This is a genomic window from Rhodovulum sp. ES.010 (assembly GCF_900142935.1).
Lineage (GTDB): Bacteria > Pseudomonadota > Alphaproteobacteria > Rhodobacterales > Rhodobacteraceae > Rhodovulum.
In genome coordinates, this window is the sequence record NZ_FSRS01000001.1 from 563686 (window position 1) to 783872 (window position 220187).

The following is a 220187-nucleotide window of genomic DNA, read 5'->3' on the forward strand; positions in this document are numbered from 1 at the left end:
GCGCTTCCATCAGCTTGTCGAAGCCGCCCAGCGCCTCTATCTCGGCGCGCTCTTCTTCGCTCAGGTGCTTCTCGGCCATCTTGCGCAGCCAGTCCTCGGGCAGGTCCAGTGCCTCGAGCACCTCGCCCGGGCCGATCTCCTCGATCCCGGCGAAGCTTTCGGCGAAGGCACGGTCGAACCGGTCCAGCAGGCGCTCATCCTTTACCATCGCGGTGCGCGCGAGATAGTAGAAGCGCTCGACGTCATAGGTGGCGAGCCCGGCCTTCACCGCCTCGAGAAAGCCGAGATACTCGCGGATCGAGACGGGAATACCGGCGGCGCGCAGGGTCTGGAAGAACGGCAGGAACATGGGCGAAGGATAGGGCGGGGCGGGCGCCCGGGAAAGGGGCAAGACGGGACTATCTCCGCGCGCCGTCTCAGATGCCGCGCCGGGGCGTCAGCGCCGCGATCTCGCCCAGCCGCGCGCGCACCTCGGCGTCTTCGCCAAAGCCGTAGCGCGCCCACCCCAGCGCGTCGCCCCGCACCGCGCGCGCCTCGTTCGCCCGGCCCAGGGCGTCCAGCGCCCCGGCCTCGATCAGCAGCATGGTCGCCAGAAGCGCGGCGTTCTGCGCGCGTGTGGCCTCGTCCAGCGCGCCGTTGACGAGGCCGAGCGCGGTTTCCGCCTGCCCGGCCGACAGCGCGAACGCGGCCAGGTGCATCGCGACATGGGCCGATTGGATGCGCGTATCGGGGCGGGCGGCGTAGACCTGTCCCGCCTCCAGGAACGCCGCCAGCGCCAGGTCGCCGTCGCGGCCCAGCGACAGCCGGCCCAGCGCGAACAGGCTGAAGGCCAGCCGGGTGTCGCGCCAGCCGCGGGCCCGCGCGATGGCAACCGCCTCCGCTGCGGCGTCCAGGCGGCGGCGGGGCGCGGTTCCGGGGCCCAGCGCGGTCTCGATCGCGTCGATCCAGTCGCGCGTCGTGTGCGGCACCGGCGCCGTGCCCCGGCCCTGGCCGCGCGGGTTCAGCCGCGCCAGGAGCCCTGGCAGGATGTCCGCGACCTCGGCCCGGCTCATGCCCGAGCGCAGTTCCGGCGCGTAGTAGATGCGCAGGATCAGCATGTCGAACCCAGTCAGCACGGTGTGGAAATTGTCGTCGTTGAATACCGAGTCCGGCAGACGGTAGAGATCGTTCAAGGGCCCCAGTGCCTGGGCCAGTTCCTCGTGCAGGCAGTCGCGCACCTCTTGCGGGCTGACATCGCCGGGCAGGAAGATCGCCACGCGCTCGCGGGTGGTCAGGGTCGTCCAGTCCACCACGCGCGAGCGACGGGCCCGGCGGTATTCGCCCCAACTCGACACCCGCGGCGCAACGAAACAGGCCGCCTCGGGGACCAGCCCCTGCAGCCGGGCGCGGGGCAGCACCTCGATGGTGATTTCGGCGTCACGGTCGGCGGGCACGCGGGCGATGTCGATGCCCGCCTCGTTGCGCAGGCGGGCCAGCAGTGCCGCAAGGTCGGGGCCGAGGCTGGGCGGGGGCCGTCCGGTCACGCGCACCGCGACCGGGGCCTCGAACCGGGTCAGGGCCGGTAGCGGGCGGCCGCTCTCCATCTGGAAGGCCAGGTCCAGGAAATCGCGCGCGATCGCCGCGTTCGATCGCAACGGCGCCGCGCCCCGCCGCGCCGGGAAGGTCTTCATCGGCGGCAGCGCCGCGGGAGAGGGGGGCAGGCGCGTCGGCGCCTCCGCGACCGGCGCGGTGCAGGCGGCCAGCGCCACGCATCCGATCAGCGCGAGGCGGCGCATGCGCTCAGGCCCTCTGGTACTTGATGAATGGGGTCAACTGGCCGATCCGGTCGTAAAGCGCCCGGGCCTGCGCGTTGTCGGCCTGGGTCGTCCAGTAGACGGTCGGCACGTCGCGCGCGTCGGCCACCGCGTAGACCGCCTCGATCAGCGCCCGCCCGGCGCCCTTGCCGCGTGCCTCGGGGGCCACGTAGAGGTCCTGAAGGTAGCACACGTTCTCGGGCTTCCAGCAGTGGCGATGGAAGATGAAATGAACGAGCCCGACAGGGCAGCCGCCGGCCAGCGCCAGCCGACCGCCCATGCACGGGGCGCCGCCGTGCAGAAGCCGCGTGAAGGTCGTTTCGTAAACCTCTGGCGTGACGTACGTTTCGTAGAAGTCCAGGTAGGCGTTCCAGAGCCGGGCCCAGTCCTCCCGGTCCTCCGGTCGCAGGGGGCGGATGGTGATCTCGGGCAAGGGCGGGCCTTTCGCGACGCGGACGGGGTGCGCTCATCGTGCGCCAGCGCGTGCGCGGACACAAGCCCGCGCGGCGCGCCCGATGCAGCGTGGCCGCCCCGCCGTGCCCCGGGTCTTCTTCTTGGTCCAAATACTCCCGCCGTAGGCGCCGGGCGCCATAGCGCTCGGCCACCCCCAACGCCGGGCAAGCGACCTTGCCGCGTGGGCCGGGGGCGGGGGTCTATCCCCGCCGCGCCATGAAGGCGAGGCGCTCGAAGAGTTGAACGTCCTGTTCGTTCTTCAGCAGCGCCCCGTGCAGCCGCGGCAGCGCCGAGCGCGGGTCGCGCCGCAGGTCCTCCGGCGCGAGCTCCTCGGCCAGCAAGAGCTTCAGCCAGTCAAGCACCTCCGAGGTGGAAGGCCGCTTTTTCAGCCCGTCCATCTCGCGCAGCTCGTAGAACTGCGTGAGCGCCGCGTGCAAGAGGTCCTGCTTGATCCCCGGGTGATGCACCTCGACGATGCGCTTCATCGTCTCGATGTCTGGGAAGCGGATGTAGTGGAAGAAGCAACGCCGCAGGAAGGCGTCGGGCAGTTCCTTCTCGTTGTTCGAGGTGATGATGACCACCGGGCGATGCGTCGCGCGCACCGTCTCGCCGGTTTCGTAGACGTGGAACTCCATCCGGTCGAGCTCTTGCAACAGGTCGTTGGGAAACTCGATATCGGCCTTGTCGATCTCGTCGATGAGCAGGACGACGCGTTCGGGCGCGGCGAAGGCCTGCCAGAGCTTGCCCTGCTTGATGTAGTTGGCCACGTCGTGCACGCGCTCCTCGCCCAACTGGCTGTCGCGCAGCCGGCTGACGGCGTCGTATTCGTAGAGCCCCTGCTGGGCGCGGGTGGTCGACTTGATGTGCCACTCGATCAGGGGCATTTCCAGCGACCGGGCCACCTCGCGGGCGAGTTCGGTCTTGCCGGTTCCGGGTTCGCCCTTGACGAGAAGCGGGCGCTCCAGCGTCACCGCGGCGTTGACCGCGATGCTAAGATCCTCCGCCGCCACGTAGCTGTCTGTCGAGCCGAACTGCATGCAACCTCGCGTGAAACGCTCCCAATCCGGAGGCGACCATAGCGCCCCTTCACAAACAGGCAAGCCGCATGTATTTGGCAACCATAACGGCCAGATTACTAGTGACACGACCCGGCGATTGGGCTACGAGCGAGCCCGGGAGTGCCGGGGGAGAGGGAACATGAAGCACATTTCGCCCGGCCCAGACGAGGAAGCAGGGATGAAAGCAGAAGTTTTCTTGCCCGACGATTACCGCCCGGCCGAAGACGAACCCTTCATGAACGAGCGCCAGCTCGAATACTTCCGCCGCAAGTTGATCGCCTGGAAGAACGACATTCTCAACGAAAGCCGCGAAACCCTTGAAGGGCTTCAAGATTCCACCCGTAACATTCCGGACATCGCGGACCGCGCTTCGGAAGAAACCGACCGCGCGCTGGAATTGCGCACGCGCGATCGCCAGCGCAAGCTGGTGGCCAAGATCGACGCTGCGCTGAGGCGGATCGAGGACGGCGAATACGGCTATTGCGAGGAAACCGGTGAGCCGATTTCGCTCAAGCGGCTCGACGCGCGGCCCATCGCCACGCTGAGCCTCGAGGCGCAGGAGCGCCACGAGCGCCGCGAGAAGGTCCACCGCGACGACTGACACCCAGACCGGGGGAGGTCCCATGCCCCTGACCGGACGACAGGTAACCGTTCTCGGCGGCGGCATCGGCGGTCTTGCCGCAGCCACCGCGCTTGCGCGGCGCGGCGCTGAAGTGACCGTGCTCGAACGCGCCGATGCGCTGAGCGAGGTCGGGGCGGGCCTGCAGATCAGCCCCAACGGCCTGTCGGTTCTGGAGGGGCTGGGCCTGGCCGATCGGCTCGCGGCCCGCAGCGTGCGCGGAAGCGCGGTCGTCCTGCGGGACTTCCGCGCCGGGCGTGAAGTGCTCCGCGTCGACCTGTCCACCGCCGCTGGCGCCTACCATTTCGTCCACCGCGCCGACCTTGTCGAGTTGCTGGCCGAGGTGGCGCGCGCGGCGGGAGTGCAGGTCCGGCTTCTGCACGAGATCACGGGGCTGGCGCTGGAGGAGGGGCGGGCGCATCTGACGACCGCCCAGGGGGCGCACATGTCGGCCGACTTGGTGATCGGGGCGGATGGCCTGCACTCGGTGGTGCGCGGAGTCTTGAACGGGCGGTCGCGGCCCGCCTTCACCGGACAGGTCGCGTGGCGGGCGCTGGTGCCCGCCCGTGGGCCGGTGGCGCCGGTCGCCCAGGTCCACATGGGACCGGGACGGCACCTGGTGCATTACCCGCTTAGAGGCGGCGAGTTGATCAACATCGTCGGCGTGGAAGAGCGCGCGGGCTGGGTCGATGAGGGCTGGGCCCACGAGGACGATCCCGAAAACCTGCGCCGCGCCTTCGCAGGCTTCGGGGCGGAGGTGCCGGAGTTGCTGGCGCGGGTCGAGCGGGTGCACCTCTGGGGCCTCTTCCGCCACCCGGTTGCCGAGTGCTGGCACCGGGGCCCCGCGGCGATCCTGGGCGACGCGGCGCACCCGACGCTGCCTTTTCTGGCCCAGGGCGCCAATATGGCGCTCGAGGACGCCTGGGTGCTGGCCGGCGCGCTGGAGACCCATCGCGATCCGCAGGCCGCCTTTGCCGCCTACCAGGCCGAGCGGCGCCCGCGCACGATGAAGATCGTCGAGACGGCCACGCAGAATGCGCGCAATTATCACCTGCGCTTCCCGCCGCTCCGCGCCGCGGCGCATCTTGCCCTGCGGATCGGTGGTGCCCTCGCGCCGGGTGGGCCGCTCAAGCGCTTCGACTGGGTCTACGACTATGACGCGACGGCGCGCTACCCGCTGACGGCCGCGCCGATGCCCTGACGCGGCCGACGCGCCGCTTTCTCGCTCGACACGCGCCAGGCGCGGCGTGCCCGGGCCACGTCCGCGGCGGCCCCGGCGCGGGAACGTGGAACGGGCAGGGTCCCGCACGACCCGCGCCCATCGGTGCAAGGACGCGCTCCCGGTCCCGGCCCGCGCGGCAAAGCCGCTTGGCCGACGTTGGGGGCGCCCGCTGGGCGCGGGCGCGCGCCTCCGGCGGGAGTATTTGGTCCAAGAAGACGCCCGGGCGCTCAGGCGTCGAGTGTGATCCAGACGGGGACGTGGTCGGAGGGCTTCGTGCGGCCGCGCAAATCCGACTCGATGCTGGTTTCGGTCATCAGGTCGGCGGCCTGTGGGGTCAGCAGCAGGTGATCGATGCGGATGCCGTCGTTGCGGTTCCACGCGCCGCCCTGGTAGTCCCAGAACGAGTAATGGCCGGGCGCCCGGACCCGGGCGCGGAACGCCTCGGTGAACCCGAGATTGACGATGCGGCGGAACGCGGCGCGGGTTTGCGGCAGGGCCAGCGCATCCTTTTTCCAGGCCTCGGGCCGGGCGGCGTCCTCGTCCTGGGGGATCACGTTGTAGTCGCCGGCCATGATCGCGGGCGTCTCGGCCGCCAGGAGCGCGTCGGCGCGGGCTTCGAGCCGGGCCATCCAGGCGAGCTTGTAGTCGTATTTCGGGCCTGGCGCAGGGTTGCCGTTGGGCAGGTAAAGGCAACACAGCCGCACCGCCTCACGCTCGCCCATCACCGTCGCCTCGATCCAGCGGGCCTGCTCGTCGCCGTCGTCGCCCGGCAGGCCGCGGGTGATGTCCTCCAGCGGGCGTTTCGACAGGATCGCAACGCCGTTGAAGCCCTTCTGGCCATGGGTCGCGACGTTGTAGCCGCGTTCCTCGAAGGGCTCGCGCGGGAAGGCGTCGTCGGCAGACTTGATCTCTTGAAGCAGCGCCACGTCCGGCGCTGCGGTGTCCAGCCACTCGGTGACGGCACCCAGCCTCGCCTTGACCCCGTTGATGTTGAACGTCGCGATGCGCATCGGCCGTCTGCCCCCTGGCTTTGCCCGGCCGGACTATCCCCGCTTGCGGCCGGGATGTCCATGGGCGTGGCGTGAGGCTCAGAGGTCCTTGCGGACGGTCTTCCGGCCGGTGATCATCGGCCGGACGAGGTTTTCGCCCTTCCACTTGTTGTAGAAGGCGATGGCCGCGACGTGCAGGATCACTACGCCCAGCACGAACCAGCCGGTGAAGGCGTGCCAGGCTAGGGCCGAGCGCGCGGTGTCGGAACTGACATACTGGGCCAGGGGGCCGACATTGATGTAGTCCTCGGGATCGGCGAACAGCCCCGCGACCCCGTGCGCCGCCAGAATGCCCAGGATGATGAAGACGAAGAGGCCGCCGATCGGGTTGTGGCCCGGCCAGTAGCTGGGCTTGCGGTGGAACATCGAGGCGAGGTAGCCCGCGATGGGGCGGGGCCCGTAGAGAAAGTTCGAAAAGCGCGCATGGCGCGGCCCGACGAAACCCCAGACCAGACGGATGCCGAGAAGGCCCATCACCGCATAGCCGAACCAGAAATGCAGCGTCATGTCGGCCGGTCCCCAGTGGCCGAGCGCCCAAGCCGCCGTGGCGCAGAGCGCCAGAGCCCAGTGGAAGAGCCGCACGACGGGGTCCCAGACGCGCACCGTCTCGACCGGAACCCGGCTTTCGTCATCGGCCCGGGCGGTTTCGCCGCCCGGGCCGGCACCTTGGGTGCCCGTGTCCTTCATCGATCAGAAGTCCTTGGCGCGGTAGTCGTCATGGCAGCCCTTGCAGGTGCCGCCGAGCTCCTGCACGGCCTTGCCGAGTTCCGCCTTGTCGAGGCCGGCGACCTCGTTGAGGCTCTCCACCGCCTGCACGAAGGCCATGCCCTTTTCCTGCACGCCGGCCTGGTCTTCCCAGATCGCGGGCAGGGCGCGGGTCTTGCCGGGCATGTCCTCGTTCGAGGTGCCGGGCGCGTAGAGATGGCCGACGTTGTAGGTGGTCAGGAGTCTCATGTTCTCGGCATAGGTCTGGGCGGCGGCGCCATCATACTCGGTCTCGCCTTTCACCATCGAGACCAGCGCGCCCATGTTGGCGCCGAGCAGGCTGTAGAAGCCGCGGCGGGCGTCGACGATTTCCTCGAGATCGGCCGCGAAAACGGCGGAAGCGGGGGCGGTGGCAAGCGCCGCAGTCAGAAGAAGAACCTTGCGCATGGAAATCTCCGTAAAAGGGTGTCCGGTAGGGTTGAGCTACCACGCGACCGCTCATCGGTCACGTCACAGTTCTGTTTCGCCCGTCATGCACGCCCGATCCATGGGGCGATATGACGCGTTTTCAATGGCTTCGGCGGGGATTCGCCCATTGCACGGCCCCTGTGCGGCAATGCAGGGAGTGTCAGGTCCCGGTCGTGGCCATCCGGTCCACGGCGGCGAGTTGCGGGGTGTGGTCGCGGCGGGCGCGGGCGGCGGCCACCAGCGCGGCGAAGAGCGCGCGTTGGCGGCGGGCGTAGAACAGGTGCTCGGGGTGCCACTGGACGCCGAGCGCGAAGGGGTCGCTGCGCCGCTCCACCGCCTGGATCATGCCGCCCCGGTCGCGCGCGGCGACGGCGAGGTCGCGGCCCAGCCTGTCGACCGCCTGCGAATGCAGCGCGTTGACCTGCATCGGGTCGGTCCCGGCGATCTCGGCCAAGCGGGTGCCGGGGCAGACCTCGACGCCCTTCTTCGGCAGGATCGTCCAGACCCGGTCCGAGGCGGTGTAGGTGCCGTAGGCGTCGAGATGCAGGGTGCCGCCGAGGGCGACATTGATCATCTGCGCGCCCCGGCAGATGCCGAGCACCGGTTTTCCACGCGCCAGCGCGCCCTCGACGAGGCAGCGTTCCAGGGCGTCGCGCTCGGGATCGAGCCGGGCCGAGGTGACGATCTGCATGTCGTAGAGGTCGGGCGAGATATCGTCGCCGCCGCCGATGATGAGCCCGTCGACGGCGTCCAGATCGGCCGGGCGCCCGGCGCCCCAGCGCAGCGCCCGCCCGCCGGCCAGCCAGACGTTGAAGGCGACCAGCGGAAAAATGCGCCAGCCCGACCGCGAGGAGGTCGTGACGGCGATCCGCGCGCGGCTCATGCGGTCTCCCAGAGTTCCAGATCGGCAAGGCGGCTTTCGAGATGGGCGAACCAGTCGCCGCGCGTGGTCGTGAATGCGCCCCGATATTCCAGCCAGTCCCCGGCGAGCCGGTCGAGCGCGGCGCGGTCGGCGGCCAGCCGTTCGACCATCACCCATCGGTTCCACTCGTAGGCCAGCCGCCAGCCGGGTTCGTCGATCCGGCAATCGGGCAGGCGGTAGTGAAAGGCCGGCCGCCCGCTCACCGCGTTCGCCGCGTCGCCCAGCGCGCCGGTCACGCGATCCTCGTCCAGATGGCGGAACACCGGCAGCATGTCGAGGCCGCGGTTGCGTGTGGGCGTTTCGGCCAGGTAGGCGTCGATGAAATCGTCCAGGGTCCAGCGCGGCCCCGCCTCGGAAAGTCGGTCCACGAAGCCGCGGGGATAGGGATCGACGAAGGGCAGCAGCCGGCGCGACGGGTCGATCGGATCGGCTTTCCTCAGCCAGTCCTCGACCAGCGCATAGGCCCGCGTGACCGGCAGGATCGCGCCCACACGGTCCTCCGCGATCTCGGGGTTCAGGTGCACGCCGAAGCCCAGGAACATGCCCTCCCGGCTGCCCTGTGCGCCGGCCTTTCGCAGCGCTCCGCGCAGCCGGTCGAGCGCCGGCAGGTGCTCGGGCGCCAGCGGCGGGGTCACGATCTCGACCGGGACGACGACGCGCGAGAGATCGAGCCCGAGGTCGGCGATGGCATTGCCCGCCTTGTCGCGGTAGGCGGTGTCGAGGCAGACCTCGACGCTGCCCCACTCGGTGCCCTCGACGTCGATTTCGTGCGCGGAGCGGGGCTGGACCTGCCCGCCGAGCGCGTCGGCGACGATCCGGGCCGCCTCGCTCTCGGTCATCCCGCCGAACTCGATCTCGACGCCGACGCGGCGCGGCGTCCCCGCGGCCGTCTCGACGGGGCAGAGCGGCAGGAACCGGTCGCGCGGCACCAGGGCGGCAATGCTGTCCATCTGCGCCTTTCCGGGGGCGGGCCCCCTGTTGGGATCACATCGAGAACGAGGTCCCGCAGCCGCAGGAGCTGGACGCGTTCGGGTTCTCGATCACGAAACGTGCGCCGATCAGTTCCTCGCTGAAGTCGATCGTGGCGTTCGCGAGAAAGGAAAGCGAGACCGAATCGACCACCACCTTCTCGCCCGCGCCTTCCAGTACGAGGTCGTCGGTGGCCGGTTCGTCCAGTTCGATAGCGTATTGAAAGCCCGAGCAGCCGCCGCCCTCGACGGCGATTCTCAGCGCCTTGCCCTGTTTCGAGGCGCCGATCTCGGCGAGCCGGGCAAAGGCGCGCTCGGTGACTTTCGGGGGCAGGTTCAGGTCCATCGAAGGCGATTCCCCTGTGTCCAAAGCGTTGCCCTTCCAATATATGGGGCCGAGACGAGGGAACAAGCGAAGAGGCCCGGATGCTGGCCCCCCATGCCTGCGACCCGCGCGCGAGCCGCGGGCGGCTTTTCCGCGAGGAGGAAAGCGCCTTCCGCTCGGCGTTCCAGCGCGACCGCGACCGGATCATCCATTCCTCGGCGTTCCGACGGCTCATGCACAAGACGCAGGTCTTCGTGGTGCACGAGGGCGACAGCTTCCGCACGCGGCTGACCCATTCCATCGAGGTGGCGCAGGTCGCGCGCACCATCGCGGGCGTCCTCGGCCTGAACCCCGAACTCACCGAGGCGGTCGCATTGGCCCATGACCTGGGCCATACGCCGTTCGGCCATACCGGCGAGGACGCGCTGGCCGCGTTGATGGCGCCCTATGGCGGGTTCGACCACAACGCGCAGGCGATCCGCATCGTCACCCGGCTGGAACGTCATTATGCCGAATTCGACGGGCTGAACCTGACCTGGGAGGCGCTGGAGGGCATCGCCAAGCATAACGGCCCGGTCACCGGACCGCTGCCCTATGCGCTGGCCGATTACAACGCGCGCCACGACCTGGAACTGGACACCCATGCCAGCGCCGAGGCGCAGGTGGCGGCCCTGGCCGACGATATCGCCTACAACAACCACGACCTGCATGACGGGTTGCGCGCGGGGCTCTTCACCGAGGAGGAACTGGCGGCGCTGCCGATCCTGCGCGACTGTTTCGCCGAGGTCGATGCGGCCTATCCGGGGCTCGACCGCAAGCGCCGCCGCCACGAGGCGACGCGGCGGTTTTTCGGGGCGATGGTCGAAGGCGTGATCGACGAGTCGTACCGGCGGATCGCCGAAGCCGCGCCCGAAACCGCCGAGGACGTGCGGAGGCTGGGCTTCCCGGTGGTGCGCTTCCCCGATACGCTGTGGGCCGATTTGCGGCAGATCCGCGAGTTCCTGTTCCGCAGGATGTATCGCGCACCCTCGGTCATGGCGGTGCGCGCCGAGGTGACCCGGGTGGTCGAGGACCTGTTCCCGCTCTACCTCGACGAACCGGCGCTCTTGCCGGAAAAATGGCGCGAGGACGTGGCCGCGGCGGTCGACAAAACGGAACTGGCCCGCATCGTGGCCGATTACATCGCGGGAATGACCGATCGGTTCGCGATGCAGGAACATGCGCGGCTGACGGGCCACGCGGGATAGGGGGCGAGATGGCGACAGGTGCCGAGGGGGCGATGGCCCCGGTCATGGCCTTCGCGCTGGTGGGCGCGCTGGGGGTCGGCGCGCAGTGGCTGGCCTGGCGCCTGCGGATGCCGGCCATCGTGCTGATGCTGGCCGCGGGGCTTGCCGTCGGGCCGGGGCTGGGCGTTTTCGACCCGGCGCGCGATATCGGCGATCTGATGAACCCGATCATCGCCATCGCGGTGGCGATCATCCTGTTCGAAGGCGGGCTGACGCTCAATTTCCGCTCGCTCGCGGATGCGGCGCCTGGGGTGCGGCGTCTGGTGGTGATCGGCGCGCCGGTGGGCTGGCTTCTGTCCGCCCTGGGCCTGCACTATGTCGCGGGGCTGGATTGGGCCACATCCGCGGTTTTCGGCGGCATCCTGATCGTCACCGGTCCCACGGTGATCGCGCCGCTGCTGCGCCAGGCGCGTCTGTCGCGCCGGCCCGCGCAGCTCCTGCAATGGGAGGCGATCGTCAACGATCCCGTCGGCGCGCTCGCCGCGGTGCTCGCCTTCGAGGTGGTGATCGTGCTGAACTCGGGCGTGGGCGCCGGTGCGGCGGCGACGGATGTCGCGGTCGGGATTGCGGTGGCGCTGGTGCTCGGCACCCTCGCAGGCTGGGGCGTGTCGGCCGCGTTCCGCCGGGCGCTGGTCGCGGAATACATGAAGGTGCCCGTGCTTTTCGCCCTCGTGCTGGGCACCTTCGCGCTGTCCGACGCGGTGCTGCATGAAAGCGGGCTGCTCGCGGTAACCGTCATGGGGCTTTTCATCGCCAATGCCGATCTGCCCTCCTACGCCGAGATCCGCCGCTTCAAGGAACACGCGACGATCCTGCTGGTTTCGGGCGTGTTCATCCTGTTGGCGGCCAACATGGATGTCGATGCGCTGCGGCTGCTCGACTGGCGGGCGCTCGCCTTCGTCGCTGTGGTGATCCTGGTGGTCCGCCCGCTCACGGTGCTGGCCTCGCTCGCCCATTCGCCGGTGCCCTGGCGCGAGCGCTGGCTGGTTGCGCTGACCGGCCCGCGGGGCGTGGTGCTGGTCGCGGTCGCGGGGCTGTTCGGCGAACGCCTGGTGGAACTGGGGCTGGAGGACGGCGCGCGGATCGGGCCGCTCGCATTCGCGGTGGTCGCGGCTACGGTGGTGCTGCACGGGTTCACCATGCGGCCGCTCGCCCGGTGGCTGGGTCTGACGGGCGCCGAAACTCCGGGCGTGATCGTGGTGGGCGGCTCGCGCTGGGCCTCCGGGCTGGCCGAGGCGCTGGCCAAGCAGGAGGTGCCGGTGCTGATCGCCGACCCGAACCGCGCGCGGCTGCGCGGCGCGCGCGAGGCGGGGCTGCCCACGTTCTACGGCGACATCCTGTCGGAAGCGGCCGAGCATTCGGTGGAGCTGGTCAGTTACGGCACCGTGGTGGCCGCGACCGACAACGACGCCTACAACACCCTCGTGGCGACCGACCTTGCGCCGGAGTTCGGGCGCGAGCATGTCTACCAGCTCAAGCGGGCGAAGCAGGACAGTCGCCGCCACGCGCTGCCGGCCACGCTGGGCGGGCAGGCCGTGGGCGGCGGGCAGAGCTATCTGGAGCTCAACCGCCTCATGACCCAGGGCTGGCGGTTTCGCAGCACGCGCCTGTCGGAGGAGTTCACGCAACAGGACTGGCGCGACCGCAACCCCGAGGCGATCGCCTTCGCGCGGATCGCCCCGGCGGGCACCCCGCGGCTGGTCTCGGTCGACGAGGAGTTGCGCCTCGGCCCCGGCAACCGCCTGATCGCGCTGGTCCCACCCGAGGACGACGCGCAGGCCCCGGCCGCTTGACGCGGGGCCGCCCGGTGGTAAACCGCGCGGCAAGCCGAAAGGGACCGACATGAACCTGTTCACCGATCTCCATGCGCTCGTGATCGACAGCCTCGGCGCGATGGTTGCCGAAGGCGCGCTGCCCGACGGGCTCGATCTGTCGAATGTCGCGGTGGAGCCGCCCCGTGACCCCGCCCATGGCGACATGGCGACCAATGCCGCGATGGTGCTGGCGAAACCGGCCGGGCGGAAGCCGCGCGAGATTGCCGAGACCTTGGCGCAGTGCCTCGCCGCCGATCCGCGCGTCGCCCTGGCTGAGGTGGCCGGGCCCGGCTTCATCAACCTCCGCCTCGCGCCGGCCGTGTGGCAGGATGTCGTCGGCCGGGTGCTGCGCGCGGGCGCGGCGTTCGGACGTTCCGAGATGGGGCAGGGGCAGAAGGTCAATGTCGAATATGTCTCGGCCAACCCTACCGGGCCCTTGCATGTCGGCCACACCCGCGGCGCGGTCTTCGGCGACGCGCTGGCGAACCTTCTGGCCTATTCGGGTCACGACGTGACGCGCGAATACTACATCAACGACGGTGGCGCGCAGGTCGATGTGCTCGCCCGGTCGGTCTACCTGCGCTACCTTGAGGCGCAGGGCCACGAAGTCGCCTTCGAGGAGGGCACCTATCCCGGCGAGTATCTGATCGATGTCGGCCGGGCGCTCGCCCAGACGGTGGGCGACGGCTATGTCGGACAGCCCGAGGCGGTTTGGCTGGCCGAGGTGCGCAGCTTCGCGACCGAGAAGATGATGGACCTGATCCGCGCCGACCTCGCCGCGCTCGGCGTGACGATGGATGTGTTCTTCTCGGAAAAGTCGCTCTACGGCACCGGCCGGATCGAGGCGGCGATCGAGTCGCTGCGCGCGAAGGGCCTGATCTACCTCGGCGTGCTGGAGCCGCCGAAGGGCAAGGTGCCCGAGGACTGGGAGCCGCGCGAGCAGACGCTCTTCAAGTCCACCACCCATGGTGACGACGTTGACCGGCCGATCATGAAGTCGGACGGCTCATGGACCTATTTCGCCCCGGATATCGCCTATCATTATGACAAGATTTCCAGGGGGTTCGACGTCCTTATTGATGTGTTCGGCGCCGACCACGGCGGCTATGTCAAGCGGATGAAGGCGGCCGTGGCCGCGCTGTCGGGGGGCGAGGTGCCGCTTGACGTCAAGCTCACGCAACTGGTCAAGCTCTACAAGAACGGCGAGCCGTTCAAGATGTCGAAACGCGCGGGCACTTTCGTGACGCTGCGCGACGTCGTCGACCAGGTGGGCCCCGACGTCACCCGCTTCGTGATGCTGACGCGCAAGAACGACGCGCCGCTCGATTTCGACTTCGACAAGGTGCTGGAGCAGTCGAAGGACAACCCGGTCTTCTACGTGCAATACGCCCATGCACGCGTGCATTCGGTGCTGCGGAAGGCCGCGGAGGCGGGCATCGCGGCCGATGATGCGACGCTGGGGGCGGCGGCGTTGGAAAAGCTCGACCACGAGGCCGAGATCGCCGTCGCCAAGAAGCTGGCGGAATGGCCCAGGCTGGTCGAAATCGCCGCCCGGATGCACGAGCCGCATCGGGTCGCCTTCTACCTCTACGAGCTCGCCTCGGAGTTCCACGCGCTCTGGAACAAGGGCAACGAGGAACCCGCCCTGCGCTTTCTTCAGGAGGACGATCCGGCCACAAGCCAGGCCAAAATCGCGCTCGCCAGGGCCGTTTCCGTTGTGATTTCCGCCGGTCTTGGTATTCTTGGTGTTACGCCGGTCGAGGAAATGCGCTGAGAAACAAGCCGCAACCCGCCCGGGATACGAGACAGGCAAGACACAACCGGAGGCGAAGCAGCTCCGGGGAACGAGGCGGATATGGCAGACATAGATTTCGACGCTTTCGGAGCGTCGGGTTCCCGTGACGAGGGACCCGCGCTCAAGACGATGCTCAACTGGGCCGGTGGCGCGCTGTCGCTGGCGCTGGTGGCGGGGCTGCTCGTCTGGGCCTACCAGATCATGGTTCGCGACGTGACCGGCGTGCCGGTGGTGCGCGCCCTAGAAGGTCCGATCCGCGTGGCCCCGGACGACCCCGGCGGACGCCAGGCCGAGCACCAGGGGCTGGCGGTGAACCGCGTGGCGGCCGAAGGCGAGGCGGCCCCGCCGGCCGACACGCTTCGGCTGGCGCCCTCTCCGGTGGCGCTGGTCGAGGAGGATCGTCCGGTTGCAGAACTGGCGCCGGCGGAACTGACCGTCGCGCCGGACGACTCCGCGCCGCTTGCCGCGCCCGACCCGGTGGTGGCCAGCCTCGCCCAGTCGAACGAGTTCGCGCTGACGCCGGAGCTTCTGGCGGAACGGGGCGGCGAGCCGCCCGCAGACGAGATCGTGCCATTGATGGAACTGCCCGAGGGGGCGCTCGGCCGTTCGCTGCGGCCCGCCCCGCGTCCCGACGACCTCGATCTTGCCGTGCACGCGGCGATCGCCTCCGCCACCGCCGCGCTGACGGGCCAAGGCACACCGCAACTCGCGCCCGAAGACGTGATCGCGGGCACCGCGCTTGTCCAGTTGGGGGCCTTCGGCGATTCCGAGGAGGCGCGCGAGGCCTGGGAGGCGCTCGCCGCCGGGGGGCGGTTCGGAGAGTTCTTCGACCAGAAGGCCCGCGTCATCCAGCAGGCGGAGAGCGGCGGCCAGACCTTTTACCGGCTGCGCGCTGCGGGCTTCGACGACATGGCCGACGCCCGGCGGTTCTGCGCCGCGCTGGTGGCCGAGGGGGCCGACTGCATTCCGGTGGTGGCGCGGTGAGCCATAGGGCAGGCGCCTGCATCCTCGGCTGCGCCGGCCCGATTCTCACCGGCGAGGAGCGCCGCTTCTTTGCCGAGGCCAATCCGCTGGGCTTCATCCTGTTCGCCCGAAACGTGCGCGATCCCGCCCAGTTGGCCGAACTCACGCGCGCGCTGCGCGCGGCGGTCGGGCGAAACGCGCCGATCCTGATCGACCAAGAGGGCGGACGGGTGCAGCGCCTGACGCCGCCCCACTGGCGGCCCTGGGCGCCCGCGGCCGACCAGATCGCCGCCGTCGGTCCCCAGCACGCGGCGCGCTCGATGTATCTGCGCTCTCGCCTCATCGCGCGGGAACTCGCCCTCATGGGGATCGACGTGAATTGCGCGCCGCTGGCCGATCTCGCCCGTGCGGAGACCCACGCGGTACTGAAGAACCGCTGTTACGGGACCGATCCCCGCCCGGTCGCCGCCATCGCCCGCGCGGTGGCCGAAGGGTTGCTGGACGGCGGCGTGCTGCCGGTGCTCAAGCATATCCCCGGCCATGGCCGCGCGACAGTCGACAGCCATCTCGCGCTGCCCAGGGTGAAGACGCCGCTCTCGACGCTGGAGAGCACCGATTTCGCCGCGTTCCAGCCGCTTGCCGACCTGCCGCTCGGCATGACGGCGCATGTGGTCTACGATGCGCTCGACCCCGACGCGCCGGCAACCGTGTCCCCCGAGGCGATCGCCCATATTCGCCGGGGGATCGGATTCGCCGGGTTCCTGATGAGCGACGATATTTCGATGGAGGCGCTCGCCGGGACCCTGGAAGAGCGCTGCAGGGCGAGCCTGCGGGCAGGATGCGATGCGGTCTTGCATTGCAATGGCAAACTCGCCGAGATGGAGGTGGTGGCCGGGGCGTGCGGCACCCTGTCGGAAGAAACGCTTGCCCGCGCCGCCCGGGCACTGGCCCGCCGTTGCCCGCCGGAACCCGTCGAAACCGGTGCGTTGGTGGCCGAACTCGACCAGTTGCTGGGAAAGAGGGGCGATGTCTGACCACGGGGGCGACAGTTTCGGACCGGAGCCGGGGCGCGACCCGGTTGCGCTGCGGCGCGCGGCCGAGGCGCTGATCGTCGACGTGGACGGGTTCGAGGGCCCGCTCGACATGCTCCTGACGCTGGCCCGCGGCCAGAAAGTGGACCTGCGCCGGATCTCGGTTCTGCACCTCGCCGAGCAGTATCTCGCCTTCGTCGAAAAGGCCAAGGCGCTTCGGATCGAACTGGCCGCCGACTATCTGGTGATGGCTGCCTGGCTGGCCTTTCTCAAGTCGCGCCTACTGCTGCCGCCCGATCCCGAGGACGAGGGCCCGTCGGGCGAGGAATTGGCCGCGCATCTGGCCTTTCAACTGGAGCGGCTGGAGGCGATGCGCAGTGCCGCCGCGCGGCTGATGGGCCGCGACCGCAAGGGGCGCGACTTCTTTGCCCGCGGCATCCCCGAGGATGTCATGCGCATCCGCACCGTGCGCTATACCGCGACGCTTCTGGACCTGATGCAGGCCTATGCCCGCATCCGCACCAAGGACGAATTCCGCCCCTATGTCTTCGACCGCGACGCGGTCTACACGATGGAAGAGGCGCTGGAGAGGATGCGCGGGCTTCTTGGCTATGCGGGCGAGTGGATCGACCTGGCCACCTGGCTGCCCGAGGGATGGGAGGCCGATCCGGTGCGCCGCCGCGCCGCGACGGCCGCGCATTTCGCGGCGAGCCTGGAGCTTGCCAAGCAGGGCCATGTGGAAATTCGCCAGTCCGACACTTTCGCCCCGATCCATATCCGTCGGAAGGGGTCGTGATGACCGAGCGCGACACCGAGCGGGAGGACAGCCTCTTCGAGGCTCCGCCCATGGCCGAACAGGAGCGCATGGTCGAGGCGATCCTGTTCGCCTCGGCCGAGCCGTTGCGCGTGGCCGAGTTGAACGCCCGCATGCCCCATGGCTGCGACGCGGCCGAGGCCCTGACGCATCTGAAGCGCCGCTATGAAGGGCGCGGTGTGCGGCTGGTGCGCGTGGGCGAGTCGTGGGCGTTCCGCACCGCGCCCGACCTGGGCTTCCTGATGCAGAAGGAAACGGTCGAGACCCGCAAGCTGTCGCGCGCGGCGATCGAGACACTGGCGATCGTGGCCTATCACCAGCCCGTCACCCGCGCCGAGATTGAGGAAATCCGCGGCGTCTCGGTCAGCCGGGGCACGGTCGACCAGTTGCTGGAGCTGGAGTGGATCCGGTTCGGCCGGCGCCGGGTGACGCCGGGCCGCCCTGTCACCTATGTCGTGACCGAGGAATTCCTCGATCATTTCGGGCTGGAGAGCGCGCGCGACCTGCCGGGACTCAAGGAATTGCGCGCGGCGGGATTGCTCGACAGCCGCCCCATGCCGGGACGCGACGAGGACGACGAGGCCGAGGGCGGGCAGGGCGAGATGTTCGAGGACGAGAGCTGACGCGTCGCGTTGCCGGCCGCACCGCCGCAGGTGCCTTGCCGTGCGCCCTCCAGGCCGCAGGAACGCGACTTCCGTTCGGAGGGCACCCGCCCTATGATATGGGAGCGCCCCGGTGCCCGTTGGGCGCGGGCGGTCGCGCAAGGGAGACGAGGGAGCGATGATCATACCCCCGCATCTGGTCGTGTTCGGGCTGAAGGTCGCCGCCGCACGGATGGCCTACAAGGGCATCGAGGCCGGCGTCGACATGGCCAGCCGTTACCACGCGCAGCAGGCGGCTGCGCGCGGAGCGGACCCGCAGACGGCGGAAGCGCGCGCGCGGCGAACGGCCCGCACCGTCAAGGGCGCGCTCCGCGTCGCGCGGCATGTGGGCCCGGGCCTCAGGCCCAGGCCCTGAGCCTCACTCCTGCGGCAGCGTCGCCGCGTAGCGCAGCACGTCGGCGGCCACGCCCGGCCCGAAGGCGCGAAGATTGATCATCCACACCCCCGGATGGGCGTTGAGGATCTTGTTCATGACCTCGTCCGGCAGGTCCGAGGCCTCGGTCCCGACGAAGGCATCCTCTCCGGGGCCGCCCCAGTTCAGTTGCCGCCCGTCGAAACCGTGGCAGGCCGCGCAATTGGTCTGGAACACCGCCCGGCCGTTATCGATGTCGCCGGCGACGATCTCGCGCGTCGAAAGGTCGACATATTTCGACATGTCGATCTGCCCGCGCGAGACGAAGGCGGCGAGCCAGCCAATTTCCTCGTCGCCGATCATTTCTTGCGTGTAGCCGTGCAGCGGGGCGCGCAGCAGCGCGATGATCTCGCCTTCGTCGCGCCCGATGGCGCCGTCGATGCCCTTGATCCCGGTGTAATCCTCGCCGGCGCGAAAGATGCCGGTCGCGCCCTTGTAGTCCCAGCCGTGGCAGGTGACGCAGCGCCAGGTATCGGCGCCCGATTTCGTCGCCGTCGCCGGGTAGGCGGGATGGGTGAAATAGACGGGTTCGGGCCGGTCGAGCGCCGCCCACCACTTGTCATAGATGCGCCCGCCGGCGGCAAGCATCCAGGCCTCGGTCGGCTTGGCGGGTGCCTCGTAGGCAAAATCGCCGGCCTGATCCTCTTCGTTGTAGTCGTGATGGTCGTCGTCGCTTGCGGCCAGCGGCGTGGCGACAATTGCGAGCGCAAGCGCGCCGGCAGCGGCCCCGAAACTCAGGTTGAACATGCAATACTCCCCCACTTTTGCCCGGGTATTCCCAGCCCCGGTAGAGGGTCAGCGTAAGCCGCCCCAATACGTGCGCGCAAGAAAATTGCCAAAAAGGGAATGCCTTGGAAACAAAGTTGCAATTGTTGGTTGAGGCTCTGCGACCGACGATCGCGTTTGGGGCGGTCATGCGCGCCCGGGCCCGTCAGGCGCTGTGGAAATGCTTGGAGAGTTTCAGGCCCTGGCCCTGGTAGTTCGACGCGATCCCGGCTCCGTAGAGCGCATCGGGCCGCGCGGCCATGCGCTCATAGACCAGACGGCCCACGATCTGGCCGTGTTCCAGCACGAAGGGCGCCTCGTGGCAGCGCACCTCGAGCACCCCGCGCGAGCCGGTGCCGCCGGCCGCGTCATGGCCGAAGCCGGGGTCGAAGAAACCCGCGTAGTGCACCCGGAACTCGCCGACCATGGCGAGATAGGGGGCCATCTCGGCGGCACAGTCGGGCGGGATATGCACGGCCTCGCGGCTGACGAGGATGTAGAACGCGCCCGGGTCGAGGATGATTCGACCCCGCGTGGTGCGCACCTCTTCCCAGAACTCGGTGGGGTCGTGCGCGCCGACGGCCGCAAGGTCTATCACCCCGGAATGCGGCTTGGCGCGGTAGCCGACGAGGTCGCCCTCGCCGGGTCGCATGTCGACGGAGAAGCCCAACCCCTCGGAAATGACCGCCGGCCCGCCGGTGACAAGGCGCATCTCCTCGTGCAGGGCGGCGAGTTCGCCGTCGCCGAGGATGGCCTGGCCGCGGCGGAACCGGATCTGGTTGAGCCGCAGGCCCGGTTTCACGAGAACCGAGAAGGAGCGGGGACAGATCTCGGCATAAAGCGGGCCGCGATAGCCCGGCCGGATCCGGTCGAACTCGACGCCGCCATCCGTGATCGCGCGGGTCAGCAGGTCAAGCCGGCCGGTCGAGCTCTTGGCGTTGGCGACGGCGGAGATGTCCTCGGGCAGAGCGAGGCGTTCCATCAGCGGCACCACGTAGACGCAGCCCTTTTCCAGCACCGCGCCATCGGTGAGGTCGATCCGGTGCATCTCGAAATCGCCGAGCCGCTCAGCGACGCTGCGGCCTTCGCCGGCAAGGAACGAAGCGCGGACGCGATAGGCGGTATCGCCCAGGCGAAGGTCCAGTGAGGCCGGCTGCACCTGGCCGTCGGCCAGGGGGGCATCGAGGCCGATGCCGTCCGCCTCGACGAGGGCTCGGATTTCCCGATCTGGCAACACGCCGGTGCCGGTCATCGCTTCTCCCCGTGCCGTGCCCGGCCGGGACGGCGGCCGGGGCCGGACACATCACCGCCCGCGGCCATGGGCGGGCACGCGGGCGGATGTGATAATGGTCGGGCTAGCAGGACTTGAACCTGCGACCTTCCGTCCCCCAGACGGACGCGCTACCAGACTGCGCCATAGCCCGACGTGGAGCGCTTCATACCATGTCTGACGCCGGGGGCAAGCGTCAAAACCCATCTCAGCCGTCGCGGCCGGACGCGGGCGTTTGCGCCTTCATTCGCGCGTCGAGTGCGCGCAGCCGGTCGAGCGCCCGGTGCGCCGTGCCGTGGTCGGCCACAAGGGCGCGGCGCAAGGCGGGGCTGCGACTCCATGTCCGCAGGGGCGGCTCGGTCGGGGCGAAGGCCGGGTCGGTATCGGCCGGATCCTCGCGGGCGATGTCCGTTCCCAACGGCCCCCGGGCCGCGGGCGTTTCAGGCTCCGGTTCGGGCTCCGGCTCCGGCGGCAGGAACGCGGCGTCAGGTGCCGTGTCCGCCGAGGGAGACTCGGGGGCCGCTTCCGCCGGTGTGGGGGCGGGCGCCATTTCGGTCGGCGCGGGATCGACCCGGTCGGCCTCGGTTTGCGGTTCGCCGGCGCTGGGCGCGGGGTGGCGCCGGAAGGTGGGCATCGGCTCGGTGTCGTCGGGCGAGTCGCCGTCGCCCGCAGCCGCCGGTTCGGCCTCGGCATCGGACGGCGCGGGCTGGTCCGCCTCCGCGGCCTCCGGGGTCGACTCCGGGGCGGGAGGGGGCTCCGGGCTTTCGGCCTGCCGCTCGCGCCGTTGGGCGGGAATGAACTCGAGGCCGGGCAGCATGGCTTCGTCCGGCTCGGGCGTGACCCCGCCGCCAAAGGTCACGACGTTCGACTCTTCCACCTCGGCCTGGGCATCTTCCTGCATCGGCGCTTCGGGCGTGTCCTCTTCCGCAAGCGCGGCGGGAGGCGCACCGTCGCCCCGGTCGGCCCGGCCCTCGATCACCACGGCACCGCCATCCTCGATCGGCGGCGACAGGTCGGCGACGAACTTCACTCCTTCTTCGCGCAGGATTTTCTGCACGCCGCGGATCGTCAGCCCGTCTTCGTGCAAGAGCTTCTTGATCCCGCCCAGGAGCATCATGTCCGAGGGCCGGTAATAGCGCCGACCGCCGGCACGCTTCACCGGTTTGATCTGCGTGAAGCGGCTTTCCCAGAATCGCAGGACATGCGCCGGGGTGTCCAGCCACGTCGCCACCTCGCTGATCGTGCGGAAGGCCTCGGGGGATTTTTCCATCGCGTCCGGCCCTAGCCGGTCCGTCCGGCATTCCCGGCGGCGACGCGGTCCTTCATCAGGTGCGAGGGGCGGAAGGTCAGCACCCGGCGCGGCAGGATCGGAACCTCCTCGCCGGTCTTCGGGTTGCGGCCGACCCGCGCGGCCTTGTCGCGCACCGAGAAGGTGCCGAAAGAGGAGATCTTGACCGTCTCGCCGCGCACCAGCGCGTCGGACATGTGTGCGAGCACGTTCTCGACGAGTTCGGCGGATTCGTTGCGCGAAAGCCCGACCTCGCGGAACACGGCCTCGGTCAAATCCATGCGTGTCAGCGTGTTGCCCGCCATTGCGCCCCCTCTGTTTCAATGCGATCCCCACTCGCCGCAGCGTAAGGAGAAAAGATTTTCCGAGTCAATATCAAGGGTTTGGAGAACGCCGTTTCAGCGGGATTTACCACCGCAAGACGACCGACCCCCAGGCCAGCCCGCCGCCGATCGCCTCGGTCACGACAAGGTCGCCCTCGCGGATTTGCCCGCGGTCCTTTCCCACCGACAGTGCCAGGGGAATCGAGGCGGCCGAGGTGTTGCCGTGGTCCTGCACGGTGACGATCACGCGCTCCATCGGAAGTTGCAGCCGCTGGGCGGTGGCCTTGATGATGCGCAGGTTGGCCTGGTGCGGCACGAGCCAGTCGACATCGGCCCCGGTGAGCCCCGCCTTGTCGAGCGCGGCATGGGCGGTGTCGGCCAGCTTCTCGACCGCGTGGCGAAACACCTCCTTGCCGAGCATCCGCAGGGACCCGGTCTGCCCGGTGGAGGTGCCGCCGTCGACATACAGGATGTCCTTGTGCCGGCCATCCGAATGCAGGTCGACCGAAAGTATGCCGCGATCTTCGCCGGTACCGGCGCCTTCCGCGGCCTCCAGCACCACCGCCCCCGCGCCATCGCCGAACAGCACGCAGGTCGAACGGTCTTCCCAGTCCATGATCCGGCTGAAGGTCTCGGCGCCGATCACCAGCACCCGCCTGGCCTGGCCCGTGGCGAGCATCGCGTCGGCATTCGCCATCGCAAAGACGAAGCCGGCGCAGACCGCCTGGACATCGAAGGCGAAGCCGTGGGTCATGCCAAGGCCCGCCTGCACCATGGTTGCGGCCGAAGGGAAGGTGAGATCCGGCGTTGAGGTCGCGAGCACGATGGCGTCGAGGTCGTCCGGCGTCAGCCCGGCGTCGTCCAGTGCATCGCGCGCCGCGGCGATCGCCATCGAGGACGTGGCTTCCCCTTCCGCGGCCAAGTGCCGCCGCTCGATCCCCGAGCGCGAGCGGATCCACTCGTCCGAGGTATCGAGGCTGGCCTCGAACTCCGCATTTTCGACAACGCGCGCGGGGAGATAGTGGCCCACACCCCTGACAATGGCCCTCGTCACCATGATTACCGCTCGCCCCCGGCCATGTCCCGCACGCCATCGTGGACTGGGCCGCTTGCGGATGCAACCCGCGCCGCGAGCCGTTCGGTGAAGCCCGACTGCGCCAGTTCGAAGGCCAGCTTGACGGCCGCCGCGACGCCGGTTGCGTCGGAGGATCCGTGGGACTTCACCACCGTCCCGTTCAGGCCGAGGAACACGCCGCCATTGACCCGTCTGGGGTCGATCCGCTTCTTGAGGCGCCGAAGCGAGGTGTAGGCCAGCAGTGCGGCGATCCGCGACAGGGGCGTCGCCTTGAACGCCTCGCGCAGGATGTCTCCGATCAGCTTTGCCGTGCCTTCACCGGTCTTCAGCGCCACGTTGCCGGTAAAGCCGTCTGTCACGATCACGTCGACATGGGCGGAGGGAATGTCGCCGCCCTCGACGAACCCAACGAACTCGAACTTACCGGCCTCGGTGTTGCTCTCGATCAGGTCGTGGGCGGCCTTGAGTTCGGCGCGGCCCTTGTGCTCTTCGGTACCGACATTGAGCAGGCCGACGCGCGGGCGCTCCAGCCCCATCCCGTTGCGCGCGTAAGACGTGCCCATCAGCGCATATTGCAGCAGGTCGTGCTCGTCGGCGCGCACATCCGCGCCCACGTCCAGCATCACGTTGAACCCCTGAGGATTGCGCGAGGGCCAGAGACAGGCGATGGCGGGGCGGTGCACGCCGGGCAGCTTGCGCAGGCGCACGACTGACAGCAGCATCAGCGCGCCGGTATTGCCGCAGGAGACGCAGACGGGCGCCTCGCCGTTGCGAACGCTGTCGATGGCCGACCACATCGAACTGCCCTGGCCATGGCGCATCACGTGGCTGGGCTTGGCGTCCATCGTGACGACCTCGGCGGCGTCGCGGATCTCGACTCGGCCTTCCAGGGCGCGGCGCCGACCCACAAGCCGTTCCAGAACCGTCTTCTGGCCGTGCAGGATAAAGCGGATGTCCGGATTCTTCTGCGCCGACTTGGCGAGGCCGGCAACAACGGCCGAAGGGCCGCGGTCGCCACCCATCGCGTCCACCGAGATCACGGTGCGCGGCGCGGAGACGGAGGCGGGGCGGGGGTCTTCTGTCATCGACGACGCCGAGCAGCCGGTCCAGCCGGCGTCAGGCCGCGTCGTCTTCGTCCAGGTCGAACTCGTCGGTCTGGGCCACGACCTCGCGGTCGTCGTAGTGGCCGCAGGCCGCGCAGACGTGGTGCGGCCGCTTCAGCTCGCCGCAGTTCGAACACTCGGCCGGATTTCCGGCGGTGAGCGAGTCGTGCGAACGGCGGTTGTTGCGGCGGGAGCGCGTGACTTTGTTCTGAGGGACGGCCATGTCTCAACCTCGGTCTATCGGGGCCTTCGGCCCGGTGTTCTTCTGCGGGCACGCCCGTTTGTCAGCGCCTCGGCGCTGCGTCGAACCCATCGTGCAAGCGAGGCCGGGAACATACTGCGATTCTGTGCGGGTGCAAGCGTTTTTCTGGCAGTCTGCCGGGTGGCGGACCGGCGCGGTTCGGAATGGCCCGGCCGGGCCGTCACTCGCGCAGTTTCCCCTTGAGCTTGGCCAGCGCCGCGAAGGGTTTCGTATCCTCGTCGCGCAGCGGGTCGACGCCGGGCGGCCCGTAGACCGCCTCGCCGTGTGCGACCCCGTCGGCGCGCGGATAAAGGGGCAGCGCGAGCGCCAGGGCCTCTTCCATCACCACCGCCAGGTCGAGAGTCTCGGGCAGCGGTTCCGCGGTCTCGTCCGCGGGCATCTCGACCTCGTCGCCCTCGGGCACGAGGGGCATGTCGGCCCGGTAGCTTCGGGCGACTTCGGTATCGATCCGCGTGGTGACAGGCGCCAGCGTGACGACGCAGGGCTGGACCACCGTCGTTCCCAGCCGCGCGGCCAGCCGCCAGTCCGCCCCGCCCGCGGGGGCGATCTCGCCCTCGAAGCGCAGTTTTTTCAGGTCCATCAGTCCCAGCCGGCCAGCGATCGCCGCGCGCGCCTCGGCATCGGGCACGAGCCGGAAGGGCACGGGGCGGCGGCCCGGCGTGGCGGCCAGCCGGATCGTTCTGGGCGTTTCGGAGGTGGTACTCATCGGCGCGGTTCCATTCTTGAACCCGGTGGGCGGTCTGATGTAAGCGGATTAGGGGCCATCGGCCCGGAAGATCAAGAGGTAGGCATGGCAAGGTCCGGTGCAGCGTCCGCCAGACTGATTCAGATCGGCGTGCTGTCCGCGGCTTTGGCCGCATGTTCCCCCATCGTGCGCAATCATGGCTACGCCCCAGAGGCGGCCGATCTCGACGCGATCGTGGTGGGTGTGGACACGCGCGAGTCGGTGGCCGAGGTGATCGGCTCGCCCTCGGCGGCCGGGGTGATGCGCGACGACGCATGGTACTACGTGGAAAGTACGTGGGAGACGTTCGGTCCGCGGGCCCCCGATCCGGTCGAGCGCAGGGTCGTGGCGATTTCGTTCGGCGAGGACGGCACGGTCGCGAATATCGAACGCTTCGGGCTCGAAGACGGGCGGGTTATCGCGCTCAACCGTCGAGTCACCGAGTCGAATGTCCGCGGCGTCTCGTTCCTGCGTCAGCTGCTGGGCAACATCGGCGTGTTCCGTGCCGAAGACTTCCTGGGCGAAGAATAGCCACGTCGCGACATTCAGGCCGGCGCGGCGCGGGACAGCCGCATTCGGACACGGTCGGGAGCCTCGCGGCCGGGTCTCAGCCCGACGCCGCCTCCGCATCCGTCGCCTCGAACGTCAGGGCCACGCCGTTGATGCAGTAGCGCAGGCCCGTGGGCGGCGGCCCGTCGGGAAAGACATGGCCCAGATGTGCGGCACAGCGCGCGCAATGCACTTCGGTGCGCTTCATGAAGAGGCTGCGGTCGACGCGCTCGCCCACGGCCTCGTCGGCTACAGGCCGGGTGAAGCTGGGCCAGCCGGTGCCGCTGTCGAACTTGTCCGCCTGGTCGAACAGCGAGGCCCCGCAACAAGTGCACTTGAAGATGCCCGCTGACTTTGGAAAATCGTCATGGGTGAATGGCCGCTCGGTCCCGTGCTTGCGGGTGACGCGATAGGCCAGATCGGAAAGCTCTGCACGCCACTCGGCATCGGTTTTGGTGATTTTCTGGGTCATTAGGTCTCGGTCCCGCTGTCAATCAAGTGTCACATCTTGTGTGCTAGTCGCGCTACGACGACATGTAGATCGGCGGTCCGCATCCGCCAATCGGAGGGAGCAGTCACGATGCTGTCACTTCGCAGGGGCCGCTACACGGCCCGGCTGGCCGATGGGCCGGCCGATCTCGAGGCCGCCCAGCGGCTGCGCTATCTGACCTTCCGCGCTACGCCCGAAGCGCCGGAGGGGCGCGATGCAGACGGGTTCGACGCGCTCTGCCGGCACATGCTGGTCGAGGATTCGCGCACCGGAACGCTGGTCTGCTGCTTCCGACTGATGCCGCTCCATTGTGGGGCCGAGATCGGGCAGAGCTACTCGGCGCAGTATTACGAATTGTCGGCGCTGGCGGAGTTCGACGGGCCGATGGTCGAGATGGGCCGGTTCTGCATCCATCCCGACTGGCGAGACCCCGACATTCTGCGCGTCGCCTGGGGCGCAATGACCCGCTTCGTCGACGAGGAGGGGGTCGAGATGCTGTTCGGCTGTTCGTCCTTCAAGGGCACCGAGGCCGAGGCCTACATGGACGCCTTCGCGCTGTTGAAGGACCGCCACCTCGGCCCCAAGCGCTGGCTGCCGCGGGTCAAGGCGCCGAACGTGTTCCGCTTTGCCCAGATGCTTCGGCTGCGAAAACCGGACGCCAAGCGCGCGATGCTTGGCATGCCGCCGCTGCTGCGCAGCTACCTGGTGATGGGCGGCTGGGTGTCGGATCACGCGGTGGTGGACTGCGATCTGAACACGCTGCATGTATTCACCGGGCTGGAAATCCGGGCGATCCCGCCGGCCCGCAAGCGCCTGATGCGCACGGCGGCGGGGTAGGCGGCGTCACCCCGGCCGCGGGCCGCGCAGCAACAGAACCGCGAATCCGATCTCGGCGAGGATGCAGATCGCGTAGAAGGGCTGGACGAGCGGCAGGAGGTCCGGTGCGAGGACCAGTGTGAGGCTGCCGGTCATATAGACCGCCGCCGCGGCCCAGAGCAGCCAGCCAAGCGCGGCCGGAAACCAGCCCGAGCGGATCACCAGGGCTCCGAGCGCGGCGCAACAGACAGCGAAGAAGACCAGCCCGAGATCGTAGCGCTGCGCGTGCATCTCCAGATGCAGCATCGCGAGCGTGGCCTGCATGTCGGGCGGCATGCCGCCATGGGCGGGGGCGGTCAGCAGCAGCCGGGCGCCGAGAAGGTGGATCAGCCCGCCCGCGAGAACCGCCGCCTGAACCAGCCGGAACGCCGTGGCGACCAACACCAGCCCGATGCCGGCGGGGCGGAACAGCAGATAGAGCGCCACGGCGAGGCCGACATCGGCCAGCAGCATCGCCATGTCCAGCACCAGGCCGAGCCCAAACAGCCCCGGCGCGCCGCGGATCGCCGCCGCCGTCGCCGCGGCGTCGCCGGGCACGACGAGCGATCCGCGAATAGCGATCTCGGCGCTCAGGCCCGCAGCGATGATCCCCACGTAAAGAAGCCCGCGATGCGGGAGAGAACCAGACCGTCGGGGGCAGGCGGAACGCGCCTAGGCATGACCCACCATGGCGCGTTCCTTGGGTGGGGTCGAGGTTTTCCGGCCCTGCTTGACCGCACAGCCCCCTCGCACTACCCACCGGGCATGGCCCGCGCTCCGCTCCTGCAGCTTTCCGATATCTCCCTGACCTTCGGCGGCAATCCGCTGTTTTCCGGGCTCGACCTTGTAATCCAGCCCGGCGACCGGCTGGCGCTGGTGGGGCGCAACGGGTCGGGCAAGTCGACGCTGATGAAGCTGATGGCCGGGCTGGTGGAGCCCGACACGGGCGCGCGCACGCTCGCTCCCGGTACGTCGGTCGGCTACATGGAGCAGGAACCGGACCTCGGCGCCTTCGCCACGCTCGGCGATTTCGCGGCGAGCCGGCTGGCGCATGGCGAGGAGTACCGGGTCGAGATGGCCGCCGAGGGGCTGAAGCTCGACCCCGCGACCCCGGTGGCGACCGCCTCGGGCGGGGAGCGGCGGCGGGCGGCGTTGGCCAAGCTTCTGGCCGAGGCGCCGGAATTGATGCTGCTCGACGAACCGACGAACCATCTCGACATCGAGGCGATCGGCTGGCTGGAGGCGCAACTGGCAGAGAGCCGCGCGGCCTTTGTGATGATTTCCCACGACCGCGCCTTCCTGCGCAATCTCACCCGCGCGACCTTCTGGCTCGACCGGGGGGAACTGCGCCGTCAGGACAAGGGGTTCGTCGCGTTTGAGGACTGGCGCGAAAAGGTGTGGGCCGAGGAGGACGAGGCGCGCCACAGGCTGGACCGCAAGATCAAGGCCGAGGCGCGGTGGGCCGTTGAGGGCATATCGGCGCGGCGTAAGCGCAACCAGGGCCGGCTGAGGGCGCTGCAGGCGATGCGGGCGGAACGGGCCGAGATGATCCGCCGGCAGGGCACCGCGGCGATGGCGCTGGAGTCCGGTCCGCAATCTGGCAAGCGGGTGATCGAGGCGCGGGGCATCTCCAAGCGGTTCGGCGACCGGGTGATCCTGCGCGACTTTTCCCTGCGCATCCAGCGCGGCGAGCGGGTCGCGCTGGTCGGCCCCAATGGCGCGGGCAAGACCACGCTGCTGAAGATGTTGACCGGCGAGATGGCCCCGGACACCGGCGAGGTTCGGCTGGGCACCAACCTGGAGATGGCGGTGTTCGACCAGAACCGCGACGCACTCGATCCAGACATGACGCTTTGGGAGAGTCTGACGGGCGACCCCGAGATGCGGGTTTCGGGCAAGGCCGACCAGGTCCTGGTGCGCGGCCAGCCCCGGCATGTCGTGGGTTATCTCAAGGAGTTCTTGTTCGACGACGCGCAGGCCCGCGCGCCGGTGCGCTCGCTGTCCGGGGGCGAACGGGCGCGGCTGTTGCTGGCACGGATCATGGCGCGGGAGAGCAACCTGCTTGTGCTGGACGAACCGACCAACGATCTGGATATCGAGACTCTGGACCTGTTGCAGGAATTGCTTGGCGATTTCGACGGCACGGTGCTGCTGGTCAGCCACGACCGCGATTTTCTCGACCGGGTGGCGACGACCACCATCGCGATGGAGGGCGACGGCCGCGCTACGGTCTATGCGGGTGGGTGGTCCGATTACCGCACGCAGCGGGGTGCGGGGGCGCCTGGGCCGGCCAAGGCCGCGGCCGCGAAGCCGAAGTCCGCAGAGCCCAAGGCGAAACCGCGGCCGAAAGAAAGCGCGATCGGTCTCAGCTTCACCGAGAAGCACCGGCTCGACGAACTGCCGGCCGAGATCGAGCGGTTGGAGGCGGAGATCGCGAAGCTGGAGGAACTGCTGTCCGATCCCGACCTTTTCTCTCGCGAGCCGGTGAAGTTCCAGAAGGCCACCGACGCGCTGGTCACGCGGCAGGAGGCGCTGGCGCGCGCCGAAGAGGAATGGCTGACGCTGGCGGAGAAGGCGGAGGACTAAGCGCCGGCGGTGCGGTGCAGCGCCGGGCGATAGCCGTTTCGAAGGGCGCCCACGGTGGGCGTCGGGGTCAGAACGGTCACCGTGCCGTCGGGCCGCGGGCGCGGCGGAGCGTAGCCATGGGGCGCGAAGGGCAGCGCCGCGTCCCCCAGCAGCAGGCAGGGGCGGTCGTCCTCGGGGTGCAGGATGAAGGCGCCGTCGGGCAGAAGGTGTGCCAGGGTCTGGTGCCGGCGCTGGCGCCACACCTGCGGAACGGCGCGGGCGCGATGCAGGGCCGCGTCCATCGCGGCGGCACGCGCGGCCCCCTCGAAGGCGTCGAGAAACCGGCGAAAGGCATCTGGGCGGCAGCGCCCGCAGGGCCGGTGCCCGGCCGCCAGGGCCACGGCCTCATCCAGGAAGAAAAGCTCCGTGTACTTGCCCGGCGCCATGATCGGCCGCTTGCGGCCCTTGAACGAGATCAGGCAGCAGACCCAGGCGCGGTGCTGCCAGCGGGCGCGGCCGAGTTCGCCCCGATCATCGTGCAGGATGCCCCGGTTGCCCATGAAATCCCCGCGCGCGTCGGTGGCGAGGAACGTGCCTGTGGGCGTCACCCGGTTCGGGCGGGGCATCACTTCATCCTCAGCGCGCCATCCAGCCGGATCACCTCGCCGTTGAGATAGCAGTTCTCGATGACGTGGCAGACCAGGGCGGCGAACTCGTCCGGCTCACCCAGCCGGGGCGGGTTGGGCACGTCGGCGGCCAGCCCGTCCATCACCTCCTGGCCCAGCCCTTCCAGCATCGGCGTGCGGAAGACGCCCGGCGCGATGGCGACCACGCGGATTCGCAGGCTGGCTAGGTCGCGCGCCAGCGGCAGGGTCATCGCCGCGATACCGCCCTTCGAGGCTGCGTAGGCGGCCTGGCCCTTCTGCCCGTCATAGGCAGCGATCGAGGCTGTGTTGACGATCACCCCGCGCCCGCCATGGGTCTCGTGGTCGTTCTGCGCCATTTCGGCCGCGGCGAGTCGCAGGACGTTGAAGCTGCCAATCAGGTTGACCTCCACGCTGCGGCGAAAGCTCTCCAGCGCGTGCGGTCCGTCGCGGCCCACCGTGCGCTCGGCATGCGCGATTCCGGCACAGTTGAGGCAGGCGGTGATGCCGCCCATCTGCGCCCGGGCCTCGCCGATCGCCTGGGCGACCGAGGTCTCGTCGGTGACGTCGACCGGCTGGAACCCCGCGCCGATCTCGGCGGCCAGGGCCATGCCGCGCTCGGCGTCGCGGTCGAGGATCGTCACCGCCGCCTCGGTTTCGCAGAGCCGGCGCGCTGCCGCGGCGCCAAGCCCGGAGGCGCCGCCCGTGACAATGGCCTTGGTCTCGGTGATCCGCATCGCATCCTCCCTGCGCTGATCGCTGGCCAGAGCTAGCCGCCGCGCCGGGGGCTTGTCCAGTGACAGGGCGTCTCGGGGGCGCCGCCGGGGCGCGGCGCGTGGTCTAGCCCAGGCCGCGCTGCACCCGGCGGGGCAGGCGTGACCGCACGGTGTCATAGCTTTCGCGCAGGCGGTGGGCGATCTCGTCGTCGTCGAGATCGTGCGCCGTGACCGCGATCCAGCCGCCGCGCGGCAGGTAGGGCGCCTTGCCCGCACGGCCGACGGAAATCAGCATTTCGGCGTAATCGGGATCGGCGCATTTTACCGAGACCCGGCCCGAGCCGGTCGCCATCAGCGCGAAGATCTTGCCGCCGATCTTCCAGACCTCGATGTCGGCGCCGAACGGCTGGCTCCGCGTCGTCCCCGGCAGGGAGTCGCAAAAGGCAACGATCTGGTCCTCGGTCATGGGTCGGCATGCCCCGGTTACGCAGCGGCGACAGGCGCCTTGGCATCAGCGTGCCCGGCTGGTATGACGCCCGCATGACGCATCGCCGCCCCATTTCCTGCTGCATTGCCGGCTGACACCCCTCGGGCGGGCCGGGCGTCGTATTTCCATCCACAGGAAGATATGCCAGAACCCGCCGCGGGACGCGGAGGACTACGCATGACCGAGATCACCCTCTACAACACGAAGACCCGACGCAAGGAGCGGTTCGACCCGATCGATCCGGCCAACGTGCGGATGTATGTCTGCGGCCCGACGGTCTATGACCGCGCGCATCTGGGCAATGCGCGGCCTGCGGTGGTGTTCGACGTGCTCTACCGGCTGTTGCGCCACGTCTACGGGTCCGATCACGTCACCTATGTGCGTAACATCACCGATGTAGACGACAAGATCATCGCCCGGGCGGACGAGACGGGCCGGCCGATTGCCGAGATCACCGAGAAGACCACGGGCTGGTACCTTGAGGACATGGGTGCGCTTGGCGTTCTGGCGCCCGACGAGATGCCGCGGGCGACGGCCTATATCGGCCAGATGATTGCGATGATCGAATGGCTGATCGCCAGCGGCCATGCCTATGCGGCCGAGGGCCATGTGCTTTTCGACGTGACGAGCTATGCCGAATATGGCGCGTTGTCGGGTCGGTCGGTGGACGACATGATCGCGGGCGCCCGTGTCGAGGTCGCGCCCTACAAGCGCGACCCGATGGATTTCGTGCTGTGGAAGCCGTCCACGCCGGATCAGCCCGGCTGGGACAGCCCCTGGGGCCGCGGCCGGCCGGGCTGGCATATCGAGTGCTCGGCGATGAGCCATGCGCTGTTGGGCGAGACGTTTGACATCCACGGCGGCGGCAACGACCTGACCTTCCCCCACCACGAGAACGAGATCGCCCAGAGCCGCTGCGCCCATCCCGAGGGCGGCTTCGCGCGCTACTGGCTGCACAACGAGATGCTGCAGGTCGAGGGCAGGAAGATGTCCAAGTCGCTCGGCAACTTCTTCACCGTGCACGACCTGCTGGAGGGATACTGGAGCGGTGGCTGGAAAGTGCCGGGTCCGGTTGTCCGCTTTGTGTTCTTGTCCACGCACTATCGAAAGCCGATGGACTGGACCGAGGAGAAGGCAAAGCAGGCGAGAGAAACTCTACGCAAATGGGCGCAACTCGCAGTTAGCGACGGTGTCTCGCCTAACGGTGAGCCTGACTCAGAGGTTGTTGAACTTCTCGCAGAAGATTTGAACACTTGGGGTGCCATAGCGCGGCTTGAGCAGCTCTTCGACGATGATCAACGTGAACAACTCACGGTTTCGGCACGCTTGCTGGGCTTTGATTTGAATGAAATCGCGCGGAGCGATTGGGCACAACCCTTCTCCTATGAAACGGAAGATGGTCGCTTCTACAAAGAAGGGATCGACTACTTGCCAACAGTGGGTGTCATGGCATGGGGCGGCGTTCCAGATGAACTGCGCGATGCCAGTCTGGGCCTTGTACACCGTTGGCTTAGGTATCGGAGAGAAAAGGACTGGGCAAGGGCCGATGCTCTTAAGGCACAGGCGGCACAATTTGGTGTGGAATTGCAGGCGACCCGTTCAAAGAACGGAGTGAATGGTGGCTTGGCGCATCTTAGCGACACGCAGTTGGAGCCTTCAAAACTGGATGGTCTACATTGAACGATTTTGGCTCATGTGGATGGTCCAGCGCCCGGCCCGAGGGGGGGGGCTGAAAGCGCCCGCCCCTGGGGGGCGGGTCGGGCGTTGTCCGGGCCAAAGGCCCGGACTGGGTGAGCCTGAGAGGGCGGGACCGTGACCCGCGAACGCCTCTCCCTCTACGACACCACGCTGCGCGACGGGCAGCAGACCCAAGGGGTGCAGTTCTCGACGGCCGAGAAGGTGAAGATCGCCGAGGTGCTGGATGCGCTCGGGGTCGATCACATCGAGGGCGGCTGGCCCGGCGCGAACCCCACCGACAGCGCCTTTTTCGAGGCCGCGCCGAAGACCCGCGCGCGGCTCACCGCCTTCGGGATGACCAAGCGGGCCGGGCGGTCGGCCGAGAACGACGAGGTGCTGGCCGCGGTGCTGAATGCCGGCACCGACAGCGTCTGCCTCGTCGGCAAGGCCCACGATTTCCACGTCGAGAAGGCGCTCGGGATCGGCCGGGACGAGAATGTCGAGAACATTGCGAGATCCATCGCCCATGTCGTGGCCCAGGGTCGCGAGGCGCTGTTCGATGCCGAGCACTTCTTCGACGGCTGGAAATCGGATCCCGGCTACGCGTTCGACTGCCTGAAGGCCGCCCACCAGGCCGGTGCGCGCTGGATCGTGCTCTGCGACACCAATGGCGGGACGTTGCCGCGCGAGATCGGCGAGGTCACGGGTGAAGTGATCGCTCGCGGCATCCCCGGCGAGGCGCTCGGCATCCACACCCATGACGATACCGGCAACGCGGTCGCGGGCAGCCTGGCCGCCATCGACGCGGGCGCGCGGCAGGTGCAGGGCACGCTGAACGGGCTCGGCGAACGCTGCGGGAACGCGAACCTGACGACGCTGATCCCGACGCTTTTGCTGAAGGAGCCCTATGCCAGCCGCTTCGACACGGGCGTGACGCCGGAGGCGCTGTTCCACCTCACCCGCGCAGCGCGCCTGCTGGATGACATCCTGAACCGGGTGCCGCTGAAGAGCGCGCCCTATGTCGGCAGCTCGGCCTTCGCGCACAAGGCGGGGCTCCATGCCAGCGCGATCCTGAAGGACCCCACCACCTACGAACATGTGAAGCCCGCCCGCGTCGGCAATATCCGTGTGATCCCGATGTCGAACCAGGCCGGGCAGTCGAACCTGCGCCGCCGGCTGGCCGAGGCCGGGATCGAGGTGGACGAGGGCGACCCGCGTCTGGCGCGCATCCTTGACGAGATCAAGATGCGCGAGGGCGAGGGCTATTCCTACGACACCGCGCAGGCGAGCTTCGAACTGGTGGCGCGGCGCCTGCTGGACCGGCTGCCCGCCTTCTTCGAGGTCAAGCGCTACCGGGTGACGGTCGAACGGCGCAAGAACCGCTATGACGAGATGACCAGCTCGTCGGAGGCCGTGGTGGTGGTCAAGGTCGGCGGCGAGAAGAAGCTGTCGGTCTCGGAAAGCCGCGACGCGGAGGGGCGCGACCGGGGGCCGGTGAACGCGCTTTGGCGGGCGCTGGCCAAGGACCTGGGCCCCTATCAGCCCTTCATCGACGACATGAAGCTGGTGGATTTCAAGGTGCGCATCACCAATGGCGGCACCGAGGCGGTGACCCGCGTGATCATCGACAGCGAGGACGGGCAGGGCCGGCGCTGGTCAACCGTGGGCGTGTCGCCGAACATCGTGGACGCGAGTTTCGAGGCGCTGCTCGATGCGGTGGTCTGGAAGCTGGTTCGCGACGGCGCGCGCCCCTGATGGACGCGGCGGCGTGCGTCACCCTGCATGACGGGTTTCCGCGCGAAGGGCCGAGGAGCGCGCGAGCCTCGACTGGGCGCTGGGCCTGGCGGGCGTGCCGTCGGACGGCGCGATCTGCGATAGGGTTGTCGGCCGGGCGCGGATATCGCCTGGCTCCTCGCTCGTGTGCCGCGCGGCCGGGGCGAGGCGGTGAAGATGCACGCGCCCTTCGTCGCCGAGGGATTTGCAGGCGAGCACAGGGTCACCGTTCGGGAGGGCGACATGAGCCGGATCGAGGGCCCCTACGACCTGATCTGGTCGGCCGGTGCGCTCCATGTCCTCAGTGTGCCCGGGGGCTTGGCCGCCTGGCTCGGCGCGCTGGCCCGGGGCGCCGCCGTGGCGTTCTTCCAGGCGTGCTGGTTCAGTGACGCGCCCTCGGCCCGGGCAAAGGCGTTCCGGCGCGAGAGCATCCCGACATGATGAATGTCGCAGGGCTGAGCGCGCAAATCCACGCCGCCGGGTTCGAAATTCTCGGCCAGCGCCCCCTGTCCGATGGGGCGTGGGAGGCCTATTTCGGTCCTATGGAAGCGAGGATCGACACTCTGCGCCTGGGCGCCGACGCGGCGCTTGCGTGCGTGCTGGACGAGGCTGAGGCGGAAACCGCCACCTGCTGGCGTGCGCGTCGGGCCGAACTCGGCTCTCTGCTCAGCGTCATGTGCCCGGTATGAGCCTCGACGCCTGCGCCGAGATCGTCCGCCGCGGCGACCCCGACCGTTTCCGTGCGGTCATGGCCGCGCCGATGGAGATCCGCGCGCGGCTGCTGCCGCTTTATGCGTTCAATGTCGAGGTGTCGCGGGCGCCTTGGGTGACCGATGAGCCGATGATCGCCGAGATGCGCCTGCAATGGTGGCGCGATGTGCTGGAGGAGATCGCGGCGGGCGGGCGCGTTCGGTGGCATGAGGTGGCGACGCCCCTGGCGGAGGTGTTGGCGCCGGCGGAGGCGCGGCTGCTCGATGGGCTTGTGGTGGCGCGGCGCTGGGATGCGTATCGCGAGCCCTTTTCCGACGAGGCGGAGTTCGAGGCGCATGTGGACGCCTGTTTCGGACATCTGATGTGGGCCGCGGCGCGTGCGCTGGGAGCGGATCGCGGGCAGGAGGCGTTGCGGCACATCGCCCATGCACAGGGGGTCGCTGCCTGGCTGGTGGCGGTGCCGGAACTGGAAGCGCGGGGGCGCGTGCCCCTGGTCGACGGCCGGCCGGAGGCCGTCGCGGCCCTCGCGACGCGGGCGTTGGCGCGGCTGGGCGCGGCGCGGCGCGCGGGGATACCGGCTGTGGCGATCCCGGCGGCGCGCGCTGCCTGGTTCGCGCCGGCAGTGTTGCAGCGCGCGGCGAAGGCACCGGGACGTGTCGCGGACGGGCGGCTGCAAGCGCCGGAGGTCGCCCGGCGCGGAGCATTGCTGTGGCGGGCGGTTCTGGGGCGCTGGTAGCGATCAGCCCTCCGCCCTGGGCCGCATCGCCAGCCAGATCAGCGCGCCCCCTGCGAGCGCCAAGAAAGGCACCATCGCCAGATTGACGGCGATCCAGCCCTGTTCGGCCGATCCGCCCGAGCAGTTCATGAGCCCGCCCGAGGCCAGCGAGGCGACCGTCACACCGCCGAACACGATCAGGTCGTTCATCCCCTGGACCACGCCGCGCTCCTCCGGCCCGTGCGATTGGGCGAGCATCGCGGTGGCGCCGATGAAGCCGAAGTTCCAGCCGATCCCCAAAAGGACGAGCGCCACGAGGAACTGCTCGATTTCCACGCCGGTCAGCGCCACGCCGCCCGCCGCGGCCAGGATCGCGAGCCCCAGCGCGACGATCGTCCGCGCCCCGTAGCGGGCGATGAGATGCCCGGTGAAGAAACTGGGCACATACATCGCCAGCACATGCGCGGTGACGATATCGGCGGCGGTGCCGGTCTCGAAGCCGCAGCCGACCACGGCGAGCGGGGTTGAGGTCATCACCAGGTTCATCAGCGCGTAGGACACCATCGCGCAGATGATCGCCACCGCGATGGCCGGGTCGCGCAACAGTTCGCTCCGCCTCCGGCCGTGGTGATGGGCGGGGTCGCGGCGCGGGGGCGTCGGGATGTCCAGAAACAGGAACAGGAGCGGCCCAGCGAGGTTGATCGCAATCACTGTGAGATAGGTGCCGAGGAAGGGCACGACCATCGACTCGGCGGTGACCTTCACCAGTTGCGGCCCGATCACCGCCGCGGCGAGCCCCCCGGCAAGCACATAGGAGATCGCCTTGGGCTGGAAATCGCCGGTGGCGGTATCCGCGGCGGCAAACCGGTAGAAGCCCTGGGCCGAGAGGTAGATGCCGGTCAGGAAACTGCCCGCCAGGAACAGCGGGAACGAACCCTGCACCAGGCCAAGCGCGCCGATCGCGCCGCCCGCTGCGCCGCCGCCGGTGCCAAGGATGAAGCCTGTGCGCCGGCCGAAACGCTGCATCAGGCCGGCCAGCGGCGCGGCGCTCAGCATGGAGCCCAGCACGATCAGCGACAGCGGCAGCGTCGCCCAGCAGGGGTTGGGCGCGAGGCTCTGGCCGGCGAGCCCGCCGATGGTGAAGATCATCGGCATCTGCGCGCCCAGCAGCGCCTGGGCGGCCACCAGGACGGTGACGTTGCGCCGGGCGCGGGCGTCGGGCAGGGGCTGGGCGACGTCGGTCATGCGCTTTCAGTAGCGCGGCGCGCGCGGCCAGGGAAGGGGGCGCCCGCCTGGGCGGGCGGCCTCCGGCGGGGATATTTCCGACCAGAAGAAGCGCCGGGGCAATTGCAATCCGCCGCCGCAGGCCCATGCTGGGGCCATGGTGGGACGGATCATCGAGACCGACGCCTGCCTCGCCGAGGGGGCAGAGCACCTGGTGCGGGTCGAGCCGCGCTTCGGCGCGGCCTTGGCGCTGACCGGGCCGCTGCCGCTGAGGCGGCGGCCGGACGGGTTCGCGGCGCTGCTCTCGGCGATCGTGAGCCAGCAGGTTTCGGTCGCGGCGGCCGACGCGATCTGGGGCCGGATGCAGCAGGCCGGGCTGACCGGGCCGGCGGAGGTGGCGGCCGCCGATGACGCGGCGTTGCGGACCTGCGGGCTGTCTCGCCAGAAGATCCGCTATGCCCGCGCGCTGGCGGCGGCGGGGATCGATTATGCCGCGCTGCGCGAGGTGCCGACCGAAGGCGTGGTGGCGCGCCTGGTCGAGGTGCCGGGGATCGGGCGCTGGACCGCCGAGATCTATGCGATGTTCTCGTTGGGGCGTGCCGACGTCTTCGCCCCCGACGATCTTGCGTTGCAAGAGGCCGCGCGGCTGCTGTTCGACCTGCCGGACCGGCCGCGGGGCCGGGCGCTGCGCGAGATGGCCGCGCCCTGGTCGCCTTGGCGGGCCGTTGCGGCGCGCGCGCTTTGGGCCTACTACCGGGTGGCGAAGGACCGGGAGGGTATCAGGTGACGAGGGCACTCGAGGCGGGCCGCGCGGGCGCGGCGAAGGGCGCGGCGGACCGGCTGGTGATCTTTCTGCACGGCTACGGCGCGAACGGGGCCGACCTGCTCGGCCTTGCCGAGCCGCTGGCGCCGCATATGCCGGACACCGCCTTTTTGGCGCCGGACGCCCCTGAAAGCTGCGCCGGCGCGCCTTTCGGCTACCAGTGGTTTCCCATTCCATGGATCGACGGCTCCTCGGAGGAAAGCAGCGAGGCGGGCATGATGCGCGCCGTGGACGACCTGAACGCTTTTCTCGACCAAGTTGCCCAGGACGAGGGCATCGGCCCCGAACGCACCATTCTCTTCGGATTTTCGCAGGGCACGATGATGGCGCTTCACGTCGGCCCGCGGCGTCCGCGCGCCCATGCCGGGATCGTCGGGTTTTCCGGGCGCCTGCTCGGCCCGGAACTGCTGGCCGACGAGGTGGTGACGAAGCCGCCGGTTCTTCTGGTGCACGGTGACGCGGACGAGCTTGTGCCGGTCCAGTCGCTCCCCGAAGCGGGCAACGCGCTGAGCGCCGCGGGGTTCGAGGTCTATGCCCATGTGATGAAGGACACCGGCCACGGAATCGCGCCGGACGGCCTGAGCGTCGCGCTCGCCTTCATGCGCGAACGGCTGGGGATCGAGGCGGCCGACTAGGCGTGCGCCAACGCGGCGGGACTAGCTGTAATCTGCTGCGTCCGCCGCGACCGCGGACAGCATGTCCGACATCAGCGTGGGGTCGGCGGCGTGCACGCGGTTCCAGGTCGGGATGAAGGGCGTCTGGGACGGGCTTTCGAGGAAGACCTGCCCCGCCTCGGTGATGTTGCGCGCGAAAAGCTCGATGATGTTCTCCTCGGCATGCCGGTCGAGGGCGAGGCCATTCATCCGCGCGTCGTTGTGATAGCACTCCAGAAGGTCCAGCGCCTCGCGGTAATAGGTGGCCTTGAGGGTCCGGAAGATCTCTTCGGAAAAGACGGTGCCGTCGGCGGCGAGCTTGCGGAAGATCGACTTGCAGATGTCGATCGACATCCGCGACAGCCCCTTGGAGGCGTCCTCGGGCGAAACCGGCTGGTGCTTGTGATCGTAGGCATCCGAGATCTCGACCTGGCAGACCGAATGCGGCGCGAGGTTGCGCCACGCCTCGGACAGCACGCCGATCTCGAGCCCCCAGTCAAACGGGATGCGGAGGTCGGGCAGGGGTGCGGTGCGCAGCGCGAATTCGCCCGACAGCGGGTAGCGGAAGGAGCGCAGGTAATCGAGGTAGTCGCGGTCGCCGATCACCTTCTTGAGCGAGATCAGAATCGGGCTGACCAGCAGGCGGCTGGCCCGGCCGTTGAGCTTGCCCTCGCCGATCCGGGGGTAGAAGCCTTTGGCGAGCTGGTAGGGGAAATTCGGGTTGGCCACCGGGTAGACGAGCCGGGCCAGCATCTCGCGCGAGTAGGTTAGGATGTCGCAATCGTGGATGGCCATGACGGCGCTGTCCTTGCAGGCCATGATGTAGCCCATGCAAAACCACACGTTCCGGCCCTTGCCGGGTTCGCCGGGGTCGAGGCTCAGGGCCTCGAGGCGGGCGTGGATCGCCTGCATCCGCGGGCTGTCATGCCAGATCACTACGTGGTTCTGCGGCAGCCGATCAAAGAACTTGAGCGCGTGGGCGTATTGCTCGGCATTGGCCCTGTCGAGCCCGACCACGATCCGGTGCAGGTACGGCACCTCGGCCAGTTCGTCCAGGATCGCGGGCAGCGCCTCGCCCTCCAGTTCCGAGAACAGCGACGGCAGCGTGAGGCTGATCTTGCGGGTCTGGGCGAAGGTCGCGAGTTCGTGGCTCAGGCTATCGGCGGAGGCCGACCGCAGGTTGTGGAGCGTGGCCACGTTGCCGTTCTGGTGAAAATCCGCCAACTGCCCTCTCCCCCGAGTCAGAGCCCGCACTCCCTGATAACGCGTTCCATTGCTTCGTTCCAACCTTTAGGGCCGGGTGCGGCGATCCGCAGGATGCGCCCCGCCTCTTCGCCGCGCAGCGGGGGGAGGGGCAAGCGGTGCGGATTGGCGATGACGATGCCAAGGTCGGCCCGTTCCAGCATCTCGACATCGTTGGGCGCGTCGCCGAGTGCGACGGTGAAGGGGTCGCCATAGCGGCCTGCGATCTCCGCAATCCGTTCGGCCTTGGTTCCGCCGAAGGACAGCGTCAGGAACCGCCCGCCCTCGCGCGCGACGACGCCCAGCTCGGCGAGCGCGGCGAGGAAGGACGCCTTGCCCTCCGCATCGCATGTCCACAAGCCGGGTTCCGAGAAGCGCCGCAGGGCGGCCAGGGCCGCGTCGGCCTCTGGAAGTCCGGTGAGCCGGACGATCTCGGCAATGTCGCAATCGCCGAAGCCGCGGAAGCCTGAGCGCAGGCCCTCGGGCAGCCGGTTCAGTGCGGCGCGCAGGTCGTCATAGAGACCGCGATCGGCGGGCGCCCCGGCGCCGGGGACGAGCACGCCCGCGCCGTTCTCGACGATGGCCGGATGGTCCGACAGCCCCAACTCGGCCCGGAGGGGCGCGATCTCGGCCGCGGTCTTGGATGAGGCGAGGATCACCGGCACTCCGGCGGCCCGCAGACGCGCCAGCGCGGGGGCGGCGGGCGCGTGGCAATAGGTTTCGTGGTCGAGGAGCGTGCCGTCGAGATCGGTAAAGACCAGAAGCGGGGGGCGATTCATTCGCAAAACCTGTCGTGGTGGTTTCGGGCCGAGCCTACGCGAAGCGATGCCGGTTGCCACCCCGGCCCTTGAAAGCCGGACGGGGCGGTGCCTTATTGGCGGGCGAGGGGGCGCCCGATGGACCGTCCGATCTTTCGAACCGAGACCGTCACCAAGGTCTACGATACCGGCGGTGCAAAGGTGCATGCGCTGGCCGAGGTCGATCTAGAACTTTTCGCCGGCGAGCTTGCGGTGCTGCTCGGGCCCTCGGGCAGCGGCAAGTCGACGCTTCTGAACATCCTCGGCGGGCTGGACCGCGCGAGTTCCGGCCGGGTCTGGTTCCGCGATCTCGAACTCACCCGGCTCAAGGACCGTGCGCTGACGCGCTACCGGCGCGACCATGTCGGATTCGTCTTCCAGTTCTACAACCTGGTGCCCAGCCTGAGTGCGCGCGAGAACGTGCAACTGGTGACCGACGTGGCGCGCGACCCGATGGACCCGGCCGAGGCGCTGGGGCTGGTGGGGCTGTCGCACAGGCTGGACCATTTTCCGGCCGAGATGTCGGGCGGAGAACAGCAGCGCGTGGCCATCGCGCGGGCGATCGCAAAGCGGCCCGAGGTGCTCTTGTGCGACGAACCCACCGGGGCGCTCGACTCGAAAACCGGGGTGCAGGTGCTGGAAGCGCTGAAGGACATCAACGACCGGTTCGGGACCTCGACGGTGGTCATCACCCACAACGCGGCGATCCGCAAGATGGCGCACCGGGTGGTGCGCTTCCAGGACGGGCGCATCACCGCGGTGGAGGAGCCCGAGTCCCGCCTCGCGCCCCATGAGATCACCTGGTGAGTGCGATGGAAGCGCTCGACATCAAGCTCTTGCGCGACTTCCGGCGCCTCTGGGCGCAGGCGCTGGCGATCGCGCTGGTGCTGGCCTGCGGGGTGGCGATCTTCCTCACCTCCTTCGGGATGTACCGCGCGCTCGAGGCCACCCGCGACGCCTATTACGAGCGCAACCGCTTTGCCGATGTCTTCGCCGAGGCGCGCCGGGCCCCCGAGACGCTGGTCGCGGCCATCGCGCTCGTGCCGGGGGTGGCCGGCATCGAGACCCGTGTGGTGGGCTATGTCACGCTCGACATCCCCGGCCGCGAGGAGGTCGCGGTGGGCCGGGTGATCTCGCTGCCCGATGCGGGGCTGCCGGCGCTCAATCGTCCGCTGCTGCGCGCCGGTCGGTTGCCGCGCCCCCAGGCGACGGACGAGGTCGCCGTCAACGCGCCCTTCGCCGAGGCGCACGGTTTCCGCCCGGGCGACAGCTTCCACGCCAACCTCAACGGCCAGAGGCGCGAGCTGAAGATCACCGGCACGCTGCTCTCGCCCGAGTTCATCTACACCATCGGGCCGGGCGCGCTTCTACCCGACGACGAGGGGTTCGGCATTCTCTGGATGCCCGACCGCGCCGCCGAGGCGGCCTTCGACATGACCGGTGCGTTCAACTCGGTCAGCCTCAACCTGACCCGCGACGCGCGCGAGCCGCAGGTGATCGACCGGCTCGACGACCTTCTGGAGCCCTATGGCGGCTTCGGCGCGCATGGCCGCGACACCCAGCTCTCCAACAGCTTCATCGAGTCCGAGATTGCGCAGCTCAAGAACCTCGCGCTTGTGCTGCCGCCGGTCTTCTTCGGGATCTCGGCCTTTCTGGTGAACATGGTGCTCGGCCGGATCATCGCGCTGGAACGCAGCGAGATCGGGCTGATGAAGGCGGTGGGCTATTCCAACCGCGAGGTCTGCCTGCATTACCTTATGCTCGCCGGGTTGGTCGCGCTGACGGGAATCGCCATCGGCTTTGCGGTGGGCAGCTGGCTCGCGCATGAACTCGCGGTGCTCTACGCGGGCTATTTCGACTTTCCCTACCTGATCTACCGCGTCACCTACGACGTCTACGCGATTTCCGCCACCATCGCGCTGGGTGCGGCGGGGTTGGGGGCGGCGCGCGCCGCGCTCGCCGCGGCGCGGCTCTCGCCGGCCGTCGCGATGGCCCCGCCCGCGCCGCCGCGCTATTCGCGAGGCGGCTTCGACCGGATGCTGACCGCGCTGCGCCTCTCGCAGCCCACGGTGATGGTGCTGCGCGGCATCCTGCGCTGGCCGGTGCGTTCGGGGCTGACGGTGCTGGGGCTCGCCTTGGCGGTCGCGGTGATGGTGGCCGCGACCTTCTTCGACGATGCGCTCGACCGGATCATCGACAGCGCCTTCTACCAGACCAACCGGCAGGACGCGATGCTGCTCTTCAAAGAGGACCAGCCGCTTGTCGCGCTGGAAGAGGTGCGCCGCCTGCCCGGCGTCATGGCCGTCGAGGGGCACATGTATCTCAACGCGAAGCTGCGCCACGGTCATCTGGAAAAGCAGATCAGCATCGAGGCGATCCGGCCGGGCAGCGACCTGACCCGGCCCGTCGATGCCGATGGCAAGCGGGTGACCGTGCCGCCGGGCAGCATCGTGCTGTCGGAACGCCTGGCCGAGCGGCTTGCGGCGCGCGTGGGGGACCGGGTCGAGGCGGAATTCCTCGGCAACAAGCGCGAGACCCATATGCTGCCGGTCTCGGGCGTCGTGCCGCAGTTCTTCGGCCTCGGCGCCTACATGGATTTCGACGGCGTCAACGCGCTGTTCCGGCAGGCGCCGCAGATCTCCACCGCCGACGTGATGCTGGACCCCGCAGGGGAAACGGCCCTGCACCGGCGGCTGAAGGAGCTCCCGGCGCTGTCCGGCACGATCATGATGACCGAGAACCGCGCTGCGTTCCAGGAGACCATCGGCCAGAACGTGATCGTGATGACCACGATCTATGCCACCATCGCGGTGCTGATCACCGTGGGCGTGGTCTATAACGGCGCGCGGGTGCTGCTGTCGGAACGGGCGCGGGAACTGGCGAGCCTGAGGATCCTCGGCTTCACCCGGGCCGAGGTCTCGTCGATCCTGGTGGGCGAGACGATGCTCTTGGCGCTGGCCGCGCAGCCGGTGGGCTGGCTTCTCGGCTGGGCCATCGCGTGGAGTTCGACGGAAGGGTTCACCTCCGACCTCTACGCGATCCCGCTGGTGCTGACCCCGGCCACCTTCGCGCGGGCGAGCCTGGTGGTGCTGGCGGCAAGCCTGGTCGCGGTGCTGGTCGTGCGGCGGCGGCTGGACGGCCTCGACCTTGTGGCGGTGATGAAGACACGGGAGTGAGCGCATGATGCTTTCGGCACGGAACGTGATCCTGGCGGGGATCGGCGCGGCGCTGCTGGGCGGCCTTCTTTACGCCGCCTTCCGGACCGACCCGGTGCCCGTCGACCTGCACAGGGTGGCGCGCGCGCCGATGCAGGTCACCGTGAACGCCGACGGCAAAACCCGGATCCGCGACATCTACGAGGTGGCCACCCCGATCTCGGGCACCGCGCAGCGCTCGCCCGTCGAGGTGGGCGACCGCGTGACGGCGGGGCAAACCGTGGTCGCCATCGTCGAACCCACCGCGCCCGCACTGCTCGACACCCGCTCGCGCGTCCAGGCCGAGGCCGCGGTGCGCGAATCCGAGGCCGCCCGCGCCCGGGCCGAAAGCGAGCTGCGCCGCGCCGAGGAAGACCTCGCCTATGCCGAAAGCCAGTACGAGCGCGCGGAAACCCTGGTCGAACGCGGGGTGGCGTCCTTCACCCGTCTTGAGGACGTGACCCAGCAGCTTGCCAGCGCGCGGGCCGCGCGGGACGCCGCTACCTCGGGGCTCGACATGGCCGAAAGCGCGCTCGAACGGGCCCGCGCTGCGCTGATTCTGCCCGCCGAGGACGGGCCGGGCTCGCTGAACGGCGCGTGCTGCGTCGAACTGCACGCCCCCATCGACGGCGTGGTGCTGGATGTCGACGTGATCTCCGAACGCCCCGTCGTCATCGGGTCGCGGCTGCTCTCCGTCGGACGGCCCGACAACCTGGAGATCGTGGCCGACCTGCTCTCGTCCGACGCGGTGCGGCTGGAGGAGGGCGATCACGCCATGGTCGAACGCTGGGGCGGCGAGGGCACGCTCGAGGCGCGGCTGAGGCGGATCGAGCCGGTGGCGCGCACCAAGGTCTCGGCGCTCGGGATCGAGGAACAGCGGGTGGACGCGCTCTTCGGCATCGTCAGCCCGCCCGAGGTCCGTCCCGGGCTCGGCGACGGCTTCTCGGTGTTCCTGCGGATCGTCGAATGGGAAATCGGCGACGCGCTGCAGGTGCCGCTCTCGGCGCTCTTCCGCCGCGACGGCGGCTGGGCGGTCTTCACCGTCGCGGACGGCACCGCCAGCCTCGCGCCGGTCAAAATCGGCCGCCGCGGCGAGACCACGGCCCAGGTGCTGGACGGGCTGGCGGCGGGCGCCCGCGTCATCTCCCACCCCTCCGACAAGGTGGCCGACGGCGTGGCCGTGGTCGACCGCGAGACGCTTCAGTAGCGGGCCGGAACGTACAACTCGTCGGGCAGCACCTTGCGCTCGTAATCGGGATTGAAGACGCGGTCGGGCAGTTCGACCTTCTCGTGCTCGATGTCCGCGTGGGGGACCTGGTCCAGAAGATGCGCGATGCAATTCAGCCGCGCGCGCCGCTTGTCGTTGCCAGGGACGATGAACCAGGGCGCCTCCGGGATGTTCGTGCGCGCGAACATGTCCTCCTTGGCCTTGGTGTAATCCTCCCAGCGGATGCGGGATTGCAGGTCCATCGGCGAGAGCTTCCACTGTTTCAGCGGGTCGTGGATGCGCATCAGGAACCGTAGCTGCTGTTCCTCGTCTGTGATCGAGAACCAGTACTTGATGAGCGTGATGCCCGAGCGCACCAGCATCCGCTCGAACTCCGGCACGTCCTGGAAGAACTGCTCGACCTCGTCCTCGGTGGCGAAGCCCATCACCCGTTCCACGCCCGCGCGGTTGTACCAGGACCGGTCGAACAGCACCATCTCGCCGCCGGCGGGCAGGTGTTCCACGTAGCGCTGGAAATACCACTGCGTCTTCTGGCGGCCGGAGGGCGCGGGCAGGGCGACCACGCGGGCCACGCGCGGGTTCAGCCGCTGGGTGATCCGCTTGATCGTGCCGCCCTTACCGGCCGAATCTCGCCCCTCGAACAGGACCACGACCTTGGCCTTGGTGGCTGCCACCCAATCGTGCAGCTTGATCAGATCGGCTTGCAGCTTCAGCAGTTCCAGCATGTAGACCCGCCGCGGCAGCGTGTCGGGATGCTTGAAACGGTAGAGCTTCTTCAACTCCAGCGTCGGCAGGGTGTCCTCGAGGTCGATCTCGAGATCCTCGATCAGGTTGTCCTCGAGTTCCGAGGCCACCCAGTCGTCGTAAAGCTGTTCGAGATCCGGGGAGTCGGTCATGGGTCCTCGCGCGCACGGGTTGGCGTCACCCATGCACGCAAGTGTGACAGGGCCATGTCAGATGTGACCTAAATCCCGCGTTTCATGGTCGCGCGGCGTTCCGCCCCCTGACCCCGCCCTTTGCCCGACTCTTCCCCCATGCTATGCGCCGCCCATGCGTGACGAAGGCACCCTGAAACAGCCTCCAAGGCTCGAATGGCCGGCCGGCGGTTCCGATCCCGTGCTTGAGTCGTTGCAGCTGACCTACCTGCCCGACCTCGATCACGTGAACATGGAAGGGCTATTGGGCGACCCGCGGCTCGGCCGGGTGGCGCTGGTATCGTCCTTCGGGGCGGAAAGCGTGGTCCTGCTGCACTACGTCACGCGGTTTTTTCCCGACATGCCGGTGCTCTTCATCGAGACCGGATGCCATTTCCCCGAGACGCTGGCCTATCGCGACTTGTTGACCGCGCGGCTCGGCCTGAACCTCGTGAACGTCCGGCCCGAGGCGGCCCTGATCGCGGAGGAGGACCCCGACGGCACGCTGCATGCCCGCGATCCGAACATGTGCTGCACGCTGCGCAAGACTTTCCCGCTGGCCGACGCGCTGGCAGGCTACGACGCCTGGATTTCCGGGCGCAAGCGCTACCAGGGCTTGACCCGCGCTGCTCTGCCGGCGCTGGAGCGCGACGGCAGCCATATCAAGGTCAATCCGCTGGTGTTCTGGTCGCCGGACCAGATCGCCGCCTATGTCGAACGCCATGCGCTGCCGCGTCACCCGCTGGTCGACAGGGGCTACGCCTCGATCGGCTGCGCCCCCTGCACCCGGCCTGTGAAGCCCGGCGAGGATCTGCGCGCCGGACGCTGGGCGGACAACCCTGACAAGACCGAATGCGGCATCCACCTCGGTCCCGACGGTCGCTTCGCGCGCGCCAAGCGGCGTTGACGGCACGCCGCGGTCGCCTCGGTCATGGCGTTCGCTTCGCGGTGCTTCCGGCCGGTGGCGCTGGGTCAGGCGGGGTGCAGGATCGCCCGCGTTCCCAGCGGCACCCGTTCGTAGAGATGGATCACGTGTGAGTTGAACATCCGCACGCAGCCGCTTGACGCCCTGCGACCGATGCTGCCGGTGTCCGTCGTGCCGTGAATGCGCAGCATGCTGTCGCCTCCGTTCGCCGTGAAAAGGTACAGCGCGCGCGCGCCGAGGGGGTTGTCCGGGCCGCCGGGCATGCCGTCCTCGTATTTCTTGTATCTTTCGGGTTCGCGCTCGATCATCTCGTCGGTCGGCCGCCACGAGGGCCATTCCTTCTTTGCACCGATGACGAAACTGCCGGGCTCGTACAGCCCGTCGCGGCCGATGGCCACGCGATAACGTATCGCCCGGCCGCGGTCGTCGTCGTGCAGTGTCCAGTAGAGCGCGAAGTCGCGCGGGACGACGTGGATTTCGCCGGGTGGCACACCCTTCACGCGCACCATCCTTGCGGCGAGCGGGTTTTCCCCCGCGCCGTCGTTGGTGCCGGTCTGGCCGAGGGCAGGGGCAGCGATCAGCCCGGCGCACAAGCCCTGAAGCAGGAATGCTCTGCGGTGCATCTTTGAAATTCCTTGAATGCCAACATGTTGAGACAAAAATGAGCCGCGATTTGCGACAACGCAAGCCTGAAGCTCGCTGCCTCACGAGGATTTGGCCTATCGGTCGCTGCCGTTGCCATTGTCCTCGCGCCGGAAACGGCGAAGGAGGCCGCGCAGGTCGAGCCAGATCAGCGCGACCCCCAGGGGGAGCATCCAGAATCCCACGATCGGAAGGAATCCGACGAGGCCGCCGGCGATGCACAGCACCCCCACGACGCTGCGCAGCCCCGGCGGCACGCGCCGCCGCACCGCCTCGAGCACGCGGGCGATCCGCGCGCGCGGGCCCGGCTTGTCGCGCGACGACGGCACGGGGGGCGGCCGGGTCAGCCCGCGGCTTTCGGCGCGAAATCCGGGAAAAGCGCGGCGAGCCCCTCGGCACTGGCCTCGGCGACGCCGCGTTCGGTGACCAGGCCGCTGACCAGCCGCGCCGGGGTGACATCGAAGGCGGGGTTTCGCGCGGGTGTGCCGTCGGGCGAGATCTGGACATGGCCGATCGCGCCGTCTGCGGTACGTCCCTGGACACGGGTGACCTCGGCCTGGGCGCGCTCCTCGATCGGGATTTCCTTCACCCCGTCGCGCACCGTCCAGTCGATGGTAGGGGATGGCAGGGCGACGTAGAACGGCACGCCGTTGTCCTGCGCCGCCAAAGCCTTGAGATAGGTGCCGATCTTGTTGCACACGTCGCCGTTGGCGGTGGTGCGGTCGGTACCGGTGATCACGAGGTCGACCTCGCCATGCTGCATCAGGTGGCCGCCCGCGTTGTCCACGATCAGGTCGTGGCTGACGCCGTGATGCAAGAGTTCCCATGCGGTGAGTTGTGCACCCTGGTTGCGCGGTCGAGTTTCGTCAACGAAGACGTGGATGTCGATGCCTTCCTCGGCCGCGTGGTAGATCGGCGAGGTGGCGGTGCCCCAGTCGACGGTGGCGAGCCAGCCGGCATTGCAATGGGTCAGAACGTTGACGCGGCCGCCGCCCTTGCGCTCGGCAATCGCGCGGATGAGCGTCAGGCCGTTCAGGCCGATCTGGCGGTTGATCTCGACATCCTCGTCGCAGATCTCGGCGGCGCGCCGGAACGCCGCCTCGGCGCGGTCGCCGGGCGTCAGCGGTTTCAAGAGCCGCGTCATCTCGTCGAGCGCCCAGCGCAGGTTGATCGCGGTGGGCCGGGTGGCGTGCAGCGCCTTGTAGGTCTCGGACAGCGCGGCGTCGGAGGCATCCTCGGCCATCTGGACCGCAACGCCATAGGCCGCCGTCGCCCCGATCAGCGGCGCGCCGCGCACCCACATGTCGCGGATCGCATCGGCGAAATCCTCACGGCTTGCAAGCTCTACGATCCGAAGCTCATGCGGCAGCCAGCGCTGGTCGATGATCTTCACCGCGCCCGACGCCTCGCGCCAGATGGAGCGGTAATGGGTTCCGTCGATCTTCATGGAATTTCGCGTCCTCTGCTTGGGGGTGCCGCCTTTCTGACCCTTGGGTGCCGGGCGCGAAAGGCGGTCCGTCGTCTCATGGCATCTCGGCCAGGTATCCGGCGCAGCCTGTAAGTGCCGCGAAATCGTCGGTCACTGTGGCCACCGCGAACTCGTCCATCAGGCCCGAGAACCGTCCCTTGGCGCGGAATGCTGCCGCGAAACCAAATGGCGCGAGATGGGGCGTGACCGCGCGCGCCAGTCCGCCGATCAGGTAGATACCGCCATAGGGGAGATGGTGCAGCGCGAGGTCGCCTGCAACCATCCCCAGCATCCGCGCATAGGCCCGCAGGGCCTTTTCCGCGGCCGGGTCGGTGCATGCGGCCTTGACGACCTGCCGGCTCGTCCTCCGGCGCGGCGTGCCGGCCGCGGTCGTGACCCATGCGAAAAGCGTCTCGAGCCCGCGGCCCGCCAGAACGTCTTCGACGGCGGCGAAGTCGTCCTCGCCCGCGGCGAAGCGGGCGAGCGCAAGGTCATGTTCCGTGCGGACGGGGAGCGCCACGTGCCCAGCCTCGGCGGCGGTGACAAGCGTGCCGCCCCGGATGCGATGAACGGCCGTGACGTTCACGCCCGTGCCAAGCCCGATCACCAGGCGCGTCTCGCCCGGCGTCCGGTGGCCGGGCATCAACGGGACCAGCGCGTCCTCGGCGAGGTGGTCGAGCGCGTGGCCCTGCGCCTGCAGGTCGTTCAGGAGCTTGACGTTCGCCGTGCCCGTCACCCGCGAGATGGCGGCCTCCTCCACCATCCAGTCTAGATTGGTCAGCCGGCCGCGGCCGGCCCGTACGGGACCGGCGAGCGCGGCGCAGGCGCCGTCGATCTCGGGACTGCCGGCCTCGGAGAGAAAGGCGGTCAGCACGTCCGCGAGCCCGGCATGATCGGCATTGCGAAACCGGCGGACGCTGTCGGCGACGATCCGGGCGTCCTCTGCCAGCGCCACCCGCGTGTTGGTGCCGCCGATATCGGCTACCAGGGCGATCATGCGCTTCCCCGCACGATCTGAGCCATCCGTTGATACGCCGCCTTCGGCGTGCGTGCGCGCGTGCCGAGATCGACGTTGACGCGGCCGACGCGCCCGGTAGACCCGAACACCCAGTGGTAATCGTCCATGAGCGACCAGATCGCATAGCCCCGGAGCGGCACGCCCGCCGCAATGGCACCCTGCACGGCATCGAGATGGGTCGCCAGACAACCGATGCGGTCGTCGTCCCGCTCCTCGCCCTCGACCATCCGGTCGGGCGCGATCTCCAAGCCCATCTCGGTTTTGGGCCGGGGCCTCGGGACCGCACGGTTGCCCGGCCAGGGCCCGCGCGCGGGTGGCACGCGGTAGTGCGTGTAGGAATTGACGCCAAGCCGGTCCGGCGACGCGGCGATGGTGCCCGTGTTGTCCTGCCAGCCTGCGGGCATGAACGGGCCGCGCACATCGGGGTTTGGCACGGCCCGGTCTGGCATGACCCGCGTCCAGGAGATGGACAATCGGTAGAGGTCGAACCTGGCGGTGGCCACGAGGTCCAGGTCCGCCTCGAACTCTTGGTAATGATCGCAGGCCACGCCCCCGGCCGCAGCGCCGGCGCAACTGTCCTGCGTTGCCGCGACGCTGCCCCGCTCGCAGGGGCCTGCGCCACCGGCGCCATGTCCCTCGACCAGGTAGGCCGACGGGGTGGTGCCGAAGAGGAAGCCCTCGGGTAAATCGGTCCGGGCGAGGTCCATGGCTCCAGCGTTTCTTGCCGCCGCCGCGACGTCAAGCGAGCGATTGCATGCCCGGCCCGCCTTTTCCCGGCTCGATGGACAACCCGGCGAGCCTCTTCGCCTTCCCGCCGAAATTCGGCACGACCGACAGGCGGGTTTTATCGCGCCTTCCTTCCGAGGGCACGGAACTGGGTGGGGCGCGACGCCGATTGCATCGCCTTCCCGGCACTTGACGGTAAGGCCCGCGGCACGCTGGTCCTGTACGCGGGCACACTCCGGGCGATCAAGGGCGACAGCCCGGCGCCAAGGGCCTTGTCGACATTCTCAAGACGCCCATCGCGCACGATGTCTGGATCGCGCAGGGCAAAAACCTGACCAACGCCATCACCGTGCGTTGCAAGGGGGCCGATCTGAGGCCGGTCGAGATCGGGGCAAATGCGTTCTGAAAGGGCATGGTCGCCCGTAGCTCGGGCGAAGGCGCCGAGAGCGTGGCCGCAGGCATGCAGGATCGGTGGGACCCGCTCCGGTAGGCGCGGGGCATGCCAGCGTTCCTTGAGGGGCTCGTCCCGATCCTGATTGGGGTCGGCGCCAACGTGGTCTAGCCGGTGGTGGGCACGTTCTGGCGGTCGCGGTTCAAGCGGGCGGGAGATGAGTTGATTGGCCTGGGAGATTACGCAACGCTCTGCGGCGATGGCGGGTACCGCACGCCGCTGCTGGACAACGTTCTGTGGGTGCGGGGGGCGGCGGGGACCTTTTGCGGCCTTGGGGTCGAGCAAGTCATCTGCCGGGTGCGCTGGAGCAATGTCGCGATATCAATCGTGTTCATGCCGATGGCAATTTGCTCCGGGGCATGTCGCTAATCTGGAAGCTTGTCTGTGCGAACGAGGTCAATAGCAGGCTGATCGAGGCGATCCGCGCCGCGCTTGGGGCCGACAACCCGGTCGACCTGATCCATATTCTGTCACCGCACATGCTTCCTGATGGTGATCCTGCACGCGGCGCGCAAGCGCATCCCCGAGAACACCGCCGGGGCTGGTCGCGTTCGGTCCGGGAGCGGCGGCGGAGTTGCGACGCGGCGGCGCGCTGACGGTTGACCCCGACGGCCGTTTCCGCGCGAAACCTACTACCGCGTTCAGGGCTGCAACGCGATGGACCGGGCCTCCATCAACACGCTGAAGGTGACAGTTCCGGCCACGATCCCCCGGATCGCCGCCCGCACCGCCGAACTCCATGCAATGCCCGACCGGGTCGTGGCGGATGGGTGGGTCTGTTGGCCGCTGTCGGGCGCGCATCGTCAGCGGCCGGGCCATCGTTCGTGATCCCAAGCTCCATCGCGTCGCCGACGGCTTTTCGCGCCGCCCCTGCGGTGTGACAAATGCGCAAGCGGTGCGCGGTGTCTCGCGCCGGTTTTCCACAAGGACCTGTGGAAAACCATCGAGTTTCGTTAACATCGTCTGATGTCGAACGGTGCTGCGGCGACGGCAAACCCATGAAACAGGACGATCCCGACCTCGACGAGCGGCTTCGGAATGAAGCCGGGTCGTCGGACCTGCACCCGGAGATGGCTGCGGCGCTGCGCGGCTTGAACTGGCAAAAGGAGCTCGAGATCGCGCGGGAGAAGCGCGCCCGCGTGCTCGCGGCACGTGCGCGGGCCGTGCGCGCGCGTGGGCGCGCGGAATGTGGCCCGCCGGTCGCGGCCAGTTCGCCGCCTCCGCAGCACCCGCGCGGTGTGTCAGACGAGGTTCCGTTGGACGGAGCGGCTGCGCCGGATCGGCCCGGCACGCGGCTTGCGACAGCCATCGAGGCGGCGCGAACCGATGCGGCCCCCGCGCCCCAGCGCCGTCGCACCGCGCCCGGCATGCAGCGGGCGTGGGAGGGCGCACACCGCATGGTAGGGCAGGCGGTGCAGGATACGCGCGCCGCGGTTGCGAGGCTGCGCAACCTTGCCGCGGAGGTAGCGGCGCAGGTGCGGCTCCGCGCCGGTTTGGCCTGGACACGTCTGCAGCGCGCGGGCGGCGGCGCCACCTCCGTACTGCGCCATGTCGGCGACCGCGTGCCGTCCGCCACGCTCTTTGGCCGTCGGTTGGCCGCCACTGTCCGGGGGCTGCACATTGATCGCCTTTGGGCCGGGCGCCGGCATCGCGCGGCGGAACGGTCGCCCGATACGGCCTTCGTTCTGTTCCTTCTCGTGGCGGGCGGTGCGGGCGGGTATGTCGGTCTTTCGCTTCTGGCCGCTGAAACGCGCCCGGCCGTGACCGTGGCGGCCGAGACGCCACGGCTTGCGGGGCCGGCACTGCCGCCGGCACCCCCGCTTGCCCGGAAAATCGCTGATACGCCGCCGCCCGCGTCTGATGTGGCCGAACCTGACGGGCCCGATGCCCCGGCGTCGACCCGCACCGCGCCCGCACCGCTGGACTCGGACGCCGCCATCCCGCCGCGGATCGGAAGTGTCGCCGTCGCGCGCGCGGAGTCCGGGTCCGTCGAGGCTGCATCCGACGCACCGCCCGCGCGCGCGGTCTTGCCGGCGCCACCACTGGAATGGGCCGGGCCCGTGGCGTCTCCCGCAGCGATCAGCGAGACGGAGGCGGCAGCCGCGTCCGCCGGTTCGCCCGAGATCGCCACGGTCCCGCCCGTCGGCCGGGCGCTGGTCTTCTTCGAGCAGGGGGTTGCCGACGTGCGCATCCGGGCGGTGGTCGCGTCGTTGGAGAAGACGGGGCTGTCGCTGAAGACGCCGGAGGGCGTGCCTTTCCGTGTTTCCGAGGACCAGGTGCGGGTCTTCTGGCCCGAGGACCGGGACGCGGCACTGATGCTTGCCGATAGGATCGGTGCCCGCTTGCGCGATTTCACCGAGTACCGTCCGCGCCCGCCGAGCGGGACGATCGAGGTCTGGCTGAGCGGGGCGTGACCCGGCGGCCTCGCGCCCCATTCGGACGCAGACCGGGCGCGCGCGATGGCGCAGTCAGGCTGCACGGGCCTTGCCGTGGAGGCCGCCCCGATCCACCGGCCCCTGGTGCCCTCGGCCGTGTCGCGCCATGTCGATTTTGTGAACGGGAACCGGCGCGCTTTTGGGCAGGGGCGTTGTCCGGTGCCCCTCGCGCAGGCATGGTCCGCAGTCGGCCGTGGCCGGGCCGTGTCGGTGGTTGACCGGGCCGGAGTCCCGAGCAGAAGGTTCCTTGCGGCCACGCAGAGGAACCCGCCATGCCGTTTTATGCCTTTCTTTGCCCCACCTGCGACGCCGGCTTTGAAAAGCTCATGCGCCTGGGCGAGGCACCGCCGGCCTGCCCGTCCTGTGGCGGCACCGGGGTGGAGCGCATGGTCTCGCGCGTCGCGGCGCCGGGCAAGAGCTGTGAACTGATTGCCGGCGCGCGGCGGCAGGCGGCAAAGGAAGGCCATTTCAGCAATTACTCGCGGGCGGCGAAGGCCAAGCTCAAGTCCTAGTCGACATCGGCCGAAGGCGGTGCTCCGGTCGCCGCGCGCCCTTGGTTGTGTGTGTCGGAAGGCGAGATGATCGGTCTCTGTCAGGCCTGGCCTGGCAGCCAGAGCACGATCCCCGGCAGGGCGATCAGCGTGGCGATGGTGATCGCGTCTGCGATGAAGAACGGTGTCACGCCTTTGAAGACGTCCTGAACTGTCAGATCGTCGCGCACGCCCGCCACTACGAAACAGTTAAGTCCGATGGGCGGCGTGATCAGGCAGAACTCGGCCATCTTAACCACGAGGATACCGAACCATATCGCGCACATCGGCCCCGACATGCCGAAGGCGCTGTCCTCGGGCGATACGAACTCGCCCCCGTTCAGGGCCATCACAGCTGGGTAGACCACCGGCAGCGTGAGCAGCAGCATTCCGATCGCGTCCATGAACATGCCGAGCACGGCATATGCGAGCAGGATGCAGACAAGGATCAGCATCGGCGAATAGTGAAGCGATGTGATCCAGTCCGAGAAGGCGCCCGGCAGGTCGGCGAAGCCGAGAAAGCGCACATAGATCAGCACGCCCCAGATGATCGTGAATATCATCACCGACAGCCGCGCGGTTTCCAGCAGCGCGTCCTTGAACTGCGGCCAGCGCATGCCCCGCGCGAGCGCCATAAGGAACACCACGAAGGCACCGATGGCGCCGCCCTCGGTGGGCGTACCCCAGGCGTCGCCGCCGAACGGGTTGTAGACGAAGAAGATGATCGTCACGACGACGAAGACGATGGGCAGCGCGGGCGGTAGGGCGCGGAACCGCTCGCCCCAGGTGAAGCCCCGCACCGGCGGGCCGAAATTCTTGAGCGTCAGCGCCAGCCCCACGATCAGAAGGCCGTAGATGCAGGCCGAGACCACGCCGGGGATGAAGCCTGCCAGCAGCAGCTTGCCCACGTCCTGTTCCACGATGATCGCGTAGATCACCAGAATCGCCGAGGGCGGGATCAGACTTGCGAGCGTACCGCCGGCGGCCACCACCCCTGCGGCGAACCGCTTGTCGTAGCCGATCTTCAGCATCTCGGGGATCGCGATGCGGGCGAAGACGGCCGCCGTGGCGACCGAGGCCCCCGAGACGGCGGCGAAGCCCGCGGTGGCGAAGACGGTCGAGACCGCGAGGCCGCCGGGCAACCAGGCGATCCAGCGTTTCGCGGCCTCGAAGAGCGCCCGGGTAAGCCCCGCGTAGTAGGCGAGATAGCCGATCAGGATGAAGGTCGGGATCAGCGAGAGGGCCTGGCTCGCCACCTTCGAGTGGGGCACCTGTCCGGCGGTCTTCACCGCGACGGTCAGAGCCCAGAAGAACTCGTCGCCTGCATAGCCCTTCTTGGACCAGAAGATCCAGATCAGCCCGACGACCCCCGCCAGCGCCGCGGCGAAGGCGACGCGCATGCCCAGAACGACCAGCGCGAAGAGCCCCGCGGTCACCCAGATGCCGATATCGATAGGTTCCATCCCCCGCCCCTCAGCCGTCCGCGCCCGAGACATGCTCGGCCTCGGCGGCGGCCTGCTCGGCTGCCGATTGCGTCAGCGGCACGGCGACGGGTTCCACGAGCCCCAGAAGGAAGCCCCGGCCATAGCCCCAGAGTTGCAGGCAGAGCCTCAGGCACAGCACCGCGAAGGCGATGGGGGCCAGCAGCTTCGCCGGCCAGAGCGGCAAGTTGATGTCGAAGCTGGAGTCCCGGCTCCACATCGGCGCCGCGAAATCGAAGCTGCGTTCGAAATGCGCCCAGGTGCCCCAGACAAGCAGCACCATCAGCACCAACATTGCCAGCGTGGTCAGGAATTCCGCCGCCCAGAGTAGGCGGCCCCGCAGGAGCCCGATCAGCACGTCCATGCGGATATGGCCTCCATCGCGCTGGGTATACGCGATACCCATGAAGGCGATCAGCGGCATCGCCTGCTGAATCCAGTCGACATAGCCCGGCAGTGGCTGGTTCAGGAAATTGCGTCCGCCAACCGAAAGCACCGCCAATACCATCAAGCCGAAGACCGCCAGCCCGGACAGGAACGCCAGCACGCGCTCGACGCGGTAAAGCACGCGGTCGAGGCGGCTGAGCCTGCTGTCATCCTCCAACACCGGGGCATAGCCGGCCATGAGCGGTCTCCGGGAACGGAAATTGCCGCGCCCGCCCGGCGGGCGCGGCGCCGGGCGTCACTGACCGAGCTTGCCGGTGACGAAGTCGTAGAGGTCCTGCGCGGGCAGGCCGCGGGCGCTCATCTCCTCGAGCCAGGCTTGCGTGGCGGGGTCGGCGGCGGCGGACTTGAAGGCGGCGAGTTCCTCGGTCGTGTAGGTCACCCGCTCGATCCCGCGCTCGTCCAGCGCCGGCCCCCACTTCGCCATCGTCTGGTTGTTGTAGTAGTCGATGTAGTGGTCCAGCGCCTCGTCCACCGACCCCATCAGCGCCTCGCGGTGGTCATCGGGCAACGCGTCCAGCGCGTCGGTGTTGACCACGACGGGGCAGTTCACCGTACCGGGGTTCATATTCGTCGTCCACCAGGTGCCGGTTTCGATCGTGCCGAAGGACATGTGGGCGTGTGGCGCGAAGGACACCGCCTTGACCACGCCGGAATCCAGCGCCTGGCGCACCTCGGTCGCCGACATCGAGGTCGGCACCGCGCCGATCATTTCCATCGCCGCGCCGATCCCGCCGGTGGCGCGGACCGGCAGGCCCTGAAAATCGTCCAGGCTGTGGGGCACCTCGCCCACGCCGACGAAATTGTACTGCGGCAGCGGCGAGGGCATCACGAGCGTCGCGTTCCAGCGCGCCAGGTCCTCCACAACCGCCGGGTGATCGTAGAGCGCCATCGAAAGCTCGCGCTCCTGCTCCAGGCTTTCGACGCCGAGAAAGGGTAGCTCCAGCACGGTGATCGTGGGGTTCTTGTCGCGGTGATAGCCCGCGCAGAACTGCGCCATCTCGAAGGCGCCGATGGAAATGCCGTCGAGGTTCTCGGTATTCTTCGAGAGCCCGCCATAGGAGATGTTCAGCGTGAACGCGCCGTCGGTCTTCTCGCCGACGAGTTCCGCCAGCTTTTCGACATGCTCGGTGAAGGCGCGGCGCTTGCCCCAGAGCGAAACGTTCCACTCGGTTGCCAGCGCCTCGCTGGCGAAGGCGAAGGTGATGCTCGCGGCTACGGCCGCGCCGGTCAGCGGTTTCATGGACGTGTCCTCCCAGTGTTCTTCATTGGCGGCAGAGAGTAACGGCACGGGTCAGGGCGGCAAGGGAAAATTTCCCACCTCGGGGCTTCCGCCCTGCGCCCGGCTGCGCCACTCTTGCTGCGGACGAGCGAGGGCAGCGACGTGAGCGGGCAGGACGGCGTCAGGGGCGGCAGCGACGGCCATATCGGCCACAACCTCGCGATCTGGGGCGTGGTGACGGGCGGTGCTGTGATGGCGGGACTGTTCGCTTTCCGGCCGCCTTGGTTTGTCTGGGCGGCCGGGGGCGGAGCGGCGTCACTCTGGCTCTTCGCGATACTGGGGCTGTCGGACGGGCCGAGCCGGGCGTTTCTCGCGGGGACTCTCAGGAAGTCGAGCTACACCCAGATCTACACCACGCTGACGCGGCGCAACGTGATGTGGGTCTGGCGGCGGCTTTGCGACGAGGCCAGCGACCGCGACGGCTGGCCGACCCTCTTCCGCGCCGCACTGACTTGGCGGCTTTATGACAAGGCCCTTCTGATCGCGGTGGCCTATCCGCTGCTCCTGCTGCTCGGGCAATGGCTCGTGACCGGGGTCGAGGGGCGGGTGGGTAGCGCTTTGGTGTTGCCCCGTGCAAGCCTCTGGCCCGACCGGATCGGTGCACTTGTCCCGTTTGCTATTCTGTCCCTCACATTATTGCCGCGGTCAATGCTCACAAAACAGGTTCGTCGTTTGGGTCGAAAGCGCGCGATTTCGCTGCTCATTCTAGGATTACTCTTCGCAGGCTTGGTTTTTGTAACAAGTGTTGGCGACGCCGTTGGAGCATGGGTCAAAGTGTCCGCCCTGCTTGTCGCATTTATGGTTGGGCTCTCCGTAAACTCCGGTGGGGCCTGGGGCGTGTCATTTGTTTTCCTCTTCCTTCTCGGTTTTTTCACCGTCGAGCTCAAGTCATTCGCAGCAATTCCGGCGCTATTACTGGTTGCTGTGGCAGGCTTTGCCTCAGAAACTTTGGCTAGTCGTCGGTTCGCGCGCTGGTGTGTAACCGTTCTGTTGGCATTTGTTGTTGTCTATTTGGCAGCAGTTCCCGAGATTTCCTGCTTATCGGAGAAGTATCGCAGCCTATTCCTGTTCCTCGCCGTCTTCCCGCTGCTCAACGCCCTCTTCGACGTCCTGTCCTACGCCGTCACGCTGTCGCTGTTGCGCCGGGGGTTGCGGGCGCGGTGGCCGTTTGTCTGGGGTCTGCTCGACCTCCTGATCGCTTGCGTCCTGTTCCTCGGCCTCGGCGTAGCGCTGGTCGCCGCGATCCACGAGCTGAACCGGCTGGCCGGCGTTCCGCTGCTCGATCTCGGGGCGCTATTCGCGGGCGTGCGCGAGACGCCCGGCGCCTATGTCTGGCTCTACCTGATGCTGTTCTCGACCATCCTGCCCACCGCGCTGCATTTCCTGATCAGCCTGCTCGGCCTTCAGGGTGTCTGGCCGCGCGCGTTCCGTCGCCCCGTCGCCCGCCTGATCGACCGCGCGCCCGACGCGCCGCTCTACGCGGTGCCCGCCGCCTTTTTTCTTGGGCTGGTCTGGACGCTTCCCCTGCTTCTGCTGGGCGCCGCGCTCTGGGGGATCTGGGCGTTCAGCGGCGGCTTCGTGATGGCGGTCCTTGGCCGGTATTTCGACCTCCTGCACTGGATCGCGGCCGTTCCGGTCGGGGCGCTGTGACCGGCCTCCGCGCCGTCACGCCGGGATGATTGGACCCCGGCGTCGCATCGTGGTTAGGGTGCGCAACGCCATGAGAGTCGCGCCTTAACCGACGGAGGTTGTCCATGTCCCGCCTGATCCCGCTTGTCCTGGTTGCCGGATTGGCCGGCTGCGTCGCGCAAAGCGGTTCGTCGCAGCTGGAGGTGCAGGTGACGCGCTCGCTGGAACTCGCGGGGGTGTCCGAAAGCTGTATCGCGGCGCTGTCGCAGCGCGATTTCGCGGCGCTGAAAGGGATCGCCCACGCCTCTGAAACGGGGGAAGGCATGAAAAACAAGAGGCTGAGGTTCCTGGCCGAACGCAAATGCGGGCAGACGCGGTCGATTGTTGTCGACGCGTTCGGCGCGCAGATCGGCGGCTGAGGGCGGCCCCGGACGCGGTCAGCGGACAGGGGTCAGAGCCGCCCGCCGAAGGACGCGGTGCCCGCGACAGGCGGGGCCTTCCGCTCGTGTTGGGCCCGGCTTGCCGCAATGGCCAGTTCCGTGCCGCGCAATCCCCGTGCTCGCCAACGCGCCCGGCGCCAGCAAGCCGCTTGCCCGGCCGCCCGGGCCGTGGCACATCGCCCGTATGGCCAAAACACCGCCCCCGTTGTTTGCCCCGCGCCCGCGTTTCGGCGCGGCGACGCCGCCCGCGATCTTCGGCCCCGTGTTCGGCGCGCTCGGGCTGGGGCTGGCGTGGCGCGCCGCGGCGGAGGTCTTCGCCGTGCCTCCCGCGATCGGCGATCTCGTGCTCGGTGCGGTCACGCTTTTGTTCCTGTTCTGTGTCGTCGCCTACGGGGTCAAGGCGGCGCGCCGGCCCGGCGTCGTGGCCGAGGATTTGCGCATTCTCCCGGGCCGGGCCGGGCTATCGGCTGGGGCGCTCTCGATCTATCTCGTTGCGGCGAGCCTCGTCCCGCTCGCGCCCGGACTTGCGGCGCTGCTGCTCTGGGCGGGCTTGGCGATGCACGCCGTTCTGGCGGCGCTGGTGGTCCGCGTCTTCGCGTCCGCTCCGGCGGAGCAGCGCGCGGTGACGCCGGTCTGGCACCTGCAATTCGTCGGCTTCATCGTGGCCGCACTTGCCGCGGCACCCCTCGGTTTCGCGGGCCTGGCCAGTGCGCTGCTCCATGGGACCGCGGCGATGGCGGTGGCGATCTGGACGGTGAGCCTCGTCCAAATGGTCCGGCGGCGCGTTCCCGCGCCGCTGCGGCCGCTCCTTGCGATCCATCTCGCCCCTGCATGCCTTCTTGCGACGGTGGCAGCCCTGCTGGGGCGGCCCGACGTCGCAGCCGCCTCGGGTCTGCTTGCCACGCTGATCCTGGCTGTCCTGCTGGTGCGGCTTCCGTGGCTTCTGCGGGCGGGGTTCTCGCCACTCTGGAGCGCCTTCACATTCCCGCTGGCGGCCTATGCGGGCATGGGGCTTGTCTTGGCGGCGGCCGGGCAGGGGGCGGCCTTCCGTCTCCTGGGTGGGCTTGCGCTGGTCGGCGCCACGCTTGCGATCCCACCCATCCTGATCGCGATCATGCGGAGCTGGGCCAAGGGCATTCTCGGCCCCAAGACGAACGCCGTGCAGGCCTGATCGTTGGGTTGCCCGTTCCCGCGGTGGTCAGCCCCCGCGCAGTCCGATGCGGAAACGCGTGGCTTTTCATCGCGTCACGCACACCGCGCCACCATCCCGCCGGCAAAGCCTGACAGCCATCCGGTTTCCCGCTACGCCCTCGTCTTGGACTGGGGTCAACCCGCGAAGGAAAAACAGGCATGCAGGATCAGGCAGCCGATCGCTATGTCAGTTTCGTCGGCATCGGTTGCGATGGAAAGGCCGACCGGCTGATGGCCATGCTTGCCGCGGGCATGCAGGAGAGCGATTCGCGCTGGGTCGGGTATTTCACCCAGAAGCTGGCAGAAAAGGTTCGGATGGAAGACGACAATCTGCGTTTCGTCGGCGCCCAGGTGAACACCCTCGCCGCCTTCTTCGAGGAGGTCGGCGACGACGTGGCCCAGGCGCTGCTGCGCGATTTCGAAGAGACCTGCTGCTAGGCAGGTATTCGCCGCGGCGCGGGACCCAAGCCGGAGGCGTGCCGGGCACACGCGCCGGAGGCCGGATTTGCCCTTCCCTTTTGTTCCGCCCCGTGAAATAGGGAAGCGCCAAACGATGACTCCCAGGAGACCCCCATGGAGATTCGCGAGGCGCTCACCTTCGACGACGTTCTACTCGTGCCGGGTGCAAGCTCGGTCCTGCCGAACCAGGCCGACACCTCGACCCAGGTAACCCGCGCGATCCGGCTCAACGTGCCGCTGCTTTCCTCGGCAATGGACACCGTCACCGAACACCGTATGGCGATCGCCATGGCGCAGACGGGCGGAATCGGGGTGGTCCACCGCAACCTGACCGTCGAGGAACAGGCCCGAGAGGTGCGGCGGGTGAAACGGTTCGAGTCGGGGGTTGTCTACAGCCCGATCACGCTTCGCCCAGACCAGACGCTGGCCGACGCTAAAGCTATGATCGAAAGGTATAATTTCACGGGATTCCCCGTAGTCGACGATACCGGCCACGTCGTCGGCATCGTCACCAACCGTGACATGCGTTTCGCCAGCGGCGATGCGACGCCGGTGCGGGCGATGATGACGCATGAGAACCTTGCGATGCTGCGCGAACCCGCCGACCGGGCAGAAGCGCTGAACCTGATGAAGGAACGCCGCATCGAGAAGCTCTTGATCGTCGACGAGGCGGGCCGGCTGACCGGGTTGCTCACGCTGAAAGACACCGAACAGGCGGTGATGAACCCGCAGGCCAGCAAGGACGAACTCGGCCGGCTGCGCGTCGCTGCGGCGACCACCGTGGGCGATGCCGGGTTCGAGCGGTCCGAGGCGCTGATCGATGCGGGCGTCGACATGATCGTGATCGACACCGCGCACGGGCATTCCGAAGGGGTGGCGCGGGCCGTGGAACGTGTCAAGAAGGCCAACGGTTCCGTGCAGGTCATGGCGGGCAACGTGGCGACGGCCGAGGCCACGCGGGCGCTGATCGATGCGGGCGCCGACGCGATCAAGGTCGGAATCGGGCCGGGCTCGATCTGCACGACGCGGATGGTCGCGGGCGTGGGCGTGCCGCAACTGACGGCGATCATGGATTGCGTCGCGGCGGCGGGCGATGTGCCCGTGGTGGCCGATGGCGGCATCAAGTTTTCCGGCGATTTTGCCAAGGCGGTCGCGGCCGGCGCGGCCTGCGCGATGGTGGGCTCCATGCTGGCGGGCACCGAGGAAAGTCCCGGCGAGGTGATCCTCTACCAGGGCCGCAGCTTCAAGGCGTATCGCGGCATGGGAAGCCTCGGCGCCATGGCGCGCGGCTCCGCCGACCGCTACTTCCAGAAGGACGCGGCCTCGGACAAGTTGGTGCCCGAGGGGATAGAGGGGCAGGTGCCCTACAAGGGCGCGGCCGGCGCCGTGATTCACCAGTTGGTGGGGGGACTGCGGGCGGCGATGGGCTATACCGGCTGCGCCACCGTGGATGAGATGCGCCGCAATTGCCGTTTCGTGCGGATCACCGGAGCGGGGCTGAAGGAAAGCCATGTCCACGATGTCCAGATCACGCGGGAATCCCCCAACTACCGGATCATGTAGGCGTCTGTCCTCCGGTTGATGCCGGCCCGTGCGGTGTGCTCGGCTGCCCGCGATATGCGGGCGACCGGCGCCCCCGCAGAGACCCTCGCTTAAGGCACGCCACGACCTGCCGCTGCCGTTAGACCCGCTTGCGCCGATTGAGAGCGGAAGGGCGACGTCCATGAGGCCGCAACGCCAACAGAACATGTGCGTTGCTTGACTGGGCAATCGTATCAGGCATTCGATGGCGCAGTTTGTGGATCTGTGGAACAGCGCGGCCGTAACTTCCCTCGGCCTGTTCTGGATGGCGTTCTGGGCCTTCGGGCTCGGCTATCTTGTCTCGTCGATCGTCCAAGTTTTCGTCACGCGCGCGCGCATGCGCGGCAGCATGGGCGAGGACGGACCGAAGAGCGTGGCATTGGGCACGGTCTTCGGGTTCATCTCCAGTTCGTGCTCCTTCGCGGCGCTGGCGACGACGCGCGCGCTGTTTGCGAAGCGCGCGGGCCTCGTGCCGTCGTTGGCTTTCCTTCTGGCATCGACAAACCTCGTCATCGAGCTTGGCATCGTTATCTCGGTCTTCCTGGCCTGGCAGTTCGTGGTGGCCGAGTACCTGGGTGGGCTGATGCTGATCCTGCTGATGTGGGGCGTGGTGCGGCTTACCTATCCCGAGCGCCTCACCGCGCAGGCGCGTGAACGGGCGCAGGTGGCGGAAGGCAGCGAGGAGCAGGAGGTGTCCGATTGGCGCAAGCTGGCCGCAAGCCTGGAGGGCTGGGGCCGCGTCGCGTCGCGCTACGTCATGGAATGGAAGATGGTCTGGAAGGACGTGACCATCGGGTTCACCGTGGCCGGTATCATCGCCGCCTTCGTGCCGCGGGCGTTCTTCGAGGCGCTTTTTGTCGGTTCGGGACGTGGCGATCCGGCGCTCTGGCACTTGGCACTTCAGGCGGTTGTCGGGCCGGTGGCCGCTTTCTTCACCTTCATCGGGTCGATGGGCAACATCCCGCTGGCCGCGGTGCTCTATTCCAACGGGGTCAGCTTCGCCGGGATCGTCGCCTTCATCTTCTCCGACCTCGTCGTTTTCCCGGTGCTGCGCATCCAGGCCACCTATTACGGCTGGCGGATGGCGGCTTACATCGCCACCGTCTTCCTGGCCGTCTTGGTGGCGACGGCGCTGATCGTGCATCTTGGCTTCGACGCGCTTGGCGTGCTGCCCGATCCGGCCGGGGCCGAACGCGTGATCGACAGGGAGTTCTTTACCATCGACTACACGCTGGCGCTGAACGTCTTGTTTGGCGCCCTTTCCTTGGCGTTCCTGGCCTGGAAGGCGCGGCGCCACGGGGTCGATGTGGCGCCGCCCTCTGCTTGGGGAGAGCGGATACTGTTCGGGCTCGCCCTTCTGTCCTTTGCCTGGCTGGGGCTCGGCGTGATGGCGCCCGTCGTGCTTGGGGCTGCGTGACGGTTTGACCGCCGCGCCGTCCGCTCAGTTCTTGCGATCAGAGGCATTTTCACACAGGAGGTAGGTACGTTCGGGCGCCGAAGTCGCGTTCGTCAGGCGATGGCGCGTTGCAATGGGGCAGGCCCGCCGGGAGATGTCCGTAGCCTGCCCGACAGGGGATGAACAAAATGAAAAGAAAACGTAATACGGCGACTTTCGTTGGGCGGAGCGGGCGACCATGACCCCCGGCGCCCGGATCGCAGCGGCAGCGGACCTGCTCGACGGGTGGCGCGCGGGGGAGCCGGTGGAACGGCTGCTGACGACCTGGGCGCGACAGAACCGCTATGCCGGGTCGCGGGATCGTGCCGCGGTGCGCGACCACGTTTTCGACGCGCTGCGCCGGTGGCGTTCGTCCGTGGCGCTCGGGGGCGCAGAGACTGGCCGCGGTGTCATGATCGGCTTGTTGCGCGGCCAAGGAATCGACCCGCGGACAGTGTTCACCGGCGAGGGCCACGCGCCGGCTGTTCTCAGTGTAGAGGAAAACGCCGACGGCCTGGCACCGGATGCGCTATCCGAAGATGTGGCGTGCGATTGCCCTGCCGCGCTGGCAGCGGATCTGCGCGCAAGCCTTGGCGCCGAGTTCCGCCCGGTGATGGAGGCGTTGCGCCATCGCGCCCCGGTCTTCCTCCGGGTCAACCTGCGCGCCGCTACCCCCGTCGGCGCGGCCGAGGCCCTGGCGCAGGACGGGATCGCGACACGGCCCCACGCCCTGTCGCCCACCGCGCTCGACGTCACGGCGAACGCCCGCCGCGTGCAGCGGTCCCGTGCCTTCTTGGACGGGTTGGTGGAGTTGCAGGACGCGGCCTCGCAGGCCGTGGCGGACATGATGCCCGCGGGCGGGGGCGCCCGCGTTCTCGACTATTGCGCGGGGGGCGGCGGCAAGACCCTGGCGCTCGCGGCGCGCGGCGAGGCGCGGTTCTTTGCCCATGATGCCGACGCGGGCCGGATGCGTGACCTGCCCGCACGAGCCGCGCGGGCGGGCGTCGCGGTTGCTTGCGTCGCGACCGCGGACTTGGCGCAGGCCGCGCCGTTCGATTTGGTGCTCTGCGACGTGCCGTGCTCGGGCAGCGGCGCCTGGCGGCGGAGTCCGGAGGCCAAGTGGCGGACGACGCCCGACGATCTGGCTCGTCTCACGACGACCCAGGCGGCGATTCTGGATGCGGCCGCCACGCTTGTCGCGCCCGGGGGGCGTCTTGGCTACGTCACCTGTTCGCTGATCGAATCTGAGAATGCCGCACAGGTGGCGGGTTTTCGCGCGCGGCATGCGGGTTGGCGAATCGAGGCCGAACGCCGGCTCACGCCGCTGGACGGGGGCGACGGCTTCTACGCCGCGGTGCTGGCGCGCATGTGACGGCGCATTAACAAACGGTTAACCGTGTGCGGCCCAGACTGGCCACCTCGACCGAATCCCCGCCGGAGCCCTCTTGCCGTGCCGCGCCTCCTCCCCGCGATGTCGACCGTCCGCCAGAGCGCGGCCGCCTATGCCGAGCGCGCTTGGGCGATCCTGCTTGGCGGCATTGCCCTGGCGCTGATCGCGCGGGCCACGCCGATGCCCTGGCTTGCGATCGTTCTGCTTTCGGTCGCGGCCACGCTCGCCGTCCTTGCCGCCTTCCTGAGGGTCGCCGGGTTCATGGGGCGTCGGCTGCCGGCCGGGCGCCTTCGACGCATTTGTGCGGGCGCTTCAGGCGCCTGCGTGCTGACGGATGGCCGGGGCGAGGTGCTGCTGGCCAATCCCGCCGCATTGCGCCGGGTCGCGGTGACACGTGGCCGACCCTTTGCGGCGGCGCTGGCGGCCGTGTTCGCAGATCCCGACCGGGCTGTGGCCGATTTACTGGGGGCGGCCCGGCGCGGCGAGACCGCGACCCATGTTCGGCCCGGCGCGGACGGCGCGATGCGGCTTCGGGTCGAACGCGCCGCCCCCGGGGTGTTCACCTGGCATCTCGACAGCGCCGGAACGATCGGCGGTGACAGCGCGCTGCCGATGCTGCGGCTCGATGCCCGTGACCGGGTTCTGGCGTTGAACGCGGCGGCCCGGCATCTGCTTGGCGAAACGCCCGCCACTCTGGCCCAGTTGCGACAGCGTGCCGATGGCACCTGCTATGCCGACGGCGAGGAGATCGAGATCGATACCGCCGACGGGCCGCAGCGGCGGCGGCTCATGACGATGCCAACCCGCGAAGGTCAGCGCGAGCTCTACCTTCTGCCGGCCGGACGCCGCGGACGCGCGCAGCAGGACGCGCCGGACGGGCTTCTCGACGCGCTTCCCGTGGCGATCTTGCGGCTCGATACCGATGGCACCGTGCGGCTTTCGAACACCCGGGCGCGGCAACTGCTCGACCATTCCGAGCAGGCCGGGATCAACCTCTGCGACCATCTCGACGGTCTCGGCCGCCCGGTGAGCGATTGGCTGGCCGAGGCGGCCGAGGGGCGCACCAGCAATGCCTCTGAGATACTGCGTGTCGTCCGGCCAGACCGGGAGCTTTTCGTGCAGGTGGCGCTGGCGCCCATGGAGGGCGGCGGACTGGTTGCGGTGCTGCACGACGTCACCGAGATGAAGACGCTCGAGGCGCAGTTCACCCAGAGCCAGAAGATGCAGGCCATCGGCCAACTCGCCGGCGGCGTCGCGCATGATTTCAACAATCTGCTGACCGCGATCTCCGGCCATTGCGATCTTCTGATGCTGCGCCACGATACGGGCGATCCCGACTACGCCGATCTCGTCCAGATACACCAGAACGCGAACCGTGCCGCATCATTGGTGGGTCAATTGCTGGCGTTTTCCCGCAAGCAGACGCTGAGCCCCGAGGTTCTGGACCTTCGCGACACCATGGGCGAGCTGGCGCATCTGCTCGACCGACTGGTCGGCGAGAAGGTGCGGTTGCGCATCCGACATGGCGAGAACCTGCCGGCGATCCGCGCCGACAAGCGCAAGCTCGAACAGGTCGTGATGAACCTCGTGGTGAACGCGCGCGACGCGATGCCGAGGGGCGGCGAGATCCGGCTGGAGACCGAGATTCTGGAGCTGGATAGTGACATGCGCCGCGACCGCGCCGCGGTGCCCGCGGGCACCTATGCGCTGGTCCGCGTCCGCGACGAGGGTGAGGGCATCCCGGGCGACAAGCTGCCCAAGATATTCGAGCCGTTCTTCACCACCAAGCGGCCGGGCGAGGGCACGGGGCTTGGCCTGTCCACGGTCTATGGGATCGTCAAGCAGACCGGCGGGTTCATCTTCGTCGACAGCGAGGTAGGCGAGGGCAGCACCTTCACGCTCTACTTGCCGGCCTACCGGGGCGGTGCAGAGCAGGCGGCCGGCGAGAGTGAGACCGGAGAGGACGACCTGCCGGAGGGCGGCGTGGTGCTGTTGGTCGAGGACGAGGCACCGGTGCGCTCCTTCGCGGCGCGGGCGCTGGCGCTCGATGGCCATACCGTGCTGGAAGCCGAGACCGGCGAAGAGGCGCTCGACCTGTTGGCCGACGCGGCGATGCGGGTCGACGTCTTCGTCACCGATGTCGTGATGCCGGGGCTCGACGGGCCGAGTTGGGTTGCGCAAGCGCTCGAGGATCGCCCGGGCACCCGCGTGGTTTTCGTTTCCGGGTATGCCGAGGATAGTTTCGGGGAGATCCGCGGACGCATCCCGCACTCGGTTTACCTGCCCAAGCCTTTCTCCCTTGCCGATCTGACGGCGACCGTTCAGCGCCAGTTGCGCTCCGCGCGCGCAGACCTCGGCGGCCACGCCGATCCGGCGGCCGCGATGCTTTCGTAAAGCGCGAAATCGGCGGCACGTTCGGCCCGGAGCCGCGTGCGGGTCGCGGGCGAAAGCGCCAACGGCATCGCCGGGGATCGGTTGCGGCGAGGCAGGTCGATCCGGCGGCCGAGCCGGCTTTCCAGGAAGGCGACCAGGGCGCCCGGATTCTCATAGCGGAAGAGATGGTCGACCGGCGGCCCGCTGTCGCCGGGATCGAGGAACCGCGCCTGGCTGCCGAGATCGGCGTAGGCGGGCCGGTCCTCGGCCAGGTAGGCGCGCACGAAGGCATCGAAACTCACACTCCCGGTGCTGGCGGGCTGGCCGTTGAGAGCGGGCCGGCGGCGATAGCGATACCAGCTTCCCAGCCAGTCCTCGGGCGCGCGCATTACCGCCACGATTTCGAGACCCGTGACGCCGGACGCTTCCAGCAGGGGCAGCAGGCGTCGGCGGAATCGCCGAAGCGGCATGTGCTTCAGCGCCGGCGGCGCCCGCAGAACCAAGCTCGCCTGCGCGCCAAGCGCCGCGGCCCAGGCGCTGGTGCCGGTTTTCGGCACTGAAAGCAGAACAATCTTTTCCCTTGCGAACAACAACATCTCTGGGCCCCGCCATGGTGCCGCGACCGTGCCAAACGCGCGTGAACGAATCCTTAACCGTTTCCGCGAATGCTGCGAATGCTTGAATTTAACTTGAAATGTTCGCGGTTTGATCTCATAAGTGAGGAACAAGAGGCGAACAAATGCGGACATTGCCGCGGGCCCCCGGGTGTGGAATAAGGATGGAAAATATGGGCACAGCGAACCTTCTGGACATGGTGAACAAGCGAAATCCCGACAAGCAGAAGGCCCTCGACTCCGCGCTTGCGCAGATCGAGCGGCAGTTCGGCAAGGGCTCGATCATGAAACTCGGGGCCGACAACCCGGTCCAGGAGATCGAGGCGACCTCGACGGGCTCGCTGGGTCTCGACATCGCGCTGGGGATCGGCGGGATTCCGAAGGGACGGATCGTCGAGATTTATGGCCCCGAAAGCTCGGGTAAAACCACTCTGACACTGCATTGCGTGGCCGAGGAGCAGAAAAAGGGCGGCGTCTGCGCCTTCGTCGATGCGGAACACGCCCTCGACCCGCAATACGCACGCAAGCTCGGCGTCGACCTGGACGAGTTGCTGATCTCCCAGCCCGATACCGGCGAACAGGCACTGGAGATCACCGACACGCTGGTGCGCTCGGGCGCGGTCAGCATGGTGGTGGTCGACTCGGTCGCCGCGCTGACGCCCAAGTCGGAACTGGAAGGCGATATGGGCGACTCCAGTGTCGGCGTGCAGGCGCGACTGATGAGCCAAGCGATGCGCAAGCTCACCGCCTCGATCAGCCGCTCGAAATGCACGGTGATCTTCATCAACCAGATCCGCATGAAGATCGGCGTGATGTTCGGCAGCCCCGAGACGACGACGGGCGGCAATGCGTTGAAATTCTATTCGTCCGTCCGGCTCGACATTCGCCGGATCGGCGCTATCAAGGACCGCGACGAGGTGGTAGGCAACGCCACCCGGGTCAAGGTCGTCAAGAACAAGGTCGCACCGCCCTTCAAGCAGGTCGAATTCGACATCATGTATGGCGAGGGCATCTCGAAGACCGGCGAGTTGATCGATCTCGGCGTCAAGGCCGGTGTGGTCGAGAAGTCGGGTGCGTGGTTCTCCTACGGCGATGAACGCATCGGTCAGGGCCGGGAGAACGCCAAGAACTTCCTGAAGGAAAACCGCGACATCGCGCTTTCGATCGAAGACAAGATCCGCGCCGCCCATGGGCTCGACTTCGAGATCGCTGAGGATGGCGGCGATGACGGGGACGTGATGGAGGCCTGAGGCCGCCCGTCACGAGTGTCGGCCGGAATGCAAAACGGGCGCGGGTTTCCCCGCGCCCGTGTCGCGTCCGATGGTCGTTCGGTTATTCCCAGAAGCCTTCGTCGATGTCTTCCATCGACTCCAGTTCTTCCTCGTTCAGGCGTGTGACCAGCGCATAGCGGTCGCCCTGCACGAGGTTGACGTCGGCCATCGAGATCAGGACGTGCTTGTCCGCGATGTCGAGAAAGCCGCCGACCTCGGCGACGACGCCGGACATCTGGCCGTTCTTCGACAGCACGACATCCTCGATCTCGCCGATCGAGTTCCAGTCGGCGCCGATCTCGTCATGAGTTCCTTTCGTGTCCCAGCCTTCGTCATTGGCCTCGTTGAGGGTGTAGATCGTGCCCCCGGTGATATCCCTGGTGCGGACCAGGTCGCCCTGGTGCTCGGTCATGCCGGCGCTCGTCTGTTCCTGCGCGGTGCCCATGGCGTTTTCACTCGCGTTTTGGCTGTCCGCCAGCGCAACCGGCGCGGCGACGGCCAGGGCGAGGATGCTTGCGGTAAACGTTTTCATGGCTCGAAGCCTCCTTTTTCGTTTCGGTTCCTAGATGAGCAACGCGCGCGACCGCCCGACGTTCCAACGCGCCCCGTCCTTCGTTGACGGCGTGCGCGGCGTGGTGGACAGTGCCGACAAGCGGCGATACATCTCGGCAGCAAACCTGACCGGACCACGCCCATGCCCAGCCTCAACGACATCCGCACGACCTTCCTGAGCTACTTCGAGAAGAACGGCCACGAGGTCGTGGACAGTTCGCCCCTCGTGCCGCGCAACGACCCCACGCTCATGTTCGTGAACTCGGGCATGGTGCAGTTCAAGAACCTTTTCACGGGGGTGGAGACGCGCGACTACAGCCGCGCGACGACCAGCCAGAAATGCGTGCGCGCCGGCGGCAAGCACAACGACCTTGACAACGTGGGCTATACCGCGCGGCACCATACCTTCTTCGAGATGCTGGGGAATTTCAGCTTCGGCGATTACTTCAAGGAAGCCGCGATCCCGTATGCCTGGGAGTTGCTGACCCGCGATTTCGACATCCCGGCCGACCGCCTGCTGGTCACCGTCTATCACACCGACGACGAGGCGGCCGAGATCTGGAAGAAGGTTGCCGGCCTGCCGGACGATCGGATCATCCGCATCCCCACCTCGGACAATTTCTGGCAGATGGGGCCGACGGGCCCGTGCGGCCCCTGCACCGAGATCTTCTACGATCATGGCCCCAGCATCTGGGGTGGGCCGCCGGGCTCGCCCGACGAGGACGGCGACCGGTTCATCGAGATATGGAACCTCGTCTTCATGCAGAACGAGCAGTTCGAGGACGGCTCGATGCGCGAGCTCGACATGCAGTCCATCGACACCGGCATGGGCTTGGAGCGGATCGGCGCGCTGTTGCAGGGCAAGCACGACAATTACGACACCGACCTGATGCGCGCGCTGATCGAGGCGTCCGCCCATGCCACCTCGACCGAGCCCGATGGGCCGGGCAATGTGCATCACCGGGTGATCGCCGACCATTTGCGCTCGACTTCTTTCCTGCTGGCCGACGGGGTGATGCCGTCCAATGACGGGCGCGGCTACGTACTGCGCCGGATCATGCGGCGCGCGATGCGGCATGCGCATCTGCTGGGTGCGAAGGACGCGCTGATGCACCGGCTGGTGCCGGCGCTGGTCACCCAGATGGGCGCGGCCTATCCGGAACTTGGCAGGGCGCAGGCGCTGATCGAGGAGACGCTGAAGCTGGAAGAGACACGCTTCATCCAGACGTTGGAGCGCGGCCTGCGCCTGCTCGACGAGGAAGTGTCGAGGCTGCCGGACGGTACGGCTCTGCCGGGCGAGGCGGCATTCAAGCTTTATGACACCTATGGCTTCCCGCTGGACCTGACGCAGGATGCCCTGCGCGAAATGGGCTGGACGGTCGATATCGCCGGCTTCGATGCTGCCATGGCAGAGCAGAAGGCCAAGGCGCGGGCGTCATGGTCGGGCTCGGGCGAAACCAAGGGCTCGCGCGTCTGGTTCGAGATCGCCGAGCGGGTCGCGCCCACCGATTTCCTCGGCTACGACACCGAAGTGGCCGAGGGGCAGGTCATGGCGCTGGTGATGCAGGGCGCCGAGGTCGAGGCGATCCCCGAGGGCGCCGAGGGCTGGATGGTGGTCAACCAGACGCCGTTTTATGCCGAGGCGGGCGGTCAGGTCGGCGACACCGGCACCTATCTCAAGCCCGAGGGCGCGGGCGTGATCGATGACACTCAGAAGATGCCCGGCGGGCTTTACGCGCACAAGGTCACACCGGAAAAGGCAGCGCTTTCGGTGGGCGACGCGCTGGAATTGCGCGTCGATCACGCGCGGCGCGCGGCGATCCGCGCCAACCACTCGGCCACGCACCTGCTGCACGAGGCGCTGCGCCAGACTCTGGGCGACCATGTCGCGCAGAAGGGCTCGCTCAACGCGCCCGACCGGCTGCGCTTCGACTTCTCGCACGCCAAGGCGATGAGCCAGGCGGAACTGGCGGCGGTGGAATCCGAGGTCAACACGTTCATCCGGCAGAACACGCCGGTGCAGACGCGCATCATGACGCCCGACGATGCCCGTGCGATCGGCGCGCAGGCGCTGTTCGGTGAAAAATACGGCGACGAGGTGCGCGTGGTGTCGATGGGCGAGGCGCCGACGGGCAAGGGCCTCGACGGCAAGATCTGGTCGATCGAGCTGTGCGGCGGCACCCATGTTCGCCAGACCGGCGATATCGGGCTCTGCGTGGTGCTGGGCGACAGCGCGTCGTCTGCCGGCGTGCGTCGGGTCGAGGCGCTGACCGGCCAGGCTGCGGTCGACCACCTGATCGCCCAGCAGAACCGGCTGAACGAGGTGGCCGAGGCGCTGCGCGCCCAGCCTGCCGATGTGGTCGCCCGGGTGAAGGCGCTGGTTCAGGAGCGCCGGAGGCTGGAGGGCGAGGTGTCCAGCCTGCGCCGGGAGCTTGCGATGGCTGGCCCGGCAGGCGCCACGCCTGAGGCACGCGAGGTCGGCGGCGTGCCGTTCTTCGCGCAGGTGGTATCGGGTGTGTCGGGCAAGGACCTGCCGCCACTCATCGACGAGCACAAGGCGCGGCTGGGATCGGGCGCGGTGCTGCTTATCGCGGACACCGGCGGCAAGGCGGCGGTGGCTGCGGGGGTCACCGACGACCTGGCGGGCCGGTTCTCGGCGGTGGACCTGGTCAAGGCCGCCGTCGCGGAACTGGGCGGCAAGGGTGGCGGCGGACGGCCCGATATGGCGCAGGGCGGCGGCAAGGACGCCGCCAATGCCGAGGCCGCGATCAAGGCCGCCGAAGCGGTATTGGAGGGATAGATGGCCGCACTCTGGATCGCGCATGTGACGGTGACCGACCCCGAAGCCTACGGTAAGTATGCGGAACTGGCCGGCCCCGCCATTGCCAAGCACGGGGGCACGTTCATCGCCCGCGGCGGTCGGTTCGTGCAACTCGAGGGCCGCGAGCGGCCGCGCAACGTGGTGGCGCGGTTTCCGTCCGTGGAGGCGGCGGTGGACTGCTACAACAGCCCCGAATACCAGGAGGCGCTGAGCCATGCCCGCGGCGCCTCGGAGCGGGAACTGATGGTGGTGGAAACCTCCGAGTGAGGCCCCGCCGGGTGGCTCAATAGGGATCGACCCGCAGCGTTCGCACGCCGCGAACCAGGTCGCCCACGAAGGCGCAGCCGTTTCCGGGCTGGCTGAAGTGGAGCCATACGGCCTGCGCGAAATGGTCTGGCGCCGCAGCCAGCATGAAATCGTTGAGACGCCTTGGATCGGCAGGATCGGTGATCCGGTGGCTCTCCAGGATCGCCCTTCGGTCCGCCGGGTTGAGAGTGTCGATCTGCAACGCGTAAGCGATGTATTCGTGTTCCGTGAGGCACGGCTGCCTTTGGCAATCGGACTGGTCGAGGAAGGCATGGACCAGTTCGTGAACGATCAGGCTGTCGAACAGGGCCTCCGGTGCGATGCGCCGCCGGATACTGTCAGGCCCGAGCACGTCGGGTAGTGCCGCCGGGTCCGTTGCGGCGGTGCGCTCGTCGCGGCAGTCATATTGCGCGATGCAGCCGGCATTCGGGTGGGTGATCTTGGGCACCACGTCGATTGCGAGCGCGCGCACTTGCCGCAAGTGACAGGCGGCCAATGCGGGGCGGACGCGGGCGACGGTTTCACAGACCCGGAATGCAAGTTCGTCCGATGCGGCCACGACCGAGATCAGCGGATCGCCGGGACAGGCCATCGGGTCGGACCGGGAGACTCCAGGGAGAAGCGCGGCCGCGATGAACAGTCCGATAGCAGGTCCCGCGGCGCTCATTTCCCCCTCCCGCGCTCACCGGCATCCGCCAAGACTAGGCAGGGTCAAGGGCGGGTGTCCAGTCCGGGCTATCCGGCGGCGCGGGCCTGACGCTTGCGTTCGTGGGGATCGAGGAAGCGTTTGCGCAGACGGATCGCGGCGGGTGTCACCTCCACCAGTTCGTCGTCGTCGATATAGGCAATGGCCTCTTCCAGGTTCATCTTGACGGGCGGTGTCAGCACCACCGCGTCGTCCTTGCCGGCGGCGCGGACGTTGGTCAGCTTCTTGCCCTTGAGCGGGTTCACTTCAAGATCGTTCTCGCGCGAATGCTCGCCGATGATCATGCCCTGGTAGACCGGTTCTTGTGCCCCGATGAAGAGTCGCCCGCGCTCCTCGAGGTTGAACAGCGCATAGGCCACCGAGGTGCCGTTCTCCATCGAGATCAGCACGCCCGCGCGCCGGCCCGGGATCGGCCCCTTCCAGGGTGACCAGCCGTGGAAGACGCGGTTCAGCACGCCGGTGCCGCGGGTGTCGGTCAGGAACTCGCCGTGATAGCCGATCAGCCCGCGGGAGGGGACGTGGGCGACGATCCGGGTCTTGCCGGTGCCCGCCGGGCGCATCTCGACCATCTCGCCGCGGCGGGGGCCGGTCAGTTTCTCGATGACCACGCCGGAATAGTCGTCGTCGACATCGACGGTGACCTCCTCGACCGGTTCCAGCCGCTGTCCGTCCTCGTCGCGGGTCAGCACCTGCGGGCGCGAGATCGACAGCTCGAACCCTTCGCGCCGCATGTTCTCGATCAGGACGCCCATCTGCAATTCGCCGCGGCCCGCAACCTCGAATGCCTCGCCGCCGGGCGTGTCGGTGACCCGGATCGCGACGTTGGACTCGGCCTCCTTCATCAGCCGTTCGCGGATCACGCGCGACTGCACCTTCTTGCCCTCGCGCCCGGCCATCGGGCTGTCGTTGATGCCGAAGGTGACGGAAATGGTCGGCGGGTCGATTGGTTGGGCGGGCAGGGGCTCGGCCACCGAGGGCGCGCAAAGCGTATCGGCCACAGTGGCCTTGGACATGCCCGCCAGGGTCACGATATCGCCCGCCTCGCCGGTCTCGATGGCCTGTTGCGACAGCCCGCGGAATGCCAGAACCTTCGAGACGCGGAAGCTTTCCAGCGCGTCGCCGGTGCGCGACAGCGCCTTGACGGTGTCGCCGGGGGCGACGCGGCCGGACTCGATGCGGCCTGTCAGGATGCGGCCCAGGAACGGGTCGGCCGAGAGTGTGGTGGCCAGCATGCGGAACGGCTTCTCGACCTGCGCAAGCTGCTTCGGCGGGGGCACGTGATCCAGGATCAGGTCGAACAGCGCATGCAGGTCCTTGCGTGGACCGTCCAGCGTGGCATCCGCCCAGCCCGACCGCCCCGAGGCATACATGTGCGGAAAGTCCAGCTGTTCCTCGCTGGCCCCGAGCCCCACGAACAGGTCGAACACCTCGTCCAGTGCGCGGTCAGGCTCGGCATCGGGCTTGTCGACCTTGTTCAGCACCACGATCGGGCGTAATCCCAGCGCCAGCGCCTTCGAGGTGACAAACTTGGTCTGCGGCATCGGGCCTTCGGCCGCGTCCACCAGCAGCAGCACGCCGTCGACCATGCTGAGGATGCGCTCGACTTCGCCGCCGAAATCCGCGTGGCCGGGTGTGTCGACGATGTTCACCCGGTGCCCGTCCCATTCCACGGAGGTCGCCTTGGCCAGGATCGTGATGCCGCGCTCGCGCTCCAGGTCGTTGCTGTCCATTGCACGTTCCGCCACCGACTGGTTCTCGCGGAAGGCGCCGGACTGACGCAAGAGCTGGTCGACGAGCGTGGTCTTGCCGTGGTCGACATGGGCGATGATGGCGATGTTGCGCAGGTCCATGGGTGCATTCCTCGGGGAGTTGCCGCGGCCATATCCCGGCGCGCGCGAAAAGGCGAGCGAAAAAGCGCCGCCGGTGCGTCAGTGTGGTGCGGTCGAGGAAAACAGGTGGATCACCAGGATCCCGAGGATGATCAGCCCCATGCCGAGGAGCGCCGCCAAGTCGATCTTCTGCTCGAAGACCCACCAGCCGATGGCCGCGATGAAGACGATGCCGAGCCCCGACCAGATCGCGTAGGCCACGCCCACCGGGATCGTCTTGAGTGCAAGCGCGAGGAAATAGAAGGACAACCCGTAGGCCACGACCACGAGGACCGAGGGCACGAGCCGGGTGAACTGCTGGCTGGCCTGCAGCGCCGAGGTGCCGATGGTTTCGGTGAGGATGGCGAGGACGAGGAAGAGGTAGGGTTTCGGCACGGCGCACGATCCTGTCTTATGGAGGGCACAATCAAAGTCGAGACTTGCGCCCGTGCGCGCAAAGCACAAGCGCGGACGCCAGTTGGAAAGAGGGGTCATGGGCCTGCAATCGCACAAGGTGGTCTTCACGGGCAAGGCCGGCACTTATTTCGGCATCTGGATCGTCAATCTGCTGCTGACGATTCTCACCATCGGCATCTACTCGGCCTGGGCCAAGGTGCGGACCCAGCGCTATCTTTACCAGAACACCTCGATCGATGGGCGGCCCTTCGACTACCACGCCACGGGGCTGCAGATCCTGATCGGACGCCTCATCGTAGTGGCGGGCTTCGTCGCCTTCTCGCTGCTTTCGGCGGTGCCGCTGCTGGGTGTGTTGCTTGGCGTGGGGCTGATCTTCTTGATCCCGTGGCTGTTCAACCGCAGCCTGACCTTCAACGCCCGCGTCACCAGCTTTTCGGGGCTGCGCTTCAATTTCGAGGGCGATTACTGGCGGGCGTTCCGCGTCTACATCCTCTACCCGTTCCTGTCGCTCTTCACGCTCTATCTCGCCTTTCCATTCGTCGCCCGCGCGATCCGCGGCTACGTGGTGAGCGGCCACCGCTTCGGCACCGCGCGCTTCGCCTTCGAAAGCGGGATCGGCCCGTTCTACAAGGCGTTCCTGCTTGCCGGTGTGTGGGCGGTCGGCGTGGCGCTGGTCGCGCTTGCGATCCTGATTCCGATCATCGGCCCGGTCGAGCCGGGCGCTTTCGGTCCCGCGGCCGAACCGAGCCCCGCCAAGCTTCTGCCCGGCCTGATTCCGCTGATCATCCTGATCGTTGCGGTCCTGCCCGCGGGCTTCATCTACCAGGCGTTCATCCGCAATGCGGTCTTTGCGGGCTCGACGCTGGAGGGCGGCCATGCCTTCGCCTCGGACATCGCGCCGCTCAGGCTGGTCTGGATCGGCGTGACCAATGCGCTCGCGGTGGTCGCCTCGCTGGGGCTCCTGCTCCCCTGGACGCGGATCCGCATGATTGCGTATCTCGCGGACCACACCCATATCGCTGTCAACGGCAGCCTCGACACCTTCACCGCCGCCGAGACGGAAAGGGTGGGGGCTATCGGGGATGCGTACGCGGATATCGAAGGGATTGATGTCGGACTTCCCGTTTGACGGCCTGCCCGGCGCGGCTTATGGCCCCGCGAGTTCGCGCCGCCACCGCGCAGCGCTGGTCGTGGAGGGCACGGGCCGTGCCCGCCTGATCGACGAGACCGGCGTTACGCTTTCCACGGGTGAGGCGCGCCGCGAGGCACGGATCGCGGGTGGCCCATCGCGCGTTGTCTTTCGCGATGGCTGGCAATTCGAAAGCCCCGATCACGGCGCGCTAGACGCGGTGCTGGGCCCGGCGTGCGGCGACTGGCTGGTCAAGGCCGAGGACTGGCACCCAAGGCTCGTCGCAGTGGTCGCGGGTTGCCTGCTGGGCGTCTGGCTGATCTGGCGCTATGGGCTCGACCTGCTGGTGGCGGCCGCCATGGCGATGACTCCCCCGACGCTGGTCAGCGCGATCGATCGCGGCAACCTCGCCGCGATGGACGGGACTCTGGCCGAGGCCACCAGCTTGCCGGCCGACCGCCAAGCCGAGATCAGGGCGATCTTCGCCGATCTCGTGGCCGCCGCGCCGCCCCCGCCTTATGGCGCCTACCGGCTGGAACTGCGTGACATCCCGCGGCTGGGTCCGAACGCGCTGGCCTTGCCCGGCGGCACGGTGGTTATGACCGACGATTTCGCCGAGACCTTTTCCGGTGACGACATCATCGCCGCCGTTCTGGGCCATGAGATCGCCCATGTCGCCGAGCGCCATTCGCTACAGCAGATCTACCGTGCGCTGTCGATCTACGTGTTGGTGGCGCTGATCGCGGGCGATGTCGGCCCCATTCTCGAGGATGTCCTTCTCGAGGGCAACGTCTTGATGTCATTGGCCTATTCACGGCATCACGAGTCGGAAGCCGACGCGGTGGGGGTCGAGATTGCGGCGCAGGCGGGCTACGATCCGGCGGCGCTGATCGCGTTCTTCGAGGCGCTCCAAGATCTCGCCGGACCGCAGGGCCCGGCCTGGCGGTCGACGTATCCCATCTTCGCGGACCGGGCGGGGGCGGTCGAGGAATTGCTGTCCGGGCGCGATTAGGGCTCAGCGCGCGACGTAGCGGTCGCGGCGGTGGTTGGTCGCGATGATCAGGTTCAGCACCACGGCGCCCAGCAGCGACCACAGCACCGTGAGCGGCGCGATCACCGCCAGCGCCAGCGCAAAGACCGCGGCGTCGAAGCCCAACTGCACCCAACCAGCCCTGATCCCGCGGCTGTCCTGCAGCCACACCGCGAGGATGCCGACGCCGCCAAGGCTCGCCCCGTGGCGAAACAGTGCCAGAAGCCCCGCGCCCGCGGTGACGCCGGCCAGCACGGCGGCGGCGGGGGCGCTCAGGGGCTGGACGGTCAGAACGGCCGGCGTGAGTTCGGTGAAGAGCGACAGAAGCCCCACGGCGGCGAAGGATTTGAGTGTGAAGGCGCGGCCGAGCCGCCGGAAGGCGAGCCAGTAAAAGGGCAGATTCAAGCCGAAGAAGATTGGGCCGAAGGCCCAGCCGGTCGCGTAGCTCGCGACCAGCGACAATCCCGCGATCTGCCCGGTGACCAACCCCGCGCCTTGCAGGAGTTGCACCGAAAGCGCGACGAGCAGCGTGCCGACGACCAGCCCCTGGGCGTCGTCGATCAGAGTGTGGCGGGCGGTCTTTTCCGACATGGCAAGGGCATGGCGCGAGGGGGCGGGAATGTCCAGACGCCCCTAGAAGGGGCGCGCCGACATCGCCGCGCCCCGCCGGGGCACCCGCGCGTGGCGGGCCTAGCCGCCCAGCGCCTCGTTCAGGTTTTCGTCCACCTTTTCGAGGAAGCCCATCGTGGTCAGCCATTTCTGGTCGGGCCCGACGAGCAGCGCGAGGTCCTTGGTCATGAAGCCCGATTCAACGGTCTCGACCACCACCTTTTCCAGCGTCTCGGCGAAGTGCGCGAGTTGCTCGTTGCCGTCGAGCTTGGCGCGGTGCTTGAGCCCACCGGTCCAGGCGAAGATCGAGGCGATCGAGTTGGTCGAGGTTTCCTCGCCCTTCTGGTGCTGGCGATAGTGGCGCGTCACGGTGCCATGCGCAGCCTCGGCCTCGACAATCTTGCCGTCGGGCGTCATCAGCTGGCTGGTCATCAGCCCGAGCGAGCCGAAGCCTTGCGCGACGGTGTCGGACTGCACGTCGCCATCGTAGTTCTTGCAGGCCCAGACGAAGCCGCCGTTCCACTTCATCGCGCAGGCGACCATGTCGTCGATCAGGCGGTGTTCGTAGGTGATGCCCGCTTCCTTGAACTTGTCGGCGAATTCCTCCTCGAACACCTTCTGGAAGAGAAGCATGAACTGGCCGTCATACTGTTTCAGAATGGTGTTCTTGGTGCTGAGGTAAAGCGGCCAGCCCATGCTGAGCGCGTAATTCATCGAGGCCCGCGCGAAGTCCTTGATCGACTCGTCGAGGTTGTACATGCCCATGTAGATGCCCGAAGAGGGCGCCTTGTAGACCTCCTCCTCGATCACGGTGCCGTCCTCGCCCACGTATTTCAGGCTCAGCGTGCCGGGGCCGGGGAACTTGATGTCGGTGGCGCGGTACTGGTCGCCGAAGGCGTGGCGGCCGATCACGATGGGCTTGGTCCAGCCGGGCACAAGCCTGGGAACGTTGTCGCAGATGATCGGCGCGCGGAAAACGACGCCGCCCAGGATGTTGCGGATCGTGCCGTTCGGGCTGCGCCACATCTTCTTGAGGCCGAATTCCTCGACGCGAGCCTCGTCCGGCGTGATCGTGGCACATTTCACGCCGACGCCGATTTCCTTGATCTTCTCGGCGGCATCGACGGTGATCTGGTCGTCGGTCCGGTCGCGCTCCTCGATGCCGAGGTCGTAATACAGCAGGTCGACGTCGAGATAGGGCAGGATCAGCTTCTTCTTGATGAAATTCCAGATGATCCGGGTCATCTCGTCGCCGTCGAGCTCGACGACCGGGTTGTCGACTTTGATCTTCGCCATGGGGCCCCTCGTTCTGGTTGAATGAATCGCGCCTGGGGCGGGTGATACCCGATTTGTGGCAGCACGGCCAGTGCGGTATGCGCATGTATACAGCGCCGTGTCGGCGAGGTTCGGCGCGTGGCATTTCGTCGCCCTTTTCACCGTTTCTTAAACGCTCGTCGCACAAAAAAACGGGCATGAACAAAGGCACGCCTTTCGACGGGGCCCTGCTCGGGCTGACCCTTTGCCTTGTGGTGGGGACGGTACCCTTGTGCCTGGGGCTGGCCGGGCCGCCCGCGCCGGGGCGTCCGGCGCTGGTGATCGCGCCGCCCTGGGGCGACCGGCTCGCGGCGGCTGTCGCAGCCGGCGGGGGCCACGAAATCGGCCCGTTCGTGGCGCCGCTTGCCCGGTTCGCTGTGCTTGAGCGGCCGGGCAAGACCCGCGCCGCGGGCGCCTGGGCCGTTCTGGATGCCGATGCGCTGATGACCCTTTGCGGTTTCGAGGGAGAGCGACTTTGACCCATGAACCTATGATCGCAGAGCGCAGCCCCTGCCGCCTGGCCGAGCGCGCACTGTTGTGGATGACGCCGGTTCCGGTGGTCGCGGCCGCGCTGGCCGAAAATCCGATCCTTGCCGTGGCGGTCATGGCGGTCGCCTTCACGGCGCTCGGCAGTCTGGCCCGGCGAACGCGTAACCGGTATCGTGCCCATGTCATCGGCGTGGCGCTGGTCGGTCAGTCGGCGCTGTTCACCGCGGCGCTCGCCGGACATCCGTGGCAGATCGACACGCACATGACGTTCTTCGCCGTTCTGGCGATCGTGTCGACCATGCGCAGCGTTGCCGCGCTGCTGCTGGCGGCTGGTGTCGTGGCGGTGCACCACCTAGCGTTGACGCTGATGATGCCGGCGCTCGTCTACCCGTCTGTCGACCTCGTGGCCAATCTCGGCCGCACGGCGCTGCACGGTGGCATAGTGGTGATCGAAACGGCGATCCTCACCCTTTCCATGCTTCATGCGCAGCGGCAGCGCGCAGAGATGGTGGCGCACCGCGAAAAGGCGGAGGTGCTTGCCCGCACCGCCGAAACCGCGCAGCGCAGCGCCGAACGCGCGGGCGCGGAGACCGAGGCGGTGGTGGCCACGATCAGCCACGGGCTGGCGAAACTGGCCGCGGGCGACCTGCGCTGCACGATCGTCGAGCCCTTGCCGCCCGCTCATGACGCGCTTCGGCAGGATTTCAACGGCGCGGTCGCGATGCTCGCCGAAAGCCTGGGCGACGCGGTCGACGCGGCGTCGTCCTTCAACCGCGAAGCGGCCGCCATCGCCGAGGCCGCCGGCAACGTCGCCGGGCGGGTCGAAGGCCAGGCGAACGACGTGACCGAGGTTGCCAGCGCTTTGCGCGATCTGACCGCCTCGCTCGCCGAGACCGCCGACGGTGTCGCCGAGGTGAGCGACGGCGCGGCGAAAGCCGCCCACAGCGCTGCGGACGCGTCCGCAGTTGTGCGCGACGCGATGGCGGCCATGGCGCTGATAGAGAAGAGTTCGGGCGAGATCTCGCGGATCATTCAGTTGATCGACGACATCTCGTTCCAGACCAACCTGCTTGCGCTCAATGCCGGGGTCGAGGCGGCGCGTGCGGGGGAAGCGGGCAAGGGCTTTGCCGTCGTCGCCTCGGAGGTCCGGGCGCTTGCGCAGAGCACCGGTCAGGCGGCGCGCGACATCAAGGACTTGATCGGCACCTCGGCCGAACATGTGTCGAGTGGCGCCGACCTGGTCACGCGGGCGGGCCGCGCGCTTGACGGCATCGGGGTCGAGATCGACCAAGCCAGCGAGCGCGTGGCCAGTATCAACCAGGCCGCGCGGACGCAGTCCGATGCTCTTGGCGAAATGAACGACACCGTCCAGCGGATCGAGGAGAGCCTGCAAACGAATGCCGCGCTGGCCGAGGAGATGTCGGCAATGGGCGCGCGCATGGCGTCTGGCGCCGATCACTTGGACCGTTCGCTTGCCGGTTTTGTCCTGGAACGTGGCACCAGGACCGAAGTCTCGGGCGGGAAGTCACGGGTGCCGGGCGCGGCCTGAGCGATCCAGAGCGGCCTGCGGGCTAGCCGTCTGCCCCGCCACCGCGCTCGGGCGTCATCTCGCGCGCTCCGAGCTTGCGCTCCATAACGCCGCGCCCGCGGCCCAGCGCCTTGCGGATGCGGACCGCGGTCATGAAAGCCTCTTGCGTGGTCGGAGAGGACTCCCCGATGGCGCGCGAGATCTCGTCGATCAGCCGATCGTCGTCCAGCCGCTCGGCGGCCTCGATGGCTTCGCGGGCCAGCGCGTCCGCGAGATCCTGAATGCTCGACATCGGCCGCTCCTCTAGCGCGTGCCCTCGGTCAGGCGCCGCTGCACGTAGTCGGTGACATGCGCGGTCATCGTGTCCATGTACGGGTCCTGGAAGAAGTGGTCCGCGCCTTCGATTTCGTCATGTGTGATGGTGATGCCCTTCTGCTCGTGCAGTTTCGTCACCAGTGCGCGGGTATCGGCGGGGGGCGCAACCCGGTCGGCAGAGCCGTGGATGATCAGCCCGGAGGAGGGGCAGGGGGCAAGGAACGAGAAATCGTACATGTTCGCAGGCGGGCTGACCGACACGAAGCCGGTGATCTCGGGACGCCGCATCAGGAGTTGCATGCCGATCCAGGCGCCGAACGAGAACCCGGCTACCCAGCAATGCTTGGCGTTCTGGTTCATCGACTGCAGGTAGTCGAGCGCCGAGGCCGCGTCCGACAACTCGCCCACGCCCTGGTCGTATTCGCCCTGGCTGCGTCCCACGCCGCGGAAGTTAAACCTCAGCACGGTGAACCCCATCCGGTGGAAGGCATAGTGCAGATTGTAGACGACGCGGTTGTTCATCGTGCCCCCGAACTGCGGGTGCGGGTGCAGCACGATGGCGATGGGGGCATCCTTGTCTTTCTGGGGGTGGTAACGGCCTTCGAGGCGGCCTTCGGGTCCGGGAAAGATGACCTCGGGCATATATGTTCTTCTCGCTCACGGGGCGCGCGGCCATTTCTTGACGAGACAGGCCGAGCTACATAAGGACAAATGCACCCGGACAGCGCGGGGCTCAGGGTGCACCCCGAGGTAATGGGCCACCTGCGCTGCGTCAACCGTTTGCGGGAGGGCGCCGATGAAACTGAGCACCAAGGGACGCTACGCGATGGTGGCGCTTGTGGACCTCGCCCTGGCGACCGAGGGAGAACTGGTGTCGCTCTCTGAAATCTCGGCCCGGCAGGACATCTCGCTGCCCTATTTGGAGCAGCTTTTCGTCAAGCTCCGGCGCGCGGGGTTGGTGGAGTCGGTGCGGGGGCCGGGGGGCGGCTACCGCCTGGCGCGCCCTGCGGCCGAGATCCGCGTCGTGGACGTGCTTGCGGCCGTGGATGAAACAGTCAGCGCGATGCACAAGGGCGCGGGCGCCTCGGGCGGGCTGTCTGGGTCGCGTGCACAGTCGCTGACAAACCGGCTGTGGGAAGGGCTGTCGGCCCATGTTTACGTGTTCCTGCACCAGACGCGCCTTTCGGACGTGACGGCGAACGATCTGGCGCCGTGTCCCGCCGTTCCCGCCCTGTTCGAAGTCGTCGACGAAGAACCGGGAGACAAGACCCCCGTCGGCTGACGCTGCACCCCCAGGGTGTTTCGGAACCGCGAGAAGGAGAGCCATGACCCCCCGCGTCTATCTCGACTGGAACGCGACAGCGCCGCTGCGCCCGGAGGCTCGCGAAGCCATGCTTGCGGCGATGGATGTCGTCGGCAACCCGTCGAGCGTGCATGCCGAGGGCCGTGCGGCTCGTGCGCTGGTCGAGAAGGCCCGCGCCCAGGTCGGCGCGGCGTTGGGCGCGGAGGGGGCGGAGATCATCTTCACGTCGGGCGCGAGCGAGGCAGCGGCGCTGGCCTGTGACGGACGCGGCTTGGTGGCCGGCGATATCGAGCACGACGCCGTCGCGGCCTGGGTGGACCCGTCCCTGGCGGTGGACAGCCGGGGCCAGGTGGAGGTGCGGGCGCCGGGCCGGACGGCGCTGCAACTGGCGAATTCCGAGACCGGGGTGCTCCAGGACCTGCCCCAAGGGATTGCCGTTTGCGACATGACGCAAGCCTTCGGCAAGCTGCCCGTGGCGTTCAACTGGCTGGGCTGCGACATGGCGCTGGTTTCGGCCCACAAGCTGGGCGGGCCGAAGGGCGTGGGCGCGCTGGTGCTGCGGCCGGGGATCGAGTTGCCGGCGCGGATTCGCGGTGGCGGCCAGGAACTGGGTCGGCGCGCGGGCACCGAGAATGTCACGGGAATCGCCGGGTTCGGCGCTGCGACCGAGGCGGCGCAGCGCGACTTGGCACTTGGCAAATGGGCGGAAATCGAGCACTTTAGAAATATTCTAGAAAAGGTCATTGCGGCCGCGGCAAAAGAGACTATTTTTGTCGGGAAAGATTCGCCAAGGTTGCCCAACACGACCTGCTTCTCCACTCCGGGGTGGAAAGGCGAGACGCAGGTGATGCAGATGGACCTTGCCGGCTTCGCGATTTCCGCGGGGTCCGCCTGTTCCTCGGGCAAGCTGCGCGAAAGCCGCGTGCTCCGGGCGATGGGGCTTTCGGACGCGGCGGCCGCCTCGGCGGTTAGGGTCTCGCTCGGCCCGGAGACGTGTGAGGACGACGTAATGCGATTCGCCGAGAACTGGCTCACGGCGGTGTCGAAGATGAGGGCCCGCGCGGGCTGAACTTGAAACCGGGCCGGGCGCGGCGGCGCTACCGGAACCGAGAGAGAGGCGGAAGGACCACGATGGCTGCTTTGGACAAAGCCGACATGAAGGACGTGAAGGAAGGGGTCGACCGGGAGACGGTCGAGGCCGTCCAGTCGATGGCCGGCAAGTACAAGCATGGCTGGGAAACCGACATCGAGATGGAATACGCCCCTCTCGGCCTGACCGAGGAGATCGTACGCCTGATCTCGTCCAAGAACGAAGAGCCCGAGTGGATGACTGAGTGGCGGCTCGAGGCTTATCGCCGCTGGCAGCAGATGCAGGAACCCGACTGGGCAATGGTCGAGTATCCGGAGATCGACTTCCAGAAACAGTATTACTACGCCCGGCCCAAGAGCATGGAGCAGAAGCCCAAGTCGCTCGACGAGGTCGATCCGAAGCTCTTGGAGACCTATCAGAAACTTGGCATCCCGCTGAAGGAGCAGATGATCCTGGCGGGCGTCGAAGGCGCCGAGGAGGCCCCGGCCGAGGGCCGCAAGGTGGCCGTGGACGCGGTGTTCGATTCGATCAGTGTGGGCACGACCTTCCAGAAGGAATTAGAGAAGGCGGGCGTCATTTTCTGCTCGATTTCAGAGGCGATTCAGAAGCACCCGGAACTCGTAAAGAAGTATCTCGGCTCGGTGGTGCCGCAGTCGGACAACTTCTACGCAACGCTGAACTCGGCGGTCTTCTCTGACGGCTCTTTCGTCTACGTGCCGCCCGGCGTGCGCTGCCCGATGGAGCTTTCCACCTATTTCCGGATCAACGCCGAGAATACCGGCCAATTCGAACGCACGCTGATCATCGCCGACAAGGGCGCCTACGTCAGCTATCTCGAAGGCTGTACCGCGCCCCAGCGCGACCAGTCGCAGCTCCATGCCGCGGTGGTTGAGATCGTGGCTCTGGACGATGCCGAGGTGAAGTATTCCACGGTGCAGAACTGGTACCCGGGCGACGAGCAGGGCCGGGGGGGCATCTACAACTTCGTCACCAAGCGCGCCGATTGCCGGGGTGACCGGTCCAAGGTGATGTGGACTCAGGTGGAAACCGGCTCTGCGGTGACGTGGAAATACCCCTCCTGCATCCTGCGCGGCGATGACAGCCAGGGCGAGTTCTACTCGATCGCCATAACCAACAACTGGCAGCAGGCCGATACCGGCACCAAGATGGTGCATCTGGGCAAGAACACGCGGTCCCGGATCGTGTCGAAGGGGATTTCCGCGGGCCACGCGCAGAACACCTATCGCGGGTTGGTTTCCATGCACCCGAAGGCGAAGGATTCGCGCAACTATACCCAGTGCGACAGCCTGCTGATCGGCAGCGAATGCGGGGCGCACACGGTGCCCTATATCGAGGTGCGCAACAATTCGAGCCGGGTGGAACACGAGGCGACCACCTCCAAGGTGGATGACGACCAGCTGTTCTATTGCCGTTCGCGCGGGATGGACGAGGAAGAGGCGGTCGCGCTGGTGGTGAACGGCTTCTGCAAGGAGGTGCTGCAGGCCCTGCCGATGGAATTCGCGATGGAAGCCCAGCAACTTGTCGCGATCAGCCTGGAAGGCAGCGTCGGCTGATGCGCGAGAAGCACCCCGAACGGGTGGCGCGCCGCGACGGCGAGGCGCCGAACCGCAACGCGGTGATGGCCGACAAGGGGCCGGCCCGCGTCGGGCGTCACCGGGCGCGCGCTTGGCATTATCTCGGCGGAGTGGTCGGCGGCGCGCTGGTCGGTCTGGCGACGATGTCAGCCCCGGTCGGTGCGCTTTTCGGAGGCGAGCCATCCGCGTTCGGCTGGGCGGGGGCGGCGATTATCGCGGCCGGCGGGCTGGTCGTGCTCGGCCTGCTGGCAAGCGTGCTCTGGGCGGCGTTCCGGGGGCGGCATGCCGGGCGGCGCTTCGGGGTGCTGCTGGGAATGATCGTCGGCTTCGGCGGCGGCACAGTGCTTCCGGCGGGATCCTGATCCGCGAGACCTGAGAGTGCAAGAATGAACCCCTGGGAGAAGACACCGATGATCGTGACGACCACCCCAACCGTCGAGGGCAAGACCATTACTGGCTATCACGGGGTGGTCGTCGGCGAGGCGATCCTCGGCGCCAACGTGTTCCGCGACATCTTCGCCGGGATCACCGATATCATCGGCGGCCGGTCGGCGGCCTATGAGCAGTCGCTGGGCGAGGCGCGCAGCACGGCGCTTCGCGAGTTGGAAGAGCGCGCGGCGGCGGCCGGCGGCAATGCCGTGGTCGGCGTCGATCTCGACTACGAAGTCATCAACAACATGCTGATGGTCTCCGCCTCCGGAACCGCCGTCACGATTGCCTGAAGAGGGATGAACATGCTGGAAATCAAGAACCTGAAAGCCTCTCTTGAAGAAGAGGGCAAGGAAATCCTGAAAGGCGTCGACCTGACCGTCGAGGCGGGCAAGGTGCACGCGATAATGGGGCCGAACGGCTCGGGCAAGTCGACGCTGTCCTACGTGCTGGCGGGCCGAGACGGCTATGAGATTACCGACGGCAGTGCCGAGTTGCTGGGCGAGGACATCCTTGAGATGGAGCCCGAGGAGCGCGCCGCCGCCGGTCTGTTCCTGGCGTTCCAGTACCCGGTCGAAATCCCCGGCGTCGGCAACATGACCTTCCTGCGGACGGCCGTAAACGCGCAGCGCAAGGCACGCGGCGAGGAGGAGATGGACGCCGCGAGCTTCCTCAAGGAGATCCGCGCCAAGGCCAAAGAGCTCAAGATCGACGCCGACATGCTGAAGCGCCCGGTCAACATGGGCTTTTCCGGCGGCGAGAAGAAGCGCAACGAGATCCTGCAGATGGCGATGCTGGAGCCGAAGCTCTGTATCCTCGACGAGACCGATTCGGGGCTGGATGTCGACGCGATGAAGCTGGTGGCCGATGGCGTGAACGCGATGCGCGGCGCCGACCGCGGCTTCCTCGTCATCACCCACTACCAGCGGCTGTTGGACCACATTGTGCCCGATGTGGTGCACATCATGGTCAATGGCCGGATCGTGAAGACCGGCGGCGCCGAACTGGCGCTGGAGGTCGAGAAGAGCGGGTATGCGGATCTCGCCGGGGAGGCCGCGTGATGGCGTTGCCGCAGGCGAAACTGACCGCGACCGAGGAACGTCTCGAGACGCTTTCGATGCCCGAGGCGCCCGGCTGGACCCAGACCGCTCGGCAGGGCGCGCTGGCGCGGCTGCGCGCGATGGGGCTGCCGGGGCGGCGCGACGAATACTGGCGCTTCACCAACCCGGCGGATCTGATCGCGCCGGAACCGCTGCCGTCGACGCATCACCCGAAGCAGAAGACGCAGGTCTTCGACCGGATGGACCGCGTGCGGCTGGTCTTCGTCGACGGCGTGTTCGATGCTGATGCGTCGGACGATCCGGCGCTGGGAGGGGTCGAGATCACCCGGCTGTCCGAGGCGCAGGCGCTGGACATCCACTGGGCCGCTGACCTCTACGGCACGCTCGAGGCGCAGGGGCAGGAGCCGGTCGAACGGCCCTTCGCCTCGCTCAACACGGCGTTTGCGACCGAGGGCGTACTGATCCGCGCCACGGGCAAGGCCGAGAAGCCGGTCAACCTGGTCTATCTGCACGAATCGGCCACGTCCGACGCGATCCTGCACCACGTGATTCGGGTCGAGGAGGGCGCCGACCTGACCCTGCTGGAAACCGGGCCGGCGGCGGCGCGGTTCAACAAGGTGATGGAGGTCGACGTGGCCGACCGCGGCGCGTTTCACCACGTGCGCGTGCAGGGGCGCGACCACGACCGCCGCGCCATGACCCACATCTTCGCGCGGCTGGGCGAGGAAAGCCTGTTCAAATCCTGCACGCTGACGATGAACGGCGCGCTGACCCGCAACGAATGCGTGATCCAGCTGACCGGCGACGACGCGAGCGCCCATGTCGCGGGAGCCTGCCTCGGCGATGGCGATTTCCACCACGACGATACGGTGTTCATCACCCATGACGCGGTGAATTGCGAAAGCCGACAGGTGTTCAAGAAGGTGCTGAAGAACGGCGCGACCGGCGTCTTCCAAGGCAAGATCCTGGTCCAGCCCGGAGCGCAGAAGACCGACGGCTACCAGATCTCTCAATCGCTGCTCCTCGACGACGACAGCCAGTTCCTGGCCAAGCCGGAATTGGAAATCTACGCCGACGATGTGGCCTGTTCGCACGGCTCGACCAGCGGAGCGATCGACGAGACGGCGCTCTTCTACCTGCGTTCGCGCGGCGTGCCGCGGGCCGAGGCGGTGGACCTGATGGTGCTGTCCTTCCTTGCCGAGGCGATCGAGGAGATTGAGGAAGAGGCGATCCGCGAGGAGATAACCGAACGCCTCGCGCAATGGCTCTCGCGGCATCGGACCTAGCATATGGCCCTCACCCAAGAACTGTTGGCAACGTGGCGCGGTCCCCGTGAAGCGATGCGCCGGCGATTGCAAGCGGGCAAGCGTGAGGACCGCGCCCTGGCCTATCTGATGCTTGCCTGCTTCCTCATCTTCATGGCGCAATGGCCGCGGCTGGCGCGCGAGGCTTACCTTATCCCCGAGGTGCCGCTGGAGGCGCGGCTGGGCGCCGCGCTTTTCGGATGGATGGCGTTGGCGCCCCTTTTCTTTTACGGAATAGCCGCTTTCAGTCATCTCTTCGCGCAGATGCTGGGTGGGCGGGGCAGCTTCTACGGGGCAAGGCTGGCGCTGTTCTGGGCGCTGCTGGCGACGGCGCCGGCCGTGCTGGCCTATGGGCTGGCGGCCGGGTTCGTTGGTGCGGGTGTCGTGCTGAACCTGCTCGGCTCGGCCCTCGTGGTTGCGTTCTTCGCGATCTGGCTGTTGTGTCTCAAGGAGGCCGAAGCGCCCGTTCATGCCTGAGACACCGAGATATCGCCAGATGCCCAACCCGCGCCCCTCGCTCGTTTCGCTCGCCCGCGACACCGTCACCGACCCCCGCGACGGGGCGACCCGCGTTCTGGCGCTGCATCTCGATGAAGGCACGCTCTGGCAGGCACTGGTCGCCGTGGTCGCCGTCAGCGTATTGCTGACGCAGCTTGGCAATTACATAGTGGCAACGCCGATCGATCCGCTCTTGCCGATCTTCGAGGCGAACCCGTTGCTCGCCGCGGTGATCCAGGGCGGGCTGCTGGTGGTGATGGTGTATGCGATTCACATCATCGGCCGTCGGTTTGGCGGGACCGGCGCCTTCGCCGGCGCGCTGGCGCTGACGGTCTGGCTTCAGGTCATCATGGCGATGCTGCAGGCCGTCCAGATCCTTTTTCTGCTTGTGCTGCCGCCGGTGTCGGGGCTGATAGGGCTGTTTGGGATCGGGCTGTTCTTCTGGCTTCTCAGCCACTTCGTGGCGGTTCTTCACAGCTTCGACTCGGCACTCAAGACCTTCGCCGGTATCGTGATGTCGATGATCGCCATCGTCTTCGGCATGAGCCTGCTGATGTCCATCCTCGGCATAACCCTGGGCGGAGCGCTGACCGATGTATGACGTTGACACCATCCGCGCGGATTTCCCGATCCTCGGCCGCGAGGTGAATAGCAAGCCGCTCGTTTACCTCGATAACGGGGCCTCCGCCCAGAAGCCGCGGGCGGTAATCGACGCTGTGACCCGCGCCTATGCCGACGAATACGCCAACGTCCACCGCGGCCTGCACACGCTGTCGAACATCGCGACCGACAAATACGAGGCGGTGCGGGGAACCATCGCGCGCTTTCTCGGCGCGCAAGACGAGGACGAGATCGTCTACACCACCGGCACGACGCAAGGCATCAATCTGGTGTCCTATGGTTGGGCAGCGCCACGGATGGAGCCGGGCGACGAGATCGTTCTGTCAGTGATGGAGCACCACGCCAATATCGTGCCCTGGCATTTCCTGCGCGAACGCCAGGGCGCAGTGCTGAAATGGGTCGACGTGGACGGGCAGGGCAACCTCGACCCACAGGCGATGATCGACGCCATCGGACCCCGCACGAAACTGGTGGCTGTCACCCACATGTCGAACGTGCTGGGCACAGTTGTCGATGTCGCAGAGATTGTGCGGGGCGCCCGCGATAAGGGCGTGCCGGTGCTGGTGGATGGCTCGCAAGCCGCCGTTCACATGCCGGTCGATGTCGATGCGATCGGCGCCGATTTCTACGCGATCACGGGGCACAAGCTCTACGGCCCTTCTGCCTCGGGAGCGATCCACATCCGCAAGGAGCGGCTGGCGGAGATGCGGCCCTTCCTGGGCGGCGGCGACATGATCCGCGAGGTGCACAAGGACACCGTCACCTACAACGACCCGCCGATGAAGTTCGAGGCGGGCACGCCGGGCATCGTCCAGCAGATCGGGCTGGGGGTTGCGCTCGACTACATGATGGGGGTGGGGATGACGAGCATCGCTGCCCACGAGGCCGAGATCGGCTCTTACGCGATGGACCGGCTCAAGGGGCTCAATTGGCTGCAGGTGCAGGGGCATGCCGAAAACCGCGGTGCGATTTTTTCCTTCACCCTGGACGGGCCGGCGCATGCCCACGACATCTCCACTGTGCTCGACAAGAAGGGCGTGGCGGTCCGGGCCGGGCACCACTGCGCAGGGCCGCTGATGGACCATCTGGGTCTTTCGGCGACCTGCCGCGCCTCCTTTGCAATGTACAACACGCGCGACGAGGTCGACGTGCTTGTCGACGCGCTGGAACTCTGCCATGACCTGTTCAGCTAGGGCCCGGTGACGCGCCCGGCGCCCCCGGCGGCGCATTCGCGTTCACCCGGCTCACGTCACGCCGCCATCGGCAGCGAGAGCGGCGTGGCCTGCTGGCTCGTCGCATGGCGCGGGAAGCAGAAGACAGGCCCCCACGGTACGGCATCGGTGCGCAAATAGAATTGCGGCCTGGTATGCATGTCGACCAAGGCCCGGCCATGGTTCGTGACGTCGGCGAAGATCGTGCACTTGACCCAGCCCCCCGCCTCGTGGCCGCTCTCCCGGACCACCGACTTGGGCAGGCCGCCATCGACCGAGGATCGTAGGCGAACCCGCTTTCCGTGTCCGACCCGCCCGATCCCGTCACGTCGACGACCGTGTGCTCGACGGTCTTCACCGGCGCCGAAAGCTGGTAAATCTGCAGCGTCACGACCGCCCGTACGATGGCCGTGCCCGGGCCCTCGGCGGCACCGGAGGAGGTGCCCCAAGTCCACGCCAGGTAATGGCCGTTCAGGAAGACCTGCGACCGGATGCAGTACAGCCTTTCGGAGCTAGGGATGAACGCGTAGCGGCACCACGAGGTCAACTCCGCGCTTTTTGTTGTGCCGGTATCCTGTCCGCGCGCGTCTACCATCGGGTGAGCGACGCAGCCCGCTGCATCGAAACGCACTTCCGCCGTGGCGGGGCGCCTGCCGGCGTGATGGTTTCAGGGTCGCTTCCATGGCTGGACGCCGCGGCGCTGTTGAAGAAAAGACAGATGCAGTTCAACTCGCCCATGGCTTCGGGCTGGTGGGCCATGACCCCTTCGGCCGCCTTCCGCGCGATCCGGGCGTTTCTCTGGCCCGAAATCATGTGGCGTTCGGCGATGTCGGCGCCAGTCCCTTCGAGGCCCTTCCGGACGCCCTCCGCGAGCGCGTCGAATTCCTTGTCGGCGCGCCATTCGAGCTCGCGGAGTCTACCGACATCGATGCGCATCAGTGTGAGATAGCCCTCCCGGCTCTTGCGACGGAAGTCATGAAGCGCCCGGGAGAGGCCTTCGTCTTTCGTTTTCGCCTCGAGTCCGGTTGAGTGTCCTCCGACGGCTCGTTCTGCGATTGCATGCCGCGTCTGCCATTGACGGCGGTCATCGCGCGCGGTGCCCGCGCCGCGATCAGCGCGAAACGGCCGGTCGCATACCACGGGCCAGCATCGTCATTTCGGGGATCATCTCGGTGATCTCTATCGCGTCGAACCCGGCGCCCCGCAGCGCGTCGCCGAGCCACCTTTCGTCCACCGACCGGGCCTTCGGCGTGAAGGCGGTATGCTGCAACTGCCAGAGCGCGGCCAGCTTGGGTCCGGTCCGGTCCGCACGGACGACGAAATCATGGACCATCAGCTGCCCGCCCGCTGCAAGATGCCCAAAGGCACGTGCGACAAGGCCGTCATGGGTCTCTCCCGGAACGCCGGAGAACAGGTAGGACATCAGGATTGCGTCCTGCCCAATTGGCCAATCGGCCTCAAGCGCATTGCCTTCGATATAGGTGATTCGACCCGATAGCCCTGCCTCGTCGACATAGGCCTGACCCAGCGCCGCGACATTGGGAAAATCTACGATTGTCACGTGGAGATCGGGAAAGGCCTGCGCCAAAGTGATTGCGAAGGCCCCGGTGCCGCCGCCCACGTCAAGCATCCGTTTCGCGCCCGAAAGGTCCGCGAGCTTCACCAGCTGGCGCGCCGGTCCCAGGGAGCCCGCATGCTGCGAGGCGGAGTAAAGCCGCGCCTCCTCTGGGTCGGAGAACCACTCGGCATAGGACGACGTCGCCTCGGGCGGCAAGCGGCCGGTCAGCGCGTCGTCGATCTGGTCCAGCAGCCCGTACATCTGCTGGCCGACCTGAAGGCGAAGGTAATCTCCGAAATCGTATTTCGCGCCCTTCACGAGAAAGGACTCGGCGGCTGGCGAATTGGCGAAGCGCCCGTTTTGGCTGGTAACGAGTCCCAGGCCCGCCAGCGCGGTCAGCAGCGTCTCTGCCCGGTCGGCGTCCAGCGGCGCCGTCTTGGCCAACTCCGCCGGTGTCATCGGGCGGTTGGCGAGCGCGGTGAACACGCCCGCGCCAAGCGCCGCGAACAGCGCCTTGGAGCCCATGAAACCGAAGGCGATGTCGGAAATCTGGTCGGCGGTGGTGAGCGGCGCCATGCTGTCCCTCTCGTGTTTTGCGGATCGCAGCCTTGTTAGCGCAGCGTCGCGCGAAAAGCCAGAAAGCGACAGAAAGACGTCGTTTTCGGATAAGGCGGGCCCGCGCGCGATCACTTTTGGCGCTTCGGTGCTGCGGCTTTCCCGTTGCAGGACCGGTCCGCCCGCGCTATAGGTCGCCCACGGCATTGGCACCCGTAGCTCAGCTGGATAGAGCGCTGCCCTCCGAAGGCAGAGGCCATAGGTTCGAATCCTATCGGGTGCGCCATAAGATCAACCACATAGGCCGGATTTGCGGCGGTCGGCGTATCCGTAGGCCGCGCACGGCTCGCACGAACACGGTAATGCGCGGGCCAGTCGCGGCATGAGCGACTGCTCAGGAAGGCCAGTCCGTTTTTGCGCCCTCGGAGCAGACGGAGTATCTCCCGCTCAGCCCTGGGCCAGAAACTCGTAGCCTGCCTCAGCAGGGCGCCTGCCTGATCCAGCACCCGTTTCACGATAGGCGCCGTGACGGGCGAGTTCCAAAGCCGGGTATAAGCATGACCGACTTCCAGGCGGCCACATGCCGATGTACATTAACAGGCTGCTGAAAAACCTCGCTCTGGACGTCGGTTGAGGGACGTGATTCACCCCTTGGGCGGTTGCCGGAGGGGTTGGGATGCGGGGCGCGGACGAGACGAGCGGGTCGCTGTTCAGCTATGTTGACATCGAGGCGCGGATCCCGGCGCGGCATCCGTTGCGGCAGATCCGGCGGGTCGTGAACGAGGCTTTGGCCAGCCTCGATGCCGAGTTCGAGACGCTCTACGCCCCGGAGGGCCGGCCCTCGATCCCGCCGGAGCGGCTGATCCGGGCGAGCCTTCTACAGATCCTGTTCTCGGTACGCTCGGAGCGGCAGTTGATGGAGCAGATGGATTACAACCTCATGTTCCGCTGGTTCGTGGGCCTGGGGATCGACGACGCGGTCTGGGTCCCCACCGTCTTCACGAAGAACCGTGACCGGCTGCTGACCACCGACATGGCGCGCAAGGTGATGGGCGCGATCCTGGCTCACCGGGAGGTCGCACCGCTGCTGTCAGACGAGCACTTCTCGGTGGACGGCACGCTGATCAAGGCCTGGGCTTCCATGAAGAGCTTCCAGCCGAAGACCGAGGGCAGCCCGCCCGGCGCGGACGGGCCGGGTGACCCGCCGGGGGACACCGATCAGGATACCAGCCCCGACACCGCCCCTGCCCAGCCCGAAGCCGAGACCGTCCCGATGCCCAGCCCCAGCCGCCGCCACCGCAACGCCGAAGTCGACTTCCGCGGCGAGAAGCGCTCCAACGCCACCCATGCCTCGATCACCGACCCCGACGCGCGGCTGTTCCGCAAGTCGCAGGGGACGGGCGCGCTGCTCTGTTACATGGGGCATGCGCTGATGGAAAACCGCAATGGCTTCGTCGTCCAGGCCGACCTGACCCGCGCCGATGGCCATGCCGAACGCCGCGCCGCGCTCGACATGATCCACCGCCATTCCCCCGGCTCGACCCGCCGCCTCACGCTGGGCGCCGACAAGGGCTACGACAGCGCAGATTTCGTCGCCGATCTGCGACAGGCCCACGTCACGCCGCATGTCGCCCAGAAGGCCCGACACTCCGCCATCGACGGCAGAACCACCCGCCACCCCGGCTACGCCCTGTCCCAGACGCGCCGCAAGAAGATCGAAGAGCCCTTCGGCTGGGCCAAGACCGTCGGCGGCATGGCCCAGACCGTATACCGCGGCCTCGACCGCGTCGCCGCCCGCTTCACCTTCACCATGGCCGCCTGCAACCTCGCCAGACTGCCGAAGCTGCTGGCCGCCTGACGCCAAAGGCAGGGCCGAGACCAAGCACACAGAACAGACGACGCCGGCCTCACGGGTGAGGGTCAGGGAAATCCGTCCGGCCGCAAGAGAATTTCAGCGGCCTGTTAAGGGATCGGCGCGCGGTCGCGAGGGGCTTGCCGCGCGGCCGCGCCACCTCCAGCGTGTCCTAGTCGGACAGGATTTTTCTGAGTGTGAAGACACCGCGCATGTCCCCCACGGCGAAACCGCGGGCCCGGTCCTGCGGGTATAGCTCGGCCAGCTTGGCCTCGACCGGGGGCTTCACCGTGTCTCCGCCGTGGCAGGTCACGCAGAGTTCGGCGGTGGGAATGGCCTTGACCATGTGAAAGACCCGCTGCCCACTCTTATCGATAATCCCGGTTGCGGAAAGCCCCTCGACCGGCGCGCCCGCGGCCTCGCGCGCAAGGAATGCCTCGACGGCCTCGGCGGTGAACGCGTCAGGGGCATTCTCCGGGTTGCGCAGGCGGTGGCTTGACCGGGCCACCGTCCAGCTCCCGGTCGACAACTTCGCGGCGATCTCTGGCGCCTTCGTATTGCAAACGGCGATGGCGTTCACGGGGCCACCGGCCTCGATCGCGTCCAGCAGCGCGCTCTTGAGCGCGGCGCCGAAGCTCATCATCAGCGCCTGGCCCTCCGCGGCCAGTTCCGCTACCTCGTCGGCCTCGGCCTCGGCCGCCGTCGACGCGAGGCTCGCGGCAAGCCCCGCTACAATCAGTCCTGTCCGCATCCCGGTCTCCTCCCGCTCAGGATGGCTTTTCCGCCATGCCGTGCCCCGATCAACCGGGTACACTCCCGGCGGGGCATCGTCAGAATGCCACAAAATCCGCGAAACCGGAATCGGCAAGCCGTCCGCGCAGTTCTCGGCCGCCTGATCGACTCCGTCGACGACTTGGACCTTCGGGCCAGGTCAGGGCGGGACCCTCGCGTCAACCGTAGCTTGTGGCGTGGACCTGGGCCGGATTCGGCTGCTCCGATGCAGCCTCACCTGCCGCCGCTCATGATAATTTATCCTTCAAAGTAATAGTTTGATGAAGGCTGCGCATACAGCACTTGAAATGTATTGAAATTCCCCGCATCGTCTTGGCATCTCAATGGTCAACGCGCCGGAATGCTCACGTTGTCTAAGCATTCCGAAGGTCCGCGCGGGACCCGCCCGCAGTGTGGATATGGCCCAGGCGACGCAACCGCCGACAGAGCCGCGGGCACAAAGAACGAAGACGAGAGCGCCGAAGCTGCACCTTGAACGAGGTGGGCGCACGGCCGCGTGACGGCACATGTCCCCCGACATGCGGCCGTGTCGAGGAAGTGGAGAGGACGATGAACGACTACGAAGCCGGCAATGCCGAACTGACGATGACCGACCAAGCCTATAGTGACGACCCGCTGGTCGACCGACGCACCGATCACTACAGGAAGGAGTACATCGCGAGCTTCGTCGACAAGTGGGATGAATTGGTCGACTGGCGCGGCCGCGCCGAGAGCGAGGGGCAGTTCTTCATCGACATCCTGCGCGCCCGCGGCAAGGAACGCGTGCTCGACGTGGCCTGCGGCACCGGATTCCACTCGGTGCGGTTGACCGAGGCGGGCTTCGACGTCACTGCATCGGACGGGTCGGCGGCGATGGTGGCCAAGGCCTTCGAGAACGGCAAGGCGCGGGGGCTGATCCTGAAGACCGCACAGGCCGACTGGCGCTGGCTAAACCGGGACATCCACGGAAAGTACGACGCGATCATCTGCCTTGGCAACTCGTTCACCCATCTCTACGAAGAATCCGATCGGCGCCGCGCGCTCGCCGAATTCTACGCCGCGCTCAAGCATGACGGGATCCTGATCCTCGACCAGCGCAACTACGACGCCATTATCGATCATGGCTATTCCAACAAGCACAGATATTACTACTGCGGCGACAAGGTCACCGCCCAGCCCTCCCACGTCGACGAAGGGCTGTGCCGCATGGTCTACAGCTTCCCCGACGGCGAGGAATTCACGCTCAACATGTGCCCGATCCGCAAGAACTACATGCGGCGGCTGCTGTCGGAGGCCGGGTTCGAGCGGGTCCGCACCTATGGGGACTTCCAGGAAACCTATGCAGAGGACGAGCCCGACTTCTTCATACACGTGGCCGAGAAATCGGCGCTGCATCTGGTGCGCTGGGGCGGCGTGTCGCCCGACGGCCGCGAAGACATCCGCGATATCACCGAGGACTACTACGACAGCGATGACGCCGACACGTTCTACTCGAAGATCTGGGGCGGCGAGGATCTGCATATCGGCCTCTATGACGAGACGTCCGACATTCGCGCCGCGTCCGACCGCACCATCGCCACGATGCTGGACCGGCTGCCCGACCTGACCGCCGAGTCCCGCGTGCTCGACATGGGCTCGGGCTATGGCGGCGCGATGCGCACGGTCGTGCGCAAGACCGGCTGCAAGGCTGTCTGCCTGAACCTGTCCGAGACGCAGAACGAGTACAATCTCGGCAAGGTTCGGCAGGCGGGCCTGCGCGACAGGATCGACGTTCGTCACGGCGTCTACGAGGACGTGCCGGCCGAGGATGCCAGCTTCGACGCGGTCTGGAGCCAGGACGCCTTCCTGCATTCCGACCAGCGCGACAAGGCGCTGGCCGAAGCGTGGCGCGTGCTGAAACCCGGCGGCCACCTGATCTTTACCGACCCGATGCAGGCCGACGACGTGCCCGAGGGCGTGCTGCAGCCCGTCTATGACCGTCTTCAGCTCAACTCGCTGGGCAGCCCGCGCTCCTACCGCCAGGCGGCCGAGGCGATCGGTTTCGAGACGGTGGCACAGGAGGACATGGTGGCGCAGCTGCGTACCCACTACGCCCGTGTGCGCGAGGAACTTCTGGCCAATTACCAGATGCTCCGCGACGAGGGCGCCTCGGCCGAGTATCTCGACAAGATGGCCGTGGGGCTTGAGAACTGGGTCAAGGCGGCCGATGCCGGCCATCTGGCCTGGGGCATCCAGCACTTCCGCAAACCGGCATAAGCCCATCCCGCATGCGCCTGCCGCGCCGCCAGGCGCGGTGGGCCGTTTTGCGCCGTCGCGACCCGACCCGGCCGCGCGGCGTCTGCGGGCGCGCGGCGCCCGCCATCCTGAAGACAACGCGACGAGGAGACAGATGAGCGACAAGACCTGGCTGTTCACCAGCGAATCCGTATCCGAGGGCCACTCCGACAAGGTATGCGACCGCATCTCCGATGCCGTGCTCGACGCCTATCTGGAGGCCGACCCGCAATCCCGCGTCGCCTGCGAGACGCTGGCCACGACAGACCGGGTGATCATCGCCGGCGAGGTGCGCGGCCCCGACGACGTGCGCCAGCATGTCGAGGAGATCGCGCGCATGGCGATCAAGGATATCGGCTACCAGCAGAAGGGCTTCTCGTGGAAGACCTGCGCCGTGGAAAACCTGCTGCACGAGCAGTCCGCCGACATCGCCATGGGCGTGGACGAGGGCGACAAGGGCGAGGAAGGCGCCGGCGACCAGGGCATCATGTTCGGCTATGCCTGCACGGAGACCGACGAACTGATGCCCGCGCCAATCCAGTTCGCCCACCGCATCCTGCGCCACATGGCCGAGGACCGGAAATCCGGCCGTCAGACCCATTTCGGCCCCGATGCGAAAAGCCAGGTGACGCTGATGTATCGCGACGGCAAGCCGGTTGGCGTCGATACCGTCGTCGTCTCCACCCAGCATGCCGAGGAGGTGACGCAGGACAAGGTGCGCGCCCTGGTGCGGCCCTATATCGAGCGTGTGTTCCCTGAGGACTGGGTGCTGCCCGAGGACCGGCTGATCGTGAACCCCACCGGCAAGTTCGTGATCGGCGGCCCGGATGGCGACGCGGGCCTGACGGGCCGGAAGATCATCGTCGACACCTATGGCGGCGCGGCGCCCCATGGCGGCGGTGCCTTCTCCGGCAAGGACCCGACCAAGGTGGACCGCTCGGCCGCCTATGCGGCCCGTTATCTTGCAAAGAACGTCGTCGCCGCGGGGCTGGCCGAAAAAAGCCAGATTCAGCTGGCCTATGCGATCGGGGTGCCGGACCCGGTGGCGATCTACGTCAACACGCTCGGCACGGGCCGGGTGAACGAGGACGCGCTGGCCGCGCGGCTGCGCGAGATGGTGCGCCTGACGCCGCGGGGCATCCGCGAGCATTTGGGCCTCTTGAAGCCGATCTACACCCGCACCGCCGCCTATGGCCATTTCGGTCGCGCCGCTGCGGAGGATGGCGGCTTCGCCTGGGAGAGGACCGACCTGGCCGACGAGTTGGCGCGCAGCTTCGGCGGCACCGCCGCGGCCGAGTGAACACGGAACGAGACGAGGATACGATATGAACAAGCCTGAACAGATCGACGGCGACTACGCCATCAAGGACCTTTCGCTTGCGGGTTTTGGCCGCAAGGAGCTTGAGATTGCGGAGACGGAGATGCCGGGTCTGATGGCGTGCCGGGAGGAGTTCGGCGCGGCGCAGCCCCTGAAGGGCGCGCGGATCGCCGGCAGCCTGCACATGACGGTCCAGACCGCGGTTCTGATCGAGACGCTGGTGGCGCTGGGGGCCGAGGTGCGCTGGGCGTCCTGCAACATCTTCTCGACCCAGGATCATGCCGCGGCCGCGATCGCCGAGGCGGGCATTCCCGTCTTCGCCGTCAAGGGCGAGACGCTGCCCGAGTACTGGGACTATTGCGACCGCATCTTCCAGTTCGCCGAGGGCGGCGCCAACCTGATCCTGGACGACGGGGGCGATGCCACGCTCTACATCCTGCTCGGCGCGCGGGTCGAGAACGGCGAGGACGACCTGATCGCGGTGCCGACCTCGGAAGAGGAAGAGGCGCTGTTTGCCCAGATCCGCAAGCGGATGGCCGAAAGCCCCGGCTGGTTCACGAAACAGCGCGACATGCTCAAGGGCGTCAGCGAGGAAACCACGACCGGCGTTCACCGTCTCTACGAACTGATGAACAAGGGCCTGCTGCCCTTCCCGGCGATCAACGTCAACGACAGCGTCACCAAGTCGAAATTCGACAACAAGTACGGCTGCAAGGAAAGCCTGGTCGACGGCATCCGGCGGGCCACCGACACGATGATGGCCGGCAAGGTCGCCTGCGTCTGCGGCTATGGCGACGTGGGCAAGGGCTCGGCCGCCTCGTTGCGCGGGGCCGGCGCGCGGGTGAAGGTGACCGAGGTCGACCCGATCTGCGCCCTTCAGGCCGCGATGGACGGGTTCGAGGTGGTGCTTCTGGAAGACGTGATCGGCACCGCCGACATCTTCATCACCACCACCGGCAACAAGGACGTCATCCGCATCGAGCACATGCGCGAGATGAAGGACATGGCGATCGTCGGCAACATCGGGCACTTCGACAACGAGATCCAGGTGGCCTCCCTCAAGAACCACAAGTGGACCAACATCAAGGACCAGGTGGACATGATCGAGATGCCCTCGGGCGCGCGGATCATCCTGCTGTCCGAGGGGCGGCTGCTGAACCTGGGCAACGCCACCGGCCACCCCAGCTTCGTGATGTCGGCGAGCTTCACCAACCAGGTGCTGGCGCAGATCGAGCTCTGGACCAAGGGCGAGCAGTACGGCAACGAGGTCTACATCCTGCCCAAGCATCTCGACGAGAAGGTCGCCCGCCTGCACCTGGAGAAGATCGGCGTGAAGCTGACCGAACTCTCCACCGAACAGGCCGCCTATATCGGCGTCACACAAGAAGGCCCGTTCAAGCCAGAACATTACAGGTATTGAGGGGGCAGCGACATGAGCAAACTGACACCGCATATCGTGGGGCTGGGCAACGCGTTGGTGGACGTGGTGGCCTCGGTCGAGCCCGAAGTGATCGAACGCCACGGCCTGACGCCGGGCGGGATGCATCTGGTGGATGCCGAGGCGGCCCACGCGCTCTTCGCCGAGGTCGCCCCCGGAGTGCGCCAGTCCGGGGGATCGGTCGCCAATTCCATCGCGCATCTGGCCGATCTCGGCCTGAAGGGCACCTATCTCGGAAAGGTGGCCGACGACGAACTGGGGCGCACCTTCCGCGAGGAGATGGCGGGCATGGGCATCGCCGCCCCCGTGGCGTCGGCCGAGGACGCGAGCCTCGGGACCGGGCGCTGCGTGGTCCTGGTGACGCCCGACGGGGAGCGCACGATGAGCACCCATCTGGGGGCGGCGACCTCGCTGGCCCCGTCGGACATCGCCGCCGTGCAACCGCGCGAGATCGATATCCTGTTCGTCGAGGGGTATCTCTGGGACGCGCCGCTTGGCGCGGCGGTGATAGAAACCGCCGCGCAGCTGGCCAAGGCGGCGGGGGCGCGCATCGCGCTGACCCCGTCCGACCCCGGCTGCGTCGAGCGCAATCGCGACGTGATGCTGAGCTTCATCGCGCGCCATGCCGACATCCTGATCGGTAACCAGCTCGAGGTCGGCGCGCTTGCCGGCCAGACCACGCCCGAGGCGGCGCTGGAATGGGCGCTTTGCCAGGTGCCCGTCGCCGCGGTCACTGAACACGAGAAAGGCTCGCACGTCGCCGACGGCGCGGAACGGCACCACGTCGCGCCGGCGCCGGTGCCGCGGGTCGTCGACAGCACCGGGGCCGGCGACGCCTATGCCAGCGGCTTCCTCGGCGGTCTCGCGCGCGGCGCGGCCGTTTATGAGGCCGGGCGGCTGGGGGCCGAACTGGCCGCGAAGGTGCTGGTGCATTACGGCGCGCGCGACGGCGCCGCAGCCCGCGCGATCGAGCTGCCGGCCGCGTGAGCGGGCGGCAGCGGGCCCGTGGCGCGCATCACACCTGCGTGCGCTTGTCATCGGCGCCGAACTCCACGAGGGTGGAAGGATGATCCCGGATCGTCTTGCCAGATGGTTCGCGGGGCTCGTCGACGCGGAACGCGCCGCCGAGGGGCCGCCGCCGAGAACCCTGTTGCCTTACATGCGCTGGTTGCTGAGTGGGGCATGGCCCGCGATCGGTCTGGCGGCCGTCGTGTCGATGCTTGCGGGCACGTTCGAGGTGATGACGGCGATGATGCTTGGCGTCGTGATCGACGCGGCGCAGAGCAGCGCGCCGGATCGCGTCTTTGTCGACAACGTGCTTCTGCTGGGCGGCGTCGCGCTGTTCTTCGTCGTGGTGCGGCCCGCCGCCTTCGGTGCGAACACCGCGATGCAGTCCCTCGCGCTGGCGCCGAACATCAACAACCTCGTCCTGTCGCGGCTGCATCGCTGGACGCTGGGCCAGTCGGTAACGTTCTTCGACAACGACTTCGCCGGCCGCATCGCACAGAAACAGATGCAGTCGGCCCGCGCGGTCACCGATACCGTGACGGACTTTATCTCGGCGGTCGTATTCGGCCTGGCCTCGATCGTCGGTTCGGCGCTTTTGATGCTGTCGATCGGGGGCGAGGTGGCGGCGATCCTGGCGGTCTGGATCGTGCTCTACCTGCTGCTCATCCGGGCTTTCATGCCGCGCATTCGTACGCGCTCGGCGTCTCGCGCCGCAGCACGGGCGATGGTATCGGGGCAGGTGGTGGATACGGTTACCAACATCAAGACCGTCAAGCTCTTTGCCCACCAGGACCACGAGGACCGCGCCGCGCTGAATGAGATGCGCCGGTTCCGCCAGGCCGCTTTCGAGTTCGGTCGCGTCTCGGCGTCGTTCCGGTTCCTGCTGATGACGCTGGCGGGCGTGCTTCCGGTGCTCGTGGTTGGTGCGACGCTCGCCCTCTGGACCGGTGGCGCGGCAAGCGTGGGCGACATTGCCGCTGCCGGTGCGGTGTCGATCCGGCTGGCGCAGATGAGTGGCTGGATCAGCAACACGCTTCTGGGGATGTATGCGCATATCGGCGAGATCGAGGACGGCATGCGCACGTTGACCCCGCCCCACGAGATCGAGGATCCGGCGCATCCGAGGCCCGCCGGCGGCCCACCGGTGATCGAATTCGATCATGTGACCTTCGCCTATGGGCGCCGAAGCGGTGGCGTTCAGGACATCGACCTGACGATCCACGAGGGCGAGAAACTGGCCATCGTCGGTGCCTCGGGCGCGGGCAAGTCCACGCTGGTGGCGCTGTTGATGCGGCTCTACGACACCGAGGCGGGCGCGATCTGGGTCGGCGGCCGGGATGTGCGCGAGGTGTCGCAGGAAGACCTGCGCCAGCATATCGGCATGGTCACGCAGGAGACCGCGATGTTCAACCGCTCGGCGCGGGACAACATCCTTTATGGTCGGCCGGACGCCAGTGAGGAGGAGATGATCGCCGCCGCCCATCGCGCCCATGCGCACGGGTTCATCCAGGGGCTTAAGGATTTCCGCGGGCGGAGGGGCTATGACGCGTACCTGGGCGAACGCGGGGTCAAGCTGTCGGGAGGGCAGCGCCAGCGCATCGCGCTGGCCCGCGCGCTCCTGAAGGACGCGCCCATACTTGTGCTGGACGAGGCGACATCGGCGCTCGATTCCGAGGTCGAGGCCGAGATCCAAGACGCGCTTCAAGAGGTTATCGAGGGCAAGACCGTTCTGGCGATCGCGCACCGCCTATCGACCATCGCCCAGATGGATCGCATCGTCGTGCTAGAAGGCGGAAGGATCGTGGAGCAGGGGAGTCACACCGAGCTGCTGGCCCGCCGCGGGCTCTATCATCGCTTCTGGAGCCGCCAGTCCGGCGGGTTCATCGGCTATGCCGAGGCGGTCGGCTGAGTCCCCCTGCCATCGGACGATGTGGCAGGCGCGCTTTGTGGCCCGCACCGGTGCGCTGCCCGAATGTCGGCAGGGTGATCGACCAAGCGCTGGCTTGGCGCGGCGCTAGGCGTCTCTCTGCAGAAGCCCCGCCCGAACGTAGAGGAGGCTGGCGGAAAACCAGGGCGTTGCGTGCAGATCGCCATGATTGTCGATGCCGAAGAACCGGTAGCCAAGGGGCAGGAGGAGCCGTTCCAGATCGGCGAAGCTGAGCCGCTTGGCATAGGCGTCCCCGAGGATGATCTCGGTCTCGATCACCTTGATCCGGCCCTGTTCCAGCGCACCTTGCGCGCCGGCAAGGACCGCTTCCTCGCGGCCCTGTGTGTCGATCTTCATCAGGTCCACGGCTGCGAGGCTGGTCTCGGCCAGATAGTCTCCACGGTTGTTACCGGAACGTCGTACAAATCGCGGGTGAGCTCCGCCGGCGCAATCCGACGTTGCGCGCGTCTGACACGGACCCATTCGGACGACTCGTCGACCGGCACGAAGCTGGACGTCGCGCTCTTGGCATTGGCATGAAAGCGAGCGGTCCCTGCCGGTCTCTGACACCGAGATGGTTCAGCCGGATTCCCTCTAGACCCAGGCAGGCGTCTTCCAGGACGCCGTAGTTCCCGCGGTCCGGCTCGAAGGCGTGAATCTGGCAGCCGGGAAAAAGCGCCCGAAACCGCGTGACGCTCTCACCGTAATGCGCGCCGATGTCGAGGATGGTGAGGTCGGCCGGATTACGGTCCCCCAGCAGGTGCTGAAACGCGGCACCAAAGGGGCTCCCGCCGGTCCGGAAAGAAGAGGCCCGCGCGGCGCGACGCCTACGGGCCCGTCGTTTCAGAAGTGCCTTGATCGACATCCCGAGGTTCCTCTCCGCCACTCCCGTCGCCTGCCCCGGTTCTCCGCCCAGGCGCGGTCTTAGCACCGCTTGGTCATCTCGGCGACCACCGCCGGTGACCGGCGCGAATGGCCGGCCCGCCCCGAGCGCGCCGGCCGCAGCCGCAAGTCCCGAGGCCGCGCAGCCTCCCTGGCGGTCGCATGCCCTTGCACCGCCCGCAAAGACTGAACCTCAGCGCGAATTTTGTGTGGACTTTGCTTGCTACCGGCACGTAAAATTAAACTGTAAGGGGCTTTTCAGTGTGAGCGTGCAATCCCCGCGCGAAGTCTGGAAAGAGTTGGTCGAGGCAAGGAGGGGAACAGGATGGAGCAGGACGGTCACCATGCCCTTGCGGAGGTATTCGTTACCGTCGAGGGCTTGATCACGTTCCTCGATGCGCTCGAAGCGCGTCATGGCGTGCGTGACCCGAGGTTCGAGGAGGTGCGCAAAAAGCTGGACGCGGTGGCCGATTGCGTTCGGGGCACAATCGATGCGCCCGCAGGGCCCTTGGCGAGGGTAAGCCTGCGCTAGACCGTGGCGCGCCATATCCACGGTTCCACCTCCCCGCGGTGCTTGCACGGCCTGTGCGTTTCACGCTTAGCTTGCCGGACCTTTCGCGCTTCGCGAACGGTTTGGCCGGGGTTAGGTGCGCATGCGACGGGACGCCAGCAAGGAACTCGATCGGTTGCGTGCGCAAAGCGCCGCTGGCGACCCCGAGTTGCTCGCCGAAATCTTGCTGGTGTTCCTCTGCATCACTGTAAGTGCCTACGCCTTCGGCCTTTGGTGGCTCTATGGCTGGTATCTCGTCCAATACCTGTTGGTTCTGACCGAGCGCCATTTGTTGCGGAACCATCCGCACTGGAATTCCCGCGGCTATTTTCTCTTCATCCTCGCACTCAACCTCCTGATCGGCAGCAACTTCGCGCTTCTACCCGTGCTGCTCTGGGAGGTCGACCATGACGTGTTCAAGTTCGCAGTGGTCGCGCTGCTCACCGGTTCGACGCTCAACACATTTCTGGTGAGGGCGCGGGTCTGGCAGGCCATGCTGTGTTTCGTCCTGCCGAACGGCACCGCGATGTTCCTGATCGCGCTGTCATTCCGCCGGGAGAGCGACGTGCTGATGGACACTGTCACTGCGGTGGTGATCGCCTTTGCGATCCTTGTTTACTTTCTTGTTTGCGTGCTGCATGCATTTCGCTGGCATGTGCGCCACGAGCGCACCGAACAGAGCCTGGAACGCGCGCGCCGGTCCGAGGCTATCGGGCGGCTGACGGGCGGGATCGCGCATGATTTCAACAATCTGCTTTTCGTGATCATGGGCAATCTCGAAGCGGTCCGCAGGATGTCGACCGACAAGCGGCAGATCGACCTGATCGACCGCGGCCTTCGCGCCACCGAGCGCGGTGCCGACCTGACTCGCAACATCCTGCGCTTCGCGCGGAAGGCGAACCTGGCGCCACGCGTCGTGAACCTGAATTCCGTCGTCGAGGAGACCACGCGCTTTGCCGTGCGGACGCTGCCGGCCAATATCGCGATCGAGACCGACCTTGCGGACGATCTTTGGGAGGTGGAGACTGATGCGAGTTCCACCGAAAGTGCGCTGCTGAACCTCCTGCTGAACGCGTGCGACGCCATGCCAGAGGGCGGTCGGGTCCGGGTCGCGACCGCCAACCGGCGGGTCACGCGCGCCATGCCCCTCCGCGGCGGCGAGAGGCTTCCCGCTGGGCGCTATGCCACGATCTCGATCAGCGATACCGGGCGTGGGATCGCCGAGAGCGAGCTGCCGCGGATCTTCGAACCCTTCGAGTCCAGCAAGCCCGACGGCACCGGTCTTGGCTTGACAATGATCGACGTTTTCATGCGCGAGACCGGTGGCGGCATCGACGTGATTTCCGCCATGGGTGCGGGCACGACGTTCACGCTGTATTTCCGGGCGCGCCGGACAGGCGCGCCGCGTGTTGCCGCGACGCGGCGTGGAGGGCATATCGCCTTGGCCGCGCCCGGCGCGCGCGTGCTTCTGGTCGAGGACGACCTCGCCGTGCGCGAGGCGCTTCTTCGCATGCTAGATGGCACCGGCCACGAGATCCTGGCGGTCGAAAGCGGCGATGCGGCTTGGGCGCTATTTCAGGCGGACCCGGGCTTCGACCTTGTCGTCACGGACGTGGTTGTGCCGGGGCGGTTGCAGGGCGCGGCGCTGGCCGAAAAGATCCGCGTACGCCGCCCCGAATTGCCCGTGCTGTTCCTCTCCGGGCATGATTTCGGCGCGCTTTGCGCGCATCCGGGCGTGCGTGCGACGGATATCCGGCTGGCAAAGCCGGTGCGGCGGGCGCAGCTTGTCGAGGCCATTGCCATGGCACTGGACAGGAGCCAGCGGGCCAGCGATGGCGAATTGCCAGCGGAGGGGCATTGAGATGGCCGTGCCCGGCGGGAAACGGCGCACGGGACTCGGGTCTCTCGGCTTTTCGGTGGGGCTGCCGGCGCGGCGTGCTACGGTCCGCCACTGCGGGCCCCCAGTGCAGTTGGTGAGGTGTGAGGTGAGTCCGGAAAGCTACGATCGTGGCGACATGGCCGTCGCCCTGTTGATGGAGCGCATCGTGCGCGGCGCCTATGACGGCGCCCGGCGGTCGGGAGAAATCCAGCCGCTGCAGTGGTCCATCCTGCGCTATCTGCAAAGCTACCCGCCGGAGCGGCGAACGCTCACGCGTATCGCGGCCTATCTCGACCTCACCCACGCGCCGATCAGCCGGGCAATCCGCACCATGGGTGCGCGCGGGCTGGTCGAGATGGATGACAATCCCGACGACGCCCGCTCGCATATCGTCTCGCTGACAGAGTGCGGTCGTGCTGCCCTGCGGGCTGATCCGATTCGCAAGATCGCCGACCGTATCGCCATCCTCCCAGAGGCCGACCGTCTTGCGATGCGCCGCGCGCTTCGAGGCATGGCGCTCGACAAGGGTGACTAGACAGACGAATGCGCAAGATTGCCATCATCGATGACGACCCGGAGGTGCTCGACCTCTTGGCGCTGCTTCTGGCGGGCAGCGAGTTCGAGGCCGATTTAGCCGGCACCTCCGAGGAGTTCCTGGCGCTGTTGCGCGGCGGCGGTTACGCCGGGGTCATCGTCGATTTCTGGCTGAAAAACGAGTCCGCGCTGGAGCTTCTGGATCGACTGGCGGCAGAGGCGGGGGACCTGCCGATCATCCTGATCTCCGGCGGCGGCGGCGGGCATTCCCCCGAGATGGCCGAGGCGCTCGGGCATGTCACCGGCGTGGCCGCCTTCCTGCCCAAACCGTTCCGCCGCGAGGAATTGCTTGCGATCCTTGCGCGCTGCACACGCTGAGGCCGCCACGGCACGACCGGCAAAGCGGTCGACGAGCCTTGCCAAGTTCAGGCGCGCGCCTGAACTGGCGCACGGGCAAGGCGAAGGTCAGAGGAGGTGCGGAAGCGTGGCCTCAAGCAGCGCCCGCCCGCCCGGGCGCCAGCCGAGCGCGGAAATCGCTCGGGTGCGCATCACGCTGACCGGGGTATCGCTCTCCGGCGGCAGGGGATGAGAGATGCCCTCGGCGCGGGCGACGAACGCGAGCAACGCGCGATAGTCTAGCAGGAAATCCGACAGGTTGAAGGCGCGGCCAGCGCAGGTTTCGGCCGGGACCTCGCGGATCAGGCGGGCCGCGGTCGCGAGGTCCTGCCCGTGCAGTTCCGTGCCGCGGCGCGGGGCGATCGACCTGCCGGCCCGGAACGCGTCGAAGAGATCGGCCCATTTGTGGCGTTGCCCAGGGCCGGCCGGCCCGTAGACGCCCGTCGCGCGGAGCGACACGGGGACCAGGCTTGGCGACGCCATCGCGAACAGCGCGTCCTCGGCAAGGGCCTTCACCTCGCCATAGAGCGTGTCGGGCCTCAGCGCCATCTCTTCAGACAGGGGCGTTCCGGGCGGGTAGGCACCGTAAACGGCCCGGGAGGACAGAAGCAGGACATGGCCCACGCCCGCCGCCCGCGCCGCCTCGAACAGGGCCAGCGAGCCGTCGAGATTGGCCCGCACGAAGCCCTCCGGATCATCGCCTTCGCCGCCGCGATAGCGGCCGGGGACATGGGCGAAAGCACAGTGGACCACCGCGTCGTAGCCCGAGAGGTCGGGCCGGTCGCCCAGAGCATAGGGGGAATGGGAGACAGGGTCTGAAAAGAACCCCGGCGGCGGCGGTTGGCGCGTCAGCACAGTGACGCGCTCGCCCGCGGCCAGCGCCTCTTCCACGAAGAAGCGGCCGACGAACCCGGTCGCGCCGGTCACGGCAACGCTCATGATGTGGGGCCGGGCAGGGTGGCCGGGGCGGGGACGTCCTCGCCCTTGGCGTAGGCGCGCCAGAGGTCGATCAGGGGCCGCAGACGGTCCGCCTTGGCGTGGTCCTGCCAAGGTTTCTCATACTGGAAATGGAGAACGCGGATCTCGCGCCAGTTCCACAGTTCGGGCAGGTTGAACCAGACATATTGCAGCATGTTGTCGAAGACCGGCAGCCCGTGCCAGTCGGGAAAGAAGTCCTGCAGGAAGGTCTGGTCGGTCCGCCGCCAGAATGCCCCCGGCGCGTCCAGTCGCGCGAGCATGGCGTCGAAGGTGACCGGGGCGGGCCGCGCGGTGAAGACGCCCGAGTTCATCCGGTGAAAATCGGCGAGGCTCTCGTAGACATTGGGCGCAGCGCAGAATTCGGGATACTCGAACAGCCGGTCGATGTTCTGAAGAACCAGCGTGTCGGCGTCGAGGAACACCACGCGCTCGTAGTCGAGTTGCCAGAGACGCAGCTTGCAGAAATTGTCGAGCGGCGTGTGAAACGCCGGCTTATCCCCCTTGGTGAAGGGGGCAATGCCGTGGATGCGATCCTTGGCGTGGGCCGTGTTGAACGCGTCCGAGGTGGGCAGGAGGTCGGTCTCGACCAGCCGCGCGCCGTGGTCGCGCAAAGGCGCCAGCGCTGCGTCTGCCACGCCGCCGGTATGCATCACGCAAAGGTCGGCGCGCGTGCCGGTCGCCCGCAACGAGCGCAACAACGCCGCGGCCCCCAACGCGAAATCCGCATTGGTGACCAGCGTGACATAGGCGAAAGGCCCGCCCGCCGGGGCAGCGGGCCTCAGCCCATCGGTCATGAGACGGATTTGAGCTGTTTGCCCTCGACGTCATGAACGACGCGGGTGCCGATATCCTTGGTCCAGGCCGACACACAGGGCACGCGCGTCCGATCCACCCGGTGGGCGAACTTCCGCGCCACCTCCACCACCTCTTCCAGAAGACCCTCTTCCAGCGTGACCGGGTTCAGGCCGAGCTCCAGGAAATGGTCGTTCTTGACCACCAACTCGTTCTCGGCCGCTTCCTTCCGCGGGTTCGGCAGATAGGCGATCTTGGCGCCAGTCATCTTCGCAACGAGTTCGGCGAGGTCGCGCACCCGGTGGGTCTCGGTCATCTGGTTGAAGATCTTTACGCGATCCCCGGCCTCGGGCGCGTCCTTCAGCGCCAGTTCGATGCAGCGCACCGTGTCCTGGATGTGGATGAAGGCGCGGGTCTGGCCGCCGGTGCCGTGCACGGTCAGCGGATAGTCGATGGCGGCTTGGGCAAGGAAGCGGTTCAGGACCGTGCCGTAATCCCCGTCGTAGTCGAAGCGGTTCACCAGTTGCGGGTGACGGTTGGTCTGGTCGGTATTGGTGCCCCAGACGATGCCTTGGTGCAGGTCGGTGATACGCAACCCGTCGTTCTGGGCGTAGAACTGGAACAGGATCTGATCGAGCGACTTGGTCATGTGATAGACCGAGCCGGGCTTCGTCGGATAAAGGATGTCCATCCCCTTCGGCCCGTTCGGCGTGTCGAGGGAGACGTCGAGGTAGCCCTCGGGGATCGGGGCGCCGATCGTCGAGTAGCCGTAGACGCCCATCGTGCCCAGATGCACCAGGTGCGCGTCGACGCCGGTTTCGACCATCGCGACCAGCAGGTTGTGCGTCGCGTTGATGTTATTGTCGACGGTGTAGATCTTGTGCCTTTCCGAGATCATCGAATAGGGCGCGGCGCGCTGCTCGGCGAAATGGACGATGGCGTCGGGTCGCTCTTCGGCGAGCCAGTCCCGCAGGCGGTAGTATTCCTTGGCCAGATCGATCAGGTGGAAATGGATCTGCTCGCCCGCGACCTCTTTCCAGATGCGGCAGCGTTCCTGGATCGAGTCCATCGGGGTCAGCGATTGCACGCCCAGTTCCGTGTCGATCCAGCGGCGCGAAAGGTTGTCGATAATGTGGACCTCGTGTCCGAGGTTGGACAGGTGCAGCGAGGTGGGCCAGCCGCAGAAACCGTCGCCTCCGAGAACTGCAATCTTCATCGACTTCTCCTTTCGGGGTCCATGGACGGGCGCGGCCGTCGCGCCCTTTGGCGCGTGCGTTAGCGGAAGGCTCGCGCGCATGTCATTTGAAAGTTTTGTGTCACGGCCTCCACAGGTGGCATCTTGCCCATAAATGCGGGCGGTTTTCCACCCCGCGCCCCCCTGCGACGGAGTGACCCGGCTTAAAACCGTTGTAAGATATTTTAACGACTCATCTTATTATGTATGTATACCTTTGAATACAGGAGGCCGTGCGGACCCCGCGCGGCGGGAGGGACAATACATGCGCGACTGGTGGAGGCGAGCGGCGGCGCTGGCGCTCGGGCTGGGTCTCGCGGTGGCGCTGATGCCCGGCGAGATCGCGGCCCAGGAGGGTGCGCCGCAGATTTCCGAAAGCACCACGGACCATTCCAAGCTTGAGGAATTGCAGAAGGATTTTGCCTCGGGTCCGGAGGTGACCGAGGCCTGCCTGTCGTGCCACACCGAGGCCGCGACCCAGGTCAAGCACTCGATCCACTGGAAATGGGAGTTCGAGAGCCCGACGACCGGGCAGACCCTGGGCAAGCGCCATGTGGTCAATTCGTTCTGCGGCACGGTCGCCTCGAACGAGCCGCGCTGCACCTCCTGCCATGTCGGCTATGGCTGGGAGGACATGAGCGCGCCGCCCCCGGACGAGACCGTGCAGGTCGATTGCCTCGTCTGCCACGACACCTCGGGTGAGTACACGAAACTGGCGACCGGGGCGGGGCATCCGCCGCTGGAGGCCCGGGGCAAGACGATCACGGGCGCCGAGGCCTGGGCCGTCGATCTCAAGAAGGCCGCGCAAAGCGTCGGCCAGCCGGCGCGCGAGAATTGCGGATCGTGCCATTTCTACGGCGGGGGCGGGGACAACGTGAAGCACGGGGACTTGTCCTCTGCGCTGTATGATCCCAGCCGCGCGGTTGACGTGCACATGTCGTCCGAGGGCGAGGGCTTCACCTGTGCGACCTGCCATCATTCCGACAAGCACGTCTTCGCGGGCTCGCGCTACAACGTGCACGCGACAGACCCCGAGGGCGTGGGCAAGCCCGGCATGATCCGGCAGGATGTCGCCACCTGCGAAAGCTGCCACGGCACCGCGCCGCATGACGCGCTCTCGGTGACCGGCCTCAAGCTCAACGACCATGTCGACCGGATCGCCTGCCAGACCTGCCACATCCCCAGCTTCGCCCGCGGCGGCGTCGCCACCAAGACCCGCTGGGACTGGTCGACTGCCGGCAAGATGGATGCCGAGGGCCATCCGCTGCACATGAGCGAGTACACACAGGGCGACGGCAAGGAATTGCACACGTATCTCGCCACCAAGGGCGATTTCGAATACGGCGAGAACGTCGTGCCGCATTACGCTTGGTTCAACGGACAGGTGAACTACACCACCGCCGACCAGACCATCGACCCCTCCGGCATTGTCGAGATCAACCGGATCGCGGGCGGCCCCGACGACGGGCGGTCGCGGATCTGGCCGTTCAAGCGGATGGAGGGGCGGCAAGCCTATGACTCGCAACTCGACCATCTCGTCTATTCCAATGTCTGGGGTCCGACGACCGACACAGCCTACTGGACGAATTTCGACTGGGGCAAGGCGATCGAGGCGGGGATGGAAGCCGCGGGCATGGAGTATTCCGGCGAATACGGCTTCATAGACACCTACATGTACTGGCCGATCACCCACATGGTCGCCCCGGCCGAGAACGCGCTCGACTGCCGCGAATGCCATACCGAGAACGGCCGGCTGGCCAATCTTTCGGGGTTTTACATGCCCGGCTCTGCGCCCACGAGCTGGGGCGCACTCGCCGGCATGCTGATATTTTTCGCGATGGCCGGCGGCGTGCTGGTGCATACGATGATCCGGCTGATCGCCCGCGGCGACAAGGGAGGACATCATGACTGAGTCGACCCCGAAACCTCCCGCGCCGTTCGAGCGGGGCCTGACGCCCTGCCCGGATTGCAACGAGCGCGAGGTGCTGATCTACCCGAAATTCGAGCGCCTGTGGCACTGGTCCCAGGCGGGCTCGATCGTGATCCTGATGTTCACCGGTCTCGCGATGAACGGGGTGCATCATCTCATCAGCTTCGAACTCGCGGTGCGGCTCCACACGCTCGTCGCGCTGGCATTGCTGTTGCTCTGGGTCTTCGCCACCTTCTGGCTGTTCACCACGGGGAATTACAAGGTGTTCCTGCCGCGGGTCTTCGGGCTGCTGGCGGTGGCGCGCTATTACGCTTACGGCGTGTTCAAGGGCGAGCATCATCCCTATCAGAAAAGCCTCGCCCAGCGGTTGAACCCGCTGCAGGCGCTGGCCTATGCGGCGCTCAAGACGGTGATCTTCCCGCTGGTCTGGGGCACGGGGCTGATCTACCTGACCTACAACTTCTGGGAAGCCCTGCCCAATGCGCCGTTCTGGCTCGAGGTCGTTGCGAACGTGCACCTCGCCGTGGCCTGGGTGGTGGCCGGGTTCGTCATTCTGCACATCTACCTGCTCACGATCGGTCATTCCTTCCGAGAGGGTGTGCGGCCGATGGTGAAGGGCACCGAGAAGGTCGCGCTGACCCCCGAGCAGGAAGCCTATCTCGAACGGCACGAAACCTGGCGGCTGGTGGACTGATACGCCCGTTCCGGGCCGAAGCGAAAAGGCGCCCCACGGGGTGCCTTTTCACGCGTGTCGCGACTGGCTCAGCGGCCCCAGCTGCGTATCGGGCCGCAATCCATATGTACGAAGTTCGACCTGGAATAGCGCCCGACGCCGCCTGCGTTGCAGGCGCTGGCCGCGCGGGCCATCTGGCTGACTGACCGGCTCTTGAGCCGCACGTCGGCTGCCTCGCCCTTCATGTGGCGTGAGTTCTTGGCCACACCGCTCGAGCGCCGCCTCAACATGGCGTTGGTCTGCGGGCTGCGATAGCCCGACAACAGCATGTAAGGCTCGTTCACCTCCAGCAGCCCGTGCGCGGCGGCCATAATGTCGATGTTGCGCAGATCCATCGATATCTTGGTGTCCGTGCGCCAGTCGCGCATGAAGTGGTTGATCTCATCGACAGCTTCGCGGATGTAGTTGCCCTCGATCCAGTAGATCGTGTCGATGCTTTCACCCGTCCGCCCCGAATACATCCGGATGCGCCGGATGTCGCCCCCGCCCCGGAGCAGCCCGAAAGCGTTGGAATATGTCGGTGCCGCCGCAACGGTGGTTGCCGCGAACGCGGCCAAAAGGCCACGGCGCGTCATGCCGGTCTTGGTCGTGTCCATGATGTCTCAGCCCGCCCCACGTTTCGCCAATGCCGCGTTTTCGCAGCGTTTTTTGCCTCTGCACGGCTCTCCGTGACTGCCATCGTAATGACATATTGGGCCGCATGGGCCAAGGCTCGATTCGCCGCAGGGTGACGCGCGCGCGAAAACCGGCAAGAATTTGCTCACATCCGGCATGTAGCATCGATTGGTGACGCCCGCGGGATATCGGCAACAGCGGCCCGAAACTGCATGCGGAGACGCATATTTCAGTGTGGACAGGGAGTACGGAATTGCCGAGGATCGTTGATGTTGGCGCGACCGGAAAGCTTGACGGGGGAAAGGGTTGATGCGTTTTGTCGATCTGCGACGCGGCGTTATGGTCGGCGCCGTCTCGATCCTTGTGGGGCTGATCGGCGTCGGGCCGGGGCGTGCCGCGACTGCGCTGACCGCGTTCAAGCAGGCCGTTGCCGAAGCCGCCGCACCAGACGACGCGGTGGGGGCCTTCTATCGGGCGCGCGACTACGCCCCCTTCTGGACGACCGAGGCAGCCGCGGACCGGCGCCGCGCGCTTCTGACCGTTCTGGCGCAGGCGGAGGAGCACGGCCTTCCGGCCGCCCGTCACGACCCGGAGCGGTTGATCGCAACCTTCCGCAGCGCGCGCACCCTGCGCGACATCGGCCTGGCCGATGTCGAAGCCACACGCATGTTCCTGGCCTATGCCCATGACGTGGGCTCGGGCGTGCTGGTGCCCGGCCGGGTGATAGGCGACATCAAGCGCGAGGTGCGCCGACGCAGCCCGCAGGAGCTTCTGTCCGGCCTCGCGGCGGCCGAGAGCCCGCTCGTCTACCTGCATTCGCTCGCCCCGCGCACCCCTGAATATGCCCGCCTTTTGCGCGAGAAGATGCGGCTCGAGCGGGTGATCGCCGAGGGCGGCTGGGGGCCGGAACTGCGCGTGAGCGCGCTGCGGCCGGGCGCCTCCGGCGCCGGCGTTGTCGCGCTGCGCAACCGCATGATCGCCATGGGCTATCTCGCGCGCTCCGCCGCCGCGACATACGACGCCGCGTTGCAGAAGGCGGTGCAGGCGTTCCAGCTCGACCATGGCCTGGAGGCCGATGGCGTTGCCGGTCGCGACACGATCGACGAGATCAATGTCGCCCCCGAGGCGCGGCTGAAATCGCTCCTCGTCGCGATGGAGCGCGAGCGCTGGCTGGGCGACGACCGCGGCAACCGCCATGTGCTGGTCAATATCACCGATTTTCACGCCCGTATCGTCGAGGAGGGCGAGGTCGTGTTCCAGACCCGGTCCGTTGTTGGCAAGAACCTCAGCACGCACCGGACGCCCGAGTTCTCCGACGTGATGGAGCACATGGTGGTCAACCCCACCTGGAACGTGCCTCGCTCCATCGCGGTCAAGGAGTACCTGCCCAAGATGAAGGCCAACCCCAACGCACACAGCTACCTGCAGCTTGTCGACGGGCGCGGCCGGGTGGTCAGCCGGGGCGCGGTAGATTTCAGCCGCTACACCGCGCGCAACTTCCCTTTCGACCTCAAGCAGCCCCCATCGACGCGCAACGCGTTGGGGCTGGTGAAGTTCATGTTCCCCAACCGTTACAACATCTATCTCCATGACACACCGTCGAAATCGTTGTTCGACCGCGAGGTGCGCGCCTTCAGCCATGGCTGCGTCCGGCTGAGCGATCCGTTCGATTTCGCCTATGCGCTGCTCGCTGAGCAGACTGACGACCCGGTCGGGTTTTTCCAGTCGAAGCTGGCCACCGGCCGCGAGACGCGCGTCGACCTTGCGCAACCATTGCCGGTACACATAGTCTATCGCACCGCGGTGACCGACCGGAAGGGTCGGATGCAGTACCGCCGCGACGTCTATGGCCGCGACTCGGCGATTTTCCGGGCGCTGGAGGCCGCCGGGGTGGCGCTCGGCGCCGTTCGGGGGTAAACCCGGCGCCCGAGAGCGACCGCGCGGGGCGACCCGCGCGCGCACAGGGAGCCGCAATGGCGTTCACAGTCGAACAGATCGCGACCGCGCTCGGCGCGCGGCTGGAGGGCGCGGGCGGCGTGCGGATCACCTGCGCGTCGGAGCCCGCCGCGGCCGGCCCGGACGCATTGGCGCTGGCCATGGATCCGAAATATGCCGACGGGCTTGCGCAGGGCCGGGCGCGGGCGGCCGTGCTTTGGAATGGCGCGGACTGGCGCGCACTCGGGCTGGATGCAGCGATCTTCGTGCCGCGGCCGCGCTACGCGATGTCGGGGCTGACGCGGCTGATGGACCCAGGCCCCGAGATCGCGCCGGGCGTCCATCCTTCGGCGGTCGTCGACCCCACCGCCGAGATCGGCGAAGGCGCAGCGATCGGTCCTCTCGCGGTTGTCGGCCGGTGCGCCGTGATCGGCCCGCGGGCCCGGGTGGCGGCCCATGCGGTCATTGCCGAGCAGGCGCGCATCGGTGCGGACGCACTGATCCTTCACGGGGCCAAGATCTGTGCACGGGTCACGATCGGCGATCGCTTCATTGCACAGCCCGGTGCAGTGGTCGGTGCGGACGGATTCTCATTCGTGACGCCCGAGAAATCAGGCGTCGAGAACGTGCGCGAGACCTTGGGCGACCGCGGCGAAGCGGTGGACCAGAGTTGGACGCGGATACATTCTCTTGGTGCCGTAACGATAGGGGACGACGTGGAAATCGGCGCCAATGTCTGTATCGACCGGGGCACGATCCGCGACACTTCCATCGGGGCGGGCACCAAGCTCGACAACCTCGTCCATGTCGGCCACAACGTCGAGGTCGGGCGCGACTGCCTGCTCTGCGGGCAGGTTGGCATCGCCGGGTCCACCCGGATAGGCGACCGCGTGGTGTTTGCCGGGCAGGTGGGCGTAAACGACAATATCCGGGTCGGCGACGACGTGATCGCGGGCGGCGCGACCAAGATCTTCACCAACGCGCCGTCGGGGCGCGTCCTGCTGGGCTACCCGGCGATGCGGATGGACTCTCATGTCGAGGCGTACAAGGGACTCCGTCGCCTGCCGCGGCTTTTCGCGCAGGTCGCCGAGCTGCAAAAAGCGGTTTCAAAGCTCTCCGGGAGCGACTAAATCCACGCAGGAGCAGAGGCAGAGAGGCACCAAATGGCAGACCGCGTGAAGGACAAGGTGATCGAGATCATCGCTGAGCAGGCGGTGCTCGAACCCTCGGATGTCCGGATGGACTCCACGTTGGAGGACCTCGGCATCGACAGCCTCGGCCTCGTGGAGTCGATCTTCGCCATCGAAGAAGCGTTCGACATCCAGGTTCCGTTCAATGCCAACGAGCCCACCGAAAGCGATTTCGACATCTCTTCAGTCGCTGCCATTGTCCGGGCCGTCGAGGGGCTGGTGGCCGAACAGAAGGCATGAGACGCGTCGTCATCACCGGCCAGGGCACGATCAACGCGCTCGGCCACAACGTGCCCGAAACGCTTGCGGCCTTCCGCGAGGGGCGCTGTGGCATCGGCGAATTGGAAATCCGCGACCTCGACCGGCTGTCCATCCGCATCGGCGGGCAGGTGAAGGGCTATCAGCCCGAGGACCATTTCAACCGCCAGCAGATCGCGCTCTATGACCGGTTTACCCAGTTCACGCTGCTCGCGGCGAAAGAGGCGATCGCGCAGTCCGGTCTGACCTTCTGCGGCGAGCTTTCGCACTCGACCGGGGTTGTCTTGGGTACCGCGGGCGGCGGTGTGAACACTTGGGACGAGAATTACCGCACGGTCTATGAGGACGGGAAGAATCGGGTGCATCCCTTCGTCGTGCCGAAGTTGATGAACAACGCCGCGGCGAGCCATGTCTCTATGGGTTACAACCTGCGGGGCCCAAGTTTCACCGTGGCGACGGCCTGTGCCTCGTCGAACCATGCGATGGGGCAGGCGTTCCATCTTGTTCGGTCGGGGGCGAGCCCGGTGATGGTCACCGGGGGGTCGGAATCGATGCTGTGCTTCGGTGGTATCAAAGCGTGGGAGGGGTTGCGCGTGATGTCGCGCGACGCCTGCCGGCCTTTCAGCGCCAACCGCAACGGCATGGTCCAGGGCGAGGGCGCAGCGATCTTTGTCTTCGAAGAATACGAACACGCCCGCGCCCGGGGCGCAGAAGTTCTCGCCGAGGTTGTCGGCTTCGCGATGACGTCCGATGCTGCGGATATCGTCATGCCGTCAAAGCAGGGCGCGGCGAGGGCAATGGCCGGCGCTTTGCGCGATGCCGGCCTCGCGCCCGAGGACGTGGGCTATATCAATGCCCATGGCACCGGCACAGCGGCCAATGACAAGACCGAATGCGCAGCGGTGGCCGATGTGTTCGGCCCGCATGCGGATGCTCTGATGATCTCGTCCACCAAGTCGATGCATGGGCATCTGATCGGGGGCACCGGGGCGGTGGAGCTGCTGGCCTGCATCATGGCGCTGAAGGACGGTGTGATCCCGCCCACCATCGGCTATGAAGAGTCCGATCCGGAATGCACGCTAGACGTTGTCCCGAACGCGGCGCGCGAGGCGCGGGTTGATGTGGCGCTGTCGAACGCCTTTGCTTTCGGCGGACTCAACGCCGTTCTGGCTCTGCGCCGGGTCTGACCGGCACGACGAATCTGCGTTTGGACTCTTGGCGCCGGTTCTCCGGCCAAACGGGACCGCGACGCCGGGCGACGCGGCCCCGGCGCGTTACTGCGGCAACATCTCTTGCAAAGACTCGAAAGCGGCGGTGAAGCCCGAGAGCGACATCGTCACTTCCTGCGGCTGGTCCGGCGCGCGCAGCGGGATGATCGCGACTGCTGCCTCGGCGCCAGCTTTCAGGGCGTCGAGTTGCTGCCCCTCGACCGAAAACTGCGCGATGCAGGAGTCGGGACGGCAATAGGTAAAGGGCACGGTCCACGGCTCCGAGGCGTCGATCTGGATGCGAAGCCCGCGGCTGAGCAGGGTTTCCAGCGGGGTCGCGATCTCGATACCCGCAACGCGCGGCGCGGCGGCGTCGGGCAGGGCGGCGATGCTGACCTTGCTGACCGCGTTTTCATTGGCATCAAGCAACAGCTGCTGCATCGTGCAGGCCTCGCGGCCGTCGGCCACCGGTGCACATATCACCCGCCAGTCCGTGAAGGTATCGCGCACATAGGCCTGGGGTTGCTCGGCTTCGGTCTGCGTCGGTGCCGCCGCCGCATCTTCCGTGCCCGCGGTTTCACCGGTGGTCTCCGCTTCCGTGGGCGTCGTCGCGCCATCCTCGCCGCTGTCCTGGGCGAGGGCCGGTGGCGCAAACGCGAGGAGTGCGGCGAGACCGAGGGGGCTGAGAAGTTCACGCATGATGCCTGCCTTTCTTTGCTGCGTTGCCGCCGCTCTACCATGCCGCGGGGCGACTGTCAGGGGGCAATCTCCGGCCAAGACGGCAACGGAAAAAAGGGCCGCAGAGCAGCCCTTTCTCCATGTCTTCTTCTCCCTGTCGGACGGGCCGACCTTATAATGGATGGTACGCTAAGCGAGTTGTTAACAGGCGTCAACAGGCAATGAATCGCCCCTGAGCGACGCGGCTCTGGCGCAAAAAAAAGGCCGCATCACAAGGATGCGGCCAGTCCATCAGGGAGGAAGACCCGCCCCGGGCAATACCCCCGGTCGGCGAGATGGCTCGATACTGGCATCAATTGGTTAAATAAGTATTGTTTCGGCCAGGGGAGTGCGCGGGGAGGGTGTGCAGGTGCCAACGGACGTCTTGATCGGGGGGAGGGGGCCGGAATACGGGGCGCCGCAATGGCTCCGGCTCGACCAGGCCAACCGTCACGGGCTGGTCGCCGGCGCGACGGGCACCGGCAAGACGGTCACGTTGCAGATCATGGCGGAGGGGTTTTCCGCGGCCGGCGTCCCGGTCTTCCTCGCCGACGTGAAGGGCGACCTCTCGGGGCTCGCCGCCCCGGGGCATGCCGCGTTTCGGCTGCACGACGCTTTCATGGCCCGGGCCGGCAAGATCGGCTTCGCCGACTACACCTACGACTCCTTTCCGGTGACCTTCTGGGATCTTTTCGGCGAGCAGGGCCATCCCGTGCGGACCACCCTGGCGGAGATGGGGCCGCTGCTGCTGGCGCGCCTGCTCGAACTCAACGAGGTGCAGGAAGGCGTGGTCAACATCGCCTTCCGCGTGGCCGACGAGGAGGGGCTGCCGCTGCTGGACCTCGCCGATCTGCGGGCGCTTCTGGCCTGGGTCGGCCGGAACCGGCGCGCGCTCGCGCTGCGCTATGGCACCGTGGCGCCGGCCTCGATCGGCGCGATCCAGCGCCGGTTGCTGGTGCTGGAAAACCAGGGCGGCGCGCGTCTCTTCGGCGAGCCCGCGCTCGATCTCGCCGACCTGATGCGGGCGGGGCCGGACAGGCGCGGCCAGGTGAACATTCTCGCCGCCGATAGACTGATGGCCGCGCCGCGCCTCTACGCCACATTCCTATTGTGGCTTCTTTCCGAACTCTTCGAGAACCTGCCCGAGGTGGGCGACCCGGCGAAGCCCCGCCTCGTCTTCTTTTTCGACGAGGCGCATCTTCTGTTCGATGACGCGCCGAAAGTCCTGATCGACAAGGTTGAGCAGGTCGCCCGCCTGATCCGGTCCAAGGGGGTCGGGGTCTACTTCATCACCCAGAACCCCGACGATGTACCCGAGGACGTGCGCGGCCAACTCGGCAACCGGGTCCAGCACGCGCTGCGAGCCTTCACCGCCCGCGACCGAAGGGCGCTCGGGCGCGCCGCCGAAACCTATCGCGACAACCCCGAATTCGACATAGCGACCGCGATCCGCGAGGTCGGCACCGGCGAGGCGGTGACTTCGTTTCTCCAAGAGGACGGCGTGCCCGGCATGGCGCAGCGCACGCTGATCCGGCCGCCCGCCTCGCAACTCGGGCCGCTGGCGCCGGACGCACGGCGCGGAATTTCTTCGGCCTCGCCCATGGCAGGCAAGTATGACCGGCCGCTTGATCGCGACTCCGCCCACGAGATCCTCGCCCGCCGCGCCGAGGCCGCCGCGCGGGAGGCAGAGCGCCTCGCAGAGACGGCTGAGGCCGCCGAGCGCGAGTATCGCAGCGCGCGGCGCTATTCCGGCACGCGCGGCGGCCGCACTTCGGCGCGACCCCAACAGGGCGCGGAAACGCTGGGCGACGCCCTCGGCAAGGCGCTCATCGCGGAATTGTCGGGCACCACCGGGAAGCGTCTTGTGCGGGGAATCCTCGGCGGTCTTTTCAAGGGACGCTGATCGGCGCTTCTTCTGGGTCGAATTACGCGCGCCGGAGCCGCCAGACGCCGTACAAGCTCGGAGGAGACGGGTGCGCCCTTGCCTCAGAGCGGGCGAATCTTGAGGCGCGTGATCCGGTTGGCCTGGCGCTGCAGTACCTCGAAGCGGAAGCCGTGGAACGAGAACACCTGCCCCTGGGTCGGGATCGACTGGGCCTCGTGGATCACCAGCCCCGCGATCGTGTTCGCCTCCTCGTCAGGCAAGGACCAGTCCGTTGCCCGGTTGAGGTCCCGGATCGTCATTGCCCCGTCCACCAGAACGGCACCGTCCTCAGTGCGGCGCAGGGGATGCTCGGCATCGACATCGAACTCGTCGGTGATCTCGCCCACGATCTCTTCCAGGATATCCTCCAGGGTGATCAGCCCCCTGAGCGCGCCGTACTCGTCGACGACCAGCGCAAAATGGGTATGCCGGCGCAGGAATTCGCGCATCTGGTCGTCCAGCGTCGTCGTCTCGGGCACGAAATAGGGCTTCATCGCGATGTCGAGCACACGGAAGTCCTCGAGTTTCTGGGCGCTTGCATCAGGGCCGCGCACCAGCTTGTCCATGGCTCGAAGCAGGTCCTTGGCGTGGATCACGCCGACGATGTTCTCGGGATCGCCCCGGAACAGCGGCAGCCGCGTATGGGCGCTTTCGAGGCATTGCGACAGGATCTGCTCCGACGGCAGATCGGCGTCGACCATCTCGATCTTGGACCGGTGCAGCATGATTTCCTCTACCGTCCGATCACCGAGGTCGAGCGCGCCGAGAATCCGGTCACGGTCCTCCTTTTCGACAAGTCCTTCGGAATGGCCGAGTTGCAGCGCGCCTGCGATCTCCTCGCGCACTGCGAGGATATGGCTATCGGGATCGGTCTTGACCCCGAACAGCGCAAGGATCTGCCGCACCAGTGCACGCACCGCCGAGACAACCGGCGAGAACACAAGAACCACCACTCGGATCAGCGGCGAGACGCGGGCCGCCGCGGTTTCCGCATTGGTGATCGCGTAGGTCTTGGGCAGCACTTCCGCGAAGATCAGCACCAGCAGCGTCATCACCAGCGTGGCCAGCGCCACGCCCGACTCGCCGAAGAGCCGTGTGAACAGCGCGGTAGCCAGAGAGGTGGCGAGGATGTTGACCAGGTTGTTGCCCAGAAGCACCGAGCCGATCAGCCGCTCGTTATCCTCGGTGATCCCCAGCGCTGTCTCTGCTCCCTTGTCGCCGCGGTCGGCGCGGGCGCGCAGCTTGCCGCGCGACGCGGCCGTAAGCGCGGTTTCCGAGCCGGAGAAGAAGGCCGAAAGGAGAAGCAGGGCGGCGATGGAGCCGGCGGTGAGAAAGAGGGCCGCGTCGATCAACGGGGCAGGGCTGTCCATATGTGTCTCTGGTTCAGTGCGTCGTGCCGGTTATGGGGGCGGGGCGCGCGCCGTTCAAGACGTGTCGCTTTTGCGGGCCAGCGGGTGATGCGCCAGGACAAGGGCGCGAAGCCGCTCGTCGAGGACATGGGTATAGATCTCAGTCGTGGACACGTCGGCATGGCCGAGGAGCGTCTGGATCGACCGCAAGTCCGCTCCGCCCGCCAAGAGATGCGTCGCGAAGGCGTGGCGCAAGGTATGCGGAGTGACCTTGCCCGGATCGATCCCGGCTGCGACGGCCAGCTCCTTGATCAGCATGTAGAAGCGGTGGCGCGTCAGGTGGCCGAGCCTGCCGCGTGAGGGAAACAGGAACCGGCTGGCGTTGGCGCCCCTTTCGCGCGCGGAGGCTTCGGCCGCATCGCGATGCGTCAGCCATGCCGCCAGCGCCTCGCGGGCCGGCGGCGACAACGGCACCATGCGTTCCTTGCCGCCCTTGCCGCGGATCAGCAGCATCCGCGGATCGCCTCGGGCTGCGGCCACCGGCAGCGAGACCAACTCGCTGACGCGCATGCCCGTGGCGTAGAGCAGTTGCACCAGGCAGACGTTGCGCAGCGCCTCGCGCGGCGTGGCCCCGGCAGCGTCCAGCAGCCGGTCCACCTCCTCATGGGTGAGGGTTTTTGGCAGCCGCCGCGCGCGGCCCGGTCCGCGTATCTGCAGGGCGGGATTGTCGGCACGCCAGCCTTCTTCATAGGCAAAACGGAACAGCTGCCGGATCGCCGACAGCCGCCGGGCCCGGGTCGAGGCCGCAAGCCCGGCGGCCTCGCACCGCACCAGATAGGCCGAGATCTCAGATTCCGAGGCGCTTTCGATGTCCAACCCTGCGCGGTCCAGCCAGCCCGCGAAATCCTTCAGGTCCCGCGCATAGGCCAGCTGGGTGTTGGCCGCGGCGTCCTGCTCGGCGGCCTGCGCCTCCAGAAAGGTGGATATCCAACGCGCCGCGTCCGTCATCCGCGGCGCTCCAGCAGCATGAGTTGCAGCGCGCTCTGCCTGGCGACGGAGTGCAGCCCGACCGCGCGCAACAGCACCAGCGCGCGCGTCACATCGCCGATATCGCCCCGCGCGCCGTCGGTGATGAGGTCGATGGCCGCGAGGATCGCCTCGCCGATCCGCCCCTCGCGCAGCAGCCGCGTCCGGGCGGGGTCCAGCGCGGTCTCGGCGAACCCGTCCTTCAGCGCAGCGCCAAGTGGGCTCGGCGCCGTCATGTCGCCGGGAGCGCCAAGCGCCAGCGCGATCAGGAATTCCTCCTTGGCTGAGGCGGGTGCGCGCGCTTTGGCAACGGTTTCGTATTCGTCGCCGAGCAGTCCGATCGCGAAGGCCAGGGCGCCCGCCTCGCCGTCGATATTCAGCCGCGCAAGCCGCGCGCCGTAAAGCCGGGCGAAGGGTACCTCCAACTCAGCCGCGACCATCGCGGCCCAGACCGGCGATAGTGTTTCGGCCACGGCCTCGCGCTTGCCTGCCAGAATAGCGACGTCGAAGGCTTGCAGCGCGCCGACCCGGTCCCAGAGGCCGCCAGAGGCGGCAGGCTTGCGCTCGGTCCAGATGCCGAGCAGCCGATTGGGGGGCAGGGCGCCGGTACGCGCCAGCCGTTCGGCCGCCTCGATGCGTGCCCTCCAGCCGGCGGTCGAACGCAGGTCGGCGTAGGCGAAGGCGAGCGGCATGGTGGTCGTGCGCAGCGGCTCGCCGATCGCCTCACGCATGCGGAAGACCAACGGCGAAGGGCGCGACGGCGGCGGGAGGGAGGGTGTGGTCTCGGCCAACTCTGCGTCGAGGAATCGGGCGAGCAGCGCGTCCTCTTCCTGGGTGACGAAACCCAATGCGCGTGCGGTTTCCAGCGTCAGCGCCGCGGCGTTCCAGTCGCCCCCGCGGGCAAGGCAGAAGACACGCGCCGGGAAGGTCGGTGCGATGCCCGGGGCGGCGCGCATCGCGGCGCAGGCCCTGTCCTCCTGGCCCGTCAGAAGCGAGATGTCGAACCAGCGTCGGAAAAGCGCAGGATCGGTGGGGCCGGCGCGCTCCACCAGCGCCTGGGCCTCCTCCAGCGCGCCGAGATCGAGCAGCTTGTCCAGCCGCGCCAGCAACAGCGCGCCGTCGCCATTGCTGCCCGCGGGCGCGTCGAACTCGGCCAGTAGCAGCGTCAGCATCAGTTCCTGTATCGCGGGCAGCGTGTCTACCCGCTCGGCGCGGATCGCGCGGGCGATGGCGCCGGGGGCGCCGGGGCCCCACAGATCGCGCGGCAGGCCCGCGACCGCGGCAGGAAGCAGCCCGACGGCATCCGGTTCGACGCGGCCGAGCGGCGCGACCGAGATCGGCTCGGTTTCGGGGGCTGGACTCAACGCGGGCGGGGCGGGGCGCACCGATGGCGCGGTGACGGAGTCCGACAGCCAGTCGATGGCCGAGAGCGGGCGTTCCGCCCGAGCCTCCGCGGCGAGCGCCGCCGCGAGTCCCGCAACGGCAAGCGATGTCCTCCTAATCGACATCGAGGGTGAGGCTCTGGGTCACGTCGGCCTGGTCGGGGCTCAGATCGCCGAGGTAGGCGAATCCGACGAGCCCGACGAAACCGATGATCAGGAGGAAAACCAAGACCTTGAGAAGTCGAAACATGCTGCCCTGCCCTTGTCTGTCAACCTGCGCGTTGCCGGCTTTTCACCGATTATAACTGGCATTCCCGGCGAGTTCACGCCATTGAGGGGCGAAAATCTGCAGTTTGGCGGGAGGTCGCCCAGTGGGGGCACGGCTGAAGAAAACCGTCGCCCTCGTTGGGCTGATGGGGGCGGGCAAGACGGCGGTGGGGACCGCCCTGGCACGAAAGCTGGGTGTGCCGTTCCGCGACTCGGACGCAGAGATCGTGAAGGCCGCAAACATGTCCATTGCCGAGATCTTCGAGCGCGACGGCGAGACCTTTTTCCGAGTGAAGGAGGCGCAGGTCATCGCCCGGCTGCTGGACGCCTCGCCGGGCATCCTGTCAACGGGCGGGGGTGCGTTCCTCTCGCCCGCAAACCGCACCGCGATCACCAGGAAGGGTGTTTCGGTCTGGCTCGACGCCGATCTGGCGCTCTTGTGGTCCCGCGTCAAACACAAGAACACCCGTCCGCTGCTGCGGACCCCGGACCCCTACGGCACGCTTCGCGAACTCTATCACACGCGCAAGACGTTCTATGCGCGGGCCGATCTGGCGGTGCGCGCCGATCCGGGCTATTCGATAGACGAGATGGCCGACCGCGTGTTCGACGCGCTTCGCACCCGGCCCGACGTTCTGGAGATGACGTGAGCGAGACGATCAATACCGTGCATGTCGCCCTGCCGGGGCGCGACTACGACATCCGCATCGGCGCGGGGTTGCTGGCGCGGGCCGGCACCGAGATCGCGCCGCTCCTGGATCGCCCGCGGGTGGCGGTCCTTACCGACGAGACGGTGGCCGGCCTCCATCTTGATGCGTTCCGGGCGGGACTGGCCGCCGACGGCATAGAGGCGGTAGCGCTCGCATTGCCACCGGGCGAGGCGACCAAGGGGTGGAGCCAGTTCTCGCGCGCGGTGGAATGGCTGCTGGAGCAGAAGATCGAGCGTCGCGATGTGGTGGTAGCGCTCGGCGGCGGGGTGGTCGGCGATCTGGCCGGTTTCGCCGCTGCGGTATTGCGCCGTGGGGTGCGCTTGGTGCAGGTGCCCACCACGCTGCTCGCGCAGGTCGACAGTTCGGTCGGAGGCAAGACCGGAATCAACTCCCCGCACGGCAAGAATTTGATCGGCGCGTTTCATCAGCCCAGCCGCGTGCTGGCCGATATCGGTGTGCTGGAAACGCTGGAAACCCGCGATTTCCTCGCCGGTTACGGCGAAGTCGTGAAATACGGCCTCCTAGGCGACGCGGCATTCTTCGCGTGGCTCGAGACCAACGGCCCGGCGCTGGCTTCCGGCGACCGGTCGGCGCGGGCCCAGGCCGTCAAACGGTCCTGCGAGATGAAAGCGGGAATCGTGGAACGGGACGAGACCGAGCAGGGGGAGCGGGCTCTGCTCAACCTCGGTCACACCTTCTGCCATGCGCTGGAGGCCGCGACCGGCTATTCCGACCGGCTGCTCCATGGCGAGGGTGTCGCAATCGGCTGCGCATTGGCCTTCGAGCTTTCGGCGCGGCTGGGGCTCTGCGCGCAGGAAGAGCCATCGCGCGTGCGGGCGCATCTCGCGGCGATGGATATGAAACGCAACCTTGCCGACATCCCCGGTGCGTTGCCCGACGCGGACGGGCTGATCTCGTTGATGGGGCAGGACAAAAAGGTGCAGGACGGGCGGCTGCGTTTCGTGCTGGCCCGCGGCATCGGCGACGCCTTCGTGACCTCGGATGTCGAGACGGACGCGCTGCGCGCAGTGCTGACGGAGGCGCTGGACAGGCGCTGATCGGGCCTCGCGCGGCGCGGGCATGCCCGGATTTCGGGCAAATGCCGCTGTGACCGGCGCGACGCATTGCGTGCCCCCTTGCGGAGCGCCGCATCCCTTTCCATGATCGCAGCCGGGCTTGGGAGACCTCACAGCACATGAGCGATGTCACGGCACGGCCAGCGCGGGGCAGGGGCGAGGCGGCGCAGGGCTACCTGCTGGTTGCACCACCCTTCCTCTATGCACTGCTGCTGCTCGCCTTCCCGCTCGGCGCGATCCTCGTCTTCAGCTTCTGGACGCAGGATTACCTGACGCTCGACCGGACCTTCACGCTGAACAACTACCGCGAGGCACTGACCGAGCCGCTTTACGGCGAACTCCTACTGCGCTCGCTCATGGTCTCGGGCGCGGTCACCGTGGCGACCGTCGTCGCCGCCTTTCCCATCGCGTATTACGTGTCGTTCCACTTCGCTCCGCCGCGGAAGGCGATGTGGCTGTTTCTCATCACCATCCCGTTCTGGACGTCGTATCTGATCCGGGTGTTCCTGTGGAAGGTGATCCTGGGCTTCAACGGCGTCGTCAACACCACGCTGCAGGGAGTCGGACTCATCGACGAACCGCTGACCTTCATCCTCTACAACGTCAACGCGGTCGTCATCACTCTGGCCCATGCCTTTGCGCCCTTCGCGATCCTGCCGATCTTCGTCGCGCTGGAGAAGATCGACCGGTCGCTCCTCGAGGCCAGCCGCGACCTTGGCGAGACCCGGGCGACAACGTTCCTGCGAGTGACGTTGCCGCTGGCCATGCCGGGTGTGATCGCCGCTGTCCTGATCGTCTTCATCCCGACGGTGGGCGACTACGTCACGCCCCGGCTCGTCGGTGGGCCGGATGGCCTGATGATCGCCAACATGATCCAGACCCAGTTCCTGAAACTCAACAACGCGCCGATGGGCGCCGCGCTGGCAGTGCTGGCAATGGGCATGGTGACGGCGGTCGCGCTGGTCTTCGTCTTCCTCAACCGGCGTTTCCTGAGGGGGCGGGGATGACGCTACGCCTTTATGCCATCCTTTACCTCGCCTTCCTCTACGCGCCGATCGCACTTCTGCCGATCTTCGCCTTCAACGACGGCACCGTGATCGCCTTCCCGCTGCGCGGCTTCACCTTCGAATGGTTCCGGCAACTGACCGAGATCCCGGCGCTACACGCCGCGGTGCTGAACAGCCTGGTGATCGCGGTCTCCTCGGCGGTGATCGCGACGCTTCTGGGCATCTGCGCGGCGCGAGCGGCCACGCGCTTTTCCTTTCCCGGCAAGCGGGGCATCCTGGGGCTGGTCATGCTGCCGCTGGTCCTGCCCGAGATCATCGTAGCGGTGTCGCTTTTGGTGGTGCTGCTGCAGCTGGGACTTGGCCTCGGCGCGTGGACGGTGATCCTGGGCCACGTCCTGATCTGCGTGCCATTCTCCATCGCCATCCTGAACTCCGCCTTCCAGAGCCTCGACCGCTCGCTGGAAGAGGCGGCGATCGACCTGGGCGAGACGCGGTGGTCGAGCTTTCGCCTTGTCACCCTGCCGCTGGTGATGCCGGGGATCATCTCGTCGTTGCTGATTTCCTTCACCATCTCGCTTGACGAGTTCATCATAGCCTTTTTCCTGACCGGCACCGAGCCGACGCTGCCGGTCTATCTCTGGAGCCAACTCCGCTTCCCGCAAAAGATACCAGTGGTCATGGCGCTGGGGACGCTACTTGTGCTGGCCTCGGTGCTGCTCTTGACCATCGCCGAATACGCGCGTCGCCGCGGCGTGGCGCGGACCGGGCAGAAAGATTCCGGAGGGTTCCTGTGAGAGACACGCGCGCCGAAGCCACGCCGATCATCACGCTCGACAAGGTCGGGAAATATTACGGCGACTTCCATGCGCTGAGGGGCATCAGTGCCGAGATCGGGCAGGGCGAGTTCTTCTCTCTTCTTGGGCCGTCGGGCTGCGGCAAGACCACGCTTCTGCGCTGTATCGCCGGGTTCGAGGACTTGTCCTCGGGGCAGCTGGCGATCGACGGGCGCGACATGGCCGGGGTGCCCGCCAACCGGCGCCCGACAAACATGGTGTTTCAGTCCTACGCGATCTTCCCGCATCTCAGCGTGGCCGAGAACGTGGGTTTCGGCCTGCGCCGTTCGGGGCTGTCGAAGGCGGAGAAGTCGGCCAAGGTGGACGCGGCACTCGGGATGGTGGGGCTCAAGGGCTATGGCGGGCGGGCGGCGCAGGCGCTGTCGGGCGGGCAGCGGCAGCGGGTGGCGCTGGCCCGCGCGCTGATCCTGGAACCCAAGGTGCTGTTGCTCGACGAACCGCTCTCTGCGCTCGACAAGAAGCTCCGCGACCAGATGCAGATGGAGCTTCGGCGGCTCCAGCGGCAGGTCGGGATCACCTTCGTTCTGGTCACCCACGATCAGGAAGAGGCGCTGATCATGTCGGACCGGATCGCGGTGATGTTCGACGGCCAGATCGCCCAGCTAGACACGCCGCAGATTCTCTACCGGCGCCCGGTGAGCCGGCAGGTGGGCGAGTTCATCGGCGTGATGAATTTCCTGCCTGCCCGCGCCACGGTGACCGACGAAAAACATATCGAGGTCGAGGCGGCGGGGTTGGGACGTGCGGTGATCGGGCCCGATCAGTTGCCCGGCGGCTGGCATCCTGGCCAGACCCAGAGCATCGGCATCCGGCCTGAGACGATGTCGATTCTGTTCGAAGGCGAGACGACAGACCGACGCGTCGCCACCGGCATCGTCGAGGATCTCGCCTATTATGGCGACATGACCTATTACGACGTGCGCCTTGACGGGGTGGATATGCCGATGACGATCTCGATGAAGAACCTCGTGGGCCGCCCGGTGCTGGAGCGCGGCACCCAAGCCCGCGTGGCCTGGGATGCGCGGTCTCTCGTGCTGTTCGCCTGAGGGGGGCAGCGCCCCAATCTGACGGCATTGCTGGCTTGGAAGGATTGCGAGGGCAGCAGACCGGCGGGCGGCCGGTCTAAACCCGCACGCCCTTGCGGGCCGCGAGATCGGTGAAGAACTGCCACGCGACCCGGCCAGAGCGGGCGCCGCGGGTGGCCTGCCACTCGATCGCCTCGGCGCGCAGCGTCGTGTCGTCCACCTCCACAGCCCAGGCGTCGCAATAGCCACGGATCATCGCGAGATACTCGTCTTGGCTGCATGGGTGGAAGCCGAGCCAGAGCCCGAAGCGGTCGCTGAGCGAGACCTTCTCTTCGGTCGCTTCGGAGGGCGAGATCGCGGTCGACCGCTCGTTTTCGATCATGTCGCGCGGCATCAGGTGGCGCCGGTTCGAGGTTGCATAGAAAACCACGTTTTCGGGGCGTCCCTCGATGCCGCCATCCAGCACCGCCTTGAGCGACTTGTAGTGCTGATCGTCGTGGGAAAACGACAGGTCGTCGCAGAACAGCACGAACCGCTCAGGCGCGTCGCGCAAGAGGCCCAGGAGCCGCCCGATCGATGGGATGTCCTCGCGCTGCACCTCCACGATCTTGAGGTCATGCCCCTCGGCGACCACAGAGGCATGCACAGCCTTTACGAGGCTGGACTTGCCCATGCCCCGCGCGCCCCAGAGAAGGGCATTGTTAGCAGGCAGCCCGCGCGCGAAGTGCCTGGTGTTCTCCAGGAGCGTGTCGCGCGACCGGTCGATCCCGCGCAACAGCGACAAGTCCACACGGTTGACCTCCGGGACGGGCATAAGCCGGTGAGGCGCGACATGCCAGACGAAGGCATCCGCCGTGCCGAAGTCGGGGGCCAAGGCCGGCGCTGGACTCATCCGCTCCAGCGCCTCGGCGATCCGCGTGAGCACGTCGCTCACGGGCGCGGGTCCTCTCGTTCGTCGAACTCGCGCATCAGCGGGTCGTCCTCGTCGTCGTCCTCGAACCAGAGGCCCTGGTCGCGCAGGTCCTTCTCGCGCTTCCGCTCGACGCGACGGACAAGCAGGATCGAGATCTCGTAAAGCCCGTAGACCACCACGAAGAGGATAACTTGGGTGATGACGTCGGGCGGGGTGACGAGGGCGGCCAGCAACAGGATCGCGACGACCGCGTATTTTCGCACCGTGCCCAAGCCCTCGGCCGAAACGAGCCCGGCCTTGCCCATCAGCGTCAACAGCACCGGCAACTGGAAGCAGAGCCCGAAGGCGAGGACGAATTTCACGGTCAGCGACAGGTATTCCTGCACCGAGCCGTGGAAGGTGATGCCGGCGGTTTCCGAGGCCGTTTCGCCCCCCTCGGCGGCGATGTCGCCGACCTGCTGGAAGCCGAGAAAGAAGTCGAAGGCGAGCGGCGTAACCACGTAATAGGCGAACGCCGCGCCGAGGAAGAACATGAAGGGCGAGGCGATCAGGAAGGGCAGGAAGGCGCCCTTTTCCGAGCGGTAGAGCCCCGGCGCCACGAAGCGCCACATCTGGAAGGCGATGAACGGGAAGGCCAGCGCGAAGCCGCCCAGAAGCGAGATCTGGATCGCGACGAAGAAGCCTTCCTGCAGCTTGATCAGGTAGAGCCCGCAATCCTGCCCGCGCTCGGCCAGCGCGCCGCAGATCGGGTTGGTCAGAAAGTTGAAGATCGGGTTCCAGACGGTGAAGCAGATCACCATCGCCAAGACGAAAGCCGCGAGCGAGTAGATCAGGCGCGAGCGGAGCTCTGCGAGATGTTCGAGCAGCGGCGCGGAACTGTCGTCGATGTCGTCGGTGCTCATGCGTCGCTCTTGGTCTCGGGCGCGGGGCCCTGCGCCTCGGCCTCGGCGGCCGCCTTCTCGGCATCGAGCCGAGCCTGTCCCTTCTCGGCCATCGCCTGGCGGATCTTCTCGGCTTGGGCGCGGCGCTCTTCGGTGAACTCGGCCGTGGCAGGACCGGTTTCAGACCGCTTTGGCTCCCATTTCTCGAACTTGTCGGCCGCCTCGTTGAGCTTGTCGAGCCCCATCTTGCGGGGGTTCGCGGCGTCCTTGAGGTCGTTCGCCATGTCCTTGACGCCGGCTTGGTCGGCAGCATCGTCCATCGCGCGCTGGAACTCGCGGGCCATGTTGCGCGCCTTGGCGGTAAAGCGACCAAGCGTGCGGAACATGCCCGGCAGGTCCTTCGGGCCCACCACGATCAGCGCGACGATGCCGATCAGCAGAAGTTCGGTCCAGCCGAGGTCGAACATGAGCTACGCCGACGGACAGGCGCTACGCCTTGTCCTTTTCCTCTTCGGGGGTCACGTCGCGCGCGCTTTCGAGGCTTTGCTGGGCCTCTTCGGTCTCTTCCTTCACGCCCTTTTTGAAGGCGGTGATGCCCTTGCCGACCTCCCCCATCAGCGACGAGATCTTGCCGCGGCCGAAAAGCACCAGCACCACGACGGCAATGAGCAGGAGGCCGGGAAGGCCGATATTGTTCAGCATGGTCGTCTCCTCCGGACGGGCGCACACCCGCCCCGCTTGGAATTCTGTCTGTCACATCTATTGAGTCTTTCGGGCAGATCAAAGACCCATTCGCGCGGGTTTCCGCGATTATTTGCAGCGCAACCGGGTGGAGAGGGCCTTGCGGGGGCCCGCGCTCTGTTCCACTTCTCGCACCAAGGGCCCGTTCGGGTCCGCGTAACCGAGGAGATTTCGCATGCATACCGAGGACGTGAACGGCAAGGCGCTCGAGCATTGGGACGTGGACGACCTGCAGGAGGGGCTCAAGAAGGGCGAGGTGCTGTTGATCGATGTGCGCACGCCGCAGGAGTTCATGTTCGAGTCGATCCGGGGCGCGCTGCTCTTGCCGATGGCAAACTACGACCCGTCCTACCTGCCGGACGAAACCAACAAGCGGATCGTGTTCCACTGCGGCTCGGGCGTGCGCTCGCGCAAGGTGGCCGAACAGTACCTGGCGGCCGGTCATGACCGGGCGGCGCATCTGGAAGGCGGCTTTGCCGCGTGGAAGACCGCGCACAAGCCGTATATCGGCACCGACATGGCCTCGGGTGCGCCGATCGAGGTGCACAACGGCTGATGCCGCGCCGCGCGTGGTCGGACTTACCGCGCGCGGGCAGCTAGCTGTCGGCCGGGATCAGTCCGAGTCCCCTGAGGTAGATGCCAATGCCGCTTTCCAGAAGATCATCGGCGGCGAACGGCGTGCGGGCGCCGGGCGTGCCGCGGGTGTAAAGCTCCACGACGCCGTGGCTCATCGCCCAGATATGGGCCGAGACCATCGCCACCGGCGGCCGCTTGTCGGGGGCGATATGCTCCGACAGGGCGCGGGCGGCGCGTTCCAGCACCTCGCTCGCGCGCGCGGCGACCGCGGCGAGACCGGGATCGGCGTTCACCGAAAGGCCGGATTCGAACATTGCCATGTAATGGCCGGGATATTTTCGCGCAAAGGCGAGATAGGCCCGGCCTACCGCTTCGAGGCTGGCCAGCGCCGAGGGCTGGCCGGTGGCATAGGCATACTCCATCAGGTCGGCGAACAGCGCGTAGCCCTGGCGCGCGCCTTCCGCGATCAGGTCCTCGCGCCCCTGGAAATGGCGATAAACCGCCGCCGGGGTGACTCCTGCGGCGCGCGCAGCTTCCGTAAGGGTAAAACCCTGCGGGCCTTTCTCCCGGATCAACTCCAGTGCCGCGTCGACCAGCGCCTGTCGCAGATTGCCGTGGTGATAGCCGCGCTTAGACATCCCAAATCTCGGGCCCGCCGCAGATATGGGGGTCCGGGGCGCCGACCACCTCTTGATCCTTGCCCGCGTAGTCAAGGCGGGCCAGCACCTGTCGGATCGCCGCCAGCCTTGCCCGGCGCTTGTCGTCGGAGCGGATGATCGTCCATGGCGCCGGGCCGCTATGGCTGCGCGCGAAGGTCTCGCGGATCGCCGCGGAATAGGCGTCCCAGCGTTTCAGCCCCTCGACGTCGATCCAGGACAGCTTCCACTGTTTTAGAGGGTCACGCTCGCGCTTGAGAAACCGGCGCAATTGCTCGGCACGGCCCACGTTCAGCCAGAGTTTCACAAGGACGATGCCCTCTTCCACCAGCATCTCCTCGAAACCGGGGACCTGAGCGAAGAAGTGCTCGCGCTCGGCGGGGGTGCAGAAATCGAAGACGTGTTCCACAACGCCGCGGTTGTACCAAGAGCGGTCGAAGCACACGATCTCGCCGCCCGAGGGCAGGTGCGGGATGTAGCGTTGGAAATACCATTGCGACTTCTCCCGATCGGACGGGGTGGGCAGGGCGACAACGCGCGCCACGCGCGGGTTCAGATTCTCCCGGAACCGCTTGATCGTGCCGCCCTTTCCCGCGGCGTCACGCCCCTCGAACACGATCGCGAGCCGCTTGCCGGCGGCCTTCACGTCGGCCTGGAGCTTGACCAGTTCCACCTGCAACGCCGCAAGCGCGTCTTTGTAGGCGCTCTTGTCCATGCGGCGGTCGTACGGGTAGCTGTCCGACAGGATGCTCTTTTTTCGGCGCGCACGGATCGCCGCGCGCACGGCTTTTGGGGCCTCGTCCTCGTAGAAACGGGTGATCGCGCCGTCGTACGGCAGGTCGGGCATCGGATGGTCCTCCGGCTTTCGGTCAGTATCGCGATCAGGCTGGCGGGTGCAATCCGGCGCGGGCGGCGGCGCGGCGGATGGCCCAGTCCACGGCCCTTGGCCGGGCATGGTGGACCATGTGGCCGACGCCCCGCAACAGGGTCAGTTGCGCGTTCGGCAGGCGGCGCGACAGCGCGACCGACTGCGCCGCGGGCGGCACGATCCGATCGGCGGTGCCGTGCAGGATCTCGGCCGGCAGATGCAGATCGGGATAGTGGGCCGCCATCGCCGCGAGATGCGGCTTAAGCCGGGTGATCTGCCGGGCATTCTCGCGCAGCGCGTCGGGTAGCAGAGAGAGTTCCACTCCGACATGGTCTGCATAGCCGGGCGGCGGCGCCTGGGGCGCGAAGAAGAACGCGAGCGCCGGATCGATGGCCGCACGCGGGGCCAGCGCCGAGACGAGGGGCACCAGCGTCGCGCCCCCCAGCGCGCTTGCCGCGACCGGGTTCCAGGGGCCGAGGCTGCCGGCCCAGGGCAGGGTGACGCCGGCAAGCGTGACGATGCCGGCCACGCGGGCGGGGTAGAGAATCGCCCACGCCAAGGCGACCGCCGCACCGAAGGAATGACCGACGAGAACGGCCTGTCGCACACCCAGCCGCGCCGCCGCGGCGTCCAACAGACGCGCCTGGTCTGCCGGGCTGTCCCCGCGAGGCGCCAGCGCGTCGGACATTCCCAGGCCGGGGCGGTCGAAGGCGGTGAAGCGAAAGCGGCGCGCAAGCCGCGGGGCGAGGTCGAAGGTGAAGTCTCGCGCATTGACCGAGGCACCGTGTAGCAGGATGACGTCCAGTCCCTGGCCCGCCACCACCGCATGCACGCGGCGCCCTGCCACCTCGACGAACCGCCCCTCGGGCGGGTAGGCTGCCAGAACCTCGTTGCGCCGCGGGGCACAGCCGGCCAGCGACCAGGCCGCGCCGAGGAGCAGCATGCGGCGTCGGGAGGGGCAGAGGCGCCGCTGCTTGCGGCACAGGGGTTCAGTCATGTCCCGACCCGTAGCGCAAGGCGCGGCGCGAGGCGAGACCGCGTCGTCCTAGCGCAGCCCGCCGCGCGCGGCGGCGCGATCAATGGCCGCGACTGTGGCGCGCTCGGCGGCGTGGTGGGGCATGTGGCCGATGCCGCGCAGCGCCGTCAGGCGCGCATTCGGCAGGCGGCGCGCCAGCGGCCGCGAGTGGATGTCGATGCCGACGGTGCGGTCCGCCGTGCCGTGCACGACCTCCACGGGCACGCGCAGGCCCACATAGCGCGCGGACATGTTCACGAGGTGTGGCCGCAAGGTGTTGACCTGCCGGGCGCTGGTGCGCAGGGGGCCGGGCCGCAAGGCAAGCTCGATACCGACATGCTCCATGTAGCCTGGAGGCGGACTTTGCGGGGCGAAGACCGAGCGCAGGGCGCGCTCGGCCCGCTCGCGCGAGGCGAAGGCGGCAATGATCGTGCTGCCGAGCCCCGACGAGGCAACCGTGTAGAACGACTTGAGTTCGCCATCCCATGGCATGGTCGCGCCGGCCAGCGTGACAACCGATGCGACTCGGCCGGGGTGGTTTAGTGCCCAGGCCATGGCCACCGCCGCACCGTAGGAATGGCCGACCACGACCGCGCGCCCGATGCCGAGTTGGCGCGCCGCAGCCTCCAGTTGGGCGGCCTGTTCGGCTGGGCTTTCGCCCCGCCCGTGCAGCGGGTCGGAGAAGCCGAGACCGGGGCGGTCGAAGGCCACGACGCGGTAGCGCGGCGCGAGGCGGCCGCTCAGCGAGAAGGTGAAGTCGCGCAGATTGCCCGAGGCACCGTGCAAGAGGATGACCGGCGGGCCCGCGCCCTCCAATTGGGCATGCACCGTCCGCCCGCGCACCTGCAGCAGCCGGCCGGTGGGAGCATAGGTGGTGTCTCGCGTCGCCTCGGTCTGGGCGTCGCGCGTTGGCGCGCAGGCGGCAAGCGGCGACAGGGCGATCAGGCGGGTGACGGTGCGGCGGGTCGGCATGGGCGCTCCGGGTTGTTCTCCGGAACGATATAGCGGGCGCGGCCGGACGGGCCAGCCGACTGGACGGTCATGCCGCCCCGGCTAGGCCTGCGCGGTCGGCGGCGCGGGCGATTGCGGCGACGGCGGCATCGGGCCGGGCATGGTGCGGCATGTGGCCGTGTCCGTTGAGTTCGGTCAAGTGGACGGAGGAGACGCGCTCGGCCAGGGGCCGGGAGTGCACCTCGACCGGCACGATCTTGTCGGCAGAGCCGTGCACGATCTCGATCGGCATCGCGAGTTCGTCGTAGCGCGCGGCCATCCGCCTGATATGCGGCTTGAGCCCGTTCACCTGACGGGTGTTGGCGCGCAGCGAGGCGGGTCTGAGCGACAGTTCGATGCCGATATGGTCGGCATAGCCTTCCGGTACCGGGTCGGGCTCGAAGATGCGTGCAAGCGTCGTGTGAGCGAGAGCGCGCGGCGCGAAAGCCGAGATCATCGGGATCAGCACCGCCCCGCCCAACTGCGTGGAGGCGAACTCGTACCAAGGGCCGAGGCCGCCCTGCCAAGGAAGCGCCGCCCCGGCAAGCGAGACCAGCGCCGCGGCGCGATCCGGATAATCGAGCGCCCAGGCCAGCGCCACGCTGCCGCCAAAGGAATGGCCCACCAGAACTGCCGGTCCCAGCCCCAGCCGCCCGCAGGCGACCTCGAGGATTGCGGCCTGCTCGAACGGGCTTTCGCCGTCGGAGTGCAGCGGGTCGGAATGCCCCAGGCCCGGCCGGTCGAACGCCGTCACCCGGAAACGGTCGGTCAGCCGGCCCATCAGATCGAAGGTGAAATCCCGCGTGTTGCCCCCGGCCCCGTGCAGCAGGATCACGTCCGGTCCCACACCTTCCTGATGGGCGTGAACGCGGGTGCCGTCCATCTTCAGCACTTCGCCAGTGGGCGGAAAATCCGCGACCATCTCAGGCGACCCCGATCCGGCTACGGTCGAACGGGACCGTCTGGTAGATCTGGTTGATCCAGTTGCCGTAGAGCAGATGCGCATGGCTGCGCCAACGGTTCTTGGGTTCTTTCGTGGGGTCGTCGTCGGGATAGTAGTTCACGGGAACGTTGACCGCGGTGCCATTGGCCACGTCGCGGTCGTATTCTTCCTTCAGCGTTCCGCTGTCGTATTCGAAATGGTTGAAGATATAGAGCGCGCGGCGACCCGGGTCCTCGATGAGGCAGGGGCCGACCTCGTCGCTGCCCAGAAGCGTCACGAGGCCCGGCGCCGCGTCGATCTCATCCTGACGCATCTCGGTCCAGCGGCTGACGGGGATCACGAAATCGTCCGAGAAACCGCGCAGGTACGGCGAGGCTGGCGCGAGGTTGCGATGCCGGAAGCAGCCGAACGCCTTTTGCGCCAGCATGTGCTTACACACGCCGTGAAAATGGTAGATCATCGCCATCCCGCCCCAGCAGACTCCGAAGGTGGAGTGCACGTGGGTCTGTGTCCACTCCACCACCCGCAGCATCTCGTCCCAGTAGGTAACCTCAGGGAATGGGAGATGCTCGATCGGGGCGCCGGTGATGATGAAGCCGTCGAATTTCTCGCCCGACGCCTCCACCTCGGCAAAAGGGCGGTAGAACGCCTCCATGTGCTCGGCGGTAGTGTTGCGGGTTCTGTGCTCGGTCATCCGTACCAGGTGCAGTTCGATCTGCAGGGGCGTCGCGCCGATGAGGCGCGCGAACTGCGTTTCGGTCTGGATTTTCTTGGGCATCAGGTTCAGAAGCCCGATGCGCAAGGGGCGGATGTCCTGCCGGGCGGCCGCCTCTTCGCCCATCACCATCACGCCCTCGCGCGTCAGCACGTCGAAAGCGGGCAGGGTTGTGGGGATCTTGATGGGCATGGGCGCACTCCGCAGAACGGCCTTGACAGATAGGCGAGATGCCGGCGGGCCTCAAGTCCCGGTCACGCCGCGGTTGACAGCACCCGGCCACGCGCCGTTCCATTGGGAGCGGTGCGCAGTCTTGGCGCGCCGTTGGCGGGAGCATTGAAATGCGCCTTTTGGTCGTTGCACTGGCCGGGTGGTCGGTCACCCTTTCGGCTCCCGCCGCGGCACAGGAGGGGCCCGAATGGGACCTTCAGCGTTGCATATGGCGGTGCCTATCGGCATTCGGGCCGAACACCAACCCAGCCTACCATGCCTGTGTCGACGAACGCTGTGCAGGAGAGCCGGCTGCGGCGGCGGGATCTACGCCGGCATCCGCATGGACGGCCGGCCGTGTCAACGACGGCAGCGGTGCGTATGCGGGGGTCACCAGCGCCGACACCGGGCACGCCTTCTATTTCGCCTGTGGCCCCGGCGGCCGCAGTCTCGTTGTTCTGAACGGGCCCGAGGGGCCGCCGGCGACCCTGCAGTTGGTGATCGATGGGCGCGCCCACGCGCTGTTCTTCCACGGCAACGATCTCCAGCATGTGGCCGAGCTGCCGCCCGGGTCGGAGATTCTGGCCGAGCTCGCGCAGGGCACGTCGCTCGAGATCCTGAAAGAGGGCGGCGGCAGTCTCGGCCGATTCTCGCTCGTCGAGGCTGGTGCTGCGATCAGCCGCGCGCAGGCGCTTTGTCGATAGCCGCGGCAATCACGTCGATGAAATCGGCTTCGTCGCGCAGTGCCGCCATGTCCGGGGCGGTGACTTTCACTCCCCAGTTCCGGGCCATTGCGGCGTAGCGCGGCTGGCGGTGGGCAAGAGCCCGTGCATAGGTCCAGCGAACAAAGGCATCCGGGTCAACATCGTCTTCTTGCAAGTTGTTTTCGAGAAGATATTGGTCCCAGGCCCCCCGGAGGAAATCGGGCTGGTAATACATCGGCTTGGGCGCCCGGTCGAAGCGGCGGACCAGTTCCTCGGTGTGCGCCTCGGTGCCCTCGATCCAGACCAGCAACAGGTTTCGCGACAGAGTGGTCAGGACACGGTCGCCGGGATCGTCGGGGTCTACAACCTCGCATATCGAGCCGCCGGAGTCGCAGACAAAGTTGCGATAGACGTACAGATCCTCAGCGCGCTCGATAAAGCGGGGCGTGTCCAGAAGTGCGCTGATCTCGGCCTCCCGGTGTTGCTTCTGCCGGCGCATGTACTCGTCGAAGGGCAGGCCGCCATTTTCCGGCGCGCCGGGCTTGCCGAGATAGGTCGACAGGGGCGCGAGGTTGTCGAAGGTGATGTTCGACTGGATGTAGACGCTGTCGGTCAAAAGAAGCTCGCGCAGCAGCGGCACCTTCATCGCCTCGCGCTTGAAGTTGTCGGCGATCAACTCTCCCATATAGCGGGTGCCGATACGGTAGTCGATCGAGTAGTGGAACCAGCCCCCCGCCTCGCGCAACATGGTCGAGACATGCGTCTTGCCCAGCCCCGACATGCCGAACAAGAGCACGCGCCGCGCCGCGGCTTGCCGCCACTGCTGTGCGTTGTCGTAGATCATCTTGCCCGTCCCCCCAGCGTCGCGCGTTTTGGTAGCGGGCGGTTGGAAAGGGGTCAAACGAAACCGCCCGAACCGCGGGGGGCGGGCGGTCGCAGGGGCGGATCAGAAGTTATAGGCGATCCGGATGCCGAAGCCCCAGCCATGGTTGCCGGCGAAATCGCCACCGATGCCGCGCGTCGTTGCATCGCCAATATCGACGTAGCGCACGCCGCCGGTCAGTCTCGCCTTGCCGTAGGTGTAGGTTGCCGCAAGCCCGAGCGAGGTGAAACCGTCGGTCGGGCCGAGGTTGCCGGTGATGTTGCCGTTGCTTTCCTCGTAGCCCAGCAGCACAGCGCCCGACCAGCTGTCGTTGAACTTTCGGCCCACGCCAAGATTGTACGTGATGCGGTCGTCCTCGTAATCGACGAGGGCATTGCCGTAGACGTTGCGATACGCGTCCGGGTCGATGGTGAACTCGGTCCAGTTCACCCAGCGCACCGAGCCGAAGAGAAGCGTATCGGCCGCAATCCCGGTCTGGAATTCCAGGTTGATCGATTCCGGGATCTCGGTTTCGAAGGTGCTGTTGACGATCGCGCCGGCAGTCGTCGAGGCGCTTTCGGCCGCGTCGAAATCGTGGGTGATTGCCGAGTTGTAGGTCAGCGCCACGCGCGCCGCGATCTCCGGCCGTTCCCACGCGATGCCCAGGACGTAGCCGACATCCGTCTCGGTGGAGGTTTCGAGCGTGTAGGGGATCGGACTAAGCGCCGGGAACGGCAGGTCGACTTCGCCGGATGTACGCATCACGCGCACGCCGCCGATCAGGCTGACATTGTTGTCGAACCGGTAGCGCAGGAAGCCTGTGATCGCATTGCTGTCGAGGCTCGCCGTGGTGCCCGCGACCGGATAACCGGTGCCGGTCTTGTAGTCGATATCGGCCCCGATCGGCTGGTCGAACACGATCGCGAGGTCGAGCCTGTCGGTCAGCGCCTGCTTGTAGCCCAGCGTGACGTTGGTGAAGCTGTCCAGCATGTTGCCCGAGCCCAGCGGCCCCACATTGCCCGAGACGTCCGGATCGAAATGGCTGAAGCTGAGTTCCGCATAGTTGCCCTTCTCGAACAGGATGCCGACCGATTGTGTCGACCGTTCGACCCCGCCGGCCATGGCGCCGCCTGCAAAAAGGGCCATGGCCACACTCCCTGTCACCAGGTGCTTCATCTGTCCTCCCCTCGGATTGTCACCGGTTGAGTGACGCTAATGTGATGACTTCGCGGCGGTCAATTGCAAACGCCGCGTCACCGCTGTGCGCGCGCGCTTTGTCCGTAGACGTGTTTCCGCGGTCTCACCTCCATCCTGAGGTTGAGAAGATTCGCGACCAGGATCAGCGCGGCACCGAGGAAGACGGCGGGGTCCAGCGGCTCGGCGTAGAGGATCATGCCGACGATGGCGATGACCGGCAGGCGCAGGAAGTCGAGCGGCATGACTAGAACTGCCGGGGCCAGCATCAGCGCGCTGGTCAGGCAGTAATGCGCCGCGAGCCCGGCAAAGCCGATCACCGCGAGCGGCGCCCAGGCCGCGGGCGAGGGCCGCGCGATCTCGCCGTCAAACCCGGCGCAGATCAAACCGAGCGCGGCCTGCATCACCGTCAGCCAAAAGAGGATCGAAACGATGGATTGCGTGGCCGTCAGCCGCTTGGTGAAGATCGCCGAGCCGGCAAAGCCGATGGCGGCCCCCAGCGCGGCCAGCGCGCCGGGCTCCACCGCCGTGGGGTCGGGGCGTGCGACAATCAGGATGCCGACAAAGCCGGTCAACGCGGCCAGCGCCCGGCTGCGCGTCAGCCGTTCGCCCAGCAGGAGCGGCGCCAGCACCGCGACCCAGAGGGGTGATGTGAATTCCAGTGCGAACACCTGCGCCAGCGGGATCAGCCCGATCGCGAGGAACCACAGGTTCTGCCCGGTGAAGTGGCTGACGTTGCGGATGACGTGCAGGTGCATCTGGCGGGTCGAGACCTCGGTCAGCCGCCCGGCCAGCCCCGCGACGCTCACCACCAGCGCCACCCCGATCAGCGAGCGGTAGAGCATGAGTTCGAACGTGTCGAGCTCGACCGTGACCATGCGTCCCGCGACCGCCATCGCGGAAAACGAGGCGATCGCCCCGGTCATCCAGAGCGCGGCCTTCAGGACGTTCGGTCCGTTCATGAGTCCTCCCCTCGCGCGCCCGAGGCTGCCCGTAGGCGCGCCGGCACGCAACGCCGTCCGGCACCGCAGCGGAGACGGCGGCCGGGCCACTTCGGCCTCAGCGCACCGGGCGGTGGCCCGTCACTCCCACTCGATGGTGCCGGGCGGTTTCGAGGTGATGTCGTAGGTCACCCGGTTGATGCCCTTGACCTCGTTGATGATCCGGGTCGCGGTCTCGCCCAGGAACTCGTGGCTGAACGGGTAGTAATCGGCGGTCATCCCGTCCACGCTCGTCACCGCCCGCAGCGCGCAGGCATAGTCGTAGGTACGCCCGTCGCCCATCACGCCCACCGTCCTGACCGGCAGGATCGCGACGAAAGCCTGCCAGATCTCGTCGTAGAGCCCGTGGCGGCGGATCTGGTCGATATAGATCGCGTCGGCCTGCCGGAGGATCGCGAGCTTGTCGCGGGTGATCTCGCCGGGGCAGCGGATCGCGAGGCCGGGGCCGGGGAACGGGTGGCGGCCGATGAAGCTGCCGGGCAGGCCCAGCTCGTGGCCGAGGGCGCGGACCTCGTCCTTGAAGAGCTCTCGCAGGGGTTCGACAAGTTTCAGGCCCATCTTCTCGGGCAGCCCGCCCACGTTGTGGTGGCTCTTGATCGTGACCGAGGGGCCGCCGGAGAAGCTGACGGATTCTATGACGTCGGGGTAAAGCGTGCCTTGGGCCAGGAACTCGGCCCCGCCCACCTCGGCGGCGTGCTTCTGGAACACGTCGATGAACAGCCGCCCGATGGTCTTGCGCTTGATCTCGGGGTCGGTGACGCCCTCCAGCTCGGTCAGGAAAAGTTCGGACTCGTCGGCATGGATCAGCGGGATGTTGTAGTGGTCGCGGAACATCGAGACCACCTCTTCGGCCTCGTTATGGCGCAGAAGCCCCTGATCGACGAAGACACACGTGAGCTGGTCGCCGATCGCCTCGTGGATCAACACCGCGGCGACCGAGGAATCGACGCCGCCCGACAGCCCGCAGATCACCTTCGCATCGCCGACCTGCGCGCGGATCTTCTCGATCGCTTCCTCGCGATAGGCGCCCATCGTCCAGTCGCCGGTGAAACCCGCCATCCGCACGAAATTTTCGTAGAGCGTCCTTCCATTCGGGGTGTGATGCACCTCGGGGTGGAACTGCACCGCATAGAAGTGTCGCGACCGGTCCGCGGTGATCGCGAAGGGGGCGCCGGGCGAGGTGCCCAGAACCTCGAAGCCGGGTGCGATTTCAGCGACATGGTCGCCATGGCTCATCCAGACCTGCTCGCGCCCCTCGATGAACCAGCCCAAGAGGACGTCGTCGTTCTTGTCGGTCTGTTCGACATAGGCGCGGCCGAACTCTGCCGAGCCCTGCTTGGCCTCGACCCGGCCGCCGAGGTCCTGCATCATGACCTGCTGCCCGTAACAGATGCCCAGGATCGGCACGCCCAACTCGTAGACCGTTTGCGGCGGGCGCGGGCTGCCCTCGCGGGTGACGCTGTCGGGTCCGCCCGAGAAGATCACCGCCCTCGGCGCGAAGTCGGCGAGGAACGCGTCGGTGACGTTCTGGTAGGGGTGGATCTCACAATAGACGTTCAACTCGCGCAGGCGTCGCGCGATGAGTTGCGTCACCTGGGAGCCGAAATCGATGATGAGCAGGCGGTCATGCTGGGTCATGGGCGACTGATAGGGCCGGGCGCGCCCAGGCGCAAGCCCGCGGCCTGTCGGGGTCGGATGTCGCTCACGGCGAAGGAAGGGGCGGAATCCGGCCGCAAGCCCGCCGGGGCTTGGCGGTAGATACGGGAACGAACGGGGCGCTTGGCGAGGAGACGGCTATGGGCGAGGCAGAGGCACGCGTGGGACGCAGGGCACGGGGCGGCGGCGGCGCGGCCCGGCGGGCGGCCCGCACCGCCCTGTCGGTTGAGAGCGCGCGCTATATCGAGCGCAACATCCCCGATTTCGAGCTTCTTAACGCCGAGGCGCTGGAGATCATCGAGCATAACGCCGAGCGCGTGCTGGAGGAGATCGGTGTCAGTTTCGTCGAGAACCCGGGCGCGCTGGAGCGCTGGCGCGAGGCCGGCGCGGATGTGCAGGGCGAACGCGTGCGCATCCCTCGAGGGCTTGCCCGTCAGCTTTGCGCCAGCGCGCCCGCGCAATTCACCCAGCTTGCGCGCAACCCCGAGCGCAGCGTGGTGATCGGCGGCAGAAATCTCGTTCTTGCACCGGTTTACGGTCCACCCTTCGTGCGCGATCTCGACGGCGGGCGGCGCTACGCCACGATGGAGGATTTCCGCCGCTTCGTGCGCCTGGGCTACATGTCGAAATGGTTGCACCATTCCGGCGGCACGGTTTGCGAGCCCACGGACGTTGCCGTGAACAAGCGCCATCTGGACATGCTGTTGGCGCATATGACGCTCTCTGACAAACCGTTCATGGGATCGGTGACGGAGCTTTCGCGCGCGCGCGACTCTGTCGAGATGTGCGAAATCCTTTTCGGCAAGGACGTCGTGGCCGACCAAACCGTGCTGACTTCGCTGGTCAACATCAACTCGCCACTGACGTTCGACGCCACGATGATGGGCGCGCTCGAGGTCTATGCCGCGGCGAAACAGGCCTGCATCGTCTCGCCCTTCATCGTGGGCGGGGCGATGGCGCCGGTCTCGGTTGCGGGAACGCTGACGCAGGTTCTGGCGGAAGTGATGGCCGGAGTGGCCTATGCGCAACTGATCCGCCCCGGCGCACCGGTGATCTTCGGTGCCTTCGTGACCTCGATCGACATGAACTCCGGCGCGCCGACATTCGGCACGCCCGAGGCCAGCCAGATTCTTTACGGTGCCGGGCAGTTGGCGCGGCGTCTTAACCTGCCGTTCCGGTCGGGCGGGGCGCTCTGCGGTTCCAAGCTGCCGGATGCACAGGCGGCCTATGAAACGGCCAATACTCTGAATGCCGCGCTTCTGGGCGGGGTCAATTTCATGCTGCACGCCTGCGGCTGGCTCGAGGGCGGTCTAGTGGCTAGCGTCGAGAAATTCGTGATGGATGCCGACCAACTGGGAGCCCTGCACAAGATGGCGCGGGGTGTCGCCGTCGACGACGAGGCGCAGGCCATGGGGGCGCTGCAGGAGGTGGGGCCGGGCGGCCACTATCTGGGGTGCGCACATACGCAGGCGCATTTCAAGGATGCGTTCTGGCGCTCGGACCTTCTCGACTACAAGCCGTTCGAAACATGGGACGAGGAGGGCGGCCGCGACACGTCAACTCTCGCCGCGGATCGGGCGAAAAAGCTGCTCGCCGATTACCAGGCCCCCGCCATGGACGACGGCGTGCGCGAGGAACTGGAGGCGTACGTCTCCCGGCGCAAGCACGAGATGCCCGACGCGTTCGTCTGACGCGCGGGGCGCGTCTCAGGCGGCGTGGCGACAGGGCGCAGGCCGACTCGGCGCGGGCTCGGGCGTGTGCATCGCGGTCAGACTCCGCGCCTCGGCCATCAGCGCGATCAGGATTTCGATGTGCCGGGCGTAGGAATAACCGGCATCGCCGTTGCGCCGGCGCGCGTCCTGGCGCTCTTCCAGATCAATCAGCTTGTCGATCAGCCCACGCGGCGATTTCGGGCGGGCACCCGGCAGCAGCCGCGCGAGGTCACGCTCGCGGCGGTAGTCGGCCAGCCCGAAGCGGGCGGCGCGTACAAGAAGGCGCGGACGGCGCAGGCGGGCGAGCTCTTCGGGAAACTGGGTCATGGTGACACCTCCGGGATTTCGTGTGGCATCACCATTGCACAACCTAAGCGGGTGTTGCGCTTCTGTGGATAAGTGCGTACGGAGCTTTCTCGAATCTTTATCTTTTGGAAACAATACTCAACGTTGGGTTCTTTGTTAACCGAAACGTAACCATATCAACCTTGGATTGCAAGCGGCACAGGTTTTCCACAGACCGTCCGGGTGCGAGCCAAACCAGTAGGATCGACAAGGAGCATGTCGCGATGGACACCGTGACGCCTTCCAGAACCGCGCCGTCCTGGCTGCCACAGGCGGCGCGTCTTTATCTGGCACATACCGAAGAGGGATGCTCGCTGCGCGCGCTCGCGCGTCGCGAAGGCTGCCACCCCTCGACCGTTCTGCGCCAGGTACGCCGCGTCGAGACGCGGCGCGACGATCCACTGGTCGACGACGCGTTGGCCCGCCTTGGCGCGGCGGCGCGCACCTGCACACCGCGAAAGGAGACCCCGCAGATGACAGCGATGACGCGACCGGCAAGCGCTGCAGCGGACAACGGCACACTGACGCGCGAGGCGCGGCGGATCCTGCGCAGGATGAACGAGCCCGGCACGTTTCTCGCCGTCGCGCGCGACATGGAAAAGGCCGCGGTTCTTCGCGAGTCGGAAGAGGGGCAGACGACGCGGGTCGCCGTCGTCGACCGTGCCGTGGCCGAAGCATTCGCCCTGAAGGACTGGATCACTTGCAAGGCCCGTGGCCGGGTCACCATCTACCGGATCAGCCAAGCCGGGCGCGCCGCGCTCAAGCGCCTTGGCGCCGAACGGGATTCTGCCCGTTCCGCCGAGCAGTCGGGCTTCGCCGAGGACCAGTCCGCCTTCGCCGCGCAACATGGCGACTGGGAGGCCGGGCGCACCGAAAAGGCCGAACGCGTGCGCTACAACCGCGCGGAATCCCCGCTGGCGATTCTGGGGCGGCGCCGCGACAAGGACGGCCGTCCCTTCCTGTCTGCCGATCTCGTCGCGGCGGGCGAACGCTTGCGCGAGGATTTCGAGGTCGCACAGATGGGTCCGCGCGTGGCGCAGAACTGGGAACGCTTTCTCACAGGCGCCGAGCGCGGTGCATTCCAGCCGGGAAGCGGCCCCGGCGATGGCCCGTCCGGCGCGCGCAACCGCGTTGCCTCGGCGCTGCGCGATCTTGGCCCCGGCCTCGGCGACGTCGTTCTGCGCTGCTGCTGCTTTCTGGAGGGCATGGAACAGGTGGAGCAACGGATGGGTTGGTCGGCACGCTCGGGCAAGATCGTCCTCCGCATCGCACTGCAGCGGCTCAAACTTCACTACGAACGGCTCGGTGACGGCGCCGGGATGATCGGCTAGCCGCCGACCGCTGCACCGACCACGAACGCAACCACCGCACAGACCCCGCCGACGACCACCGTCTCCCCGACGGAACGCAGCAGGCCGAGCCCCGTCGCGTTCCATCGCAGAAGTCCCAGCCCCACAAGGGCGGAGATCGTCGCGGCGGCCGACAGTGCCAGGGTGGTACCGTCCGCGGGCCGCAGGAAGTAGGGCACCAGCGGAACCACGCCGAAGGCCACGAAGGCGACAAAGGTGAAGAGACCGTTGATCGCCGGGCTGTCCTCGTCGGGGTGGCCGAGCCCGTTTTCATAGCGCATCAGCATCTCCGCCATCATCGGCGGGGTCCGCGCGAGTATCGCGGCCGCGGCTTCGGCATCAGTGGAGGATAGGCCGCGCGCCCGGAGGTGCCGGTCAAGCCGCGTCCGCGCGTCCTCAGGCGCGCGCCGGATGGTTTCCAGCGCGCGGCGCTTCTGGGCGCCGTAGAGATCGCGCTGTGCCCGCCCCGACAGGAACTCGCCCAGACCCATCGAGACGGCATCGGCAAAGAGGTTGGCGAGACCGAAGACCAGCACGGCAACCGCGCCGATTCCGGCCACGCCCTCGGCCCGGGCGCCGGCAAAACCCGCGACGATTGCGAACGTCGTGACGATTCCGTCATTGCCGCCGTAGACGATCTGCTTGAGGAATTCCTGGGTCCGGCCCAGGCGGTCCGGCGGGGCGGGCTGCAGCGGGACTGTGCTCATGTGCGCTCCTCGCTTTCCGCGTGCAGAATAGCGTGCCGCGTGCGCCCCGCCAACGGCGGCGCACGAGTTTCCCGTTACCGGGCTTCGAGGTAGGCCAACCAGTATTTTAACCTATTTTTTTACGAAGTCGGGATGCTCGGCTTTGCAATGCCCTCCTTGGTGAAGTTCGGGAAACGATGCCCCGATTTCGCCCTAGATACGCGCGCACCTTTGGATGGCGTCCACATATGCTGGCCACCGTCTGAGGGCAGAAGCCGGGTCCTCGCCGATCCAGACACTTATTATCGAACAAGTGGGACCCAGAGGACCATGTCACTGCGCCTCAAGATCATTCTGTCCATCGCGGCTTCGGTCGCGCTTTCTGCCGCTCTCATTCTCGTGCCGATGCTGTTCAGCGCAAAGGGCCTGATCGAAGAGGGAACCCATCGCGAACTCGATATGGTCAAGCTGCGGTTCGAGACCGCGCTGGAGGACCGGTTCCACAACGCAACGGCGATGGCCACCCTGATCGCTGAGATGCCGGACGTGCCGTGGCCGGGGGCGACCGCGCCGCGCTCGACGCGCGAGACTAGAGCGTGTCGCCGGCTTTCGGATTCAGGATTCCCAGATTGGCCGTGATGTGATTCCGTCTCTTTGAGGCAGATATGGGGGTCATAGATGGGCAAACCACATCCGATAGAGCTACGCGAGCGTGTCGTCGCGTTTGTGGACGAAGGTCATGGGCATCGCGAAGCGGCACGGCACTTCCGGGTATCGCCGAAGTTCGTGAACGAGCTGATCAAACTGCGTCGCGAGACCGGATCACTCAAGCCCCGGCCCCAAGGCAATGGCGGCGGGCACGGCAAGCTTGCGGGCGTGACCGGCTGGATCGAAGCCCGCGTCGCCGCCAAGGGCGAGATCACGCTCGATGAATTGGCCGTTGAGCTGGCCGAAACCCATGGCATCGAGGTCCATCGCGGCACGATCTGGCGGGTGCTGCGCGGGCTTGGTCTGACGCACGAAAAAAGACCTGCAGGCGCTTGAGCAGAAGCGCAAGGATGTCGCCGATCTGCGGCGCATCTGGATCGCGAAACGCCAGCCCTTCATGGCCAACCATCTGGACCGGCTGGCCTTTGTGGACGAGACCTCGGTCAAAACCAACATGGCCAAGACGACCGGCTGGGCCCCGTTCGGGCAGCGCCTCGTCGATCACGCGCCGTTCGGACATTGGCGCACCCAGACCTTCGTCGCGGCCCTGCGCCACGACCGGCTCGACGCACCATGGATCATCGACGGGGCGATGAACGCCGAGATGTTCGCCCTCTACATCGAAACCCGGCTGGGGCCGACGCTGCGCAAAGGCGACGTTGTCATTCTCGACAACCTGTCGAGCCATAAGGCCCCGGCCGCAGCGGCGTCCCTGCGTGCGATTGGCACCTGGTTCCTGTTCTTGCCGCCTTACAGCCCGGACCTGAACCCCATCGAAATGGCGTTCTCAAAGCTGAAGTCGCTCATAAGGAAGGCAGCCGCGCGAACCTACGATCAACTTTGGGCGGCCGTCGGCCATGTCTGCGACCTCTTCTCAGACCAAGAATGCTACAACTACTTCAAGGCGGCCGGCTATGAGGCCGATTAAATGCGACGCGCTCTAGTGCCCGGCTTTGCCAAGCTCCGCGACGAGCAAGGCGTCCGCCAGTTCCATTTCCACACGCCCGAGGCACGCTCATTCTTCCGTGTGAACAAGCCCGATAGCCTCGGCGACGAGTTGTCGGGCTTCCGCCCCACCGTGGTCGAGGCAAACGCCACCTGCGCCACGGTGTCCGGGCTGGAGCTTGGCCGCGGCGGGCTGGGCGCCCGCGGCATCGCGCCGATCAGCCACCAGGGCCGCCATGTCGGCACGGTCGAGATCGGCCTCAAGGTCGACGCGGCCTTCTTCGAGTCGATCGTTGCCGGATCGCATGACCAGATCGAACTCTACATCCTGCCGCGCTCGGGCATCAGCGATTTCGCCGCGTCAGATGCAAGCCGGATGGGCCGTACCGTCGCGAGTTTCGATGCCCCGGCGCTGCTGGGCACCGACGAGGTGCTGGCCGGTCGCACGGATGGGATCGCCGCAAGCGTGCGCGAACTGGGCGGCGAAAGCTACTATTCCGCCGCCTTCCCGGTGAAGGACTATACCGGAATACCGGTCGCGCTGCTGCATGTTCTTGTGCCGCGCGCCAGCTACCTCGCGCTTGCAGGTGACATGCGCATGACCGCGTTCGGGGCGGCGGCGTTGGCCCTGACCATCGGGCTTGGGCTTGCCGCATTCATGGGCGGCCAGATCACCGGCACCTTGCGCGCCCTGATCGACAAGCTCGGCCGCCTGACCCAAGGCGACCGCGACACCGACGTCTCCGATGTCGAGGGCCGCGGCGGCGAACTGGGTCAACTGGCGCAGGGCATCGCCAGCTTCCGCGATCACCGCCTGCACGAGGTCACGCTCCAGGAGCGGGACCGCGAGCGTGCCGAGGTCGAGGGCGTGGTGCGGTCGCCCGCGGCGATGCCGAGGCCTCGGGCCGCGTCGTCTCCGACGCCGTCGACGCGATGGGCGAGATCAAGCGCTCCTCCGACGAGATCAGCCAGATCATCGGCGTGATCGACGACATCGCGTTCCAGACCAACCTCCTGGCGCTCAACGCCGCCTCGGCCACCCTCCGCCACGAGGCCGAAACCCTCCAGGGCCTCGTCGCACGGTTCCGGCTGCAAGGCCCAGCCGGAGCAGTCTCCGGGCGCGATGGCGCCGCTGCGTCTCGTCCAGAACAGCGCCGCCGACACCGCGCCGGAGAAGGCCCGCGGTCGGCTTGGGCGGTTGGCAGGACTTCTGAGGCCGACCGCATGCCCGCAAGCCGGGCGGGGTTGGACTTCCCCGCCCGGAGAGGTTAGATCGGGAGCAGGCGGAAGGAACCCAGCGCCATGAGCCCCAGAGACCTCAAGATCCCCGGCCAGCGTCATCCCGAAAAGGCGCATCGGCCGGACAATTCGCAACCGAAGAAACCTGCCTGGATCCGCGTCCGCGCGCCCGGCGGGCAGGGCTATCGCGACACGCACAAGGTGATCCGCGAGCATGGACTTGCCACGGTTTGCGAGGAGGCGGGATGCCCGAACGTGGGCGAGTGCTGGGCGCACGGCCACGCCACCATGATGATCATGGGCGAGATCTGCACGCGCGGCTGCACGTTCTGCAATGTGGCCACCGGCCGGCCCGAGGCGCTGGACATCTTCGAACCGGGGCGGGTGGCCGATGCGGTGCAGAAGCTCGGCCTCAATCACGTCGTCATTACCTCGGTGGATCGCGACGATCTCGAGGATGGCGGGGCTGCGCATTTCGCGCAGACGATCCGCGCGATCCGCCACCGCGCGCCGGACACCACGATCGAGGTGCTGACGCCCGACTTCCTGAAATGCGGCCCCGAGGCGCTGGAATCTGTAGTCGCGGCCAAGCCGGACGTGTTCAACCACAATCTCGAGACCGTGCCCGGACTCTACCCGGAGGTCCGGCCCGGGGCGCGCTACTTCCACTCGCTCCGCCTGTTGCAACGCGTGAAGGAGATCGACCCGACCGCGTTTACCAAGTCGGGCATCATGGCGGGGCTCGGCGAGGAGCGGCAGGCCGTCCTTCAGGTCATGGACGACCTGCGCTCGGCCGACGTGGATTTCCTGACCATCGGCCAGTACCTGCAGCCGACGTCCAAGCACCACGCCGTCGCGCGTTTCGTGACGCCGGAGGAGTTCGCGGCTTACGAACGGGCGGCCTACGGCAAGGGATTTCTGATGGTTTCGGCCACGCCGCTTACACGATCCAGCTACCACGCGGGCGAGGATTTCGCCCGGCTCAAGGCCGCGCGCGAGCGGGCGGTGGCGGGGCGCTGAACGGCCCGCGCTGCGCAGAACGACGCAAAATCCCGCCAGCGCGACCGGCTGCCTCTCAAAGCCGCCGGTCGCGGCCCGAGATTACCATCAACTCGCCGATATTCTCCCGCGTGATATAGCCGATCATCCGGCCCGAAGGCTCGGTCACGGCGACCGCCGGCGCGCCCGAATCCTGCAACGCGTCGAGCGCGGCGGCGAGCGGGGCGGTCAGCGGGACGGTCGGGATGCCTTCGGTCATCGCCTCGGAAACGGAGCGCATCTTGTTGCCCTCTGCCAGCGCGGCAAAAAGCGCGTTGCGCGTCAGGAACCCGCGCAGCCCGCCGCCTGCGTCGACCACGGGGAACTCGTGCTGGGTGGTTCGGATGACTGCATTCGACGCGATCTGCAGCGTATCGGCGGGTTGCAGCGCCTCGAACTGGGTGATCATCGCATCGCGCGCCCGCATGTGCCCAGCCATGTCACGGAGCGAGACATCCGCGCTTTCCGCGCCCGCCGCGAGAAACACGAAGATCGCGATCAGCAGCAGGATCGGGTTGCCCCAGGTCAACCCGAGAAAACCGAAAACGAAGGCCAGCACCTGTCCCGAGCGCGCGGCGGCCCTTGTCGCCGCGACCCGGCCCATGACGGCGGACAGCGCGGCGCGGAACACCCGACCACCGTCCATCGGGAAGGCCGGGATCATGTTGAACAGCACAAGGAACAGGTTCAGCGCCGCCAGCTTGCCCCAGAACCCGGCTAGGCCAGGCTCCTCGATCGCAGCGAGTTTCTCCAAGTCGGTCTCAGCGCCGAGCAGGACAAGCACCGCCCAGATCACCACGTTCACCGCGGGACCGGCGAGGGCGACGACGATCTCCTGCGCCGGCTTTTCCGGCATCCGGTCAAGTCGCGCGAGCCCGCCGATCGGCAGGAGCGTGATGTCCGGCGTCGCGATGCCATAGCGCCGCGCGGCCAGCGCGTGGCCAAATTCGTGCGCGACCACGCAGGCGAACAGCGCCAGCACAAACAGCACGTTGCCCGCCGCGGCGATCGGGCCGCCCGCGATCCATGCAGCGGCGCCGATCCAAGCGAGCAACAGAAAGAAGGTGGCATGCACCCGGACTTCAGAGCCGAACAACCGGCCGATGGGGAAGGACAGGCTCATCCCGCGCTTGCCCGCCGGGCTGCCTTAGAACGGAATCTCGTCGTCGAGATCGCCAGCCGGCGCCGGGCCGCGTCCGCCACCCCCGCCGCCGAAATCCCCACCTCGGTCCTGGTCGTAGCCGCCGCCATAGCCGCCTCCGCCACCGCCTCCGCTGTCGGAGCGGCCGTCGAGCATGGTCAGCACCCCGCCCACGCCGGCCACCACCACGTCGGTGGAATAGCGGTCCTGACCGGACTGGTCCTGCCATTTGCGTGTCTGAAGGCTCCCCTCGACATAGACCTTGGAGCCCTTGCGCAGGTATTGCTCGGCCACCCGCACCAAGCCCTCGCCGCGCAGCACCACATTGTGCCATTCGGTGCGTTCGCGGCGCTCGCCGGTGTTGCGGTCCTTCCAGTTTTCGGAGGTCGCGATCCGCAGGTTGCAGAGCTTGCCGCCGTCGGGAAAGCTCCGCACCTCGGGGTCGCGGCCGAGATTGCCGATGAGAATGACCTTGTTGACCGAACCCGCCATCTGCGTGCCCCCTTTCTCGAATCTGCGCCGTTCGCATTTTATCCCTTACACCACCCCGGCAGGGTTAAGGGAAGGTCAAAATCCTCCGGCCCGATGGCGGGGCTGGCCCGACGGAGCAATTCTCGCTATGTTGCGGCATGACAAGAACGGGCCGGAACGCGAGGGACGGCAGTGCGAAACGTAATCGGTACGATGGCCCTGATGGGGCTGGCCGCGGGGCCCGGATTGGCCGAGACCACGGTTTCGTCCAAGGCCCGCGCGGCGCTGTTCGCGTCGCAAACCCGCGTTCTCGACAACCGGGCCGCGCAGCAATATGCCAACTCGATACGGCTTCAGCCGCAGCGGGTCGTCACGCCTTCGCGGGGCGGGGGGCTGTCCTATAACGGGGCGTATCGGGGCGAGTTTCTGGACCATGCTCGCGCCGCAGCGCGCCGTCACGGCGTGCCTGAAGACCTGTTCCTCCGCCTGGTGCAGCAGGAATCGGCCTGGAACCCGCAGGCGGTGTCGCACAAGGGCGCAATCGGGCTGGCGCAACTCATGCCCGCAACCGCGCGCCGGCTTGGCGTGAACCCGCGCGATCCGCGCCAGAACCTCGACGGCGGTGCGCGCTACCTGCGCACGCAATACGACCGGTTCCGGTCCTGGCGCCTGGCGCTGGCGGCCTACAACGCGGGGCCGGAGGCGGTTGAGCGGCACGGCGGCGTGCCGCCCTATCGCGAGACCCGCAATTACGTTCGCCGTATCTGGGGCAGCTGAGGGCCGGGCAGCCCAATTGGTCCGTGCGGTTGCGGCTGCGCCGACACCGTTCGCCTAGAGCGTGTCGCCGGCTTTCGGATTCAGGATTCCCAGATTGGCCGTGATGTGATTCCGTCTCTTTGAGGCAGATATGGGGGTCATAGATGGGCAAACCACATCCGATAGAGCTACGCGAGCGTGTCGTCGCGTTCGTGGACGAAGGTCATGGGCATCGCGAAGCGGCACGGCACTTCCGAGTATCGCCGAAGTTCGTGAACGAGCTGATCAAACTGCGTCGCGAGACCGGATCACTCAAGCCCCGGCCCCAAGGCAATGGCGGCGGGCACGGCAAGCTTGCGGGCGTGACCGGCTGGATCGAAGCCCGCGTCGCCGCCAATGGCGAGATCACGCTCGATGAATTGGCCGTTGAGCTGGCCGAAACCCATGGCATCGAGGTCCATCGCGGCACGATCTGGCGGGTGCTGCGCGGGCTTGGTCTGACGCACGAAAAAAGACCTGCAGGCGCTTGAGCAGAAGCGCAAGGATGTCGCCGATCTGCGGCGCATCTGGATCGCGAAACGCCAGCCCTTCATGGCCAACCATCTGGACCGGCTGGCCTTTGTGGACGAGACCTCGGTCAAAACCAACATGGCCAGGACGACCGGCTGGGCCCCGTTCGGGCAGCGCCTCGTCGATCACGCGCCGTTCGGACATTGGCGCACCCAGACCTTCGTCGCGGCCCTGCGCCACGACCGGCTCGACGCACCATGGATCATCGACGGGGCGATGAACGCCGAGATGTTCGCCCTCTACATCGAAACCCAGCTGGGGCCGACGCTGCGCAAAGGCGACGTTGTCATTCTCGACAACCTGTCGAGCCATAAGGCCCCGGCCGCAGCGGCGTCCCTGCGTGCGATTGGCACCTGGTTCCTGTTCTTGCCGCCTTACAGCCCGGACCTGAACCCCATCGAAATGGCGTTCTCAAAGCTGAAGTCGCTCATAAGGAAGGCAGCCGCGCGAACCTACGATCAACTTTGGGCGGCCGTCGGCCATGTCTGCGACCTCGTCTCAGACCAAGAATGCTACAACTACTTCAAGGCGGCCGGCTATGAGGCCGATTAAATGCGACGCGCTCTAGGACGTGGCCATTATTAACTGATGCGTTGTCTCAATGGCTTTTGCGTAGCGCATTCTCGCAGTGATTGGTTTACTCCGCCGCGACCTGAATCACCGGCTCCATCGTTTCAAGCTCCTCCTGCGAAAGGTGGCACTTGATCCGGTGGCCCTCGGCCAGCGTCACCATCGGCGGCACCTCGCGCTCGCAGAGATCGCCCGGCACGCGGTCCTTCCAGCGGCAACGGGTCTGGAACGGGCAGCCGGGTGGCGGGTTCATCGCCGACGGGATCTCGCCCTCCAGCACGATGCGCTTCTTCTTCACATGGGTATCGGCAATCGGCACCGCCGACAGAAGCGCCTCGGTATAGGGATGGTAGGGCGGGGCGAAGACCTGGTCGGTGGCGCCGAGCTCCACGACATGGCCCAGATACATGACCATCACCCGGTCGGAGAGATAGCGCACGATCGACAGGTCGTGGGCGATGAACAGAAGCGTCGTCTTCTGCTCGCGCTGAATCTCCAGCAGCAGGTCGGTGACGGCCGCCTGCACGCTCACGTCGAGCGCCGAGACCGGCTCGTCGGCCACCACGATCCGCGCGCCGCCGGCGAAGGCCCGCGCGATGCCGACGCGCTGTTTCTGCCCGCCCGAAAGCTGGCGCGGCATCCGGTCGGCGAATTCACGCGGCAGTTTCACAAGGTCGAGCAGGTCGAGCATCCGCTGGCGGCGGTCTTCCTCGCCGTCTCCGATCTCGAACACCTCGAGCGCGCGCATGATCTGCCGGCCCACGGTCATCGAGGGGTTCAGCGTATCGAACGGGTTCTGGAATACCATCTGTACGTCGGCGATGGTCTTGTGCCCGCGTTGCTGGATCGGGATGTCCTGTATCTCGCGGTTGTCTAGCAGGATCTTGCCGCTCGTGGCGGTCTCCAGCCCCATCAGCAGCTTGGCGAAGGTGGACTTGCCGCAGCCGGATTCGCCCACGATCGCCAGAGTCTCGGATTCGCGCGCGGCGAAGCTGAGCGTCTCGTTGGCCTTGACGACCTTGGTGCCGCCCGAGCCGAAGAGGGCGTTGGCGTTGACCTCGTAGTATTTCTTCAGCTCCTCCATCTTCAGGACCACGTCGCCGGCCTCGACCTTCTGGGCCTTCTTGGCCGCCTCCGGCGGCTGCTCCCAGTCGATTTCCTGAAACCGCAGGCAGCGCGTCTCGTGCCGGTCGTCGCCGGGGACCTCGGTCATGTAGATATGGCCCGCATCGCAGCGCCCGGCCTCGAAATAGTCGCAGCGGGGGCCGAAATTGCAGCCCGGCGGACGTTCGTGGGGCAGGGGGAAGTTGCCGGGGATCGCCACCAGCGGCCGTTCGTTCTTGTCCGCACCCGGCAGCGGGATCGAGCGGAACAGTGCCTGGGTATAGGGGTGGCGCATCTTGTCGAACACGTCCTTGATGCTGCCCCGCTCCACGGCCTCGCCGGAATACATCACGCAAAGCCGGTCGCAGGTTTCCAGCACCAGCCCCAGATTGTGGCTGATGAACAGCATCGAGGTGCCGTATTTCTTGCCCAGATCCTTGACCAGATCGACGATTCCGGCTTCGACGGTGACGTCGAGCGCGGTGGTCGGTTCATCGAGGATCAAGAGCGAGGGCTTCGACATCAGCGCCATGGCGATGACGATGCGCTGCTGCTGGCCGCCCGAGAGCTGGTGCGGATAGGCGTCGAGGATACGGTCGGGGTCGGGCAGGCGCACGTCCTCGACGACCTGCCGCGCCATCTTGAGCGCCTCCTTCTCGGGCGTGCCGTCATGGATCATCGGCACCTCGACGAGCTGCTTGCCGACCTTCATCGCGGGGTTCAGGCTCGCCATCGGCTCCTGGTAGATCATCGCGATCTCGTTGCCGCGCAGGTCGCGCAGCTCCTCCTCGGAGACCTCCGAAAGGTCGCGCCCCTTGAACTTAATCGAGCCGCCGACGATCCGGCCGTTGACGCCCAGATCCTGCATCACCCCGAGCGCCACGGTGGACTTGCCGCAGCCGGATTCGCCCACCAGCCCCACCGCCTCGCCCGGTTCCACGGTGACGGAGAAATCCATCACCGCCGGGATTTCGCGACGCCGGGTGAAGAAGCTGATCGAAAGCTTGTCGATCTCAAGGATCGGGCCGTCATGGTCCCATTTCATCTTCGGCAGCCTTTCCGTCTTGGGCGATCGGGCCGGGGCCCGGCCGCCGGCTTGCTTTACATGATCGTCATCGACAGGCCGAACGGCACCGTCGCGCCGGTATCGGCCTGATTGCCCATCAGGTAGACGCGGATGCGGTAGTCGCCGTCAGAAGGCAGGGTGACGCCGACCGCATCGTTGCCGCTGGTCGAGCTATTGTAGATCGCCACCCCGTCGCTGCCGGGCGGCAGGATGTTGAAGAAGGCGCTGTCGTCCGTGATGAGTGAGACGCCCATCGACTGTCCGGCGCGGGCGCCGAGCAGGTAATCCACATAACCGTTGCCAGTGACGGTGCCTTCGACATAGGCGTTGTCATTGCCCCGGTCGAACTGGACGCGATGGCTTTCTTGCGCGAGGACGAGCCCGGCCGTTCCGCCGGCCAGCGCGATTCCGAGGGTAAGGGCGCGGGTGAAAGAAGTAATCATGTCAGACTCCGAATAAGTCACCGGCGCGGCTGCACCGGTCCAACAAGACTACAACGGGAGTCGCCCACCCTCCGAGTCGTTTGGGCGCACGCATCGGCTCAGTCCTTCAGGCTTTCTTCGCGCAAGCCGTCGGCCAGCAGGTTCAGCCCCAGAACGAGGCTCATGATCGCGATGGCCGGCACCAGCGGCGGGAACGGGAAAAATTGCAGCAGCCCCCGCCCGCCATTGATCGAGGTGCCCCAGTCAGGGCTCTCGGGCGGCAGGCCGAGGCCGAAGAAGCCGAGCGTACCGAGCAGGATCGTGGTGTAGCCGATGCGCAGGCAGAAATCGACGAGCAGCGGCCCCCGCGCGTTGGGCAGGATCTCCCACAGCATGATGTACCACGCGCCCTCGCCGCGGGTCTGGGCGGCGGCGACGTAGTCGCGGGTGCGGATGTCCAGCGTCAGGCCGCGGACGATCCGGAACACGGTGGGCGAGTTCACGAAGACCACCGAGACGAAGACGATCAGCACGCCGCCGGGGATCGAGATGAGCCCGAACGGGTCCTGATCCCAGGCGAGTCCCAGGTAGAGCCAGCCGCCGATCAGCAAGGTGAGCCCGACCAGGATGTTGCGTGTCATCGGCTGGGTGTGGAAGCGTGAGTTCCACAGGATCACCAGGAACACGATCGGGAAGAGAAACAGAACTGCCGCCATGTAGGTCGGCACGCCCATCTGCACGATCTCGGGCGTCACCAGCAGAAAGAACAGCAGGATCACCGGAAAGGCCAGCACGAGGTTGGCGAGGAAGGACAGCGAGGTGTCGAACCTGCCGCCCATATAGCCGGCCGGCACTCCCAGTACGATCCCCACCATGAAGGCGAAGAGCGTGGCCGCCGGCGCGATTGTCAGCACGACGCGCGCGCCCGACACCATGCGCGAGAACACGTCGCGCGCCAGCGCGTCGCCGCCCAGCAGGTAATAGCCGTATTGCCCCTCGTCGGGCGAGGGCAGCGGCGTGCCCGGCGCCTTGTTCTTCATCCCCGAGATCACATCCTGCACGGGGTCGAAGGTCACGACCAGATCCGCAAAGATCGCCGAGAACACCCAGAACATCACCAGCCCGAAGCCGATCATCCCGATGATGTTGTCGAACAGGTGCCCATAAAGCCCCAGCCGACGCTTGAAGGCGATGGACAGCGCGAAGGTGACGCCCAGCGCGATCCAGACCGGCAGGAACCGGGTCGAGATGCGTCCGATGATGCCCTTCTGCTCGTCGGGCAGCAGGATGCCACCGATCAGATAGCCAAGCACGATCAGCACGAGCGCGGCGAGCGACAGCAGCATCGCGGCCCGGGTAAAGCGCGTCGCGTCGGACGAGCGCAGCACAGCGCCGTCGGGGCCGTATTGCAGCCGCTCGTCGGCGGTGAAGAACGAGACGGCGATATTCGCGATAACCGAGACCACCAGCGCCAGCGTGGCGATCTGGATCGCGACATTCAGGTATGGGCCCAGCGCCCCGGTCCAACTCAACGGTTCCATGGTCGGGCTCCCCTACGAGACTCGGATGCGCGGATTGAGGAAGGCATAGCCGATATCCGAGATCAGCTGGGTGACCAGCACCACCACCACGGCCACGACCGACACCGCCAGCAGAAGGTCGATATCGTTGTTCTGCGCGCCTTCGACCAGCGCGTTGCCGAAGCCCGGATAGACGAACAGCGCCTCGACGATGACGACCCCGGTCAGAAGCCAGGGGAATTGAAGCATGATGACGGTGAAGGGCGCGATCAGTGCGTTGCGAAGCGCGTGGCGCAGCACGATTGTACGGAACTTCACGCCCTTCAGCCGCGCAGTGCGTATGTATTGCGCGGTCATCACCTCGGCCATGCTGGCCCGCGTCATCCTCGCGATATAGCCCATGCCGTAAAGCGCGATGGTCGCGACAGGCAGGGTGAAGTTCTCGAAGGTGATCCCGTCTACCGCCGACTTGGCCGAGCCGTTGAACCATTTCAGCCCCACCATCGACGAGGCGAACACCACCACGAAGATCACGCCCGAGACGTATTCCGGCGTCGAGGTCGAGGCGATGGAGAAGGTGGAAAGCGTGCGGTCGGTGGCCGATCCTTCGCGCATGCCCGCGAGCACGCCGATGATCAGGGCCATCGGCACCATGACGGCGAAGGCCCAGAACATCAGCACACCGGTGCGCGCCAGCCGTTCGCCGATCACCTCGGCCACGTCCACGCGGTATTTCGTCGAATAGCCCCAGTCGCCCTGCAGCACCCCGCAATAACGCGGGACGTCCTCGACGCTTTCGATCCCGCTCTCGCCGCGCATGCAGCGCCCGCCGGTCGGGGTGCCGCCGGCGTCGGTCGCGAGCGTGCCGGGCAGAACGCCCAGCCATTGGCCATAGCGCGACAGGATCGGCTCGCCATAGCCGTTGCGGTCCAGCCAGCTCTGCACCTCGGCATCGGTGATGCGGGAGCCGGCCTGGGTCTTGGCCAGTTTCTCCAGATTGGGCTGAAGGTTGGTCAGCACGAAGACGATGAAAGTCATGCACAACGCCGTCAGCGCCATGACCCCAACCCGCCTGAGAATGAATAGTGCCATCGGCCCCCCTGTTGTGGTCCCGCGCCCGGGGGCGGCGCGGGGCTGTTCGGTTCTTGCCGGCGCAAGCGGCCGGGACTACGGCGGCAGAACAGGCCGCCCCCGTTTCGATCGGTCAGCCGCGCCGGGTCAGGCCCAGCCCATGTGGTGGATGTTGATCTCGAATTTCGGATGCATCTCGGCGCCGACCACGCCGTCCTTGTAGTGACGATAAAGTGAGCGGAAATAAGGGATGATCGCCACCCCGTCATCCACCATCATCTGCTGAAGCTTGGCCATGACCTCCTTTCGGGACCCGCTGTCGGCGACGGCCGTCGCCGCGTCCAGAAGCGCGTCGAACTCCTCCGAGCGGTAGCCGCACTCGTTCCAGGCCGCGGTCGAACGGTAGGCGAGGTTGAGAAGCTGCACGCCGGTCTCGCGGTGGTTCCAGTTGGTCGACGAGAACGGATACTTCGTCCAGTCGTTCCAGAAGGTCGATCCCGGCATCACCGTGCGCTTGACCTTGAAGCCCGCATCCCTCAGCTGCGCCGCCACTGCGTCGGTGGTGTTCTTGCGGTAGTCGTCGTCGATGGAGACGAGATCGTGCTCGTAGTCCATCATCCCGGCCTCTTCCATCAGGCGCCGCGCCTCCTCGACGTTCTTCTCGTGCGGGGACGTATCGGCATGGTCGGGATGGACGCCCGGAGCCACGTGGTAGTTGTTGTTCGATTCCGAGCCACGGCCGGAGATGCCGAGTTCGAGCGGCACCGAGTTGTCCACCGCTAGCGCCAGCGCGCGGCGCACCTTGACGTCGGCATAGGGCGTCTCACCGTTTACCTCGGCCTCCTGGTTCGGGCGGATCACCACCGTCGCGGCAGTGCCGACTTCGCTTTCGACCCAGCCGATCGAAGTGAAGATGTCGATGAAGTCGGACACCGTCTCGTAGGTCATGTCGAACTCGTCGGCATCGGCGCCGGCCAGCCAGGCCGAGGGGTCAGTGCCGTAATCGAGGAACTCGACCCGGTCGAGATAGGCCTCGCCCCAGTACTCGTGGTCGGGGTTTTTCACCAGCGTGATGCGCTCGCCGACCTTGAACTCGTCGAACATGTAGGCGCCGGTGCCGATCCCGTGATCCAGCACCGAGGTGCCGATCTTGTCGCGATGCATGATCGCCGCGGGGTAGTCGGCCATGCCGAACATCAGTGTCCCGTCGGGCGTCAGCGGGCGCACCACCACTGTGCGGTCGTCCACCACCTCGACCGCGCCGTCGGCGGCCTTGCCGTCCTCGATCAGCGAGGCCATGCGCGCCGCCATTGAATTACCCTCGACCGATTCGTCGCACCAGCCGACGATGTTCGCCGCGACGTCCTCGGCGGTGAAATCGTCGCCGTTGTTCCACTTGACGCCCTGGCGAACGTTCAAGGTGTATTCGGTCGCGTCGTCATTGGCTTCCCAGCTTTCCAGCAGTATCGGGCGCAGGGCGCCGTCGGGTCGCACCTCGACCAGATACTCGATGATGCCACGGGTCTCGTTGCCGAGTTCGGACCAGTCGTAGGTGCGCGGGTCCTTGAGCTCGCGGCAGTTCATCTGGATGCGCAGAGAGCCGCCCATCTGCGGTGTGCCCTGCGCGCGGGCGGGGGCGCGCAGCCCGATCAGCCCGTAGGCGGCGCCGGCCGATACACCTAGCGCAGTCGCCCGCGACAGGAACTCGCGGCGGCTCAGCAGCCCGTCGCGGCATTCGCGCGCATACATCTCGGCAGCCGGGTGCATCCGGTCGGCTCGGGTTTCGGTCATGGTCATCGGGATCTCCCTGTATCCTAGTCTGAGATGGAAACGGTCGGCTCCGGTCCTGATGCCTGGTTCTTGCCACCTGAGGCGGATCGGTCTTGCCGGTGTTTCCCCTCCGTTCGAACTCTCGACGCGACGCCGCGTCGCGCGAATTGTTCATCGCGTCGGTTCCTTGCACGAAAACGACTTCCAGTTATAACAAAAACGACATCTGGCCGTTGTGCAACCGAAAGCTGGCCCGCAGCGGCGCATGGCCAATCACGTCTCCCGGCGAAAACCCCTCGGCGTCTGGCCTGTGCGGGCCTGGAATGCGCGGGTGAAATAGGCGGGCGAGGCATAGCCAAGCGCGCCCGCAATGTCCTTGATCGGGGCGCGGGTATCGGCCAGCAGGCGCCGCGCCTCACTGATCTTGCGTTCCGACAGCAGGTCCGAAGCCGTGCGCCCGCAGGTCTGGTTGCAGATGCGCGTCAGGTGTGTCGCCGTGACGCCTAGGTCAGCGGCATAGTCCGACACCGATTTCGGGCCGCGGAACTCCTTCTCCACCAGCGCCGCGAAGCCTGCGGCGAGCCGGCGCGCGGAATCGGGGGCCGGCACCGCGTCCTCGGCCACCGCGATCTGCCGGTCGAGCCAGACGGAGACGAGCCCGGCATAGTGCCGGATCGCCCGCTGCGCGCCGGGTTTCCGGCCCGCAAGCTCGCGTTCCAGCGCATCCAGCAGGGTGACGAGTTCCACCTGCACCTGGCCGTCGCGGATGCGCAGGTGATGCGGCGTTTCCGGCAGGTCGAGGTCGGGAACCCCCGAGAACACCACCGCCGAGCCGTAAACCTGGCCGGTCATCTCGAAGCTGTGCATCGTGTGGGCGGGAATGTAGATCGCGTTATGCGCGCCATAGCCTCGGGTGACGCCCGCGACGGTGATCCGGCCCTGGCCCTTGGTGATCCACAGCAGTTGCGGCGCGGAATAGCTGCGCATCGCCTCGGCACGCCAGCGGCCGCCCTGAGTGAGACGCGCGAAAGGCACAACGCGGATTTCCGGGAAAAGGGTCATGGCAAATCGAGCCCTAGTGATGCGCAGATGTTCGAACCGGGCAACGCTCAGCTGATTCGGCGGCTCACGTAAAGAAAATCAAGTCGCAATCGTGCATTTTAGTCAAGAATCCGCCGAGTGCGCGTCAGGCCACGGTCAGCCGCGGCCAGTGGCCCAGACGCGAGCGGAACAAGGTGCGCTGGCGCTTGGCGTACTGGCGGGAGGCGATGTTGGCGGCCGTCTTTGCGGCCGCCAGAGTCATGTCGCCCTTCAGGTAGGCGATCAGTTCCGGCGCCCCGATCGCCCGCGTCGACAGGTGTGCCGGGTTCCAGCGCGGAAGGTTGGCGCGCGCCTCCTCGAGGGCGCCCTCGGCCAGCATGCGCGCGAAGCGGGCGTCGATGCGGGCGTTCAGCCAGTCTTTCCCGGCCTCGATCACCAGCGGCTGCGCCTGCGCCAGCGGCAAGAGCGGCGGGGGCGTGTCATCCTGCCAGCAGGCGAGGCCGCGCCCGGTGCCGGTCAGCACCTCCCAGGCCCGCTGGATTCGCACAGGGTTGCTCCGGTCGATACGAGCGGCGGTTCTGGGGTCGATTTCTGCGAGCAAGGCCTGCGGCCCTTCGGCGGCAAGACGCCGATTTGCCTCTTCCCTGACCTCCGCGGGAGTCGGGGGGATATCGGCCAGACCCTCGGTCAGCGCGGTGAAGTAGAGCCCGGTGCCGCCGACGATGATCGGCCGCGCATCGCCCGCGAGCAGCGGCGCCAGCTCGCGCAGCCAATGCCCGACGGAATAGTCCGACGCCCAGCCGACATGCCCGTAAAGCGCGTGCGGCGCCCGCGCTTCGTCCTCGGGCCTGGGCCGCGCGGTCAGCACCCGCCAGCCCGCGAAAACCTGAAGCGCATCCGCGTTCACGATGACGCCCCCCTGCGACTCGGCGATGCGCAGCGCCAGTGCCGACTTTCCGCTGGCGGTCGGGCCGGCTATCAGAACCGGGCGATCGGGGTCGAGACGGGGGATCTCCATTGCAGCGGCGAACCTCGTTGGGCGTTGAACCTTGCAGGCTTTTCGGACATTTTGCCGGCAACCGGGAAAGCGCGAAAAAACGAGGCAGAGAGTATGGAAGAGGGCGGGACCGATCAAGCGAAGGACACGGGCGCGGACAACCGCCCGAAGGTGATCTACAAACGTGTCCTGCTGAAGATCTCGGGCGAGGCGCTGATGGGCGACCAAGGCTACGGCCTGCACCCGCCCACGGTCGAGCGGATCGCGCGAGAAGTGAAATCGGTTCGCGATCTCGGGGTCGAGATCTGCATGGTGATCGGCGGCGGCAACATCTTCCGCGGGCTGGCCGGCAGCGCCCAGGGCATGGAACGGACCACCGCCGACTACATGGGCATGCTGGCGACCGTGATGAATGCGCTGGCGATGCAGTCCGCGCTGGAGGGGCTGGGCGTCTTCACCCGGGTGATCAGCGCGATCCGGATGGACGAGGTGGCGGAGCCCTATATCCGCCGCCGCGCCGTCCGGCACTTGGAAAAGGGCCGGGTCTGCATCTTCGCCGCGGGGACGGGCAACCCCTATTTCACCACCGACACGGCGGCGACTCTGCGTGCGAATGAAATGGCTTGCGAGGCGATCTTCAAAGGCACCAAGGTCGATGGCGTCTATGATGCGGACCCATTGAAGGACCCCGATGCCCGCCGTTATGCCGATATCACCTATGACGACGTGCTGCAGAAGAACCTCAAGGTGATGGACGCCTCAGCGATCGCGCTGGCCCGCGACAACGACCTGCCGATCATCGTCTTCAGCCTGGACGAGCCCGGCGGGTTTCGCGGCATCCTCGCCGGGGAAGGCACCTATACAATCGTGCACGGATAGCGCTATAGCACTCGGGGCGCGCGCGATGCGTCCCCGCGACAACGAGAAGAGACCACAGCCATGGCGGATGACGACGACCTTGAGATCGACCTCGACGATCTGAAGCGCCGGATGGACGGCGCGATGAACTCGCTCAAGCACGAGTTCGCCTCGTTGCGCACCGGCCGCGCCTCGGCCAGCATGCTCGACCCAATCTCGGTCGAGGCCTACGGTGCCACCATGCCGATCAACCAGGTCGGCACCGTCAACGTACCCGAGCCTCGGATGGTGACGATCAACGTCTGGGACAAGTCGATGGTCAGCAAGGTCGAGAAGGCGATCATGGAGTCGGGCCTCGGCATCAATCCGCAGACCAACGGCACGATCATCATGCTGCCCATCCCCGAGTTGAACGAGGAACGGCGCAAGGAATTGTCAAAGGTTGCGGCCCAATATGCCGAACAGGCGCGGGTGGCCGTCCGCAACGTTCGCCGCGATGGGATGGAGCAACTCAAGAAAGCCAAGTCCGCAGGGATGAGCGAAGACGATCACAAGATCTGGCACGACGAGATCCAGGATATGACCGACCAGCATATCGCCCAGATCGACAGGGCGCTTGAGGCCAAGCAGCAGGAGATCATGCAGGTCTGATCACCTGTCGGATCGGAAAGGGGGCGGCGTGGCCGCGAAAGACATTCGGGCAAACGGGCCGGCGCATGTCGCGATCATCATGGACGGCAACGGCCGCTGGGCGCAGATGCGCGGGCGGCCGCGCCTGTACGGGCACCAGGCCGGGGCGCGCCGGGTGCGCGAGATCGTCGAATCCTGTCCCTCTCTCGGGATCCGGTACCTCACCATCTTCGCCTTCTCGACCGAGAACTGGAAACGCACGCAGGCCGAGGTGACCGGCCTGATGACGCTGTTCCGCCGCTACATCCAGAAAGAGGCGCAGGAACTGCTGCAGAACGGCGTCCGCGTGCGCTTCATCGGCGACCGCGACCGGCTGGACCCCAAGCTGGTCGAGATGATGCGCCGCCTGGAAGAACTCACCGAAGCCAACGACCTCGTCCACCTGACCATCGCGCTGAACTACGGCGGCCGCGATGAGGTGGCGCGCGCCACCAAGCGGCTCGCCCGCGAGGTGGCCGCCGGCCGGCTGGACCCCGAGGATGTGGATGCCGAGACGCTGGCGCATTTCCTCGACACCTGTCTTCTACCCGACCCCGACCTGGTGATCCGAACCTCCGGCGAGGCGCGGATTTCCAACTTCCTGCTCTGGCAGTCGGCCTATGCGGAATACGAGTTTACGCCGGTGCTGTGGCCCGATTTCACCCGCGACCATTTCGCGGAAATTCTGGACAATTTCGGCACGCGTGAGCGCCGCTTCGGCGCGGTCAGCGCCTGATGGCCGCAAAGGGCGCTTGGGAGGACCTTTCGGCGCGCGTCCTGTCGGGCGCGGCCATGGCGGTTGCGGGGGTGGTGTTGATCGCGCTCGGCGGCGTCTGGTTCGCCGCACTCGCGGCGCTCGTGTCGGGCATCATGGTCTGGGAAGTCGCGCGTATGATGGCGCCCGGTAGCGGCAGCCTGCCGCTGCAGATGGGTCTGCTCTCCGGTGCGGCGGTCCTTGGGGCCTGGGCATTGCCCGGCGTTTTCGCGCTGCCGTTGCTGGCCGCGCCCGCGCTGGTCGGCGCCGGTCGCGTGCCGCGCGACCGCGTGATCTACGCGCTTTACGCATTCGCCATTCTGGTCGCCGGCTACGGGCTGGCCACTTTCCGCGGCGAGCATGGCATGGTCTGGCTGGTCTGGCTGGTGCTGGTCGTGATCGCGACCGACGTCGCGGGCTATTTCGCAGGCCGCTTCATCGGCGGCCCGAAGTTCTGGCCCCGCGTCAGCCCCAAGAAGACCTGGGCCGGCACGCTCGGCGGCTGGTTCGCCGCCGTTCTCATCGGTCTCGTATTCCTGACCTTCACCAATGCCGGGCGCGATCTGCCCTGGATTTCCATGGCGCTGTCCTTCGCGAGCCAGATGGGCGATGCCGCCGAAAGCGCGCTCAAACGCCGCATGGGGGTCAAGGATAGTTCTTCGCTACTGCCCGGCCATGGTGGTCTGTTCGACAGGTTCGACGGTCTGCTGGGCGCGGCGCTCTTCATGCTGCTGGTGGCCCAGTTCGTCTACGTCCCCGAAGTGAGGTTCTAGATCATGCGGCGCATCACGATCTTTGGCGCAACCGGTTCGATCGGCGAGAACACCGTCGACCTGCTGGAGCGGCAGGGGGGCGCCGAAGCCTATGACGTGGTGGCGCTGACTGGCGGGCGCAACGTCGCCCGGCTGGCAGAGCAGGCCCGCACGCTCAGGGCGGATGTCGCGGTGACCGCCTACCCGGACTGTCTGGACGATCTCGAAGCGGCGCTTGCCGGCTCGGGGGTGGAGGCCGCCGCGGGACCCCAAGCCCTGGCCGAGGCCGCCGACCGCCCCGCCGACTGGATCATGTCTGCCATTGTCGGCGCCGCCGGGCTGGTGCCAGGCATGCGCGCGCTGAAACACGGCACCACACTGGCGCTGGCCAACAAGGAAAGCCTAGTCACTGCCGGCCCTCTGCTGCTGGGCACAGCCGAGGCGCATGGCGCGCGAATCCTTCCAGTAGATAGCGAGCATTCGGCGATCTTCCAGGCCCTGGTGGGCGAAGAGATCGACGCGGTGGAGCGCATCATCATCACCGCCTCGGGGGGCGCGTTCCGCGACTGGCCGATCGAGGCGCTGGAAAGCGCCACCCCCGAACAGGCCTCAAGCCACCCGAATTGGGCGATGGGGCAGCGGATCACCGTCGATAGCGCCTCCATGTTCAACAAGGCGCTGGAACTGATTGAGACCAAGGAATATTTCGGCGGCGACCCCGCACGGATCGAGGCCGTGGTGCACCCCGAATCCCTGATACACGCTCTGGTCGGCTTCCGCGACGGCGCGATCATGGCCCATGTCGGCCCGCCCGACATGCGGCACGCCATCGGGTACGCACTGAACTGGCCCGACCGGCGCGACCTGCCGGTGGCACGGCTGGACCTCGCCCAGATCGGGCAACTCAACTTCCGCTCCGCCTGCGAGAAACGTTGGCCCGCCCTGCGCCTCGCCCGAGAGGTGATGGAGGCGGGCGGGCTGACCGGGGCGGCCTTCAACGCCGCCAAGGAAGCCGCGCTCGACGCGTTCCTCGCGCGGCAGATCAGCTTTCCGCGCATGGCCGGTGTTGTCGAGGATGTACTTACGCGCCTTTCGGGCGAGGGCGGCCTGACAAAAATGCAAATCAGCCTTGAGAATGTCCTGGAAGTGGACCATTTGGCACGTCAGGCCGCGGCGGACATCGTGCGCGGATCAGAACGCCAGGGCAGTTATTAGGGCAAGGCAGAACATTTGGATTTCGCATCACTGATCCCGACCTTCGGGAATGTCGTGTTCACCGTCGGCGCCTTCATCGTGGCGCTTTCGATTATCGTGACCGTCCACGAATACGGCCACTACATCGTCGGCCGCTGGTCGGGCATCAAGGCCGAGGTATTCTCGCTGGGCTTCGGGCCGGTTCTGGCCGCGCGCACCGACAAGCACGGCACGCAATGGCAGATCGCGGCGCTGCCGCTGGGCGGTTATGTGCGCTTCATGGGCGATGCGAACGCCGCGTCGGCCAAGGCCGCGCCCGAGGTCGAGGGTATGGATGCCCAGACCCTGCGCCAGACGATGCATGGCGCGCCGCTTTGGGCCCGCACGGCCACGGTAGCGGCCGGTCCGCTCTTCAACTTTGCCCTTGCGATCCTGGTGTTTGCCGCACTTGCCCTTTGGCGCGGCGTCGCGGTCGAACCGCCGACCGTGGCCGAACTGGTCGACCTGCCCCCTGCCGCGATGGAACGTGCCGAACTTGCGCCGGGCGACACAATCGTGGCGCTGAATGGCACACCGACGCCCGATTTTGCCAGATTCTACGACGCGGTGGCGGAAATGACGCCGGGCGAGCCGACAGTCTACACCGTCCGCCGGGATCGGCGCGAGACCGAGGTTGCCGGGCCCTATCCCTTCCCGCCTGTGGTGGATGCCGTGCAGCCGCAGTCCGCCGCGTCCGAGGTTGGCCTGCAAGCGGGCGACGTGGTTGTTGCCGTTGAGGAAGCGCCGATCCGGTCGTTCCGCGAATTGCAGGATCGCGTGGCTGCCACCGAGGGCGCGCCGCTGACGCTCGAGGTTTGGCGCGGGGGCGAGACGCTGTCCTTCGAACTTGCCCCGCGTTCGATGGACATTCCGCTGGCCGATGGCGGGTTCGAAACCCGCTGGCTGATCGGGATGACCGGGGGGCTGGCCTTCGAGGCCGCCCAGCGCACGCCGGGTCCTGGCGAGGCGCTGGCCGAGGGTGTCGACCAGCTCGGCTTCATTCTGCAATCGAGCCTTTCGGGCCTCTATCACATGGTCACTGGCCAGATCAGCTCGTGCAACCTGTCGGGGCCCATCGGCATCGCCGAAAGCTCGGGCGCAGCGGCAAGTCAGGGGCTTGAGAACTTCATATGGTTCATCGCGCTCTTGTCGGCGGCGGTGGGGCTGCTGAACCTTTTCCCGATCCCGGTGCTCGATGGCGGGCATTTGGTGTTCTACCTTTACGAGGGGATCACCGGCCGTCCGCCGAGCGACGCAGCGATGCGCTTTCTGATGGCGGTGGGCTTTGCGCTGCTGATTGCGATCATGGCTTTCGCGCTGACCAACGACATCGTCTGCCCCTGAGCGTCCGTCAGGCGCCGCCGCCCCAATCCCGCCATATTGGCCCTGTAGGGTTCTGTTCAGTATGACCCGGGGCCTATGACGGAGTGTCGCCATGACCCAAGCGATCACAACCCTTCAGGAGGGCTGTCGTGGGCTGAGCCTGTTGTTCAAGCTCGGCTGCGACCGTGTGCTTTTCCCGGCCGCCACCGGGATTGCGCTCAGCCTTTGCGCCTGGCTGATGGCCCAGTGACCCGGCCGGGCCGGCGGCGCGGCGACGCGCCCGCCGGGACCTGCCCTCGGTGCCCCCGCCCGACGCGGCGCGAAGGCTTTTGACAAGGCCGGTCGTAGCCGGTAGCAAAAGGCCAAGCATAAAACGTCAGGGCGGGACGGCGACATGGGGATGATTGCGCGCGAACTCACGACGGCGCGGGGCCGGGCCCGGGCAATAGCGATATCTATTCTCCTTGCTTTTGCGGTTCTTTGCGCGGCGTCCCCGCAGGCATCACAGGCTCAGACCTATCGCTTTTCGTCGGTCGAGGTGAACGGCAATGAGCGGGTCGATGCCGCCACGATCGTGTCCTATGCCGGAATCGCACGCGGAGAGACGGTGTCGGCGGCACGGCTGAACGACGCCTACCAGGCAATCCTCGACAGTGGCCTGTTCGAGTTCGTGGAATTGCAGCCGCGCGGCGGCGTGCTGGTGATCAACGTCACCGAATACCCCACGATCAATCGCATCAACTTCGAGGGCAACCGCCGGATCAACGACGAGGAACTGGCCGCAATCGTTCAGTCGCAGTCGCGCCGCGTCTATTCGCCGAGCGCCGCCGAGGCCGACGCCGCCGTTATCATCGGGGCCTACGAACAGCAGGGCCGGCTGGCGGCCAGCGTCACGCCCAAGATCATCCGCCGCTCGGAAAACCGGGTGGACCTCGTGTTCGAAATCGTCGAGGGCGCGGTGGTTGAGGTTGAGCGGATTTCCTTCGTCGGCAATCGCACCTACTCCGAGCGGCGCCTGCGCCGCGCGCTCGGGACCAAGCAGGCGGGCCTGCTGCGCCGGTTCATCGCCTCGGACACCTTCATCGCCGACCGCATCGAATTCGACAAGCAGGTGCTGCGTGATTTCTACCTGTCGCGCGGCTTCGTCGACTTCCAGGTGCTATCGGTCGCGCCGGAACTCACCCGCAACCGCGACGCCTACCTTCTGACCTTCACGATCCGCGAAGGCCAGCGCTTCAGCTTCGGCGAGATCACCACGGTCTCCGATCTCGACACGGTCGACCCGGTCGAGTTCGAGCGTGCCGTCGCGATGCGCCCCGGCCAGACCTACACGCCCGTCGCCATCGAGCAGACGATTGCCCGGATGGAGCGCCTCGCAAGCCAGAAGGGGCTCGATTTCGTCCGGGTGGACCCGCGGATCACCCGTGACGACCGCGACCTCACGCTGGGGGTGGAATTCGCACTGACGCGCGGGCCGCGCATGTTCGTCGAGCGCATCGACATCGAGGGCAACGCGACGACGCTCGACCGGGTGATCCGGCGCCAGTTCCGTACCGTCGAAGGCGACCCGTTCAACCCCCGCGAAATCCGCGAGGCGGCCGACCGGATCCGCGCGCTGGGGTTCTTTGCCGATGCCGAAGTGACGGCCCGCGAGGGCAGCGCCCCGGACCAGATGATCGTGGATGTCGATGTCGAGGAACAGCCCACCGGCTCGCTAGGATTCGGTCTCAGCTATTCACAGGTGGACGGCGCCGGGGCGGCGATCTCGTTCAGCGAGACGAACTTCCTGGGCCGCGGTCAGTTGCTGAGTTTCAGGGTCGACACCGGCACCGATAATGCGACTTCGCGCTTCACCTTCTCCGAGCCCGCTTTCCTGGGTCGGGACGTGCGCTACAGCTTCTCGGCCGTCTATGCAGAGACTGACGCCCAGTTCGACGCGCTCTACGACACCCGCGTTATCGAGGTGACGCCGATTTCGCTGAGCTTCCCGATCTCCGAGCAAAGCCGGTTCGAGCTGCGCTACACCTTCGGCGAAGGGAATATCCGCAACTACGAGGGCGCCTCTCCGATCATACAGGCGGACGCCGATCGCGGGGCGCTGAGCTATTCCAAGATCGGCTACACGCTCAGCTATGACAGCCGGCGGACCGGCCTGAACCCCAATGCCGGATTCCTGCTGGAGTTCAGCCAAGACTACGCGGGCTTGGGCGGCGACATCGAATACATCGAGACGACTGCGCTGGCCGCCGCGCAAACCACCGCGTGGAACGAGGAAATTACCCTCAGGGCGGAACTTGAAGGCGGCCTGCTTTCGATGCTCGGCAACGAGGACAGCCGACTCATCGACCGCTATTTCCTGAATGGCAAGATCCGTGGCTTCGAGGGCAATGGGCTTGGCCCGCGCGACCTGGGTACGCCCGACGAAGAGGCGCTCGGCGGCAACATGTACGCGGTGGCGCGCTTCGAGGCAGAGTTCCCGTTGGGCTTGCCCGAGGAGTACGGTATTACCGGCGGCCTGTTCGCGGATGTCGGCTCGGTCTGGGACCTGGACAGTCCGGGTGCGGTGGACGACGGTTTCAACCTGCGCTCGGTGGTGGGCGTGTCGGTTTTCTGGGACACGCCGATCGGCCCGTTGCGGTTCAACTTCTCGAACGCGCTCCAGAAGGAAGACTACGACCGCGAGCAGAACTTCGACCTGACGATCTCGACCCGGTTCTAGGGCAATGCGCCTACTGCGCCAGACGGGTGCCGCGACGCTTGTCGCCTTGGCGCTGGCGGCGGGTATGGCCGCCGCGCAGGAAACTGGTGCGGTGTTGCGCAGCCCGATCGTGACACTGGAACGGGAGCGGCTGTTTACCGAAAGCCGCGCCGGCCAAGCGTTGCTGGAGCGGTTGGAGGCCGACAGCGCGGCGCTTGCCGCCGAGAACCGGCGGATCGAGGCCGAGCTCACGGCGGAGGAGCGGGACCTTACGGAGCGGCGCGCCGAGTTGCCGGCCGATGAATTCCGCTCCCTGGCCGAGGCCTTCGACGAGAAGGTGGTGCGCATCCGCCGCGAACAGGACGCCAAGGCGCGCGCACTGTCTCAGCGCCGCGAGACCGACCAGCAGGAATTCTTCCGCGAGGTGCTGCCGCTCCTGGCCGAACTGGTGCGCGAGCGCGGCGCGGTGGCGGTGCTGGAACGGGGCGCGGTCTTCCTCTCGGCGGAGCAGATCGACATCACCGACGAAGCGATTGCGTTGATCGACGCGCGCCTGTCCACCGGAGCTGCGCAACCCAATGAAGCGCCGCCGGAAAGCGGAGGCGGGGCCGAGTAGCGCCGCTTGCCCCCAGCCTGCGGAGTTGCTAGGCCTCTGCCGGGCGCGCGGCGCCCGGCTCGCTAGCGCAAGGAGCTCCCCGAGATGACAAGTTCGCCCGTAGCGGATGCCGATATCCAGCTCATCCAGAAGATCATCCCGCATCGTTACCCGTTCCTGTTGATCGACCGGGTGACGCGGATCGTCCCGAACGAAAGCGCGGTGGGGATCAAGAACGTCACGGTGAACGAGCCGCATTTCCAGGGTCATTTCCCCGGCATCCCGATCATGCCGGGCGTCACCGTCGTCGAGGCGATGGCGCAAACCGCGGCCGTGATGGTGGGACTCTCGCTCGACATGGTGAACAGCGAGATGTTGGTCTATTTCATGGCCATCGACAAATGCAAGTTTCGCCGCAAGGTGGTGCCAGGCGATGTGCTGGAACTGCACATCACGGTGAAGCGCAAGGGCGCGAAGGTCTGGAAATTCGAGGGCGCGGCCATGGTCGGCGACGAGGTCGCCGCCGAGGCCGAGTTCACCGCCATGATGGACAACCCCGGGGACTGAGCCGTATGGTTGTTGATCCTTCCGCCCGCATCCACCCGACGGCGCTAGTCGAGAACGGTGCCGAGATCGGTGCCGGAGCGGTCGTGGGGCCGTTCTCGGTGGTTGGCCCGAAGGTGCGGCTGGCCGCCCGCGTCGAGGTGAAGAGCCATGCCATCGTCACCGGGCTGACCGAGATCGGCGAGGGCACCGTCATCTTCCCCTTTGCCAATATCGGTGACATCCCGCAGGACCTGAAATACGCGGGCGAAGATACCCGCCTAGTCATTGGCGCCCGCAACCGCATCCGCGAAGGGGTGACGATGAACACCGGCACCGCGGGCGGCGGCGGTCTCACGCGCGTGGGCGATGACTGCCTGTTCATGACCGGCAGTCATGTGGGCCACGACGCGCAGGTGGGCAATGGCGTCATCATGGCGAACCACGCGGCATTGGCGGGCCATTGCGTGATCGGCGACGGGGTGATCATCGGCGGGCTTTCGGGCATCCACCAATGGGTGCGCGTGGGCCAGGGGGCGATCATCGGTGCGGTTACGATGGTGACGAACGACGTGATCCCCTACGGCCTCGTGCAGGGCCCGCGCGGTGTCCTTGACGGGCTGAACCTCGTCGGCCTCAAGCGCCGGGGCGTCGCGCGCGAGGAGATCGCGGCACTCCGGGCGGCGTTCCAGAGCCTGGCACAGGGCGAGGGCACCTTCCTCGACCGCGCGCGGCGATTGTCGGAGGATGCAAGCAGCGCCCATGTCCGCGAGATGGTGGATTTCGTGCTTGCCGATACCGACCGCTCTTTCCTGACGCCGGGCTGATGGCCGGTAGGATGGCCCTCATTGCCGGCAAGGGCGCGCTGCCTACGCATCTTGCGCGGGCGCTGGCCACGCAAGATGCGCCCTTCCTGATCGCGCAGGTCGAGGGGGCCGAGATGGAGAATCCCGACGCCCTGCCGGTCGAGACCTTCGCGTTGGAACGCCTCGCGCTGCTTTTCGAGAGGCTTCATGACCGGGGCGTGGACCGCGTGGTTATGGCGGGCGCCATCACCCGGCCGCGGCTCGACCCCGAACGTATCGATCCCCGGACCGCGGCGCTGTTGCCGCGGATCCTGCCGATGTTGGGGCAGGGCGACGATGCCGCCCTGCGCGCCGTTGTCGCGCTGATCGAGGAGGAAGGGTTCGCAGTCGTGGGAGCCGACGCCATCGCACCCGACCTGTTGCCCCCGCCCGGCGTGCCGACGCGCGCGCAGCCCTCCCCAGCCGACAAGAACGATGCCGCACGGGCGGCGAACATCGTCGCCACCCTTGGCGCCGCGGATCTGGGGCAGGGGGCCGTGGTGGCGCAGGGGCTGGGCCTCGCCGTCGAGACGCTCCCGGGCACGGATGCGATGCTGGCCTGGGTTGCGGCGGTCGCCGGGGCCTGCCGGCCCGACCCCGGGGGCGCGAAGGGGGTTGTCTACAAAGCGCCGAAACCTGGGCAAGACCGTCGCGTCGATCTGCCGACTATCGGCCCCGCGACAGTGGAGGCCGCCGCCCGCGCGGGTCTTGCCGGAATCGCGGTCGAGGCGGGCGGCGTGCTGGTGCTGGAGCCCCAGGAAACCGTGGTGCGCGCCGACGCGCGCGGCCTGTTCCTATGGGTGCGCTCGCCATGAGGCTATTCCTCATCGCGGGCGAACCTTCGGGCGACGCTCTCGGCGGTGCGCTGATGGCAGGGCTGAAAGAATTGGCTCCGGAGGTCGAATTCCACGGGATCGGCGGGCCGCGCATGCAGGAGGCGGGGCTCATCAGCCTGTTCCCGATGGAGGAACTGTCGGTTATGGGCATTGCAGAGGTGCTGCCGCGCTACCGCGCGCTGATGCGCCGGATCGGGCAATGCGCCGACGCGGCGGTGCGGTTGTCGCCGGATGCGCTCATCACCATCGACAGCCCCGACTTCTGCCTGCGTGTCGCACGCCGGGTCAAGGCGCGCTCGCGCATCCGCACCGTCCACTACGTCGCCCCGACCGTCTGGGCCTGGCGGCCGCACCGCGCGGCGAAGATGGCCGAAGTCATCGACCAAGTGCTCGCGCTCTTGCCCTTCGAGCCGCCCTACATGGAGGCCGAGGGGATGCGCTGCGATTTCGTCGGCCACCCGGTCGTGGCCGAACCGCGGGCAAGCGCCGACGAGGTCGCCGCCTTCCGCGCGGCCCACGGCATCGCGACTGACACTCCGCTAATCCTCGCGCTGCCCGGTTCTCGCGCCGGCGAGGTTGGCCGCTTTGCGCCCATCTTCGGGGAGTCGCTGCGCCCCGTTCTTTTACGCTACCCGGAGGCGCGCGTGGTCGTGCCTGCCGCCGCGCCCGTGGCCGATTCCGTCGCGCGATTGACCGCCGGCTGGCCCGGTGCGCCGGTGATCCTCGATCCCCGCGGCGCGCCGGCGTCCGAAAAACGCGCGGCCTTCGCCGCCGCAGACGTCGCGCTTGCGGCCTCGGGCACGGTGTCGCTTGAACTCGCGGCGAATGACACGCCCATGGTCATCGCTTATGACATGAACTGGCTCAGCCGCCGGATCATCGCGCGGATGCTGCGGCTCGACACGGTGACGCTGGTCAACATCGTCAGCGAAACCCGCGCGGTGCCGGAATTCCTCGGCGCCGCCTGCCGGCCCGGCGCGATCGCCGACGCGGTGCTGCACCTTCTGGAGGATCCGGCCGCCCGGGCCGCGCAAGCCCAGGCCGCCCGTCTCACCATGGCGCGCCTCGGCGAACACGACGCCCCGCCAGGCTTCCGCGCCGCTCGCGCCGTGCTCGAGGGTCTGGCCTGAGCGTCGGTCTTCTGCTTGGCAAGAACACTCGGCGGCCGACCGCAGGTTCGCGACCGGCGGCAGCGCATCATGCCCCGCGCCAGATCCAGCCGCCGCCGAAGACCCGGCTACCGCCGGTTTCGTAGAAAACGCAGGCCTGGCCGGGGCTCACCCCTTGCTCGGGGGTCAGCAACTCCACCTCGGCCTCGGTTTCCGAAACGGGACGCAGGATCGCCTCGCGCGGCGGGCGGGTGGAGCGCACCTTGACAGAGACGTGCCACTCTGGTCGGGCGGTCAATGGCGTGTCGCCCAGCCAGTTCACCTCGCGCACGGGAACGATGCGGGTGGCCAGCATCTCTTTCGGGCCCACGATCACGCGACGTGTCTCCACGTCCAGCTTCACCACGTAAAGCGGCTCCGACAGACCGCCGATCCCCAGTCCGCGGCGCTGGCCGATCGTGTAGTGGATAACGCCCTCGTGGCTGCCCAGCACCCGGCCATCCGCATGCACGATCTCGCCCGGCTCCGCCGCGCCGGGGCGCAGCTTCTCGATGACGCTGGCATAGTTGCCCTCGGGCACGAAGCAGATGTCCTGGCTGTCGGGCTTGTCCGCCACGGGCAGCCCGTATTTCGCCGCCAGCGCGCGGGTCGCCGCCTTGTCGGGCAGCCCTCCCAACGGGAATCGCAGGTAGTCGAGCTGGTGGCGCGTGGTGGAAAACAGAAAATACGACTGGTCGCGGGTCGGGTCTGCCGCGCAATGCAGTTCTGCCCCGTTCGGCCCCGCCATGCGGCGGATGTAATGCCCGGTCGCCATGCAATCGGCATCCAGATCCTTCGCGGTTTCCAGCAGGTCTCGAAATTTCACCCGCTCGTTGCAGCGAATGCAGGGCACCGGCGTCGCGCCGGCAAGGTAGGACTCCGCGAACTCTTCGATCACCGCCTCGCGAAACGCGTTTTCGTAATCCAGCACGTAATGCGGAAAGCCCACGCGTTCGGCCACGCGGCGGGCGTCGTGGATGTCCCGCCCGGCGCAGCAGGCGCCCTTTTTCGCCAGCGCCGCGCCGTGATCGTAAAGCTGGAGCGTGATTCCCACCACGTCATAGCCTTCTTCGGCCAGTTGCGCGGCGACGACCGAGCTGTCGACACCGCCCGACATGGCGACGAGCACGCGCGTCTCGGCTTCGGGCTTTGCGAAGCCGAGCGAATTCAGGGGGCGGGTCGCCGCATCGAGCGCCATGAGTCGATCCTCCGGGAAGCTGGCTGGAATATAGGAAAATGCGACATACTCTCAACCCTGCGTTTCACGCCCTCTTAAGCAAGCCGGGCCAGTTTCGGACCATCCGCAAGAGGGATGTGAGCCGATGTTTCTCAAACGTATCCACGGGCCGCGCACGGTCACGCTACCGGATGGAACCACCATGACCCGTGCCGATCTGCCGCCCGTCGACACCTATCGATGGGTGGCCAGCCGCAAGGCCGCCGTGGTCAAGGCCGTCGCCGCCGGGTTGATCTCCGAATCCGAGGCCATGGAACGGTATACGTTGTCACGCGAAGAGTTCGAAAGCTGGAAAAAAGCCGTTCGCGAACATGGCGTTAACGGCTTGAAGGTGACCGCTCTGAAACGCGGGAGACAACCATAACGCGAATTTGGGTGGACAACCTGTAATTGTAAATGGTAAGGTTAAATTTAAGGTAAGGCGAAATTAACCATTGTCCGTCAAGGATCGTAAATGTTCGGCGACTGAGACGACTAAGCGGAGACCCTGACCATGCGCGTCCTTCTCGTGGAAGACGACCCGACTACGGCCAAGAGCATCGAGCTGATGCTGACTCACGCAAATCTGAACGTCTACACGACCGATCTGGGTGAGGAAGGCATCGATCTGGCGAAACTCTACGACTACGACCTGATCCTTCTCGATCTCAACCTGCCGGACATGAATGGCCACGAGGTTCTACGCCAACTGCGCCTCGCGCGGATCGAAACGCCGATCCTGATCCTGTCCGGCGCCTCGGACACCGACAACAAGATCAAGGGCTTCGGTTTCGGCGCGGACGACTACATGACCAAACCCTTCCACCGGGAAGAACTGGTGGCGCGCATCCACGCCATCATCCGCCGATCCAAGGGGCATTCGCAGTCGATCATCCGCACAGGCGAGATCGAGGTGAATCTCGACGCCAAGACCGTGGAGGTGGACGGCAAGCCGGTTCACCTGACCGGCAAGGAATACCAGATGCTGGAGCTGTTGAGCCTGCGCAAGGGCACGACGCTCACCAAGGAAATGTTCCTCAACCATCTCTATGGCGGCATGGACGAACCCGAACTCAAGATCATCGACGTCTTCATTTGCAAGCTGCGCAAGAAGCTGGCACAGGCCACCGGCGGCGAAACCTATATCGAGACCGTCTGGGGCCGGGGCTACGTCCTGCGCGATCCCGAACCCCAGCAAGAGCTTCCCGGATCCATGGCGCTCGGCGCCTGAGACAGCAAGCACGGCCGAGACACATCGGCCGGCTGGAAATCCTCGCCACTCCCCCCTATCACAGAGCGCGAAAGCGCCACGGGGGAGACATGGTAGACCAACCCGTCGAAAACTTGAGCGAAGATGAGGCCTGGGCCGAACTCGCCCGGCTGGCGCGACAGATCACCCGCGCCGACGAGGCCTATCATCGCAAGGACGCGCCCGAGATTTCGGACGCCGATTATGACGCGCTGAAGCGGCGCAATGCCGAGATCGAGGCGCGGTTTCCCGCGCTCAAGCGCGCTGACAGCCCCTCCGAACGGGTCGGGGCGCCCCCCGCCGAAGGCTTTGCCAAGGTCCGTCACGAACGCCGGATGCTCTCGCTGGGAAACGCCTTCGAAGCTGACGAGATCGCGGAGTTCGACGCCCGGATCCGGCGCTACCTGGGCCTCGGCGCCGAGGCCCCGCTGCGTTACACCGCGGAGCCCAAGATCGACGGGCTGTCGCTCAGCCTGCGTTACGAGATGGGGCGGCTGGCGCAGGCCGCGACACGCGGCGATGGTGAAACCGGCGAGAACGTCACCCGCAACGCCCGCACCATAGACGACATTCCCGAGACGCTTGAGGGCGCGCCCGAAATCCTCGAGGTCCGTGGCGAGGTCTACATGGCGCACGCGGATTTCGAAGCGCTGAACGCCCGCCAGGCCGAGGCCGGGGACAAGACCTTCGCCAACCCGCGTAACGCCGCCGCGGGTTCGCTGCGCCAACTCGACCCGAAGATCACGGCCGCCCGACCACTGCGCTTTTTCGCCTATGGCTGGGGCGTGTTATCCGATCCGCTTGCAAAGACCCAGATGGACGCGCTCGACCGCTTGGCTGCACTGGGCTTTCGTATCAGCCCGCTGACCCGGCTCTGCGACGGCCCCGACGAAATGCTCGCGCATTATGCCGAGATCGAGCAGGCCCGGTCGACCCTCGGCTACGACATCGACGGCGTGGTCTACAAGGTCGACGATCTCGCCCTGCAGGCGCGGCTGGGCTTCCGCTCGACCACGCCACGCTGGGCGCTCGCCCACAAGTTTCCCGCCGAACTCGCCTGGACCCGGCTGGAGAAGATCGAGATCCAGGTCGGCCGCACCGGCGCGCTGTCGCCGGTCGCGCGGCTGCACCCGGTCACGGTCGGCGGCGTCGTCGTCTCGAACGCGACGCTACACAACGAGGATTACATCGCCGGCCGCGATGCAAGCGGCAACCCAATCCGCGACGGCAAGGATATCCGAGAGGGCGATTGGGTGCAGGTCTACCGCGCGGGCGACGTGATCCCAAAGGTGGCGGATGTCGACCTGTCGAAACGCCCCGAGCGGGCGGCCCCTTACGCCTTTCCGACCACCTGCCCCGAATGCGGGTCGGAGGCGATCCGGGAAGAGGGCGATTCCGTCCGCCGTTGCACCGGCGGGCTGATCTGCCCGGCGCAGGCTGTCGAACGCCTCAAGCATTTCGTCAGCCGCGGCGCCTTCGACATCGAGGGGCTGGGCGCCAAGCAGATCGAGATGTTCTACCGGGACGACAGCCTGCGGGTCCGCGAGCCCGCCGACATCTTCACGCTGGAAGAGCGCGACGGGCAAAATCTCAGCAAGCTGAAGAACCGCGAGGGCTGGGGCGATAAATCCGCCGCCAATCTCTTCGCCGCGATCGACGCGCGTCGCACGATCCCGCTCGACCGGCTGATTTACGCGCTCGGCATCCGGCATGTGGGCGAGGTCAATGCAGACCTTCTGGCCCGCACGTATCAGACCTGGGAAGCGTTCGAGACCGCGATGACCAACGCGAGAGTGGACGAGGGGCCCGACTGGGATTACCTACTGGGCATTGACGGAGTTGGCCGGGTGATGGCCGAAAGCCTCGTGACCGCCTTTCAGCAAGAGGCCGAGCGTGCGTCCATCGACCGGCTGGTGGCGCATCTGAGCGTGGAACCGGCTCAGCCCCGCGGCCAGGTCGATAGCCCGGTGGCCGGCAAAACCGTCGTCTTCACCGGCACGCTGGAGAAGATGACACGGGCCGAGGCCAAAGCGCGGGCCGAGGCCTTGGGGGCCAAGGTCTCGGGCTCGGTCTCGAAAAAGACCGATCTGGTGGTGGCCGGGCCCGGAGCGGGATCGAAAGCCAAGAAGGCCGCCGAGCTCGGCATCGAGACACTCGACGAAGATGCTTGGCTGGATCTCGTCGGGGGCCGATGAGCGGCCGGCCCGATATCCTGTTTCCGCTCTTCGGCGATCTCGAGGGGCTCGAGGGCGTCGGCCCCAAGACCGCGAAGCTGCTGGCCCAGCTCGACATCGCGAAACCCCGCGACCTGGTCTTCACGCTGCCCCACGCGGGCGTCGACCGCCGCCGCCGCGCCTCCTTGCGCGACGTGCCCGCAGGCGAGGTCGCTACTGTCGAGATCGCCGTGCTGCGCCACGAGCCGCCGCGGTCTCGGGGCCGGCCATACAGGGTGCAGGTGCAGGACACCGAAACCGCCTTCACGCTGGTGTTCTTCCATGCCCGTGGGGATTACCTGCGCAAGCTTCTGCCAGAGGGCGCGCGCCGCGTCGTATCCGGAAAGGTCGAGCATTTCGACGGGATGATCCAGATCGTGCATCCCGACCACGTCCTACCTGCCGACGAGGCCGAGGCGATCCCCGATTTCGAGCCGGTGTATCCGCTGACAGCTGGGGTCAACCTCAAGCAGATGAGCAAGGCGGTTCAGTCAGCACTCGACCGGCTGCCGGACCTGCCCGAGTGGATCGACCCCGCCCTAAGGGCCCGCGAGGGCTGGCCAGGCTGGGCCGCCGCGCTGCGCACCGCCCACGCCCCGCTCGGCCACCGCGAGTTGGCCGCCACCGCGCCCGCACGCCAGCGGCTGGCCTATGACGAGTTGTTCGCCCATCAGTTGACGCTGGCACTCGCCCGGGCCTCGGTCCGCCGGGGCAAAGGGCGGGTAACCACCGGCGACGGGCGGCTGCGCCGAAAGGTACTGGCCGCGCTGCCCTACACGCCGACCGGGGCGCAGGCCCGCGCGCTCGACGAGATCGCCGCCGACATGGGCGCAGAGACCCGGATGACACGGCTGCTGCAGGGCGATGTCGGCGCGGGCAAGACGCTGGTGGCGTTCATGGCGCTGCTCGTTGCCGTCGAGGCGGGCGGGCAGGGCGTCATGATGGCGCCCACGGAAATCCTCGCCCGCCAGCACCTGGACAACCTGCGCCCGCTGGCCGAGGAAGCGGGCGTGGTACTGGAAATCCTTACCGGCCGCGACAAGGGGGCCGAGCGGCGCGCCAAGCTTGCGGCACTCGCGGCGGGGCATATCCAGGTGCTGGTGGGCACGCATGCGCTGTTCCAGCCGGACGTCGCCTTCCAAGAGCTGCGCCTTGCGATCGTGGACGAGCAACACCGGTTCGGCGTCGCGCAGCGGATGGAGCTCAGCGCCAAGGGGCAGGGGGCGGACGTGCTGGTTATGACGGCGACGCCGATCCCGCGGTCACTGGCGCTGGCGACCTATGGCGACATGGATGTGTCGGTCCTAGACGAAAAGCCCCCCGGGCGGACGCCGATCAAGACCGCGCTGGTCTCGGCCGGGCGAATGGACGAGGTGGTGGAGCATCTGCGCGGCGCTATCGCTCAAGGCCGGCAGGCCTACTGGGTCTGTCCGCTGGTCGAGGAATCCGAGGTCTCGGACCTGACCGCGGCGGAAGAGCGGTTCAAGCGGCTGAGGGCGGCACTTGGCGAACGCACGGTCGGGCTGGTTCATGGCCAGATGCCGCCAACAGAGAAGGACGCGGCAATGGCGCGATTCCAGCAGGGCGAAACGTCGGTCTTGGTCGCGACCACGGTGATCGAGGTGGGCGTTGACGTGCCCAACGCCTCGATCATGGTGATCGAGCGCGCCGAGTGGTTCGGGCTGGCGCAGCTGCACCAGCTGCGCGGCCGGGTGGGGCGTGGTGCCGCCGCCTCGACCTGCCTGTTGATGTACCAGCCACCGCTGGGCGAGGGCGCAAGGCGCCGACTTGAGACCCTGCGCGAAACCGAGGACGGGTTCCGCATCGCCGAGGAGGATCTGGCGATGCGCGGGGCCGGCGACCTGATCGGGACGGCACAATCGGGCCTGCCTCGGTTCCGGATCGCCGACCTGGAGCGACAATCGGCGTTGATGGCGCTGGCGCAAAGCGATGCGCGCAAGCTCATGGCAGACGATCCGGGGCTGGAAACGGAGCGCGGCACGGCCGCAAGGGTGCTGCTTTGGCTGATGGAACAGGACCGCGCAATTCGCCTCATCAAGATCGGTTAACGCCCAGATTCCGCGTGCGTTCGCGTATGTTCTTAAAAAGTTCTTTACAGCATGACCAAAAGATGAGAACAAAGCGGCAACACATAGCCACGGAGAGACGCCCCGATGCTGAAAGAGCTGTCCGCCGCCCTAGTCCGCGCCCAGTCCACGCTCTGGCAGGACGCGCTCGGCGCCGCCGCGCTGATGGTGATCCTGTTCGGAGGGCTGCACCTGCCGGGGCTTCTCTGAGGACACTGCCCGCTGTCTGTGCGCCACGCCCCGCCTTGGGGGTAAGGGAACCTGCCTCTTCCAGATCCGACGCACGGACCGCTTGCCTCCCGCCGCCTCCCGACCCGGAGCGCGGCGGTTTTTTTGTCAGGCGCAGGCAGTGGCTTCGGCAGCGTCGAAGGCTTCGAGAGTGGCCTCAAGCGCGAGCATGATCGACGCGTGCCGGTTCTTGTAGTCGCGCGCCGGCGCCAGCACCTCCAGCCCGTCGAAGGGCAGTTCGGGCGGCGGGCCGTTGTCCTTGAGCATCGCCTTGAGTTGGTCGTGGGCGCGCTCCACCTCGTCGCGGGTGCGGCCAATGACATTGGCGCCGACCACCGCAGCCGCGGCCTGACCCAACGCGCAGGCCTTGACGTCTTGGCCGAACCGGGTGATCCGTCCGTCCTCGACATCGAGATCCACGCTGACGGTGGAACCGCAGAGCGGCGAGCGCTTGCGGGCACTGGCCATAGGCGCGTCGAGCCGTTCCATATACGGGATATCGGTCGCGAGCGCGAGAATGCGTTGCGAGTAAAGCTTGATCAGGTCGGTGTCGGCGGTCATTGCGTTTCCTTTTGCCCGCGTCTGGCATAGATAACCGGCGCCGTGCGGTTTTCAAAGGAGTTCTGCCGATGTCTTTCGACCCGTCAAGCCTGCGCTACAACGAGGCCGGGCTGATCCCCGCCATCGCCCAGGACGAAACCGGCGCGGTGCTGATGATGGCGTGGATGAACGCCGAGGCGGTGTCGCGCACGCTGGAAACGGGGCGCGTTACCTACTGGTCGCGGTCGCGCCAAGGGTTGTGGATCAAGGGCGAGACCAGCGGGCATATCCAGCGTCTGGTCGAAATGCGGGTGGACTGCGACCGGGATTGTCTTCTTTTGATCGTCGACCAGGCCGGCCCGGCCTGCCACACCAACCGGCGCAGTTGCTTCTACACCGCCGTGCGGGACGGCGAAGAGATCGAGATTATGGCGCCCATGGCCTAGGCGGGCAGACCCACAATCCGGCGGATGTCCTCGGGCGTCGCGCCCTCCTCGCGATACCTGGCGATGGCGCGGGCATCGTCGCGCTTGGCTAGGCGCTTGCCGGTATCGTCGGCGATCAGGCGGTGGTGGTGATAGGCAGGGGAGCGCAGGCCGAGAAGCGACTGCAATACAACATGAATTTGCGTGGAATCGAACAGGTCCTCGCCGCGCACGACCTCGGTGATGCATTGGAACGCGTCGTCCACCACCACAGCCATGTGATAGGAGGTACCGATATTACGCCGCGCGAGCACCACATCGCCCACGCCGTCGAGCAGCGTGACGGCGTCGAGTTCGTGGTTGCCCAGGATAACGGGCCCCGTTTCGGTGAAACCCGGCAATGGGTCGAGCAGGGCGACGACCCGTGCCATGTCCAGCCGTATCGCGTCATCGGGGCCGGCCTCGGCCATCGGACGACCGCGGCAGGTGCCGGGATAGACCAGCCCGTCAGGCCCGCGCACCGGGTCGCCGGCCTGGGGCGCAGACAGCGCGGCGCGGATATCGCCACGGCGGCACGCGCATGGGTAGGTCAGGCCCATGGCAGCCAGCCGGTCGAGCGCCGCGCCATAGGCCGGCAGGCGCGCCGATTGGCGCAGCACCGGGCGCGGCCAGTCGAGTCCCAGCCAGGCGAGGTCCTCCAAGATAAGTGCCTCCCAGTCGGGCTTGCAGCGGGCCGTGTCGATATCCTCGATCCGCAATAGCATCTCGCCGCCCGTCGCGCGGGCGCGTTCCCAGGCAGTGATCGCCGAAAACGCGTGGCCCAAATGCAGCGGCCCGGTCGGCGAGGGGGCAAAGCGCGTGCGGCGCGGTCGCTCAGCCATGCCGCAGCCAGGCGGCCCAGTCGGTTTTTGCCCGGTCCGTATAGGCCCTGTAGCGGTCGCGCCGGCCCCGCCGGCCGACCTTTAGCCCCTCGACGGGCGGGAACAGTCCGAAATTGACGTTCATCGGCTGGAACGTCTTGGCCTCGGCCCCGCCGGTGATGTGGGTGAGCAGCGCGCCGGTCGCGGTCGTCGGCGGTACCGACGGCAGCCGGCGCCCCTGCAACTCCGCCGCCGCGAGCCGCCCGGCAAGCAGCCCCATCGCCGCCGACTCCACGTAGCCCTCGACCCCGGTGATCTGGCCCGCGAAGCGGATATGCGGCCGCGATTTCAGCCGAAGCTGCGCGTCGAGCAGAGACGGCGCATTCAGGAACGTGTTGCGATGGATGCCGCCCAAGCGTGCGAAACGGGCCTGCCCTAATCCGGGAATCATCCGAAAAACATCAGCTTGCGCCCCGTACTTCATCTTTGTCTGGAAGCCGACGATATTGTAGAGCGTGCCCAGCGCGTTGTCCCGGCGCAGCTGCACCACCGCGTGGGGTTTGACATCCGGCGCATGCAGGTTGGTCAGGCCCACGGGCTTCATCGGCCCGTGGCGCAGGGTTTCCCGGCCTCGTTCGGCCATCACCTCGATCGGCAGGCACCCGTCGAAATAGCCAGCGGTCTCGCCCTCGTGGAATTCGGTCTTGTCGGCCGCCAGAAGCCCGTCGATGAACGCCTCGTATTCGGCGCGATCCATCGGGCAGTTGAGGTAGGCGGTGCGCTCCTCCGCGGTCTCGCCCTTGTCGTAGCGGGACTGGAACCACGCCGTCGACATGTCCACGCTGTCGGCATATACGATGGGCGCGATCGCGTCGAAGAAGGCGAGCGCTTCGGTCCCGGTCTCGGACCTGATCGCGTGGCCGAGCGCATCGGAGGTCAGCGGGCCGGTTGCGACGATCCAGTGGCCGTCGCCGGGAAGCGACGCGATTTCAGAGCGTTCGACAGAGATCTTCGGATGCTCAAGCAAGCTCTTGGTGACGGCGGCGGCAAAGGCGTCGCGGTCGACGGCAAGCGCGCCGCCCGCGGGCAGGCGGTGCGCATCTGCCATCGCCATGATCAGCCCCCCGGCCGTCCGCATTTCCCAATGCAAAAGGCCCACCGCGTTCTGCTCGTCATCGTCGGAGCGGAAGGAGTTGGAGCACACCATCTCGCCCAGTTTCTCGGTGCGGTGGGCAAAGGTGCCGGTTTCGGGGCGCATCTCGTGGATCACCACCTCGATACCGGCTTGGGCCGCCTGCCAGGCGGCCTCGGAGCCTGCCATCCCGCCGCCGACGATATGGAGCTTCTGTGACATGGCCCCGATCTAGCCACGGAGGCAGGGGAAGAAAAGGGGCGTCAGGCCGACCGGCGGATCGGAGTGGGCGCAAGGCCGATGTCACTGGACTGGATGTCGGCGAGCGTCGCCCGCGCCGCGGCGAGTTCAAGACGGTGACGCGAGGCGGCGGCCTCCGCCTCGGCGACGCGAGTCGGCTGATTGCGCATCGGCGCAGGGGCCGGGCGCGTCCCGCCGGTCGCTTCACGATGGGCCGACAGCGCAATAGCGGCCAGCGCGGCGGTCATCGCCAATTGTGTCCACATCTGGCCGGTGAGCAACCCTGTCTCGAACGCGCCCGCATCGCTCCAGAGCGCCGTGCCGAGCGTGTGAAACCCGATCACCATCGCCGCGGGGCGCACCATGCGGCCGGCGAACAAAGCGGCCCCAAGCAGCCAGATCACGACGCCGCCGGCCCAGGACGCCACGGTCCCGGTTTCCGGCGGCGGCATTACGACGATTCCCTCGGGCGACACCACGAGGCCCATCGCGTTCGCGATGAAATAGGAAGCGATCAGCATGCGCGCCGTGGCCTGAAGGCGGGACGAGGCCGGTCGCGCGCGCGATGGAGGAGCAGACATGGCAGCGGCACTCCCTTCGGTTGCAATCCGGAGGCGTTGGTCGTTCAGTTTTCCAGAGGATTCCGGCCGGAAGTTGACCTAATATTGACCCGAGTGCCGAAACTTGGCGGAAAGGTGGCGCGCTCCCCGGTTTTCTGAGCACAGCGTATACGCCGGCTTAACGGCAGACCATTTGCCCGGCCTTCGAGCCGCGGTCGCGGACGCAGCACTGCGCGCCGTGGCTGTCATCACGCGCCGTCCGGCGCCGTCTCGTCCTCGGGCTGCTCGGCGATCCAAGCGACCGATACGACCTCTTCGCCGGGGGCCGTCTTGAACACCCGGACCCCGCCGGCACTGCGCGAGCGGAACGAGATATCCTCGACCGGGCAGCGGATCGACTGGCCGGTCGAGGTCACCAGCATGATCTGGTCATCGATCTCGACCGGGAAGGAGGCCACGAGCGGCCCGCCGCGCAGCCCCTTGTCTATGGCCTGGACCCCCTGTCCGCCGCGACCGCGAACGGGGTAGTCGTGGCTGGACGACAGCTTGCCGGTGCCGCCGGTCGTAATCGTCAGGATCAGATCCTCGGCCGCCGACATCTCGGCGTAACGCTCGGGCGAAAGCTGGCCGCCGGCCACGGCCTCGTCGTCCTCGTCGGTCTCCTCCTCCTCGGTGAGCCCGGCCATCAGGCGGCGCTGCTTGAGGAAGGCGGTGCGCTCTTCGGCCGTGGCCTCGAAATGGCGGATCACCGCCATCGACACGACGTGGTCGCCGCCGGCCAGCCGGATGCCGCGCACGCCGGTCGATTTCCGTCCCTTGAAGACGCGGACATCGGTGGTTCGAAACCGGATTGCGCGGCCGATCGCGGTCACCAGCATCACGTCGTCTTCTTCGGTCGCGATGCGGGCGTTCACGAGGCTGACCCCTTCGGGCAGGTCCATCGCGATCTTGCCGTTGCGCATGACGTTGGTGAAATCGCTAAGCTGGTTGCGCCGAACGTCGCCCTCGGTGGTGGCGAAGACGATCTGCAGGTCCGACCATTCGTCCTCGGGCCGGTCCACCGGCATGATCGCGGCGATCGAGACGCCCCCGGCGATCGGCAGGATGTTGACGATCGCCTTGCCCTTGGAGGTGCGCCCGCCCTGCGGCAGGCGCCAGCATTTCAGCTTGTAGACCATCCCGTCGGTGGTGAAGACCAGAAGCGGCGTGTGGGTATTTGCTACGAAGAGCGTGGTGACCACGTCCTCTTCCTTGGTCTGCATGCCCGACAGACCCTTGCCGCCGCGGCGCTGCGCGCGGAATTCGGCCAGCGGCGTGCGCTTGATATAGCCGGACTGGGTGACCGTCACGACCATGTCCTCGCGCTCGATGAGGTCCTCGTCCTCCATGTCGCCGGCCCAGTCGGCGATCTCGGTGCGGCGGGGGACGGCGAACTGCTCGCGCACCTCGCGCAGCTCGTTCGAGATGATCGCCATGATCCGCTCGCGCGAGCGGAGAATATCGAGGTAATCCTTTATCTTGGCCGCCAGCTCTTCGAGCTCGTCGGTGACTTCCTTGACGCCGATCTGGGTCAGGCGTTGCAGCCGCAGATCGAGGATCGCGCGGGCCTGCGTCTCGGACAGGTGGTAGCTCCCGTCCTCGTTCATGGTGTGGGTCGGATCGTCGATCAGCCGGATGTAATCGGCGATGTCCTCGGCGGGCCAGCGCCGTTGCATCAGCTTCTCGCGCGCCTCGGCGGCATCGGCCGAGGCGCGGATCGTGGCCACCACCTCGTCCACGTTCGACACCGCCACGGCGAGACCGCACAGGATGTGGCTGCGCTCGCGCGCCTTTCGCAGCTCGTAGGCCGTGCGCCGCGCCACGACCTCCTCGCGGAAGTCTATGAAGGCGGTGAGGAATTTCCTGAGCGTCAGGGTTTCCGGGCGCCCCCCGTTCAGCGCCAGCATGTTGCAGCCGAAGGAGGTCTGCATCGGCGTGAAACGGAACAGCTGGTTCAGCACCACATCCGGCGTCGCGTCGCGCTTCAGCTCGACCACCACGCGCACGCCGACCCGATCGGATTCGTCCTGAACGTGGGCGATGCCCTCGATCTTCTTGTCACGCGCGGCCTCGGCGATCTTCTCGATCATCGACGACTTGTTCACCTGATACGGGATCTCGTCCAGCACGACGGCATAGCGGTCCTTGCGGATCTCCTCGATCCGCGTCTTCGCGCGGATGATGACCGAACCGCGCCCTTCGAGATAGGCCTTGCGCGCACCCGACCGGCCGAGGATCATGCCGCCGGTGGGGAAATCCGGGGCCGGAACATACTCCATCAGCTGTTCGGTCGAGAGGTCCGGATCCTCGATCAGCGCCAGCGTGGCATCCACCACCTCGCCGAGGTTGTGCGGCGGGATGTTCGTCGCCATGCCCACCGCGATGCCGCCCGCACCGTTGACCAGCATGTTCGGAAAGCGCGCGGGCAGGACCGTGGGCTCCAGGTCCTTGCCGTCGTAGTTGTCCTGGAAATCGACCGTATCCTTGTCGATATCGGTCAGAAGCGCCTGTGCCGCCTTGGCCATGCGCACCTCGGTATAGCGCATGGCCGCGGGGTTGTCGCCGTCCATCGAGCCGAAATTGCCCTGACCGTCGAGCAGCGGCAGCGACATCGAGAAATCCTGCGCCATCCGCACCAGCGCGTCGTAGATCGCTGAATCGCCGTGCGGGTGGTATTTCCCCATCACGTCGCCGACGGGGCGGGCGGATTTCCGGTAGGGCTTGTCGTAGGAGTTTCCGGTCTCGTGCATCGCATAGAGGATTCTGCGGTGCACAGGTTTTAGGCCATCGCGCAGGTCGGGGATCGCGCGGGAGACGATCACGCTCATCGCGTAATCGAGGTAGGATTTCTGCATCTCCTCTTCGATCGCGATGGTCGGGCCGGCGTGAAGCGGCCGTCCCGAGCCGCCGCCTGCACCGTTTTCGTCTTCGTTTTCAGGGGGTTCTGGCGTATCGCTCACGTGCTGGTTCGCCTTCTCGACTTGGCGCTATATGTTGTTGAGCGTACTTTATCAGAACCTTCATATTGGGTGCAATGGGCGAGCCGCCGCCGCGCTGTCAGCCGGCGCACGGGAGTGCCAATGACCTGCCACGGGATTTTTCCTCCACCTGCGATTAGAGTCCGACCCAAGGAGGGGACGGACAATGAAGCGAACGAGATACAGCGAAGAGCAGATTATCGGCATCCTGGCCGAGCATGAGGCCGGGGCGAAGTGTGCCGATCTGTGCCGCAAGCACGGCATGTCGGAGGGGACGTTCTACAACTGGAAAGCCAAATACGGCGGCATGACGGTGTCAGAGGCCAAACGGCTGAAGGCGCTCGAGGACGAGAACGCCAAGTTGAAGAAGCTGCTGGCGGAGCAGATGCTGGATCTGGCCGCGATGCGCGAGCTGGTTTCAAAAAAGTGGTGACGCCCGTCGTGAAGCGCGAGGCGGTCGCGCATCTGAAGGCCCGGTTCGGGCTGTCGGAACGACGGGCGTGCCAGATTGCCGGCGCGGATCGGAAGACGATCCGCTACCGGTCGCAACGCGCACCCGACACGGAACTGCGCGGCCGATTGCGGGAGCTTGCCAACGAGCGTCGGCGGTTCGGCTACCGGCGGCTCTTCGTCCTGCTCCGGCGGGAGGGCGAGCCCTCGGGGATCAACCGTATCTACCGGCTTTACCGCGAGGAAGGGCTGACCGTCCGCAAGCGGCGCGCGCGGCGCAAGGCCATCGGCACCCGCGCCCCGATCCTGGTCGAGGCGCGCGCAAATGCCCGTTGGTCACTGGATTTCGTCCATGACCAGTTCGCGTGCGGGCGGCGGTTCCGGGTGCTGAACATCGTCGATGACGTCACGCGCGAATGCCTCGCCGCGATCCCGGACACGTCGATCTCCGGCCGGCGCGTCGCGCGGGAGCTGACGGCGCTGATCGAACGTCGCGGCAAGCCGGGAATGATCGTGTCGGACAACGGGACGGAACTGACCTCGAACGCGATCCTGAAGTGGTGCGCCGAGAACCGGATCGAATGGCACTACATCGCGCCGGGCAAGCCGATGCAGAATGGCTTTGTCGAGAGCTTCAACGGCCGGATGCGGGACGAGTTCTTGAACGAGACGCTGTTTCGTAACCTCGCCCATGCCCGCGACCTGATCGCCGCCTGGGTCGCCGACTACAACACCGAGCGCCCCCATTCGGCCTTGGGCTATCAGACCCCGGCTGACTACGCGCAGACCCTGACCACCGCAATCGCCCGACCCGCTGCGCGAGATGAGAGCTCCGCGCGTCGGGCGATTGCTCAACCCGCGCCATTTGGCGTAAACACCAACCGGGCTCCGGTCGCGGCTGGATGAAAGATCAGTGGCAGGTCACCAACATTCTGTTTTTATTGAAAATGAACCGTCTTGCGGCATCATCGAAGAGGTGACGCAAGCAGGAGGTTCGAAACGTGCAGCATTCCGAGACCGAGTTGATGCTCAAGGGCTACGGCCTGACCACAGCCGAGTTCTTCTACCGAATACCCGACTACCAGAGCGTTCTGAACAGTTTCATCTGGCAGGACTACGACTTGGCGCCCGACCATCCGCGGCTGTTCAAGTTCATCGAGTTCTGGCAGGACGAAATCGAGGGCCCGCTACATTCCGTGCGCTTCACCCATCGCAAGATGATCGCGCCCGGTGAATGGCAAAACGTGGTGGGTGAGTTCACGCTGCACTAGTGCGTGGTGCGGCTCAGCGCATATCCCCACAGCCAAAACGCACACAGCGCCAGAGACAACAGGGCGTTGTAGCTTGCCATCGACAGGCCGAAAAGGCTCCACTGCACTTGGTCGCAGAGCACCACCGGTGAAACCTGAGTCGGGTCGAGCAATTGCTCGGGCGTCATCCCGCGGAACCCCGCCACGTCGCCAGAGCAGGACGACGGCCCCGGCCACCATTTCCGCTCAACCCCGGTGTGATATAGGCCAAGCCCCGCCGAGACCGCCATCGTGACCGCGCCCGCCAGCGGCAGCATCCGCCCGCCCACCGCAAGTGCCCCCATGCCCAGGACAGGCGCGATCAGGTGCGGCCAGCGCTGCCAGAGGCACAGCTTGCAGGGCGCAAGCCCCACGACATACTGGAACCAGTAGCCCGCCAGCAGGATTGCGAGCGATGCGGCGGCGGCCAGGAAAAGCGCGTCGTTTCGAGTCGGTCTCACAGGAATCTCACCAGGTAGAAGCCAGCGATCAGGAGGATGACGAAAAGAGTGAAGAGCAAGCCGAGGTATTTCTCGATGAAGGCACGAATGGGCGTTCCGAACTTCCAAAGCAGCGCGGCGACCACGAAGAAACGAAAGCCCCGCGCGATGACGCTTGCCACCATGAAGACCCCAAGGTTCAGCCCGGTGGAGCCCGATAGGATCGTGATCACCTTGTAGGGGAAGGGCGTGATGCCCGCGACAAGCACCGCCCAGGCGCCGTAGTCGTTGTAGGTGGCGGCGAACTGGTCGAAATAGACGTCCTTTCCATAGAATCTCAGCACCGGTTCGCCGACGCTTTCATAAAGCCCCCAGCCGATCGCGTATCCCGCAAGCCCACCGAGCACCGAGCCCACCATCGCGGTGGCAGCGATCAGCCAGGCCCGATCGGGGCGGGCCAGGATCATCGGGATCATCAGCAAATCGGGCGGAATCGGAAAGACTGAGCTTTCGACGAACGCCACGAGGAACAGCGCAGGCAGCGCGTGTCGGTGGTCGGCCAGAGACAGGGTCCAGTCATAGAGGCGGCGAAGCATGGCAAGGGACCCATGGTGGCAGTCGCGCCCCAGAAGCCACGGGCCGGGCGCGTCGTCAAGCCTTCGCACCAGAGGTGCAGGAGTCTACCAACTCCGGACGACGCGCGATTGACCACGCCGCGGGCCCGCGCTATGCGAAACCCTGGGCCCGAGTGGCGGAATGGTAGACGCAGGGGATTCAAAATCCCCCGCCGCAAGGCGTGTCGGTTCGAGTCCGACCTCGGGCACCACATTGAAGACAGGGCTGGAAACGTCCTGGTGCGGCCGGTTTCGGCCTCTTGAGTTAGAGGGGGTCCCAATGCCGTTCCCACTTTCACGTTCCGGTCATGTTCTGTTCTTCGCGGTCGTTGCGGCCGCATTTGGCGCAGCTCTTGTCCTTCCTCAGATCGCGGACGCCCATGGCGGAGGGTGCCGAAAGAGTTCGCCCCCGGGCCAGTGCTGCCACATGGACAACAGCACCGGTCGGGTGCACTGTCACTGATCGTCAGGGCGTGGCCCTGGGCGACCATCTCGCACGCGATGTCGGTGCCGTCAGGCAAGTCGCAGCGGGCGACGATTCGACGGTATGGATCGACGCCCTGGACCTCACACCGGAGCTGTTGGCCCGCCGTCAATCGTTGCAGCGCAGCCGAGGCCGCCGGCTCGGCCGGATCAGCGCGTTTTTGGGGCGGCGATGCCCCAGAGGCGGATACCGACATCGCCGACCGGACGGCGAAGCAGGCGCGCATGACGCCGGGAATGTCCCCGCAAAGGCAACAGCCCGGCTCGGAAGGAAAACAATCGTGCCATGCCCGGCGCCAGCGGGTACCCGGCTATCCCGGTTTTGCCCTGTAGCCCTGCTCGTGCCGAAATTACCTCGGTTGCCCCGCGTCATCGCCGATAATTGCGCTGCCTTTGTGGGGCACCTTCGCGTCCAAAGGGGCGCATCGGCGCGCACATGGCGCGGCAGCGCGCTCGACTTGGCAACGCGGAAGCGGGATTGAGACGGGCGCTGGCTCGCGCATCGGCTACTCCCCCTGAGGCGTCGCGCCGTCTGGACAGGCGCACCGGCCTGGGGTCTGCTGAACGCCGTATCCGACACGGGAAGGGAGCGGCGATGTCCGAAGAGACCGAGACATGGCACCTGATGCCGGTGGCGATCCTTGCGGTTCTGTGGAACCTTGCGGGCTCGGCCGATTATGTCATGACGCAATACGGCGCGGCCCCCTACCTGCAAATTTTCACCCAAAGCCAGGCGGCATATTTTACCGCGCTGCCCGCCGCCGTCGACGCGGCCTGGGCGCTCGCGGTCTGGGGCGGCCTTCTGGGCGCGATCCTGCTGTTCCTTCGGGTCGGCGCCGCGGCATGGGTGCTGGGACTCGCCGCCCTTGCGATGCTGGGCTGCGCGGGCTGGCTCATCGGCTTTGCCACCCCTCCGCTCGGCGCGGTCGCCGGGGCCTTCGGCGTCACGATGATGGCCGGAGCTACCGGGATGGCGCTTGTCTTCTTCCTCTACGCACGGCAGATGCGCGTCGTGGGCGCGCTGGACTAGCTGCTGCCGGTCGCGACCTAGCGGCCGATACGGGCGCGCCAGTCGGCCCAGGCGTCGGGCGTGTCGAGATCGGTCAGCGCGCGGTCCCCCGGAAGGGCCACAAGCCGCGGACTCTCGCCCGAGAGCGCGGCGCGCCCGCCGGTATCGCCTGAGACCTCGGCGAGGCGCGAGAAGAGCCGCGCCGGGAAGACCACCGGGTGGCCGGGGCGCCCATCCTCGCTGCCGGCGCGCAGGGGGGTCTCCGGCGCCACAGCGAAGGCCGCAAGCAAGCGCGCCAGATCCGCCCCGGTGAGATCAGGCATGTCGGGCAGGTGCACCATCAGCCCTTCCGCGCGCGCCTTGCGCGCCGCCGCGGCTCCGGCACGCAACGAGGCGGCCATGCCCTCGGCCGCGTCGATCCAGAGAAACCGCAGCCGGGAAATGCCTTCCAGCACCTCGGCACGCGGCCCCCCGGCGCCCTTGGGCAGCGTCACCAGCACAGGCGCGCCCGTCGCCGACGCTGCCCGCACCTGCCTTCGCAGCAGCGCCTCGCCCTCGACCGGTTCAAGGAGCTTGTCGCGCCCGCGCATCCGGGACGACGCCCCGGCGGCAGGCACCAAGATCAGCACCTCACCCATGCCGCAAGCTTACGCGGGACGCGGCCCGGGCGCAAATCGGCTAGCGTTCGGGAATCAGGCCGCGCGGGCTGAACCGCAGGACCACCAGCAAGAGAACCCCCATTGTGAGCAACCGCATATGCGCGACGCTGTCCAACAGGTGCGCCTTGAGCGCCGAGTCCTCGGCCATGCCGCTGGTCAGCGTTTCCATCAGGAAAGCGCCGAAGGGTTCCACCTGGACCCATAGGAACCAGATCAGGAAACCGCCCAGAACCGCGCCCCAGTTATTGCCCGACCCGCCGACGATCACCATCACCCAGATCAGAAAGGTGAAGCGCAGCGGCTGATAGGCCGAGGGCACGAGCTGGCTGTCATAGGTCACCATCATAGCGCCCGCGAGTCCGCATATGGCGGACCCGAGCATGAAGACCTGCAAGTGCCGGCGTTTAACGTCCTTGCCCATTGCCTCGGCCGCGGTCTCGTTGTCGCGGATCGCGCGCATCATCCGGCCCCAGGGCGAGTTCAGCGCCTTTTCTGCAAGCCAGATCAGCGCGATAAGCACCACGGCGAAAAGCCCGGCATAGGCAAGCTTGACGAAGAGCGTGGAGGCCGTCACCGGATCGAGGCCCAGCGATTGCGCCTGCTCGACGAAACCCGGGTCCTGCTGCAGGTCGACCTCGTAGGGGACGGGCCGGGGCAACCCGATCACGTTCTTGACGCCGCGGCTCAGCCAGTCCTCGTTCTTGAGGATCGCGATGACGATCTCGGCGATGCCCAGCGTGGCAATGGCAAGGTAGTCCGACCGCAGGCCCAGCGCCGTCTTGCCGATGATCCAGGCGGCCCCGGCGGCGAGCAACGCGCCGACCGGCCAGCCGAAAAGCACCGGCAGGCCCAGCCCGCCCAGATAGCCAGTGGCGGCCGGGTTCACCGCCTCGATCGCCTCGACCGCAGGGTCGAAGAGCCCGCGATAGAGGAAGAAGCCCGCGACCAACCAGGCGACCATCGCCAGCGCGCGAATCCGGCCTGACTCGAGCCGGCGCCAGATCAGGATTGCCCCGACGATCACGACAGCCCCAACGGCGAGCGCGGCCAGAACCCGCACGCCCCCGGCGGCCCAGGCCTCGCCCACGGGCGGCATGGCGATAATGATCGCGCCAAGGCCGCCCAGCGCCGTGAACCCCATTACGCCCACGTTGAAGAGCCCAGCATAGCCCCATTGCATGTTCACGCCCAGCGCCATGACCGCCGAGATCAGCCCATAGTTCAGGATGAAGAGCGCCGAGTTCCAGCTTTGCAGGAACCCGGTGCCGATGATCAGCGCCGCGACCAGCGCGAACAGGCCCATATCGCGTTGCGTCATACCGCTTTCCCCCTGAAAAGCCCGGTCGGCCGGAACAGAAGCACGATCACCAGGATCACGAAGCTGACCGCGAACTTGTAGTCGGTCGAGAGCAGTTGCACGAGGCCGTCGGGCTCCAGGCTCTCGGGCATCACATAGCCCAGCACCTTTTTCCAGGCATAGGTGATCGTGACCTCGGAGAACGCAATCACGAACCCCCCCGCGATGGCCCCCAGCGGGCTTCCGAGGCCGCCCACAATGGCGGCCGCGAAGATCGGCAGGAGAAGCTGGAAATAGGTGAAGGGTTTGAACGACTTGTCGAGCCCATAGAGAACGCCCGCCACGGTCGCCAGCACCGCGACAATGATCCAGGTGATGGCAACGACGCGCTCGGGATTGATGCCCGAAAGCAGCGCCAAGTCCTCGTTATCGGAAAAGGCGCGCATCGACTTTCCGGTCCGAGTGTAGGTGAGAAACCAGAACAGCGCGGCGACGACGATGAGCGCGGTGACGATGGTCAGCCCCTGCGTGGTACGGATCGCCAGCCCCTCGGCCAGGCCCGTCATCTCCTTGAAATCCCGCGCGGTGATGATGAACCGTTCGCCGTCGGCAAAGCGTTGGTCATCGGGGCCGATGATGAAGCGCACAAGCCCGTTGAGGATGAACATCACCCCCATCGAGACGATCACCAGGATAACCGGCTTGGCCTTCTGTTCGCGGTAGAACCGAAAGACCAGCCGGTCGGTGATCAGCAGCAGGACCGCAGTTGCAAGAATGCCTGCGGGCAGGGCGAGCAGGGCGGTGGGCAGCGGGCCCAGCGTCACGCCGGCCGATTGCAGCGCCCATGTCGCGAGAATGGTGACCATTGTTCCGAACGCCATCGTGTCGCCATGGGCGAAGTTCGAGAACCGGAGGATTCCGTATATCAGCGTCACCCCCAACGCACCGAGGGCGAGCTGCGCGCCATAGGCGGTGGCCGGGATAAGCACGAAATTCGCCAGCGCCACGAGGGCGTTCAGGACATCCATCACTCGCAGGCTCCGAGATAGGTGATCGCGACGGGGCCTTCGGCCATGTGCAAGCTGTAGCGCGCGGCGCCGTCGGTGACCGCCAGATAATGGCGCGCGGCCCCTTCGCCGCCCTGCAGGAACAGCGTGCCGCCGCCCAGCGTGCCGAAAACCTCGACATCGCCCGACACTGCCGAGAGGGTCGCGCGGGCCAGCACGACGCCTGCGCCCATCCCGCCGACGCGGCCTGACACGGTCATCTCATAGGCGGTCTCGGCGCAGGCTTCGGCGTCGTAGCACTCGCGGTCGAAGGCGCAGGCGAGGGCGAAATCGTTCTCCGTAGTTGCCTCGGGCGCGGCGGCGTCCTGGGCGTGGGTAGGCGCGGCCAACAGCAGCGCGGTTGCAAGAACGGGCACAAGGCGGTCAGTCGGCATCTTTGGTCTCCGGGCAGGCTCGGCCGGTAGGGCCGGCAGGATAACGCGCGTCTCTGAGGTCACTCCATAGGGGCTTGCACAACGGGATGGGGCATTTCGTGGCGCTGTCACTCGCGAGGGGTGCAGGTGCCGAAGACCGAGATCGACACCGCCGCAGGGGGCACCTCGTCACCTTCCAGCGCGAGCAGGCCGTGGCGGGTCAGGACGAAACGCAGATCCTTGAAGACGGTCATCGCGCCCGCGCCTTGGTCGGACTCGAGCGCGCCGCCGGCGGCCTGCAAGACAACGCCCTCGGCCCCGGCCAAGCGGCGGAACTCGTAAAAGCGGTCGCCCTCATCGGTTGTCAGCACGACCTTGTCGCCGACCTCCTCCCCCACGTCCAGTTGGTAGGACACGCGCGTCGCGTCGCAGGCCGCGTCGAGATTGGCCACGCAGGCGCGCGTCGCCTCGCAGTCCAAAGCGATCGGCGCGGCCGCGACCGGTGCCGCAAGGCCGGCCGCCAATGCCATGATTAAGAACGTTTTTCGCATATCAGCCCCCAAGGAATGTTCGCCGCACTTCGGGATCGGCCAAAAGCGCCTTGCCGGTATCGGAATAGGCATTGCGGCCCTGCACCAGCACATAACCCTTGTCGGCGATCTCCAGCGCCTGGCGCGCATTCTGCTCGACCATGAGAATCGAGATACCGGTGCGCGCCACCTCGATGATCCGGTCGAACAACTCGTCCATCACGATGGGCGAGACCCCGGCGGTCGGCTCGTCCAGCATGAGCACCGTCGGCCGGGTCATCAGCGCGCGGCCCACCGCGACCTGCTGGCGCTGCCCGCCCGACAACTCGCCCGCGGCCTGCCGGCGCTTTTCGCGCAGGATCGGGAAGAGGTGATAGACCTCCTCCATCGTCGCCGAGATGTCATCGCGGCGCAGGAACGCCCCCATCTCCAGATTCTCCTCCACACTCATCGAGGCGAAGATGTTGTTCGTCTGCGGCACGAAGGCCATGCCCTTGGCCACGCGCGCCTGCGGGGACAGCCGGGTGATGTCCTCACCATCCAGCCGAACGCTGCCGGAATGGATGTCCAGCATCCCGAAGACCGCCTTCATAGCGGTCGACTTGCCCGCGCCGTTCGGGCCCACGATCACCGCGATCTCGCCCTTTTCCACGGCCACGGTGCAGCCGTGCAGGATGTCGGCCCCGCGGCCGTAGCCGCCGGTCATCCCGTCGCCGATCAGAAAGGGCTCAGCCATGCCCGCAAGCCCCGCGCTTCTTCTTGGTCCAAATACTCATTCGTCCCGTCGTCCCGCCGGCAACGCCCGCTCAGGCGCCCCCGGCCTTCATCTTGTTCTTCAGCCCTGTGCCCAGATAGGCCTCGATCACCGCCTCGTTCTGCATGATCTCGTCGGCCCGCCCCTCGGCCAGCACCTTGCCCTCGGCCATAACGATGACCGGGTCACAGAGCCGCCCGATGAAGTCCATGTCGTGCTCGATCACGCAGAAGGTATAGCCGCGTTCCTTGTTCAGCCGCACGATGGCGTCCCCGATGGTGTTGAGCAGCGTCCGGTTCACGCCCGCGCCGACCTCGTCGAGGAATACCACCTTGGCGTCCACCATCATCGTACGGCCGAGTTCCAAGAGCTTCTTCTGCCCGCCCGACAGGTTACCAGCGCGCTCGTCGGCCAAGTGGTCGATCGTCAGGAACGCCAGCACCTCGTCGGCCTTCTCGGCCAGCGCGCGTTCCTCGCGGGCCATGCGGCCCCGCCCGAACCAGGCGTTCCACAGCGTCTCGCCCGACTGGCGCGGAGGTACCATCATAAGGTTCTCGCGCACCGTCATCGAGGCGAATTCATGCGCGATCTGGAAGGTCCTGAGCAGCCCCTTGTGGAACAACTCGTGCGGGGACAGGCCAGTGATGTCTTCGCCATCCATCGTCACGGTGCCGCCGGTCGGGGGCAGCACGCCGGCGATCACGTTGAACAGGGTCGACTTGCCCGCCCCGTTCGGCCCGATCAGCCCGGTGATCGAGCCCGTGGCGATCTCGATCGAGGCGCCTTCCACCGCATGGAAGCCGCCGAAATGCTTGTGCAGGTTCTCTACCCGGATCACGTCTCTGTCCCTTGCGCCTTGGCGCGCGCTCTTAGCGCAAAGAAACGGCCCGGAAAAGCCCCGGGCCGTTCCTCGATCATACGCGGTGTCGCAGCCCGCGTCTCAGCGGAACCCCACGACCTGCAGTTCGCCGCCCTCGATCTCCACCTCGCGGTAGGAGCCGCCGCTTTCACCGGGGCCGATCAGTTCGATCGCGGAAGCGCCCTGATAGTCCACGTCGCCGCCATTGGCGAGAATCTCCAGCGCCTTGCCGATCTCGCCGGGCATGATCGCCTCGCCGGGGGCGTTGGCGACTTCCATCACCTTGTCCTTGTAGACTTGGGGATCGGTCGACCCCGCCGCCTGCATCGCCAATACCATCAGCGCGCCCGCATCATAGGCCTCGGCCGAGAAGGCCGAGCTGCCGTCGAAGCCCGCCTCAGCGGCCATCTCGGTGAACATGTCGCGGCCTTCGCCCGGCGCGGCCGGGTTCTGTCCGAACGAGCCGTCGATATCCGAGCCGAAATTCTCCACAAGCTGGTCACCCACCATGCCATCGGTGAACACGAAGACATCGAAGGCGCCGGTATCCAGCGCGGCCTGCACCATGCCCGAGCCGCCCTGGTCGACGTAGCCCACGACCACCAGCGCGTCGCCACCGGCCGAGGCCAGCGCGCCGACCTCGGCGGAGTAGTCGGCCTTGCCGTCCTCATGCGCGGCGACCAGCGTCACCGTGCCGCCCTTCTGCTCGAAGGAACTGGCGAACGAGTCCGACAGGCCCTTGCCGTAGTCGTTGTTGGTGTAGGTGACCGCCACCTCCTGGATCCCGCGATCGAGAATGATGTCGGCCATCACCTCGCCCTGCCGGGCATCCGACGGCGCGGTGCGGAAGAACAGCCCGTTATCCTCTATGGTCGAGAGCGCCGGCGAGGTGGCCGACGGCGAAATCGTGACGATGCCGTTCGGGACGGCCACGTTGGTCACGACCGCCCCGGTCGCGCCCGAGCACATCGGGCCAAGGATGCCGGACACGCGGTCCGACGTCACGAGGCGTTCCACCGCGGCCGTCGCGGCGGCGGCGTCGACGCAGGTGGAGTCGCCGCGCACCGGTGCGATGGTCGTGCCTTCGAGGAACATGCTCGACTCGCTGGCCTCCTGCAGCGCGAGTTCGTGACCTGCGGCGATCGGCGGGGCCAGAGACTCCAGCGGTCCGGTGAAGGCGGCGACGACGCCGATCTTGATCTCTTCGGCGGCGCCGGCCCCGGCCATCAGGCCCAGCGCGGCGGTGGCCGTCAGCAGCTTTTTCATGGGTTTTCTCCCGTGTTGGAATTCCGTTCCGCGCGAGAGTAAGCGCGGGCGTGTCAAAAGGAAAGGCCACGCGGCGCGGGGTCAAGGCGCTTGGAGTCGCGTCCGAACGCACTAAAACGGCATACATGAAAACGGTGTGTACATCGCTTCTCGGCCTCGCCGGCCTGGCCCTCGTCGCCCTCGCCACGCCGCCGGCGCGCGCCCTGGATAGTTCCACGGGCCCCTTGCGTATCGAGCGAGTGGCCGGCGAGCTGATTGAACCCTGGGCGGTCGCGTTCCTGCCCGGCGGCGGCCTTCTGGTGACGGAGCGTGGCGGGCGGCTTTGGCATATCGCCGGGGGCAAACGAACGGACGTGGCCGGCGTGCCGTCGGTCGCAGCGGTCGGGCAGGGCGGACTTCTCGACGTGATGGTGCCCCGCGACTTCGCCGAGAGCCGCGAGGTCTTTCTCAGCTACGCCAAGGCGCAAGGGCGGGGCGAGGGCACGGCGCTCGGCGTGGGGCGCCTGTCGGCGGACGGCGCGCGGCTCGAGGGTTTCCGCGAGATATTCGAGATGGCGCCCGGTGCCCGGGGCGGGCGCCATTTCGGCTCGCGCATCGTCGAGGGGCCGGACGGTCATCTCTTCGTCACCATCGGCGAGCGCGGTGATCGTCCCTCCGCACAGGACCTCGGCCAACACAAGGGCTCGGTCATCCGGCTGAACCGCGACGGTTCGGTGCCCGCCGACAACCCTTTCGTAGCACTGGCGGGGGCGCAGCCCGAGATCTGGTCCTATGGGCATCGCAACCCGCAAGGCGCGGCACTCGACCTTCGGGGGCGGCTCTGGGTCCACGAACATGGCGCGCGCGGCGGCGACGAGGTGAACCGGGTCGAGAAGGGGGTGAACTATGGCTGGCCGGTCATTTCCTACGGCCGGCACTATTCCGGGGCGACAATCGGCGAAGGCACGGAAAAGGCGGGCATGACGCAACCGGCGCACTACTGGGATCCCTCGATCGCCCCGTCCGGCCTGGTCGTCTATTCCGGCGCGCTCTGGCCCGAATGGCGCGGCGATTTTTTCGCCGGCAGCCTGAATTCGGACTTCATATCCCGCCTCGACCCCGATGCGGGCTTTGCCGAGGAGCGTCTCGCCGCACCCCAGACGGGGCGCGTGCGCGACGTGGCCGAGGGACCCGACGGGGCGATCTGGTTCCTCTCGGTCACCAACGGGGCGCTTTACCGGATCGTACCGGACTAGACGCGAAGGCCCGGGTGCGGAACCGGGCCGTCTATCCCGGGCTGCGCCCCGCCTTGCTGCCGCGCTCGCGATAGGGGGTAGTGTTGTAATGCGCCCGGTAGCATTTCGAAAAATGCGACGGCGAAGCGAAGCCGCAGGCCAGTGCCACGTTGATCACGCTCATGTCGGTCTGCATCAACAGGTTGCGCGCCTTCGAAAGCCGCAGTTCCATGTAGTACCGCTTGGGACTGCGGTTAAGGTAGCGCCGGAACAGCCGCTCAAGCTGGCGCGTCGACATGCCGACGTCGCGGGCCAATATCGCCGGCGATATCGGGTCCTCCAGGTTCTTCTCCATGACCTGGATCACCTGGCTGAGCTTGGGATGGCGCACCCCGATCCGCGTCGGGATCGATAGCCGCTGCGTGTCCTGATCGGTGCGGATCGACGAATAGATCAGCTGATCGGCCACCGCGTTGGCGAGGTCTTCGCCATGCGTCTCGGCGATCATCGTCAGCGCCAGGTCGATCGAGGACGTGCCGCCAGCGGTGGTCATCCGGTTGCCGTCGATCACGAAGACCGATTTCGTCAGCTCGATCTCTGGGAAATCCTCGGAAAAGCTGTCTTGGTTCTCCCAGTGGATCGTGGCGCGCTTGCCGTCCAGCAGCCCGGCCCGGGCCAGCGCATGCGCCGCGGTGCACAGCCCCGCGACGTTGCGCCCCTTTCGCGCCTCGCGTCGCAGCCAGCCGACCAACCGCTTGGTGGTGGCCGACTGCACGCCCACGCCGCCGCAGACCAGCACCGTCTCGTCGCGGCCAAGCTCGCCCAAATCCATGTCGAGCGCGACGCGCGTGCCGTTCGAGCAGGTCGCCCACTCGCCGCCTTCGCCCGCAAGGCGCCAGCGATAAAGAGTCTTCCCCGACATGCGGTTGGCGATCCGGAATGGCTCGATCGCGCAGGCGAAGCTGAGCATGGTGAAGCGGTCGAGCAGGACGAAGACCAGCTCTTGCGCCCGGCGGCCATCGGCGGCCACCTCGATCAATTCGCCTTGCGGGGCGTGTTCCGCCACGGCAACCTCCGCGCGTTCCGTGCGAACAGCGAAAGCAGGTTTGTGAAGGGGGATCAAGACTGAGCGCGGCAATGCAGGGCCATTTGGAGGTGGCAGGGCCGCACGCTAGCCCCTATAAAGCGCCCACCGAATGCCCAGACCTGCGGAGCGAGACGATGACGACGTGGCAGAAATCCGACTGGCGGTCGCGGCCCCGGGTGCAGATGCCCGACTATACCGACCCGCAAGCGTTGGCAGCCGTCGAGGCGCAGCTTGCCAAGTATCCGCCGCTGGTCTTCGCCGGCGAGGCCCGCAACCTGACCGCCAAGCTCGGCCAGGCGGCCCGTGGCGAGGCGTTCCTGCTGCAGGGCGGCGACTGCGCCGAAAGCTTTCACGAGTTCTCGGCCGACACGATCCGCGACACCTTCAAGGTCCTGCTGCAGATGGCGGTGGTGTTGACTTACGGCGCCAAGCTGCCGGTCATCAAGGTCGGCCGGATGGCGGGCCAGTTCGCCAAGCCGCGTTCGGCCCCGATGGAAACCGTGGGCGGCGTGGAACTGCCCAGCTATCGCGGCGACATCATCAACGGTTTCGAGTTCACCGAAGAGTCCCGCGTACCCGATCCGAACCGGATGCTGCAGGCCTACACACAGGCCGCTGCCTCGTTGAACCTCTTGCGGGCCTTCTCCAAGGGCGGCTTCGCCGACATTCACCGGGTGCATGCCTGGACGCTGGGCTTCACCGATAGCGACGAGGCCGAGAAATACCGCGACATGGCCAACCGGATCAGCGACACGCTGGGCTTCATGACGGCCGCGGGCGTGAACGGCGGCACCATGCAAGGCATGTCGCAGGTCGATTTCTTCACCAGCCACGAGGCTTTGCTTCTGGAATACGAAGAAGCGCTCTGCCGGATCGACTCGACGTCCGGAAACTGGATCGCGGGCTCGGGCCACATGATCTGGATCGGCGACCGCACCCGCCAGGTGGATGGCGCCCATGTGGAATTCTGCCGCGGCGTGATGAATCCGATCGGCCTGAAATGCGGCCCCTCGATCAGCGCGGACGACTTGAAGACCCTGATCGAGAAGCTGAACCCGCAGAATGTCCCCGGCCGCCTGACGCTGATTGCGCGGTTCGGAGCGGGAAATGTCGGCGACCACCTGCCGCGGCTCGTCAAGGTCGTGCGCGAAATGGGGGCCGAAGTCGTGTGGACCTGCGACCCGATGCACGGCAACACGATCAAGTCGGCGTCAGGCTTCAAGACGCGGCCATTCGACAGCGTGCTGCGCGAGGTGCAAGAGTTCTTCGCCGTCCACAAGGCGGAAGACACGATTCCCGGCGGCGTGCATTTCGAGATGACGGGCAAGGACGTAACCGAATGCACCGGCGGCGTGCGGGCCGTGACCGACGAGGACCTGTCCTCGCGCTACCACACCGCCTGCGATCCGCGCCTGAATGCCAGCCAGGCGCTGGAGCTGGCCTTCCTCGTAGCCGAGGAACTTTCGGCCCGTCATGACGGGACGGCAGCGGCAGCGGCGCTCTGAACGCGCCTTGTAGCGGAACATGAAAAAGGCGGCCCAAGCGCCGCCTTTTTCGTGGGAATTTTCTCCCGGACTAGACGGTTTCGCTGAGGCCGCCTTCAATCACGCGCAGCGCCGGCCGGCCGTTTGCCTCCGGGCTTGGACGCTGGGTTTCGCCAGCCTCGATGATGCGGAACCGGCGCGGGCCCCGGCCCGGCTTGCCGACCGTGGCGAAGGCCCCGAGCATGCGCTGCGGCGCGCCCATTTCGCCGCGCAGCGGCAGCAGCAGCAGACCGCCATACAGCGCCGGTTGGCCGAAACGCGGCGGCGCGAACAGGGTGAGGCGCAGCGGTTCAGGCACCCCCGCGATCGCTTCGGACAGCAACTCTTCCAGATGCGGGCGGGAATCGGGCAGGATCATGGCAGAAAGCGGCATCCCGCGCATGTCCATCCCCATCACCTCGGTCAGATGCTGGCCGGTCAGGCGCAGGCGCAGGTGGCGCGGGGCGATCGCCTCGGCAACGAAGCAGTTCGACAACGCCTTGGAAAACCCGCGCGGATCGAGTTCCGCGCGGCTGGGCGCGATGCCGGAGTCGTCGCGCAGCCCTTGCCAGTAGGCCTCGATCTCGTCGAGCGCCGACAGCCGCTCTCCGCTGCGATAGCCGGCCAGTGCGATGACCGCCGCGCGCAGACGATTTTCCTTCTCCGTCATCCTCTCACCCTCGTCAAACCAACCGAGGCTGCGACCGCGACGCCCGCCCCGGCCGTTGTGACCCCCGGCGGGAAGTGCTAGTGCGAACCAGCCCCCACTGACGAAATCTTGCCACAAAAAAGCCACGGCGCGGAAGAGAGTCTTTACCGATGGTTAACGCAGATGCCTGACTCGATGACAGCCTTCGCCACGCGGCGCGGGCAGGCTCATGACCACGCCTGGACCTGGGAGATGCGGTCGGTCAACGGCAAGGGGCTCGACCTGCGCCTTCGGGTGCCGGACTGGGTGCCCGGTCTCGAGCCGGCGGTGCGGACGGCGGTGCAGGGGCGCCTTGGGCGCGGGAACGTCACGGTAGGACTGAAACTCTCGCACGAGCCGGGCGCCGGGGCGGCTGCGCTCGATGCCGGGGCGCTGGAGGCCGCGTTGGCGATGGTCAGGCATGTGGAGGCTGCCGCGGCCGAGCACAACCTGCGGCTCGCGCCCCCGACCGCGGCGGATATCCTGGCGCTGCCTGGCGTCACCGGCGCCGTGCTGCCCGAGACGGATGTGGCCGCCCTGCGTGCGGCGCTCATTGCCAATTTCGAGGGGCTGCTCGACGAATTCGCGGCGATGCGCGCCACCGAGGGCAATGCGCTGGAGGCGGTGCTGCGAGACCACCTGGCCGAAATCGCCGAACTGGTCGAGGCCGCGGCGGAAGCGGCGGAGGCGCGCCGTGACCAGTGGGCCGAGAGCTTGCGCATGAACCTTGCCCGCGTGCTGGACAACAGCGAGGGCTCTGACGCGGCCCGCGTGGCGCAGGAGCTTGCGCTGATCGCCGTGAAATCGGACGTGCGCGAGGAACTCGAACGGCTGGCGGCGCATGTGGCGGCGGCGCGTGCGCTGCTAGACGGGGCGGGGCCGATAGGGCGCAAGCTCGACTTCCTGATGCAGGAGTTCAACCGGGAGGCCAACACGCTGTGTTCCAAGGCGCAATCTACGACGCTGACAGGGATCGGGCTTGACCTCAAGCACGTGATCGACCAGATGCGCGAGCAGGTCCAGAACGTGGAGTAGGGGATGGACGACCGGCGCGGGCTTCTCATCATCCTCTCCTCGCCCTCCGGGGCCGGCAAGTCGACGCTGGCCCGCCGGCTGCGCGACTGGGACCCCGAGATCGTGTTCTCGGTCTCGGCCACCACGCGCCCGCCCCGCGCCGGCGAGGTCGAGGGGCGCGACTACCATTTCCTAAGCGAGTCGCAGTTCAAGACCGAGGTGGCGAAAGGCGCGATGCTGGAACACGCCTTCGTCTTCGGCAATTTCTACGGCTCGCCGGAGGCGCCGGTGCGCGAGGCGATCGAAGAGGGCCGCGACGTGCTGTTCGACATCGACTGGCAGGGGGCGCAGCAGATCCGGAATTCGGCGCTCGGCCAACACACACTGTCGATCTTCCTGCTGCCGCCATCCATCGCGGAACTGCGCCGCCGGCTGGAGACGCGCGGCCAGGACACGGCCGAGACCATCGGCAAACGGATGCAGAAGAGCTGGGACGAGATCAGCCACTGGGACGGCTACGATTTCGTGCTGGTGAACGACGATCTCGACGCCACCGAGGCGAAACTCAAAACGATCCTGACCGCAACCCGCCTGCGGCGCAGCCAGCAGCCCGGCCTTACCGAGCATGTGCGCGCCCTGCAGGCCGAATTCGAGGCCCTGTGATGACGCTCTACTCGCTCGACGGTATCGCCCCGAAGCTGCCAGTCGACGGCAATTGCTGGGTGGCGCCCGATGCCAACCTGATCGGCAAGGTTACCCTCGAAAGCGGCGCGTCGGTCTGGTTCGGCTGCACGCTCAGAGGCGATAACGAGCCGATCACCGTGGGCGCGGGGAGCAACGTGCAAGAAAACACCGTCTGCCATACCGACATGGGCTTTCCGCTGGTGATCGGGCCCGGCTGCACCATCGGGCACAAGGCGATGCTGCATGGCTGCACTATCGGCGAAAACAGCCTGATCGGGATGGGCGCAACGATCCTGAACGGCGCGAGGATCGGCAAGAACTGCCTGATCGGCGCCTGCGCGCTGGTTACCGAGGGCAAGGAGATTCCCGATGGCAGTATGGTGATGGGCAGCCCCGGGAAGGTGGTGCGCCAGCTCGACGAGGCGGCCATCGAGAGCTTGCGCAAGTCCGCCCGGCACTACCAGGAGAACATGCGCCGCTACCGCGCCGGGCTTGCCGAGGCGTGAGGCGCGCCCCTTCCGACGATCCCTGCCGAGGCCGCGTTCCAGGAGTTTCGGCACCAGACCGGACCCCGTTTGCCATGACCGACAGCCCGCATATTCCTGCCCGCCGCCAGCCTTGGCCCGACAATGCCGCGCGCCCCGTGGCGACACCGCTCCAGCCCTCGGTGGTCTACGCCACACTCGACCCGGACGCGCTGGACGCGCAATACGAAGGCCGGACGCGGGGCTATGCCTACGCGCGCGAGGGCCACCCCAATGCCGACGTGCTGGCGGCGACGATCGACCGGATGGAGGGCGCCGAAGGAGGTGTCGTCACCGGGTCGGGCATGGCCGCAGTCGGGGTGGCGATGCTCGCCGCGCTGAAGGCGGGCAATCATGTCGTGGGCGGCGACCAGCTTTACGGGCGCTCGCTGCGGATGCTGACCGAGGACCTGCCGCGCCTTGGCATCTCCACCACCTTCGCCGATGCGACCGACACCGGTGCCATCGCCGCAGCGCTGCGCCCCGAAACGCGGATGATCCTGATCGAGACGGTCTCGAACCCCACGCTGCGCGTCGCGGATCTCGACGGGATCGCGCGGCTGGCGCGCGACCGCGGCATCCTGCTGGCCGTGGACAATACCTTCACCACGCCCCGCGCGCTTCGCCCGTTCGAGCATGGCGCAGATATCGTCATCCACTCGGTGACGAAACTGCTGGCCGGCCATGCGGATGCGACACTCGGCTACGTCGCCGCCCGCGACCCCGCCCTGACCGAGGCAATGCGCACAGCCACCGCGACCTGGGGCACGACGCCCAGCCCATTTGACTGCTGGCTGGCGGAGCGGGGGCTGTTGTCCTTCGAGTTGCGCTATGACCGGGCGGAGGCCACGGCGACGCGCTTGGCCGACCACCTCGCGACGCTGCCGGGGGTGGCGCGTGTGCTCTATCCCGGCCGCGCCGATCACCCCGACCACAATAGGGCGGGCGCACTCTTGCAGGGCCGCTTCGGCAACATGCTTAGTTTCGAGTTGCAGGGCGGGCGCGCGGCGGCCAACGCCTTCACCCGGGCCTGTCCGGTCGCCTTCGCGCCAACGCTCGGCGATATCGCGACGACGCTGTCGCACCCGGCCTCGTCGTCGCACCGCGCGCTCACACCGCAGGCGCGGGCGGGTTTGGGAATCTCGGAAGGGTTCTTCCGGGTCTCGGTCGGGGTCGAGCCGGCCGAAACTCTCCTTGCCGAGTTCGAGGCGGGGGTGCGGGCGGCGGGCTGAGCGCCGTCAGTTGCGGGCGCGGGGGATGAGTTCCACCTCGAGACCTGGGCAGAGTTGCCGGATCTCCTGTCGAATAATGCCGGGGGCGGGCAGGGCGGGGGTCACCACCACATACCGTCCGCGATACCCCGCAAGCGCCAACTGCGTGGCCATGTCCAGCGCATCGAACTGCCGGCAGACGAGGGGCGAGGCGACGAAGTCCGTCTCGGGCGCGCAGGCCAGCGCGGCATGCAGCAAGGCGAAGGGCAGGCGTTCGCAGCGGGCATGCGCGAAGGGCATGCCGAGTTCGGGACGCGACTCGCCCCCGAACCCCACCAACAACGCCACCGACGGGGCCATGGCCCGAAAGGCGGTCGGGGCGATCTGGGCTGGGCGATACTCCATGCAGCCGTTCTCCGGTTGGGCAGCGCCGCAAAGCAGCGCGAATCAATTGTTGTCAACATGACTTTTAAGACAGGTTTTAGCCATGTCCAGACCTAGCCTGATTCACGGTGCGGACAACGCGCAACCAGATGCGACTTGATCGCACAGCAACCCGCGCCGATACCATTGCGGTGTCCGACCTCCGCGGAGCACTTCCATGAACCCAGACCTCGCACCCTCAACTATCACGGGGATTCCGCTGCCGGTTATGCTGGTCGACCGGGCCGAGCGGGTCCACGCGATGAACGCGCCCGCCGAGGCCATGTTCGGTCCGGGGGGCACCGGCCGGCACTATATCACGGTTCTGCGCCAGCCGGCGCTGCTTGATTGCGTCGAGGAGTCGCTGCGCCTGCGCCAGACCCGCAAAGTCCGATTCCTGACCACGGACATGGCGCGGGAGGCTACATACGAAGTGATCGCTAGCCCGCTGGGCCCCGAGGGCGAGGCGGGCGTGGTGGTCGCCTTTACCGACATCACGGAACGCGAGCAGATGGGCCAGATTCGCCGCGATTTCGTGGCCAACGTCAGCCACGAGCTCAAGACACCGCTGACTGCGCTTCTGGGGTTCATCGAAACGCTGAAAGGGCCGGCGCGCGACGATGCGACCGCCCGGGAGCGGTTTCTCGACATCATGGAACGCGAGGCGGCGCGGATGAACCGGCTGGTCAGCGATCTTCTTTCGCTGAGCCGGGTCGAGGCCGAGGAACGGATGCGCCCCGACACGCGCGCCGACGTGGCGGCGCTGCTGCGCTCGGCGGTGCTGACCTTGCGGCCGCTGGCCGCCGAGTCGGGAGTCGAGATCACCTTGGAAGGCGCCGACCGCGCGGTGCCGGTGCTGGGCGACGCGGACCAGCTGACCCAGGTGTTCCAGAACCTCATCGAGAACGGCATCAAGTATGGCGGATCGGGCGGGACGGTGCGCCTGGTTCTGACCCTGAGCGAGCGCGAACTCGCGTTCCGTGGCCCCGGCGTGCGGATCGACGTGATCGATCGGGGCGAGGGATTCGATCCGGTCCACATCCCGCGACTCACAGAGCGGTTCTATCGTGTCGACAGCCACCGCTCGCGCGAGATGGGCGGCACGGGGCTGGGGCTGGCGATCGTGAAGCACATCGTGAACCGGCACCGTGGCCGGTTCCGTATCGACAGCACGCCGGGTGAAGGCAGCACCTTTTCAGTCATGTTGCCAGTGGCTTGAAGCGGCGCAAGCGGATAGGCATCCGCGCTGTCATGAAAACGTTACCTTCCTGTCACAAAAGCTTGGCCCGGGGTTAATAGGACCGCGCCGAGGCCACGCCCACCGGGGCGCTGGCCCGAACACACAATCAGGAGCTATCCATGTCGTTTTCGAAACTGACCGCCTCCGCGCTGGCGATCGCCGCCGTGTCGGCCACCGCAGCCGCCGCGCGTGACAACGTTCAGATCGCCGGTTCCTCCACCGTGCTGCCCTATGCCTCGATCGTGGCCGAAGCCTTCGGCGAAAACTTCGACTTCCCGACCCCGGTCGTCGAATCGGGCGGCTCCTCGGCCGGTCTCAAGCGCTTCTGCGAAGGCGTCGGCGAAAACACCATCGACATCGCGAACGCCTCGCGCGCGATCCGCGAAAAGGAAGTCGCCACCTGCGCCGAGAATGGCGTGGACGAGATCATCGAAGTCCGCATCGGCTATGACGGCATCGTCTTCGCAAGCCAGATCGACGGTCCGGCGTTCGACACCTTCGTGCCCGCCGACTGGTTCAAGGCGCTGGCCGCCGAAATGCCGCAGGACGGCGAGATGGTCGCCAACCCCAACAACACCTGGGCCGACGTGAACGGTGACCTGCCCGAAGTCGAAATCGCCGCCTTCATTCCGGGGACCAAGCACGGCACCCGCGAAGTGTTCGAAGAAAAGGTCCTCCTGCAGGGCTGCGAGGACACCGGCGCCATGGCCGCTATGGAAGAGATGGGCATGGACGAAGACGCCGTGGAAAGCGCCTGCATGGCGGTTCGCACCGACGGTAAGTCGGTCGACATCGACGGCGACTACACCGAAACGCTTGCGCGCATCGACTCCAACCCCGAAGGCATCGGCGTGTTTGGCCTGGCGTTCTACGAGAACAACACCGACAAGCTGAAGGTCGCAACCATGTCGGGCGTCGCGCCCTCGACCGAGACCATCGCCAGCGGCGAATACCCGGTCTCGCGCCCGCTGTTCTTCTACATCAAGAAGGCGCATATCGGCGTGATCCCGGGCCTCAAGGAATACGCCGAGTTCTTCGTCTCGGACGAGATTGCCGGCCCCAACGGCCCGCTGTCGGAATACGGCCTCGTTGCCGACCCGGAACTGGCCGAGACCCAGGAAAAGGTCGCCAACGAAGTGACCATGAGCAACTGAGCTCATCGCGTTCCGGAGGGCGGCCCGCACGGCCGCCCTCCCTCCTCTCAGATCATTTTCAAACGGAAGCGGAGCGGACATGCCTGTTCTCTGGCTCGTGCTCATCGTTCTCGCCCTCGCCATCGCCGGCTATGTCATCGGGCGGGGCAGGGCGCTTAAATCAGCCGGGGGCGACATCCGCGCGCTGCATTCGCTGCCCTCCTATTACGGCTACCACATTGCAATCCTGACTTTGGTGCCGGCCTTTGCCATCATGATCGGCTGGCTCTTGGTGCAGCCATTGGTGGTGGAACGCAGCGTGTCGTCGCACATTTCCGACGCCGCGATCTCCGACCGAAGCACGCGGGGGCTGTTCATGGCCGATGTGCGTCGCGTGGCCGAAGGGCTCGACCAAGCCGTGGCCGAGGGCGCGATGACCCGCGAATACGCGTCGAGCATCCGCACCGAGTTCACCGACGTGCGCGAGCGGCTCGGCCAGATCGGAGTGGCGCTCGGCTCGGATGTCGGGCCCGAGGTCCTGCGGGCCGCCCAGAGCTACCGCGCGGTCGCGGGCACTGGCAACCTCATGATGACCGGTCTCGTCCTGCTCGCCGCCGCCGGGGGCTTCGGCACCGCGCTTCTGCGGACGAACGCCGCCTTCCGCGCGCGCAACGTGGTCGAGACTGCGATCCGCTATCTGCTGATCTTCGCCGCAACGGTCGCGATCCTCACGACCATCGGGATCCTGCTCTCGCTCGTGTTCAACACGATCGAGTTCTTCAAGCTCTACCCGGCGACCGATTTCTTCTTCGGCCTGACGTGGAGCCCAAGTTTCGGCGGCGGCTCGGAGTTGGGCATCATTCCGCTGCTGTGGGGCACCTTCTACATCTCAATCATCGCGCTGGCTGTGGCGGTGCCGGTCGGGCTCTTCGCCGCGATCTACCTGTCGGAATACGCCTCCTCTCACGTCCGCTCCATCGCCAAGCCTCTGATCGAAGTGCTGGCGGGCATTCCCACCATCGTCTACGGCCTCTTCGCGCTGCTGACCGTCGGTCCGCTCTTGATGAAGGTGTTCGGCGACGGCGGTGTCGGCATCATGCAGGCCGGCACCGCGGTGATGACCGCGGGGATCGTCATGGGCATCATGCTGATTCCCTTCGTGAGTTCGCTATCCGACGACATCATCAACGCGGTGCCGCAGTCGATGCGCGACGGCTCGCTCGGGCTCGGCGCGACGCCGTCCGAGACGGTGCGGCACGTGGTTCTGCCGGCCGCGCTGCCCGGCATCGTGGGCGCGATCCTGCTGGCCGCCTCGCGCGCCATCGGCGAAACGATGATCGTGGTGCTCGGGGCAGGGGCCGCCGCGCGGCTCAGCCTCAACCCGTTCGACGCGATGACCACGGTCACCGCCAAGATCGTCAGCCAGCTCACCGGCGACGCGGACTTCGCCTCTCCGGAAGCGCTGGTCGCTTTCGCCCTCGGCATGACGCTGTTCGTCATCACGCTGGGGCTCAACGTCTTCGCGCTTTATATCGTGCGCAAATACCGGGAGCAGTACGAATGACCGACGCCACCGCCGCCCCGGCACCTGCCGCCCCCGGCCGCTCGGGTTCCTTGCTGCAACTCGACGAGCGCACCCGCAAGCGCAACGCGGCAGAACGCCGGTTCAAGATCTATGGGATGCTGGCAATCGGAACCGGGTTGTTCTTTCTGGTCTGGCTGCTCACGGCGATCCTGATCAACGGAATCGGCGCCTTTCAGCAGACCGCCTTCACGTTGCAGGTGGAGTTGTCGGAAGACGTGCTCGATCCCAATGGCAACCGCGACCCCGCGGATATCAGCGAGGCCAAGACCTTCGCCTACAAGCCGTTGCTGCGCGCCGCGCTGCTGCGCGAGATCGAGCGAAACGGGATCGACACGCCGCTGTCGGAGGCCAAGGTCGAGGGGTTCTCCTCCGAACTCGACAATGTCTTCTCGGACGGGGCTCCCGCAACGCTACGGAACATGGTGCTCGACGATCCCGCCCTGATCGGACAGACAGTCGAGGTGCGCATCCTCGCCTCCTCGCGCGTCGACGGTTACCTGAAGGAGCGCGTGACCCGCGAGTCCATCGCCCGAGATAAGAACCTCGACGCAGTCCACCTGGACCTGGTGGACGAATTGCGCGAGGCGGGCGTTGTCGCCAAGGGATTCAACGTGGCCTTCATCACCGGCCCCGACGCGTCCGATGCGCGGCCCGAACAGGCCGGGATGGGGGTGGCGATTCTGGGTTCGTTCTTCATGATGCTGGTGGTGCTCCTGCTCAGCCTGCCGATCGGTGTCGCCGCCTCGATCTACCTCGAGGAGTTCGCGCCCAAGAACCGGTTCACCGACCTGATCGAGGTGAACATTTCGAACCTCGCGGCGGTGCCCTCCATCGTCTTCGGCATCCTGGGCCTCGCGGTGTTCATCCAGTTCATGCACCTGCCGCAATCGGCGCCTTTGGTCGGCGGACTCGTGCTGACGCTGATGACACTGCCCACGATCATCATCTCGACACGCGCCTCGCTGAAATCGGTGCCGCCCTCGATCCGCGATGCCGCGCTGGGGGTGGGCGCCTCCAAGATGCAGGCTGTGTTCCACCACGTGCTGCCACTGGCGATGCCGGGTATCCTGACGGGCACGATCATCGGCCTTGCCCAGGCGCTCGGAGAGACCGCGCCGCTTCTGCTGATCGGCATGGTCGGGTATATCGCCTCGAACTATCCCGACGGGGTCGCCTCGGGCTTCCTCGATCCGAACTCGGCGATGCCGGCGCAGATCTTCGAATGGGCGAAACGCGCCGACCCGGCCTTCTACGAACGCGCCTGGGGCGGAATCATCATCCTGCTCGTCTTCATGATCACCATGAACATCATCGCCATCATCCTGCGCCGCCGCTTCGAGCGCCGCTGGTAGAGCCGCGGAAAGGACGCCACGATGTACGACAATCCACTGACGAAGAGGGACACGGTGACCAAAGAGGTGAAGATTTCGGCGCGGAACTGTCAAGTCCATTACGGCGATACCCACGCCATCAAGGATGTGGATGTCGACATCGAGGACAAGACTGTCACCGCCTTCATCGGTCCCTCGGGCTGTGGCAAGTCCACCTTCCTACGCTGCCTCAACCGGATGAACGACACGATCGATGTCGCCCGCGTCGAGGGCACGATCCTGCTCGACGGCGAGGATATCTACGACCCCAAGGTCGACCCGGTCCAACTGCGCGCCAAGGTCGGCATGGTGTTCCAGAAACCGAACCCGTTCCCCAAGTCCATCTACGACAACATCGCCTATGGTCCGCGCATCCACGGCATGGCCAAGAACAAGGCCGAGATCGACGAGATCGTCGAGCGGGCGCTGCGCCGCGGCGCGCTTTGGGACGAGGTCAAGGATCGCCTGCAGGAGCCGGGCACCGGTCTGTCGGGCGGCCAGCAGCAGCGCCTGTGCATCGCGCGCGCCGTGGCCACCGAACCCGAGGTCCTGCTGATGGACGAGCCCTGCTCGGCGCTCGACCCGATCGCAACGGCCCAAGTCGAGGAGTTAATCGACGAGTTGCGCGAGAACTACTCGGTGGTGATCGTCACCCACTCGATGCAGCAGGCGGCGCGGGTCAGCCAGAAGACCGCCTTCTTCCATCTCGGCAACCTCGTGGAATACGGCGAGACGGGACACATCTTTACCAATCCCGAGGACCCGCGCACCGAAAGCTACATTACCGGCCGGATCGGCTGAGAAAGGAATTTCCATGTCGGATTCCCTGAAGAACCCGCATATCGTCAAATCCTACGACAAGGATCTCGAGGCGATCCAGGCGCTGATCATGAAAATGGGCGGGATGGTCGAGGCGGCTATCCTCGAGTCCGCCAATTCGTTGGAGAACCGCGACGAGGAACTGGCCGAGCGCGTACGCCGGAATGACGGCGCGATCGACGCGCTCGAACAGCAGGTGAACGAAGAAGCCGCGCGGCTGCTCGCGCTGCGCCAGCCCTCGGCGGGCGATCTGCGCACCGTGCTCAGCGTGATGAAGATCTCCGCCAACCTAGAGCGAGTAGGGGATTACGCCAAGAACATGGCCAAGCGCACCGGTGTGCTGCTGCAGATGTCGCCCATCGACGGATCGTCGGGTGCAATCCGGCGCATGGCGCGCGCTGTCGAGGCCATGCTGAAAGACGCGCTCGACGCCTATATCCAGCGCGATGCGGAACTCGCCCAGGACGTGCGGCTGCGCGACCACGAGGTCGACCAGATGTACAACGCGCTGTTCCGCGAGTTCCTGACCTTCATGATGGAGGATCCGCGCAACATCACCGCCTGCATGCACCTGCATTTCATCGCCAAGAACATCGAGCGGATGGGCGACCATGTCACCTCCATCGCCGAGCAGGTGATCTACCTCGTGACCGGCGAATTGCCCGAGGACGACCGCCCCAAGGCCGATCGCACGGCCTACGAGGCCACCGAAACGAAATGCTGACCCATACCGAGCAACCGACGGTCCTGATCGTCGAGGACGAGCCCGCCCAGAGGGAGGTGCTCGCCTACAATCTCGAGGCCGAGGGTTTCCGTGTGGCCAAGGCCGAAAACGGCGACGAGGCGCTGATGCTGGTCGAGGAGATGGCGCCCGACCTGATCGTGCTGGACTGGATGCTGCCCTCGGTCTCGGGGATCGAGGTCTGCCGCCGGCTCAAGACCCGCAACGACACGCGCGCTATGCCGATCATCATGCTGTCCGCCCGCGCCGAGGAGGTCGACCGGGTGCGCGGGCTGGAAACAGGGGCCGACGACTACGTGGTGAAGCCCTATTCGGTGATCGAACTGATGGCGCGGGTCCGGGCGCTGTTGCGCCGTACGCGGCCCGCCTCGGTCGGGCAGACGCTCGAATTCGAGGATATCCGCCTCGATCCCGAGACCCACAAGGTGTTCCGCGCCGACCAGCCCCTGAAGCTCGGCCCGACAGAGTTCCGGCTGCTCTCGACCTTCATGGAGAAGCCCGGCCGCGTCTGGAGCCGTGAGCAATTGCTCGACCGGGTCTGGGGGCGGGACATCTACGTCGACACGCGAACGGTCGACGTGCATATCGGCCGGCTGCGCAAGGCCCTATGCCAGTACGGCGGCGAGGACCCTGTGCGCACGGTGCGCGGCGCGGGCTACGCGCTGGGTTAACCGCGCACGCGAACGGTATCCATCAAGTCGTCGACCGCGGCCAGTAGCTCGGCCCGGACGATGGCGGCGGGCGTCATGTGGTAGACGTCGATCTCGACCTCGTCGCGCGCGGCCTTTTGTGTCGGGCCGCCGCGTGGGGTGACCGGAAGGGGGGACAGCATCGTCATGGGTGCCTCCATCGGGTGGCGCTTCTGGCAACCAAGATAGAGCATTATGCTTACGGTGCGCTTAACGGCACCAGGCCGCGATCTTTACTCCGATAATAAGTATTATGTCACCTTTTATGCGTCACCAAACGCCTCAAACCACGGTCTTTTCCTTTTCCATCACGGGCCGGTCCTCGGACAACGACCGGGTGCGGACCAGTCTCTGCTGCGATATTGCGCCGGCAATCAATCCCATACCTCGCAATCCTCACGTTGATCGCGGTGCTGAACTGCTGCCGGATCGAGGCCACCGCCAGCGCGGTTGAGGCGCGCGCGCCCCCCGGGTCCGGCTCGACCACGACGATACGAAGGTCCGGCGGGCCAAGCCGCCACAGCCAGAATGCGGCCGACGCGCCCATGACGGCACCCCCTACGAACGCGATGTCGGCCCTTTAGTCACCGCCCTGCCCCCCTGCAAAATGCGCTCTCGCGCCCGGTACCTCCTAGCGACCAGTCGCAGTCTCGACATTGCCGGGGATATTGCCTTAAAACACCAGACAGTTCGGGGGCATGGCGTGCCGATTTCACGCGGAGGCGGGGCTTATTCCCAAAACGCACCGCGCCAGCCCCACCGTCGGGGAGGCGCAATGACGCTCGACTACGTCCGTGCCCTTGTGAATGTCCGCAGCGTCGAGGAACTTTGGGCGCTCCATTCGCGGAAGATGGCCGATTTCGGCTTCGATCGCATCATCTACGGCTTTACCCGCTTTCGCACGGCACGGTCGTTCGGCGACCGCGAAGACTTCGTCGTGCTCTCCAACCTCTGCGCGGAGTACATGCAGGCGTTCGTCGAGCGCGGGCTCTATCGCGAGGCCCCGATGGTCCGCTGGGCGACCGACAACGAGGGAGTCTGCAGCTGGAGCGAGCTTGAACGGCGCCGGGCGCGCGGCGAGCTCACGGAAGAGGAAGCGAAGGCGGTGGAGTTCAACCGCTCGATGGGCATGACCGCCGGCTATA

General features: G+C 67.1%; 226 protein-coding genes, 3 tRNA genes and 2 pseudogenes (2 of these 231 only partly in view). 126 read left to right on the plus strand and 105 right to left on the minus strand.

The window, feature by feature from the left end:
• From BUR28_RS02820 to BUR28_RS02835, 4 genes are all read right to left on the minus strand, one after another.
• Positions 1–349: the start of a vWA domain-containing protein gene (locus tag BUR28_RS02820; RefSeq protein ID WP_074218735.1), read on the minus strand. Its footprint begins 836 nt before the window's first position; only the first 349 of its 1185 coding nucleotides appear in the window; it begins with the start codon at positions 347–349; its stop codon lies beyond the left edge, outside the window.
• Between the two features lie 67 nt (positions 350–416).
• The gene (locus tag BUR28_RS02825; protein ID WP_074218736.1) at positions 417–1775 is read right to left on the minus strand and encodes a DUF2927 domain-containing protein; all 1359 of its coding nucleotides are present in this window, start codon (positions 1773–1775) and stop codon (positions 417–419) included.
• A gap of 4 nt (positions 1776–1779) precedes the next feature.
• Positions 1780–2226: a GNAT family N-acetyltransferase gene (locus BUR28_RS02830; protein WP_074218737.1), complete on the minus strand. Its 447-nt coding sequence runs from the start codon at positions 2224–2226 to the stop codon at positions 1780–1782.
• 220 nt (positions 2227–2446) lie between these two features.
• Positions 2447–3283, minus strand: coding sequence for an AAA family ATPase (locus BUR28_RS02835; RefSeq protein WP_074218738.1), 837 nt, complete (start codon positions 3281–3283; stop codon positions 2447–2449).
• A 199-nt stretch (positions 3284–3482) separates the two neighbouring features.
• On the opposite strand from BUR28_RS02835, the gene dksA reads away from it, so the two are divergent.
• Positions 3483–3905, plus strand: a complete 423-nt coding sequence (gene dksA / locus BUR28_RS02840) for an RNA polymerase-binding protein DksA (protein WP_074218739.1) — start codon at positions 3483–3485, stop codon at positions 3903–3905.
• Positions 3906–3927: 22 nt separating this feature from the next.
• Positions 3928–5124, plus strand: coding sequence for an FAD-dependent monooxygenase (locus BUR28_RS02845; RefSeq protein WP_074218740.1), 1197 nt, complete (start codon positions 3928–3930; stop codon positions 5122–5124).
• Between the two features lie 248 nt (positions 5125–5372).
• Here the strand turns inward: BUR28_RS02845 and xth are convergent, their stop codons facing one another.
• From xth to BUR28_RS02875, 6 genes are all read right to left on the minus strand, one after another.
• Complete coding sequence (gene xth / locus BUR28_RS02850) at positions 5373–6155, minus strand: exodeoxyribonuclease III (RefSeq protein ID WP_074218741.1); 783 nt, start codon at positions 6153–6155, stop codon at positions 5373–5375.
• Between the two features lie 78 nt (positions 6156–6233).
• A complete protein-coding gene (locus BUR28_RS02855; RefSeq protein ID WP_083626393.1) occupies positions 6234–6881 on the minus strand; it encodes a cytochrome b/b6 domain-containing protein in 648 nt (215 codons plus the stop codon).
• A 3-nt stretch (positions 6882–6884) separates the two neighbouring features.
• Positions 6885–7346, minus strand: a complete 462-nt coding sequence (locus BUR28_RS02860) for a c-type cytochrome (protein WP_074218742.1) — start codon at positions 7344–7346, stop codon at positions 6885–6887.
• A gap of 181 nt (positions 7347–7527) precedes the next feature.
• Entirely contained in the window at positions 7528–8250 is a 723-nt protein-coding gene (locus tag BUR28_RS02865; RefSeq protein WP_074218743.1) for a gamma-glutamyl-gamma-aminobutyrate hydrolase family protein, read from the minus strand.
• Positions 8247–9239, minus strand: a complete 993-nt coding sequence (locus BUR28_RS02870; RefSeq protein ID WP_074218744.1) for an amidoligase family protein — start codon at positions 9237–9239, stop codon at positions 8247–8249. Before BUR28_RS02870 ends, BUR28_RS02865 begins: the two co-directional genes overlap by 4 nt.
• Before the next feature lie 34 nt (positions 9240–9273).
• On the minus strand, positions 9274–9597 hold the full coding sequence (locus BUR28_RS02875) for a HesB/IscA family protein (protein WP_074221491.1): 324 nt from the start codon (positions 9595–9597) through the stop codon (positions 9274–9276).
• 86 nt (positions 9598–9683) lie between these two features.
• Here BUR28_RS02875 and BUR28_RS02880 point away from each other — a divergent pair, with 86 nt between their 5' ends.
• The 8 genes from BUR28_RS02880 (at position 9684) to BUR28_RS02915 (ending at position 18302) form a co-directional block, all read left to right on the plus strand.
• Positions 9684–10829: a deoxyguanosinetriphosphate triphosphohydrolase gene (locus BUR28_RS02880; protein WP_074218745.1), complete on the plus strand. Its 1146-nt coding sequence runs from the start codon at positions 9684–9686 to the stop codon at positions 10827–10829.
• A gap of 8 nt (positions 10830–10837) precedes the next feature.
• A complete protein-coding gene (locus BUR28_RS02885; RefSeq protein ID WP_074218746.1) occupies positions 10838–12661 on the plus strand; it encodes a cation:proton antiporter in 1824 nt (607 codons plus the stop codon).
• A 49-nt stretch (positions 12662–12710) separates the two neighbouring features.
• A complete protein-coding gene (gene argS, locus BUR28_RS02890; protein ID WP_074218747.1) occupies positions 12711–14456 on the plus strand; it encodes an arginine--tRNA ligase in 1746 nt (581 codons plus the stop codon).
• An 81-nt stretch (positions 14457–14537) separates the two neighbouring features.
• Positions 14538–15461 carry an SPOR domain-containing protein gene (locus tag BUR28_RS02895; RefSeq protein WP_074218748.1) on the plus strand — a complete coding sequence of 308 codons (924 nt, stop codon included), beginning with the start codon at positions 14538–14540 and terminating at the stop codon, positions 15459–15461.
• On the plus strand, positions 15458–16474 hold the full coding sequence (gene nagZ / locus BUR28_RS02900; RefSeq protein ID WP_074218749.1) for a beta-N-acetylhexosaminidase: 1017 nt from the start codon (positions 15458–15460) through the stop codon (positions 16472–16474). Before BUR28_RS02895 ends, nagZ begins: the two co-directional genes overlap by 4 nt.
• On the plus strand, positions 16467–17267 hold the full coding sequence (locus BUR28_RS02905; RefSeq protein ID WP_074218750.1) for a segregation and condensation protein A: 801 nt from the start codon (positions 16467–16469) through the stop codon (positions 17265–17267). The genes nagZ and BUR28_RS02905 overlap by 8 nt, the downstream gene beginning before the upstream one ends.
• The gene (scpB, locus tag BUR28_RS02910) at positions 17267–17908 is read left to right on the plus strand and encodes an SMC-Scp complex subunit ScpB (RefSeq protein WP_074218751.1); all 642 of its coding nucleotides are present in this window, start codon (positions 17267–17269) and stop codon (positions 17906–17908) included. The genes BUR28_RS02905 and scpB overlap by 1 nt, the downstream gene beginning before the upstream one ends.
• A gap of 157 nt (positions 17909–18065) precedes the next feature.
• Positions 18066–18302, plus strand: a complete 237-nt coding sequence (locus BUR28_RS02915; RefSeq protein ID WP_074218752.1) for a hypothetical protein — start codon at positions 18066–18068, stop codon at positions 18300–18302.
• A 3-nt stretch (positions 18303–18305) separates the two neighbouring features.
• Here the strand turns inward: BUR28_RS02915 and BUR28_RS02920 are convergent, their stop codons facing one another.
• The 9 genes from BUR28_RS02920 to BUR28_RS02960 form a co-directional block, all read right to left on the minus strand.
• The gene (locus tag BUR28_RS02920) at positions 18306–19106 is read right to left on the minus strand and encodes a cytochrome c (RefSeq protein WP_074218753.1); all 801 of its coding nucleotides are present in this window, start codon (positions 19104–19106) and stop codon (positions 18306–18308) included.
• Between the two features lie 184 nt (positions 19107–19290).
• The gene (locus BUR28_RS02925) at positions 19291–20376 is read right to left on the minus strand and encodes a 2'-deoxycytidine 5'-triphosphate deaminase (RefSeq protein WP_074218754.1); all 1086 of its coding nucleotides are present in this window, start codon (positions 20374–20376) and stop codon (positions 19291–19293) included.
• 95 nt (positions 20377–20471) lie between these two features.
• Positions 20472–20548: transfer RNA gene (locus BUR28_RS02930), tRNA-Pro, on the minus strand.
• 54 nt (positions 20549–20602) lie between these two features.
• Positions 20603–21664 (minus strand): MerR family transcriptional regulator, encoded by a 1062-nt coding sequence (locus BUR28_RS19810; RefSeq protein WP_083626399.1) that lies wholly within the window; start codon positions 21662–21664, stop codon positions 20603–20605.
• Positions 21665–21675: 11 nt separating this feature from the next.
• A complete protein-coding gene (gene ihfA, locus BUR28_RS02940; RefSeq protein WP_074218755.1) occupies positions 21676–21987 on the minus strand; it encodes an integration host factor subunit alpha in 312 nt (103 codons plus the stop codon).
• A gap of 103 nt (positions 21988–22090) precedes the next feature.
• A complete protein-coding gene (locus BUR28_RS02945) occupies positions 22091–23062 on the minus strand; it encodes a beta-ketoacyl-ACP synthase III (protein ID WP_074218756.1) in 972 nt (323 codons plus the stop codon).
• Positions 23063–23064: 2 nt separating this feature from the next.
• Positions 23065–24165 (minus strand): phosphate acyltransferase PlsX, encoded by a 1101-nt coding sequence (gene plsX, locus BUR28_RS02950; protein ID WP_074218757.1) that lies wholly within the window; start codon positions 24163–24165, stop codon positions 23065–23067.
• Positions 24166–24196: 31 nt separating this feature from the next.
• Positions 24197–24406 (minus strand): 50S ribosomal protein L32, encoded by a 210-nt coding sequence (gene rpmF, locus BUR28_RS02955; RefSeq protein ID WP_074218758.1) that lies wholly within the window; start codon positions 24404–24406, stop codon positions 24197–24199.
• A gap of 199 nt (positions 24407–24605) precedes the next feature.
• Positions 24606–25151 (minus strand): YceD family protein, encoded by a 546-nt coding sequence (locus tag BUR28_RS02960; protein ID WP_074218759.1) that lies wholly within the window; start codon positions 25149–25151, stop codon positions 24606–24608.
• 165 nt (positions 25152–25316) lie between these two features.
• Here BUR28_RS02960 and BUR28_RS02965 point away from each other — a divergent pair, with 165 nt between their 5' ends.
• Positions 25317–25700, plus strand: coding sequence for an outer membrane protein assembly factor BamE (locus BUR28_RS02965; RefSeq protein WP_371441582.1), 384 nt, complete (start codon positions 25317–25319; stop codon positions 25698–25700).
• A gap of 76 nt (positions 25701–25776) precedes the next feature.
• Here BUR28_RS02965 and msrB read toward each other — a convergent pair whose 3' ends face one another.
• Complete coding sequence (msrB, locus tag BUR28_RS02970; protein ID WP_074218761.1) at positions 25777–26190, minus strand: peptide-methionine (R)-S-oxide reductase MsrB; 414 nt, start codon at positions 26188–26190, stop codon at positions 25777–25779.
• Positions 26191–26298: 108 nt separating this feature from the next.
• Here msrB and BUR28_RS02975 point away from each other — a divergent pair, with 108 nt between their 5' ends.
• Positions 26299–27045 carry a GNAT family N-acetyltransferase gene (locus tag BUR28_RS02975; protein WP_074218762.1) on the plus strand — a complete coding sequence of 249 codons (747 nt, stop codon included), beginning with the start codon at positions 26299–26301 and terminating at the stop codon, positions 27043–27045.
• Between the two features lie 6 nt (positions 27046–27051).
• Here BUR28_RS02975 and BUR28_RS02980 read toward each other — a convergent pair whose 3' ends face one another.
• The gene (locus tag BUR28_RS02980; protein ID WP_074218763.1) at positions 27052–27678 is read right to left on the minus strand and encodes a DUF4386 domain-containing protein; all 627 of its coding nucleotides are present in this window, start codon (positions 27676–27678) and stop codon (positions 27052–27054) included.
• A 150-nt stretch (positions 27679–27828) separates the two neighbouring features.
• Here BUR28_RS02980 and BUR28_RS02985 point away from each other — a divergent pair, with 150 nt between their 5' ends.
• Positions 27829–29649 (plus strand): ABC-F family ATP-binding cassette domain-containing protein, encoded by a 1821-nt coding sequence (locus tag BUR28_RS02985; RefSeq protein ID WP_074218764.1) that lies wholly within the window; start codon positions 27829–27831, stop codon positions 29647–29649.
• Here BUR28_RS02985 and BUR28_RS02990 read toward each other — a convergent pair.
• The 3 genes from BUR28_RS02990 to BUR28_RS03000 form a co-directional block, all read right to left on the minus strand.
• Entirely contained in the window at positions 29646–30254 is a 609-nt protein-coding gene (locus BUR28_RS02990; RefSeq protein ID WP_074218765.1) for a hypothetical protein, read from the minus strand. The two genes, BUR28_RS02985 and BUR28_RS02990, sit on opposite strands and share 4 nt — an antisense overlap.
• Entirely contained in the window at positions 30254–31009 is a 756-nt protein-coding gene (locus BUR28_RS02995) for an SDR family NAD(P)-dependent oxidoreductase (RefSeq protein ID WP_074218766.1), read from the minus strand. Before BUR28_RS02995 ends, BUR28_RS02990 begins: the two co-directional genes overlap by 1 nt.
• A gap of 103 nt (positions 31010–31112) precedes the next feature.
• Positions 31113–31454: an MmcQ/YjbR family DNA-binding protein gene (locus BUR28_RS03000; protein WP_074218767.1), complete on the minus strand. Its 342-nt coding sequence runs from the start codon at positions 31452–31454 to the stop codon at positions 31113–31115.
• A 198-nt stretch (positions 31455–31652) separates the two neighbouring features.
• On the opposite strand from BUR28_RS03000, the gene cysS reads away from it, so the two are divergent.
• From cysS to BUR28_RS03025, 5 genes are all read left to right on the plus strand, one after another.
• Positions 31653–33155 carry a cysteine--tRNA ligase gene (cysS, locus tag BUR28_RS03005; RefSeq protein WP_074218768.1) on the plus strand — a complete coding sequence of 501 codons (1503 nt, stop codon included), beginning with the start codon at positions 31653–31655 and terminating at the stop codon, positions 33153–33155.
• 132 nt (positions 33156–33287) lie between these two features.
• A complete protein-coding gene (cimA, locus tag BUR28_RS03010; RefSeq protein ID WP_074218769.1) occupies positions 33288–34907 on the plus strand; it encodes a citramalate synthase in 1620 nt (539 codons plus the stop codon).
• Positions 34908–35102: 195 nt separating this feature from the next.
• Positions 35103–35366 (plus strand): class I SAM-dependent methyltransferase, encoded by a 264-nt coding sequence (locus BUR28_RS03015; RefSeq protein ID WP_139307470.1) that lies wholly within the window; start codon positions 35103–35105, stop codon positions 35364–35366.
• Positions 35363–35614: a hypothetical protein gene (locus tag BUR28_RS03020; RefSeq protein ID WP_074218771.1), complete on the plus strand. Its 252-nt coding sequence runs from the start codon at positions 35363–35365 to the stop codon at positions 35612–35614. Before BUR28_RS03015 ends, BUR28_RS03020 begins: the two co-directional genes overlap by 4 nt.
• Positions 35611–36372: a squalene/phytoene synthase family protein gene (locus BUR28_RS03025; protein WP_074218772.1), complete on the plus strand. Its 762-nt coding sequence runs from the start codon at positions 35611–35613 to the stop codon at positions 36370–36372. The genes BUR28_RS03020 and BUR28_RS03025 overlap by 4 nt, the downstream gene beginning before the upstream one ends.
• 3 nt (positions 36373–36375) lie before the next feature.
• Here BUR28_RS03025 and BUR28_RS03030 read toward each other — a convergent pair whose 3' ends face one another.
• Positions 36376–37596, minus strand: a complete 1221-nt coding sequence (locus BUR28_RS03030) for an MFS transporter (RefSeq protein ID WP_074218773.1) — start codon at positions 37594–37596, stop codon at positions 36376–36378.
• Positions 37597–37732: 136 nt separating this feature from the next.
• On the opposite strand from BUR28_RS03030, the gene BUR28_RS03035 reads away from it, so the two are divergent.
• Both BUR28_RS03035 and BUR28_RS03040 read left to right on the plus strand, forming a co-directional pair.
• A complete protein-coding gene (locus BUR28_RS03035; protein ID WP_074218774.1) occupies positions 37733–38362 on the plus strand; it encodes a DNA-3-methyladenine glycosylase family protein in 630 nt (209 codons plus the stop codon).
• Positions 38359–39033, plus strand: coding sequence for an alpha/beta hydrolase (locus BUR28_RS03040; protein WP_074218775.1), 675 nt, complete (start codon positions 38359–38361; stop codon positions 39031–39033). Before BUR28_RS03035 ends, BUR28_RS03040 begins: the two co-directional genes overlap by 4 nt.
• 21 nt (positions 39034–39054) lie before the next feature.
• On the opposite strand, the gene BUR28_RS03045 is transcribed toward BUR28_RS03040, so the two are convergent.
• Positions 39055–40275 (minus strand): glycosyltransferase family protein, encoded by a 1221-nt coding sequence (locus BUR28_RS03045; protein ID WP_074218776.1) that lies wholly within the window; start codon positions 40273–40275, stop codon positions 39055–39057.
• Positions 40276–40292: 17 nt separating this feature from the next.
• Positions 40293–41072 (minus strand): HAD-IIB family hydrolase, encoded by a 780-nt coding sequence (locus BUR28_RS03050; protein WP_074218777.1) that lies wholly within the window; start codon positions 41070–41072, stop codon positions 40293–40295.
• A gap of 117 nt (positions 41073–41189) precedes the next feature.
• On the opposite strand from BUR28_RS03050, the gene BUR28_RS03055 reads away from it, so the two are divergent.
• The 3 genes from BUR28_RS03055 to BUR28_RS03065 are packed head-to-tail and all read left to right on the plus strand — an operon-like array spanning position 41190 to position 45491.
• Positions 41190–41897: an ABC transporter ATP-binding protein gene (locus BUR28_RS03055; protein ID WP_074218778.1), complete on the plus strand. Its 708-nt coding sequence runs from the start codon at positions 41190–41192 to the stop codon at positions 41895–41897.
• Between the two features lie 5 nt (positions 41898–41902).
• Entirely contained in the window at positions 41903–44266 is a 2364-nt protein-coding gene (locus BUR28_RS03060; RefSeq protein WP_074218779.1) for an ABC transporter permease, read from the plus strand.
• Between the two features lie 4 nt (positions 44267–44270).
• Positions 44271–45491 carry an efflux RND transporter periplasmic adaptor subunit gene (locus BUR28_RS03065; protein ID WP_074218780.1) on the plus strand — a complete coding sequence of 407 codons (1221 nt, stop codon included), beginning with the start codon at positions 44271–44273 and terminating at the stop codon, positions 45489–45491.
• Here BUR28_RS03065 and ppk2 (BUR28_RS03070) read toward each other — a convergent pair.
• Entirely contained in the window at positions 45485–46408 is a 924-nt protein-coding gene (ppk2, locus tag BUR28_RS03070; protein WP_074218781.1) for a polyphosphate kinase 2, read from the minus strand. The two genes, BUR28_RS03065 and ppk2 (BUR28_RS03070), sit on opposite strands and share 7 nt — an antisense overlap.
• A 154-nt stretch (positions 46409–46562) precedes the next feature.
• Here ppk2 (BUR28_RS03070) and BUR28_RS03075 point away from each other — a divergent pair, with 154 nt between their 5' ends.
• Entirely contained in the window at positions 46563–47333 is a 771-nt protein-coding gene (locus tag BUR28_RS03075; protein ID WP_254813675.1) for a phosphoadenylyl-sulfate reductase, read from the plus strand.
• Between the two features lie 65 nt (positions 47334–47398).
• On the opposite strand, the gene BUR28_RS03080 is transcribed toward BUR28_RS03075, so the two are convergent.
• From BUR28_RS03080 to BUR28_RS03100, 5 genes are all read right to left on the minus strand, one after another.
• Entirely contained in the window at positions 47399–47974 is a 576-nt protein-coding gene (locus BUR28_RS03080) for a L,D-transpeptidase (RefSeq protein ID WP_074218783.1), read from the minus strand.
• 96 nt (positions 47975–48070) lie between these two features.
• Positions 48071–48322 carry a hypothetical protein gene (locus BUR28_RS03085; RefSeq protein ID WP_074218784.1) on the minus strand — a complete coding sequence of 84 codons (252 nt, stop codon included), beginning with the start codon at positions 48320–48322 and terminating at the stop codon, positions 48071–48073.
• Between the two features lie 14 nt (positions 48323–48336).
• Positions 48337–49440 carry an S-methyl-5-thioribose-1-phosphate isomerase gene (gene mtnA, locus BUR28_RS03090; RefSeq protein WP_074218785.1) on the minus strand — a complete coding sequence of 368 codons (1104 nt, stop codon included), beginning with the start codon at positions 49438–49440 and terminating at the stop codon, positions 48337–48339.
• A gap of 76 nt (positions 49441–49516) precedes the next feature.
• Positions 49517–50458, minus strand: a complete 942-nt coding sequence (locus tag BUR28_RS03095) for a glucokinase (RefSeq protein WP_074218786.1) — start codon at positions 50456–50458, stop codon at positions 49517–49519.
• Positions 50455–51186, minus strand: a complete 732-nt coding sequence (locus tag BUR28_RS03100) for a family 1 glycosylhydrolase (RefSeq protein ID WP_074218787.1) — start codon at positions 51184–51186, stop codon at positions 50455–50457. Before BUR28_RS03100 ends, BUR28_RS03095 begins: the two co-directional genes overlap by 4 nt.
• Positions 51187–52015: 829 nt before the next feature.
• Between BUR28_RS03100 and BUR28_RS19815 the strand changes: the two genes are divergently transcribed.
• From BUR28_RS19815 to BUR28_RS03115, 4 genes are all read left to right on the plus strand, one after another.
• The gene (locus tag BUR28_RS19815; RefSeq protein ID WP_175566879.1) at positions 52016–52252 is read left to right on the plus strand and encodes a hypothetical protein; all 237 of its coding nucleotides are present in this window, start codon (positions 52016–52018) and stop codon (positions 52250–52252) included.
• Between the two features lie 61 nt (positions 52253–52313).
• On the plus strand, positions 52314–52484 hold the full coding sequence (locus BUR28_RS19820; RefSeq protein ID WP_175566880.1) for a hypothetical protein: 171 nt from the start codon (positions 52314–52316) through the stop codon (positions 52482–52484).
• Positions 52485–52540: 56 nt separating this feature from the next.
• On the plus strand, positions 52541–54070 hold the full coding sequence (locus tag BUR28_RS03110; protein WP_139307471.1) for a hypothetical protein: 1530 nt from the start codon (positions 52541–52543) through the stop codon (positions 54068–54070).
• A gap of 293 nt (positions 54071–54363) precedes the next feature.
• The gene (locus BUR28_RS03115) at positions 54364–54603 is read left to right on the plus strand and encodes an FmdB family zinc ribbon protein (RefSeq protein ID WP_074218790.1); all 240 of its coding nucleotides are present in this window, start codon (positions 54364–54366) and stop codon (positions 54601–54603) included.
• 80 nt (positions 54604–54683) lie between these two features.
• Here BUR28_RS03115 and BUR28_RS03120 read toward each other — a convergent pair whose 3' ends face one another.
• Genes BUR28_RS03120 through BUR28_RS03130 form a run of 3 tightly spaced genes read right to left on the minus strand, consistent with a single transcriptional unit; the run spans position 54684 to position 57789 of the window.
• Positions 54684–56084 carry a TRAP transporter large permease gene (locus tag BUR28_RS03120; protein WP_074218791.1) on the minus strand — a complete coding sequence of 467 codons (1401 nt, stop codon included), beginning with the start codon at positions 56082–56084 and terminating at the stop codon, positions 54684–54686.
• A 10-nt stretch (positions 56085–56094) separates the two neighbouring features.
• Positions 56095–56727, minus strand: a complete 633-nt coding sequence (locus BUR28_RS03125) for a TRAP transporter small permease (RefSeq protein WP_074218792.1) — start codon at positions 56725–56727, stop codon at positions 56095–56097.
• A 57-nt stretch (positions 56728–56784) separates the two neighbouring features.
• Complete coding sequence (locus BUR28_RS03130; RefSeq protein WP_074218793.1) at positions 56785–57789, minus strand: C4-dicarboxylate TRAP transporter substrate-binding protein; 1005 nt, start codon at positions 57787–57789, stop codon at positions 56785–56787.
• A gap of 141 nt (positions 57790–57930) precedes the next feature.
• Between BUR28_RS03130 and BUR28_RS03135 the strand changes: the two genes are divergently transcribed.
• The 8 genes from BUR28_RS03135 to BUR28_RS03170 all read left to right on the plus strand — a co-directional run bounded on the left by BUR28_RS03135 (position 57931) and on the right by BUR28_RS03170 (position 68347).
• Positions 57931–59478: a hypothetical protein gene (locus tag BUR28_RS03135; protein WP_139307472.1), complete on the plus strand. Its 1548-nt coding sequence runs from the start codon at positions 57931–57933 to the stop codon at positions 59476–59478.
• A gap of 104 nt (positions 59479–59582) precedes the next feature.
• The gene (locus BUR28_RS03140) at positions 59583–59876 is read left to right on the plus strand and encodes a hypothetical protein (RefSeq protein WP_074218795.1); all 294 of its coding nucleotides are present in this window, start codon (positions 59583–59585) and stop codon (positions 59874–59876) included.
• 205 nt (positions 59877–60081) lie between these two features.
• Positions 60082–61068 carry a TDT family transporter gene (locus BUR28_RS03145; protein ID WP_139307473.1) on the plus strand — a complete coding sequence of 329 codons (987 nt, stop codon included), beginning with the start codon at positions 60082–60084 and terminating at the stop codon, positions 61066–61068.
• A 179-nt stretch (positions 61069–61247) separates the two neighbouring features.
• Entirely contained in the window at positions 61248–61526 is a 279-nt protein-coding gene (gene cowN, locus BUR28_RS03150; protein WP_074218796.1) for a N(2)-fixation sustaining protein CowN, read from the plus strand.
• 135 nt (positions 61527–61661) lie between these two features.
• On the plus strand, positions 61662–63110 hold the full coding sequence (gene guaB, locus BUR28_RS03155; RefSeq protein ID WP_074218797.1) for an IMP dehydrogenase: 1449 nt from the start codon (positions 61662–61664) through the stop codon (positions 63108–63110).
• 223 nt (positions 63111–63333) lie between these two features.
• Positions 63334–64545, plus strand: a complete 1212-nt coding sequence (locus BUR28_RS03160) for a permease (RefSeq protein ID WP_074218798.1) — start codon at positions 63334–63336, stop codon at positions 64543–64545.
• Positions 64546–64762: 217 nt separating this feature from the next.
• Positions 64763–65935, plus strand: a complete 1173-nt coding sequence (locus BUR28_RS03165) for an RsmB/NOP family class I SAM-dependent RNA methyltransferase (RefSeq protein WP_074218799.1) — start codon at positions 64763–64765, stop codon at positions 65933–65935.
• A gap of 78 nt (positions 65936–66013) precedes the next feature.
• On the plus strand, positions 66014–68347 hold the full coding sequence (locus BUR28_RS03170; protein WP_254813676.1) for an ATP-binding protein: 2334 nt from the start codon (positions 66014–66016) through the stop codon (positions 68345–68347).
• On the opposite strand, the gene BUR28_RS03175 is transcribed toward BUR28_RS03170, so the two are convergent.
• The gene (locus BUR28_RS03175; protein ID WP_371441583.1) at positions 68275–69075 is read right to left on the minus strand and encodes a gamma-glutamyl kinase; all 801 of its coding nucleotides are present in this window, start codon (positions 69073–69075) and stop codon (positions 68275–68277) included. The two genes, BUR28_RS03170 and BUR28_RS03175, sit on opposite strands and share 73 nt — an antisense overlap.
• A gap of 38 nt (positions 69076–69113) precedes the next feature.
• On the opposite strand from BUR28_RS03175, the gene recA reads away from it, so the two are divergent.
• Positions 69114–70190: a recombinase RecA gene (gene recA / locus BUR28_RS03180; protein ID WP_074218802.1), complete on the plus strand. Its 1077-nt coding sequence runs from the start codon at positions 69114–69116 to the stop codon at positions 70188–70190.
• A gap of 82 nt (positions 70191–70272) precedes the next feature.
• On the opposite strand, the gene BUR28_RS03185 is transcribed toward recA, so the two are convergent.
• A complete protein-coding gene (locus tag BUR28_RS03185) occupies positions 70273–70743 on the minus strand; it encodes a PRC-barrel domain-containing protein (RefSeq protein ID WP_074218803.1) in 471 nt (156 codons plus the stop codon).
• A 162-nt stretch (positions 70744–70905) separates the two neighbouring features.
• Here BUR28_RS03185 and alaS point away from each other — a divergent pair, with 162 nt between their 5' ends.
• Together alaS and BUR28_RS03195 are read left to right on the plus strand one after the other, a co-directional pair.
• Positions 70906–73563 carry an alanine--tRNA ligase gene (gene alaS / locus BUR28_RS03190; RefSeq protein ID WP_074218804.1) on the plus strand — a complete coding sequence of 886 codons (2658 nt, stop codon included), beginning with the start codon at positions 70906–70908 and terminating at the stop codon, positions 73561–73563.
• Positions 73564–73851, plus strand: coding sequence for a DUF1330 domain-containing protein (locus BUR28_RS03195; RefSeq protein WP_074218805.1), 288 nt, complete (start codon positions 73564–73566; stop codon positions 73849–73851).
• Positions 73852–73867: 16 nt separating this feature from the next.
• On the opposite strand, the gene BUR28_RS03200 is transcribed toward BUR28_RS03195, so the two are convergent.
• The 3 genes from BUR28_RS03200 to BUR28_RS03210 all read right to left on the minus strand — a co-directional run bounded on the left by BUR28_RS03200 (position 73868) and on the right by BUR28_RS03210 (position 76860).
• A complete protein-coding gene (locus tag BUR28_RS03200; protein WP_175566881.1) occupies positions 73868–74482 on the minus strand; it encodes a DUF6639 family protein in 615 nt (204 codons plus the stop codon).
• A gap of 143 nt (positions 74483–74625) precedes the next feature.
• Complete coding sequence (gene typA, locus BUR28_RS03205) at positions 74626–76446, minus strand: translational GTPase TypA (protein WP_074218807.1); 1821 nt, start codon at positions 76444–76446, stop codon at positions 74626–74628.
• A gap of 78 nt (positions 76447–76524) precedes the next feature.
• Positions 76525–76860, minus strand: coding sequence for a DMT family transporter (locus BUR28_RS03210; protein ID WP_074218808.1), 336 nt, complete (start codon positions 76858–76860; stop codon positions 76525–76527).
• 97 nt (positions 76861–76957) lie between these two features.
• On the opposite strand from BUR28_RS03210, the gene BUR28_RS03215 reads away from it, so the two are divergent.
• Together BUR28_RS03215 and BUR28_RS03220 are read left to right on the plus strand one after the other, a co-directional pair.
• Positions 76958–78010 carry a YjgN family protein gene (locus BUR28_RS03215; RefSeq protein ID WP_074218809.1) on the plus strand — a complete coding sequence of 351 codons (1053 nt, stop codon included), beginning with the start codon at positions 76958–76960 and terminating at the stop codon, positions 78008–78010.
• A complete protein-coding gene (locus BUR28_RS03220; protein ID WP_074218810.1) occupies positions 77991–79022 on the plus strand; it encodes a M48 family metallopeptidase in 1032 nt (343 codons plus the stop codon). The genes BUR28_RS03215 and BUR28_RS03220 overlap by 20 nt, the downstream gene beginning before the upstream one ends.
• 3 nt (positions 79023–79025) lie before the next feature.
• On the opposite strand, the gene BUR28_RS03225 is transcribed toward BUR28_RS03220, so the two are convergent.
• Together BUR28_RS03225 and BUR28_RS03230 are read right to left on the minus strand one after the other, a co-directional pair.
• Entirely contained in the window at positions 79026–79631 is a 606-nt protein-coding gene (locus BUR28_RS03225) for a YitT family protein (RefSeq protein WP_074218811.1), read from the minus strand.
• Positions 79632–79730: 99 nt separating this feature from the next.
• Entirely contained in the window at positions 79731–80945 is a 1215-nt protein-coding gene (locus BUR28_RS03230) for an NADP-dependent isocitrate dehydrogenase (protein WP_074218812.1), read from the minus strand.
• A 176-nt stretch (positions 80946–81121) separates the two neighbouring features.
• Here BUR28_RS03230 and BUR28_RS03235 point away from each other — a divergent pair, with 176 nt between their 5' ends.
• Both BUR28_RS03235 and BUR28_RS03240 read left to right on the plus strand, forming a co-directional pair.
• Positions 81122–81442, plus strand: coding sequence for a hypothetical protein (locus BUR28_RS03235; RefSeq protein ID WP_074218813.1), 321 nt, complete (start codon positions 81122–81124; stop codon positions 81440–81442).
• Entirely contained in the window at positions 81439–83001 is a 1563-nt protein-coding gene (locus tag BUR28_RS03240) for a methyl-accepting chemotaxis protein (RefSeq protein ID WP_139307474.1), read from the plus strand. Before BUR28_RS03235 ends, BUR28_RS03240 begins: the two co-directional genes overlap by 4 nt.
• Positions 83002–83023: 22 nt before the next feature.
• Here the strand turns inward: BUR28_RS03240 and BUR28_RS03245 are convergent, their stop codons facing one another.
• Positions 83024–83272 (minus strand): hypothetical protein, encoded by a 249-nt coding sequence (locus BUR28_RS03245; protein ID WP_074218815.1) that lies wholly within the window; start codon positions 83270–83272, stop codon positions 83024–83026.
• A gap of 11 nt (positions 83273–83283) precedes the next feature.
• Entirely contained in the window at positions 83284–83937 is a 654-nt protein-coding gene (locus tag BUR28_RS03250; RefSeq protein ID WP_074218816.1) for an alpha/beta hydrolase, read from the minus strand.
• A gap of 154 nt (positions 83938–84091) precedes the next feature.
• Between BUR28_RS03250 and BUR28_RS03255 the strand changes: the two genes are divergently transcribed.
• The 10 genes from BUR28_RS03255 to BUR28_RS03300 all read left to right on the plus strand — a co-directional run bounded on the left by BUR28_RS03255 (position 84092) and on the right by BUR28_RS03300 (position 92389).
• Positions 84092–84577 carry a Fe-S cluster assembly transcriptional regulator IscR gene (locus tag BUR28_RS03255; RefSeq protein WP_074218817.1) on the plus strand — a complete coding sequence of 162 codons (486 nt, stop codon included), beginning with the start codon at positions 84092–84094 and terminating at the stop codon, positions 84575–84577.
• 43 nt (positions 84578–84620) lie between these two features.
• The gene (locus tag BUR28_RS03260) at positions 84621–85667 is read left to right on the plus strand and encodes a cysteine desulfurase family protein (RefSeq protein WP_074218818.1); all 1047 of its coding nucleotides are present in this window, start codon (positions 84621–84623) and stop codon (positions 85665–85667) included.
• Between the two features lie 62 nt (positions 85668–85729).
• Complete coding sequence (gene sufB, locus BUR28_RS03265; RefSeq protein ID WP_074218819.1) at positions 85730–87262, plus strand: Fe-S cluster assembly protein SufB; 1533 nt, start codon at positions 85730–85732, stop codon at positions 87260–87262.
• Positions 87262–87645, plus strand: a complete 384-nt coding sequence (locus tag BUR28_RS03270; protein ID WP_074218820.1) for a hypothetical protein — start codon at positions 87262–87264, stop codon at positions 87643–87645. Before sufB ends, BUR28_RS03270 begins: the two co-directional genes overlap by 1 nt.
• A gap of 48 nt (positions 87646–87693) precedes the next feature.
• Positions 87694–88005: a heavy metal-binding domain-containing protein gene (locus tag BUR28_RS03275; protein WP_074218821.1), complete on the plus strand. Its 312-nt coding sequence runs from the start codon at positions 87694–87696 to the stop codon at positions 88003–88005.
• Positions 88006–88017: 12 nt separating this feature from the next.
• Entirely contained in the window at positions 88018–88773 is a 756-nt protein-coding gene (sufC, locus tag BUR28_RS03280) for a Fe-S cluster assembly ATPase SufC (protein WP_074221493.1), read from the plus strand.
• Positions 88773–90059 (plus strand): Fe-S cluster assembly protein SufD, encoded by a 1287-nt coding sequence (gene sufD / locus BUR28_RS03285; RefSeq protein WP_074218822.1) that lies wholly within the window; start codon positions 88773–88775, stop codon positions 90057–90059. Before sufC ends, sufD begins: the two co-directional genes overlap by 1 nt.
• Positions 90060–90062: 3 nt before the next feature.
• Positions 90063–90554 carry a YIP1 family protein gene (locus BUR28_RS03290; protein ID WP_074218823.1) on the plus strand — a complete coding sequence of 164 codons (492 nt, stop codon included), beginning with the start codon at positions 90063–90065 and terminating at the stop codon, positions 90552–90554.
• On the plus strand, positions 90547–91176 hold the full coding sequence (locus tag BUR28_RS03295; RefSeq protein ID WP_083626409.1) for a Yip1 family protein: 630 nt from the start codon (positions 90547–90549) through the stop codon (positions 91174–91176). The genes BUR28_RS03290 and BUR28_RS03295 overlap by 8 nt, the downstream gene beginning before the upstream one ends.
• Positions 91169–92389 carry a cysteine desulfurase gene (locus BUR28_RS03300; RefSeq protein WP_074218825.1) on the plus strand — a complete coding sequence of 407 codons (1221 nt, stop codon included), beginning with the start codon at positions 91169–91171 and terminating at the stop codon, positions 92387–92389. The genes BUR28_RS03295 and BUR28_RS03300 overlap by 8 nt, the downstream gene beginning before the upstream one ends.
• A gap of 56 nt (positions 92390–92445) precedes the next feature.
• Here BUR28_RS03300 and BUR28_RS03305 read toward each other — a convergent pair whose 3' ends face one another.
• From BUR28_RS03305 to BUR28_RS03315, 3 genes are all read right to left on the minus strand, one after another.
• Positions 92446–92658: a hypothetical protein gene (locus BUR28_RS03305; RefSeq protein WP_074218826.1), complete on the minus strand. Its 213-nt coding sequence runs from the start codon at positions 92656–92658 to the stop codon at positions 92446–92448.
• Between the two features lie 337 nt (positions 92659–92995).
• Entirely contained in the window at positions 92996–93343 is a 348-nt protein-coding gene (locus BUR28_RS03310) for a hypothetical protein (protein WP_074218827.1), read from the minus strand.
• Positions 93344–93518: 175 nt separating this feature from the next.
• Positions 93519–94541, minus strand: a complete 1023-nt coding sequence (locus BUR28_RS03315) for a methyltransferase (protein WP_074218828.1) — start codon at positions 94539–94541, stop codon at positions 93519–93521.
• A 188-nt stretch (positions 94542–94729) separates the two neighbouring features.
• Between BUR28_RS03315 and BUR28_RS03320 the strand changes: the two genes are divergently transcribed.
• Positions 94730–94806: transfer RNA gene (locus BUR28_RS03320), tRNA-Arg, on the plus strand.
• A 390-nt stretch (positions 94807–95196) separates the two neighbouring features.
• Positions 95197–96378 carry an IS5 family transposase gene (locus tag BUR28_RS03325; protein ID WP_074218829.1) on the plus strand — a complete coding sequence of 394 codons (1182 nt, stop codon included), beginning with the start codon at positions 95197–95199 and terminating at the stop codon, positions 96376–96378.
• Positions 96379–96544: 166 nt separating this feature from the next.
• On the opposite strand, the gene BUR28_RS03330 is transcribed toward BUR28_RS03325, so the two are convergent.
• On the minus strand, positions 96545–97123 hold the full coding sequence (locus BUR28_RS03330; RefSeq protein WP_074218830.1) for a Tll0287-like domain-containing protein: 579 nt from the start codon (positions 97121–97123) through the stop codon (positions 96545–96547).
• A gap of 590 nt (positions 97124–97713) precedes the next feature.
• Here BUR28_RS03330 and BUR28_RS03335 point away from each other — a divergent pair.
• The 5 genes from BUR28_RS03335 to BUR28_RS03355 all read left to right on the plus strand — a co-directional run bounded on the left by BUR28_RS03335 (position 97714) and on the right by BUR28_RS03355 (position 105090).
• A complete protein-coding gene (locus tag BUR28_RS03335) occupies positions 97714–99399 on the plus strand; it encodes a glycine/sarcosine N-methyltransferase (protein WP_074218831.1) in 1686 nt (561 codons plus the stop codon).
• A gap of 133 nt (positions 99400–99532) precedes the next feature.
• The gene (gene metK, locus BUR28_RS03340; protein WP_074218832.1) at positions 99533–100717 is read left to right on the plus strand and encodes a methionine adenosyltransferase; all 1185 of its coding nucleotides are present in this window, start codon (positions 99533–99535) and stop codon (positions 100715–100717) included.
• A gap of 25 nt (positions 100718–100742) precedes the next feature.
• Entirely contained in the window at positions 100743–102155 is a 1413-nt protein-coding gene (gene ahcY / locus BUR28_RS03345; RefSeq protein WP_074218833.1) for an adenosylhomocysteinase, read from the plus strand.
• A 12-nt stretch (positions 102156–102167) separates the two neighbouring features.
• On the plus strand, positions 102168–103160 hold the full coding sequence (locus tag BUR28_RS03350; RefSeq protein WP_074218834.1) for an adenosine kinase: 993 nt from the start codon (positions 102168–102170) through the stop codon (positions 103158–103160).
• Positions 103161–103239: 79 nt separating this feature from the next.
• On the plus strand, positions 103240–105090 hold the full coding sequence (locus tag BUR28_RS03355) for an ABC transporter ATP-binding protein (RefSeq protein ID WP_074218835.1): 1851 nt from the start codon (positions 103240–103242) through the stop codon (positions 105088–105090).
• Positions 105091–105195: 105 nt separating this feature from the next.
• Here the strand turns inward: BUR28_RS03355 and BUR28_RS03360 are convergent, their stop codons facing one another.
• Complete coding sequence (locus tag BUR28_RS03360) at positions 105196–105591, minus strand: FkbM family methyltransferase (protein WP_083626412.1); 396 nt, start codon at positions 105589–105591, stop codon at positions 105196–105198.
• Between the two features lie 724 nt (positions 105592–106315).
• On the opposite strand from BUR28_RS03360, the gene BUR28_RS03365 reads away from it, so the two are divergent.
• The 4 genes from BUR28_RS03365 to BUR28_RS03380 all read left to right on the plus strand — a co-directional run bounded on the left by BUR28_RS03365 (position 106316) and on the right by BUR28_RS03380 (position 109331).
• Complete coding sequence (locus tag BUR28_RS03365; RefSeq protein WP_074218837.1) at positions 106316–106522, plus strand: hypothetical protein; 207 nt, start codon at positions 106316–106318, stop codon at positions 106520–106522.
• Positions 106523–106643: 121 nt separating this feature from the next.
• Positions 106644–108401 (plus strand): ATP-binding protein, encoded by a 1758-nt coding sequence (locus BUR28_RS03370; RefSeq protein ID WP_083626415.1) that lies wholly within the window; start codon positions 106644–106646, stop codon positions 108399–108401.
• A 154-nt stretch (positions 108402–108555) separates the two neighbouring features.
• Positions 108556–108954: a MarR family winged helix-turn-helix transcriptional regulator gene (locus tag BUR28_RS19825; RefSeq protein ID WP_074218839.1), complete on the plus strand. Its 399-nt coding sequence runs from the start codon at positions 108556–108558 to the stop codon at positions 108952–108954.
• A gap of 8 nt (positions 108955–108962) precedes the next feature.
• On the plus strand, positions 108963–109331 hold the full coding sequence (locus BUR28_RS03380) for a response regulator (protein WP_074218840.1): 369 nt from the start codon (positions 108963–108965) through the stop codon (positions 109329–109331).
• 87 nt (positions 109332–109418) lie between these two features.
• Here BUR28_RS03380 and BUR28_RS03385 read toward each other — a convergent pair whose 3' ends face one another.
• The 3 genes from BUR28_RS03385 to BUR28_RS03395 are packed head-to-tail and all read right to left on the minus strand — an operon-like array spanning position 109419 to position 112335.
• Complete coding sequence (locus tag BUR28_RS03385; protein ID WP_074218841.1) at positions 109419–110288, minus strand: NAD-dependent epimerase/dehydratase family protein; 870 nt, start codon at positions 110286–110288, stop codon at positions 109419–109421.
• Complete coding sequence (locus BUR28_RS03390) at positions 110285–111121, minus strand: glycosyltransferase (protein ID WP_074218842.1); 837 nt, start codon at positions 111119–111121, stop codon at positions 110285–110287. The genes BUR28_RS03385 and BUR28_RS03390 overlap by 4 nt, the downstream gene beginning before the upstream one ends.
• The gene (locus tag BUR28_RS03395; protein WP_074218843.1) at positions 111118–112335 is read right to left on the minus strand and encodes an NAD-dependent epimerase/dehydratase family protein; all 1218 of its coding nucleotides are present in this window, start codon (positions 112333–112335) and stop codon (positions 111118–111120) included. The genes BUR28_RS03390 and BUR28_RS03395 overlap by 4 nt, the downstream gene beginning before the upstream one ends.
• Before the next feature lie 283 nt (positions 112336–112618).
• Here BUR28_RS03395 and BUR28_RS03400 point away from each other — a divergent pair, with 283 nt between their 5' ends.
• Positions 112619–114265, plus strand: a complete 1647-nt coding sequence (locus BUR28_RS03400; protein ID WP_074218844.1) for a tetrathionate reductase family octaheme c-type cytochrome — start codon at positions 112619–112621, stop codon at positions 114263–114265.
• Entirely contained in the window at positions 114258–114977 is a 720-nt protein-coding gene (locus tag BUR28_RS03405) for a cytochrome b/b6 domain-containing protein (protein WP_083626420.1), read from the plus strand. Before BUR28_RS03400 ends, BUR28_RS03405 begins: the two co-directional genes overlap by 8 nt.
• A 68-nt stretch (positions 114978–115045) precedes the next feature.
• On the opposite strand, the gene BUR28_RS03410 is transcribed toward BUR28_RS03405, so the two are convergent.
• Positions 115046–115612 carry a peptidoglycan L,D-endopeptidase MepK gene (locus tag BUR28_RS03410; RefSeq protein ID WP_074218845.1) on the minus strand — a complete coding sequence of 189 codons (567 nt, stop codon included), beginning with the start codon at positions 115610–115612 and terminating at the stop codon, positions 115046–115048.
• A gap of 328 nt (positions 115613–115940) precedes the next feature.
• Between BUR28_RS03410 and BUR28_RS03415 the strand changes: the two genes are divergently transcribed.
• From BUR28_RS03415 to BUR28_RS03430, 4 genes are read left to right on the plus strand one after another with little or no spacing between them, the layout of a single operon-like run.
• Positions 115941–117548, plus strand: a complete 1608-nt coding sequence (locus BUR28_RS03415) for a L,D-transpeptidase family protein (RefSeq protein ID WP_175566883.1) — start codon at positions 115941–115943, stop codon at positions 117546–117548.
• Between the two features lie 56 nt (positions 117549–117604).
• On the plus strand, positions 117605–118696 hold the full coding sequence (gene lpxD, locus BUR28_RS03420; protein ID WP_074218846.1) for a UDP-3-O-(3-hydroxymyristoyl)glucosamine N-acyltransferase: 1092 nt from the start codon (positions 117605–117607) through the stop codon (positions 118694–118696).
• Positions 118697–118729: 33 nt separating this feature from the next.
• Positions 118730–118996: an acyl carrier protein gene (locus BUR28_RS03425; protein ID WP_074218847.1), complete on the plus strand. Its 267-nt coding sequence runs from the start codon at positions 118730–118732 to the stop codon at positions 118994–118996.
• Complete coding sequence (locus BUR28_RS03430; RefSeq protein ID WP_074218848.1) at positions 118993–120201, plus strand: beta-ketoacyl-[acyl-carrier-protein] synthase family protein; 1209 nt, start codon at positions 118993–118995, stop codon at positions 120199–120201. The genes BUR28_RS03425 and BUR28_RS03430 overlap by 4 nt, the downstream gene beginning before the upstream one ends.
• Before the next feature lie 87 nt (positions 120202–120288).
• Here the strand turns inward: BUR28_RS03430 and BUR28_RS03435 are convergent, their stop codons facing one another.
• On the minus strand, positions 120289–120921 hold the full coding sequence (locus BUR28_RS03435) for an invasion associated locus B family protein (RefSeq protein ID WP_074218849.1): 633 nt from the start codon (positions 120919–120921) through the stop codon (positions 120289–120291).
• Between the two features lie 388 nt (positions 120922–121309).
• On the opposite strand from BUR28_RS03435, the gene BUR28_RS03440 reads away from it, so the two are divergent.
• Positions 121310–122842, plus strand: coding sequence for a helicase HerA-like domain-containing protein (locus BUR28_RS03440; RefSeq protein ID WP_074221496.1), 1533 nt, complete (start codon positions 121310–121312; stop codon positions 122840–122842).
• Positions 122843–122925: 83 nt separating this feature from the next.
• On the opposite strand, the gene BUR28_RS03445 is transcribed toward BUR28_RS03440, so the two are convergent.
• The 4 genes from BUR28_RS03445 to BUR28_RS20685 are packed head-to-tail and all read right to left on the minus strand — an operon-like array spanning position 122926 to position 126870.
• Positions 122926–124233, minus strand: coding sequence for an HlyC/CorC family transporter (locus tag BUR28_RS03445; protein ID WP_074218850.1), 1308 nt, complete (start codon positions 124231–124233; stop codon positions 122926–122928).
• A 54-nt stretch (positions 124234–124287) separates the two neighbouring features.
• Positions 124288–125220 carry a site-specific tyrosine recombinase XerD gene (locus tag BUR28_RS03450; RefSeq protein WP_074218851.1) on the minus strand — a complete coding sequence of 311 codons (933 nt, stop codon included), beginning with the start codon at positions 125218–125220 and terminating at the stop codon, positions 124288–124290.
• Positions 125217–126746 (minus strand): hypothetical protein, encoded by a 1530-nt coding sequence (locus BUR28_RS03455; RefSeq protein ID WP_074218852.1) that lies wholly within the window; start codon positions 126744–126746, stop codon positions 125217–125219. Before BUR28_RS03455 ends, BUR28_RS03450 begins: the two co-directional genes overlap by 4 nt.
• Entirely contained in the window at positions 126736–126870 is a 135-nt protein-coding gene (locus tag BUR28_RS20685; RefSeq protein ID WP_256370868.1) for a hypothetical protein, read from the minus strand. The genes BUR28_RS03455 and BUR28_RS20685 overlap by 11 nt, the downstream gene beginning before the upstream one ends.
• A 121-nt stretch (positions 126871–126991) precedes the next feature.
• On the opposite strand from BUR28_RS20685, the gene BUR28_RS03460 reads away from it, so the two are divergent.
• From BUR28_RS03460 to BUR28_RS03480, 5 genes are all read left to right on the plus strand, one after another.
• Positions 126992–127537: a shikimate kinase gene (locus BUR28_RS03460; RefSeq protein ID WP_256370869.1), complete on the plus strand. Its 546-nt coding sequence runs from the start codon at positions 126992–126994 to the stop codon at positions 127535–127537.
• Positions 127534–128655 carry a 3-dehydroquinate synthase gene (aroB, locus tag BUR28_RS03465; RefSeq protein WP_074218854.1) on the plus strand — a complete coding sequence of 374 codons (1122 nt, stop codon included), beginning with the start codon at positions 127534–127536 and terminating at the stop codon, positions 128653–128655. Before BUR28_RS03460 ends, aroB begins: the two co-directional genes overlap by 4 nt.
• A 137-nt stretch (positions 128656–128792) precedes the next feature.
• Positions 128793–129680, plus strand: coding sequence for an ABC transporter permease (locus BUR28_RS03470; protein ID WP_074218855.1), 888 nt, complete (start codon positions 128793–128795; stop codon positions 129678–129680).
• Positions 129677–130474 (plus strand): ABC transporter permease, encoded by a 798-nt coding sequence (locus BUR28_RS03475; protein ID WP_074218856.1) that lies wholly within the window; start codon positions 129677–129679, stop codon positions 130472–130474. Before BUR28_RS03470 ends, BUR28_RS03475 begins: the two co-directional genes overlap by 4 nt.
• A complete protein-coding gene (locus BUR28_RS03480) occupies positions 130471–131580 on the plus strand; it encodes an ABC transporter ATP-binding protein (protein WP_254813677.1) in 1110 nt (369 codons plus the stop codon). The genes BUR28_RS03475 and BUR28_RS03480 overlap by 4 nt, the downstream gene beginning before the upstream one ends.
• Before the next feature lie 76 nt (positions 131581–131656).
• Here BUR28_RS03480 and BUR28_RS03485 read toward each other — a convergent pair whose 3' ends face one another.
• Genes BUR28_RS03485 through tatA form a run of 4 tightly spaced genes read right to left on the minus strand, consistent with a single transcriptional unit; the run spans position 131657 to position 134055 of the window.
• Entirely contained in the window at positions 131657–132493 is an 837-nt protein-coding gene (locus tag BUR28_RS03485) for an ATP-binding protein (protein ID WP_074218857.1), read from the minus strand.
• Positions 132490–133374: a twin-arginine translocase subunit TatC gene (gene tatC, locus BUR28_RS03490; RefSeq protein ID WP_074218858.1), complete on the minus strand. Its 885-nt coding sequence runs from the start codon at positions 133372–133374 to the stop codon at positions 132490–132492. The genes BUR28_RS03485 and tatC overlap by 4 nt, the downstream gene beginning before the upstream one ends.
• Positions 133371–133820, minus strand: a complete 450-nt coding sequence (gene tatB, locus BUR28_RS03495) for a Sec-independent protein translocase protein TatB (protein ID WP_074218859.1) — start codon at positions 133818–133820, stop codon at positions 133371–133373. Before tatB ends, tatC begins: the two co-directional genes overlap by 4 nt.
• Positions 133821–133842: 22 nt before the next feature.
• Positions 133843–134055: a twin-arginine translocase TatA/TatE family subunit gene (tatA, locus tag BUR28_RS03500; protein WP_074218860.1), complete on the minus strand. Its 213-nt coding sequence runs from the start codon at positions 134053–134055 to the stop codon at positions 133843–133845.
• A gap of 214 nt (positions 134056–134269) precedes the next feature.
• On the opposite strand from tatA, the gene BUR28_RS03505 reads away from it, so the two are divergent.
• On the plus strand, positions 134270–134650 hold the full coding sequence (locus BUR28_RS03505) for a rhodanese-like domain-containing protein (protein ID WP_074218861.1): 381 nt from the start codon (positions 134270–134272) through the stop codon (positions 134648–134650).
• Between the two features lie 40 nt (positions 134651–134690).
• Here BUR28_RS03505 and BUR28_RS03510 read toward each other — a convergent pair whose 3' ends face one another.
• From BUR28_RS03510 to metA, 6 genes are all read right to left on the minus strand, one after another.
• The gene (locus BUR28_RS03510) at positions 134691–135308 is read right to left on the minus strand and encodes a TetR/AcrR family transcriptional regulator (protein WP_074218862.1); all 618 of its coding nucleotides are present in this window, start codon (positions 135306–135308) and stop codon (positions 134691–134693) included.
• The gene (ppk2, locus tag BUR28_RS03515; protein WP_074218863.1) at positions 135301–136173 is read right to left on the minus strand and encodes a polyphosphate kinase 2; all 873 of its coding nucleotides are present in this window, start codon (positions 136171–136173) and stop codon (positions 135301–135303) included. Before ppk2 (BUR28_RS03515) ends, BUR28_RS03510 begins: the two co-directional genes overlap by 8 nt.
• Positions 136174–136207: 34 nt before the next feature.
• The gene (locus tag BUR28_RS03520) at positions 136208–137191 is read right to left on the minus strand and encodes an alpha/beta fold hydrolase (protein WP_254813678.1); all 984 of its coding nucleotides are present in this window, start codon (positions 137189–137191) and stop codon (positions 136208–136210) included.
• A gap of 48 nt (positions 137192–137239) precedes the next feature.
• Positions 137240–138181, minus strand: coding sequence for an alpha/beta fold hydrolase (locus tag BUR28_RS03525; RefSeq protein ID WP_074218865.1), 942 nt, complete (start codon positions 138179–138181; stop codon positions 137240–137242).
• Between the two features lie 67 nt (positions 138182–138248).
• Positions 138249–139121, minus strand: coding sequence for an alpha/beta fold hydrolase (locus tag BUR28_RS03530; RefSeq protein ID WP_074218866.1), 873 nt, complete (start codon positions 139119–139121; stop codon positions 138249–138251).
• A gap of 1 nt (position 139122) precedes the next feature.
• A complete protein-coding gene (gene metA / locus BUR28_RS03535) occupies positions 139123–140049 on the minus strand; it encodes a homoserine O-succinyltransferase (RefSeq protein ID WP_074218867.1) in 927 nt (308 codons plus the stop codon).
• 149 nt (positions 140050–140198) lie between these two features.
• Here metA and BUR28_RS03540 point away from each other — a divergent pair, with 149 nt between their 5' ends.
• The gene (locus BUR28_RS03540; RefSeq protein ID WP_074218868.1) at positions 140199–140771 is read left to right on the plus strand and encodes a hypothetical protein; all 573 of its coding nucleotides are present in this window, start codon (positions 140199–140201) and stop codon (positions 140769–140771) included.
• Here the strand turns inward: BUR28_RS03540 and BUR28_RS03545 are convergent.
• From BUR28_RS03545 to guaA, 4 genes are all read right to left on the minus strand, one after another.
• Positions 140743–141615, minus strand: coding sequence for an ATPase (locus BUR28_RS03545; RefSeq protein WP_074218869.1), 873 nt, complete (start codon positions 141613–141615; stop codon positions 140743–140745). The genes BUR28_RS03540 and BUR28_RS03545 overlap by 29 nt on opposite strands.
• Positions 141616–141717: 102 nt before the next feature.
• The gene (locus BUR28_RS03550; RefSeq protein WP_254813679.1) at positions 141718–142779 is read right to left on the minus strand and encodes an outer membrane protein transport protein; all 1062 of its coding nucleotides are present in this window, start codon (positions 142777–142779) and stop codon (positions 141718–141720) included.
• A gap of 107 nt (positions 142780–142886) precedes the next feature.
• On the minus strand, positions 142887–143789 hold the full coding sequence (locus BUR28_RS03555) for a DMT family transporter (RefSeq protein ID WP_074218871.1): 903 nt from the start codon (positions 143787–143789) through the stop codon (positions 142887–142889).
• Positions 143790–143909: 120 nt separating this feature from the next.
• Positions 143910–145466, minus strand: a complete 1557-nt coding sequence (gene guaA, locus BUR28_RS03560) for a glutamine-hydrolyzing GMP synthase (protein WP_074218872.1) — start codon at positions 145464–145466, stop codon at positions 143910–143912.
• A gap of 158 nt (positions 145467–145624) precedes the next feature.
• Here guaA and BUR28_RS03565 point away from each other — a divergent pair, with 158 nt between their 5' ends.
• Positions 145625–147175, plus strand: a complete 1551-nt coding sequence (locus BUR28_RS03565; RefSeq protein ID WP_074218873.1) for a trimethylamine methyltransferase family protein — start codon at positions 145625–145627, stop codon at positions 147173–147175.
• A 15-nt stretch (positions 147176–147190) separates the two neighbouring features.
• Here BUR28_RS03565 and BUR28_RS03570 read toward each other — a convergent pair whose 3' ends face one another.
• A complete protein-coding gene (locus tag BUR28_RS03570) occupies positions 147191–147523 on the minus strand; it encodes a DUF6477 family protein (RefSeq protein WP_074218874.1) in 333 nt (110 codons plus the stop codon).
• Positions 147524–147765: 242 nt separating this feature from the next.
• On the opposite strand from BUR28_RS03570, the gene BUR28_RS03575 reads away from it, so the two are divergent.
• On the plus strand, positions 147766–148872 hold the full coding sequence (locus BUR28_RS03575; RefSeq protein ID WP_074218875.1) for a DUF6456 domain-containing protein: 1107 nt from the start codon (positions 147766–147768) through the stop codon (positions 148870–148872).
• Here the strand turns inward: BUR28_RS03575 and BUR28_RS03580 are convergent.
• Positions 148869–149597 carry a VIT1/CCC1 transporter family protein gene (locus BUR28_RS03580; protein WP_074218876.1) on the minus strand — a complete coding sequence of 243 codons (729 nt, stop codon included), beginning with the start codon at positions 149595–149597 and terminating at the stop codon, positions 148869–148871. The genes BUR28_RS03575 and BUR28_RS03580 overlap by 4 nt on opposite strands.
• Positions 149598–149906: 309 nt before the next feature.
• On the opposite strand from BUR28_RS03580, the gene BUR28_RS03585 reads away from it, so the two are divergent.
• The 6 genes and pseudogenes from BUR28_RS03585 (at position 149907) to lipA (ending at position 153488) form a co-directional block, all read left to right on the plus strand.
• Positions 149907–150215: a hypothetical protein gene (locus tag BUR28_RS03585; RefSeq protein WP_074218877.1), complete on the plus strand. Its 309-nt coding sequence runs from the start codon at positions 149907–149909 to the stop codon at positions 150213–150215.
• Between the two features lie 39 nt (positions 150216–150254).
• The gene (locus BUR28_RS20310) at positions 150255–150620 is read left to right on the plus strand and encodes a helix-turn-helix domain-containing protein (RefSeq protein ID WP_074218878.1); all 366 of its coding nucleotides are present in this window, start codon (positions 150255–150257) and stop codon (positions 150618–150620) included.
• Between the two features lie 40 nt (positions 150621–150660).
• Positions 150661–151212: an IS630 family transposase gene (locus BUR28_RS20315; RefSeq protein ID WP_254813785.1), complete on the plus strand. Its 552-nt coding sequence runs from the start codon at positions 150661–150663 to the stop codon at positions 151210–151212.
• Positions 151213–151785: pseudogene (locus tag BUR28_RS20530) on the plus strand (cache domain-containing protein); the annotation flags it as partial. It abuts the gene before it with no gap.
• A gap of 323 nt (positions 151786–152108) precedes the next feature.
• A pseudogene (locus BUR28_RS20535) lies at positions 152109–152276 on the plus strand (methyl-accepting chemotaxis protein); the annotation flags it as partial.
• Positions 152277–152531: 255 nt separating this feature from the next.
• On the plus strand, positions 152532–153488 hold the full coding sequence (gene lipA, locus BUR28_RS03610; RefSeq protein ID WP_074218881.1) for a lipoyl synthase: 957 nt from the start codon (positions 152532–152534) through the stop codon (positions 153486–153488).
• Between the two features lie 55 nt (positions 153489–153543).
• On the opposite strand, the gene BUR28_RS03615 is transcribed toward lipA, so the two are convergent.
• The gene (locus BUR28_RS03615) at positions 153544–154629 is read right to left on the minus strand and encodes a site-2 protease family protein (protein ID WP_074218882.1); all 1086 of its coding nucleotides are present in this window, start codon (positions 154627–154629) and stop codon (positions 153544–153546) included.
• 24 nt (positions 154630–154653) lie between these two features.
• Positions 154654–155139, minus strand: a complete 486-nt coding sequence (gene ssb, locus BUR28_RS03620; RefSeq protein ID WP_074218883.1) for a single-stranded DNA-binding protein — start codon at positions 155137–155139, stop codon at positions 154654–154656.
• 201 nt (positions 155140–155340) lie between these two features.
• Here ssb and BUR28_RS03625 point away from each other — a divergent pair, with 201 nt between their 5' ends.
• The 3 genes from BUR28_RS03625 to BUR28_RS20325 all read left to right on the plus strand — a co-directional run bounded on the left by BUR28_RS03625 (position 155341) and on the right by BUR28_RS20325 (position 156996).
• The gene (locus tag BUR28_RS03625; protein ID WP_371441608.1) at positions 155341–155895 is read left to right on the plus strand and encodes a lytic transglycosylase domain-containing protein; all 555 of its coding nucleotides are present in this window, start codon (positions 155341–155343) and stop codon (positions 155893–155895) included.
• Positions 155896–156038: 143 nt separating this feature from the next.
• Positions 156039–156404 carry a helix-turn-helix domain-containing protein gene (locus BUR28_RS20320; RefSeq protein WP_074218885.1) on the plus strand — a complete coding sequence of 122 codons (366 nt, stop codon included), beginning with the start codon at positions 156039–156041 and terminating at the stop codon, positions 156402–156404.
• Positions 156405–156444: 40 nt separating this feature from the next.
• Positions 156445–156996, plus strand: coding sequence for an IS630 family transposase (locus tag BUR28_RS20325; protein ID WP_254813786.1), 552 nt, complete (start codon positions 156445–156447; stop codon positions 156994–156996).
• Positions 156997–157081: 85 nt separating this feature from the next.
• Here BUR28_RS20325 and BUR28_RS03640 read toward each other — a convergent pair whose 3' ends face one another.
• The 7 genes from BUR28_RS03640 to miaA form a co-directional block, all read right to left on the minus strand.
• Entirely contained in the window at positions 157082–159163 is a 2082-nt protein-coding gene (locus BUR28_RS03640; RefSeq protein ID WP_371441584.1) for a dipeptide ABC transporter ATP-binding protein, read from the minus strand.
• Positions 159164–159219: 56 nt separating this feature from the next.
• On the minus strand, positions 159220–159627 hold the full coding sequence (locus BUR28_RS03645; RefSeq protein ID WP_074218888.1) for a hypothetical protein: 408 nt from the start codon (positions 159625–159627) through the stop codon (positions 159220–159222).
• A 98-nt stretch (positions 159628–159725) separates the two neighbouring features.
• Positions 159726–161147 (minus strand): ABC transporter permease, encoded by a 1422-nt coding sequence (locus BUR28_RS03650; RefSeq protein WP_074218889.1) that lies wholly within the window; start codon positions 161145–161147, stop codon positions 159726–159728.
• A gap of 12 nt (positions 161148–161159) precedes the next feature.
• Positions 161160–162218: an ABC transporter permease gene (locus BUR28_RS03655; RefSeq protein WP_074218890.1), complete on the minus strand. Its 1059-nt coding sequence runs from the start codon at positions 162216–162218 to the stop codon at positions 161160–161162.
• Between the two features lie 126 nt (positions 162219–162344).
• Positions 162345–163994, minus strand: a complete 1650-nt coding sequence (locus BUR28_RS03660) for an ABC transporter substrate-binding protein (protein WP_074218891.1) — start codon at positions 163992–163994, stop codon at positions 162345–162347.
• Between the two features lie 246 nt (positions 163995–164240).
• A complete protein-coding gene (locus BUR28_RS03665) occupies positions 164241–165029 on the minus strand; it encodes an AraC family transcriptional regulator (protein ID WP_074218892.1) in 789 nt (262 codons plus the stop codon).
• Between the two features lie 124 nt (positions 165030–165153).
• Positions 165154–166026, minus strand: coding sequence for a tRNA (adenosine(37)-N6)-dimethylallyltransferase MiaA (gene miaA / locus BUR28_RS03670; protein WP_074218893.1), 873 nt, complete (start codon positions 166024–166026; stop codon positions 165154–165156).
• 93 nt (positions 166027–166119) lie between these two features.
• On the opposite strand from miaA, the gene pyrH reads away from it, so the two are divergent.
• The 13 genes from pyrH to lpxB all read left to right on the plus strand — a co-directional run bounded on the left by pyrH (position 166120) and on the right by lpxB (position 178241).
• A complete protein-coding gene (gene pyrH, locus BUR28_RS03675; RefSeq protein ID WP_175566884.1) occupies positions 166120–166884 on the plus strand; it encodes a UMP kinase in 765 nt (254 codons plus the stop codon).
• A gap of 60 nt (positions 166885–166944) precedes the next feature.
• Complete coding sequence (gene frr / locus BUR28_RS03680) at positions 166945–167514, plus strand: ribosome recycling factor (protein WP_074218894.1); 570 nt, start codon at positions 166945–166947, stop codon at positions 167512–167514.
• Positions 167515–167542: 28 nt separating this feature from the next.
• Positions 167543–168268 (plus strand): polyprenyl diphosphate synthase, encoded by a 726-nt coding sequence (gene uppS, locus BUR28_RS03685; protein ID WP_256370870.1) that lies wholly within the window; start codon positions 167543–167545, stop codon positions 168266–168268.
• Complete coding sequence (locus BUR28_RS03690) at positions 168268–169059, plus strand: phosphatidate cytidylyltransferase (RefSeq protein ID WP_074218895.1); 792 nt, start codon at positions 168268–168270, stop codon at positions 169057–169059. The genes uppS and BUR28_RS03690 overlap by 1 nt, the downstream gene beginning before the upstream one ends.
• Before the next feature lie 3 nt (positions 169060–169062).
• Entirely contained in the window at positions 169063–170253 is a 1191-nt protein-coding gene (dxr, locus tag BUR28_RS03695) for a 1-deoxy-D-xylulose-5-phosphate reductoisomerase (RefSeq protein ID WP_074218896.1), read from the plus strand.
• A 15-nt stretch (positions 170254–170268) separates the two neighbouring features.
• Positions 170269–171615, plus strand: a complete 1347-nt coding sequence (gene rseP / locus BUR28_RS03700) for an RIP metalloprotease RseP (RefSeq protein WP_074218897.1) — start codon at positions 170269–170271, stop codon at positions 171613–171615.
• 91 nt (positions 171616–171706) lie between these two features.
• Entirely contained in the window at positions 171707–171844 is a 138-nt protein-coding gene (locus BUR28_RS19845) for a hypothetical protein (protein WP_175566858.1), read from the plus strand.
• Between the two features lie 150 nt (positions 171845–171994).
• Positions 171995–174313 (plus strand): outer membrane protein assembly factor BamA, encoded by a 2319-nt coding sequence (bamA, locus tag BUR28_RS03705; RefSeq protein ID WP_074221500.1) that lies wholly within the window; start codon positions 171995–171997, stop codon positions 174311–174313.
• A 4-nt stretch (positions 174314–174317) separates the two neighbouring features.
• On the plus strand, positions 174318–174908 hold the full coding sequence (locus BUR28_RS03710) for an OmpH/Skp family outer membrane protein (protein WP_074218898.1): 591 nt from the start codon (positions 174318–174320) through the stop codon (positions 174906–174908).
• Positions 174909–174992: 84 nt separating this feature from the next.
• Positions 174993–175454, plus strand: a complete 462-nt coding sequence (gene fabZ / locus BUR28_RS03715; protein ID WP_074218899.1) for a 3-hydroxyacyl-ACP dehydratase FabZ — start codon at positions 174993–174995, stop codon at positions 175452–175454.
• Positions 175455–175459: 5 nt separating this feature from the next.
• On the plus strand, positions 175460–176257 hold the full coding sequence (lpxA, locus tag BUR28_RS03720; RefSeq protein WP_074218900.1) for an acyl-ACP--UDP-N-acetylglucosamine O-acyltransferase: 798 nt from the start codon (positions 175460–175462) through the stop codon (positions 176255–176257).
• Positions 176258–176268: 11 nt separating this feature from the next.
• Positions 176269–177090: an LpxI family protein gene (locus BUR28_RS03725; RefSeq protein ID WP_254813680.1), complete on the plus strand. Its 822-nt coding sequence runs from the start codon at positions 176269–176271 to the stop codon at positions 177088–177090.
• Positions 177087–178241 (plus strand): lipid-A-disaccharide synthase, encoded by a 1155-nt coding sequence (gene lpxB, locus BUR28_RS03730; protein ID WP_074221501.1) that lies wholly within the window; start codon positions 177087–177089, stop codon positions 178239–178241. Before BUR28_RS03725 ends, lpxB begins: the two co-directional genes overlap by 4 nt.
• 67 nt (positions 178242–178308) lie before the next feature.
• Here lpxB and mnmA read toward each other — a convergent pair whose 3' ends face one another.
• Positions 178309–179457, minus strand: coding sequence for a tRNA 2-thiouridine(34) synthase MnmA (mnmA, locus tag BUR28_RS03735; RefSeq protein WP_074218902.1), 1149 nt, complete (start codon positions 179455–179457; stop codon positions 178309–178311).
• Between the two features lie 124 nt (positions 179458–179581).
• Here mnmA and BUR28_RS03740 point away from each other — a divergent pair, with 124 nt between their 5' ends.
• The 5 genes from BUR28_RS03740 to BUR28_RS20690 all read left to right on the plus strand — a co-directional run bounded on the left by BUR28_RS03740 (position 179582) and on the right by BUR28_RS20690 (position 185234).
• On the plus strand, positions 179582–179860 hold the full coding sequence (locus tag BUR28_RS03740; protein WP_074218903.1) for a CtrA inhibitor SciP: 279 nt from the start codon (positions 179582–179584) through the stop codon (positions 179858–179860).
• A gap of 129 nt (positions 179861–179989) precedes the next feature.
• Positions 179990–180706, plus strand: a complete 717-nt coding sequence (gene ctrA / locus BUR28_RS03745) for a response regulator transcription factor CtrA (protein ID WP_074218904.1) — start codon at positions 179990–179992, stop codon at positions 180704–180706.
• A gap of 89 nt (positions 180707–180795) precedes the next feature.
• The gene (ligA, locus tag BUR28_RS03750; RefSeq protein WP_074218905.1) at positions 180796–182919 is read left to right on the plus strand and encodes an NAD-dependent DNA ligase LigA; all 2124 of its coding nucleotides are present in this window, start codon (positions 180796–180798) and stop codon (positions 182917–182919) included.
• Positions 182916–185006, plus strand: a complete 2091-nt coding sequence (gene recG / locus BUR28_RS03755) for an ATP-dependent DNA helicase RecG (RefSeq protein WP_074218906.1) — start codon at positions 182916–182918, stop codon at positions 185004–185006. The genes ligA and recG overlap by 4 nt, the downstream gene beginning before the upstream one ends.
• Before the next feature lie 105 nt (positions 185007–185111).
• Positions 185112–185234 (plus strand): hypothetical protein, encoded by a 123-nt coding sequence (locus tag BUR28_RS20690; RefSeq protein ID WP_256370871.1) that lies wholly within the window; start codon positions 185112–185114, stop codon positions 185232–185234.
• Between the two features lie 126 nt (positions 185235–185360).
• On the opposite strand, the gene BUR28_RS03760 is transcribed toward BUR28_RS20690, so the two are convergent.
• The gene (locus tag BUR28_RS03760) at positions 185361–185813 is read right to left on the minus strand and encodes an iron-sulfur cluster assembly scaffold protein (RefSeq protein ID WP_074218907.1); all 453 of its coding nucleotides are present in this window, start codon (positions 185811–185813) and stop codon (positions 185361–185363) included.
• Positions 185814–185881: 68 nt separating this feature from the next.
• Between BUR28_RS03760 and hisI the strand changes: the two genes are divergently transcribed.
• Positions 185882–186238, plus strand: coding sequence for a phosphoribosyl-AMP cyclohydrolase (gene hisI, locus BUR28_RS03765; protein ID WP_074218908.1), 357 nt, complete (start codon positions 185882–185884; stop codon positions 186236–186238).
• Here the strand turns inward: hisI and gluQRS are convergent.
• From gluQRS to gyrA, 4 genes are all read right to left on the minus strand, one after another.
• A complete protein-coding gene (gene gluQRS / locus BUR28_RS03770) occupies positions 186235–187098 on the minus strand; it encodes a tRNA glutamyl-Q(34) synthetase GluQRS (RefSeq protein ID WP_074218909.1) in 864 nt (287 codons plus the stop codon). The genes hisI and gluQRS overlap by 4 nt on opposite strands.
• Positions 187091–188431 (minus strand): methylenetetrahydrofolate--tRNA-(uracil(54)-C(5))-methyltransferase (FADH(2)-oxidizing) TrmFO, encoded by a 1341-nt coding sequence (trmFO, locus tag BUR28_RS03775; RefSeq protein WP_074218910.1) that lies wholly within the window; start codon positions 188429–188431, stop codon positions 187091–187093. Before trmFO ends, gluQRS begins: the two co-directional genes overlap by 8 nt.
• 41 nt (positions 188432–188472) lie before the next feature.
• Positions 188473–188970, minus strand: a complete 498-nt coding sequence (locus tag BUR28_RS03780; RefSeq protein ID WP_074218911.1) for a hypothetical protein — start codon at positions 188968–188970, stop codon at positions 188473–188475.
• A gap of 287 nt (positions 188971–189257) precedes the next feature.
• Positions 189258–192008 (minus strand): DNA gyrase subunit A, encoded by a 2751-nt coding sequence (gyrA, locus tag BUR28_RS03785; protein WP_074218912.1) that lies wholly within the window; start codon positions 192006–192008, stop codon positions 189258–189260.
• Positions 192009–192192: 184 nt separating this feature from the next.
• Between gyrA and BUR28_RS03795 the strand changes: the two genes are divergently transcribed.
• Both BUR28_RS03795 and BUR28_RS03800 read left to right on the plus strand, forming a co-directional pair.
• Positions 192193–193382 (plus strand): IS3 family transposase gene (locus BUR28_RS03795; protein WP_139307446.1). Its coding sequence is split into 2 segments (ribosomal slippage): positions 192193–192445 and positions 192445–193382, totalling 1191 coding nucleotides; the frame shifts between segments, so codons are not numbered across the junction.
• 95 nt (positions 193383–193477) lie between these two features.
• Positions 193478–193747 carry an usg protein gene (locus BUR28_RS03800; protein WP_074218913.1) on the plus strand — a complete coding sequence of 90 codons (270 nt, stop codon included), beginning with the start codon at positions 193478–193480 and terminating at the stop codon, positions 193745–193747.
• Here BUR28_RS03800 and BUR28_RS03805 read toward each other — a convergent pair.
• Positions 193744–194226 (minus strand): disulfide bond formation protein B, encoded by a 483-nt coding sequence (locus BUR28_RS03805; protein ID WP_074218914.1) that lies wholly within the window; start codon positions 194224–194226, stop codon positions 193744–193746. The genes BUR28_RS03800 and BUR28_RS03805 overlap by 4 nt on opposite strands.
• Positions 194223–194801 (minus strand): YqaA family protein, encoded by a 579-nt coding sequence (locus tag BUR28_RS03810; RefSeq protein ID WP_074218915.1) that lies wholly within the window; start codon positions 194799–194801, stop codon positions 194223–194225. The genes BUR28_RS03805 and BUR28_RS03810 overlap by 4 nt, the downstream gene beginning before the upstream one ends.
• A gap of 146 nt (positions 194802–194947) precedes the next feature.
• Here BUR28_RS03810 and BUR28_RS03815 point away from each other — a divergent pair.
• Positions 194948–195031 (plus strand) — tRNA-Leu (locus BUR28_RS03815).
• 866 nt (positions 195032–195897) lie between these two features.
• Complete coding sequence (locus tag BUR28_RS03825) at positions 195898–196332, plus strand: hypothetical protein (protein ID WP_074218917.1); 435 nt, start codon at positions 195898–195900, stop codon at positions 196330–196332.
• 17 nt (positions 196333–196349) lie between these two features.
• On the opposite strand, the gene BUR28_RS03830 is transcribed toward BUR28_RS03825, so the two are convergent.
• The 8 genes from BUR28_RS03830 to BUR28_RS03865 all read right to left on the minus strand — a co-directional run bounded on the left by BUR28_RS03830 (position 196350) and on the right by BUR28_RS03865 (position 203096).
• A complete protein-coding gene (locus tag BUR28_RS03830; RefSeq protein WP_074218918.1) occupies positions 196350–196949 on the minus strand; it encodes a nucleotidyltransferase family protein in 600 nt (199 codons plus the stop codon).
• Between the two features lie 40 nt (positions 196950–196989).
• Positions 196990–198288, minus strand: coding sequence for a branched-chain amino acid ABC transporter permease (locus tag BUR28_RS03835; protein WP_074218919.1), 1299 nt, complete (start codon positions 198286–198288; stop codon positions 196990–196992).
• Positions 198285–199295 (minus strand): branched-chain amino acid ABC transporter permease, encoded by a 1011-nt coding sequence (locus BUR28_RS03840; RefSeq protein WP_074221502.1) that lies wholly within the window; start codon positions 199293–199295, stop codon positions 198285–198287. Before BUR28_RS03840 ends, BUR28_RS03835 begins: the two co-directional genes overlap by 4 nt.
• On the minus strand, positions 199295–199708 hold the full coding sequence (locus BUR28_RS03845; RefSeq protein ID WP_074218920.1) for a hypothetical protein: 414 nt from the start codon (positions 199706–199708) through the stop codon (positions 199295–199297). Before BUR28_RS03845 ends, BUR28_RS03840 begins: the two co-directional genes overlap by 1 nt.
• A gap of 107 nt (positions 199709–199815) precedes the next feature.
• Entirely contained in the window at positions 199816–200217 is a 402-nt protein-coding gene (locus BUR28_RS19850; RefSeq protein WP_074218921.1) for a hypothetical protein, read from the minus strand.
• Positions 200218–200239: 22 nt separating this feature from the next.
• A complete protein-coding gene (locus tag BUR28_RS03855; RefSeq protein WP_074218922.1) occupies positions 200240–200953 on the minus strand; it encodes an ABC transporter ATP-binding protein in 714 nt (237 codons plus the stop codon).
• A 70-nt stretch (positions 200954–201023) separates the two neighbouring features.
• Positions 201024–201809 carry an ABC transporter ATP-binding protein gene (locus BUR28_RS03860; protein ID WP_074218923.1) on the minus strand — a complete coding sequence of 262 codons (786 nt, stop codon included), beginning with the start codon at positions 201807–201809 and terminating at the stop codon, positions 201024–201026.
• Positions 201810–201911: 102 nt separating this feature from the next.
• Entirely contained in the window at positions 201912–203096 is a 1185-nt protein-coding gene (locus tag BUR28_RS03865) for an ABC transporter substrate-binding protein (protein ID WP_074218924.1), read from the minus strand.
• Positions 203097–203221: 125 nt separating this feature from the next.
• Here BUR28_RS03865 and BUR28_RS03870 point away from each other — a divergent pair, with 125 nt between their 5' ends.
• A complete protein-coding gene (locus BUR28_RS03870; protein WP_074218925.1) occupies positions 203222–204331 on the plus strand; it encodes a PQQ-dependent sugar dehydrogenase in 1110 nt (369 codons plus the stop codon).
• A gap of 31 nt (positions 204332–204362) precedes the next feature.
• Here the strand turns inward: BUR28_RS03870 and BUR28_RS03875 are convergent, their stop codons facing one another.
• Positions 204363–205280: a GlxA family transcriptional regulator gene (locus tag BUR28_RS03875; RefSeq protein ID WP_083626751.1), complete on the minus strand. Its 918-nt coding sequence runs from the start codon at positions 205278–205280 to the stop codon at positions 204363–204365.
• 251 nt (positions 205281–205531) lie between these two features.
• On the opposite strand from BUR28_RS03875, the gene BUR28_RS03880 reads away from it, so the two are divergent.
• Positions 205532–206902 carry a class II 3-deoxy-7-phosphoheptulonate synthase gene (locus BUR28_RS03880; RefSeq protein ID WP_074218927.1) on the plus strand — a complete coding sequence of 457 codons (1371 nt, stop codon included), beginning with the start codon at positions 205532–205534 and terminating at the stop codon, positions 206900–206902.
• Positions 206903–206972: 70 nt separating this feature from the next.
• Here the strand turns inward: BUR28_RS03880 and BUR28_RS03885 are convergent, their stop codons facing one another.
• Positions 206973–207590, minus strand: a complete 618-nt coding sequence (locus BUR28_RS03885) for a PAS domain-containing protein (protein WP_074218928.1) — start codon at positions 207588–207590, stop codon at positions 206973–206975.
• A 162-nt stretch (positions 207591–207752) separates the two neighbouring features.
• Here BUR28_RS03885 and BUR28_RS03890 point away from each other — a divergent pair, with 162 nt between their 5' ends.
• The 4 genes from BUR28_RS03890 to BUR28_RS03905 all read left to right on the plus strand — a co-directional run bounded on the left by BUR28_RS03890 (position 207753) and on the right by BUR28_RS03905 (position 211062).
• On the plus strand, positions 207753–208643 hold the full coding sequence (locus tag BUR28_RS03890) for a YicC/YloC family endoribonuclease (RefSeq protein WP_074218929.1): 891 nt from the start codon (positions 207753–207755) through the stop codon (positions 208641–208643).
• Positions 208644–208646: 3 nt separating this feature from the next.
• Positions 208647–209285: a guanylate kinase gene (gene gmk / locus BUR28_RS03895; protein WP_074218930.1), complete on the plus strand. Its 639-nt coding sequence runs from the start codon at positions 208647–208649 to the stop codon at positions 209283–209285.
• A complete protein-coding gene (locus BUR28_RS03900; RefSeq protein ID WP_074218931.1) occupies positions 209285–209812 on the plus strand; it encodes a gamma carbonic anhydrase family protein in 528 nt (175 codons plus the stop codon). The genes gmk and BUR28_RS03900 overlap by 1 nt, the downstream gene beginning before the upstream one ends.
• A 74-nt stretch (positions 209813–209886) precedes the next feature.
• Complete coding sequence (locus BUR28_RS03905) at positions 209887–211062, plus strand: trans-sulfuration enzyme family protein (RefSeq protein WP_074218932.1); 1176 nt, start codon at positions 209887–209889, stop codon at positions 211060–211062.
• 6 nt (positions 211063–211068) lie between these two features.
• Here the strand turns inward: BUR28_RS03905 and BUR28_RS03910 are convergent, their stop codons facing one another.
• Positions 211069–211446: a hypothetical protein gene (locus tag BUR28_RS03910; protein ID WP_074218933.1), complete on the minus strand. Its 378-nt coding sequence runs from the start codon at positions 211444–211446 to the stop codon at positions 211069–211071.
• Between the two features lie 196 nt (positions 211447–211642).
• Here BUR28_RS03910 and BUR28_RS03915 point away from each other — a divergent pair, with 196 nt between their 5' ends.
• From BUR28_RS03915 to phoB, 7 genes are all read left to right on the plus strand, one after another.
• Positions 211643–212683: an ATP-binding protein gene (locus BUR28_RS03915; RefSeq protein WP_074218934.1), complete on the plus strand. Its 1041-nt coding sequence runs from the start codon at positions 211643–211645 to the stop codon at positions 212681–212683.
• Between the two features lie 140 nt (positions 212684–212823).
• Positions 212824–213858, plus strand: coding sequence for a substrate-binding domain-containing protein (locus BUR28_RS03920; protein WP_074218935.1), 1035 nt, complete (start codon positions 212824–212826; stop codon positions 213856–213858).
• Between the two features lie 79 nt (positions 213859–213937).
• Positions 213938–215401 carry a phosphate ABC transporter permease subunit PstC gene (gene pstC / locus BUR28_RS03925; RefSeq protein WP_074218936.1) on the plus strand — a complete coding sequence of 488 codons (1464 nt, stop codon included), beginning with the start codon at positions 213938–213940 and terminating at the stop codon, positions 215399–215401.
• Complete coding sequence (gene pstA, locus BUR28_RS03930) at positions 215398–216774, plus strand: phosphate ABC transporter permease PstA (protein ID WP_074218937.1); 1377 nt, start codon at positions 215398–215400, stop codon at positions 216772–216774. The genes pstC and pstA overlap by 4 nt, the downstream gene beginning before the upstream one ends.
• A 21-nt stretch (positions 216775–216795) precedes the next feature.
• Complete coding sequence (gene pstB, locus BUR28_RS03935; protein ID WP_074218938.1) at positions 216796–217593, plus strand: phosphate ABC transporter ATP-binding protein PstB; 798 nt, start codon at positions 216796–216798, stop codon at positions 217591–217593.
• Between the two features lie 13 nt (positions 217594–217606).
• Positions 217607–218335, plus strand: a complete 729-nt coding sequence (gene phoU, locus BUR28_RS03940) for a phosphate signaling complex protein PhoU (RefSeq protein ID WP_074218939.1) — start codon at positions 217607–217609, stop codon at positions 218333–218335.
• The gene (phoB, locus tag BUR28_RS03945) at positions 218329–219024 is read left to right on the plus strand and encodes a phosphate regulon transcriptional regulator PhoB (RefSeq protein ID WP_074218940.1); all 696 of its coding nucleotides are present in this window, start codon (positions 218329–218331) and stop codon (positions 219022–219024) included. Before phoU ends, phoB begins: the two co-directional genes overlap by 7 nt.
• Here the strand turns inward: phoB and BUR28_RS19855 are convergent.
• A complete protein-coding gene (locus BUR28_RS19855) occupies positions 219021–219191 on the minus strand; it encodes a hypothetical protein (protein ID WP_175566885.1) in 171 nt (56 codons plus the stop codon). The two genes, phoB and BUR28_RS19855, sit on opposite strands and share 4 nt — an antisense overlap.
• Before the next feature lie 107 nt (positions 219192–219298).
• The gene (locus BUR28_RS19235; protein WP_256370894.1) at positions 219299–219613 is read right to left on the minus strand and encodes an FAD-dependent oxidoreductase; all 315 of its coding nucleotides are present in this window, start codon (positions 219611–219613) and stop codon (positions 219299–219301) included.
• 204 nt (positions 219614–219817) lie between these two features.
• Between BUR28_RS19235 and BUR28_RS03955 the strand changes: the two genes are divergently transcribed.
• A protein-coding gene (locus tag BUR28_RS03955; RefSeq protein ID WP_074218942.1) for a LuxR family transcriptional regulator crosses the window boundary here: on the plus strand, positions 219818–220187 show its 5' portion. Its footprint extends 383 nt past the window's final position; only the first 370 of its 753 coding nucleotides appear in the window; its start codon is at positions 219818–219820; the stop codon falls past the right edge of the window.

Excerpts from the sequence above, each read along its gene's own strand:
- BUR28_RS02825 (WP_074218736.1), bottom strand. The coding sequence starts at position 1,775 with ATGCGCCGCCTCGCGCTGATCGGATGCGTGGCGCTGGCCGCCTGCACC.
- BUR28_RS02835 (WP_074218738.1), bottom strand. The coding sequence starts at position 3,283 with ATGCAGTTCGGCTCGACAGACAGCTACGTGGCGGCGGAGGATCTTAGC.
- dksA (WP_074218739.1), top strand. The coding sequence starts at position 3,483 with ATGAAAGCAGAAGTTTTCTTGCCCGACGATTACCGCCCGGCCGAAGAC.
- BUR28_RS02845 (WP_074218740.1), top strand. The coding sequence starts at position 3,928 with ATGCCCCTGACCGGACGACAGGTAACCGTTCTCGGCGGCGGCATCGGC.
- xth (WP_074218741.1), bottom strand. The coding sequence starts at position 6,155 with ATGCGCATCGCGACGTTCAACATCAACGGGGTCAAGGCGAGGCTGGGT.
- BUR28_RS02855 (WP_083626393.1), bottom strand. The coding sequence starts at position 6,881 with ATGAAGGACACGGGCACCCAAGGTGCCGGCCCGGGCGGCGAAACCGCC.
- BUR28_RS02860 (WP_074218742.1), bottom strand. The coding sequence starts at position 7,346 with ATGCGCAAGGTTCTTCTTCTGACTGCGGCGCTTGCCACCGCCCCCGCT.
- BUR28_RS02865 (WP_074218743.1), bottom strand. The coding sequence starts at position 8,250 with ATGAGCCGCGCGCGGATCGCCGTCACGACCTCCTCGCGGTCGGGCTGG.
- BUR28_RS02870 (WP_074218744.1), bottom strand. The coding sequence starts at position 9,239 with ATGGACAGCATTGCCGCCCTGGTGCCGCGCGACCGGTTCCTGCCGCTC.
- BUR28_RS02880 (WP_074218745.1), top strand. The coding sequence starts at position 9,684 with ATGCTGGCCCCCCATGCCTGCGACCCGCGCGCGAGCCGCGGGCGGCTT.
- BUR28_RS02885 (WP_074218746.1), top strand. The coding sequence starts at position 10,838 with ATGGCGACAGGTGCCGAGGGGGCGATGGCCCCGGTCATGGCCTTCGCG.
- argS (WP_074218747.1), top strand. The coding sequence starts at position 12,711 with ATGAACCTGTTCACCGATCTCCATGCGCTCGTGATCGACAGCCTCGGC.
- BUR28_RS02895 (WP_074218748.1), top strand. The coding sequence starts at position 14,538 with ATGGCAGACATAGATTTCGACGCTTTCGGAGCGTCGGGTTCCCGTGAC.
- BUR28_RS02905 (WP_074218750.1), top strand. The coding sequence starts at position 16,467 with ATGTCTGACCACGGGGGCGACAGTTTCGGACCGGAGCCGGGGCGCGAC.
- scpB (WP_074218751.1), top strand. The coding sequence starts at position 17,267 with ATGACCGAGCGCGACACCGAGCGGGAGGACAGCCTCTTCGAGGCTCCG.
- BUR28_RS02915 (WP_074218752.1), top strand. The coding sequence starts at position 18,066 with ATGATCATACCCCCGCATCTGGTCGTGTTCGGGCTGAAGGTCGCCGCC.
- BUR28_RS02920 (WP_074218753.1), bottom strand. The coding sequence starts at position 19,106 with ATGTTCAACCTGAGTTTCGGGGCCGCTGCCGGCGCGCTTGCGCTCGCA.
- BUR28_RS02925 (WP_074218754.1), bottom strand. The coding sequence starts at position 20,376 with ATGACCGGCACCGGCGTGTTGCCAGATCGGGAAATCCGAGCCCTCGTC.
- BUR28_RS19810 (WP_083626399.1), bottom strand. The coding sequence starts at position 21,664 with ATGGAAAAATCCCCCGAGGCCTTCCGCACGATCAGCGAGGTGGCGACG.
- ihfA (WP_074218755.1), bottom strand. The coding sequence starts at position 21,987 with ATGGCGGGCAACACGCTGACACGCATGGATTTGACCGAGGCCGTGTTC.
- BUR28_RS02945 (WP_074218756.1), bottom strand. The coding sequence starts at position 23,062 with ATGGTGACGAGGGCCATTGTCAGGGGTGTGGGCCACTATCTCCCCGCG.
- plsX (WP_074218757.1), bottom strand. The coding sequence starts at position 24,165 with ATGACAGAAGACCCCCGCCCCGCCTCCGTCTCCGCGCCGCGCACCGTG.
- rpmF (WP_074218758.1), bottom strand. The coding sequence starts at position 24,406 with ATGGCCGTCCCTCAGAACAAAGTCACGCGCTCCCGCCGCAACAACCGC.
- BUR28_RS02960 (WP_074218759.1), bottom strand. The coding sequence starts at position 25,151 with ATGAGTACCACCTCCGAAACGCCCAGAACGATCCGGCTGGCCGCCACG.
- msrB (WP_074218761.1), bottom strand. The coding sequence starts at position 26,190 with ATGACCCAGAAAATCACCAAAACCGATGCCGAGTGGCGTGCAGAGCTT.
- BUR28_RS02975 (WP_074218762.1), top strand. The coding sequence starts at position 26,299 with ATGCTGTCACTTCGCAGGGGCCGCTACACGGCCCGGCTGGCCGATGGG.
- BUR28_RS02985 (WP_074218764.1), top strand. The coding sequence starts at position 27,829 with ATGGCCCGCGCTCCGCTCCTGCAGCTTTCCGATATCTCCCTGACCTTC.
- BUR28_RS02990 (WP_074218765.1), bottom strand. The coding sequence starts at position 30,254 with ATGCCCCGCCCGAACCGGGTGACGCCCACAGGCACGTTCCTCGCCACC.
- BUR28_RS02995 (WP_074218766.1), bottom strand. The coding sequence starts at position 31,009 with ATGCGGATCACCGAGACCAAGGCCATTGTCACGGGCGGCGCCTCCGGG.
- BUR28_RS03000 (WP_074218767.1), bottom strand. The coding sequence starts at position 31,454 with ATGACCGAGGACCAGATCGTTGCCTTTTGCGACTCCCTGCCGGGGACG.
- cysS (WP_074218768.1), top strand. The coding sequence starts at position 31,653 with ATGACCGAGATCACCCTCTACAACACGAAGACCCGACGCAAGGAGCGG.
- BUR28_RS03015 (WP_139307470.1), top strand. The coding sequence starts at position 35,103 with ATGCACGCGCCCTTCGTCGCCGAGGGATTTGCAGGCGAGCACAGGGTC.
- BUR28_RS03020 (WP_074218771.1), top strand. The coding sequence starts at position 35,363 with ATGATGAATGTCGCAGGGCTGAGCGCGCAAATCCACGCCGCCGGGTTC.
- BUR28_RS03025 (WP_074218772.1), top strand. The coding sequence starts at position 35,611 with ATGAGCCTCGACGCCTGCGCCGAGATCGTCCGCCGCGGCGACCCCGAC.
- BUR28_RS03030 (WP_074218773.1), bottom strand. The coding sequence starts at position 37,596 with ATGACCGACGTCGCCCAGCCCCTGCCCGACGCCCGCGCCCGGCGCAAC.
- BUR28_RS03035 (WP_074218774.1), top strand. The coding sequence starts at position 37,733 with ATGGTGGGACGGATCATCGAGACCGACGCCTGCCTCGCCGAGGGGGCA.
- BUR28_RS03050 (WP_074218777.1), bottom strand. The coding sequence starts at position 41,072 with ATGAATCGCCCCCCGCTTCTGGTCTTTACCGATCTCGACGGCACGCTC.
- BUR28_RS03055 (WP_074218778.1), top strand. The coding sequence starts at position 41,190 with ATGGACCGTCCGATCTTTCGAACCGAGACCGTCACCAAGGTCTACGAT.
- BUR28_RS03060 (WP_074218779.1), top strand. The coding sequence starts at position 41,903 with ATGGAAGCGCTCGACATCAAGCTCTTGCGCGACTTCCGGCGCCTCTGG.
- BUR28_RS03065 (WP_074218780.1), top strand. The coding sequence starts at position 44,271 with ATGATGCTTTCGGCACGGAACGTGATCCTGGCGGGGATCGGCGCGGCG.
- ppk2 (WP_074218781.1), bottom strand. The coding sequence starts at position 46,408 with ATGACCGACTCCCCGGATCTCGAACAGCTTTACGACGACTGGGTGGCC.
- BUR28_RS03075 (WP_254813675.1), top strand. The coding sequence starts at position 46,563 with ATGCGTGACGAAGGCACCCTGAAACAGCCTCCAAGGCTCGAATGGCCG.
- BUR28_RS03080 (WP_074218783.1), bottom strand. The coding sequence starts at position 47,974 with ATGCACCGCAGAGCATTCCTGCTTCAGGGCTTGTGCGCCGGGCTGATC.
- mtnA (WP_074218785.1), bottom strand. The coding sequence starts at position 49,440 with ATGAAGATCGACGGAACCCATTACCGCTCCATCTGGCGCGAGGCGTCG.
- BUR28_RS03095 (WP_074218786.1), bottom strand. The coding sequence starts at position 50,458 with ATGATCGCCCTGGTAGCCGATATCGGCGGCACCAACACGCGGGTGGCG.
- BUR28_RS03100 (WP_074218787.1), bottom strand. The coding sequence starts at position 51,186 with ATGGACCTCGCCCGGACCGATTTACCCGAGGGCTTCCTCTTCGGCACC.
- BUR28_RS19815 (WP_175566879.1), top strand. The coding sequence starts at position 52,016 with ATGTCGCTAATCTGGAAGCTTGTCTGTGCGAACGAGGTCAATAGCAGG.
- BUR28_RS19820 (WP_175566880.1), top strand. The coding sequence starts at position 52,314 with ATGGACCGGGCCTCCATCAACACGCTGAAGGTGACAGTTCCGGCCACG.
- BUR28_RS03110 (WP_139307471.1), top strand. The coding sequence starts at position 52,541 with ATGCGCAAGCGGTGCGCGGTGTCTCGCGCCGGTTTTCCACAAGGACCT.
- BUR28_RS03115 (WP_074218790.1), top strand. The coding sequence starts at position 54,364 with ATGCCGTTTTATGCCTTTCTTTGCCCCACCTGCGACGCCGGCTTTGAA.
- BUR28_RS03120 (WP_074218791.1), bottom strand. The coding sequence starts at position 56,084 with ATGGAACCTATCGATATCGGCATCTGGGTGACCGCGGGGCTCTTCGCG.
- BUR28_RS03125 (WP_074218792.1), bottom strand. The coding sequence starts at position 56,727 with ATGGCCGGCTATGCCCCGGTGTTGGAGGATGACAGCAGGCTCAGCCGC.
- BUR28_RS03130 (WP_074218793.1), bottom strand. The coding sequence starts at position 57,789 with ATGAAACCGCTGACCGGCGCGGCCGTAGCCGCGAGCATCACCTTCGCC.
- BUR28_RS03140 (WP_074218795.1), top strand. The coding sequence starts at position 59,583 with ATGTCCCGCCTGATCCCGCTTGTCCTGGTTGCCGGATTGGCCGGCTGC.
- BUR28_RS03145 (WP_139307473.1), top strand. The coding sequence starts at position 60,082 with ATGGCCAAAACACCGCCCCCGTTGTTTGCCCCGCGCCCGCGTTTCGGC.
- cowN (WP_074218796.1), top strand. The coding sequence starts at position 61,248 with ATGCAGGATCAGGCAGCCGATCGCTATGTCAGTTTCGTCGGCATCGGT.
- guaB (WP_074218797.1), top strand. The coding sequence starts at position 61,662 with ATGGAGATTCGCGAGGCGCTCACCTTCGACGACGTTCTACTCGTGCCG.
- BUR28_RS03160 (WP_074218798.1), top strand. The coding sequence starts at position 63,334 with ATGGCGCAGTTTGTGGATCTGTGGAACAGCGCGGCCGTAACTTCCCTC.
- BUR28_RS03165 (WP_074218799.1), top strand. The coding sequence starts at position 64,763 with ATGACCCCCGGCGCCCGGATCGCAGCGGCAGCGGACCTGCTCGACGGG.
- BUR28_RS03175 (WP_371441583.1), bottom strand. The coding sequence starts at position 69,075 with ATGTCCGCATTTGTTCGCCTCTTGTTCCTCACTTATGAGATCAAACCG.
- recA (WP_074218802.1), top strand. The coding sequence starts at position 69,114 with ATGGGCACAGCGAACCTTCTGGACATGGTGAACAAGCGAAATCCCGAC.
- BUR28_RS03185 (WP_074218803.1), bottom strand. The coding sequence starts at position 70,743 with ATGAAAACGTTTACCGCAAGCATCCTCGCCCTGGCCGTCGCCGCGCCG.
- alaS (WP_074218804.1), top strand. The coding sequence starts at position 70,906 with ATGCCCAGCCTCAACGACATCCGCACGACCTTCCTGAGCTACTTCGAG.
- BUR28_RS03195 (WP_074218805.1), top strand. The coding sequence starts at position 73,564 with ATGGCCGCACTCTGGATCGCGCATGTGACGGTGACCGACCCCGAAGCC.
- BUR28_RS03200 (WP_175566881.1), bottom strand. The coding sequence starts at position 74,482 with ATGGCCTGTCCCGGCGATCCGCTGATCTCGGTCGTGGCCGCATCGGAC.
- typA (WP_074218807.1), bottom strand. The coding sequence starts at position 76,446 with ATGGACCTGCGCAACATCGCCATCATCGCCCATGTCGACCACGGCAAG.
- BUR28_RS03215 (WP_074218809.1), top strand. The coding sequence starts at position 76,958 with ATGGGCCTGCAATCGCACAAGGTGGTCTTCACGGGCAAGGCCGGCACT.
- BUR28_RS03220 (WP_074218810.1), top strand. The coding sequence starts at position 77,991 with ATGTCGGACTTCCCGTTTGACGGCCTGCCCGGCGCGGCTTATGGCCCC.
- BUR28_RS03225 (WP_074218811.1), bottom strand. The coding sequence starts at position 79,631 with ATGTCGGAAAAGACCGCCCGCCACACTCTGATCGACGACGCCCAGGGG.
- BUR28_RS03230 (WP_074218812.1), bottom strand. The coding sequence starts at position 80,945 with ATGGCGAAGATCAAAGTCGACAACCCGGTCGTCGAGCTCGACGGCGAC.
- BUR28_RS03235 (WP_074218813.1), top strand. The coding sequence starts at position 81,122 with ATGAACAAAGGCACGCCTTTCGACGGGGCCCTGCTCGGGCTGACCCTT.
- BUR28_RS03245 (WP_074218815.1), bottom strand. The coding sequence starts at position 83,272 with ATGTCGAGCATTCAGGATCTCGCGGACGCGCTGGCCCGCGAAGCCATC.
- BUR28_RS03250 (WP_074218816.1), bottom strand. The coding sequence starts at position 83,937 with ATGCCCGAGGTCATCTTTCCCGGACCCGAAGGCCGCCTCGAAGGCCGT.
- BUR28_RS03255 (WP_074218817.1), top strand. The coding sequence starts at position 84,092 with ATGAAACTGAGCACCAAGGGACGCTACGCGATGGTGGCGCTTGTGGAC.
- BUR28_RS03260 (WP_074218818.1), top strand. The coding sequence starts at position 84,621 with ATGACCCCCCGCGTCTATCTCGACTGGAACGCGACAGCGCCGCTGCGC.
- sufB (WP_074218819.1), top strand. The coding sequence starts at position 85,730 with ATGGCTGCTTTGGACAAAGCCGACATGAAGGACGTGAAGGAAGGGGTC.
- BUR28_RS03270 (WP_074218820.1), top strand. The coding sequence starts at position 87,262 with ATGCGCGAGAAGCACCCCGAACGGGTGGCGCGCCGCGACGGCGAGGCG.
- BUR28_RS03275 (WP_074218821.1), top strand. The coding sequence starts at position 87,694 with ATGATCGTGACGACCACCCCAACCGTCGAGGGCAAGACCATTACTGGC.
- sufC (WP_074221493.1), top strand. The coding sequence starts at position 88,018 with ATGCTGGAAATCAAGAACCTGAAAGCCTCTCTTGAAGAAGAGGGCAAG.
- sufD (WP_074218822.1), top strand. The coding sequence starts at position 88,773 with ATGGCGTTGCCGCAGGCGAAACTGACCGCGACCGAGGAACGTCTCGAG.
- BUR28_RS03290 (WP_074218823.1), top strand. The coding sequence starts at position 90,063 with ATGGCCCTCACCCAAGAACTGTTGGCAACGTGGCGCGGTCCCCGTGAA.
- BUR28_RS03295 (WP_083626409.1), top strand. The coding sequence starts at position 90,547 with ATGCCTGAGACACCGAGATATCGCCAGATGCCCAACCCGCGCCCCTCG.
- BUR28_RS03300 (WP_074218825.1), top strand. The coding sequence starts at position 91,169 with ATGTATGACGTTGACACCATCCGCGCGGATTTCCCGATCCTCGGCCGC.
- BUR28_RS03310 (WP_074218827.1), bottom strand. The coding sequence starts at position 93,343 with ATGCGCATCGATGTCGGTAGACTCCGCGAGCTCGAATGGCGCGCCGAC.
- BUR28_RS03315 (WP_074218828.1), bottom strand. The coding sequence starts at position 94,541 with ATGGCGCCGCTCACCACCGCCGACCAGATTTCCGACATCGCCTTCGGT.
- BUR28_RS03325 (WP_074218829.1), top strand. The coding sequence starts at position 95,197 with ATGCGGGGCGCGGACGAGACGAGCGGGTCGCTGTTCAGCTATGTTGAC.
- BUR28_RS03330 (WP_074218830.1), bottom strand. The coding sequence starts at position 97,123 with ATGCGGACAGGACTGATTGTAGCGGGGCTTGCCGCGAGCCTCGCGTCG.
- BUR28_RS03335 (WP_074218831.1), top strand. The coding sequence starts at position 97,714 with ATGAACGACTACGAAGCCGGCAATGCCGAACTGACGATGACCGACCAA.
- metK (WP_074218832.1), top strand. The coding sequence starts at position 99,533 with ATGAGCGACAAGACCTGGCTGTTCACCAGCGAATCCGTATCCGAGGGC.
- ahcY (WP_074218833.1), top strand. The coding sequence starts at position 100,743 with ATGAACAAGCCTGAACAGATCGACGGCGACTACGCCATCAAGGACCTT.
- BUR28_RS03350 (WP_074218834.1), top strand. The coding sequence starts at position 102,168 with ATGAGCAAACTGACACCGCATATCGTGGGGCTGGGCAACGCGTTGGTG.
- BUR28_RS03355 (WP_074218835.1), top strand. The coding sequence starts at position 103,240 with ATGATCCCGGATCGTCTTGCCAGATGGTTCGCGGGGCTCGTCGACGCG.
- BUR28_RS03360 (WP_083626412.1), bottom strand. The coding sequence starts at position 105,591 with ATGGGTCCGTGTCAGACGCGCGCAACGTCGGATTGCGCCGGCGGAGCT.
- BUR28_RS03365 (WP_074218837.1), top strand. The coding sequence starts at position 106,316 with ATGGAGCAGGACGGTCACCATGCCCTTGCGGAGGTATTCGTTACCGTC.
- BUR28_RS03370 (WP_083626415.1), top strand. The coding sequence starts at position 106,644 with ATGCGACGGGACGCCAGCAAGGAACTCGATCGGTTGCGTGCGCAAAGC.
- BUR28_RS19825 (WP_074218839.1), top strand. The coding sequence starts at position 108,556 with ATGGCCGTCGCCCTGTTGATGGAGCGCATCGTGCGCGGCGCCTATGAC.
- BUR28_RS03380 (WP_074218840.1), top strand. The coding sequence starts at position 108,963 with ATGCGCAAGATTGCCATCATCGATGACGACCCGGAGGTGCTCGACCTC.
- BUR28_RS03385 (WP_074218841.1), bottom strand. The coding sequence starts at position 110,288 with ATGAGCGTTGCCGTGACCGGCGCGACCGGGTTCGTCGGCCGCTTCTTC.
- BUR28_RS03390 (WP_074218842.1), bottom strand. The coding sequence starts at position 111,121 with ATGACCGATGGGCTGAGGCCCGCTGCCCCGGCGGGCGGGCCTTTCGCC.
- BUR28_RS03395 (WP_074218843.1), bottom strand. The coding sequence starts at position 112,335 with ATGAAGATTGCAGTTCTCGGAGGCGACGGTTTCTGCGGCTGGCCCACC.
- BUR28_RS03400 (WP_074218844.1), top strand. The coding sequence starts at position 112,619 with ATGCGCGACTGGTGGAGGCGAGCGGCGGCGCTGGCGCTCGGGCTGGGT.
- BUR28_RS03405 (WP_083626420.1), top strand. The coding sequence starts at position 114,258 with ATGACTGAGTCGACCCCGAAACCTCCCGCGCCGTTCGAGCGGGGCCTG.
- BUR28_RS03410 (WP_074218845.1), bottom strand. The coding sequence starts at position 115,612 with ATGGACACGACCAAGACCGGCATGACGCGCCGTGGCCTTTTGGCCGCG.
- BUR28_RS03415 (WP_175566883.1), top strand. The coding sequence starts at position 115,941 with ATGCGTTTTGTCGATCTGCGACGCGGCGTTATGGTCGGCGCCGTCTCG.
- lpxD (WP_074218846.1), top strand. The coding sequence starts at position 117,605 with ATGGCGTTCACAGTCGAACAGATCGCGACCGCGCTCGGCGCGCGGCTG.
- BUR28_RS03425 (WP_074218847.1), top strand. The coding sequence starts at position 118,730 with ATGGCAGACCGCGTGAAGGACAAGGTGATCGAGATCATCGCTGAGCAG.
- BUR28_RS03430 (WP_074218848.1), top strand. The coding sequence starts at position 118,993 with ATGAGACGCGTCGTCATCACCGGCCAGGGCACGATCAACGCGCTCGGC.
- BUR28_RS03435 (WP_074218849.1), bottom strand. The coding sequence starts at position 120,921 with ATGCGTGAACTTCTCAGCCCCCTCGGTCTCGCCGCACTCCTCGCGTTT.
- BUR28_RS03445 (WP_074218850.1), bottom strand. The coding sequence starts at position 124,233 with ATGGACAGCCCTGCCCCGTTGATCGACGCGGCCCTCTTTCTCACCGCC.
- BUR28_RS03450 (WP_074218851.1), bottom strand. The coding sequence starts at position 125,220 with ATGACGGACGCGGCGCGTTGGATATCCACCTTTCTGGAGGCGCAGGCC.
- BUR28_RS03455 (WP_074218852.1), bottom strand. The coding sequence starts at position 126,746 with ATGTCGATTAGGAGGACATCGCTTGCCGTTGCGGGACTCGCGGCGGCG.
- BUR28_RS20685 (WP_256370868.1), bottom strand. The coding sequence starts at position 126,870 with ATGTTTCGACTTCTCAAGGTCTTGGTTTTCCTCCTGATCATCGGTTTC.
- BUR28_RS03470 (WP_074218855.1), top strand. The coding sequence starts at position 128,793 with ATGAGCGATGTCACGGCACGGCCAGCGCGGGGCAGGGGCGAGGCGGCG.
- BUR28_RS03475 (WP_074218856.1), top strand. The coding sequence starts at position 129,677 with ATGACGCTACGCCTTTATGCCATCCTTTACCTCGCCTTCCTCTACGCG.
- tatC (WP_074218858.1), bottom strand. The coding sequence starts at position 133,374 with ATGAGCACCGACGACATCGACGACAGTTCCGCGCCGCTGCTCGAACAT.
- tatB (WP_074218859.1), bottom strand. The coding sequence starts at position 133,820 with ATGTTCGACCTCGGCTGGACCGAACTTCTGCTGATCGGCATCGTCGCG.
- tatA (WP_074218860.1), bottom strand. The coding sequence starts at position 134,055 with ATGCTGAACAATATCGGCCTTCCCGGCCTCCTGCTCATTGCCGTCGTG.
- BUR28_RS03505 (WP_074218861.1), top strand. The coding sequence starts at position 134,270 with ATGCATACCGAGGACGTGAACGGCAAGGCGCTCGAGCATTGGGACGTG.
- BUR28_RS03510 (WP_074218862.1), bottom strand. The coding sequence starts at position 135,308 with ATGTCTAAGCGCGGCTATCACCACGGCAATCTGCGACAGGCGCTGGTC.
- ppk2 (WP_074218863.1), bottom strand. The coding sequence starts at position 136,173 with ATGCCCGACCTGCCGTACGACGGCGCGATCACCCGTTTCTACGAGGAC.
- BUR28_RS03520 (WP_254813678.1), bottom strand. The coding sequence starts at position 137,191 with ATGACTGAACCCCTGTGCCGCAAGCAGCGGCGCCTCTGCCCCTCCCGA.
- BUR28_RS03525 (WP_074218865.1), bottom strand. The coding sequence starts at position 138,181 with ATGCCGACCCGCCGCACCGTCACCCGCCTGATCGCCCTGTCGCCGCTT.
- BUR28_RS03530 (WP_074218866.1), bottom strand. The coding sequence starts at position 139,121 with ATGGTCGCGGATTTTCCGCCCACTGGCGAAGTGCTGAAGATGGACGGC.
- metA (WP_074218867.1), bottom strand. The coding sequence starts at position 140,049 with ATGCCCATCAAGATCCCCACAACCCTGCCCGCTTTCGACGTGCTGACG.
- BUR28_RS03540 (WP_074218868.1), top strand. The coding sequence starts at position 140,199 with ATGCGCCTTTTGGTCGTTGCACTGGCCGGGTGGTCGGTCACCCTTTCG.
- BUR28_RS03545 (WP_074218869.1), bottom strand. The coding sequence starts at position 141,615 with ATGATCTACGACAACGCACAGCAGTGGCGGCAAGCCGCGGCGCGGCGC.
- BUR28_RS03550 (WP_254813679.1), bottom strand. The coding sequence starts at position 142,779 with ATGGCCCTTTTTGCAGGCGGCGCCATGGCCGGCGGGGTCGAACGGTCG.
- BUR28_RS03555 (WP_074218871.1), bottom strand. The coding sequence starts at position 143,789 with ATGAACGGACCGAACGTCCTGAAGGCCGCGCTCTGGATGACCGGGGCG.
- guaA (WP_074218872.1), bottom strand. The coding sequence starts at position 145,466 with ATGACCCAGCATGACCGCCTGCTCATCATCGATTTCGGCTCCCAGGTG.
- BUR28_RS03565 (WP_074218873.1), top strand. The coding sequence starts at position 145,625 with ATGGGCGAGGCAGAGGCACGCGTGGGACGCAGGGCACGGGGCGGCGGC.
- BUR28_RS03570 (WP_074218874.1), bottom strand. The coding sequence starts at position 147,523 with ATGACCCAGTTTCCCGAAGAGCTCGCCCGCCTGCGCCGTCCGCGCCTT.
- BUR28_RS03575 (WP_074218875.1), top strand. The coding sequence starts at position 147,766 with ATGGACACCGTGACGCCTTCCAGAACCGCGCCGTCCTGGCTGCCACAG.
- BUR28_RS03580 (WP_074218876.1), bottom strand. The coding sequence starts at position 149,597 with ATGAGCACAGTCCCGCTGCAGCCCGCCCCGCCGGACCGCCTGGGCCGG.
- BUR28_RS03585 (WP_074218877.1), top strand. The coding sequence starts at position 149,907 with ATGTCACTGCGCCTCAAGATCATTCTGTCCATCGCGGCTTCGGTCGCG.
- BUR28_RS20310 (WP_074218878.1), top strand. The coding sequence starts at position 150,255 with ATGGGCAAACCACATCCGATAGAGCTACGCGAGCGTGTCGTCGCGTTT.
- lipA (WP_074218881.1), top strand. The coding sequence starts at position 152,532 with ATGAGCCCCAGAGACCTCAAGATCCCCGGCCAGCGTCATCCCGAAAAG.
- BUR28_RS03615 (WP_074218882.1), bottom strand. The coding sequence starts at position 154,629 with ATGAGCCTGTCCTTCCCCATCGGCCGGTTGTTCGGCTCTGAAGTCCGG.
- ssb (WP_074218883.1), bottom strand. The coding sequence starts at position 155,139 with ATGGCGGGTTCGGTCAACAAGGTCATTCTCATCGGCAATCTCGGCCGC.
- BUR28_RS03625 (WP_371441608.1), top strand. The coding sequence starts at position 155,341 with ATGGGGCTGGCCGCGGGGCCCGGATTGGCCGAGACCACGGTTTCGTCC.
- BUR28_RS20320 (WP_074218885.1), top strand. The coding sequence starts at position 156,039 with ATGGGCAAACCACATCCGATAGAGCTACGCGAGCGTGTCGTCGCGTTC.
- BUR28_RS03640 (WP_371441584.1), bottom strand. The coding sequence starts at position 159,163 with ATGAAATGGGACCATGACGGCCCGATCCTTGAGATCGACAAGCTTTCG.
- BUR28_RS03645 (WP_074218888.1), bottom strand. The coding sequence starts at position 159,627 with ATGATTACTTCTTTCACCCGCGCCCTTACCCTCGGAATCGCGCTGGCC.
- BUR28_RS03650 (WP_074218889.1), bottom strand. The coding sequence starts at position 161,147 with ATGGAACCGTTGAGTTGGACCGGGGCGCTGGGCCCATACCTGAATGTC.
- BUR28_RS03655 (WP_074218890.1), bottom strand. The coding sequence starts at position 162,218 with ATGGCACTATTCATTCTCAGGCGGGTTGGGGTCATGGCGCTGACGGCG.
- BUR28_RS03660 (WP_074218891.1), bottom strand. The coding sequence starts at position 163,994 with ATGACCATGACCGAAACCCGAGCCGACCGGATGCACCCGGCTGCCGAG.
- BUR28_RS03665 (WP_074218892.1), bottom strand. The coding sequence starts at position 165,029 with ATGACCCTTTTCCCGGAAATCCGCGTTGTGCCTTTCGCGCGTCTCACT.
- miaA (WP_074218893.1), bottom strand. The coding sequence starts at position 166,026 with ATGGAGATCCCCCGTCTCGACCCCGATCGCCCGGTTCTGATAGCCGGC.
- pyrH (WP_175566884.1), top strand. The coding sequence starts at position 166,120 with ATGGAAGAGGGCGGGACCGATCAAGCGAAGGACACGGGCGCGGACAAC.
- frr (WP_074218894.1), top strand. The coding sequence starts at position 166,945 with ATGGCGGATGACGACGACCTTGAGATCGACCTCGACGATCTGAAGCGC.
- BUR28_RS03690 (WP_074218895.1), top strand. The coding sequence starts at position 168,268 with ATGGCCGCAAAGGGCGCTTGGGAGGACCTTTCGGCGCGCGTCCTGTCG.
- dxr (WP_074218896.1), top strand. The coding sequence starts at position 169,063 with ATGCGGCGCATCACGATCTTTGGCGCAACCGGTTCGATCGGCGAGAAC.
- BUR28_RS19845 (WP_175566858.1), top strand. The coding sequence starts at position 171,707 with ATGACCCAAGCGATCACAACCCTTCAGGAGGGCTGTCGTGGGCTGAGC.
- bamA (WP_074221500.1), top strand. The coding sequence starts at position 171,995 with ATGATTGCGCGCGAACTCACGACGGCGCGGGGCCGGGCCCGGGCAATA.
- BUR28_RS03710 (WP_074218898.1), top strand. The coding sequence starts at position 174,318 with ATGCGCCTACTGCGCCAGACGGGTGCCGCGACGCTTGTCGCCTTGGCG.
- fabZ (WP_074218899.1), top strand. The coding sequence starts at position 174,993 with ATGACAAGTTCGCCCGTAGCGGATGCCGATATCCAGCTCATCCAGAAG.
- lpxA (WP_074218900.1), top strand. The coding sequence starts at position 175,460 with ATGGTTGTTGATCCTTCCGCCCGCATCCACCCGACGGCGCTAGTCGAG.
- BUR28_RS03725 (WP_254813680.1), top strand. The coding sequence starts at position 176,269 with ATGGCCCTCATTGCCGGCAAGGGCGCGCTGCCTACGCATCTTGCGCGG.
- lpxB (WP_074221501.1), top strand. The coding sequence starts at position 177,087 with ATGAGGCTATTCCTCATCGCGGGCGAACCTTCGGGCGACGCTCTCGGC.
- mnmA (WP_074218902.1), bottom strand. The coding sequence starts at position 179,457 with ATGGCGCTCGATGCGGCGACCCGCCCCCTGAATTCGCTCGGCTTCGCA.
- BUR28_RS03740 (WP_074218903.1), top strand. The coding sequence starts at position 179,582 with ATGTTTCTCAAACGTATCCACGGGCCGCGCACGGTCACGCTACCGGAT.
- ctrA (WP_074218904.1), top strand. The coding sequence starts at position 179,990 with ATGCGCGTCCTTCTCGTGGAAGACGACCCGACTACGGCCAAGAGCATC.
- ligA (WP_074218905.1), top strand. The coding sequence starts at position 180,796 with ATGGTAGACCAACCCGTCGAAAACTTGAGCGAAGATGAGGCCTGGGCC.
- recG (WP_074218906.1), top strand. The coding sequence starts at position 182,916 with ATGAGCGGCCGGCCCGATATCCTGTTTCCGCTCTTCGGCGATCTCGAG.
- BUR28_RS20690 (WP_256370871.1), top strand. The coding sequence starts at position 185,112 with ATGCTGAAAGAGCTGTCCGCCGCCCTAGTCCGCGCCCAGTCCACGCTC.
- BUR28_RS03760 (WP_074218907.1), bottom strand. The coding sequence starts at position 185,813 with ATGACCGCCGACACCGACCTGATCAAGCTTTACTCGCAACGCATTCTC.
- hisI (WP_074218908.1), top strand. The coding sequence starts at position 185,882 with ATGTCTTTCGACCCGTCAAGCCTGCGCTACAACGAGGCCGGGCTGATC.
- gluQRS (WP_074218909.1), bottom strand. The coding sequence starts at position 187,098 with ATGGCTGAGCGACCGCGCCGCACGCGCTTTGCCCCCTCGCCGACCGGG.
- trmFO (WP_074218910.1), bottom strand. The coding sequence starts at position 188,431 with ATGTCACAGAAGCTCCATATCGTCGGCGGCGGGATGGCAGGCTCCGAG.
- BUR28_RS03780 (WP_074218911.1), bottom strand. The coding sequence starts at position 188,970 with ATGCTGATCGCTTCCTATTTCATCGCGAACGCGATGGGCCTCGTGGTG.
- BUR28_RS03810 (WP_074218915.1), bottom strand. The coding sequence starts at position 194,801 with ATGCTTCGCCGCCTCTATGACTGGACCCTGTCTCTGGCCGACCACCGA.
- BUR28_RS03825 (WP_074218917.1), top strand. The coding sequence starts at position 195,898 with ATGTCCGAAGAGACCGAGACATGGCACCTGATGCCGGTGGCGATCCTT.
- BUR28_RS03830 (WP_074218918.1), bottom strand. The coding sequence starts at position 196,949 with ATGGGTGAGGTGCTGATCTTGGTGCCTGCCGCCGGGGCGTCGTCCCGG.
- BUR28_RS03835 (WP_074218919.1), bottom strand. The coding sequence starts at position 198,288 with ATGACGCAACGCGATATGGGCCTGTTCGCGCTGGTCGCGGCGCTGATC.
- BUR28_RS03840 (WP_074221502.1), bottom strand. The coding sequence starts at position 199,295 with ATGGATGTCCTGAACGCCCTCGTGGCGCTGGCGAATTTCGTGCTTATC.
- BUR28_RS03845 (WP_074218920.1), bottom strand. The coding sequence starts at position 199,708 with ATGCCGACTGACCGCCTTGTGCCCGTTCTTGCAACCGCGCTGCTGTTG.
- BUR28_RS19850 (WP_074218921.1), bottom strand. The coding sequence starts at position 200,217 with ATGGCATTGGCGGCCGGCCTTGCGGCACCGGTCGCGGCCGCGCCGATC.
- BUR28_RS03855 (WP_074218922.1), bottom strand. The coding sequence starts at position 200,953 with ATGGCTGAGCCCTTTCTGATCGGCGACGGGATGACCGGCGGCTACGGC.
- BUR28_RS03865 (WP_074218924.1), bottom strand. The coding sequence starts at position 203,096 with ATGAAAAAGCTGCTGACGGCCACCGCCGCGCTGGGCCTGATGGCCGGG.
- BUR28_RS03870 (WP_074218925.1), top strand. The coding sequence starts at position 203,222 with ATGAAAACGGTGTGTACATCGCTTCTCGGCCTCGCCGGCCTGGCCCTC.
- BUR28_RS03875 (WP_083626751.1), bottom strand. The coding sequence starts at position 205,280 with ATGCTCAGCTTCGCCTGCGCGATCGAGCCATTCCGGATCGCCAACCGC.
- BUR28_RS03880 (WP_074218927.1), top strand. The coding sequence starts at position 205,532 with ATGACGACGTGGCAGAAATCCGACTGGCGGTCGCGGCCCCGGGTGCAG.
- BUR28_RS03885 (WP_074218928.1), bottom strand. The coding sequence starts at position 207,590 with ATGACGGAGAAGGAAAATCGTCTGCGCGCGGCGGTCATCGCACTGGCC.
- BUR28_RS03890 (WP_074218929.1), top strand. The coding sequence starts at position 207,753 with ATGCCTGACTCGATGACAGCCTTCGCCACGCGGCGCGGGCAGGCTCAT.
- gmk (WP_074218930.1), top strand. The coding sequence starts at position 208,647 with ATGGACGACCGGCGCGGGCTTCTCATCATCCTCTCCTCGCCCTCCGGG.
- BUR28_RS03900 (WP_074218931.1), top strand. The coding sequence starts at position 209,285 with ATGACGCTCTACTCGCTCGACGGTATCGCCCCGAAGCTGCCAGTCGAC.
- BUR28_RS03905 (WP_074218932.1), top strand. The coding sequence starts at position 209,887 with ATGACCGACAGCCCGCATATTCCTGCCCGCCGCCAGCCTTGGCCCGAC.
- BUR28_RS03910 (WP_074218933.1), bottom strand. The coding sequence starts at position 211,446 with ATGGAGTATCGCCCAGCCCAGATCGCCCCGACCGCCTTTCGGGCCATG.
- BUR28_RS03915 (WP_074218934.1), top strand. The coding sequence starts at position 211,643 with ATGAACCCAGACCTCGCACCCTCAACTATCACGGGGATTCCGCTGCCG.
- BUR28_RS03920 (WP_074218935.1), top strand. The coding sequence starts at position 212,824 with ATGTCGTTTTCGAAACTGACCGCCTCCGCGCTGGCGATCGCCGCCGTG.
- pstC (WP_074218936.1), top strand. The coding sequence starts at position 213,938 with ATGCCTGTTCTCTGGCTCGTGCTCATCGTTCTCGCCCTCGCCATCGCC.
- pstA (WP_074218937.1), top strand. The coding sequence starts at position 215,398 with ATGACCGACGCCACCGCCGCCCCGGCACCTGCCGCCCCCGGCCGCTCG.
- pstB (WP_074218938.1), top strand. The coding sequence starts at position 216,796 with ATGTACGACAATCCACTGACGAAGAGGGACACGGTGACCAAAGAGGTG.
- phoU (WP_074218939.1), top strand. The coding sequence starts at position 217,607 with ATGTCGGATTCCCTGAAGAACCCGCATATCGTCAAATCCTACGACAAG.
- phoB (WP_074218940.1), top strand. The coding sequence starts at position 218,329 with ATGCTGACCCATACCGAGCAACCGACGGTCCTGATCGTCGAGGACGAG.
- BUR28_RS19855 (WP_175566885.1), bottom strand. The coding sequence starts at position 219,191 with ATGACGATGCTGTCCCCCCTTCCGGTCACCCCACGCGGCGGCCCGACA.